Origin of the sequence: Mycobacterium sp. SMC-18, assembly GCF_045310895.1 — a bacterium.
In the GTDB taxonomy this organism is placed as follows: domain Bacteria; phylum Actinomycetota; class Actinomycetes; order Mycobacteriales; family Mycobacteriaceae; genus Mycobacterium.
Window position 1 is genome coordinate 1 of sequence record NZ_JBJIAL010000002.1, and the last position, 227,547, is coordinate 227,547.

Genomic DNA, 227,547 nt, shown 5'->3' on the forward strand with positions numbered 1-227,547 from the left:
TTCGACATTCAGATCATCCTCGGGAAGGTGCGCCCTTTCCTACGCCGCCTCGCCGAGGCTCATCCACAGGTTCTGATCATTGCTCTTGCGAGGACGCCCATGTTGCGAGCCTTCGCCGCATTCATGATGTCGTCGATCGGCGCCCAGTTGTATTGGTTCGGCAGCGGCTGCGTGTACACCCACGGGATGTAGACCCGGACGTCCTGGACGCCCATGGATTGCAGCATGTCCAGCGTGGTGTCGATGTCCTGCTTCGACATGCCGTACAGGCTGGAGTCGGCCATACCGATGGTCGACGGTGCCGAGACGATCTCGGCGGTGGGCGTCACCGCGGTCCGGGTCACCGGCTCCACCAGTTGTGCCGCGTAGGCGCAGACCACGGCCAGGGGAATCAATACAGTCATCACCCGGTGCACTGCCCTGCAGCCGAGTCGGCCGATCCGTCCAGCCACCAACGCCCCCTTTGAAAGTGCCGCCCGCGCAACGCGTAATCGCCAAGCAAGGCAAATTTACGTCCGCGGATGGTAACCCGTGGGCGATTTGCCGGAGTCGGCTCACCCACCGCACGTCAGCGGTGTGAGGCGGTGCCACCTACCGGCGGCGGATACCCGTTATTCGCCGGCCCGCAGTAATTGACGACACTGGCATAAATCTTTGCCAGAAGCGCTGCGGCAGTCGTTCACAACTGTTAATTTTCTGTCTGTACTGCGGCGCGACACCCGTCTGCCAGACTGCAGTGCGGTAATGCCGCAGTAGCGGTCGATCTGCCGGGGTCCGATGGCCGCGCGGCGTGACTATGGAGGACCCGAAATGGCTGGTGCACACCGTCGCCCGCAACGCCGGAACTTGGCGGTATCGACGTGGCTGGGCACCGGAGTCGCGGCGGTCGGCGTCAGCGCGGCACTCCTCGGTAGCGCGGCTGTCGCGAGCGCTGCCCCGTCGACCGACTCCGAGTCCGCCGCGTCGTCCGCGCCGGCACAGGCCAAGAAGCCGCCCGCCCAGAAGCCCGCCAAGAACAAGAAGAAGGACACGGCCGCTGTTGCGGACGCGTCGGACACCAAGGCCACGTCGGACACCAAGCCCGCTTCGGACACCCAGCCCGCCGACACCAAGGCCGCGGACGGCGACAACGACGCGAAGCCCGCCCGCAATCGCCGCACGAAGGCCGACAACACCGGCCGCTCGGCGACCGCCCCGAACGCCGGGACCGTCGCGAAGCTCCCCTCGGCCGCCGCCCAGGCGGTGACGAACAACCCGTCGACGAAGAACCCGCTCAAGTCGGCCGCCGCGGTCAAGCCGGCCACGGACACCGCAGCCAAGGACACGGCCTCGCCGGCGGCCGCGACGCCTGCCGCCGCGGCGACGCCGTCACCGGCACCGGCCGCCACGCCGCCGGTCACCGTCGCGGCAGCCGAAACATCCACGGCTGCAATCACTTCGATTCCGAACACCGCCGCGAAGGCGCTCAGCAGCGTCACCTCGCCGACGGCCCCCGCCAACATCTCCGGACTGCTGTCGGTACTCGCGGCCGTCGGCCAGGCGCTCGGCGCCGCCACCCTGGCCACAGAGGAGACCCTCGCCGCGTCCGTGGTCGGCACGACCAAAACCGTGAGCAAGCTGCTGGGCATCACGCCCGCCCTGGCCACCACCACCGAAAAGACCAGTGCCGCATCGACTCTCACCCCGGCACCCACCGAGACGTGGCAGCCGGGACAGACTGTCACCGCGGACGAGTACATCAACACCGCGCTGACGGAGATCGCGCAGGCGCGCACGCTCCTCGGCACCAGTTGGGTCAACGGGTACTCCCGGTACGAGTTGCGGATGGCGGCCACCTATCTCACGACGTACCAGGCGAACCAGCAGACTCTGATGGACGCGTACGCGGCCAACCCGACCGCGACGAACCTGAGTGCGCTGAAGTCGAACGAGGCGCTGATCGGCAAGGCCGTGACCGCGCTGAAGACCGCGCGTTATTGGTCGGCGAATCGCGACATCAAGGCCATCATCGTCGACGCCACCACCAACGCCCGCATCTACGCCTCGGTTCCGCTGTCCATGTACGCGGGCGTCGAGCCGATCGTCACCATCTCGGTGAACGGCGGGCCGAGCATCAAGGTGCTGGTGGACACCGGATCGTCCGGGCTGGTGGTCAATGCCAAGAACGTCGGCCAGACCGGGCTCGGCAATTCGGTAGGTACCGGCACCGGCGCCTACAGCGGCGGGCTGACCTACACCTACAACACCTACAACACCACGGTGAACTTCGGTAATGGCCTCGTCACGACGCCTGTCCCGGTCGACGTCATCACCGACCCGGCTCAGCAGACCGCATTCGCCAACTTCCTGAAGTACAACGGGGTCGTCGGTGTCCTCGGTGTCGGCACCAACGCGGTGGGCCCCGGCCCCGGACTGGTCACCACCGGCCTGCCCGGTGCGCTGAAGAACGGCATCTACATCGACGAGGCCAGCAAGACGCTGACCTTCGGCCCCAACCCGCTGCCGGCGCGCGTCACCACGTCGGGTTCGCCGAACGTGATCGGTTCGATAACCATCAATGGGGTCAACACACCCATCAATCTGCTCATCGACTCGGGTGGCGTCTACGGCACCATCCCGTCGACACTGGTGAACTCCTCCCAGATGACCCCCGTCAAAGCGGCCGACGGCACGGTGAGCTACTACCTGCTGAACGCGGGCACGCCGATCTCGGTGTACGACGCCGACGGCAACCTGCTCTACTCCTACACCACCACCTCGACGTTCCGGCCGACGGTGACCACCGACGACTACAACGCCGAACTGTCGAACACCGGCGCAATGCCGTTCCTGCACAACCGGATCTACATCGACTACTCCACCGCAAACGGATCGACGGTCTTCGACCTGTAGTCGTAGATCGAAATCGTCCACTGTTCCGCCGCACTCCGCGGCGGAACGGGGGCGGCTGACACGTCGAATTTCGGTCCGCCATACCCAATCATCAGGCGGTTCGCGCGGGGTTGACAAAATACGCGATCCCGCGTTGCGGAACTGACGCGCCCATTAGTCTTCTCGCACGTGGTCGCCGGTTAACGTAGTCCAGCTATGCACTGGACGCGACTGATGGGAGACAGCCAGGTGGAGAGTCTCATGGCCAATGCGTTCGCCTATCCCTGGTGGGTATACGTCACCATCCCGTTGGGCGCGGCCTTCGTCGGCTGGATCACGAAGATCATGGCCCTGAAGATGATGTTCTACCCCGTCGAGTTCAAGGGCATCCCGCCGTACCTCGGCTGGCAGGGCCAGATTCCCAAGCGCGCGCCGAAAATGGCTGCCGTGGCGGTGGATTCGCTTACGTCGGAGATCCTCAAACCCGAGGAGATGTTCGACAAGATCGACCCGAACGAGTTGGTCAAGGAACTCGCCGAACCCCTGCGGCAGACCTCCGCCGAGATGGTCGACACCATCATGATGTCGTTCCAGCCGCAGGTCTGGCGGGCGACGCCCGACCAGCTCAAGGACGTCGTCGTCAAGAACGTCGAGAAGCGCATCCCGACGGCCATGGCTGCGATGTTCGACAAGCTTCGCGGTCAGGTCGACCAGATTTTCGACATCAAGCACATGGTCGTCACCAACCTGGTGCGCGACAAGGTCACGCTCAACACCGTCTTCCAGGACATCGGCAAGCCCGCGTTCAAGTTCCTCATCATGTCCGGCCTGCTCTTCGGCTTCCTGATCGGTCTGGTACAGGCCGTGGTGTTCGGCATCACCAACTGGCACTGGTCGCTGCCGCTGTTCGGTCTGCTGACCGGTGGTCTCACCGACTACGTTGCGCTGCAGATGATTTTCCGGCCGTTGGAGCGCAAGAACGTCTTCCTCGGCATCAAGTGGCAGGGCGTCTTCCAGCGGGAACGCAAGCAGGTCGTCGAGGGTTACGCGGCGCTGATGGCCCGGGAGATCTTCACGCCCCAGGCCATCATGGAGAGCATGCTCAACGGCCCGTCGTCGGACCGGTTCTTCGACATGATCTCCACCGAGATCAGCGCGACCATCGACACGCAGATGGGCTTCACCGGCAAGATCATCAAATCCGTCGGCGGCCGTCAGTACGTGGACATGAAGAAGCAGATCACCGACTCCATCATCGACAAGCTGCCCGAAACGTCCACGTACATCGAGGGATACATGCGTGATCGCCTCGATCTGGAGAACGTCATGGTCAGCAAGATGATGGTGCTCGACTCACTGTCGTTCGAGAACCTGCTGCGCCCGGCGTTCAAGGATGACGAGTGGATCGTCGTCGTGCTCGGCGCCGCCCTCGGTTTCCTGTTCGGTGAGTTGCAGGCGCAGCTCATCCTGCTGCTGGCGCACTGACCTACGTCGGGCCGGGTGTTCCGGTCAGCTTCCGGACGGTGAGGACTTCGCTGTCGCGGAAGGCCCGCCCGTTGGGGTAGAGCAGATCGCTGAACCAGACCTTCGGCTCCGCGGGGTTCGGGTGATCCCACGAATCCCACGGGAAGTAGGTCTGGGTCTTGCCGGCCACGAGTCCCCAGCTGTACGCGCCCACGTTGCGCTGCTTGGCAACTGGCAGGATGCCCTCGACGGTGCTGCCCTGGTTGCGGGCGAGGTACTCGGTACAGATGATGGGCCGGCCCAGTGGGGCGAGCTCATCGATCCGGGCGGAGAAGTCGGCCGGCTTGGCGTAGCTGTGGAACGAGATGATGTCCGAGTTGTCCAGCTGGATCGACGCGATGGCGCTGCGCTGCGCGGGATCGGCCCAACTGCCTTGCCACACACCACTTGTCAGCGGCTGTACGGGGTCGACGGCCCGCGCCCAGGCGAATACCTGCGGTAGCAGGTCGGCGACCAGCTGCATCTTGTCGCTGCGCTCGACCTTGCGGTAGACGCTGGCCGGGTTGTCGGGTTCGTTCCACAGGTCCCAGCCGAGGATCCGGTTGTCGTTACGGAAGAGGCTCAGCACGCCGGTGACGTAATTCTGCAGTACGGCACGGTATTTCGGATCGCCGAGACGGTCCGCACCCGGACTCTGCACCCAGCCCGAGTTGTGCACACCCGGCCTCGGGGCCCGCTGCACGCCGAGTTTCGGATGCGGGTCCCAGCAGGAGTCGAAGAAGACGAACAGCGGCTTGATGCCGTTACTGGACGCGATGCTGACGAACTGGGTCAGGCGCTGCGAGAAGCCCTGCGGGTCCTGCGCCCACAGCAGATCGTGGAGGAAGACCCGCACGGTGTTGAACCCGAACCAGCGAGCGGCGCCCAGTTCGGCGTTGATGCGGCCGGGGTCGTAGGTGCCGGACTGGAACATCTCGATCTGGTTGACCGCGGTGGAGGTGATGTAGTTGCCGCCGACCGGCCAGGCCTGCCCCTGGTACCAGCTGTTGGCCCGTTCGGGCGTCCAACGCGCGCCGGCCGCGGACGCCAGAGCCGGTCCCGAGAATCCGGCCATGGCGGAACCCGCTGCCAGCAGCAGCGGGACCTTGAGAACGGTTCTGCGGTCCACCGCACGAGGCTACTGATCTTGATGGGGCCATTGGGGCGTGCTTATCGAGTTGCAACAAACACGATGTCGGGCGGTGACGTCAGGCCACCTGCTCAGGCATTGATCCCCGCCGTGAGGATGGCCGCAAGCTCGCGATATGCGCTGGCGTCGTCGAGTCCGGTACTCTCGCGGACCCGGCGCTGCTGGATGCGCACCATCATGGTCGACGCCAGATCGGCAGCGAAAGCCGCATGGACATCACGGAATTCACCGCTCTCGACCCCGTCGGCAATCATCTCCTGCACCCGGCGAGCAGCGATCTGGGTGTTCTTCTCATAAACACTGCGGGCCGGGGCAAAGGCGTCCAAGTCCACCATGAACTGATCCGACGCGGCGTCCAGCACCGTCCCCACCGCCGACAGGTAGGCCGTGATCCGGGCGCGGGGCCCCTCGACTCCGGCCACCAGCTGCTCGACCTCATCGGTGGCCTGCCGGAAGAACTGCACCGTCGCGGCGCGGACCAGCTGCTCCTTACTGCCGGCCAGCGTGTACAGCGTCGACTTCGAACAGCGCAGCCGCCCGGCGATGTCGTCGAGCGTGAGGTGCGCGAAGCCCTCGTCGAGAAACAACGCGATGAGGGCATCGAACAGCTCGGTGCGTCGACGGGTGCCGAAGTCCGGGGACGTGCGCGCGCTCACACCGGCATAGTACTGCGGACCCTTTACTCAGTACTACCAAACCAGTACTCTGTGAAGTAATTCAGTACTGTTCGACGTATTAGTGGAGTTCCGGTGCCCGTTGATCGCCTCTTGCCCAATGACGAAGCCCACGCGCTGATCGAGCTGACCCGCGACATCGCCGACAAGGTGCTCGACCCCATCGTCGACCAGCACGAGAAGGACGAGACGTACCCCGACGGGGTCTTCGCCACCCTCGGCGAGGCCGGGCTGCTGAGCCTGGCGTATCCCGAAGAGTGGGGCGGCGGCGGCCAGCCGTATGAGGTCTACCTCCAGGTGCTCGAAGAACTCGGCGCCCGCTGGGCGTCGGTGGCCATCGCGGTCAGCGTGCACAGCCTGTCGTGCCATCCGCTGATGACGTTCGGCACCGACGAGCAGCGGCAGCGCTGGCTCCCAGAGATGCTGAGCGGCAACCTGATCGGCGCCTACAGCCTGTCCGAGCCGCAAGCCGGTTCCGATGCCGCGGCGCTGGCCTGCAAGGCCGTGCCTGCCGACGACGGCTACCGCATCACCGGTTCGAAGGCATGGATCACCCACGGCGGACTCGCCGATTTCTACACCCTGTTCGCGCGTACCGGCGAAGGTTCCCAAGGTGTTTCGTGTTTCCTGGTGCCCTCCGACACCGAGGGGCTGACGTTCGGGCGGCCCGAAGAGAAGATGGGCCTGCACGCGGTGCCCACCACGTCGGCGCACTACGACGGTGCGTTCCTCCCTACCGAACGTCTGATCGGCGCCGAAGGCCAGGGTCTGCCGATTGCCTTCAGCGCGCTCGACGCCGGCCGGCTCGGTGTCGCCGCCGTGGCCGTCGGCCTGGCCCAGTCCGCACTGGACCAGGCCGTGGCGTACGCCCAGGAGCGAACGACGTTCGGCCGCAAGATCATCGACCACCAGGGGCTCGGCTTCCTGCTGGCCGACATGGCCGCCGCCGTCGATTCGGCACGGGCCACCTACCTCGACGCCGCGCGCCGCCGTGATGCCGGCCTGCCCTACTCGCGCAACGCCTCCGTGGCCAAACTGGTCGCCACCGACGCGGCCATGAAGGTCACCACCGACGCCGTCCAGGTTTTCGGCGGCGCCGGCTACACCCGCGACTACCGCGTGGAACGCTTCATGCGCGAGGCCAAGATCATGCAGATCTTCGAGGGCACCAACCAGATTCAGCGGCTGGTGATCAGCCGGAGCCTGGCCAAATAGCCGCCGGCCGGACTACATCCGGCTGACGTCGATGATGGCGTTCGCGAATAGCGCGGGCGCCTCCTGAGGGACGTTGTGGCCGATGCCGTCGAGAACCCGGTGTTCATATGCCGCGGTGTACATCGAGCGGTATCCGGCACCGTCCTTCGCCGCACCGTCGAAGTCACTGCCGATGGTGATGGTGGGGACGCGGATCGGCGGCCTGGCCTGCAGGTGTTGTTCGTCTGCGTCGTAACGGCTTTCACCCTCCGCGAGGCTCAGGCGCCACCGGTAGTTGTGGATCACGATGGCGACATGGTCGGGGTTGTCGAACGCGGCGGCACTCAGCCCGTAGGTCGCATCGGTGAAGTGCCAGAGCGGCGACGCCTTCTCCCAGATCAGCCGGTTGAACTCCTTGGTGTTCTTCCGATAGCCGAGTTCACCGCGCGGCGTCGCAAAGTAGTACTGGTACCACCAGCCCAACTCGGCATTCGGCTCCAACGGCTGGAGGTTGGCAGCGCGATTGACCAGGATGTACCCGCTGACCGCCACCAGACCCGCCACCCGCTGCGGCCACAGTGCCGCAACGGCATTCGCCGTGCGCCCGCCCCAGTCGAAACCACCGAGGATCGCCCGCTGGATGTTGAGGGCGTCCATGAAAGCGATGACGTCCGCGGCCAGCGCCGCCTGCTGACCGTTCCGGATCGTCGTGGCGGCCAGGAAACGGGTTGATCCGAAGCCCCGGAGATACGGCACGATCACCCGGAATCCCTGGTCGGCCAGGAGCGCGGAAACATCTGCGTAGCTGTGGATGTCGTACGGCCAGCCGTGCAGCAGGATCACCGGTTTGCCGTCCGCCGGCCCGGCCTCGACGTAGCCGACGTCGAGGTCGCCGGCCCGAATCTGCTTCACCGCGTTCAGGTTGTGCTCGGGCGCGGGCGGCGGCGTCGGCTTCTGCGGAGCAGACGGCTCTGACGACGATCCGCACGCCGCCAACGACGCCGCGCCGACTGCCGCGGTCGCCATCAAGCCGAACTGCCTTCTGCTCACACCGGTCACGGCACCATCTCACCCGCTCTCACACATCATGTCCAATAACAGATGGCGATAGGCAACATCTCCTTTGGAGATGGCATCGGTTCAGACCGCCGCCCAGCCGCCGTCCACGCTGAGGATGGCACCGTGGATGTTGGCCGCGTCATCACTGACCAGGAACGCGACAGCTGCGGCGACTTCCGCCGGCGTACTCATCCGCCGTGACGGTAACCGGTCCAGTACCGGTTTGATGTGTTCTTCGAACTCCTGTTGACGCTCGGTCGCGATCGGTCCGGGAGCCACTGCGTTGACCCGAACCCCGAACGGGCCGTACTCATCAGCCCAGGACGCCGTGAGCGCGTGGATGGCCGCCTTGTTGGAGTTGTAGATCGCCGAGCCGCTCGCCCCTCGCAGTCCGGTGATCGATCCGATGTTCACCACGGCGCCGCCACCACCACGCACCATCTCGGGGGCGATCACCCCCGTGAGCAGGAACGGGGCAAAGACGTTGACCTCGAACGCTTCTCGCAGCACCGACGGGGAGACCTCACCGGTCGGGGTCGGCATCAGCAGCGTGGCGGCGTTGTTCACCAGGATGTCGAGCCACCCGCGCCCGCATCATCGATGGTGCCGCAGCCGAGATCCGGGACCGCGGTGTCGCGATGACCACCATCGAAGACGTGATGGCGCGGACCCAAACCTCGAAAAGCCAGATTTTCCACTACTTCCCCCGCGGCAAAGAGCAGTTGCTGCTCGCCGTCGCCACCCTCGAATCACAGCGGGTCCTCGACGACCAGCAGCCCCACCTCAGCTCGCTCACTTCATGGGCCGCCTGGCAGCGCTGGCGGGATGTCGTGGTCGAGCGCTACCGGCGACAGGGGCAGAACTGCCCGATCGCGGTGTTGATGTCCGAGATCGGCCGCACCAGCACGGGCGCACAGGCCGTCACCACCGAACTGATCGACTCGTGGCGGGGTGCCATCGCCGCCGGCATCGTGGCAATGCAGCAGCAGGACAAGATCGCCCCGACCGTCGACCCCACGCGCGCGGCAGCCGCACTGCTGGCCGGCATCCAGGGCGGCGTCGGGATCATGCTGGCCACCGGCGACCTGACTTATCTCGAGGCCGCCCTCGACGAGAGCATCCGTGCGCTGCGAAACCGGTGACTACTGCAACGGGATGTCATGTCCCCGAACACGTTCCGACTCGGGCCGCACGCCGAACCACCGGCGCTCCGACTCGGTGATCTGCAGATCGTTGATGCTGGCTTCCCGCCGACGCATGAGCCCGTTGTCGTCGAACTCCCACAGTTCGTTGCCGTAGCTGCGCCACCACTGCCCACCGTGGTCGTGCCATTCGTATTGGAAGCGGACCGCCATGCGGTTCCCCCGGAAGCCCCACAGGCTCTTGCGGAGCACGTAGTCGAGTTCGCGTTCCCACTTGGCCGTCAGGAACTCGACGATCTCGGCGCGTCCCGTCACGAACGTGTCGCGGTTCCGCCACACGGAGTCCGGGGTGTATGCCAGCGCGACCCGTTCGGGGTCGCGGGTGTTCCACGCGTCCTCGGCCGCCTGCACCTTCACCAGGGCCGTCTCTTCGTCGAAGGGCGGGAAGGGTGGTCGGGACTCCGGGGTGCCGGACATGGGCGAGCCTCTCGTCAGGTGGGGTGCGGCCGAGCGGGACTGCGCAGCCCGCCGCCTTTGACAACCGTAGGAGCAGCAGCGGCATTTCCGGCGGCTCACACGGCAGCCTCAATTGTTAGTTCGCCTACACGTCGCACCATCTGCGTTGACAGCTGTCAACGCACCCGAGAAGGATCGAGGCATGTCCGCCAAGTCCGAAGCGCAGGTGTTCACCGAAATCGAGAGCCGTTTGACAGCCAAGTTTGCGGACCTGCCCCCGGCGCGCGTGACGACTGTCATCGAAGGCGCGCGCGAACAGTTCGCCGGCAGCACCATTCGGGACTTCGTCCCGCTGCTGGTGGAACGTCGCGCCGACGAGGAGCTTTCCAGGCTGTTGGCCGGCGACGCCGCCCACTAGCCCCGTTTGCTCGGCACGCAACTGAGTTTGCTAGCGTCACAACGGGTTCCAGCACCACCCGATTGCCTTTCGAGACCTCTCTGTGAGCACTTCGAGGCTATTGAAACGGTGCGGTCACGGTCGCGGCTCAGTCCCATGTCGAGCGCGCATCCGATTGAAAACATGTCTGGACCCAGCCTCTCGCCGTGCCCTACGGTTCAGCTGCGCAAATTTTCGGCGCAGTAATTTAAGGGCACGTTCAAGGAGACGCCGGTGATGATCAGCTTTGGTCGAATCGCTGTGAAATTAGTTGCCAGCGCCGGTGTGTGCGCGACTGCCGTGGCCGTGAGCCCGACCGCAGCCGCCGTCCCACTCAAGACTGGCGGATACGCGTGCGACGCGGGCGCCACCGCGGGAGCGCCGGCAGCAGGGGCACCTGCCGCTGCCGCCGCGGCTGCCGCCGCGCCATGCGCAGCGCCCGCCGTGGAGTCGTCGGGCATCGTCGGACCCCTGGCCGCCGCTCCGGTGGTTCCGGCCGCGGTGCCGCCGGTTCCCGCGGTCGTCCCGCCGGTGCCGGCAGCGGTTCCGCCGATCGTGCCTCCCATCCCCGCGGGCCTGCCGCTGGGCGCCCCCATCCCGATCGCTGCGGCCCCCGCTGCCATCCCGATGGACATGGGCGGGATCGCGGACGGCAAGGAAGCGCGGACGCTGCGTCCCGTCGACGCCGGCGGCCCGACCCCCAACCTGCCGACCCAGCCGGGCCCGCAGAACTAGATCAACCAGCCGCACAACCGCTTTCACCGAAGCACCCGAGCCCTCGCGGCTCGGGTGCTTCGTGCATCGAGGTCGTTGACCCTGATCACAGGGCGCACTTGTGCGAGTAGCTGAGGCCATGGACGCAGGGTCAACCGACCGCAGCGCCCCGCCCCCCTTGACCCTGAACTGACGGCGTATTTGTACGAGTAGCGAACACCCCAGCCACAGGATCAACGCGGCACAACAATGCGAATTACGTTGCGGCGCAGGCTACGGCTCGACGATGACCGGGTCGCCGACGTTGACGGTGTTGAAGTACCACTCGGCTCCCGCGGGCGCCAAACCAATACACCCGTGGCTGACGTTCTCGAAGCCCATCGACTCGACGGCCCACGGCGCCGAATGCACGAACAGTCCGCGTCGGCTGATGCGTACCGCGAACTCGACCTCCGTCATGTACCCGTCCGGATGATCGACGGGAATGCCAACGCTGCTCGAATCCATGAGCACATTGCGGTCTTTCGCCAAAACGGTGTACTTGCCAATCGGCGTCTCATACTCGGGCCGACCCATGGTCGCGAGCAGCACACCGGACTCGCCCAGGTGCGGAAGATGATGCGGCGCGGGCATATCCGGTGAAGTCTGGCCGTCGATCGTCACAGTGAAGGTGTGAGCCCCCACATGAGCGGTGCCGATCACCGCCGGTCCCGTGGTGAACGCCATCGGCTGGCCGGCGACCGTCAGCTTGATGGTGCTGTGCGCAGGCCAGAAACCATCCGGAACCCATTGCACCACTTTGTTGTCCAGCCATTCGAACTTGCCTGACATGGCGGGCGAAGACGTCACGTCCAGGGCCAGCTCAGCGGCAGCCCGGTTGGTGATGGGCTGTTTGAACGTCACCACGATCGGATGCGCGACGCCGACCGGAATGCCCTGCGTCGGCTGCGTCGACTCGATGATCGAACCCAACGGCAGCCGAATGCCCGCCGTCTCGATACCGAGCGCGCCGCCAGTGGTGGTCGTGGCGACCACGACCACGGCAAGAACTCCGTGCACAAACACCCGCATGTATCCGACCCCTTTGTCGCTGGCCGCATGGTTGAACACCGTCATGGTATGGGCCGCAGAACGCCGAAATCCGTACGGCGCGTCAATATTTCGGTCAAAGATTCGTCACGGATTGGCCACCCAACATCACGGCGCGGATCAACACCTGCAATCTGCCGACATCTCCCATTGACGTAAGCGACAATTATGACTACGGGGGTAGCGGAAGGCTGGGCCATGCCATGACAACAGACCGTGTTGCGCTTCCGGACGCGGCAGACGACGAGTGCGTCGACTGCGGCTACACACCGGAACTGAAACGGACCCTCAGCGGCTTTCAGATCTTCGCGGTCTCCTTCGCTTTCATATCGGTGGCGGTCGGGATCTTCGGGACCTATGACGACCTCCTCAAGACCGCGGGCCCCGTCGGCATCTGGCTCTGGGTCGTGGCCGCCGCCGGGCAGACTCTCGTTGCCCTGGTGGTCGCCCAGTTCGCGTCCCGCATCGCGCTCAGCGGCTCGTCGTATCAATGGGCGTCGCGCTTGGCCAGCCCGAAGGTCGGGTGGCTCTTCGGCTGGCTGACGTTCTGGTATCTCGCGATAGCGGTGGTCGCGATGGACAACGCCCTGGCCAGTCAAGCGCTCATGCCGCTGTTGGGCATGTCCGACGACGAAGACACCGCGCGACTGATCACCGTGGCGGTCTTGATCATCCAGGCCGTCCTGGTCATCGCCTCGACGCGCCTGCTCGGCCTGATCACCTCCAGCGCGGTCGGCCTCGAACTCGGCATCGTGGTTCTTCTGGTGCTGGCACTCGGCGTCGTCATGCTGGTCACCGGTGACGGCAATGTCGACAACCTCACCAGCCGAGGGATCGCCGCAGACAGCCCCGATTATTTCGCCGTCGGAGGTGGGTTGATGGCCGGCATGATCATGGGCCTGACCACACTCGTCGGTTTCGACTCCGCCGCGAACCTGGCGGAGGAAGCCAAAGATCCGTTCCGCAGTGTCCCGCGCGCCATCGTGGCGTCGGTCGTAGCGGCGGGCGTGATGGGCCTGGTCTTCTTGATCGCCCTGACGGCCGCGATCAAGAACGTCACCGCTGTAAGCCGGAGCGGCTCGCCCGTCGCCCTGATCATTCGCGACCAACTCGGCTCGATCACCGAGCGAATCCTCCTGGCCGGCATCGCCTTTGCGATGTTCGGCGCCGGCATGGTGGTGCTGGCAGCGTGCTCGCGGCAGGTGTTCGCCATGGCACGTGATGCCCGCTTCCCCGCCCATGCCCTGATGCGACAGGTCAATCCACGCACCCAGACGCCGGTGCCCGCCACCATTCTGATCCTGATCGTCGGGGTTGTGCTGATGGCGACCTTGCGTGGGTCCGCGCTCATCCAGCTCATCATCGCGTCGACCATCCTGCCGGCGCTGATCTATGGAGCCATCGTCGTGCTGTACCTCGCCGTCCGGAAACGCCTGGAGCACAAGGAAGGTGGGTTCGGACTGGGCCGCTTCGAACTTCCCGTCGCGGGCATCGCACTGGTCTGGGTGGCTTTCGCACTCTTCGTTCTCGTGACGCCCGACTCGGCGCGGGTACCCGGCTTCATCGTGCTCGGCCTCATCGCCGTCGGCGTCGCATACTTCGTCAAGATGCTCGTCTTCAATCGTGAGGTACTCGACACCGAACCGGGTATCGACGAGTTCGCCGCAACACCGGCAGACCGATGATCCCGCTGTCGTCCCGGCCCGGGACCCTCACCGGAAAGGTGGTGTGCCCGGACGACGCCGAATACTCCGCGTCCTGCGCCGGATTCAACCTCCTTTACACCAACCGGCCCGCAGCCATCGTGTTCGCCAAGGAGACAACCGATGTCGTCAATGCACTGACCTGGGCGCGGGAACACGACGTGCCGGTGCGGGCCCGGAGCGGCCGTCACTGTCTCGAAGGCTGGTCCACGGTCGACGACGGACTGGTCATCGATGTCAGCCACCTGAAGTCAGCAGTAATAGACGCCGGCCGACGGACCGCCACGGTCGGCGCCGGCCTCACCCAATCCGAGGCGGTGGCGGCACTGGGCCGGGCGGGCTTCGCGGCGCCAACCGGAACCGAGGGGTCCGTCGGCTTGGTCGGCGCGACACTCGGCGGCGGCTTCGGGCTACTGACCCGCGCCTTCGGCATGGCCTGCGACAACCTCATCGCGGCCGAGATTGTCGTCGCGTCCGAAGACGGCACCAATGTCTTCATCGCCGACGAGACTCATCACCCGGACCTCCTGTGGGCGCTCCGCGGCGCCGGGAATGGCAACTTCGGTGTCGTCACCTCGATGACATACTCGATTCATCCACTGGCGCAGGTCATTTACGTGGTTGCGCGGTGGCCCGGACTCGATGACCTACCCGGGGTGTTCGAGGCCTGGCAGCAGTGCGCGCCGTTCCTGGACCACCGCCTCACCAGTCAGCTCGAGATCCGTCGCGACGAGATTTCGATGGTCAGCGTTCTGACCTCCGGTTCGGAAGCCGAAGCGCTGGAGATGCTGGCACCGATCCTGGCCGTGGGTACGCCCCGCCTCGAAGCAAGCGCCAGGACGTGGGCAGACACGTTCGCCGGCTTTCAGATTCCGCTCGACGAGGAGCCGGCGAATTGGAAGTTCCTCTCGCAGTTCATGACTGATCCGTTCCCGCCGGAAGCAGTGCAGCTCGTCGGCGCCTACATGTCGAAAGCACCCACGGCTGCATGCAATTACTTCACCAACGCACTGCTCGGCGCCGCCGCGACCGAGCCATGCGGCGGCGCGGCGTACGCCCATCGCGATGCGCTCTTCTACGCCGAGCCGGGTGCGGGCTGGGGCATCCGGGGCGCCCCCGCAGCGGGCGACCCACTGACCGAGGCCTGCCTACGGTGGATCACCGAGTTCGGCGAGGCGTTGCGCCCCTTCATGAATGGCGCCTATACCAACGTCCCGAACGCCGGCATGCCCGACTGGGAGCACGCGTATTGGGGAATGAATGTCGACCGACTGCGCGCCGTCAAAGCCAAATACGACCCCGAGAATATATTCCAGTTCGAACAGAGCATTTCACCATCGCCATAGTTCGGCGCACCGGAGGCAAACCTGAATTGGGAACCGTTTTACGCCTTCTCGACAATTGCAGGAAAAGTGCAACAGCTTACTCAGTTCACCTAGTAGTCGTGGACCAAATACGGGAGAACCGCAGCTAGACGACGAATTTCAATCTCGCTGACTGGGAAGTAGCAATTGTAAAACGCGTAACCGTGGATACGTTATTGCCGCCACAATTCGGTGGTCGACGAGGGGAGTATCGCGGTGAAGCGCTTGTCCGGCATGGATGCCATGTTCTTGTCCATGGAGGGCACCGAATGGCCTCAGCACACGCTGGGGTTGATGATTCTGGACCCCAGCGACGCACCGGGATTCGACTTCGAACACCTGCGGGATCACCTGGATCGCCGCCTGCCCTACCTGCCGTCGTTCCGCCGCCGCATCCAAGAGGTCCCGCTGGGACTGGACCGGCCGGTGTGGGTCGACGATCCGGCGTTCAAGCTCGACTACCACATTCACCGGGCGGCGCTGCCCGCTCCCGGTGGCGCGAAAGAGCTCGCCGACGTCGTCGGTGAGATCCTGGCCCGCCAGCTCAACCGCAACCAGCCGCTGTGGGAGAGCTGGTTCGTCGAGGGCCTCGAAGGCGGCCGTGTCGCCTACATCGCCAAGACCCACCACTCCATCGTCGACGGCGTCTCCGGCGCCGGCCTGTCATCTGTGCTGTGCGACGTGACTCCCGATGCCACGAAACCGATCGTCGATCTGCCGAACGAGGATGAGCAGAACCGTCATTCGAGCCTCGAGCTGTTCGCCAAGGGGGCTCTCAGCGCCGCGAGCACGCCGCCGAAGGTCGTGCAGTACCTGGGCCAGACGGTCCGCAACGCCGTGACCACCATCAGCCACCTCCGTCGCGACGATCCGCCGCCGCGCCCGATGAGCGCCCCGAAGACCAGCTTCAACGGCGCACTCAGCTCGCACCGCAGCTTCGCCTACACGTCGCTGCCGATGGCAGAGGTCAAGCACGTCAAGAACGCGCTCGGCGTCAAGCTGAACGACGTGATCCTGAGCGTCGTGGCCGGCGCGCTGCGCACCTACCTGACCAAGCGCGACGCGCTGCCGGAGGCCCCGGTCCTGGCCACCGTGCCGATGTCCACCCGCAACGCGGGCGACGAGACCCCCGGCAACCACGTGCACACCATGATCGCGTCCATGTGCACCGATGTGGAGAATCCGGTCGAGCGGCTGTCGGCCATCCACAACGGCATGAACAGCGCGAAGGCGCTGGCCGAGGACCTGCAGGCCGGCCAGTCCATCGGCCTGACCGACTTCGCGCCGCCGGTGCTGCTGAACCTGGTGTTCAAGGGCTTCCGCGCCGCCAAGCTGGAGGACAAGCTGCCGCTGGCCAGCAACCTCATCGTCTCGAACGTCCCCGGGCCGCCGATCCAGCTGTACATGGCCGGCGCCAAGATCGAGCACATCGTGCCGGTCGGCCCGCTGACCGTCGGTATGGGTATCAACGTCACAGTGTTCAGCTACGGCGGCAACGTGGATGTCGGCATCCAGGCCGACCCTGACCTGGTCGAAGACCCGTGGGAGATCCTCGATGGCGCCCGGGCGGAGCTCGACACGCTCCTTGCCGCTGCCGGCTGGGTGGAGCCGGCCCCGGAGTCCGAAGTCCCACCGGGTGGGAGTTCCGCCGTCAGCGCCGACTAGATGTGATTGCCTTCACACGCGGGCGGACCGCCACAGCGGTCCATGCCCAGAGGACGTCGAAAGGAAGTTGCTGAGATGGCAGATTCGGATAGCTTGTCGGACGTGGTGGCGATCGTCACCGGTGGCTCACGCGGGCTCGGCGCGTCGATGGCGCGCCACATCGTGGCCGGTGGCGGCAAGGTCGTCATCGCTGACGTCCTCGACGACGAGGGCAAGCAGCTGGCCGACGAGCTCGGGGATGCGGCGCGGTACGCACACCTCGACGTCACCGATCGCGCGCAGTGGGACGCGGCCGTCGCGCTGACCGTCGCCGAGTTCGGCAAGATCACCGGTCTGGTGAACAACGCCGGGATCTCCACCGGCCAGTTCATCGAGCACGAGCCGCTGGATCACTTCCGCACCGTGCTCGACGTCAACCTGGTCGGCGTCTTCAACGGCATCCAGGCCGTCATCGCGCCGATGCGTGCCGCCGGCGGCGGTTCCATCGTCAACATCTCGTCGGCCGCCGGCCTGATGGGCCTGGCCCTGACCGCCGGCTACGGCGCCTCGAAGTGGGCGGTCCGCGGCCTGAGCAAGATCGCGGCCGTCGAACTGGGCACCGACCGCATCCGGGTCAACTCCGTGCACCCGGGCATGACCTACACGCCGATGACGGCGCAGGTCGGCATCCAGCAGGGCGAGGGCAACTACCCCAACACCCCGATGGGGCGCGTCGGCGAGGCAGACGAGATCGCCGGTGCCGTGACCTACCTGCTGTCCCGCGCCGCCTCGTACGTCACCGGCGCCGAGATCGCCGTCGACGGCGGCTGGACCACCGGCCCCACCGTCAAGTACGTGATGGGTCAATAACTGAACAGGCGACGAGCCAATCGTCCGTCAGCTCAGCATGTTTGAGCTGAACGCGGGTGCGTGCCGATGGCCATCGGCTCGCGTCCGCGGACGGGACGACTTCAAGCAAGGAGACAATGGTGTCTGCCCCACTGAGGAACGATGAGTTGCCAGAGCCACCCATGGTGAGCCGTCCGGAATGCATGGACGTCAGCGAGCGCATGGCCGTGGCCCCGCACATCGCGATTGATGAAGCCGTGCTCGCTGTCATGCGCCTGCGCCAGCCGAAGCTGCCCGCAGAGGCCGCACCCGAGCGGCTCGCCGCCGACTTGGACAAGGCCGCGGCCCTGTTCAAGCGACGCGGCTGGATCTCCAAACCGTCCAAGTACCACCGCACTCCGCCGAAGTTGAACGACGCCGACGTCCTGCACTGGAGCACCCACAACGGACCGCTCCGCCACGAGTCGATGTCCTTCGCGTCGGAGTTCGACGCGCGGTCGTTCGAGCTGGGCGCGGGCCGGTGGCCCGGTAATGACCGCAACGACACCGTCACCGTCCGGCTGCTGCGCCGCCCCGACTCCCCCGCCCCGTGGGTCGTCATCCTGCACGGCTTCGGGATGGGCTCGTCACGCTTCGACCTGAACGTGCTCTGGGCCAACTACTTGCATTACAAGCTCGGATACAATGTCGCACTTCCTATTTCGCCGCTGCATGGCCCCCGGCGCGAGTCCGCGGACGGACAGCTGCTGTCACTGGATCTGACCTCGATGCTGCACGGCATCACGCAGGCCGTGTGGGACGTCCGCCGGCTGGTGAGCTGGATCCGCAGCACCACCGATGCCCCGGTGGGTCTCTACGGCGTCTCGCTCGGTGGCTACCTGTCCACCGTGCTGGCCGGCCTGGAACGGTTCGACGCGGTGGCCGCGGCGTTGCCGTTCGCCGATCCGCTGGCGCTGCTGACCCACCACGGCCCACCCGAGGAATACCGCGACGTCATCGCGTCGGACGACGCCCGGACCGTCTTCCAGGTCGTGTCCCCGTTGGCGCTGCCGACGGTCGTCGCGCCACGGGACCGGACCTTGTTCATCGCCAAGGCGGACCGGCTGATTCCGGTCGAACAGTCTGAGGCCCTTGCCAATTCGTGGCACGCCGAGCATGTGGACTGGGTCAGCGCCGGACACGTCGGCTTCACCTGGACCCGCGCTTCGCGCGGTGTACTGGGCCGCAGGTTCCGCGAGTCTCTCGGCACCGCGTAACCCGGTATCCCAGTCAGCGGCATCGCGCTGCGTGGCGGTTGACGGAGTGACGATCATTTAGATATGGCGAACTCCGGACCGTTTCCGTCTTGGGACTCGTTCCCGAGCTGGGACTCGTTCAAGCCGATGGATGCGTTCAAAACGCTGGACGCCTTGTCGTCGTTCTGGACGTCCGCTGTGGGCAACGCGCTGACCTCCGGTCCGGCCGGCGCGTACCAGAGCTTGTTCGACACGTTGCGCAAGCAGGTTGTCGGCCGCCGGATCACCGTCAAGCTCAAGTCCGGCGAGATGACGCTGACGGTCACCGCGATCGATGCCGACCTCGACATGCGTAGCCTGTCGGTCGGGCAGCTGGGCGAGGTCTCCATCTCGGCGTCCGACATCGTCTGGAACGGTTGGCAATTCGACAAGGCCACCGCGGTCCTGCACAACGTGCACATCAAGCCGAGCAACACCCCGGTGCTCGTCGCTGCGCCGTTGGATCTGACCATCGAGATGTCCGCCAAGGCGCTCGACAACATGATCGACAAGGCTTCGTCGCTGCCGGGGCGGGCCGCGCCGAAGTTGCTCGGCAACATCGACGCCGGTGGTGTCGCGCAAATCCGTTGGGCTAAACGGCCGGACATCGGCCATCTCGAGGTCGACGCGACCATCGACGGCTCGACATTGCTCGTGAAGCCGCGGATGGTCGCGGTGCGCAAAGCCCGGTGGCATCTGCCGAACCGCTTGCCCGCCTATCGAATTCAGCTGCCGAAGCTGCCCCGCGAACTCGCGCCCACCTCCGTCAACTTCAGTCCGGAGACCCTTGAGCTGACCGGGCGGATGCCAGAATGGCGCGTCGAGGTGCCGCGGCGCCGCATCGAGGAGGCCCTCAATCAACTCAACCAGGTGGGCAAGGCACTCAACCTCAGTTGGATGGCGCGGCCGCGGGACTGATCCCCTCCTCGAACCCCGGTATCCGACTGCCGAAGAGCCGCACCGCATTTTCGTAGCCGACCTTGCGCCGGTCCGCGTCGTCCATCGGATACGACGCCAGGAAGTCGGCGCCGTCGACGTTGTCGTCCATCGGGTAGTCCACCGAGAACATGACCCGGTCGGCGCCCATGACCTCCAGCGTGCAGGCCATGGCCGGCGGGGAGAAGTTGCCACTGGTGGTGAAGTAGAAGTTGTCCCGCAGGTACTCCGACGGCAGCTTCTGCAATCGGCCATGCGAGTCGCCCGAGCCGCCCAGCCCGTAGTACCGATCAGTGCGAAAAACTGTGAACGGCAACATCTCTCCGAGATGGCCGAGGATCATCTGCAGGTTGGGATGACGGTCGAACAGGCCCGAGTAGATCAGCCGCAGTGCGTGGGTGCCGGCCTCGACGGCGAAGCCCCACGATGCCAGGTGCAGCCCCTGATCGACATATGGCGCGAACCAGGCTTCCATCACTGCCGGGTGCGGAGTGGTCGGGTGCAGGTAGATCGGGACACCGAGCGTCTCGGCTGTGGCGAACAGCGGCTCGTAGGCGGGGTCGTCCAGGTAGCGGCCATGGGTGTGGCCGTTGATGAGGGCTCCCACCAGTCCGAGATCGGCGACAGCCCTGCGTAATTCAGCGGCAGCGGCATCGGGGTCCTGCGTCGCGAGGGTGGCGAAGCCGCCGAACCGGTCGGGGTACTGCCGCACGGTCTCGGCGAGATCGTCGTTGGCGCGACGTGCGTAGTCGACGGCAAGCACCGCGTCGTCGTACTCCTGCACGCCTGGGTCGAAGAGGGACAGGATCTGGAAGTCGATGCCGGCGGCATCCATCTGCTCCAGCCGCAGCGGCCCGCGGTCGTAGAGTCGGTCGAAGCCGGTGCGGTTGTTGGACTCCAACCATGTCGCGACCACATTGCCGTCGCTCGCCGGTTTCCACGCGTAGTGCTCTTCCAGCGCGATCAGATGCATACGCCGAGGATAGGTCAGAGGGCGAAGACCTGACCGTCGCGCGCGACGGTGATCTTGCCCTGATAGCGGCTGCCGATCGCGTCCCGCCACTTCGAGTCGGGCAGATCGGTGGGCGAATAGTGGCTCAACACAACATGCTTGGCATTTGCCGCCGCCGCTACCTCACCGACCTGCTCGGCAGAGGTGTGCGAGCGGACCAGATACCCCGGCGGGAACCGGCTGTTGTTGCCACCGTCGGCGAGGCTGAACTGGGCCTCGTGCACCAGGATGTCGGTGCCGTGCGCGAGAGCGATCAGATTGTCCGATTTGGTCGTGTCACCCGAGAAGGTCACCGACACACCGGATTTGAGCAGATCGAAGCGGAATGCGAAAGCCGGGTACACGTCGTAGTGGCTCACCAGGGTCGCCGTGACGCGCACGTTGTCGTCCGTCATGACCGGGAAGGGGTCGGTGCGCGGTGACCGGTTCTGGTAGTCCGAGCCGGGTGGCGCAACGACTTCGTTCACACTGACCAGACTCTGGATGTCGTCGGTGCCCATGTCCCGGATGAAGATGTTGCTGGTGTAGGCGAAGGCCCGGTGCAGCGCTTCCGTCATGGCCGCGATCCCTGGCGTCGGGTTGGCGGGTTCGACGGTCGGCGGGTTGGGATTGCCGACCTCGCTCGGCGGGAGCCCGCCGGCGGGGCCTGGCCCGTACACCGTCACTGCACCCTTTCCCCGTGACGCGGTGTAGCCGCCGGAGAGGAAGAAGCTGTAGTAATCGACGATGTGGTCGGTGTGCAGGTGCGTGATGAAGAGACTGCGCAGCTGGTCGAACTTCAGGCCGGCATTGGTGAAAGCATTCAAAGAGCCCAGGCCGCAGTCGATTTGGTAGACGTCGTTGCCGATCTTGAGCGCCGACGAGATACCGGTCCGGTTCGGCACCGGCGGCGGACCCGCCTGCACGCCGAGGGTGATCAGAGCGTTCTGCGGCAGCGCGTCACCGCGCGGCTCGGCTGAACTGCTCGCCGATGTCGCGAGCGCGGCACTGCCGAGCAATGCGGAGACGGAGGCGACCAGCGCCGTCCGCCGGGATATCGCATCGACGCCGTCGGCACAGTCAGGGCCACACCCATGCATGACGGCAACGTATCGTCCTTCACGCCGAAACCCGGGTCGCGGCGCGCGGAATCAGTGCGCCGCGTTACGAGCCAGGTCGATGGCGAACGATTTCACGAACGTGCCCGCACCGGGCTCGCCGCGGCCGCACGACCCGTCAGACTCGCCGACGCGCTTCACCCAGAGGTACGCGTCGGCGTGCGCGCCGGCGGTATCGGTGGTGGGCGCGACACCGAGGGCGCGGCCGTCGGGGTTGCACCAGTACATCGGGTCACCCTCGGCCGGTCCGGCTCCATTGCGCGACGTGTCGATGACGTAGTGCGAGCCGTTGGTGAGCCCGGAGATCGCCTCGCCGTATCCGATTTCCTCACCGGTGGTGAAGTAGTTGGTCGTGTTGAGACTGAATCCGCGTGCCTTGGCGACGCCGACCTCGTTGAGACGGGAGGCCATGGTTTCGGCGCTCACCCACCGCGAGTGCCCGCCGTCGATGTACACCGCCGCCGCGGGATCGCGAGTCAGGGTGTCGACGGCGTAGCGGATCAGGTCGAAGCGCTCCTGCCGCTGGCCGGCGGACAGGCAGTCGGCCATGGCCAGCGCGTCAGGCTCGACGATGATCGCCGCCGGTGAACCACCCAGGCCGGCCGCAACGCTGTCGATCCACGCCCGGTAGCTGTCCGCCGACCCGAAGCCACCGGCGGCGTAGCTGCCGCAGTCGCGATGCGGAATGGCGTACAGCACCAGCACGGGAGTGGCACCCGCTGCATTGGCGGCGCCGGCCAGCCCGGCGACGGTGCCGCCTACGGTCGAGGCCGGGAACGCCTGATCCAGCCAGTAGGCCTGCGGCGTGTTGGCGATGGCAGTGAGTTCGGCACTGGGCGGGTCGGCATGGTCCGCGGCGAGCTTGGCCTTGGAGATCGGGTCGGCGTAGAAGGGCCGGCCGGCCAGCGGGTTGTCGTCCGAAGCCAGGCGGATCGCCGGTGCGTCGGCACGCGGCGCCGGATCGAGGGGCAGGCCGGCGCTCGCGACGGCGGCTACAGCCAGGAGGGGAGCGGTCCAGCGGGCGACGACGCCAACAGCCGAAGAAATCACCTCAGAAAAATAGTTCGATTTCGTTAATAAACGCCAATCGGGAGCCAAAGTTGGTGTGCGAGTGACCAAAGTGGCGCTGACCACCGTTTCGCCCGCGACGTGCCATGAACGCCGTCGGCGTGTCGGCTCTCCCTCGACACATTCGATCTGGAGGCGTCAGGTTTCCTTGACTGTCAGGGAAACCTGACAGGTCCCGGCGAGAGTGATCCAGGGAGACCTGTGCTGAAGTTGCCGGTGTGACTGCAGATGCCACGATCAGCCGCTCGTGCCGTCGAACGGATCACGCGTGCCGGGCCGCCTCCTGCGCGAGTTGCACCCGCGACGCAACACCGAGCTTCCCGTAGATGTGGGTCAGGTGCGTCTGCACCGTCCGAGGCGAGACGAACAGCCGGGCGGCGATGTCCTTGCTGGGCAGTCCGGCGACCGCCAGCTTCACCACCTCGAGCTCAGCTGGCGTCAATGATGCCCAGCCGCTCGAAGGCCGCTTACGCTCGCCGCGGCCGCGCTGGGCATAGGCGATCGCCTGCTCCAGAGACAGCGCCGCGCCCTCATCCCATGCGACGTCGAAATCGTCGCCCATGATCGCACGAAGTTCAGCAACGGACGCGTCATAGCCATCCTGATAGATCCGGTACCGAGTCTCACCGGTGCGTTGCCTGACGGCGTCGGCTGCGCCGAACAGCCGCGCAGCTTCCGGGTAACTCTCAGCAACCGCCGCCGACGAAGCCAGGCACTCAAGCACATCGGTCATCAACAACCAGGCCTCGCACTCGACCCCACAGGCCAGCGCAGCGTGCGCATCCTGCTCGGCCTGCTGGAAATCGCCTTCCGCCATGGCAATTCGGGCACGTGCCGCCAACGCAGTCATACGACTCCAGGCAATGGCGTCAGCGACCCCGTCGTCGGCATACCGACGGGCCGATTCAGTATCGCCACTCGCCAGCGCGATCTGGGCCATCAGCGCCAGCTGGATCGCCACGACTTCCCGGCTCCACGTGGTCAGCGGCCAGCCGAACCGACTTGATTCGGCGGCGGTCGCGACGTCGCCTGCAGCCAGAGCCGCGTAGGCCACCACGATATGGCTCCAACCTTCCGTGACACCACCGATCGGCTCACTGACGTCGACCGCCTCGCGCGCTGCCACCATCGCGTCGTCCAGGTCGCCGTGATACACCAACGCCTGGCATAGGGTCTCCAGCCCCATCGCTTTCGTGAAGAGATCACCCGCCGCGTCAGCGTCAGCGATCAGTTCGCGCAGGCCGTCGATAGCCGTGGCCAGGTCGCCCTGCCATACCTGCGCCCAGGCCAGCCACAATCGACACTGGCGGACTGAGACGTGGTCGCCGACGGTTTCGGCGACCTGCCGTGCTTCGATCGCAGCAGCTCGCACCACAAGCGGGTTGCTGGTCAGAAATGCGCCAAGGGCACGCCACGCGAGAATCTGCCCGACCCGCCATTCGTCGCCAAGTTCGTGTGCCAACTCGAGTGCCTCGGCAAGATACTGCCGGGTGGCCCCCGGGTGATAGCCGCTAGCGCAACCGCAGGCGATGAGTGCCCGCACCATCAGCGCACGGTCCCCCACCTGCTGGGCGAGGTCCAGCGACTTCGTCGCCAACTCGATCGAATCAATGAGGCCTACACCACCAAGCCACGCTTTCAAGAAAGCACAGGACGCGTATGCCAAGGCCCGTACCGACGGCGTCACCGCGCCGTGGTCAGCGGCACCGTCGCGGAGAATCGCATCGAACCAAGCCAGCCCCTCACCAACACGGCCGCGCCCCAACCAAAACGGCTGCATTTCCGACACGAGAATCAGAGCCGTGTCGATGGCCTGACTTTCCCGACTCCAGGCGAATGCGGCCCGCAGGTTGTCGAACTCGATCTCCACATCATGCAGCCGCTGGTCGTAGCCGGCACCGGTCGACGCATCCAATTGCGATGCGAGACCCGAGTAGTGGTCACGATGCCGATTACGCACCTCATCGGATTCACCTGAGCCGCCCAGCTTTTCGAGCGCGTACTGACGGACCGTCTCCAGCAGGCGGTACCGCGTGCGGCTGCCCGTGTTCTCGGCGATCACCAGTGATTTGTCGACGAGCAAAGTGAGTTCGTCCAAGACCTGATAACTCTCGACACCGGCGTCGGCACAGACGGATCGCGCGGCGTCCAGGTCGAATCCGCCCACGAACACGGCCAGCCGACGGAGCAGGATCTGTTCGGGCTCAGTCAACATCGCATGGGACCACTCCACCGACGCCAGCAACGTCTGCTGGCGTCGGACCGCCGTGTGTGCTCCGCCGGTCAACAGCCGGAACCGGTCGTGCAAGCCGTCCAGGATCTCTTCCGGTGCCAGGGCCCGAACCCGCGCCGCGGCGAGTTCGATCGCCAGCGGCAGACCATCCAGGCGTGTGCAGATCTCGCCAACAACGGTGGAATTCCGTTCGGTGACAAGGAAATCCGGCCGCACGGCCCGCGCCCGGTCAGCGAACAGCTGCACCGACTCGTCGGTCAACGACAGCGACGGCACGCGCCACGTCACTTCACCGGCGACCCCGAGTGGTTCGCGGCTGGTGGTCAAAACTTTTATCGCAGTGCAGGTCCGCGTGATGTCGACAACCAGTGCCGCCGTGGCGTTCAGGAGATGTTCGCAGTTGTCGAGGACCAGCACCCCTCGACGGCGGGAGAGAAATCGCACCACGGAATCGGCCGGTGTGCGGCCCGGTTGGTCCAGCAGGCCCACCGCCCGTGCGACCGACGAGGCCGCAAGATCGGGCTCGGTGATCGGGGCCAGGTCGACGCACCACAGCCCGCCCAGATCGTCGGCGACGCGGGTGGCCACCTGAACAGCCATCCGGGTCTTACCCACGCCGCCCGTACCGGTCAACGTCACCAGCCGGTTGTTCACCACCAGCTGACACACTTCGATGAGCTGCTCTCGCCGGCCGACGAACGTCGTCAACTCCACCGGAAGGCCTTGTGTGCCAATATTATTCACTGTGCGCAGCGGCGGAAACTCGTTGCGGAGATCTGGATGACACAACTGCACCACCCGTTCGGGCCGCAGAAGATCACGTAGTTGATGCGTACCCAGATCGGTCAGCCATGCGCCATCGGGCAGCAGATCGACAACCATGTCCTCCGCCGCGCCGGACAGCACCGTCTGCCCGCCGTGTGCCAGATCACGAAGTCGGGCAGTTCGATTGACGGCCGGCCCCGCGTAGTTGTTTTCGTCGCGCAGTTGCACCTCCCCGGTATGGATGCCGATCCGCATCCGGATTGGCGCCAGCCGGGCTCGCTGCAGATCGAGCGCACACTTGACGGCATCGCTCGCTCGGGCGAACGCTGCCACGAAGCTGTCGCCCTCGCCCTGCTCCAGCGGCCGCACCCCGTTGTGTGCGGCGATCGCGGTGGATACCACTTGATCCAGCCGCGCCAGCGCGGCGGTCATCTCCTCGGGCTGGGTCTCCCACAGTCGCGTCGAACCCTCGACGTCTGCCAGCAGCAGTGTCACGGTCCCTGCCGGCAGCAGCTCGCTCATGCCCACATCACTCCAGGTCAACGGCGGTACATCTACCCGTCGAACGATGTCGCTCATGGTAATCAGCGTGACCGGACCAGATGGGACAAACATCCGCAGAACTGCGTATCCGCCCTCCGATTGTTACGGCATCACATAGCAGGACTGCTCGCAGAGGGCACCGACAAATTTCGGCCCTCGAAAGCAGCCGGGCGAGAAGCCAGCCGCCCGCCGACGATGAGCTTATGCGCCTAGCTCACAACACATTTGACACACGAGCTCGGCCTCGGCGATCAACCTGCGAAAGTGACCTGCATCGTGTCCCCGCGAATACCAGGATCATCTCGGCCTCCCCATCCGGCCTCGACCCGGCGCAGAGTAGGTGTCAGGCCGCCACCCCCGGCGGCACCAGCGATAGGACCCCGCCAGATGACCATCGTCAAAGCACACTACAGCCGCCCCGAACTGCTCAGCTTGAACATCGACCACACGCCCCGGCCGCAGGTCCATCGCACCGACGTCGCGAAGGTCGATCATGACGACGAGTGAGGCTCAGGCGATTCCGTTCAGCGGAGTTCGGATGCGGTTCGACAGTGACAAGACGTTCGATGAACTGCGTGACGATCTGCTCGCCGATATCGGTGCGGAGCCCGCGCAGATAACCGGCCTCCGAGCATTGGCAGATCGCGACTGGAACGCATTCGAAGCGGACGTCCAGCGCCAGGCCGGACCCAGCGATTTCATGTTGATGCACCTGATCGACCACACCTCGTGGCTCAGCACAGCGGGAGTAGACCGGAAGGCCTTGCGCGTCATCCTCGGCAATCCGCTCATCGCAATCACCATGATCAGACACGACCTGACGGCCGGGCTGTTCGCTCCCGTCGAGGTCCTGCTGACGGAAGTCGACGACAACCGGAGCGCCCTGACCTACGTCAAGCCGTCGTCGCTGATGGTTGTCGACGACAACCCACCGCTGCACGCCGCGGCACTGATTCTGGACGACAAACTCGCCGCCCTGGCCGAGAAGGTATCGAGCACCGGCGATGCACCGTGAACTCGACCAGCGCGTCGGCTCTCCGTCGACACGTTCGATCTGGAGTCGTCAACTTTCGTTGACGGTCAAGGAAAGTTGCCGGCTCCCGGCCAGACATGCCAAGGGAGAGCAGCACTCGACCTAACGGTGCCCGCCGCCTCCGCCGCCTCCACGGTTGATGACGCCGCCGGGGTAGAGGTACCACTCATCGTCGCCGAACGGGAACTCCTCGTTGTCCGCGATGACCGACGGCGAAGCGGCCGGCACCGACGTTTCGCCGCCGACCTCACTGCCCTGACAGACGGTGGCCGACGGGTCGCAGATGTCGGCGTGTGCCGCCGGTGCGACGAGAATTCCCGCAGCCGCGCCTGCTGCCGCGAAAAGCGCCGCCTTCTTCTTCAGATCCATGGCGGGTCCCTTTCGCCGTCCGCAACCGTATTGGACGACGCTACCCCGCCCGTGTCAGTGCTCGGTGCCGAGTGAGCAGAACGACAGGACGACGGTCGCGCCGAACGACGTCGACAGCCGGGCTTTCGTCTCGGCCTCCTTCTGCGTCTGGGCCACACCTGTGCCCCACATGAGGCTGTGGTTGAACGGGTTGGGACTCGTCGCGAGTGCGGCGCACTCGTTGTCGCCCCACACCACGATCCGGCAGTCGGTCCCGCCCTTGTTGAGGCAGTAACCCACCGCGTCGAACTTGGCCTGGTTCGCGTCCAACAGGCTCTGTGTGTAACCCCACTGCCCTGTCGCCGGTGAGAACGCGATGGCGAGGTACCTGTTGACTCCAGCGTTCGCCGGGCTCGCCGCGCCAAGTGCGCCGGCGACGGCTCCGGCGGCGACGAGCGCAGCTGCGACGGCTGAGCGACGGCGGACAGATACAGCGGTCATGATGTTCTCCTTGGCAGGTCGGAGCCCTCGTGGGCACCGTTCACTGACTAGGAGTGCTCAGTCATCGCAAACGGGACACTTTTTCAGATATCCGGGATGCGCTCCGGATGCAGCATCTCGGCGTAGCGCAGCTGCTCGGGAATCCCGAACCCGTCGACCAACACCTCGGCGTACGGCCGCAGCTTGCGGCAGCGGTCGTTGATGCCGGCGGTGACGGCCTTCGCCCGGTCCATGGACAGGAAGCGGTGCTCGATGTACCAGGCCTTGTCTTCTTCGATCACCGACAGCGCATACAGATCGCACACGAGGCCGAAGATCTCGCGGGCCTCGGGATCCGTGCACGCGTCGATACCGGCGGCGAACGACTCGAACACGATGCGGTCGATGTGCGCCGACGCCGCGTGCAGCACATGGTCCTGCACGGAGTTGAACGCCTCGAACGGGCTCATCTCCTTGGAGTTGGCCTGCAGGCGGCGGGCGACCGTCGACAGCAGATAGTCGGCCCGGTCCTCGAACATCTTCGCCTGGGTGCCGCGGTTGAAGAGGCTGCCCTCTTCCTCGTTGTCCTGGCGAGTGTCGAGGAGGTTCTGCAGGATGGTCTCGGTGCCGGTGCTCCGGCGCACCCGCTCCCGGGCCGTGCTGGTCGCGAACTTCACCCACTCGAACGGGCTCATGCCCTTGATGTCGTCGGCGTACTCGGTGAGCAGGTGCTTGGCCACCAACTGCGTCAAGACGTGGTTGTCACCTTCGAAGGTGGTGAAGACATCCGTGTCCGCCTTGAGCGCGATGAGCCGGTTCTCCGCCAGATACCCTGCGCCGCCGCAGGCTTCGCGGCACTCCTGGATGGCTTTGGTGGCGTGCCACGTCGCCGCGGCCTTCAGACCGGCGGCGCGCGCCTCGAGCTCACGCTGCACCTCACCGTCGGGTTCGGCTTCCTCGGTCAGATCGTGCAGGTCCGCCACCAACTCGTTCTGCGCGAACTGCAGTGCATAGGACTTCGCGATCAGCGGCAGCAGCCGACGCTGGTGCACCAGGTAGTCCATGATCAGGACTTCGTCGTCCGTCTTCGGCGCCTCGAACTGCCTGCGCTGCAACGCATATCGCGTCGCGATATCCAGCGCGACGCGGGCGGCGGCCGCGGCACTGCCGCCGACCGTTACGCGTCCACGGATCAGGGTGCCCAGCATGGTGAAGAACCGCCGGTTGGGGTTGTCGATGGGCGACGAATAGGTCCCGTCCGCGGCGACATCGCCGTAGCGGTTCAGCAGGTTCTCCCGCGGGATGCGCACATGGTCGAACTGAATGCGACCGTTGTCGACACCGGGCAGTCCGCCCTTGTAGTGACAGTCCGAGGTGCGGACGCCCGGTAGGTCGTTGCCGTACTCGTCGCGCAGCGGCACCATGAAGCAATGCACGCCCTGGCTCTCGCCGCCCGTGATCAGCTGTGCGAAAACCGCTGATACCTGGGCAGATTCAGCAGCGCCGCCGATGTAATCCTTGCGCGCCGTAGGGGTCGGAGAATCGATGACGAACTCTTGGGTGGCCGGATCGTAGGTGGCTGTCGTCTCCAGGGACTGCACGTCGCTGCCGTGCCCGGTCTCCGTCATGCCGAAGCAACCGACCAGATCCAGATCGATGGCCTTGCGCACGTAGGCCTCGTGGTGGCGTTCGGTACCCAGGTTGTCGATCGCACCGCCGAACAGACCCCACTGCACCCCGGCCTTGACCATCAGCGACAGGTCGCTCATGGCCAGCATCTCGATGCGGGCGATGGTGGCGCCCGCATCGCCGTTGCCGCCGTGACCCTTGGCGAAGGCGTCCTCGGCGGCGCCGCGCGACGCCATGTACTTCATCTGCTCGGTGACCTTGGCCCGGGCCACCGCAGTGTCCGGGGTGTAGTGCGGCTTGAACAGTTCAGCGGAAAGTTCCTGCCGAATACGGTCTTTCACCTCACGCCACCGCCCGTCAAGGGCGTAGCGCAGATGTTCGGCGGTCGTCGTCACAAGGGTCCCATCTAGCGTTCGATGCTGATGCCGTACAGATCGACACTGTGCGGCAGTGACTTCTGCGGGTTCAGCGTAGCCCCGCGCAGCACCGGTGTGGACCCGTTCAACACGTGCGCCAGGAAGGCCTGACCGAGGAAAACCGACAAGCCGGCGCCCGGGCAGCCCTGCGGACCGTGGCTGAAGAAGTTGTACGACCAGTCACTCCCGGCATCACCGCTGACCCATTCACCTGGCGAAAACCGGTCGGCGTAGGGGATCCTGTCGCGGTTCCGGTGGTTGAACACGTTGTAGATGAGGACCTGCTTGCCTTCGGGCAGCACTGCCCCACTGGGGAACTCGATGTCCCGGGTGGCGACCCGGCCGAACAATCCGGTCGTCGGCCACAGCCGCATGGTGTCGAGCAGGCACCCGCCGAGATACTTCAGCGACGCGATGCCCTGTCCCGAGCCGATGTCGGCCGACTCCATCTCCGCCCGGACCTCGCGCAGGTGCTCGGGGTGCGTCGACAGCACCGCCAGCGTGCGGAATGCGTTGGCAGCCAGGGTGTCCCCCATCGCGAACAACCAGTGGATCACCTGGCTCGCAGGGCTCGCGGTCTCCGGCGCGGTGGTCTCCGCGATGAGCGCGGCCAGACTGCCCGGCTCCGGATCCTTCAGGTAGGACTCGATGTGAGAGACGAACTCCGGATATCCCGGCGCCGGCTCTCCCGGCATCCCGTTGCCCGCGGACATCAGTTCGCTCAGCTGCGAGGTGAGCCGGGTGTCGTCGGCCGCCTTGTCGCCGAAGACGACACACCGGGTCAGCCGCTGGAATGCCGCGTTCCAATCGGACCACTTCAGCGCCCCGGAGCCGAGACCCTCCACCGTCTGCACGACCTTCTCCACGAACGCCTGCGCCAACCGGTGGACCGGATGCCCGGTGTCCAGCACCGCTTCGGCGAAGCGACGCCGGTCCTCCCACGGCTGCCCACGGGAGATGGTCAGCGCGTCCGGCTGGAACGCCGCCATGCCCTCCCGCTTGGGCTTCGGGTCAGAGGCGAACGGGTCGGGCGAGCCGCCCAACACGAACTTCAGGTCGTCCGGGTGGTGCACCAGCAGCGCCTCGTCGGCGACGACCCGGACGTAGAACGGTCCGGGGCCGTAGCTGCGCACCATGCCCTCGACCAGCTGGTATCCCAGGTAGTCCGAACTCAGGCCCGAGGCGATGCGGGTGGGCAACTCTCGCTTGTTGAACAGTCCCAGAAGGACATTCGGCACACCGATCTGAGCGGTGAACCGAACGCCTTCGACGATGGATGCGTGCGGGAAATCCTCGGCCATCGCGCGTCAGCCCCAGGGCAGGTAAGCGCGGACCGAGTCGGCCAGCTGCACCACGGGGTTCTTCTTCCCCGGCACCGGCGCACCCAGCTTCGGCCACGGCGCGAACACCCGCTCGACGTCACCGATCACCGGCTCCAGCTCCGGGTAGTGCCGCAGCATGACGTCCTTCATGGTGTTGTTGTTCACCCAGTCGAACCCGACCTGGGTGTACACCTCGGGCTTGAAGTCGTTGGTGAAGAACCGGTCGCTCTTGAGCCGGCGTGACGCCATCAGGATGAAGATCCGGAAAGCGGTGTCCGAGAAGCCGAATCCCTTCGGCGGCTGCTCGGCCTGCATACCGATCTGGAGGTCGACGGCGTCGACGTCGCCGTTGTAGACCTCGTTGATCTCCCGGGCCCACTGCTTGTTCGGGGTGATGTCGTCGATGGTCTTGCGGCGCGGCATCCGCAGTGCCTCACGGAAGTCGTTGTAGCGCGGCACACCTCGCTCGCGGTCACGCACGATGTCGAGGGTGGCGAGGTCGGTGACCTGACCGTCGACCCGGGTGAGGTTGCGCAGCGCGTTCGGGTAGTTGTGCAGGCAGACGGCACCGGCGCTGGCCAGGCCGAACGAGTACCACATGTCGCCCATCTGGATCTTGTCCATGAAGCCGCGTGTGTAGGCACCCTGCAGCTGGGTGAAGTCCGCCTTGACCAGGTGCTCACCGGACTCCAGCGAGAAGAAGTTCCAGTCGTCCGGGATCAGCGGGTGCATGCGGTAGACCGACACGAACTCCTCGGTCAGCGAGAACGGCGCGGTGTGGTGATCCGTCGGTGACCCGATGATGCCCGAGATCGCCTCGTTGTCACTGATCCGGCCGAACTTCTCCTGGAACGTCTCTCCCAGTGCGCCATACCAGTTCGCGTTCATGCCGATCTGCAGCGCCGGGTGGCGCAGCACGCACGGCGTCCACTCCACGGTGTGGATCTTGGCGATCAGCGCAGAGACGACGAGGACGCCGACCTCGAAGAGCCGCTGATCATCGAAGCTCGGGTAGGCCTTCTTCAGGGCATCGCAGACGGCGTTGTGCTCACGCGCGAACATGGTGTGCAGCAGACCGGTGCCGACCCAGTAGTTCTCCTGCATACCGGTCAGGTCGATGCCCTTGATGTCGCTCTCGGGAAGACGCCCGTTCGGGTCGACCTTCACCTTGCCGTCGACGAAGGTGCGGACCTGCGACTGGCGCTCCTTGCCGCTGCCGTAGACCTGCGAGCCGTCCCACCAGTGCGTCTCTGCGTTCGCGAAAACCGGTGCGGGACAACCATCCGCGATCTCGCCCCGCAGCGGGATGGTGCACCGGATCTTCATCGGGTTCTCGGGGAACTGATCATCGGCGCTCAGCGGGATGTCGATGGTCTTGTCTGGCACGCCGTCGCCGTGGAAGAACCAGTTGTGGTTCTCGAACTGCAGCCACGCGGCGGCCAGTGCGTTGATGATGCCGGCCGGCTTGAAGTCGTCGCGGGCCATGAGCTTGCGGCTGATGACGCGTGGGTCCGGCTTGAGCAGGCGCTTGACGTCGGTGACCGTCATCGACAGCGGCACGTTGCGTCCGAAGCCGGTGCCCTTGGCGCCCATGTGCGGATCTTCGAGGTCGTTCCAGGTGCCATCAGGCTGACGAGCCCGGCGCACCTCGTCGGTGGGCTGGCCGAGGTCATCGGCAGGACGCATCCCGTAGCTCTCGTACAGATTGTGCGCGCGAAGGTCATCGCGAGCCTTGGTGAGAGCGTTCAGCTGCAGGAGCAGAGACGGGTATTCGTGCCACTCAGTCATGTTGTTGCCGTTTCTTTTTCGAGTTAGTCGTTTAGGTGGGCTGTGAACGCGAGGTCTGTCAGCGCGGCGTGCGCAATGCGAAGTAGCCGATCTTGCTGTACTTGTCGGAGCCGGTGTTGAACAGAATCTTGCCGAGGTAGACACCGGGCACGAGCTGCACCAGTTCGTCCCGGATGCTCCGGATCACCAGGCGCGGGTTCGATTCAACGTTGGCGTAATCGATGACCATGACCTGACGATCGGGGTCGTCCTTACCGGCTTCCACGTAGGTCGCGAAGTCGAAGGCGAGTTTGCCGGATTCGGCATCACGCATCGAATACAGCGGCCACAGCAGCTTGCCAACCAGGCCAGTGCTCTTGGTCAGCCGATTGTCGCCGGTGCCGGCCTCCGAATCGAAGCGCTTGCCCTGCCACGGCATCCACAGGGCCGTAACAGCCCGCGTCACGGTATCGAGCGCAGGGTTCGTCGTCGTCATGACGAGAATGCCCTCCGTCGGGCCGTCCAGATCGACCGGCGGCGTACCCAGCCGGAAAAGATCGTTGAGCTGCGCTTCGGCAGCATCGGAGTCGTTGTCCGCCAGCTTGGACAGCTCGACGATCCAGCTCCACGCCGAATCAACCGCTCCCGGCTGCCCTTCCGCGACCGACTTCCGCAACCACGCCAACCTGTCGTCCGCAGCAGAGTCCGCCGCTGCTTGTTGTTCGCTCATCGGCACCATTTCCGTCGAATTTCGAGTACTCGCGGAGCATGATAGCGACCTGCGCCATTCTTTGGAGGCATTTCAAGACGATCGTCCAAACTTTGCCACCCCGGGGCAGAAGTACCTGATCGGAGGAATAGACTTGGTATTCCCCGCCAGTTCACTGACACCTCATCTGCCACTGGAGCCCTGTGGATACCCCTTCGAGCCGCGTTGCAGGCCGACTGGCGGGCGCGCGTGGGCAAAAGTTCGCTGCGCGCCGTCAGGAGCTGGCCACCCAAGCCACCAGCGGACTTGCTGAACTGGGCTTCGCGCGCGCCAGCATGCGGGAGCTCGCCCAGCATTGCGAGATATCGCTCGGCGTTCTGCACTACTACTTCGACGACAAAGACGACCTCGTCATGTGCTGCGTGCGGCAGTACAAGAACCACTTCATCGACCGCTACAACTCCATCGTCATCGACGGCAGTTCCGGGCCGGAACTCAAGACCCGCATCAGCAGCGCCCTCAGCAACTCACTGCGCGAGTCGGCCGCCATGCACCGGCTCTGGTACGACCTGCGCACGCAAGCGCTCTTCGACGACCGCTTCGCCGCAAGCATCAACGAGATCGACGACAGCCTTGCCGCGCTCACCTGGAAGGCCGTGATCGCCTACGCCGAACTCTGCGAGTCCGTCGTCATCATCACGCCCGCCATCGTCTACGCGACCGCGGACGGCCTGTTTCACCGCGCACTACGTGATCTGATCCACGGAGACGCTGCAGCGCCGCAACGGTTGGCGCACGAAATCGAGTCTGCGCTGGAGGATTTCGTCGGTCCCTGAGTCGGATGCTGACCCCTACCGCCTCCTACCGCGGGCGGACATCAAGATCAGCCTCGAGCCCGATGTCCGCCGCCCAGCTGATTCGTAGCGTCGAACGCATGACACACGCACACGTTCCGGCCCCCGCGGAGATGATGCGGGATTGGTTGCGCCACAGCGCTCAGCAGGTCGCCGAAGCGGTCTCGGCCGCCGGCACCTGGGTCCAGGGCCGCACCCATTGGCCTCAGCATCGTGCCGACTACTACCCACCACGCCGGGAGGCGTCGTTCGAGGAAGCCGCGATGGCACGCGAAATGTACCGACTCTGAAGCCTTTTCGATGTGCCCCGGTTACGCGCGTTGACGGTCCTGCCGGGCGAACTCGGCCGGCGAGCACCTCACCACGCGCGTGAAGGCGGCACTGAAGGCGCTCGCTGAGCCGTACCCGACCCGGGTGGCGACCGCCGACATCGACGGCCGCTCACCGAGCAGTAGCTCCTTGGCCCGTGCGACGCGCCATTCGGTGAGGTACTGCAGCGGCGGCATCCCGACGGTGCGGGAGAAGCGCTCAGCGAAAACCGCGCGGGACATCCCCGCCGTGCGCGCCAGCTTCTCGACCGTCCACTGGCCGGCCAGATCGGCATGCATCGCCCGGAGCGCGTGCGTGAGTGCCGGATCAGCCAGCCCCCCGAGCAACCCCCGCTCCACGGCGGCGTGTTCGGTCTCGAACCGCCACGTCTCGATGAGCAACACCTCGACCAGGCGCTCGAGAATGAGGTCCCGACACCGGTTCTGCTCGTCGGCCTCCTCGGCGATCAACTCGACGATGCGGCCCAGCCGGGACGCGCCGGGTTCGTCGCGCCTGATCAGAATCGCCGCCGGCAACAGCCGTGCCACGAGTTCGGCGTTCGCCCTGTCGAATTGGAAATACCCACCCAGCATGCGCATGCTCGGCGCGCCATCACCGTAGGTGGCATCGCGGTCGAGATCGATCGCCGTGTCCGTCGCGGGCAAGTCGAGGTCGCTGGCCAGGACGAAACTCGGCGTCTCCGGCAACAGCAGAAAGTCACCCGCGCGGAGTTCGATCGCGTCGCCGTCCTCGGGACAGAACCAGCATGCGCCTTCGAGCATCACGCAGAAGGACGGATCGGTATAGCGCGGCTTGCGGACGCTCCATTGACCGCCACCGGCCACGATCTTCGACCGCACCGCCCGGCACCGCAACAGCGCGACGATGAAATCGAGCGGGTCCGTTGCCATTTCGACACGGTACCCGCGACCGGACGAGTACGTGTCTATTCGCTGTGCGCGGCGACGAGGGCCAGCGCGTCCGGGCCCGCCGCGAACCGCAGCCGGCCCGACGTATCGGTCGCGGCCTGGTAGACGACCTCGGCCACGTCGGACGCCGTTGTGAACACGTCGACGTCGCCGAACGCGGCCATGACCGGTCCCGCGAACTCCAGGTACTCGGGAGGCAGCAGGCCGTCCATCCGGTCGGCGCCGTTGGCGGCGAAATTGGTGCCCGGTCCATAGCCCGGCTCGACGAGTTTGGCAGCCACTCCGAAGAATTCGAGCTCCAATGCCAGCGAGCCGGTGAAACCTTCGATCGCCGCCTTGCTCGCGGTGTACACCGCTGCCAGCGGCATCGGCGCCAAGGTCGCACTGGAGGTCACGTTCACGATGACACCGGACCGCCGTTCACGGAATTGCGGGACAACGGCCTGCGTCATGGCTATGACGCCAAAGGTGTTGGTCTCGAATACCTCCCGTGTCGTCGCCATCGGGGTGGCCTCGAACGCGCCCACCACCCCGACGCCGGCATTGTTGACCAGCACGTCGATCGGACCGGCGGCTGCGATGGCGCCGGCGATGCTCTGCGGATCCGTGACGTCGAGCGCCAGCACCCTGATTCGGTCCGAGTCCGGAAGTAGTTCGGGCCGTGGCGTTCTCATGGTCGCGACGACATTCCAGCCTTGCGCATGGAAGTGCCGGGCGATCTCCAGCCCGTAGCCCGACGAACAACCCGTGATCAGCACTGTCTTCATAGCTCAAAACGTAGAGTCACCGAACGCGACGATCAATGCGCTTTCGTCTGAGATCCATGCGTGATCGTCTTGGCGACCTGGCATGCTGCAAACGGCACTGCCGGCGGTCGACCGCCCCCGTTCCCGTGGAATCAGGGCGACGGTAAATCTTCACAGCCCGTGCACGGCCTCCTAATTTCGGGGTGATGGCGTGCGCGCCTGACCGATAGCCGTCGACGTGAGGAGCGTGATGACCACCCGCGAGGCCCCGGTGGCCGCCGCGGCACCGGGTACCGAACCTGCTGCAGTGCAGTCGGTTTCCTGGATCAGCCGCGTCCGCGCTCGGCGCTGGGAAATCCTCCGCTGGCTGTCACCGCTGGCGGTACTCATCCTGTGGCAGGCCGGCAGCGCGTGGGGCCTCATCGATCCCGAGGTCCTGCCGGCACCGCAGACCATCGCGGAGGCCGGCATCGAGCTGATCGGCAACGGTCAACTCGCCGAAGCACTGCGCGTTTCGGGAATCCGCGCGGCTGAAGGACTCCTCCTCGGCGGCGTCATCGGCGCCGCTCTCGGCGCCCTCGTGGGCTTCTCGAAGTGGGCGGACGCCACGGTCGACCCGACGATGCAGATGATCCGGGCGCTGCCCCACCTCGGCCTGATCCCGCTGTTCATCGTCTGGTTCGGCATCGGCGAACTGCCCAAGGTGCTCATGGTCGCGTTGGGCGCCGCGTTCCCGCTCTACCTCAATACCTCGTCGGCAATCCGCCAGGTCGACCCCAAGCTCTTCGAAACGGCTGCCGTACTCGGCTTTTCGCCGCTTGAGCGGCTGCGGACCGTCGTCATCCCCAGCGCCGCACCGCAGGTCCTCGTGGGGCTGCGGCAGTCGCTGGCCATCTCGTGGCTCACGCTGATCGTCGCCGAACAGATCAATGCCGACTCCGGTGTCGGCTACCTCATCAACAACGCGCGCGACTTCCTCCGCATCGACGTGATCATCTTCGGTCTCGTCGTCTACGCGCTGCTCGGCATCATCACCGACGCGCTCGTGCGGATCCTGGAGCGCCGTGCCTTGCGCTATCGACTCTGAAAGGCACCCTGTGACAGCACTTTACGAAGTACCCGTGGAACCGCCCGCGGTATCGGAACCACCCGCAGCGGAGTTGCGCTCGGTATCCAAGTGGTACGGCGCCAATCGGGTGCTCGACGATGTCAGCCTCCGGGTGAAGCGTGGCGAGATCGTCGCGCTCGTCGGGCGCAGCGGTTCGGGCAAATCGACCATACTGCGAGTGCTTTCCGGCCTCGCCGGTGATTTCCAGGGCGAGCGCGAGGTCCAGGGCGCGCCCGCCGTCGCGTTCCAGGAGCCCCGGCTGTTCCCGTGGCGATCCGTGCGCGACAACGTGCGCTACGGCCTGACCCGCGCCAAACTGTCCCGCGCCGAAGCACTTTCCCGCGCCGATCAGGCCCTGGACGAGGTGGGCCTCGCCGACAAGGCGCAGTCCTGGCCACTGACCCTGTCGGGTGGGCAGGCACAGCGCGTGTCGCTGGCCCGCGCGCTGGTGGCGGAGCCTCAACTGCTGCTGCTCGACGAGCCATTCGGCGCGCTCGACGCCCTGACCCGGCTCTCGATGCACCGACTGCTCCTCAACCTCTGGCGCCAGCACAACTTCGGGGTGCTCCTGGTCACGCACGACGTGGACGAGGCCATCGCATTGGCCGACACCATCGTGGTGCTCGAGCACGGGCGGGTCGCGCACACCCTGGCGATCGAGAGCCCGCGCCAGCCGCACGACCAGCGCGACCGGCGCACCGACGACTACCGCACCGAGCTGCTCGCGCAACTCGGTGTCTGACGGGAGAAGACTGTGAAACATTCACGGGCAGTACGACTGGTATCCATCCTCGCCGCCGGCGCATTGCTCAGCGCCTGCGTCTCCAGCCGGGACAGCAAGCACGACGTGGCGGTGCCCCAGACAGTTCCGGCATCGGACCTGGCCGGCCTGACGCTGCAGGTCGGTGATCAGAAGGGCGGTACCGAGTCGCTGCTCCGGGCAGCCGGGGAGCTCGACAACGTGCCCTACAAGGTGCAGTTCTCGACCTTCACCTCCGGGCCGCCTCAGGTCGAGGCGGCCACCGCGGGCAAGATCGACTTCGCGGTCACCGGGAACACGCCGCCGATCTTCGGCGCCGCGGCGGGCGCGAAAATCCGTGTCATCGCGGCCTATTCGAACAGTGCCGCCGGCGATCAGATCCTCACCCCGACGGGCTCAGCGGTTCATACCGTGGCCGACCTCCGCGGGAAGAAGGTCGTCGTCGGCAAGGGCAGCTCGGCACACGGCCATCTGCTTCTCCAGCTGCAGAAGGCCGGCCTGACGGTCAAGGACATCCAGCTGGTGTTCCTGCAACCGGCCGACGCCTTCACCGCCCTGAGCCAGGGACAGGCCGACGCCTGGGCGATCTGGGATCCGTACACGGCCCTGGCCCAGAACCAGCTGAAGGTCCGTACCGTCGCCACCGCCGAGAGCGTCACCAACGGCTATGGATTCGGCATCGCCTCGGTGGCGGCACTGCAGGACGCCAAACGCAACAGCGCGCTGGCCGACTTCGTCCAGCGGGTCGCCCGGGCCTCACGCTGGGCCAAGGACCACCCTGACGAGTGGTACCAAAAGTACGCGGCCGCAATCGGAATCGATCCGCAGGTGGCCCGCGTCGCACAGTCCCGAAGCCTGCGGCTGGCCATACCCATCAACGATGCGGTGATCGCCTCTGAGCAACAGCTCGCCGATGCGTTCACACAATCCGGACAGATCGACCACAAAACCACCTTCTCGCAGTTCGTCGACAACCGGTTCGGCGATCAGTTGTCGCAGTTCTGGACCACCGCAAAATAGGAGGATCGTCTTGGCCGCCAAGTTCTTCTGGTTCCTGCCCACAAACGGTGACAGTCGCTCGATCGTCGGCGCGTCACACGCGTCATCGCACCACACGGTTCCGGCGTCATACCGCAAGCCCAGCCTGCGCTACCTCGGTGAAATCGCCCGCGCTGCCGACCGCCTCGGGTTCGAAGGCGTGCTGACGCCGACCGGAACCTGGTGTGAGGACGCCTGGTTGACCTCTGCTGCCCTGCTCGAGCAGACCGAACGACTCAAATTCCTGGTTGCCTTCCGGCCCGGCCTCGTGCCACCCACCCTGGCCGCGCAACAGGCGGCGACTTTTCAGCGATTCTCCGAAGGACGCCTGCTGCTCAACATCGTCAGCGGCGGCGACGACATCGAACAACGCCGGTTCGGTGACTGGCTCAGCCACGACCAGCGCTACGAACGCACCGGCGAATTCCTCGAGATCGTCCGCGATATCTGGCGCGGCGGCCCCGTGGACTACCGCGGCAGGCACTACTCCGTCACCGACGCGCGCGTGTCCGAGCCGCCGAACCCGTTGCCGCAGTTGTATTTCGGCGGATCGTCGCCGGCCGCTCTGCCCATCGCGGCCGAGCACGTCGACGTCTACCTGACGTGGGGCGAGCCGCCGGCTGCCGCCGCGGCCAAGATCGCACAGGTGCGCGAACTGGCCAAGGCCCGCGGACGCACCCTGCGGTTCGGCATCCGGCTGCACACCATCAGCCGCGACACCTCCGAGGCCGCCTGGGCCGTCGCCAATTCCCTCCTGGCCGAGCTGACGCCCGAACAGATCGCCAAAGCCACTGCGCTGCATGCCAATTCCGAATCCGAAGGACAGCGGCGCATGACGGCGCTGCACGGTGGCCGGCTCGACCACCTCGAGGTCTACCCGAACCTCTGGGCCGGTGTCGGCCTGGTCCGCGGCGGCGCCGGGACCGCGCTCGTCGGCAGCCATGAGGAAGTGGCGTCGCTGATCTCCGAGTACCACGACCTCGGATTCGACGAGTTCATCCTCTCCGGCTACCCGCACCTCGAAGAGGCCTACTGGTTCGCCGAAGGCGTGCTGCCGCTGCTGCGCAAGCGCGGCGCCCTGGCCGCCTAGCCGAGATTCGCGCCGGGATCGTCGAGATCGCTGTGCTGCAACGCCATCGGGGTGATCGCCGGGAGATCACCGCCGGCGACCACCATCCGGGCAATCGGGGTGAGCGCCTGGAACAGGGTCTCGACCTCGGCGTCGCTCAGCACGTCGAGCGTCGGCAGCGCGGCGGCATCGGTGCGGTGCTCGATGTCGGTCTTGAGTTCGCGTCCCGCGTCGGTCAGTGAACCGTCGGCCGTCAACAGACCCCGTGCCGCCAGGCGCGCGGTGACGGCGTCCCACTCGGCGTCGTCGTAGTCCCGCGTGGACACGACCTTCTCCTTGGTCGTGCGGCCCGCCGCGACATGCAGCACGTTGCTCTCGCGGCCGGTGATGCCGGCGGCAACCAGGGCCGCCACGTGGGCGTCGCCGCGCTGTTCGCGCAACAACGTTGCCGCGTGCCACAGCGCGGCCACGGGCTCGTCGGGCCACGGCACGGCGGACAGGGCGGCGAACAACGGCCGGCCGTCGACGGCGGCACCGCGCGCGACGCGGCCGAGCAGATCGGTGGCGGTACGCAGGTTGTCGTCCGCGGTGAGCCCGTAGCGGCGCAAGGCGGCGACCGCCCCCGCTTCCCGGGCCGCCAGAGCCTGCTGGGGTGTCGCGATGTCCCACGCGCCGGCCAGCGACTTCGCGACGCGATGGGCGGCGAAGTTGTAGAAAACCGCCTCCACGACTTGCGGCGGCACCGGCCCCAGTGGCGCTGACCTGGTGACGAAGTAGCCGCTCCAGAAGCTGCGATAGCCGAGGTCGACGGCGGCGGCACGCGCCTCGGGCGCGAAGTACGTGATCGCGTGCACGGGTTCGTAACGCTCGAACAACCGACGGGCCAAAGTGGGTGTGCGGGCCATGCTGCCAGTCAAGCACGGGCCCCGGGGCACCCGCGAACAGCCACGGCAGTCGCCGCGATCGCGTGGTTTTGGGCACATTTGCCTCCGCTCGGCGCAGGTAGACGGCGCATCGACGTGTGTTGCCGCCCCCTCGCCGCGTAGGGTGCTTTGGTCGGCCTCAGCGAACATGTCGATAGAAAAGTTGGGCACAGTCATGACGACAGCAGCAGAAGCGTCGCCGCTCGAAGCGCGGATCGGCCACCACTACCAGATGGACGGCACCTACCTGGTGGGCCGCGAGAAGCTGCGCGAGTACGCCCGCGCGGTGCAGGACTACCACCCCGCGCACTGGGACGTCGCTGCCGCCAATGAGCTCGGCTACGCCGATGTCATCGCGCCGATCACGTTCACCTCGACACCCGGCATGAAGTGCAACCGGCGGATGTTCGAGTCGATCGTCGTCGGTTACGACACCTACCTGCAGACCGAAGAGGTCTTCGAACAGCACCGGCCGATCGTGGCGGGCGATGAGCTGGTCATCGACGTCGAGCTGACGGCGGTCCGCCGGACCGCGGGCCGCGACTTCATCACCGTGACCAACACCTTCACCGACACCAAGGGCGAGCGGGTCCACACCCTGCACACCACCGTCGTCGGCGTGACGGCCGAGGACATCGACGGCGACGTCAAGACGGCCGTGCAGAAGGCCATGATGCACGACATGAACATCCTGGACATCGGCTCCGAGGAGTACCGCAAGACGGTGCGGCCCGAGGGCGAGATCCGGATCGCCAGCGACGCGGCCCGCACGCCGGGGACGCCGTTGTTCGAGGACGTGTCCGTCGGCGACGAACTCCCCGCGAGTCACCTGCGGTTGTCACTCGGCGACCTCGTGAACTACGCCGGCGTGGCCGGCGACGCCAACCCGATTCACTGGGACAAGGAGCTGGCGCAGCTCGCCGGGCTGCCCGACGTCATCGCCCACGGCATGCTGACCATGGGCCTGGGCGCCGGATACGCCTCGTCCTGGTCCGGCGACCCCGGTGCCGTGAGCCGCTACACCGTCCGCCTGTCGGCGCCCGCGGTGGTGCCGGCCACCGAAGGCTGCGATATCGAGTTCAGCGGCAAGATCAAATCCCTGGACCCCGAGACCCGCACGGGTGTCGTGATCGTCGGCGCCAAGTCGGGCGGCAAGAAGATCTTCGGCCTCGCCACCATGGACGTCCGCTTCCGCTGATCCCGCTACTGCGGGAACAGAACCGCAGGATTACCCGACATCGCCGACCACCGGCTGATGCGGTTGACGATCCGCCAGCCTTCGGGCCGGCGGGCCCAGGTGTCGGTGTACTCACCGTTGGTATCGAACGTTTCGGCCGCAAGCGGGCCGACGCCCTGGTGCCGGGCCTGAACGTACGCCCGGGTCACGGCCGTGTCGTCGTCACCGACCTCGACCTGGATCGAACCGATGAGATGTTGTGTGCCACCGCACTTTTCGAGGTACCGGCGGAACGTCGCCACCAGCGCGGGCAGGCCTGACTGCGGCCCTTGGTCGCCATAGTCGAACGTGACGTCATCGGCGAAGACCTGCGACGCCTCCGCCCATCGCTTGCCGTCGACCACGCGCGTGAACGTGCCCAAGCCCGTCCGCAACTCCTCGGCGTCCACCAACTTCTGCACGGCGATGTGCATTGCGGCGTCTGACATCCAGCTCTCCGTCCTGCTCGTCCCCCGCATCCTAGGGCGGCAGCAGGTCTTGTCGGTCCCACCCAGTTGGAGTAACGTCGCCATTGGAATAATGTTGCTATCTCAACTGGTACCGGAGGAGCCCATGAAGTCCGTCCGCCTGCAGGACGTCGCGATGCCCAAAGCCGAACGCCGGAGAATCGACCGCCGGTACGACTTCCTGCTCAAGCTGCACGGCAAGAACGGCAAGAAGGCCCTGGCGATAGCGGAAGCCCCGCGGATCGACAACGGCTACTTCGGGCCCGAGTCGATCAGCTGGAAGGTCTACGAGAACGTCATGGTTGCCGGAATGGGCGCTCTGTCCGGGCTTTTCATCTCGGTGCTGGACCCCGACGGGGCGTACGGCGTCGGCCACCACACGACGTACTACTACGACACGATCGGCCGTATCCGGCGCAGCCTGCACTTCTTCGCCGGCGCCGTCGCGGGCGACACCGCCAGCGCCGAAAAAGTCGGAGTTGACCTGTTCCGCAAGCACTCTCACATCACCGGCGAGGTACCCGCGACCGGCGAGCTGTTCCAGGCCAACCACGTCGAGACCCTCAAATTCACCTACGTCGTGGGCTGGCCACACCTGTGGCGCGCGTACAAGGCCTTCGGCGACCCGAATGCGACCGACGAAGAGGAGCGCCAGTTCTACCGCGAGCAGGTCAAGGTGTGTCAGCTCATGGGAATGCCGGCAGGCGAGCTGCCGGACACCCCCGAGGATGTCGAAGCCTGGGTGCAGCGGGCCGAGCAGGAGCTCATGGCATTCACCCGCCCGGCGCAGGAACTCACCGACTTCATGACCCACCCCCCGGTGACCCCACTGAACCCGAACCTCGTCATCGGAAGTCTCATGCGCGTGGCGATCTGGGCCGCCATCCCGCTCCTGACGCCGTACGTCCGGCAGATCTGCGGCCTCGATGACTACCGGCTGCGGCCACGGCTGGGCGCACTACTGGTCAAGGCGACCGTCAAGGCTCTGGAGAACCCGGTCTTCGACCGCGTCTTCATCCCATACTTCGGCCCCGAAATGTGGGGCCATCTGCACAACGTGATCCGCCATGCCGACAGCACCGGCTTCGTCGAGATGACGCACGACCCCGGCCTGACACTGCAGCACGGCAAGCGCGGCACGATGTGCCCGTTCGCGCCGACGGATTCGGCCGACCGCACGAATGACGCTGTGGGAGCGGTCAGTTGAGCCGGGTCGATGTCATCAGCAATGAGCGTGTGCTGGATGATCGGCACCACCTGCACGAGTTTCAGGACTTCTGGCGCGACGGGCCGGTGGCGCTGGTGTTCCTGCCGCAGTTCGGCAGCGCCTTCGGCCTGGCCCAGGCCAGAGAGTTGACCGCGCACTTCGATGAAGTGGAAGCGCTTGGCGCCCAGGTGATCCTGATCGGCATCGGTACATCGATCCAGGGCTTCACCTTCCGGAAGCGGGCCGGTTCCCGCACTCCCGTCATGGCCACCCAGGACCACACCCTGTACCGCACAATGGGATTGGCCGCCCGGCGGCGATGGTTGAACCCGATCCGGAATGTGAGCGCCTTCATCGATTTCGTCCGGGCCGGGATCTACCCCTATCAGCGCACCGGCGATCCGCGCCGGCTCGGTGGCGTGTTCGTCGTCGAACGAGGCGGACGGCGGGTCGCGTGGGAACACCGCGCGCGGTACGCCGCGGACCTCGCGGCCGGGGCCGACGTCGTCGCAGCGCTCCGCGCCGTTGTGGCACAACGGGTGACCGCGGGGACGGACTGACTCGGCACTACTTGCCGACGACCAGCGCGTCGAACCACAACCGCATGTTGGCGACCATCAGCGCCGCGCCCCGCTCGGCGTCGATCGTGCCCAGCGCCTGGGCCATGGCGATGCCCGCGCCGGTCGCCACCGCCACTTCGATGGCGTCGTCCATGAGCGGGTGGTCAGCCGGAACCCCTTCCGGCACGGCGTCTTCGAGCAGCACCCGCGTCGATTCCTTGAACCGTTCCAGTGCTTCACGCGCCTTGGCGAGCTGCTCGGGGTTATGGAAGGTGCTGGTGACGTATTCAGCGGTCAGCACGACGAGGTTGGGCTCCGCGCCGATGCGGGCCCACCAGCTCGCCAGGGCCGCCAGCCGGTCGTCGGTGGATACGCCGGCTGCCACGAGCGGCCCGAGCAGTTGATTGAGTTCGGCCATGGAGCGGTTGCGGATGACCTCGAGGCACAGCGCTTCTTTGCCCTCGAAGTTGCTGTAGACGGCACCGATGGTGCGTCCCGCCTCTGCCGCGATGGCCGCCAGCGACGTGGCGTGGTACCCGTTGGCATAGAAAAGTTGCTCCGCGGCGTCCAGCAATTCCTGCCGCGTCTGCGCTTGGCTCTCCGCCCGCGTCAGCACCTTCCGAGCCGCCACCACGTCCTCCACATCCTCCGCACGACGAGCCTCGATACTATCGCTATCCAGATAACAGGCCAGCTTAAGGGCCCTTTTCCAGTCCTCGGCGTGCCTTCAGATAGCTATGCCATCCGAATGTGGTAGTTATTTAGGATGGACAAAGCCGCTACCCCGGGTACCGACAACCCGTTGCTCGACGAGCTCGGACAACCGCGGGAAGTACTCGAGAAGCTCACCCCCGAGGAATCAGCCCAGCTGCTCGGTCTGCTCAGGAAGGCGAAGGTGGCACACCAGCGCAGCCTGAACGACTCACTCGACGACGGGCTCAAAGTCCTGCCCCGGCTGATCCGGCCCGCCGCCCGCAAGATCCTGTTCGGACGGTGACGTGATGGCCGACATCCTGACCCGCGCACAATTGTCGCTGCTGGCCGCGCTGCTGCAGACCGATGCCGCCGACCTTGCCCGCCTCGAACGACTCGGTGCCGACGACCTCAAAGCCCTGCGCAGCGCACTGTCCGACGCGCTGTTCGACGAACAGGCCGAGGCCTTCGCACGCGTCGGCAAGCTCGCGCCGCTGATCCCAAATGCCTTGGTGGTCACCGTCGCTCACCGCGCGGTACCTCCGGAAGTCGCGGGGCGCGTCGGGGGCGCAGTGGGACTGGCGCACGGAGACCGCGCCATCGGCGTACTGTCCGGGCTCAAACCGAGCTACCTCGCCGACGCGGCGCCATACGTCGACCCTCGGGTCATCCCGCACTTCGCCCCGCGACTGCCCGCCAAGCTGCTGATCCCGGCGGCGATGGAACTGCTGCGGCGCCGCGACTACCTGACCGCATCGCGGTTCGTCGAATTCGCCACCGACGAACTCATCGTGGCGTTCGAGCGGGCCATCGACGATGACGAGGGCATCATCCTGACCGGCGTGCTGGTGTCGGACACGCACGTCATGAACGACATCATGCGCGCTGCCGGACCAGACCGGTCGTTGCGCATGGCCCGGGCTGCCGCCACCGGCAAGCCGGAGGTGCTGGCAGCGCTGCTGTCGCTGCTGAACCGGATCGACCCCGAGCTCGCGCGCCCCGCGGTCACCGAACTGCTCGGCCATCCGGACGTCGCCGTCGTGGTGCACGTACTCGAGGTCGCCCAGACTGAAGGCGTCGTCGCCGAGGTCATCGAGATCTCGGCTGTCCTGGACGGCGAGGCCCGCACGCGCCTCGCGAGCCTCGAAGCCTGGCAACGGATCGCCCGCGAAACTGAGTCCTGGACACACGAGACACCTGCGTAATCGGGCCGGTACGTTGATGGCGTCGTTGCACCGATTCCGTGGGAGGCAGCGTGGCACGCCGACTGCCTGAGGGACGTCTTGCGCGGGGCGGCAAGCTGGGCGCCCTCGCCGCGAAGCAAGCCGTGCGCGGCGGCCGCACCCGCCTGTCGATGGTCGGCCGGTCGGAACGCGCCAAGGAACTGCTGGCCGAGCGTGCCACCATCCAAATGGCCGAGAATCTCGTGACGGTGCTGGGCTCCATGAAGGGCGCCGCGATGAAGCTCGGCCAGATGCTGTCGGTGATCGAATTGGATCTGGTGCCCGAATCGCACCGCGAACAGTTCCGGGAAAAGCTCGCCGCGCTGCGGGATCAGGCGCCGCAGGCGCCGTTCAGCGCCATGCGCGAGGTCATGGAAACCGACCTCGGTCCCCTGTCGGACGTCTTCGCCGATTTCGACGAATCCCCCACGGCCGCAGCATCAATCGGCCAGGTGTACCGAGCCCGGTTGCGTGACGGTCGCGACGTCGCCGTCAAGGTTCAGTATCCGGGCGTGGATCGGGCCATCCAGGCCGACATGCGCAATCTCGCGCTGTTGATGAAGCTCTGGCGGCTGTGGCCGTCGGCGAACACCGCCATGCTCGACGAGATCACCCGGAACTTCGAGAGCGAGCTCGACTACCTGCGCGAGGCCGAGACGCAGCACTTGGTGGCCGAACAGTACCGGGGACATCCGTTCATCGTCGTCCCCGACAGCGTCGTCGAGTTCTGCACACCGCGGGTGCTGGTCACCGAATACCTCGATGCCGCAGGCTTCGAACACATGCGCACGCTGCCGGCGACCGACCGCAATCGCATCGGAGAACTGGTCTACCGCTTCTATATCGGCTCGCTCTTCACCAACCACGAATTCTGCGGTGATCCCCACCCCGGCAACATCATGCTGGCCACCGACGGTCGCGTCGGCTTCGTCGACTTCGGGCTGTACAACCGGATGGACCCCGCGAACGTGGCATTCGAGCTCGATTGCTTCCACGCCGCGATCGAAGGCCGTGCCGACGACCTGTACCGCCTGATGCTGGGCCGCGGCATCGTGGACACGGAATCCGGTGTGACAGCCCAGGATTGCCTGGAGTACATCTGGGCCGCGAGCGAATGGCACATGATCGACGAGGACCTCACCATCACGCCTGAGCTGGCCACTGGCGCCGTCGTCTCGGCCATCGATCCGCGGCAGACCGAGTTCGCGGGGATGAAGCGGCAGATGCTGCCGCCCGAGCATGTCTTCTCCCGGCGCGCCGACTTCCTCACCTTCGGCACACTGGGACATCTGCAGAGCACCAACAACTGGTACCGCATCGGCCAGGAATGGTTCTTCGGCCGACCCGCGGAGACCGAGATCGGCCGCGAGATCGCGCGCTGGCGAGCGAGCCGTTAACCCACGACGGCCACGCTGTCCGCGGCCAGCACCTCGGCGGCCGCCCGCTCCCCAGAGCGCACCGCACCGTCGATCCAGCCGCACATGATGGCCGAACTTTCCGTTCCGGCCCAATGGATCCGCCCGCACGGGGTCCGCAGCGCGTGGCCGAACTCGGTGAGCACGCCGGGCGGTGCGTGACTGATCATGCCGCCGCCGGAGTAGCGCTCGACCGTCCAGTTCTGCTCGTGGTAGCTCACCGGCGACGCCGCCTTCGCCCCGAACCGGTCGACCAGTTCGTTGACGACGACGGCCTTGCGTTCCGCCGCATCGAGCAGCCCGAGCGCGCGCGCGGCCGGGCCTTCGGTGATGACGCACATGATGCCCGGCGTGCCGGTGTCGGTGCAGGCGTCGATGGTCAGCGTGGCCGGACTGCCCGGTGCGGCCGATTGTCCGCACAGGCCGTCCGCACGCCAAAACGCCGTCTCGTAGACGATCGAGATCTTGTAGACGGCGCCGCTCGGCATGCGCCGATGCAGGAACATCCGGTCGACGGGAAGCCCTGGCTCGTAATCGATTTGGGAGGCGACGGCCAAGGGTACGGCGACGATCGCGTGCCGGGCCCGGACCGTCAGCCGCTCGGCGTGGACGGTGACCCCGTCGTCGTCCTGCGCGATGAGGTCCACCGGGCACGAAAGATGCAGCGCGTCACCGAGTTCGGCGGCCATCTGGCCGTAGATCGCGCCCATGCCGCCGCGCACCCGGGCGTCCTGCGCGCCGCCGGCGTTGGAGATGACGAACACGGGTCCACCACCGGACCCCATCTGATGCAACGCCCACAACAGTGATGTCTCCGATGCGGCCGAGGTGTACACCCCGGCCATGGCCATGTCGAGCATCTCGCGTGCCTGATGCGAGCGGATGTTGCGATGCAGCCACTCCCCCAACGTGATTCGGTCCCACTCGGCGGCCTTCTTGGCCTGCCACGGGGCGTCGAACGGGATGGTCTTGCACATCTGGCCGATCTCGAGGAGGCCGGCGCCGAGATTGGCGATGGCCCACGGGCTCATCGCCCACGGGATGGTGCCGGAGTACCGGTGCTTCTTGCCGTCGACGATCATCATGGCGTCGCCGTCGACGTACTCCTTGTATTCGGCCACACCGTATTCGGCCATCAGGGCCTTGATGCGGTCCTGCCCCGGACCGACCCATGCGCCACCGCGGTCGATCCACGTCCCGTCGGGAAGGACCTCGGTGAAAGTACGGCCCCCGACCCGGTCCCGCGCCTCGAGCAGGGCCACCGAACGGCCCGCCTGTTTCAGCCGCAGGGCGGCGGTCAATCCTGCGAAACCCGCTCCCACAACACAAAAGTCGACATCGGCCGACATGAGGCGCCCCTTCGCTTCCGAAGTTCCGTTCTCGTTCCACACGCCTGCGATCAGGTGCGGTGGCCAGGCCAGCTCATCGACGGCGAGGGTGGGCTGAGCTCAAGGTACGCCGGCCACCGTGGTGCCGAATCCGGATTCGCACAAAATATGCGCGCGCGTAAATGCGGATTTGGTCCGGCGCCGATAGCCTCGGCCTCCCAGCAGAAATGCGGTGGCACGCGTCGGACCCGTCTGGCATAATCGCACATATGTTCGAACACGTAGGGATCGGGGCCGGCGGTGTGCTGGTTCACGATGCCTCCGTGGTCGATGCGGTGGTGCATTTCGCGCGGGTGTCGAATGTCGCTGAGTGCGGGAAGTTCCGGGCGATTGCCGATCTGGTGGCGTTGCGTGTCGATGACGAAGATGGCCGGCAGTGGTGGGCCTGTGATGGCTGGGATGCTGCGGTCGCCGAGGTGGGTGCGGCGCTGGGGATCGGGAAGCGTGAAGCGTCGGGGCAGTTGTCGATTGCGGTCGCGTTGCGCTTCCGGCTACCAAAGGTGGCGGCGGTGTTCGCCGATGGTGGGGTGTCGGCGCGGACGGTCGGGACGATCTGTTGGCGCACCCGTCTGGTGGAGGATCCCAATACGCTGGCGGTGATCGATGTTGCATTGGCGGGGGCGCTGTCGGAGTGGGCGGGGTTGTCGCGCAAGAAGATTGAACGCAAGATCGACGGTTGGGTGCAGAAGTTCGACCCCGCCGCCGTTTTGAAGGTGCGTTCGGCTGCGCGCCGGCGTGGGGTCGGGGTGGGCAAGCCCGATGATGAGACCGGGGTGGCGTCGATCTGGGGTGCGCTGTTGGCCACCGATGCGGAGTTGTTGGATCGGGTGCTGGACGAGATGGCGCGGCAGGTGTGTGAGGACGATCCGCGGACGTTCGGGCAGCGGCGGGCTGACGCGTTGGGGGTGTTGGCGGCTCGTGGGGATCGGTTGGTGTGCCAGTGCGGCAATCCGGATTGCCCGGCGGCTGGGCCTGATGCGCGGGCGGCGGCGGTGATGATTCATGTGCTCACCGATCAGCTGCCGGCGCCGGTGGCGGACCCGCTGCTCAGTGGGGACCCGGCCGCGCCCCCGACCCCGGCGCCAAACCAGCCTGCACCTGAGCCGGTGTTCACACCCGAGCCCGAGCCCGAGCATTTCTTCACAGCTGAACCTGAGCCCGAGCCCGCGCCTGCACCGGCGGCCGATTCGCGGCCCGCCGAAAACCCGACCCCTGCTGGGGACGAACCGGCCGGCGACACCCCGCCCACCCCTGAAGCCCATGCGGCGCACCCGCCGATCCCGACTTCCACCAAACCCCCTGCGCCGGTGCGCACACCCGTCGGTTATGTCCTCGGCGGCGGCGTGGTGCCCCCGGCGGTGCTCGCCGATCTGGTGGCCCGCGGCGCGAAAGTCCGCACGGTCGCCTCAGCCACCGATCTTGACCAAGTGCCGCGCTACCGGCCGTCGGCGGCGATGGATGAATTCGTCCGGGTGCGGGCCATGACGTGCATGTTCCCGGGCTGCGATCAGCCCGCCACCACCTCCGATATCGACCACACCATTCCGTGGCCGATCGGGCCGACACATCCGGGCAACCTCAGCCCGAAATGCCGCAAACACCACCTACTCAAAACCTTCTACGGCGGCCCTGACGGGTGGCAGGACCGTCAACAGCCCGACGGGACGATTGTGTGGACCGCACCCACCGGCCACACCTACATCAGCGTGCCCGAAAGTCGAATCCTGTTTCCCCGCACGGTCACCGACACCCCACTGCCGAACCCACCACCACAGGACACCGATCTGGACACCACCGCGGCTCCCGGCCGGGGCGTCATGATGCCCATCCGGCGCCGCACCCGCACCCAGAACCAGGCCCAGCAGATCGCCTACGAACGCGCCCGCAACCAAGCCGATATCGACGAGCGCGAAGCCGCACAAGAAGCCTTCGCCCGCCGACGCAAAGAACGCCAAGAACGCGAAGCCGCAGAAGCTGCAGAAGCCGCGGCGGCCGCAGAATCAGCAGAGCAACAAGACATCCCACCGCCACTGTGAGTGCAGCGTTAGTACGGGCTATACGTCGCCCGGCATGCCCGGCGGGCTGAGTGAACCGTCGACGTTCGGCACGACCGCGGGGGCCGGGATGCCACCTTCTGCGGCATTGTCGCCCGGGATCCCGTCGTCGGCCGGGGTCGAGAAGCCGCCGGGCCCACAGTTCCATTCCCACGGGAAACATGCCGGGAACGGCTGGATCGCCAGTGCGGCATCGGCCGGCGGGTTCGCGCCCAGTAGCGCGACAGCAACCGCACCCGCTCCCGCCGCCAGCACGCCATAGGTTCTCAACGCCATGGCAACCCCCAGTTCGCATCGTCAGATGCAACCGAAGCTACGCCGGCAAAGCCACACAAGGACCGGGAATCGGCTGATCGCCGCTAGGCGCCCGCGAGTTGGCCGACGACACCCATCGCGAGGTCTCTGGCGCGCATCAGCTCGGCGTCGTCGGCGAACAGTTCCCTTCGGTCGTTGCCGGCAGTGAGAAACGCGTCGATCTTGAACGCGTCGTCTGCCGGTGCCGACGAGCCCGCGACAGCCAGCTCGGTTTCCAGCAGCTTCAGCCAGCCACGCTTGAGCTTCCTGACCCCGTCCGCGACCGGACCGTCGCGACGGCCGTATTCGGCGGTGGTCGCCGCCATGAAACAACCACCGCGGAACACGCCGGCGGTCAGGTAGTCGACCCACGCGTCGATCAGCGCACGCAGCCGCGGCGCGCCGGGGGCCGCCTCGAGCGCCTTCGCGATGATCGTCTCGCGATAGATGTTTCGCGCCTCCGCCACCGCGGCGACCTGGATCGCCTCCCGATTCCCGAACACGGTGAGGATTCCGCTCTTGCTGACCCCGGTCGCCGTGGCCAGCGCGCCGACCGTGATCGAGTCGAGCCCGTGGGTCGTCGCGATCATCGCCGCCTCGTAGGCGACCTTCCGTCTGGTCGCGTCGCCACGGATGCGTCGCCCATCCAACTGATCGTCGGTTGCCACCTCCGCATTTTATACGTGCAACTGGACGTAAATCTCTTTGATCGTTACGCTCCGAAAAGCGTCCGATCGGACGTTCAATTTCGCGACGGGAGTGACGACATGCCTTCGAATCCGCAGCCGATACTCGAGGAGAGCATCGAGATCGCGGCCGCGCCCGAGACGGTGTGGACGCTGGTCGGCGACGTCCGCCGGATGGCCGAGTGGAGCCCACAGGTCGAATCGACCCGGTTGCGCGGCGGCGCCGAGCAGGTCGCGGACGGTGTCGAGTTCACCAACCTGAACAACAACGGCACCTTCCAATGGAAGACGCACGGCACCATCATCCGGTTGGACAACGGCCGCGAAATCGCGTTCCGGATCAAGGAGAACTGGGCCATCTGGTCCCTGCGCCTGGAGCCCACATCGGGCGGGACCAAGCTCACCCAGCGGCGTGAGAGCCCCGACGGCAGCCCCGACGGGACGGTCCACGTCATTGACAATTACATGGGCGGGCAGGACGTCTTCACCGCATCCATGCGCGAGGGGATGCGCCAGACCCTGCAGGCGATCAAAGCCGCGGCAGAGTAGGCGCCGCGGCCACGGCAGTTTCCCCTGCAGCGCAATCTGTTTGGTTATGGCTGTGTCGGTCAGGGCAGATTCATGCGCCAGTACAGCCCGGCCAGAAAGTCGGCCAGTTCAGCCGGCGTGGCCTCGAGATGTCCATCCGCCCAAGAGATCAGCAGTTCCGCAGCGGCGCCCGACATGGCGAATGCCTTCATCCGGGTATCGGCGGCACTGCTTTCGAACGATGAGGCTTCTGGCGTGGACCATTTCAAGAAACTGCCGGCGGTGCGGGCGAGTACTTCATTGCGGTGAACACCCGCACGACCGCCCGAGCCCAGACTTTCAACGAACAGAATGCGGATCATCCGTGGATCGTCGGACAACACGTCGACGGTTGCGCGCAGGGCGATCGACACGCGGGCAAAGCTGTCGACCGGCGCATCGACCATGGCGGCGTTCACCCGCGCATCGATCGCATCGGCAGCCGCATCGAACACCACACCGAACAATGCACTCAGATCGGTGAAGCTCTCGTAGAAATAGCGCTCTGTCAGACCGGCCTCGGCCACCACGTCTTTGACGCGGACCGAACCTGAACCGGGAGAGCCAAACAAGCTCGTCCCGGCCTCGATCAGCTTCCGGCGCCGCTGGGCGATGCGCTCCTCGCCGGTGACGCCCCCGTATACGCGCTGCGTTCCGGAAACCGACACCCTTGGCCCCTTCGGTTCAGTTGATTCATGAGATGTCGCAAACGTACGTCTATCACCCGCGTGGGGCGACGTCGTGCGCGTGGTGGACGATGTCGTGCAGGTGGTAGAGCGAAATGGTCGCGATGGTGAATTCGCTTCCATTGCTGCGTAATCCGCGACGTTTCCAAGATTCCGCCGGCACATTCGCATAGGTGTCCGCGACGATGTTCGCGGCGTCGAAAAGCTCGGTGGCGACCACGGCGGGGTCCTGCGAACCGTAGTCGTCGGCGATGGCCGTCTCGTCCTGGTCCCAGTTGGGGAACCGCGGATCCTCCTCGGTCAGCATCAGTCGGACGCGGTGGTCGAAGATTCGGTGCACGTCACGGATGTGGCATCCGTATTCGAGCGTCGACCAGACGTCGGGCCGCGGTCGCGACTTCACTCCGGAGCCGGCCAGGCGGTGCACCCAGTCTGCGGCATCGTCGCGGATCCGGCCGGCGACATCCGAGGGTTGGACGGACGACGCATCGAAGCCGCATTCAGGGCAGGCGCGTGTCAGCACCCACGTCCAGTCCTTGGCGTCGGGCTCGATGGGCTCTGAAGTCGTCACGCGACCAGTGTCGCACCCGGTCCGGTGCGGTGATTCGGATCGGTCCTCGACCAGCACGGGATAGCCTCTACGCACTCATCGAGCGAAGGGAATGGTCCGACGACGACGTCAACAGCTGTTGAGCCGTTCATCGACGGGTTCGTGTACGGCGAAGGACCGCGATGGCGCAACGACCGCCTGTGGTTCAGCGACGGACCGGCCGGCCGGGTGTACTCGGTGGGCGAAACGGGTGACCTCTCCGTCGAGGCCGAGGTGCCGCGCGCCTCCGGCCTCGGCTGGCTTCCCGACGGAACGCTCGTGGTGTCCACGCTCTTCGAGGCCACGATCCACCACGTCGACGCCCACGGAAACACCACTTCGACGTTCGATGTCAGCGATTTGGCCTGGTCGACCAACGACCTCGTCGTCGCCCCCGACGGCCGCGCTTACGTCGACCTGTACAAACAGACCCGCGATGCACTCGTCGGCGAGATCGGCCTGGTGGACCAGGCAGGTGGCGTCCGCATTGTCGCAACCGGCCTCGCCGTGCCCAACGGCCTCGGCTTTCTGCCCGACGGGACCCTCGTCGTCAGCGAGACGAACGGGTCACGCCTGCTTGCCTTTACAACTGCACCCGACGGCAGTCTCGGCTTCCCCACGGTGTTCGCCGACCTCGGCGCCGGCAGCCACCCCGACGGCCTGTGCGTCGACAGCGAGGGCGGCGTGTGGGTCGGCTGTTACGACACCGGCGAGTTCCTGCGCGTCATCGCCGGCGGCGCCGTGACGCATCGGATCCCGATCGGCCACGGCTGGGCCGTCGCACCCGCCCTCGGTGGCGCCGATGGGCACACGCTGTACCTGGTTGTCGACGACACCACGCATGACGGTCTGATGCGCGGCGAGTCGGCCGGGCGGGTGTTGCAGACCCGCGTCGACGTACCCGCCGCACCGACGTAGTCCCACCCCCCTCACCCGCACGCGATACACCGAATGGAAGGCACCCCGATGGCTCCGAGCACCCGTCCCGCTGACGGGCCCCGTGCCGAGACCACCGCCCCGGCTGACGCGCCGATGCACCGCGACCTGAAGAACCGTCATCTGCAGATGATCTCGCTCGGCTCCGCCATCGGGACGGGCCTGTTCCTCATCTCGGGCACATCCGTGCAGACCGCCGGACCGATCGTTCTGCTCGGCTATGCGATCGCCGGCATCGTCCTCTACGGCGTGATGCGGATGCTCGGCGAGATGGCCGTCGCACATCCGGTCGCGGGGTCGTGGTCGGCCTACGCCCGCGAATATCTCGGCAAACCAGCGGGTTTCATCGCCGGCTGGAACTGGTGGTACGTCTGTGTCGTCGTCTGCATGGTGGAGTTGACGGCAGCTTCGGAGTTCATGGCCTTCTGGTTCCCGGACATGCCCCGCTGGATCACCACCGCGGTGTGCCTGGTGCTCATCACCGCCGCGAACACCTTCAACGTCAAGGCGTTCGGCGAATTCGAGTTCTACTTCACGCTGATCAAGGTGACCGCCGTCGTCGCCATGATCGTCATCGGCATCGCGATCATCTTCGGCGCCGGCGATTACAACGTGCACGGCCTGCAGAACCTCTGGGCGCATGGCGGTTTCGCCCCCAAGGGGCTCGGCGCCTTCATGATCTCGCTGGTCGCGATCACCTTTTCTTTCGGCGGCATCGAGTCGCTCGGCACCGCCGCCGGTGAGGTCGAGGAGCCCGCCCGCAACATCCCCCGCGCCATCAATCAGGTGCTGCTGCGAATCCTGGTCTTCTACGTGGGCGCCATCGGCGTCATGCTGATCATCTGGCCGTGGGACAAGGTGGGCACGGAGGGCAGCCCGTTCGTGTTGATGCTCGTCGGCCTCGGGATCGGCGGCGCCGCAACGCTGCTCAACATCGTCGTTCTGACCGCCGCGCTGTCGGTGGCGAACGTGATGACCTACAGCAACGCGCGCGTCCTGTATGACCTCGCCGCCAGCGGCCAGGCGCCACGGTTCCTCGCCCACACCAACGCCCGCGGCGTCCCCGTCCGTGCACTGCTGCTCAACTCCGGGTTCGTCGCCGTGGCGGTGCTGCTGAATGTCGTGCTCCCCGGGAAGGCGCTCGTGCTGCTGATTCCCGTCGTGGTCGGGGCCGAGCTGATCACGTGGAGCATCATCGCGCTGAGCCACCTGCGATTTCGGTCGCGGGAGGGCGCCGGTGTCTTCAAGACACCGCTGTCACCGCTCACCAATTACCTGTGCCTCGGGTACTTCGCGCTGATCTACATCCTGATGACCCAGGATCCAGCGTCCCGTGCCGGCGCGATCGCTCTGCCACTGTGGTTCTGCGGTCTGCTCATCGTCGGATCCCTGCTGAACAGAGTGAGGCGCTAACGTCGAAGCGGTGAGGGTGTCGGGGTCGCGCGTAGCACGGGTATGCGCGGTGATGCTCGCCCTCGCGGCGTGCGGACACCCGACGCCGCCGCCGGCCGTCACGTCGCCGCCGACTGCTCGGCCGCCGGCCACGACAACTGCGGCCGCCACGCCGGTGCCGAGCGTCGTCCCGGCCGGCCCGTTCGCCGCGGTGTCCCGCCTGGTGAACGACGCGCTCGCCGCGCATCGGTTGCCCGGCGCGGTGATCGAGATCGGGCATGCCGGCAAGGTCGTGTTCCGGCAGGCCTACGGCGCCCGCAGGCTCGCTGACGAACCCGCGCTGGACGGATCTGCGGCGCCGGCGGAACCGATGACCGACGACACCATATTCGACCTCGCGTCGCTGTCGAAGAGCATCGCGACGACTGTCGCCTTCCTGCAGCTGTACGAAAAGGGCCTGGTCGCGGTCGACGAGCCCATCCAGACGTACTTTCCGGAATTCAATCCGACCAACGACCCACGCCGCGCCCAGGTGACGGTGCGGATGATGCTGACGCACACGTCCGGTACGGGCGGCGACCTCAGCCATCAAGGCCCGTGGGGGCTGACAAGCGCCGACAAGGCCGAAGGCATTCGTCGTGCGCTCACCGCGCCTCTGGAGTTCGGTCCCGGCGAGGGATTCCACTACTCCGACCTCAACTTCATCATCCTCGGCGCCCTGATCGAGAAGATCACCGGCGAGTCTCTGGACAACTATGTACAGGACAACGTCTTTGCGCCGATGGACCTTGTCGATACTCGGTATCTGCCCGCCACCAAGGCCTGCGGCCCGCACCAGATTCGAGGCACGGCAATCGTTTTCGAAGGCGTACCGGCTGGACCGTGCCCGCCCGGAACCTGGAGTACCGCCCTGCTGGAGCGCGTCGCACCGACCTCCCACGATGACGACACTCCCGGCATCAACCCCGACTTCGACCACTTGATCCGCGGCACGGTGCACGACCCGACGGCAAGGCGCATGGGCGGCACCGGCGGGAGCGCAGGAGTGTTCTCGACGGTTTCGGACATCGGCCGCTACGCGCAGGCGCTGATCGACCGGCTCGCCGGACGTCCGAGCCCGTTCCCGCTGGGGCGGAGCACCGCGGAATTGATGGCGACGCCGCAACAACCGGGGCACAACGCCGGGCAGGTGCCCGCGGCGAATGCCGCCAGCCGAGCGGCCGTCGAAAACCGGCCCAACACAACAGATCCGCTGCTGGCCCCGGACTATCCAGCGATCCCGGGACAAGAACTCCGGAGCTTCGGCTGGGACATCGACACCGAACATTCCCGACCCCGCGGCATGGTCCTTCCCGTCGGCAGCTTCGGGCACACCGGCTTCACCGGCGTCAGCCTCTGGATCGACGCTGAGTCGGACACCTACGTCGCGGTGCTGGCCAACGTGATCCATCAACGCGGCGGGCCACCCATTGCGAGGCTCAGCGGTGAGATCGCCACGGAAGCCGCACGGGCGCTACGCCTCTACGGGAGCTGACGGAGAATGCATGGGGTGACCTCACTCTCCGGCGCGAACAGATTCTGGATCAGCTTGACGGCGGGCCTCGGCGTCGGCCTGGCCACCGGGCTGCTGTTGCAGCGTTGGCCCGTCGGACTGCTGGCGGTCGTCATCGTCACCGCGGCGAGCTACGTCTCATGGGCGCTCGTGGCGCTGTGGCGGATGGGCCCCGAGCAGACGAAGGAGCACGCGGGTGAAGCCGACGTCGACGACGAGATCGGCGATCTGGTCCTGTTCCTCATCCTCACGGCCAGCCTGACCTCCATCGGAATCCTGCTGCTGTCCGCGAACGACGCGGACAAGGCGTCGTACGCAGGCATGTCGCTGGCCGCGATCCTCGCGACGTGGGCGCTGCTCCACACCATGTACACGGCGCGCTATGCGCGCATCTACTACGACGACGAACCCGGCGGAATCGACTTCAACAGTCCCGATGTCGATCCGCAGTACAGCGACTTCTTCTACTTCTCGTTCAACCTCGGGATGACCTACCAGGTCTCCGACACCGACGTCACCAGCTCTCAGATCCGGGCCGAAGTACTCCGGCACTGCCTCTTCAGCTACATCTACGGCACCGTGATCATCGCGTGCACGATCAACCTCGTCATCAACCTCGTCGGCTGATTGCTTCGCTCGCCGATCAGCGCGCGACGGACGGATTGGTTCAGTACTCTGCCGCGTGTGCCCGGTAGGCCCTACCTGACGATCGACCTCGCAACGGTGCGCAGGAACGTTGCGGCGTTACGCGGCGCCCTGCCCGCGGCCGAAATCCGGTACGCGGTGAAAGCCAACCCGGCCGAGCCCATCCTGCGGCTCCTGGCAGGCCTCGACTGCGCCTTTGACGTCGCGTCCGTCGGTGAGGTCGACCTGTGCGCGGCGGCGGGCATCGACGGCGCCCTGATGACGTTCGGCAACCCGCTCAAGAAGCCGGCCGAGATTGCGCACGCGTTTGCGCGGGGCGTCCGGCGGTTCACCTTCGACACCGCGGCCGGCCTGGCGGCGATCGCCGAGAACGCGCCGGGCTCGAGCGTCGAATGTCGCATTGCGCCGACGTTTCCGTCGTCGGTGACGCCGTTCGGGCACAAGTTCGGCTGCGCGCCCGCCGATGCGGCCGGGTTGTTGAGACAGGCTGCCCGGTCGGGACTCCGAGCGGACGGGGTGGCTTTCCACGTCGGCTCGCAGCAGCTCGATGCGGACGCGTGGGAGATCGGCATCCGATGCGCGCGTGACATTTTCGAGGCCGTACCCGGCCTGACGACACTCAACCTGGGCGGCGGCATCCCGATCTCGTACGACGCACCCGTACCCGGCGTCGCGATCGTGGGTGGCGCCATCGCCGACGCCCTCGGACGGCACTTCCCGGCGCTACCCCACGTCGTCATCGAACCCGGGCGCGCGGTGGTCGGTTCGGCCGGCACGCTCTCGTCCGAAGTCGTGTCGGTGCGGACCGGCACCGACGGCCGCCGCTGGGTGTACCTCGACATCGGGCGCTACGGCGGCCTGGCCGAGACCGAGAACGAATACATCCGGTACCGGCTGCGCACGAACCGCGACAGTGATCCCGTCGACAACGCCGTGGTCGCCGGCCCGACGTGCGACGGCGACGACGTGCTGTACCGGCGGTATCCGCTGCCGGTGACGCTACGCCCGGGTGACCTCGTCGAGATCGATGCGGCGGGCGCGTATACGACGAGCTACGCCTCGTCGTTCAATGGATTTGTCCCGCTGGCAACGCAATTCGTGGAGGTCACAGATGCAGTCACAACCGGGTAGCAGCTTTGCGGGCTGTCACGTGCTGGCCGAATTCACCGGCGTCGACCGCGACCTGGCCAACGATCGCGTGCGGCTGCGCCACCTGCTGCGCACCTCCGTCGAGCGGGCCGGAGCCACGGTGTGCGACATGGTGGACAAGCGCTTCGAGCCACACGGCGTGACGGTGTTGGCGTTGCTCGCCGAATCACACGCCTCGATCCACAGCTATCCCGAACGCGGCGCGATGTTCGTCGACGTCTTCACCTGCGGTGAATCGGCCGACGCCGAGGAGGCCGTCCGGTTGCTGCGACAGGCCGTGGGTGCGGCAGATGCCCACATCCACACGGTGTTTCGCGGAGCGGGACGGCAGATCGTCGAGCCGATGGCACCCGGCATCACCCGCACCTGGCAGCTCACCGATGTGCTGTGCGATGTCCACACCGAATTTCAGCATCTGGTGATCGGCCGGACGGAGCAGGGCATCTCACTGTTCAGCGACTCGGACCGGCAGAGCACCGAATTCAGCCAGCTCGTCTATCACGAGGCACTGATGGTGCCGGCGCTGCTGCTGGCCGAGACCGTCGACCGGGTGCTGATCATCGGTTCCGGCGAAGGTGTGGCCAGCCAGATGGCTGTCGCCGCCGGGGCCACGCACGTCGACCACGTCGACATCGACCGCGAGGCCGTCCGGCTCTGCGCCGAACACCTGCCCTACGGCTACACGCCCGATGAATTGGCAAGGGCCGAAGCCGGACTCGGCCCCGTCACAGTGCACTACACCGATGGATACGAGTTTGTGGCAGATTACTCCGGACCCAGGTATGACGTCGTCGTCATAGATCTCCCCGACGAACGCGCTGAGGCCGCCCAGCACAACCGCCTCTACGGCGCCGAGTACATGAAGCTGTGTGGTGACATCGGCACCGTCGTCACCGGCCAGGCCGGCTGCCCCACGCTATGGCGCAACGAGACGCTGCTCCGGTCATGGGAGCGTTTCGGCGAAACCTTCGGCACCGTGGTCTATTTCGGCAGTGACGAACACGAGTGGGCGTTCCTGTCCGGTACCACCGGCGTCGTGGAGGATCCGCTCGCCACGATGACGGCTCGGCTGGAGGCGCTGCCATATCGATGTCAGACGATCGACGCCGCGGCGTTGGCGGCAGCGACGACGCCGCCGATGTCCCTGCGGGAGAAGAGTCGGTAGCCGACGCCGAGTAGGGTCGGTGCCCATGCGACTCGTCGGTACCGCCTTGGCCTTGGCAGGTGCGCTCACAATGCTCGGACCGATGGCTACCGCGTCCGCCGATGCGGCGAGCCCGTTCGACGTCTCCAACCCCACCGTCGGGCACCTTGACCCGGCGTTGTTGGCCGCCATCCAGCAGGCGGCGACCGCAGCCGCGGCCGAGGGCATCCCCATGACGGTCACCTCCGGCTGGCGCACTCCCGAGTTCCAGCAACAACTGCTCGACGACGCGATCCAGACCTACGGCAGTTACAACGCGGCGCGGCAATACGTTCAGACGCCACAGCAGTCCAAGCATGTCAGCGGTCAGGCGGTCGACATCGGCGGCCAGAGCGCCGACAGGTGGCTGATCGCCAACGGTGCACGCTTCGGTCTGTGCCAGATCTACGCCAACGAACTCTGGCACTTCGAGCTCGCCACCGATGCCCAGGGGGCATGCCCGCCGTTGCTGCCCAACGCCGCCAGTTGATCAGCTGAGCGAGAGCGCCTGCGCGTCGTCATAGGACATCGCGGCGGGAGTCGGCGCGCCCGTAGCGTATGCCGTCGCCGCCGCGGCAGCTTGCGTGATGGCGACGCGGAACGGCAGTGACCCGGTGCTCACGCGACGGACGCCGAGTTCGCCGAGCCGGCGGAACGGCAACTGGGCGAGCAGGTTGAGTGGAATATCTCCGAGCTCGGCGACGAGCTGCTCGATCACGCGCTCGTCGCGCAGGCCGGGTACGAAGACGCCGTCCGCGCCGGCGTCGACGTACGCCGATGCGCGTCGGGTGGTGTCAGCCGTGGGCAGATGCAGCCAATAGGTGTCGACGCGGGCGTTGACGAACACGTCCGGCGCGGCAGCCTTGAACGCCGCGATCAGCGCGCACTGCTCGTCGAGCGCCGCGAGGTGATCGCCGCGGCCGTCCTCGATGTTGACCCCGGCGATACCGATGGCGTGCAGCTCCGCGGCCAGAGCTGCCGGGTCCATCCCGAAACCCGCCTCGATGTCGACCGTCACCGGAACCGGCAGCCGAGCCAATGTCCGTGCCAGAGCGAGAGTTTCCGCCCCGGTGGCGCCGGCGGCATCAGGCAGTCCGGATGAGGCGGCGACGCCGAGACTCGTTGTCCCGACCGCGCGGAAACCGGCGCGGACAAACGCTGCGGCGGAGGCGAAGTCCCAGGCGTTGGGTAGGAGGAGCGGTTCGTCGCCGTGGTGCAGACGGGTGAACGTGTCCATGCGTACATCGTGGCCGCCGGATCGTTCGGTGGCCACCGAATTGTCACCGTCGCACACTGGGTCTATGACAGCCGAATGCCTCGCCGCCGTCGCGTCCGCGATGGCCGACAGTACGCGCGCCCGCATGCTTATCGCGCTCATGGACGGGCGGGCCTGGACGGCAAAGGAATTGGCTGCACACGCCGGTGTCGCACCCTCGACCGCCACCGAGCACCTCAACCGATTGGTGACGGTGGGTCTGGTCAGCGAACGCCGGCAAGGGCGCCATCGCTACGTCGAGCTGGTGGACGCCGGCGTCGCCGAGGTGCTCGAGTCACTCGCGGTGCTGGGTGAGCAGCCGTCCACACCGCCACGCGGCATGCGCGAAGCGGTGATCAACAGTGCCCTCGCACGCGGACGGACCTGCTACGACCACTTCGCCGGGAGGCTGGGGGTGACCATCACCGAGGCGTTGCTCCGACGGGGATTGCTCGACGAGTCGTTGGCCCTCACCACCGATGGGCGCCAATGGCTGACAGATGCGCTGGGCTCTCCGTTCGAACCGGGGCGCCGGGCCGCGACGCGCGCGTGCCTCGACTGGACCGAGCGACGCAGACACCTGGCGGGCGCGGCGGGCGCGCACATCGCGACCGCGATGTTCACACAGGGCTGGGTACGGCGCATCGGCAGCAGCCGGGCAGTCGTCGTGACACCGGCGGGTAGCGCGGGCCTCGAGCGACTGCTCGGAATTGCGGCGGCGACGCAGTTTTCAGCGGCGGGCTAGGCGTTCGTCGATTTCGATGGCCTGGGCGAGCGCGGCAAACGGTGCGCGCTGAACCGACTCCGACGTACCCGGCGCCTCCGGATGCCATTGCACCGCAAGCACCCAACCGTCGACGGCCTCGAACGCCTCGATCAGGCCGTCGGCCGCGTGGCCGGTGGCCACCAGCCCGGCCCCCAGTGACGCGATGCCCTGGTGGTGGGCCGAACCGACGATGATCTGGTCGGACTCGTGTGCGGCACGAACTCGGCTAGCTGCTGCCAGGGCAACCGGATGCCGGCCGAACAGCTCTCCGGCCGTCGCGCTCCGGTGCGGGACTTCGCCCGGCACCAGGTCGATGTGGAGGTCCCCGCCGCGAAGTACGTTCAGCACCTGCGCGCCCCGGCAGATGCCGAGCACGGGCAAGCCGGCTTCCGCTGCTCGTGCCGCCAGCGTGAAGTCGAGTTCGTCCTGTTCGTCATTGACGTCGTACACCGCCGCGGTTGCGACCTGCCCGAAGCGCCGCGGGTTGAGGTCTCCGCCGCCGGGCAGCACGAGTCCACCGACGTCGGACAGCGCCACGAACGGATCGTCGACGACCAGCGGTGTCAGGCCGGCCGCTTCGACCAGCTCGACGATCCGCTCGAAGAGTTCATTCGCCGCGATGACGCGCGGATCGTCACCGACCGAGAACCGGCGCGGTACGACGACAACGGGTGCGGCCACTATCGGGTCTGTCCTCTCATCGCGGTTCAGAAGTATCCGGAGTTGGGCGGCAGCGCGCCGTTGACGACGAAATCCCCCGTCGCCCAAGCTTTGTACGCCAGCGGGTTGTGGCTGGCGATGGTTCGCGCGTTGCGCCAATGTCGGTCGAGATTCAGTGTACGAGCTGTGGCCGATGCGCCACCGGTGTCGAACAGTCGCTGCGCGGCATCGAGGGTGAGCCGCTCCGCGACGAGCTGGGCCTTCGCCGCCTCGATCGCGGCAGCACCGATGGCCTGTTGGTCGTCGATCTGGCCGGAGTCCACCACCCGATCCAGCGCCGCCGCGGCGCCGAGGGTGACCGCGGTGGCGGTCGACGTCCAGGCCGCGATCTCCCCGACCGCCTGCAGGATGAACGGGTCCTGGGTGGCCGAGGTGGTCAGCCCGTGGGCGGCGGGACGTGCCTTGTTCTGGACGAACCAAACGGCGTCACGCAAGGCGCCCTTGGCAATTCCCACTGCCACCGCCGTGAGGTACAGCTGCAGGAACGTCTGGCTGTGTGCGAGCCGGTGGTCCGCAGGCACCAGCGACACCTCGTCCTCGTGGACCACCACCGACTCGAAAATCGTTGCACCGCTGGCGGTCAGCCGCTGCCCGAAGCCGTCCCAGTCGTCGAACAACGTCACGCCTTGGCGATCGGCCGGAATGATCACGTGTACTTCGCGGCCGTCCTCGCGTTCGGCCGACACGGCGATAAGGTCGGCGTAGAGGGTGCCGGTCGAGTAGAACTTCTTGCCGTCCAACCGGTATCGGCCGTCACCCGTCGAACGCAACGTGGTGCCGATGGCCGCCGGGGACGCACCCACGGCTTCGGTGATCGCGTTGCCGACAATCTTTCCGCTGAGCACATCGGGGAACCAGCGGGCCCGCAGGGCGTCGTCGCCGCGGTTACCCAGGAGCCGCTCGACGAATCCGAAATGGGCGCGCAGCGCCTGGGCCACGTTGGAGCTGGCCTGCGCGATGTCGATGACGGTCTCGATGACATCGACGATGGAACCGCCTGGGCCGCCGTATTCCTGAGGGATCCGGAGTGCGAGGACGCCGGTGTCGGCGATCGCGCGAATCGCCTCATGGTGCAAGGTTCGGGTCAGCTCATGCTGGGCGTCGTCCGCGCCGAGCCTCTCGACGACCGGCGCCAGCGACGCCCGCCGGTCCGCGACCGACCCTGCGGCCAATGCCGTGATGGTCATGGGATTTCCTTCTCAACTCAGCGGAACAGGGGCAGGATGTGGGCCGCGAAGCGCTCCATCTCGGTTTCCAGCGGCTGGAACTGCAGCATGAACAGGTCGATCCCGAGGCTCGCGAATGTCGTGATCCGGTCGGCCACTTGCTCGTAACTACCGATGAGGCCGGCCAGGGTGCCGCCGTTGGTGCCCACGCGCGCGACACCCTCGTGCACCTTGAACATCGCGGTGGCGGGGTCGGCTCCCACCGTGCGGTCCCGCTGTCCCGAACCGTCGACGAGGCCCTGCAGGTATTCGAATTCGTGCTGCGCCTCTTCCTCCGACTCACGGGCGATGACGAACGCCGACAGCCCGAACTGCAAGGGCTCCGGCTTATTCCGCTCACGACGCCGCATGTCGTCGATGATCTCGGCGGCATCCTGCGGCGGCCGCCCGTTGAGGAAGAACACGTCGGCCTGCGCTGCCGCCAGGGCGCGCGCCGCTTCGGACTCCCCGCCGAGGTAGACGCGCGGCGTCCGCTCGAGCGCCGGCCGCAACTGCGCACCGGCCGCGACGGCCCCGTCCAGCCCGGACTCGATGGCGTCGCCGCGCCACAGCCGACCGACGAGGTCGAGCCACTCCCGGGAGTACTCGTATCGGTCACCGTGCGTGACGTCGCCGAGGCCGATCGCCTCCAGCTCCGGAAGGAACCAGCCGCTGACGAGGTTGATCGCCACCCGGTCGGAAGCGATCTGTTCAATATTGGCAACGGTTTTCGCGAAGACCAGCGGATTGAACAGCAGCGGCTTGATCGCGCCGATCAACTCGACGCGGCTGGTGGCCTCCGCCAGGCCGGCCAGCGTTGACCAGGTTTCCAGTACGTCGTGTTCGGCGCCACCCGGATGCAGGACGTGCTGGGCGACCAGCGTGGAATCGAAGCCCAGCTCTTCGGCGCGCACGATGAGATCGCGTGTCCGGCGGTAGCTGGCATCGGGCACCTCGACGGGATGCGTTCTGGCGCCCCAGGTTCCGTAGACGGGTGCCCACACCCCGAAGCGCGGCGCGGTCAATGTCGTGGTCATGAATTCTCCAGGTAACGCCGGAATTCCCAGTCGGTGACAGCACTGGAGTACTCGTCCCACTCGCTCTGGGCGATCTCGGCGAAGTCATGCACGGAGTCCGCGCCCAGGATGTCGACGATGGCGTCATCGCTGCGCGCCAGCGCGATCGCGACGCTGAGCGATTCCGGTAGCCGCACCCCGACGTCGTAGAGATTGCCGGTCTGCGGCTCTGACGGATTGCGTCGGGCTTCCAGGCCGGCCACGACGGCGGCCAGGGCAGATGCGATGAGCCAGTAAGGGTTTGCGTCGGATGCCCCGGTGCGCAGTTCGATTCGCGTCGCCTCGGGCGTCGACTCCAGCAGCGACCGGACGGCGGACGTCCGGTTGTCCCGGCTCCACGTCAAGGTCGCCGGGGCGAACGATCCGGGGACGTACCTGCGGTACGCGTTGACCGAGTGCGCGCCGAACAGCGTGATCGACGGCAGGTGTTCGAGCAGGCCGGCGATCGCGTGCAGACCGACCTGACTCTCGGTCCCGTCGGCCCCGGCCAGAACCGGCTCACCGTCGCGCCACAGCGAAATGTGCAGGTGCGCAGAACTTCCGGAGTGCTCCGAGAACGGCTTGGGCATGAACGTCGCCAACTTGCCGTTGCGCCGGGCGATCTCCTTGACGGCGTACTTCAACCGGGCGCTGTTGTCGGCGGCATCGAGCGCGTCGCTGTAGACCAGATTGGCCTCGACCTGTCCCGGACCGTATTCGGTCAGCAGGCCCTCCAGGGAAGTGAACTCGCGCAACACCGAATAGAGCTCGCTGAGCACCGGTTCGAGCGTGTTGGCATTCTGCAGCGAGTAGGCATGTACGTCGTCCTGGAAGATCGACCCGTCGGCATTGAGCAGGTAGAACTCGAACTCGGCGCCGACCTTCACGGTGTACCCCAGGTTCTCCAGCCGCTGGATGACGCGCCGCAAGACCGCACGGGGATCGAGCGGTGACGGCGTGCGGTCGTGACCGACGATGTCGGAGATGACGTGCCCGACGCCCGATCGCCACGGCAACTCACGGAAGGTGCTCAGGTCGGGTACGGCAAAAGCGTCGGGGTAGCCCGTGTTCCAGTTGGTCGACCGAAGGCTCTCGATCACCCGCGCGTTGGAGTTCCACGCGAGCGCTCCGTCGCAGAAGCCGAACCCGGAAGTTCCAGCCCGAGAGCGAAATTGCTCGACAGGCACCCGCTTGCCCAAGGCGTGGCCGAACTGGTCACTCCACGCCACCTCGACCTCCGTGATGACGCCGGAGTCCAGCAGGTCGACAACGCTCCGGTGCCGCTCGTCAATTGCGGCGGCCGCGGTCAACGACATCTCAGCCCTCCTCTCCCGCCGGGGCGACCGACTCGGTTCGCGCGCGGCGGTAGCCCAGCACGGCACCGCCCACGAAACCCACGACGAGCACCAGGATTACGGCCAACGCCAACCCTGACGACCCGCCGACCAGGTCCTTGAGGTTCACCAGAATCAGGACCAGGAACGCCACCAGCCCGGCCAGGCCCAGCGCCGGCGCCACCCGGACCCGCAACACCGAGTAGTGCCGCCGGTCCCGGGCGAAGAACGTGAGCACAGCCGCGCTCGTCAACACCATCAGGGCGAGCACACCGACCGTGGTGATCCCGGACAGCCAGGTGTAGAACTCTGTGCTCGGGTCGAGCTTCGCCACAATGGCGACACCGATGATCGCGAGGATCAGTGCCGACAGCGCCAACGACGCGACGTGCGGCGAGCCGTGACGGGTGTGGGGCCGGCCGAAAGCCGCGGGCAATACACCCCGGCCGGACAGCGCGAACAGGTAGCGGGACACCACGTTGTGGAAAGACAAGATGCAGGCGAAGAGGCTCGTGACGAAGAGGACCTGAATGACGTCCGCTCCCACCACGCCCAGGTAGCGCTGTGCGGTGTCGACCAGCATGGTGCCGCCCGAATTGGTCGCGCGCTCAAGGGCTTCGTGATCGCCCCACGCCGAGATCAGTGCCCAGCTCGAGACCGTGTAGAAGACGCCGATCACCGCGAGCGCGAGGTACGTCGCGTACGGAATGGTGCGGTCCGGATCGCGTGCCTCGTCACGGAAGATGGCCGTCGCCTCGAAGCCGAGGAACGAGATGATCGCGAAGAGCAGCCCGATACCCGGTGCGCCCGAAGTGATCTGCGCGGGGTCGAGCAGTCCCGTCGACAATCCGTGGTCACCACCGCGAGCGACGATGACCGCGTCGAGGACGACGACGATCGCGATCTCGGCGACCAGCAGAACCGCGAGCACTCGACTGGACAGCTCGATGTTGCGGTACCCGAGGCAGGTGATCACCGCGAGCCCGGCCAACGCCCATACCGGCCACGGCAACTGGGGTACGCCGACGAGGGCCAACAGACCGCCGAGCTGCGGACCGAGCAGGCCGTAGACCGCGGCCTCCATCGAGGCGTACGTCAGGACCGCCACGAACGCGGCGCCGATGGCCGGGCTGGACCCGAATCCTTGCTGCACATAGGAAAAGAACGCCCCGGCCTCGCGGACGAAGGGCGTCATCGCGGTGAAGCCGACCGCGAACAGCAGCAGCACGACGGTGGCGATGACGAACGTCGCAGGGAACCCTGATCCATTGCCGGTGGCGATTCCCAAGGGCACCGGCCCGCCGATGACACCCAGCGGCGCCGCTGCGGCCAACACCATGAAGACGATGGCCGGGATCCCCAGATTGCCGCGAAGACGCTGCGCGCCGGCCGGAGGCCCACCATCGGTGCGCACCGCCGTATGTTCGACTGTCATGACGCCCCTTGCTGATCGGTGAATATTGTTGGAGACAAAAGTTATTGGCCGGGGTTTACGCGCTCCAGCGGGCAGGACACCGGAGCTGACAATGCGTCACATGCCGTAACATTCGGCGGACTTCAGGGCCGCAGATTCGGCATCCGGTCGGTAGTCTTCATGACATGGCGCCGCGGGCGCGTCAGTCAAAGGGGTTGGCAGTGGGGACCATTCGATCGCTTCATGGCACCGGCCGCGTCCTGCGCGTAGGGGCGACACCGGTCCCGCACGCCGAGATCCTCGATCACGTCCGTCCGGTGCTCGCGCGCGACGGCATCGACCTCCACGTCGAGGTGTTCGACACCTTCGACGAACCGAACCACCATCTGGTCACCGGGACGATCGACGCCAACTTTTTTCAGTACCTGCCATTCCTCGACGAGTTCAATGCCGCCTCGGCCCAGCGACTGGTCCCCGTCGCACCGGTGCACATCGAGCCGTTCGCGCTGTACTCGGAATCGATATCCACTGTCGGCGACGTGCCGCAGTACGCACAGGTGGCGCTGCCCGGTGATCCGGCGAACGTCGGGCGCGCCTTGCACATCCTTCGCGACCTGGGTCTGCTCACCCTGCGTGAGGGTGAGGTGGCTGCTCCCGGCGTCGACTCGATCATCGCGAACCCAAAGCAGTTGCTGTTCAAGGAAATCGCCAGCGCGCATCTGGCTGATGTCCTCGCCGACTTCGATCTGGTGTTCCTGTTCGGCAACTACGCCATGGACCGCCAGATCGACCTGCAGTGGGCGCTCTATTGTGACCACGCCAACCGCGACTACGCCGAGTACCTCGTCGCGCGCCCAGACAACCACGACAGCGAACCAATCAGGCTGTTGGCCAACGCTTTACAGTCAGATTCGGCGCGTTCGTTCATCGCCCGCTCGTACGCCGGCCTGGTGGTACCGGCGTTCTGACGGTCACGCCGACCGGATCGGCCGCTGGTCCCGGAACCGTGTCGAGGACTGCGGGTCGAAGCGATAACCCTTGCCACGGACGGTCGTCAGCGTCAGGGCGTGTGCACCCAGCTTCACCCGGAGCCGGCGCACATGGGTGTCGACAGTCCGCATCGAGGCGAAGCCCGCGTCCCAGACGTTCTCGATCAGCTCTTGTCGCGAGATGATCCGTCGCGGGTGCTGCGCCAGATAGGCCAGCAGCTCGAATTCTTTGTAGGCCATGGCGATCTGGTGACCATCGACGCTGACCTGCCGGGTGGTCCGGTCGATCATGAGTCCATTCACCGGCTGCGGAGCGCGGACCGGAGCGGTACCGGCCACCAACTTCTCCACCCTGGCGCCGGGCACGCGATACGCGAGAAATGCGCTGAACTCGTCCATCAGAGTCGTCACCTGAGCCAGTGCATCGCGGGTGGGAAGCTCCACCGTCAGCACCACCTGCGGTGCCCGCACGCTGCGGCCCTGATACATGCACACTCCCTCATCGATCCGAACTCCAGTGTTCGCGAGGACGACGGCGCTGGACATCGTTACCGTCACCTTGAATCGAACGAGCCTCCGCACTGGCCGACAAACGACGGCCGATGACACAGTCTGGTCACGATCTGGAATCAGCACGTCACGGCCACAACTTTCACATCTGTCGCATTGTTAACATCTCGAAATGCAGGACTTCCCGGAGACCACCGGCCTTCGGCGCCCGTTCTCGCGTCGTGATGCGCTGCGCTATGCCGGCGCCGCGTCGGCACTGGCTGGGCTGAGTGCGGCCGGTCTCGGCCTGCCGACGGCCGCTGCCGCCGCGCCCACGCTGATCGACTTCGCCATGAAGCAGATTCCGGCGCAAGATATTCGGGCCGCCGGGCACGCCGGCGTCGTCAACTATGTCTCGACATCGCGCCCCGGCTCGTCCATGGGGGCGAAGCCGATCACCCTGCCGTATGCCCGGTCACTGGCCGCGGCCGGACTCGCGATCGTGAGCAACTACCAGTACGGCAAGCCCGGCGGCACCGCTCCGTCCGATTTCACGCGCGGTTACGCAGGCGGCGTCGCCGATGCCCGCACCGCCTGGCAACTGCACACCGCGGCGGGCGGCGGTCAGAGCGCACCGATCTTCTTCTCCGTCGACGACGACATCAGTCGCGAAACCTGGAACAACGTTGCACTGCCGTGGTTTCGCGGCATCAACTCGGTCCTCGGGCCGCAGCGCACCGGCGTCTACGGCGGCATCAACACCTGCCAGTGGGCCGCGGCCGACGGTGTCATCGGGCGCTCGACCACGCCCGGCAAGGTGTGGGCATGGCAGACCCGATCCTGGTCGGGCGGCAAGATCTATCCGGCGGCGGTGATGTACCAACGGATCGTCAGTACCGCGTCGAATCCGGGTCCGGTGGTCGGTGGTCTCGAGGTCGACGTCAGCGACGCCCTGGCCGCCGACGTCGGGCAGTGGAACCTGCATCCGTGAGGACACGGTCGTGACCACAGCCATGGAGATCCATGGCTGGCGCGACCTCGGCTGGATCGTCGGCATCGCGCTGGTGATCATGATCGGCTCGCTGGTGATCACGCCGGTGTTGGTCCGACGTGGGCTCAAGACACCGGCCGGGCTCCGGCTGATCAACCGGATCAGCGTGCGGGCGGTCCAGCTGGTGAAGCGGCCGATCACCATCATGGTGCTCGATGAGGTCATCGACGTCATCAAGACCGGTCACTACACCCGCAACATCTCCAACGCCATCGAAGAGAACTACACCGAGCTGAAAGCCCTTGCGGCCGACAAGATCCGCACGGATTCGGGCATACCCGTCATCAGCCGAATCCCCGGGTACGACAAGGTCGTCGGCCAGGCGAGCGAATCGGTGATGCATGTCCTCATCGCGATGCTCGCCGACCCCCGGATGGACGAGTTCGTCTCCGACCTGCTCCGCAACAATCTCGAACAAATCCAGGACGCGGTCCGCCGCCGCGAGCACGAGCGCGCCGCGTCGTTCCGACAGGCCGGCGCGCCCGCGACGGCGGCAGTCGCTGATGCCGCCACGTCGCGACCTCCATCTGGTGACGTCTGACCGCCGGCTACAGCTCGGTGACCCGTCCGCCCTCGACCAGCCACGAGCGGTCCAACCGGACGTTCTGCAACATGCGGCGGTCGTGCGTCACCAGAAGCAGTGCGCCGTCGTAGGTTTCGAGCGCCTGCTCGAGCTGCTCGATGGCCGGCAGGTCGAGATGGTTGGTGGGCTCATCGAGCACCAGCACATTCGTCCCGCGTGCCTGCAGCAGCGCCAGGCCCGCCCGTGTTCGCTCTCCGGGAGACAGCTCGTCGACGGTGCGTTCCACATGGTCGGCGCGCAGGCCGAACTTTGCGAGCAGCGTCCGCACGTCCGCGGTCGGCCATGACGGAACGAATTGCTCGAAGCGATCGACGAGGCGGCTGTCGCCGGTGAAATCGGCACGGGCCTGGTCGATCTCGCCGATGGCGACATTGGCGCCCAGACTCGCGCGGCCCTCGTCAGGCTGTTGCCGACCGAGCAGGAGCCGCAGCAGCGTCGACTTTCCCGCGCCGTTGGGGCCGGTGATACCGATCCGCTCGCCGGCATCGACCTGCAGCGACACCGGACCGAGGACGAAGTCCCCCTGTCGCACAACGGCATCGTCGAGCGTCGCGACAACCGAACTCGACCGCGGTGCCGCACCGATGGTGAACTGGAGCGTCCACTCCTTGCGGGGCTCCTCGACTTCCTCGAGGCGGGCGATCCGGCTCTCCATCTGGCGGACCTTCTGCGCCTGCTTCTCGCTGGACTCGGTCTGTGCGGCGCGCCGGTTCTTGTCGTTGTCGGGTGCCTTGCGCATCGCATTGCGCACACCTTGACTCGACCACTCCCGCTGCGTGCGTGCACGCGCCACGAGATCGGCCTTCTTCTCGGCGAACTCGTCGTACTGTTCGCGGCGGTGCCGCCGCGCGACCTCACGTTCTTCCAGATAGCTCTCGTAACCGCCGCCGTAGACGGTGGTCCGGTTCTGCGCCAGATCGAGCTCGACAACGCGGGTTACGGTGCGGGCCAGGAACTCTCGATCATGGCTGACCAGCACCACACCGCCGCGGAGATTCCCCACGATCTCTTCCAGGCGCGCCAGTCCGTCGAGGTCGAGATCGTTGGTCGGCTCATCGAGGAGGACGATGTCGAAACGCGACAGCATCAACGCCGCCAACCCCACGCGCGCCGCCTGCCCGCCCGACAACGCCGTCATCAGCGTCGACTCCGGCCGCACCGCGTCGGAATCGAGCCCCAGGTCGGCCAACACCGCCGGCAGTCGTTCCTCCAGATCTGCCGCACCTGTCGCCAGCCAGTGATCCAGAGCAGCGGAGTAGGCATCGGCGTCCGCAGTCGAATCGGCCAGCGCCTCGGCTGCGGCGTCCATCGCCTTGGTCGCGGCCGCACATCCGGTGCGACGCGCGACGTACGCGGCGACCGTCTCCCCCGGCACCCGCTCGTGCTCCTGCGGCAGCCAGCCCACGAAAGCGTCGGCCGGCGCCAGACTCACCACGCCGTCAAGCGGTGCGAGTTCGCCCGCCAGGATCCGCAACAGCGTGCTCTTGCCGGCACCGTTGGAGCCGACGACGCCGATCACATCGCCGGGCGCCACCGTCACGTCGAGCCGCTCGAAGAGCGTGCGGTGGGCGAATCCGCCGGCGAGGTTGGTCGTGACGAGCGTCGCGGTCATGGGCCAATCGTCGCATCACCGCGGCAGCCCGATCCTGCGCGGAGCCGCCTACGCCGTGATGCGCATTTCCTGGCCCGGATGCGAGCTCAGGGTGACGACGACCGTGCCGCTCCCGGTCGCGAAGTTCTTGTTCGCGTAGCCGATGAAGCCGTAGTGCCCGTCGATCGTCGAGACCGCGGAGATGTCGCCTTGCCCGGCGGCGCCGGTGTCCAGATTGCGCCACGCGGCCGTCACCGTCAGGGAGCAGGAGCCGTCGTAGATGCCGGCGTCGTAGCGGATCGACACCCCGATGCCGTGCCCGACGTCATTGCCGATCTGAACCGGCGTCTGCTGCGCGTCGGCGCTCACGGTGCCACCGCATGTCGGGGACGCGACCACGGGAACGGCAGCCAGTTGTCCGAACGCATCGGCATGGGCCGTCACCAGCGACAACCACGGCGCGGCGACCGCGGCGACGAGCGCTCCGGCCGCGCGCAATGGGGTCATGTCAGTGCTATCGGCGCGGGCGGCGGCAGTGTTAGCGCCCGGCGGTGGGCATATTTCCCGTACCCCAGGCGTTATCAACGTTTGTCTCAATTGTCACATGGGTACCGTTGATAACAGCACCCCAGTGTGGGTGCTCCGCTCGACAGAGAGTCCATACGTAGAAAGAGCCGAATGGGTTATCGCTATGAACACAGTTCTGTACTTCAGCACCAACGGCGCCGTTTATGAGACCCGCGCCTACACACCAGCGGACATTACCGATCTGATTCAAGGCCAACGGCTGCAATGCCTGACCAGCACAGACCGACAGTTCGACTTCTGGTTCAGCCCGACGGCACGCCGGTGCCAGCGCCGCATCAATCGCAAGGCAACCGAACTGTTGCTGGCGACAACGACTTTCACGGCGAAGACTGTCCCTCTGCTGCGTGGGTCCATTGTCCTGGCCAGCCATGACGCCGACGGCGATCTCGACGGGCTGAGCTGGCTGCAGCTGGATCAGCTGTCTGGACTGAATCGCACGCTCACCGCCCGCGATGAGCGAATCCTGAATCGCCGCATCATGCGCGAAGAGCGCCGCCTGCGTGGCGAGACGGCCACCAAACCACGCGTCGCCGCCGCCTCCACTCCGTCGACCGCGAAAGCTCAAACCGGCTTGCGCTGGACGGGTTTCGCGGCCCCGGCACAGTAACGGCCGGGCCCTCTCACACTGCTTGACGCGTACCGGCCGACCAGGCCGGATCCCGGCCGATGAACCCCATCAGCCGGGCCACCGGGCCCGCGTCGTCCGCAACCACGACGGGTGGCCCGTACTGCCCCGATGAGCGCAGCAGGTCCTCGATCCCCGTCATCCCGGCGAGCATCTGCTCAGCGAACTCGGGGTCCAGGCCGGAGTCGCGCCCGATCGCGGCGGCCAGATCCCAGGTGTGCATGTACACGTCGGCGGTGTAGAACCGGTCGATGGCGTCGGCAAGCCGGTGTGAGCCCGCCATCGGATGGCTGAAGTCGCCGTCGGCCGCGTCGCCGTCGAGCAGACCCTGCACCGCCGCGGTGTGTGCGACCCACGCCGTGAGCGGGTCGTCGGCGACGGGCGGACCGACGGGCAACACCACACCGCCCGCACCGAGGAATTCGGTGAACCAGCCGACGAGGTGCCCGACGATGTCGCCTGCGGTCCAGTCCGCCACCGGCGTCGGAGCCGACCAATCCCGCACGGCTGCAGCATGTTCGGTGAATCCGGCGGCGATGCGGCGGTGCCGTTCGGCGGCCGTGAGTGCGTGCAGCGCAGCCATGGCGCTCAGAGCTCACCGAGCAGTGCGTCGAGTTTCGCGTAGCCCTGATCGACGCCCGTCTCCATCCCGGAGGCCAGCCAGGCGTCGCGTCCCTCGAAGCTGTCCACCAACGACTGGCCGTGGAGCCGGGTGCGGCCGTCGCCGAGATCCTCGAACCACAAGGTCTCGAGCGAGACGGCGTCGGGCATGCCCTCGAAGGTGAACGTCTGGACGATCTTGTCAGCGGCGACGGTGTGGAAGCAACCGCGGAAGCCGAACTCCTGACCGTCCCGGACCGCGACGTAGCGCCAGCTGCCGCCGTCTCGGGCGTCCCACTCCACGATGCGAGTGTCCATACCGTCGGGCCCCACCCAGCGGGCGAACACCTCCGGATCGGTGTGCGCCTTCAGCAATTGCGCTGGGGTGGCCTGGAAATCACGGGTGATGCGGATGAGTGGCACGTCCTTGTCGGCTTCGATGACGGCCTGCGCGGTGTTCATGATGCTCTGCCCTTTCGTCGCGGTTTCGATTCGTTGTCATTCATCTCTGCCAGCACCGCATCCAGGCGCTGGTAACGCTGTTCGGCCTGCTGTTGGTAGCGCTCGATCCACTTGGTCATCAGGTCGAACACCTGCGCTTCCAAGTGCACCGGCCGGGTCTGTGCGGCCCGGCCCCGGCTGACCAACCCGGCATCCTCGAGCACTTTGAGGTGCTTGGACACCGCCTGCATGCTGACGTCGTACGGTTCGGCGAGTTCGCTCACCGTTGCGTCAGCCGTCGTCAGCCGGGCCACGATGTCCCGTCGGATCGGATCGCTCAGCGCCGCAAATACTTTCGACAGCTGGTCGGTCATCTTCTTCCTCAACTATTTGGTTGAGTACGAGTGTGCGCGCCGGCGCGTGCGTTGTCAACCCATTGGTTTAATACAACGTCACCAGGTCGTCCGGCGAGTGCCGCTACTGCGACCGATATCGGGCTGAGGCGAAAGCGTGGCCTCAGTCGAGCACCTTGGCGTGGCAGCAACCGCTAATGTGCACACGCACAGGTGGCAAACCACACGTGGTGCGGATCAGCGTGCGCAGCGAAAGGCGGTGAGGTCGACGTTCAACGAACTGTGGGGTTGGTTGCTCGATCGCGACTGGACGTTGAGCCAGATCCACACCCCGATGGAGTGGTTCGCGTTCCTCAGCATTCCGTTGTTCACCGCGGTGATCGGCTGGCTCATCAACTGGACCGGCCTGATCATGCTGTTCTATCCCGTCAACTTCCACGGGTTCAGAATCCCGGGAATGGCCGAGCTGGCACGGCTGTTGCCGCACAAACTTCAGGAGATCCCCGGCATCCTGCAGGGCGGGGTCGGCTGGCAGGGCATCGTGCCCGCCCGTGCGGCCAAGATGGGCTCGATCGCATCCGACAAGGCCATCGCCAAGCTCGGTACGCCCGCGGAGTTCTACCAGCAGCTCGAGCCGGACATGATCGCCGAGCACATCGTCAAGCTCTTCGAAGCCGAGATCCCGCAGCTCGTCGACGAGGTGATGATCGCCAACGACCCCCAGTTCTGGCGCGACCTGCCGACCGTCGGCAAACGCGCGATCGTCGCGCGGGTCCAGTCGCAACTACCGGACGTGGTGCGGTCGATCACCACCGAGATCGGCATCCACATCGACCAGCTGCTCGACCCCAAGATCATGGTCATCGAGCACTTCCGGAAAAACCCTGACCTCGTCATCCGCGTCTTCAAGGACATCGGCCAGCGCGAGCTGAACCTGATGGTCAACTTCGGCTTCATCTTCGGGTTCCTGCTGGGCATCCCCGTCGCGTTCATCGACCACTGGTTCCACACCTGGTGGATGCTGCCGATGCTCGGCGTCATCGTCGGCTGGATCACCAACGCGCTCGGCATGTGGCTCATCTTCGAACCGACCGAGCCGACCCGCTATTTCGGCATCAAGTTCCAGGGCCTGTTCCTGCGGCGGCAAGAGCAGGCCGCCGAGGTGTACGCCGGGATCATCGCCGACGACGTCATCACGCTGGAACGCATCGGCGACTTCCTGATCGACGGTCCGAGCGGCGACCGCACCCGCCAGATGATGGCGGCCGCGCTCGGCCCGGCCATCGACCGCGCAGCCGGACCCATCCGGGGTGCGGCGCGGGTGGCACTCGGCGCCCAGGCCTACGACTCGATCAAGGCCGGCTTCGCCGCCGAGGCCGTCGGCCGGACGCTGACGCCCTTCAAGGACGAAGAGTTCTCGAAAGCGCAATCAGGGAAAATCCGCACACTGATCGCCCAGCGCACCAAAGAACTTCCGCCGACCGACTTCGTGGAGATGCTGCGTTCGGCAATCAGGGAAGATGAGTGGATGCTCTACGCTCACGGCGCGATCATGGGCGCCGCCGGTGGCTTCCTCCACTACGGCATCTTCTTGGGACTTGGTGTGGCATGAGTGACAACCGACGCCAGCCGCCCAGACGACGCCACGCCCAGTGGGGACCAGTCAGCGCCACATTCTCTCCCTCATCGGAACCGTCCGCGGCGCTCCTACCCGCGAGCGAGATCGGCGAAGCACTGCCCGGCCTCGTCCGCCTGGCCGCGACGGCCTGGGTACGCACGGCGGAATGGACCCTCGTTGCCGGGCTCAAAACGGGCCGGCGCGCACTCGAGATCGTCGCCGACCCGGCATCGGCGGCCGACACCGCACGCGAGCTGATCTCCGGCGTCGCGCAGGCCGGCACCGTTTTCGGCGAGGTGGCCAAGGCCGTGTCGAACGGTGTCTCGGTGTCGCAGGCCGTCGTCCAGGTCAGCGCCTCGCTCACCGACACCGCGACGACGACGCACACGGTGTCACACCAGCAGGAAGACGAAGAGCGCCAACGCCAAATGGAGCAGTCGTTGCGTGCTCAGGGGCAGGCGCTGCTGACCCGCTCGCGCGACGTGTGGAACACCGAACGCGGCCACCCCGCCTACGCCCGCATCCTCGAGGAGATGGCGCCCGACGAGGCCCGCATCCTGCTGCTTCTCCTGCGCGGCGGCCCACAGCCGGCGGTCGACGTCCGCACCGGCGGCCCCATCGGCATGGTGTCCTCGCGGCTGGTGGCTCCGGGCCTCAACATGATCGGCCCGCGGGCGGGCCTGCGCTATCTGGACAACGTGCCCGCCTACCTCAACAACCTGTTCCGGCTGGGCCTGATCTGGTTCTCGCAGGAGCAACTACGCGACCCGCTCGAATACCAGGTGGTCGAGGCCCAACCGGACGTGCTGGCCGCGATGCACTCGGTGCGCGCGCACAAGGTCGTCCGCCGTTCAATCCACCTCACCCCGTTCGGCGTCGACTTCTGCCGCGCCTGCCTGGTGTCCGAGGACGAAGACGTCGCCGCCCTGCCCGAGCATCAGGCGCCACACGACATCGAGTGAAGGGTCGGGGCGCTCCTAACCGTGCGCGTCCGCGAGCTGCGCGGCGATGGACTCGATGGCCTGCGTCAGATCCAAGTACGGGATGTCCGGATCGCGTTCGTGGTAGATCGCGGTGACGATGATCGGAAGCGTCGCAGCGGCTTCCGGGTAGTTCTGGATGTCCATGCGAGCGACCGCCTCGGCCACCGGCACACCGTGGTCGTACAGGCGGGTGGCGTCGGTGTGCAGGGTGGACCAGAACCGGATGCCGCGGTCGATGGCCGCGTTGATCTCGGGTCCGATCAGGACGGGACCGTGCCCGGCGACGACTGTCCGGGCTCCGAAGGCGCGGATGCGCTCGAGCGCCCTGATCCAATTCGGGATCGAGCCCGACCAGGTGACCGCAACCGGGTTGTGCGTCAACAGATCTCCGGCGTACAGCACACCCAGCTCGGGGAGGTAGGCGATGGCGTCGCCCACGGTGTGCGCCGGCCCCAGTTCGTGGAGTTCGACGTCGAGTTTGCCGACTCTCAAGGCCTTTTCACCGTTGAAGGTGGTGTCGGCGGCACGAACCCGTACTTCGGAGAAGTCGAACGGCCGTCCGAGTGGTGCGAGCGCCTGCAGTGGACCGCCCGGCTGGGTATCGGTGTTGAGCAGTTTCGTGGTGAGGTCGGCATGTTCCTGAGTCATCAGCGCACTGGCGGCTTCGGTGGTGATGATTTCGGTATCAGCGGCGAATACCTGATTGCCGAAGAAGTGGTCACCATCGGTGTGGGTATTGAAGACGTACCGCACCGGCGCTGACTCGGTCAGTACGTCCATCTGTGCGCACATCGCTCGTGCGTGTTGCACGTCGTAGAGGGTGTCGATGACGAGCGCTTCGCCGGCACTCACCACCAGGCCGGCATTGGCCAAGCCGAGGGCTTCATTGCCGGACAGGAAAACATGGGCTCCCCCACCGAGGTCGAATAGGCCTTCCTCGAAAGGGATTTCGTCGGTCATCGTTCGTCCTTTGCTCGTTCGTCGTGCAGCTTGGCGGTGGCGTCCACCAAAATGTTCGCCGCGTCAATGCCGCCCTTTTCGGGGACGATGCCGAGGGTCTTGATGAACATCGCAGTCATCACGTAGTGGCCCACCAGCAGGGTGATCTCGGCAATTTCGTTGTCGGAGAAGAACTCCTGCATGGCTTCCGTACTCGCCCCGCAGTCCTTGATCTGCGCCAGCAGGTCATCGACGAACGCGATGAGCACATCGACGCGCCGGTCTCCGAACTCTGTGGCTCCTGACGCGACACCGTCGATCATCGACTCTGATACTCCGGCGGCCCGCGCCTCGGGCACGTGGTGATGGAGCTCGTACGGGGCGTTCGTCACCGCGCCGACGCGCACGATCACCAACTCCCGCGTGTCGGCCGCAAGCGCGCCCGTCCGGAACGAAAGCCCCAGTGACAGATACGGCTTCGCACTGGACCTGGTCATGACCAAACCTCGCGCCAGGTTGGCCGGAAACAGGTCATAGACCTCGCGTTGCGCGGGATCGAGGTCCTCCAGGCTTGGCAGTCGAACAGCCATGAATCCTCACCTTCGCTTCAAAAGGGTGTTTCTCGGCGGTGCCCATAAGATACGGAGCGTTTCCTACTTTCACGGTAGCGCGGGCCGTTAAGATACGCAACGTGCCTAATCGAGAAGCGGCCGTACCGCCCGGGCCGGTGTCACGACGCCGGGACGACGCGCTGATGTCCGCCATCCGAGACGCCACGTGGGCTGAGCTGACCGAACACGGATACGCCGGCGTCACCTTCGAAGGCGTCGCGCGCCGCGCAAAGACGGGCAAGCCAGTTCTTTACCGCCGCTATCGTTTTCGCGCACAGATGGTCATCGACGCGCTACCGACGCTGCGCACCCCACCGTTCGAGGTGGCGTCGTCCAAGGGGCTTCGCGAGGACATCCTCAGGATGGTCGAATCCCTGGTCGATCAGTGGCAACAGATCGGGCTCGACACCTACCGCAACCTCATCGCCGAAGCCGACGAAGCCACCCTGGAGACTTTCCAAGCGAAGGTGGCCGCACACACCGACCACACGATTCGCCGCGCACTGGACGCCGCGCGAGATCGAGGCGAGATCGGACCCGCCAGGATTCCCGACCGTGTAGCCACCAGCATTCTGGCACTCATGCGCAACGAATTGTTGCTCGCACACAACACCATTGAGCGCAGCGCCCTTGCCGAGCTGGTGGACCTCATCTACCTGCCTGCGGTCGAGGCCGCCTCACGTAGACCCAGGTAAGCATGGGTCTGCAGACCGCTGACTATCGTGGGTTTGTGACCACGTGGCATGGCGACGAACTCGATCTTGACGCTTATTTCGCGCGCATCGGCTTCGAGGGCGAGCGACTCCCGTCCGCCGCGACCCTGGCCGCTCTGCACCGCGCCCACACCACCTCGATTCCGTTCGAGAATCTCGAGATCATGCTCGGCCGGCCGATCCTCCTCGATCTGAACACCCTGCAGCACAAGATGATTCAGTACCGCCGCGGCGGCTACTGCTACGAGCACGTGACGGTGTTCGCAGCGGCCCTGGAGCGGCTCGGTTTCCGGTTCACCGCGCTCGGCGGGCGCGTCACCCTGGGCGCGGAGGGGACCGCGCGCCCGCGCACCCACGCGCTGATCGTTGTCGAGTTCGACGACGGTCGGCGCTGGCTGTGTGATGTCGGATTCGGCCGCGGGCCACTCGAACCCATCGAGCTGATCGCCGGTAACGAGGTCGATCAAGACGGCTGGCAGTTGCGCCTGTCCTCGGCTCCCCTCGGCGCCGACACCGAGGTGTTCCATCCAGCCGAGTGGACGCTGTGGCAGCGGTCGAGTGTGGATGGCACGGTCGAATGGCTCGACCGGCACGTCTTCACGCTCGACCCGCAGTATCCGATCGATTACGCCGTTGGCAACCACTTCGTGTCGACCTCACGGCGCTCACCGTTCACCACCCGGCCGTTCGTCCAGCGATTCGCCGCCGACGTCCAGCACGTGCTCGACGGAACTACGTGGACCACAACGAATCCCGACGGATCCTGCTCCACACGCGACGTCGAGATCTCTGACGTACCAACCTTGTTGGCCGACACCTTCGGCGTCGAGTTGTCCGGTGAGGATGCTGCGGCTCTGGTCGACTGGATGCGGGTGCGCCTCTAGGAAACCAGGTTTTTGGCGATCAGTGACTGCGCGGTATCCAGAATGGTCTCGCTGATCGGGCGCGGTTCCCAGTCCAACACCGCCTTGGCCTTGGCATTATTGATCTGAGGTCGCAGGCCGAGTCGCGACAGCGCCTCGCGCAACGCCGGCACCGTCTGGGCGAGTTCGCGTACTTCGGCTTCGCTGTACTCGCTGGTGGGTACCTTCGACGCCGCAGCTCCCAGACCCTCGCGCAGCATGCGCGCGATCTCGAGGAAACTGACTGCGGGCCCGTCAGCTGCCAGCAGGATCCGTTCGCCGGCCGCACCGGACGCCGTCAGCGCCTGAATGTGGGCCGTAGCGACGTCGCGCACGTCGACGACACCGAAATACTGAGGCGCGACCCGGTCGAGCGCTCCGGTGAGCATCGATTGGATGAACTTCACCGACGTGGACAGATGTGTTCCGAGAGTGGGTCCGAAGATGCCAACCGGCACCAACGTGGTCAGTTCGAGGTCACCGCCCTGCGTATCGATGAAGTCCCACGCTGCGCGCTCGGCGATGGCCTTGGACCGGATGTAGGCGGTGTTGTCGTCGGCTGGGTCGGTCCAGTCGTCCTCTGTCCAGTGCTCGTCCGCTTTGGCGGAGTACCCGACGGCCGCGAAAGAGGACGTCATGACGACCCGGCGGCAGCCCGCATCGCGGGCATAGCGCAGGACACGCAGGGTGCCCTCGCGCGCGGGGATGATGATCTCGTCGTCGTTCGCGGGTGCTTCGGCCGGGAACGGTGAGGCTATGTGCAGGACGTCCGCGGCTCCGGAGACCGCCTTCGGCCACCCGTCGTCGGCGGTGAGGTCGGCTGTCACGATCTCGATCAGGCGAGGGTCCAGCCCCTGCAGCGCCACGGTTTCGGAGAGTTCCTGGGCCCGCGCTCGGCTGCGCAAGGCGACGCGCACCCGGTAACCCCGGCCGAGCAGCTGACTGACGGCGTGGCTGCCTACGTAACCAGCGGCGCCGGTCACGAGTACCAATGACTTCTCACCCATAGTCCCTCACCAGTTGTTTGTTGAAAGCGAACGCCCGGATCGCCGGTGCCCGCACGCGCACACCGACAGCCTGCCCACACGGCGCGCGTCAAGGACCACGGAAACCCCGTAGTTCTTGCTTGTTGCAACTCGAGGTCATCGGGTCTCATCTGGCTGCCCTGCCCTCGAGCGGCGCACGAACCGAGGACTACGGGTTTTCCGTGGTCCTTGACCAATCTCCTGAATGGCAACGTCGCTGGCATGAAGACGTGACGCGCTGAGGGCCATGGCCGGTAGTTCAGCACCGACACCCAACCGAGGAGAAACAGATGAGCACCACCACCCGCGTTGTGGTCGTCGGCGGCGGATACGCCGGCGTCCTTGCCGCCAACCGCCTGCGCCAACGCACAGACATCGACGTCACCCTGGTGAACCCCCGGCCGCAGTTCGTCGAACGGATCCGGCTGCACCAGTTGGTCGCAGGCAACGACGACGCCACTGAGGACTACTCGGCGGTGCTGGCCGACTCGGTGAAGCTTGTCGTCGACGCTGCCGAATACATCGATGCCGGCGCCAAGAAACTACGCCTGGCATCCGGCAGCACCCTCGACTACGACTACCTGGTCTATGCCGTCGGCAGCACCGCCCCGGTCCCGGCATCCGTGCCCGGCGCCGCCGAATTCGCTTATGCGCTAGGCGAATTCGAGGCGGCACAGCGCCTGACCGCTCGACTGGCCGATGTTCCACTGCAGGCGCCGATCGTGGTGGTGGGCGGCGGTCTCACAGGTATCGAGGCCGCCTCCGAACTCGCCGAAGTCGGCCGCAGCGTCACTCTGGTGACCGGCGCCCTCGGCCCGTCACTGGCCAAGGGCGGGCGTAAGTCGGTGGCCAAGCGCTTGACGAAACTGGGTGTCACCGTGCTCGACAACGCCACCGTCACACGCGTCGCCGCAGACCGAATCACTCTGCGCGACGGCACAGAACTGCCGAGCGCGGCCACCGTGTGGACCGCCGGCTTCGGTGTCTCGACGCTCGCCGCCGACAGCGGTCTACGCACCGACCGGCTCGGCCGGTTGCTCACCGACGAAACCCTCACCAGCGTCGACGATCCCGCGATCATCGCCGCCGGCGATGCGGCCTCCCCTTCGGGCGCCCCGTTGCGGATGAGCTGCCAGCTCGCCATGCCCCTGGCCGCCCACGCCGCTGACACCCTCTTGGCGCGCCTCGACGGCACGACTCCGAAAGACCTGAACCCGGCCTCGGTGGGTCAATGCATCAGCCTGGGCCGCCACGGCGGCACCATCCAGATGGCGCACTTCAACGACGAGGCCCTGCCGCTGCACCTCGGCGGTCCTCTCGCCGCCACCATCAAGGAATCGGTGTGCAAAGGCACGGTGTCGTTCCTGGCCAAGGAGGCCCGCAAACCAGGCAGCTACTTCTGGCCCAAAGGCGGTAAGCGGCAAAAGAATCTGAGGAAAGGGACAACTCGTGTCTGATGTGATGGACAAGCTGATGGCGGCGATGACGGTCATCCAGTCGGTCAAACCGCCCCACATTCCGGACGGCGCCGACGCGATGACCGCGATCATCGAATGGGGACCCGGTGACAAAGGCGCGCCGCCACACCGCCATCCCGGCGGGCCCTGCTTCGGTTACGTCCTGGAAGGCGAGATGCTCTTCGAGCTGGAGGGCGAGGCCCCGCGAGTCATCAAAGCCGGGGAGGCGTTCTGGGAGCCCGGCGGTGACGTCATCCACTACTCCGACGGCAACAACCGCGACGACATCCCGCTGCGGTTCCTGGTGACCATGCTCTGCAAACCCGGCGTCGACATGTTCGTCCTCGTCGACGAGGACGAACTCGAACAGCGCCGAGACCGACGCTTCACGAAGGGGCAAAAATGAACATCACTGTCGTAGGGGCCACCGGCCAGATCGGTGCGCAGGTCGTCGAATTACTCACCGGCGCAGGCCATGACGTCACCGCCGCCTCCCGGTCCTCCGGCGTAGACGCCGTCAGCGGAGACGGGGTGGCGGCGGCCTTCGAGGGCGCCGACGCTGTCGTCGACGTCCTCAACTCCCCCACCATGGAACCCGGGCCGGCGGCGGAGTTCTTCACCGCCTCGGCCGCCACCCTGCTCGCGGAAGCCAAGAAGGCCCAGGTGCAGCACTACGTGGTGTTGTCGATCGTGGGGGTCGGCAGTATCGAGGCCGACGGCTATCTGCGTGGCAAGCAGCTCCAGGAAGAACTGGTGGCCAACTCCGGCGTGCCGTACACCATCGTGCGGGCCACCCAGTTCCACGAGTTCACCGAGAGTATCGCCGGTTCGCTGGTCGCCGATGGGGTCGCCCATGCACCGGATGCCCTGATCCAGCCCGTCGCGGCAGCCGAGGTCGCCGGCATGGTCGCGCGGGTCGCCACCGAAGCGCCGCGCAACGATGTGCTGAATTTCGGCGGGCCGGAGAAGGTGGCCTTCGCCGACCTGGCCCGCACCGTTTTCGCCGCACGAGGCAAAGACCTGCCCGTCGTCGTCGACCCGCAGGCCACCTACTTCGGTGTCCCCGTGCAGCAGAACAGCCTGGTGACCGGCGACGGCGCCGAGTTGGGCACCACCCGGCTCTCCGACTGGCTGGCCCGGTGACCGAGCTCGCCGGGCGCACCGCCATGGTCACCGGCGGCACCGCCGGCATCGGCTTCGCGACCGCCCATCGGCTGGTGGAAGCGGGTGCCACGGTGATCATCACCGGCCGCGACCCGCAACGCGGACATCAGGCTCAGGAAAAGCTCGGGCCGACAGCACAATTCGTCGCCGTCGACATGGCCGACTCAGCCGGTGTGGAACGGCTGGCCCGGCAAGTCGAACTCGACATCCTGGTCAACAACGCGGCTCGCTTCCCGGCCGCCCTGACCGTCGACCAGGACGAGGACGGATTCGGGCACACCTTCGCCACCAACGTGCGCGGACTTTACTTCCTGGTGGCCGCGACGGTGCCCACCATGATTCGCCGCGGTGGCGGGGCCATCGTGAACGTCACCTCGATGGTGGCATCCAAAGGCGTGCCCGGCGCCTCGGTATACAGCGCGTCCAAAGCAGCGGTGGAGCAGCTGACCCGAACGTGGGCTGTGGAATTCGGTCCACACAACATCCGGGTCAACAACGTCGCACCCGGGCCGACCGCGACCGCTGGTGTCGCAGCGGAATGGGGCGAAACCAACGAAGAGCTCGGCCGTGCACTACCTCTCGGACGGACCGCTGATCCCGCCGAGATCGCCGAGGCGATCTACTTCCTGGCCTCCCCGCGCGCCAGCTTCATCACCGGGACCACCCTGCATGTCGACGGCGGCGGGACCGCCGTCTGAAAACTGGACTCCGACGACGACACTCGCGTCATCGGGTGCGTGCCGTTGGGGGCTCCGACCCGTTCGGCTGGTTGGTCCGCTTCCTGAGCTCCCGCCGCGAACGAATCCCCAACTTGGTGAACACCTTCCGAAGATGCCACTCCACGGTGTGGGCACTGATGAACAGCTGGCCGGCGATCTCCTGATTGGTCAGGCCCCGGCCGGCCAGCTCGGCGATCTGACGTTCCTGCGGGCTCAGCTCATCACCAGCGGCTGTCGGCTGCTTACGGGTCTTCTGACCTGCAGCCAGCAGCTCGCGGCGGGCCCGTTCAGCGAACGCCATCGACCCCATCTGGACCAACTCCTGGTGGGCGAGACGCAGCGGCTCCCGTGCGACTGTGGCAGGGCCGTTGCGGCGCAACCATTCCCCGTAAAGCAGTCGCGCCCGGGCCAGGCGGACCCGTTGCGACGTCGCTTCGAAACGCTCGATCGACTCCAGGTACAGCGCCTCCGCCTGCTCACCTTCGCTCAGCAAGGCCCGCGATCGGGCCAGTGCGGCCAACGCCCGCGGTGACCCAGCCGCCGATGTCCGCGCCTGAAGCCGATCAAAAATCTGCTCGGCGAATCCGCGATCATCGGCGCGGACCGCGGCTTCGATTGCCTCGACCAACAACTCGCTGTGGAACCCGAGGTCGTCATACTCGCACGCCCTGTGTGCCGCCGATCGCGCCTCCGCATACCGGCCCAGCCCGTTGTTCAGCACCACGGTGGCGTAGTACGCCAGGCCGATCACCCGGCCCTCACCTCGGGCGCGGCCGGACTCCAGAGCCGCCGTCGCCAATCGGGTGGCCTCGGCTTCGTCTCCCCGCCAGGCCGACACGATGATCCGGTGGTACTTCAGCGGGGCGTAGTCGATGGCGATGGCCAGGTCATTGGCTTCGGCGACAAGTGAACTGGCCGTGGCCAATTCGCCGCGCTCGACGGCGGCACCGGCACGTGACAACAGCGCCGGCGGCAGCAGCGCCAGCGCCCCGCTGTCGGTGGCCAGCTGCGCCGCGTGCGCCGAGAAGTCATGCCACCCGTCGTCCCACGTCTCGTGGATCAGACATTCATGGACAACGGGGAAGGCCCGCCAGAACCACCCGCGGCTGCCGTCCCGGGCGGCCGTCTTGAGCGCGTCCAACGCGCGGCGCATGGCGGGCATCGCCTCGACCGGACCCAACGCCAACCGCTCGGCCAGCGCGTGCGTCACCAGCTCGAGTGGGGTCTGCGGCTGCAATTTCGCCAGCGCGGCTCGCGCGGTCGCTGCGACGTCGGCAGCCAGACCGGTTGCGATACGCCCGACGTACATCGCGGCGCTCAGCGCCTCCAGGTAGGCCTCGGTGGCCAGGGTCGTGTCGAGCGCATCCAACTGCCCCGCCACCGCCGTGAACTGGGAGACGGCGGCCACGAGCGCATCGGCGTCACCGTCGGCGCGTGCGGCGGCAAATGTCAACCGGGTCTTCAGTTGCGCGGAGCGGGCCCGTTGCAAATCGGTCAGCGGGCCCAGATCTGCGGTGGCCAGGAGACGGTGGGCGTTGCCGAACGACGCGATCTCGCGATGGGCCTCGGCCGCCGCGAGCGCCCGGCCGGTACGGACTGCGGGGTCCGGAGTCAACTCCGCCGCCCGGGCCAGAAATGCTGCGGCGGAGGCGGTTCCACCGCGCTGCAACGCCCGCCCGGCCGAACGCTCCAGATCCGATGCCACCTGCTCATCAAGAGAATCGGCGGCCAGGGCACGGTGCCAGGCACGCCGGTCCGGGTCGACGCTGGGGTCGGTGACCGCCGCCAGCGCCGCGTGCGCGGATCGGCGTTGTTCTACGGAGGCCGAGCGGTAAGCCACCGACCGCGCCAGCGGATGGTGGAACCGTACTCGGCTGTCGACCGCGATCAGGCCAAGGTCGTACGCGGGCGTCATCACTGTGGGTTTGAGGTCCAGATGTTCCAATGCGCGCGACAGCAGCGCCGGGTCGCCCACCGGTTCAGCGGCCGCGACGCACAGGAGCATCCGGGTCTCGGCAGGCAGGTCGGCGATCAGCGTGCGGTAATGCTCTGCGATGCCGGCCCTGACGTTCTCGGTGTTGAAGGATGCGATGTCCTTCGGAGTCTCCAACAGCGCCAACGGGTTTCCCCGCGCTTCGGCCACGATCCGGTCCAGGATCGCTCCATCCAGGCGACCCGGGTACGTCGACTCCAACAACCTGCGTGCGTCACCGTCGTCGAGTCCACCCACCGCCAGGGTGGGTAACCCCGCGGTGCCGTCGATCGGGGTACGCGTCGCGAACGCCAAACCCACGAACTCGGCCTGCACACGGCGCGCCACGAAGAACAGCGTTTGCGCCGACACGTGATCCAGCCAGTGCACATCGTCGACCACGCACAACACCGGTCGATCCGCAGCGGCAGCCGCAAGCAGCCCGAGGATTGCCAACCCCACCAAGAACCGATTCGGCGCGGTACCGGTGTCGCTGAGACCGAAGGCCCCCTCCAGCGCCTCCCGCTGCGGTTGCGGCAGACCCAACCGGTAATCCAGCACCGGCGCGCACAGCTGCTGCAGACCCGCGAAGGCCAATTCCATGTCGGATTCCACACCCACTGTGGTCAACACCGTGCAGTCCGCGGCGGCGCACTCCCGCAGAAATGTCAGCAACGCCGTCTTCCCGATACCGGCCTCACCGAGGAGCACCCGCACCTCACTGCGCCCGGAGCGCACGGCGTCCACCATCTGCCGAAGTGTCTGGCATTCGGCGGTGCGGCCCGGCAACGCCGCGTTGCTTCGGTCGCGGATCGCCGTCACGATCGAAATGCCTACCCGTCTGGAGCGCCCGGAAGCGGCCAGGCTTCTGACCGCGGTACCGGCAGATCCTGTCATGTCGGCCCGCTGGATGCAGGGCTACCCGTGGACCACGGGTTTTCCGTGGTCCCTACCGGCTCTCTGACTGCCACTGTTGTCGAAGCACGCCGGAGGGAGGGCAGGGTGGGCTCACCAGAATTTTCGGGACGCACAGCCATGGTCACCGAGGTGACCTCGAAGCTGGGACGGGCCACGGCGCGCCTGCTCAAAGAGGCCGGCGCTCAGCTGATCATCAGTGGCCGGGACGCCGCCGCCGGACGGGCTGCCGTCAACGAACTGGGCCCTGGTACCCGGTTCATCGACGCCGACCTGGCTGACCTGGAGTCCGTCGACCATCTCGCCCGACAGGTGCCGGTCGACGTCCTCATCAACAATGCCGAAGTGGTCGACGTCGATACGCTGGCCGGCCTGTACTTTCTTGTCAGCGCCGTCGCTCTCTGCATGATCCGCCACGGTGGCGGAACGATCGTCAACGTCACGACGGGGCCGACAGATGCCATTGCCGCGTTAACCCGATGCTGGGCAACGGAATTCGGCGCAAGCGGCATTCGGGTCAACACCGTCGTGGCCGGAAGCGGAGCCAATCCGCTCGGACACGTCGGCCAGCCTGCCGAAATCGCCGAAGCGATCATCTTCCTCGCCTCCGGCCGGGCGAGCTTCATCACCGGCGCCACACTGCACGTTGATGGCGGAGCAAGCATCGCGTGAGTATCGCGACTCGGTAGGTGCGCCGCTAAGGCGCCGGACGGAACCCGCGGAGGACGGTGTCGAGGTGTCGACGCCAAAGCTCGTCGCTACCACCGGCCGCGACGATGCCGCGGAGCGCCCAGATGGTTGCGGTCACGTCTGCGGTCGTCACGTCGTGCCGGACCGCGCCGGATCGCTGCGCGCGCGACAGCAAGGCTGCCGACTGCCGCCGGAGTTCCTCCACGAGGTGCTGTGGCGCGAGGTCGCCCCACAGAAAGGCGGACAACCCGCTCTTGCGGACGAGCTCGGCACCCACGGTGTGGAGGAAGACGCTCAGGCATTGCTCGTCGGGTGCCGCGTGCGCTTCCTCAGCAGCTGTCAGTAGGCGCCCGAAGAACTCGCTCAACACTTCGCGGACCAGCGCCTCCTTGTTGGGGAACCGTCGATAGAGCGTTGCCGGACCGATCCCGGCGGCCTGGGCGACGTCCTCCAAAGTCGCCTGCGGGCCGTGCTGCGCAAACACATCCTCGGCAGCGGCGACCAATCGGCTGCGGTTGGCTGCCGCATCTCGTCTCATCGTCGGCTCCATTTCCAGGCGTACTATCTGATAGTGAAACTATCACTTATCGCGGAGGGGTTCGACAGTGACGGCAGTTGATGGCATGGCACGGGTGCAGATCGGCCATTCGGACCTCCATGTTCGGCCGGTCGGTCTCGGCTGCATGGGGATGTCGCAGAGCTATGGAGACGCCGACGATTCGACGTCGATACAAACCATCCGTGCAGCGCTCGACTTGGGCGTGGACCACCTCGACACTTCAGACGTTTACGGCGCTTCCGACATCACCTGGGGCGTCCCGATCCGCGGGTTCGGCCACAACGAGGAGCTGATCGGCAAGGCCATTTCCGGACGCCGCGATGAGGTGGTGCTGGCCACCAAGTTCGCCGCCCGGATCAACGACACCAACGACGGGATCGCGATCGACGGACGGCCCGAGTATGCGACGGCCGCGTGTGAAGCGAGTCTCCGGCGCCTCGGCACCGACGTGATCGACCTGTACTACTGCCACCGCCTCGATCCACACGTCCCTATCGAGGAAACGGTCGGGGCCATGGCCGAGTTGGTCGATGCGGGCAAGGTCCGCGCGATCGGTCTCAGCGAGGTGGGGCCCGAGACGTTGCGCCGAGCACAAACGGTGCATCAGATAGCGGCGTTGCAGAGCGAGTATTCCCTGTGGGAACGCGGCATCGAGGGTGGTATCGCGGAGACGTGTGCTGCGTTGGGGATAACGCTGGTCGCCTACAGCCCGCTGGGCCGCTCCGCACTCACCGGAGCATTGGCTGCCGACGCAACCTTTGCCAAGGGTGATCTGCGCGCCACCAACCCCCGCTTCACCGCGGAGAACCTGGAGACGAACCTGGCTCCCGTGGCTGCACTGAACGAGTTGGCCGATCAAAAAGGTTGTCGTCCAGGTCAATTGGCGTTGGCCTGGCTGCTTTCGCGCCCGTTCTCCGTGGTGACGATTCCCGGAACCAAGCGTGCCGAGTATGTGGTCGAGAATCTCGCCGCCACCAACGTCGCCCTCAGCGCCGACGAATCCGCCTACCTCTCAGCGGCTTTCGCCCCGGGAACCATCGTCGGCGACCGCTACGCACCGGCGCACGCCAGTACCGTGGCGCCACGCTGAGCGCGCAGATGACGCCCACCCCTGCCGCCCGCCCCCTCGTGCTCGGTCAGATCGCATCGCTGACCGGCTCCAATTACATGGGGTTGGAGAACGTGGCCGGCGCCGAGCTGGCGGTGCAACAACTGAACGACTCTGGCGGCGTGCTCGGACGCAGTATCGAGTTGCGCGTCGAAGACGACGGCAGCCTCCCGCAGGGCGCAGTCGATGCTTACCGTCGGCTCGCCGGTCTGCGAACAGTCGCGGTTATCGGCACTTCGTTCTCGAATGCCAGTCTCGCCGTCCTGCCACACACCGACGAACACCAATTGCTTTATGTCTCAACTGGTGCCGCGCACACGCAGGTCGATCCCGTGCGGCCGTACGCCTTCATGACGCCGCCGCCCGGGCATCTGGTGGCCGAGCAACTGCTACGGTTCCTTCACGACGCCGGCATCACCGAGATCGCGGTCGTCATCGATGCCGACAGCGCGTTCAACCGAGATGCCTGGGCGGCCCAGCGCGCCATGCTTGATCGGCACGGCATCACGGCCATCGCCGTCGTGTCCGTCAACGTGGACACCGCCGATTTCGGTCCGGCAATCCGTCAGGTCACCCAGAGCGCGGCGCAGGCGTTGATGGCTTGGGTGACCGGTCCACCGGCAACGGGTTTGGCACTGGCTTTTCGAGCCGCCGGGCTCAGCATGCCGATGGTGATGGGGATCGGGGCAGCAAGCCCGGGATTTGTGGACTCGGTCGGACCCGCCGCCGAGGGCATCATCGTCGGAACGTCCTTGGCGAGCATCGGTTCAGACGTACCAGAGCAGGCGACGCGACTCACGATCGAAGCCTTGGCCGCACCCTTCGAACAGCGCCATGGCGCACTCCCATCGCAGTTCGCCGTCGACGGTTACATCGCCGCCAAACTCATTGCGGCGGCGATCGAAGCCGCGGGCACCGACGACCGTGGCGCCGTCCGGGACGCGATGGAAACGCTGACGTGCGTAACGGCTGCCGGCCGATACGCCTTCTCGCCCACCGACCATTCGGGCTTGGCCGTCGATGACGTCGCCGTCGCCGTCATTCGGGACGGCCGGTTCCGTCTCACGCCGTGGTCCGCAGGCAGGCTACGAGGGCACTTGTGCCGCACGGACGCGAACCGCTGATGATCGACGGTGTCGGTCTGATCGCGGGCTGCTGTCAGTCCGGCGGCGGGGTGGTGCTGAAGACCGGCCAGCAGATTTCCGTAGCGGTGAATGTCGTTGGAGCTGCGGGTGTTCCGCCGAGGTAGTGTTCGCGGATCGGACCCTGGCCGCTGATCAGGTGCTCGTTCGCGTATTTGCCCAGCGCCCCGTAGCTGCGGTCGATGCTTTCGTCGTGACCACCGGAGTGGGTGAGCACCGCGTATTCGGCCTTAGGTAACACCTCCGCGCGGACACCCTCCGGAGGCTCCGTCGATTGCGGCGCTGGCACGAATAACGTTGCATGGCCGTGTGATTCGAGGAAGAGTGCCCGGTCGTAGAGGCCGCCAGGCACGACGGCGGACGGTGCGCCTACGGCCGCGGCAACTGCGTCTCGCAGTGTCCTCAGCGTCGCCCCGAACCAGCTGTCGATCTCGGATACCTCGATGGTGGCGCCGATGGACCACACGGCCAGTGCGGGCTCGTGGCGCACGGCCACGAAGGCGGGGGTCTGCACGGGCGAAAGCAACTCGCGCAGCGCGCCAACGGTGTCACGCGTCTGTTGCAGCTGGACCTCCATCTGTTCGAGATGAGCCGTGATGATCTGGGTGCGCGTCGCGGCGTCGTCTGTGCTCAGCAGCGCCTTGATGTCGGGAATGGACATGCCGAGGGATCGAAACCGGCGAATGATGTGTGCATGGTCGACCTGGCTGGTGTCATAGAAGCGGTAGCCGGTGTACGCGTCGACGTGTGCCGGTTCGAGGATCCCGATGTCGTGGTAGTGCCGTAGCGCTTTCCTACTCAGGCTGGTCATCACGGCGAAGTCACCGATCGAAACCTGTGCGCCCACGCCGTCCTCCTCATGCGATCCGCCGCCCGCGTTATCGGCTGAGGCCATCCTGCAGTCTCCCCCTAGGGCAAGGTCAACATTGCGGCCCAGGCTTGACCCTCCCCCTACAGGAAGCTCCACCGTGAGGTCATGACCACAGATTGGGATGCCCTCCCGGACAACATAAAGACGTTCATGACCGCGCTCAGCACTCCGCAGGACGGCCGCGCGGTTGCCACCTTCACCGCCGATGCGGTCGTGACCGATGAGGGGCGCGACCACACAGGCCGTCACGAGATTGGAGCCTGGCTGACCGCCTCGGCCGGCGAGTACACCTACACCTCCGAGTTCACCGGCGCGACCACGACCGGCACCACCGTCGACGTCGGGCAGCATCTGGAGGGCGACTTTCCCGGCGGGGTGGTCGACCTGCACTTCCGCTTCACCCTCGACGGCGAGTCGATCAGCCGGTTGGTGATCGAGCCATGAGCCGCAGATGGTTCATCACCGGCGATACACCCGGCGGCTTCGGGGTGGCCTTCGCCGAAGCGGCGCTCGAGACGGGAGACCGCGTGGTGCTGACGTCCCGGCGCCCGCAGGAGCTGGCGACCTGGGCCGAACAGTACGGTGACGCCGTTCTCGTCGTGCCGCTGGAACTCACCGATGGGGCGCAGGTGCAGCGCGCGGTGCGCGCGGCCGAGGAGCACTTCGGCGGTATCGATGTGCTGGTCAACAACGCGGGTCGCGGTTGGTACGGATCGATCGAGGGAATGGACGAGACCTCGTTGCGGGCGATGTTCGAACTGAACTTCTTTGCGGTGCTGGCCGTGACGCGCGCCGTGCTGCCAGGCATGCGCGCCCGCGGAAGCGGGTGGATCGTCAACGTGTCGTCGGTGGCCGGGCTCGTGTCGGCCGTCGGATTCGGCTACTACAGCGCGACGAAGTTCGCCATCGAAGCCATCACCGATGCGATGCGCGACGAGGTCGCCGCACAGGGCATCTCCGTGTTGACGGTCGAGCCGGGAGCGTTCCGCACGAACGCCTACGCCGGCTTCACCAATGAGCCTGTCGCTGAAGGGATTCCGGAGTATCACGACATGCTGGAGCAGGTCCGTGCCACCTTCGTGGGGATGGACGGTGTGCAGCCAGGCGACCCTCGCCGCGGAGCTCGTGCGGTACTCGCGGCGATGGCCCAGGACCCGCCGCCCCGCCGGCTGGTCCTGGGCAACAGCGGATACGACGCCGTGATCGATGCGCTGGAGCAGAACCTGGCCGACATCCGGGCGAACGAAAGACTTTCTCGCAGTGCGGATTTCCCTGCCTAGCCGGGCGGCCCGGCTTCCTTCCGCCGGCCCTCACCGCGGGGTGGTGATCACCACTACCGCTTCAGCAGCACCATCGGGAGCGGCGAACCGGTGGCGGCGGTCGCTCAGCCAACTCAGCGTCGCCCCCTCCTCGACCAGGCTCTCCTCACCGACCGGCCCGGCCAGCAGCTTGCCGTCGACAACAGTGAGGTGCTCGCGAACGCCCACCCCGTGCGACGGCGAGATGTGCTCGGCGCCGTCAGGGAACTCCAGGCGGAACACCTCGACGGTGACCCGGGGCAGGTGCCGCACCGACAGCAGCACCGTACGCATTCCGCCGTCGGCGGCTGGGTGCACGCCCGGGGTCTCGCCCACCAGCGCGGTCAGCGGCACATCCAGGGGTTCACACAGGGCGTAGAGGGTCTCGACCGTGGGATTGCGGCCGCCCGACTCGATCTCGGACAACGACCCCTTGCCCACCCCGGCTCGGCGGGCGAGCTCGGACAGGCTCAGACCCCGCTCCACCCGCAGCTCTCGCAACCGGCGACCGACCTCTCCCGCATACATCTCTTCATGGTACGTTCCGTTTACAGAACGTTCCGTATTCAGAACGGAGGGTGTGGATGGAACAGGACGCCTCGAAGGCAGTCCCGATCAGTGCCGGCGTGGTGTGCGCCCTGGTCGGCTTCACGTCGTCGTTCGCGGTGGTTCTCGCGGGGCTGCGGGCAGCGGGCGCAAATCCGCAACAGGCGGCCTCGGGTCTGGTGGCGGTGAGTTTGGCGATGGGCGCGTCATCGATGCTGCTGTCGTGGCGGTTCCGGATGCCGATCACGAGTGCGTGGTCGACGCCCGGCGCGGCGCTGCTGGTCACGACGGGTGCGGTGGCCGGCGGGTGGCCCGCGGCCGTCGGCGCGTTCGCGCTCACGGCGGTGCTGCTGCTGGCGACGGGCCTCTGGCCGGCGCTCGCGCGCCTGGTCACCCGCATCCCCAATCCCGTCGCTCAGGCAATGCTCGCGGGGGTCCTCCTGCCGCTCTGCGTTGCTCCGGTTACCGCCTTGGCCCACGATCCGGGTGCGATCGCACCGGTGCTGGTGGTGTGGCTGATCATGATCGCGCTCCGGCCCCGCTGGGCCGTACCGGCCGCGTTCGGCGCCGCCCTGGTGGTGATCGCGGTGACACTGGTCCGCAACCACGCCCTGCCCGCAGCCACTGCATGGATCCCCCACCTGCAGGTCACGGCTCCCACCTTCACCTTGCAAGCGCTCACCGGCATCGCTGTGCCGCTGTACATCGTGACCATGGCAGCGCAGAACATCCCCGGCGTCGCTGTCATGTCGGGTTTCGGTTACCGCGTTCCCTGGCGTCCGGTGCTGACGGTGACCGGGATCGGTTCCTTGCTGGCGACTCCGTTCGGCGGACACGCCGTCAACTTGGCCGCGATCAGCGCCGCGTTGGCGGCCGCACCGGACGCCGATCCGAACCCCCGGCGCCGCTGGATCGCCGGGTTCACGACGGGGGCGGTGTACTGCGGGCTCGGCCTGGTCTCCACCGGACTGACAGCGGCTGTTCTCGCGGCCCCGGCGGGTGTCGTGCAAGCCGTTGCCGGTGTGGCACTACTCAGTGCTTTTGCCGGCGCCTGCGCGGGAGCGATGGCCGACGAATCGGCGCGACTCCCCGCAGCGGTGACGCTGATCGTTGCCGCCTCGGGAACGACGGTGGCCGGCATCGGTGCGGCGTTCTGGGCGCTGGTGATCGGCGTGATCGCACACCGACTGCTCAGGCCTGCGGCCGCCGCCGCTCCAGAACTGTCGCGCCGAAGTGCGCCTGCTGCTACGACAACGCAGCCTCTCGGCTGAACGGCGGCGTCAGCACAGGCGCCATGGCAGGCTCCTCGCCCACCTGCGGACGGCGGTGACTCCACAGGACCGCGGCCGCGATGAGGGCCACCACTCCACCGGCCCCAACCGGCAGCGTCGTCGACTGCCGATCAGCCAGTATCGACTGGCACTGCTCGACATAGTTGCTCGGCGCGAACATGGGCCCGCGGTTGGTGTGCAGATCCAAATTGATCTGGTCTTGTACTCGGGCGACTTCGAAGTCCGGGTGAAAGCCGGTCCCGCAGGGAATCGGCGTTCCAAACCGGTCCACAGCTCCCAGCTGCACAGGGATTGCTGTCGATAGCAAGGCGCCGAGAACCGCAGCGGCACCGGCGAGGGCTAGTACACGGCTAAACATGTTGCTCCAGTTCCCCTTTCGAGATTGTGAACGACTGCGCTGGCGGCAACCGTCGACTTGGCGTTCATCTCGTGAGCGGTTGCGGCCAGCAACCGCGGTATATGGGTTAGTCGTGACCGGTGGCCCAAGCCGAACGTGCGAATTACGTGATCCCGAGCACATAGCGCCAGCGCTACTCAAGCCGGCTGTTGAAGGCCTCCGCCCCGGCGGCCCGGCCCGATGTCACGGCCGACGATGTCCGAGGGGACTGTGCGAAAGAACGGATCTTCAGGAGACGGTCACGTGGACGTGGTCGAAGTGGGCAGCCACCCGCCACATTGTGTAGGAGATACCGAAGCGTCCGGCCTGACTCTCGAGATCGGCCTTTATCTCGTCCCCGAGACCCATGTCCGAGCCGATCATGATGTCCACCGCATGCCCGCTCGGGTGGTCGGGAAGCCGATCTGCACGCACGCCACCGATCGACTTCACGCCGGGGTAGGTGGCCATGATGTAGTCCACGATCGCCCTCGCGTTGGGGACCAAACCGCTCATCCCGACCGTGGGGATCGGCGCGATCGGGCCCAACGCTGCCGTGACGGCTGCCGTCGGGAGGACCACTCCCGCCTGCTGGGCCGGGGGCAACGCGGCATAGCTCGCGCTGACAGCGGCCATCTGCTTGCGCAGCCGAGCCCGCATGTTCTGCAAGTCCGCTCGGACCGCAGCAGCCGCGTCGACGGCCGCCTTCGCGTCAGCCGCGGACTTTGCCGAGGCCTCCTCGCTGGCCTGCGCGTCCTGGTAGGCCTGACGGAAGCCCCGCATCTGCGCGGAGATCTCGGTAGCCACCACCCTCTGGACGGCCAGGGTGTCGATCAGGTTCGCGGGCGACGACGCGGTCAGAATGGCGCTGACGCCGTCGGTTCGCCCACCCATGTAGGCCGCAGCGGCATATTGGTCCACGTCCTGCTGGTAGGCGGTCAGTTGGGCTTTGGTCGCCTCGAGGCCGGCGAGATCGTCGGAGTGCTTCTTGTCCGCCTGTCTCAGCGACTGCAGCTTCGCGTCGAGATCCGGCTGCGCATTGCGGATGGTGTCGGACAGCTGTTCGACCTGGCGGGACAGCTCGTTGAGCTGTGCCAACCCATCCTGGGGCGGGTCGGCCTGCGCCACACCGGCCCACACCACGCTCAGTGCGACCAGTCCCGCGATGGCACCGACCACCGGCTTGCGGGCGGCGTCATTCGCCACAAGCGGTGAGTGAACCTTCAAGACTGCGCATCCTTCGACGCTGTCGGCGTCTGCTCCGTCGAGCCGACTGTCCGTGTGCCTTAGTTGTCCAGGAGGCTACAAAAGTGGCGCCTGCGCTGTCCAACCATGGCCGTCAACCACTCGCGTGGTCATCAGCTAGTGGAAGAGCCGCGCCTACGGGAGCCGTCGGGCGACGCTTGGGTCATGGGTTGATGGTGCTCGGCCCGTCTTGACGTCCCCAGATGTATTCGGACGCGAACGGCGAGCCCAAGCCGAAGTGGTTGTACGGCGCGATCGACGCGCCGGTGTCCATCACCATGTACGGCATCGGCCAGATGTCCTTGGTGACCGTCCAGCAACCCGGGCGACCCATCGGACCGCCGGAGGCGTTGATGCGAGGCAGGTTGTCTGGGTAGACATAGGCGTTGGCGGTGCCGACCAGTTCCATGTGCATGGCCAACGAGTAACCGTTACCGCCGAGGCCCTTGGCCGCGGCCGGCGCACCGGAGGCGAAGCCGCGGAACAGACAGTCCAACTCGGGGCTGTACTTGTCCAGCAACCGGGTGGTCGGCAGCAAGTCCTCGGCGCCCCGGGTCAGGTACGGACCACCTCGCTCCAAGGTGTCGCCACCGGTGTTGCCGAACCCGACCGCAGCGACCAACGTCTGGTCCAGATTGCCGCGCTGATCGTTGAAGGTGCGGGCCGTCGTGACCGCGTTCGCCAGGCCGTCCCACAGATCCGGGGATGCGTCGGCGTACACCTGCGATAGGTCGGCCAAGGCCTTGATGTCATGCCGCAATGCGGGCATCCGCGTGTTGATGTCACCCAAGATGTCGTTGCCGTTGACCAGCGACTGCCCGAACTTGTCCCCCAGCCCGTCGAGAGCCTGAGCCGCGGCGGTCAGAATTTGGTTGAGCTTGACCGGGTCCACCTGCCCGGAGATCGCGGTGATGGTCTCGAACAGCGTATTGAACTCCGTGGTGACGCCACTGGCGTTGATCACGTCACCACTTTTGAGGCGCTGTGGCGACGGGTTGGCCGGCGAGGTGAACGCGATGTACTTGTTGCCGAACGCGGTGGTGGCCAACAGCTTGACGTCCACGTTGCTTGGCAACAGGTCCAAGTACTGCGGATCGACGCTGAGAACAAGCTTGGCTTGAGCCCGGCCATCATTCCCAGACTGGGCCTCAGCGGCCTGCAACCGGCCGATCGGCACCCCGTTGAAGGTGACCTTGGAACCAGGATCCATCGACAACCCGGACCGGTTGTACACCACGAACAGCTGGGCCTTGGTGTCGAAATAGCCTCGGAACTGGGACCAAGTCAGCGCCAGCACCAGCACAAAGAACAGCACCAGCCCAACCGCTGCCGCCTGGTACGGCGGGCTACGGTCGGGGTTCAACGGGGCATGGACCTGCCCCTCGGCGATTGGCGGCGGCGGCAATCCATCGAGGTCGCTCCCCGAGTCTGGACCCGCCACTGCACCACCCCCCTTTGCCGGCCCGCTAGGCCAAACGCCCTGTCATTAAACGCGGTATCGACGGCTTGTCGAAACCTGTTGGCCTGCATGGTGTTCGGGCTCACATGGGCGATCCGACGTGTCCGCCGTCACGCAGACCAAGGCCAGCAGGAACCGCAAGAACTGCACGCCGCCGCCATGCTGAATCACTTTCCCGCACGCCTATTTCCGTATCGGGACTCGGTTCAATCTCCGTCGAGACTTCGCGGGCGGGTGCACGCCACCCATGGCAGTGGTCTGCCACGATTTGCCGAACGGTATCCGTGGGCGGTCTCCCCGAAATGACCAGTCGGGCAAGACCTTTCCCTCACCGAAATCACCGGCTACCGCCGGTGGGCGACCTGTTGGCTATCAATCCGCAACGGCCACCGCGCTTCCACCCCGAATTTGGGCGCGGTCAAGATTGCCTTGTCGAGAAGCGCTGAGGAAATGAGCCGACCTCGGCGATACCCCGCGAGGAAGCTGACGTTCCTCAACACTCCGGCGTTACTGGTGAGAACTGCCGAGAACTACCTCGCCATATTCGTGAATCGCGAGAAGTGAAGCTGGTGTGCCACAGTGATATTCGCGGTCGGGCCGTTACGGTGCTTGCCCAGGATGATGTCGGCTTCACCGCCGCGCGGGTCGTCGCGGTCGATGGAGTCCGGGCGGTGCAGCAGCATGACCATGTCGGCGTCCTGCTCCAGCGATCCCGACTCACGAAGGTCCGACACCTGCGGGCGCTTGTCGGTGCGCTGTTCGGGACCACGGTTCAGCTGGCTGATGGCGACCACGGGAACCTCGAGTTCCTTGGCCATCAGCTTCAGCGACCGCGAGAACTCCGAGACTTCCTGCTGCCGGGACTCGAACTTCTTACCCGAGGTCATCAGCTGCATGTAGTCCACGACGATGAGCCGCAGGTTGGCCTTCTGGTGCAGACGACGGGCCTTGGCCCGGATCTCCATCATGGTCAGGTTCGGCGAGTCGTCGATGTAGAGCGGCGCCTCGGAGATCTCGCTCATGCGGCGGGCCAGCTTGGTCCAGTCGTCGTCACTCATGCGACCCGAGCGCATGTCACCGAGCTTGATCTTGGCTTCGGCCGAGAGCAGCCGCATGACGATCTCGGTCTTGCTCATTTCCAGCGAGAAGATGACGCTGGCCTGCTGGTGCTTGATCGAGCAGGACCGCATGAAGTCCAGCCCGATCGTCGAATTGTGCGTCGGCACCATCGAACGCCCGGCCAGGTACAGGTGGGCCGGGTTGTCGACCTCGACACAGCGCACCGGCACCGATTCCACCCGGCGCACATCGGTGATCGTCACGGGCCGCGTGAGCACCGCCAGCCCGCCGGCGGTCAGTGCCGGCTCGAGGCGGTCAGCGCCGGGCCGCAGGGTCGCGGTGGTGACGATGCCGCGGCCGGTCGGCCACTGATGCGAGGCGTCGGCCACGATGGTGGTGCCGTCGGACAGGTCGATCTCGTAGCACGGACGCTCCTCCATGACGGGAGTCGCCGCGACCACGCGGGTGGGTTGACCGTTGGCGTCGATCAGCTCGTCGCCCACCGAGACATCACCCATGGTGGTCCAGCCGCCGGGCGTGGGCAGCGGGGTGTCGAGCGCCAGCGCCTTACCGACACCGGGGCGCGCGGCCACGATGATCATCTGGCCCGGGTGGAGACCGTTGGTGATCTCGTCGAGCTCGGTGAAACCGGTCGGGATACCGCGCGAGATACCGCCCTGGGACGCGATGGCGTCGATCTCGTCCATGGTGGGCTGCAGCAGCTCCTCCAGGACGGTGAAGTCCTCACTGCTGCGGGTCTGGGTGACGTCGTAGATCTCGGCCTGCGCGCGGTCCACGAGGTCGGCCACATCGGCACCCTCGGTGCCCGCGTAGCCGTACTGCACGACGCGCGTGCCGGCCTCGACGAGGCGGCGCAGCGTGGCCTTCTCTGCCACGATGCCGGCGTAGAAGCCGGCGTTGGCCGCGGTGGGCACCGTGGAGATCAGGGTGTGCAGATACGGCGCGCCGCCGATGCGCTTGAGCAGTCCGCGACGGTCGAGTTCGGCGGCGACCGTGACGGCGTCAGCGGGCTCACCCCGGCCGTACAGGTCGAGGATGGCGTCGTAGATGTTCTGGTGCGCGGGGCGGTAGAAGTCGCCGGGACGCAGGCGCTCGAGGACGTCGGCGACCGCGTCCTTGGACAGCAACATGCCACCGAGGACCGACTGCTCGGCAGCCATGTCCTGCGGCGGTTGACGGCCGAAATCCTCGCTGGGCGGCTCCTCCATGTCGGAACGACCCAGGTCGTCAGCGACAGCCACGAAGCGCTCCTCCTCCCGAAAATCGATATGAAACGTATGTTCGAACGAGCTACTTGTGACCGTACTTCACCCCGCCGACAGATCGGGCTCGCAAGCCCGCGCACCTGTCGCGCGACGCATCACGTTAGGCGTTGCTGGAGCCTCCCGAAACCACCCCTGTTGATAACCCTGGGGATGAAATGTGGAAAGACGTGGACAACGATGTTGACGGGTTGGGGAGAACTTGTGGAATACCAGCGGGTAAATTCCCAACCTTGCAGGTCAAGGGCCTATATATCGCCTGTGAGCCTGTGTATGAGAATTGGTGCGGCGTGTCGTGCCGGGTAGCCATCTCGGGCGTGTTGTGTTGCGTACGCGTGGCAGAAAAGGGCCGCGTAGGTTAACAGCCGGCGTAGATCACTGTTTGCAGATTGGCGTAAAAAATTCGCCCACTGTCAACAGAAAACGCCCGGGCGAAGTCAAAGATTGACTCCACCCGGGCGTTCTGCTGTTTGAGCTACCGCGTGCCTATCCGGCGACGACAGCCAGCGACACCGGCACGTTGACCGACGGGTGCAGACGCACCGCGATCTTGTGGGTGCCGACCGACTTGATGTGCGCCTTGGGCAGCTCGACGGTGCGCTTGTCGAGGTTCGGGCCACCGGCCTTCTTGATCGCGGCGACGACGTCGCCCGCGGTCACCGAACCGAACAGCTTGCCGCTGTCGGCACCGGCCTTGACGGCCAGCGACACGGGGCCGAGGGCCTCGATCGCCTGCTTCAGCTCGTTGGCGTGGTCCAGGTCGCGAACCGTCTTGGCGTCACGCGCGCGACGGATCTCGTTGGCCTGACGCTCGGCACCGCGGGTGGCCACGATGGCCAGGCCGCGGGGCAGCAGGTAGTTACGGCCGTAGCCGTCGCGAACCTCAACGGTGTCGCCGGCCGAACCCAGGTGGTCGACCTCAGTGGTCAGAATGAGCTTCATTTTTCTCAGTCCTCCCTATCGAGTCGACGAGCTGAACGGGAGCAACGCAACCTCGCGGGCGTTCTTCACGGCGATGGCGATGTCGCGCTGGTGCTGCACGCAGTTACCGGTGACGCGACGCGCACGGATCTTGCCGCGCTCGCTGATGTAGGTCCGGAGCAGTCCGGTGTCCTTGTAATCGATGGTCTGCGCCTTCTTGGAGCAGAACACGCACTTGCGGGTCTTGACCGGCTTTTCCGGCGCCGGACGCCGCTTGGTGGCCTTGGCCATGTCTTTCTCTTTCTGGGTCTAGCTGGTTGCCCAGCCAATTACGTGGATCAGAAGGGCGGCTCGTCGTCGGCGCCGCCGAACGAACCCGAAGCCGGGGCGCTGCCCCACGGGTCGTCGGCCGGAGCGCCGCCACCAGCGGACTGACGGGAACCCCCGCCGCCGCCGAAGCCGCCACCGCCGCCGCCACTGCGGTTGGCCTTGTTCACCTTCGCCGTCGCGTACCGCAGGGACGGGCCGATCTCGTCGACCTCGACCTCCATCACGGTGCGCTTCTCACCCTCGCGGGTCTCGAACGAGCGCTGCTTCAGCCGGCCGGTCACGATGACACGCGACCCCCGGGTCAGGCTCTCGGCGACGTTCTCGGCCGCCTCGCGCCAGATGTTGCAGCGGAGGAACAGCGCCTCCCCGTCCTTCCACTCGTTGCTCTGCCGGTCGAACATCCGCGGCGTCGAGGCCACGGTGAAGTTCGCAACAGCAGCACCGGACGGCGTGAAACGCAGCTCCGGGTCAGCGGTCAGGTTTCCGATAACGGTGATGGTGGTGTCACCAGCCACGAGATCCTCCTGGGACGGATTGGGTGAATTAGGCGCGAGCCTACGCAAGGCCCGCGACAAATCCGCAGAGCTTCGGTGCTTCTAGTGCTTGTCGGTCCGCAGGACCTTGGTACGCAACACCGACTCGTTCAGGTTCAGCTGACGGTCGAGCTCGTTGACCGTGGCCGGTTCGGCCTTCAGGTCGACAACCGCGTAGATGCCTTCACCGTGCTTGGCGATCTCGTAAGCCAGCCGGCGACGGCCCCAGATGTCCACCTTTTCGACGCTGCCGCCGTCTTTGCGGACGACGTTCAGGAACGTCTCCAGCGACGGAGCTACGGTGCGCTCGTCAAGTGTGGGGTCGAGAATGACCATGATTTCGTATGGACGCATGTGGAACCCATCACCTCCTATGGTCGTATCGGCCACGGCGTGTTCCGTGGCAGGAGGGTCGCCTGCGTCGGCAACCGGGTTAGGTTACCCGAAGAGCCCCTGAGCTGCGAAATCGGCGCTCAGAAGAGCCGTCCTGACGGAGGCGTCAAGCTCGCTAGGCTGGGTGGACGATCATTGTCGGCGAGGGGGACGCATGACGTATCCGCAGGGGCCGTATGGCCAGGGGTATCCGGGGCAACCCGGCTACCCGCAGCAGCCGGGTTATCCGCAGGGTTATCCGGCCCAGCCCGTCTACCAGCAGGGATACCCGCAGGCGGGCGGGTATCCGGGGGCGTATCCGGGCGGTTTTCCGCCCGCTCCCGTGCCGCCCGCGTCGACTGGCGGGATCGGTGGAGTCATCGCGGGCGTGCTGGCGATCATGGGCGGACTGCTGCATGGGGGCCTCGGTGCCATGGCTTTGGTGGAGTCCCTCACGAAGGAACCGGGCCCGTTCGCCACGCGATCTCCGGCACACGTCGGCCACCTGTTCCTTGGGATCTCGGTCGTCGGCGGTCTGCTCGTCCTGGCTGGGGGCTTCATGCTGCTGTCGCGCAAGCCGGCCGGTCGCTGGCTCATCGGCGTCGGATGCGTGCCGATCTTCGCGTTCGGACTGGGAGCCTTCCTGGGCGCAAATGCGGACGGGGATAGCACCGTCGGGGCGGTGATCACCCTCCCGATCATGATCTTCTCAGTGGCGACCGTCGTATTCACTTTCCTGCCCTCGACCGGCCGATGGATACGGGCCAAGCGGAATCCCATTGCGCCGCAGCCATATCCGTACTATCCGCCGCCTCAGGGCTGAGCGAGGGGGACGCATGACGTATCCGCAGGGGCCGTACGGCCAGGGATTTCCGGGGCAACCCGGCCACCCGCCGCAGCCGGGATATCCACAGGGTTATCCACCCCAGCCCGTCTACCAGCAGGGATACCCGCAGCCAGTTGGTTATCCGGGCGGGTACCCGCCCATGCCGCCGGCTCCGCCAAGTGGCGGCACAGCGATCGGTGCGGCAGTCCTGTCGATCCTGGGTGCGCTGGCGAATGGCGGCATGGCTCTGGCCGGTTTCTCCTCGATCGCCCGGATCAGAAGTGAGTCCGCCGCTTCCTTCCCTGGCGGAACCTACGCACTCGCAATCGTCTTCGTCGCGTCGGGCTTGGTCGCCGCCTTGTTGCTCATCGTGGGCGCGACGATGTTGTTCATGCGGAAGATGCCCAGCCGCTGGCTCATCACCGCCGGATGCGCACTGGTCATCGGCGGGACAGTGATCAGCTACGGGTTGCACAACGCCATCTCGGAATACGAAGGCGGTCCCCGACTTGGCTTCCTAGGCCTGCTCTTCCCGATCCTGACGATGGTGTTGGCGCTGCGACCCTCGACGGTGGCCTGGATTCAGGCCAAGCACACTCCCGTTGCGCCGCAATACTTTCCGCAGTACCCGCCGTACCAGGGCTGAGTGGACCAACCCGGCGCCAGAGGGAAAACATGACGTACCCGCAGTACCCGCAGCCGGACGCCTACCCCGCCCTGCCGGCGGTGCCAGCCCAACCGAGCGGTGGCACCGCGATCACCGCCGGCGTGCTGGCGGCACTGGGCGGATTGCTCAGCCTCGGCATCACCGCCGTCTCGCTGTTCTTCCTGATCGTCATCGCGTCGATCGGCAGTAATTTCGACCGCTCTGATCTCGAGTTCCTCGACAGCATCTTCGGCATCCTCGCCATCGGAATGGTCGCCATGGTGATCATCGGGCTCGTACTCGGCACGGTGCTGAGCGTGTTGCTCATCGCCGGCGCAGTGCTGCTCTTTCGCCGCAAGATGCTCGGTCGCTGGCTCGTGGTGAGTGGATGTGCGGTGGCAATCGTGAGCAACCTGATGACCGCCGTGTTCACTACCGCGGTGACAGCGGATGACTGGTACTCGCCCGAAGGTGTCGTCAGCGTCGTTGTCGGCCTGGCATTTCCGATCACCACGATGGTCCTGGCGTTGCTGCCGTCAACCACCGCGTGGATACGGGCGGAGCGCAATCCGGTTGCACCGCAGTACTTTCCGCAGTATCTACCGCCATATCAGGGCTGAGTCCGAGGGAGAGCGCGCGGACGCCGCGAGCGTGCAGCCAGCGCGCCGCGCCGGCGACTTGCGTGGTCTGTGTGCACGCTCGCGGCAACGGCAAGCCCCGGCGGCCGCGAAACCTAGGCCTCGGCCGTCTTCTTGATCGCCGCCAGCGTCAGCGGAATGCCTTCCTTCGCGTACTTCGAGCGGAGTGCGATCTGCGCCTCGGCATCGTCGCCCCAGCGCCCATGGAAGCCCTCGATCCCCGCGGGCAGGAACTCCCACGACTGCGTCAGTCGGGTGCCACCGTCGACGGGATCGAGGTTGAAGCCCCAGCGCACCCAGCCGCCGTTGACCTCCCAGAAGAACTCGCGGCCGGGCTCGGCGACGACCACCTGGCTACGGGTCTCCCAGGTCCGATCGGCGGTTTCGTTGCGGCCCTTGAACCAGGCGCCGGCCACCGGGCCGCCGTCTTCGTCCTCCCACCAGCACTCTTTGCACTGCGGGCTCCACTTACCCATGTTGGTCACATCGGAGACCAGGGCGTAGAGCGTCTCGGGATCAGTGTCGACGACGACGGAGTCAGAAAAGGTCAGATCGGTCACGTCTCGACCCTGCCACCGCGCGCGACGGAACGCAGCCCATTTATGCCGTCGGCGCCAGCTCCGGTTCGGGATCCGGATCGGGCTCGTCGACGGCGATCGGGCGGGGCCGCAACCGGGCGGGCAACCAGCGCGGCGGATTGTCGCCGGCCTCGTCGAACACGCCGCCCGACGGATCGTCCACGCGTCCGCCCCAACGGACCAGATCCATCTCGGGTCGGTAGATGGCGCGAACAACCAATGCGCACAGGCCGATCACCGCGATGTCGCGCAGCAACACCGTCGTGGTGAAGAACTGTTCGGGCAGTCCGAGTTTGGGGTCGCCATAGAGGTACAGCATCCGCGGAATCCAGATCAGCGCGTCGATGGTCATCCACGCCAACAGGATTCGACGATGCGGCAGCGCCAGCGCGGCCAACGGCACCAGCCACAGCGAGTACTGCGGGCTCCACACCTTGTTGGTCAGCAGGAACGCCGCGACGACGAGGAACGCCAGCTGCGCCAGTCGCGGCCGCTGCGGCGCCGTCCATGCGACGTAAGCGATTGCCGCACAACACAAGACGAACAGCACCGCCGTGACGGTGTTGAGTACCGTCGGCGGTTCCCAGAATCCGAGGTTGGTGTCGAAACCGCTCCAACCGGTGAAGGACTTCACGACGTTGTAGAGCGAATCCATGTCGTCACCGCGGCGGGTGTTGAGCCGGAAGAACTCCGACCAGCCGCGCGGGAACATCACCATGATCGGCAGGTTCACCGCGATCCACGTGACCAACGCGGTGATCGCGGTCTTGGCCACCGGCCGCCACTTGCCGGTCCGCACCGCCAGCATCGCCAGCGGGATCAGCAGCAGCAACGGATACAGCTTCAGGGCCACCCCGACCCCGATGAGCAGGCCGGCCACCACCGGTTTTCGGCGGGACCAGGCCAGCATGGCGCCGGCCGCGCATGCGGTCGCGAGGGCGTCGAAGTTGGTGAACGCCTGGAAGATCAGGATCGGCGACCCGGCGACCACCGCGGCGTCCCACGGCCGCCGGCCGGACATGAGCATGGTCGCCCAGACGGTGGCCATCCAGGCCAGGGCCAGCCCGAACGCCGAGATGTTGAAGAACATGATCACCTCGGCGACCACCGGAATCCGGACCAGCTTGGACACAGCCGTGTAGGTCTTGGCCACCGACATCGACGCGTACTGGTACATGCCGGTGAGCACCGGATATTCCATGTACCGGACGGCGCGGGTGCCGTCGTACTGGACGCGCGGCTTGTGGGCGCTGTCGGTCTCTATCCAGCTGGACTTGTACGGGAACTTGCCCAGGTTCAGCAGCTCCGCGGTGTACAGCGGCACGGTGTCCGAGTAGCAGAACTCGTAGTAGGCCCGCTGGTTCTGCCAATTGGCCACGCGCTGATCGGCGGTACCGGAGCCCGTCGTCACCAGGCACGGCGCCTTGGTGGTGTAACCCAGCCCCAGGAAGACCAGCGCGATCAGCAGCATCACCCGGAACGGCGTGAGGAACGGCGCCCGGCCGATCATCGCGTGCCGACCAACCGGACCGCCCACGACGCCCGACAGTGCCGCACCCATCACGTCGGTGCGGCTGGGCAGGTCGCGGTCGTCGGCGCTGCGCAGGTCCCGGGCCAGCCGGGCAGGCGAGACCGTCGGAACGTCGGACTCGTCTGGTTCGTCGGCCGTCACGGCGGCGGCGGGGGGCCAGGCTGGTTCGGGTCGCCACCACCGGGCGGCGGCGGCGCATCCTGGTGCGGGGCCACCTGCATGGTGGTCGGCGGGCCGAACGGGATCGTGATGCCCGGAGCGACGACGAGCGTCGGCTGGACCACCGTCTCGGTCGGTGCGCCCGGCGGCGGGCCCTGCTGATCATCCGGCGTCGGCGGCTTGACCACCGGCGGCGCCTGCGGGACGCCCGCGTACCCGCCGATGGCGGTGGGCTTGGGGAACGACTCGTTGTCGGTGCCCTTCAGCGCACCGTCCATCGTCGACTTCCAGATGTCCGACGGCAGACCCGAGCCGTACACCGGCCCGCCGCCCTTGTTCACCAGCGGCTGCGTCCCGGCCGTCGTACCCACCCACACCGCGGTGGACAGCGACGGCGTGTAGCCGACCATCCACGCGTCGCGGTTGGCGCCGGTGTCACCGAGCTGCACGGTGCCGGTCTTGGCTGCGGACGGCCGGCCACCGGCGAGGTTGTGGCCGCGTGAGTAACCGGCGATGGGCTGCATCGCCGAGGTCACGTTGTCGGCGACGGCCTTCGGAATCCGCTGCTCGCCCGAGTTGTCCTGGGACGCCGCATCGAACAGCACCTGTCCGTCGCCGTTGACGACCTTCTGCACGAAGTGCGGCTTGTGGTACTCGCCGGACGCCGCCAGCGTCGCGTACGCGGACGCCATGTCGAGCGCGCGGCTCTGGTACTGCCCGAGCACGACGCCGTTGTTCGGCGGTCCGCCCTTGCCGTCCTCGGACAGGGTGTGCTCGACGCCGGGGAAGCTGTCGGCGACGCCGGCCTTGTGTGCGGCGTCGGCGACGTCCTGCGCGCCGTGCTTGAGCTTGAGCATCAGCCGGTAATAGCTGGTGTTCAGCGACCGCTTGAGCGCCTCGGCGATGCTGCAGGTGCCACAGCCCTCGCCCTCGACGTTGGTGATGTTGATGCCGTTGACGGTCACCGGCGAGCTGTCCACCTGATACCCCAGGCCGATGCCCTGCTCGAGGGCCGCGACCAGCGCGAAGACCTTGAACGACGAACCCGTCGGCAGACCGGCCTGCGCGAAGTCGAAGCCGTTGGCGTCGGAGCCGCCGTAATACGCCTTGATGCCGCCGGTATGCGGATCGACCGACACCACCGCCGCTCGCATGTCGTCGGCCTGGCCGTCCAGATACTTCGACACCGCGTCCTCGGCCGCCGCCTGTGCCTTCGGGTCGATGGTCGTTGTGACCTGCAGCCCCTCGGTGTTCAGCGCCTGCTCGTTGATGTTGAAGATGCTCTGCAGCTCCTTCATCACCTGCCGCTGGATCAATCCGTTGGGGCCCTCGGTCTGGTTCTGCTGCCGGGCCTGCTCGGGCGGCACCGTGGCCGGGAACTTCTGCTGTGCGCGGTCCTCCTTGGACAGCGCGCCCATCGTCACCATGCCGTCGAGCACCCAGTTCCAGCGCTCGGCGGCGCCCTCCGGGTCGACGGCCGGGTCCAGCGTCGACGGCCGCTGGATGAGTGCCGCGAGCAACGCCCCCTCGGCCACGTCGAGCTGCTCGACAGGTTTGCCGAAGTAGGCCTTCGACGCCGCGGCGATGCCGTAGGTGCCGCGGCCGAAATAGATGATGTTCAGATACGACTGCAGCACTTCGTCTTTCGACCACTGCCGCGACATCTTGGTGGCGATCACCAATTCCTTGGCCTTGCGGACCAGGCCGCCCACGCCGGACCGGGCGTCACCCACCAACGCGTTCTTCACGTACTGCTGCGTGATGGTCGAGCCGCCCTGCAGGTCGCCGCCGAAGATGTTGTTCTTGAACGCGCGCGCGAAACCGGAGAACGAGAAGCCGGGGTTGGTGTAGAAGTCGCGGTCCTCGGCGGCCATCACCGCGTTGCGGACGTGCACCGGGATCTGGTCGATGTTGACGTCGACGCGGTTGCCTTCCGGCGGGACGAACTTGGCCAGCTCGGAACCGTCGCTGGCCAGGATGGTCGACACCTGGTTGGTGCGGATGTCGCCCGGCTTGGGGATGTCGACGATGAGGTACGCCATGGCGAAGGTGACGATCGGCAGCACCAGCAGCATGACGGCGCCGGCATAACAGAGCCGGCGGAACAGCTTCCAGTTCCAGTTGATGTGCGGCAGCTGCGGCCCGCCGGACTTTCCGCCGCCGGTTCGCGGGGGCGGTGGCGGCGGCGTCTTCGGCGGCGGGTTCATGCCCGCACCCGTGCTCGGGCTCAGCGGGGGCTGGCTCGGGCGCTTGGTGCCGTCCAGCGCTGCCTTGACGGCGTCGATCGGGTCCCGCAGCCGTGGGTCGTCGGGCTTCGCGACCGGCGGCAGGATCATGGTGCGCCGGTCATCCGGCGGCACCGGGCCGGGGCGACCTTGCGGTGCGCCGGCTGCCGGTCCTCTGGTCGCGCTGTTATCCGACCGGCTGTGGCGCCCGGGCCCGCTCATTCCGTCACTCACTGGCGGTGCGCGCTTTCGAGCGCGCGGCGCGGGTGCCACGTGGCTTCGCTGCCTTCGGGGGACTCGGCGTCCCTAATACATATGACTTGACCAAATGATTCCAACTGCAAGTGCGGCATACCTCCACCACGTGAACCGCGAATTCGTCGAACTTGGCGGCCAGCAGGACGAGCTCCTCGGTGCTGCGGGCCGAACCCGACACCGCCCCGAGGTGATCGCCGAACACCCACGACACCAATGTCAGTGGTTCTTTTCGGCAGATGGGGCACATCACCGAACTGGACCGGCCATGAAATTTTGCGGCGCGCAGCAGGTAGGGGTTGGCATCACACACCTCGGTGACGCCGGTGCGGCCCGAATAGACCTCGGCCAGCAGCGACCTGCGCCGGAGCGCATAGTCGACCACCTGCCGCTGCAATCGCACGTTGACCAGAGTACGTCGGGCGCCTGAGCCCCGACGCGTGATGGCGCGCATGTAGCCGGGTTGTAGCCACACTGGTGACCGCCTTGTGGCCACGGTCACCGCGGCATGCCTCTGACCTTTACTCTTTCCCCGTGGCCACCGCAGCAACCCGCGCGAAAGACAGCGACCGCAACGACACCTGCCAGATCCTGGACAGCGCACTGGCCGAGGGACAGCTCTCCGCCGAAGAGCACCGGCAGCGGGTCTCGGCGGCCACCCATGCCGTCACCCTCGGGGACCTGCGGGCCCTGGTGACCGATCTGCAGACTTCGAACTCGTCGGTGAAACTGCCCAACTTGAAGACGGGTGCGGGCCGCCCGGTGCGCACCACCGGCTGGGGCGTCCTGGCCGCGGGCGCCGCGGTGCTACTGGTGGTCGGCATCGCGATCGGCTGGGGTGTCTACGCCGCGCCCGGCCAGTCCCCGCTGACCGCCGCCCAGGACCCCGGCGCCAAGCCCGACGGCATCACCCCGATCGTGCTGACGCCGCCGCGCCAACTGCATTCGCTCGGTGGCCTGACCGGCTTGTTCACTCAAATGAAGCAGAAGTTCGGCGACACCACCGGCTACGAGCTGACCATCTACCCGGACTACGCGATCCTCGAGCGGGCCGATCCGGCCGAACCGCGCCGGGTGCTGCGCTACGACTACCGCGGGGGCTGGGACGACCCCGACACCACCTCGGTCAGCAGCGACGAGCGCGTCGTCGACCTGGGCAAATTCGACGTCCCGAAGATTGCCGGCATTCTGCACGGCGCACCCGAGACCCTGGGCATCAAGCGCAACGAGATCAACACCGTCTACATCTCCATCAAGGGCAGCAAGGACATCACCGCGCCGCAGGACACCGTCACCATCTCGATCTACGTGTCCGGCAAGTTCAACAACAGCGGCTACATCGAGCTCGACCCCGAGGGCAACCAGAAACAGATCAACTACCCCGGCTGATTCGCCGTTCGTTCGGGCCGTGTTGACGGCCGCATCGAGTGCTGTTCATCTCCATGTGCGCAGTCGATTGGCCCCGTATATATCGGCGCGATACTATGGCGCGAGGTGTTGAAGCGTCCTAGCGCTCAATATGCGTTGCCGTCAATTCATGTCGGGAGGTGACACTGTGCTGGAGCTGGCCATCCTGGGGCTTCTGCTGGAGTCCCCCATGCACGGCTATGAGCTGCGCAAACGGCTGACCGGACTGCTGGGTGCGTTCCGTGCGTTCTCGTACGGCTCGCTCTACCCGGCGCTGCGCCGCATGCAGGCCGACGGCCTGATCGTCGAAGATGCGGCGCCGCTCGGTTCGACCAAGGTGCGCCGCGCCCGCCGCGTCTACCAACTGACCGATGCCGGCAAGCAACGGTTCACCGAGCTCGTCGCCGACACCGGCCCCCAGAACTACACCGATGACGGATTCGGTGTGCACTTGGCGTTCTTCAACCGGACGCCCGCCGAGGCCAGGATGCGAATCCTGGAAGGGCGGCGCCGTCAGGTCGAGGAGCGTCGCGAAGGTCTGCGCGAGGCGATCGCACGGGCCAGCAGTTCACTCGACCGCTACACCCGCCAGCTGCATCAGCTCGGGCTCGAGTCCAGTGAGCGCGAAGTGAAATGGCTCAACGAGCTGATAGCTGCCGAGCGCGTGGCAACCGCCGGACCGACGGCACCGCCGTCACAAGGCCACGCCGACCAAACCTGAGCGCACGCGCCCCCGGCGAATGCACTGAAAGAGTAGGAAAAGGAGACCGTCACATGTCTGAGTCGAACGAGGTACGCGTCGCAATCGTCGGCGTGGGCAACTGCGCGGCATCGCTCGTGCAGGGCGTGCAGTACTACCAGGACGCCGACGAAAACTCGACCGTCCCGGGTCTGATGCACGTCAAGTTCGGCCAGTACCACGTGCGCGATGTGAAGTTCGTCGCCGCGTTCGACGTGGACGCCAAGAAGGTCGGCTTCGACCTCTCCGAGGCCATCGGTGCTTCCGAGAACAACACCATCAAGATCGCCGACGTGCCGCCGACCGACGTCATCGTCCAGCGCGGCCCGACCCTCGACGGCATCGGCAAGTACTACGCCGACACCATCGAGGTCTCCGACGCCGAGCCCGTCGACGTCGTGAAGGTCCTCAAGGACGCCAACGTGGACGTCCTGGTCTCCTACCTGCCCGTCGGCTCCGAAGAGGCCGACAAGTTCTACGCGCAGTGCGCCATCGACGCCAAGGTCGCGTTCGTCAACGCCCTGCCCGTGTTCATCGCCTCCGACCCGGAGTGGGCCAAGAAGTTCGAGGACGCCGGCGTGCCGATCGTCGGTGACGACATCAAGAGCCAGGTCGGCGCGACCATCACCCACCGCGTCATGGCCAAGCTGTTCGAGGATCGCGGCGTCACGCTGGACCGCACCTACCAGCTGAACGTCGGCGGCAACATGGACTTCAAGAACATGCTCGAGCGCGAGCGCCTGGAGTCGAAGAAGGTCTCCAAGACCCAGGCCGTCACCTCGAACCTGACCGGCTCGCTGGCCGACAAGGTCTACGACAAGAACGTGCACATCGGCCCGTCGGACTACGTCGCGTGGCTCGACGACCGCAAGTGGGCGTACGTCCGCCTCGAGGGTCGTGCCTTCGGTGACGTGCCGCTGAACCTGGAGTACAAGCTCGAGGTCTGGGACTCCCCCAACTCGGCCGGCATCATCATCGACGCCGTGCGCGCCGCCAAGATCGCCAAGGACCGCGGCCTCGGTGGCCCGATCCTGCCGGCCTCGGCCTACCTGATGAAGAGCCCGCCGGAGCAGGTCGCCGACGACCTCGCGCGCGCTCAGCTGGAAGCCTTCATCGAGGGGTAGTTTTTCGACGTCAGAGTGGGCGGCCAGGTGAAACCTGGCCCCCCACTTGGCGTTTGGGGCGTCGGGACCGTCAGGCCGGCGGTTGTGAGACTGGCCACAACAGCCCTCTTTAAACTGGAATTAGTCCAGAAAATGGCACTAGGGTGGGCTCCGTAAAGACATCCGACAGTGACCTGAGAGAGGTTCCCGTGGCCCTGATCAACAAGCAGATCAAGCCGTTCTCCGCGACCGCGTACAAGAACGGCACCTTCATCCCCGTGTCCGAAGCCGACATCGCGGGCAAGTGGGCCATCTTCCTCTTCTACCCGGCCGACTTCACGTTCGTCTGCCCGACAGAGCTCGGCGACCTCGCCGACCACTACGACGAGCTGCAGCAGCTCGGCGTCGAGGTGTTCTCGGTGTCCACCGACACCCACTTCACCCACAAGGCGTGGCACGACTCGTCCGACACCATCGGCAAGATCAAGTTCGCGATGATCGGCGACCCCACCCTGCGCATCAGCACCGACTTCGAGGTGCTGCGTGAGGACGAGGGCCTGGCCGACCGCGGCACCTTCCTGGTCGACCCCGACGGCATCATCCAGTTCACCGAGGTCACCGCCGAGGGCATCGGCCGCAACGCCGCCGAGCTGGTCCGCAAGGTCAAGGCCGCGCAGTACGTGCGCAACCACCCGGGCGAGGTCTGCCCGGCCAAGTGGGTAGAGGGCGAAGAGACCCTGGCCCCGTCGCTGGAACTCGTCGGCAAGATCTAGTTTTCACTGCTGGTCGGCGGTACGGGCTCCGGCCCGTACCGCTGTCCAGAAGTCTTCGCCCCCAACATCTTTCGGGCCACACCGGCCCACCATTCCTATTTCGATGGAGTTGATCCGCATGCTCGACACCGCACTCGCCGGCCAATTGAAGTCCCTGCTCGAGCGGCTGACCGTGCCCATCGAGCTGGTGTCCTCCCTCGACGACGGTCCCAAGTCCGCCGAGCTGGCCGGCCTGCTCACCGAGATCGCGGCCATGTCGGACAAGATCACCTACTCCCGGGCCGACGACTCCGACGATGCTGCTGCCCGCCGGCCGTCGTTCGCCATCCGCCGCACCGGCACCGATGTCGAGGTCCGGTTCGCCGGCATCCCCCTCGGCCACGAGTTCTCCTCGCTGGCCCTGGCGCTGCTGCAGGTCGGCGGATACCCGTCGAAGGAAGCCCCCGAGCTGCTCGAGCAGGTGCGGAACCTCGACGCCGACCTGCACTTCGAGACCTACTTCTCGCTGTCCTGCCAGAACTGCCCCGACGTGGTGCAGGCGCTCAACCTGATGGCGATCCTCAACCCGCGCATCAGCCACATCGCGATCGACGGCGCGCTGTTCAAGGACGAGGTCGAACAGCGCAAGGTGCTGGCGGTCCCGACCGTCTTCCTGAACGGTGAGGTGTTCGACTCGGGCCGCATGACCCTCGAGCAGATCATCGGCAAGGTCGACGTCGGCGCCGCGCAGCGCACCGCCGAGGCCATCGCCGAGAAGGACCCCTTCGACGTCCTGGTCGTCGGCGGTGGACCTGCCGGGGCCGCGGCCGCAATCTACGCTGCCCGCAAGGGAATTCGCACCGGCGTGGTCGCCGAGCGGTTCGGCGGTCAGGTGCTCGACACCATGGCCATCGAGAACTACATCTCCGTCCCGCACACCGAAGGACCGAAGTACGCCGCGGCGCTGGAAGCCCACGTCGGCGAGTACGACGTCGACGTCATCAAGACCCAGCGCGGCGCGAAGCTGCTGCCGGCGATCGACGAAGGCGGCCTCATCGAGATCGCGCTGGAGAGCGGCGCCTCGCTGACGGCCCGCACCGTCATCCTCGCGACCGGCGCCCGCTGGCGCGCGATGGACGTGCCCGGCGAGGCCGACTACCGCAACAAGGGCGTCACCTACTGCCCGCACTGCGACGGACCGCTGTTCAAGGGCAAGCGCGTCGCCGTCGTCGGCGGCGGCAACTCCGGCGTCGAGGCCGCGATCGACCTCGCCGGCGTCGTCTCCCATGTGACACTCATCGAGTTCGACTCGGTGCTGCGCGCCGACGAGGTGCTGCAGCGCAAACTGCGCAGCCTGCCCAACGTCGACATCCTGCTGAGCACGCTGACCACCGAGGTCCTCGGCGACGGCGACCAGGTGACCGGCCTGACCTACCAGGACCGCACCACCGGCGAGTCGCACCAGCTGGACCTGCAGGGCGTCTTCGTCCAGATCGGCCTGCTGCCCAACACCGAGTGGCTCGAAGGCAGCGTCGAGCTGTCCAAGCGCGGCGAGATCGTCATCGACGAGCGCGGCCAGACATCGGTCCCCGGCGTGTTCGCCGCCGGCGACTGCACGACGGTGCCGTTCAAGCAGATCGTCATCGCGGCGGGAGCCGGTGCGACAGCGGCCCTCTCGGCGTTCGATCACCTGATCCGGACGACCGCCCCGGTCGGCTAGGCACTTCGTCCGGGTCGGGCGCGGGCGTTCCCAGCAGTTCACCAGTTCTTTCCCAGCTGCTGGTTCAGCTGTCATAGGTTCCAGCATCGTGGCCCTGTTTCCGCTGAACCTGCTCCTGACCCACGACGGCCGGTCGTCGCGCCAGCACGTCACGTGCCGCCACAAGTGTGGCGACGCGTGCTCGAAGCCGCTGCCGAACACCAGCGACAACGAGTACTTCGGTGACATCGCGCAGGCCGTGTCCCGACGGTCGATGCTCCGCGCGACCGGCATCGCGGTGCTCGCCGTCGGCGCCGGTCCCGCCCTGGCCGCGTGCGGCCGCGACGAGCAGCCCGCCGCAGGCACCTCGTCCGCTGCGCCCTCGTCGACACCGCCCGGCATGCGATTCGCCGCGGTCGCACCCAACCGCGAGGACGCCGTCGTCATCCCCGAGGGCTACCGGCAGTCCGTGGTCATCAGCTGGGGTGACCCCGTGCTGCCGGGCGCGCCGAAATTCGACGTGACGGCGCAGACCGCCGCGGCGCAGCGCGGCCAGTTCGGGTTCAACAACGACTTCGCCGGGCTGCTACCGATCCCCGACCGGCCCGGCCACTTCCTGCTGGTGACCAACTTCGAGTACGTCACACCGCAATTCATGTTCCCCGGCTACGACCCCAAGCACCCGACCCGCGAGCAGTTCGACATCGAGATCGCCGCCATGGGCATGGGCGTCGTGGAAGTCGCGCGCACCCCCGACGGCCTCAAACCGGTTCTGGGCCCGTACAACCGACGCATCACCGTCGACACCCCGTTCACCCTGACCGGACCCGCGGCGGGCACCGACTTCGTCAAGACAGCTGCCGACCCGACCGGCAGACGCGTGGCGGGCACCATGGCCAACTGCTCCGGCGGCATAACCCCTTGGGGCACAGTGCTTTCCGGCGAGGAGAACTTCCAGGGCTACTTCGGCGCACCGGCCGGCACCGCGCCTGCCACCCCGGCAGACGCGACCCGCCTCGCCCGCTACGGCATCGAGCTCAAGCCGTCCGAGATGCTCTGGGAGACCTTCGATCCGCGGTTCGACGTGGCCGCGACGCCGGGCGAGGTCAACCGGTTCGGCTACATCGTCGAACTCAATCCGTGGGACCCGAACTCCACCCCGGTGAAACACACTGCGCTGGGCCGCTTCCGGCACGAAGCCGCCAACATCTACGTCACTGCCGACGGCACCGTCGTCGCCTACAGCGGCGACGACGAGCGCTTCGACTACATGTACAAATTCGTGTCCAGCAAGAAGATTCAGCCCGGCCGCGAGCCGGCGGCGATGGCGCACAACATGACCATCCTCGACGAAGGCACCTTGTACGTCGCCAAGCTGTCCAGCGACATCCCCGCCGCCGAGATCGACGGCACCGGGAAGTTGCCGAGCACGGGTGCGTTCCGCGGCACCGGAACCTGGCTGCCGTTGCTGCGGTCCGGCCCCGAGGGTCGGGCCGAATCACTGGTGCCCGGGATCAGCGCGGCGGAGGCCGCGGTGTTCACCCGCTTCGCCGCCGACAAGGCCGGCGCCACCAAGATGGACCGGCCCGAGGACTTCGAAGCCGACCCGAAGACCGGCAAGCTGTACGTCGCCCTCACCAACAACTCCAAGCGCGGCGCGGAGGGCAAACCGGGCCCCGATGCGCCGAATCCGCGCAACGACAACAAGAACGGCCAGATTCTCGAGATCGTCGACAACCACGCCGGCACCGACTTCACGTGGGAGCTGCTGTTGGTCTGCGGCGACCCCGCCGCCGCCGACACCTACTACGCGGGGTTCGACAAGACCAAGGTCAGCCCGATTTCCTGCCCGGACAACCTGGCCTTCGACAGCCACGGCAACCTCTGGATCGCCACCGACGGTAATGCGTTGAAGTCCAACGACGGACTGTTCGCCGTCGCGCTGAGCGGCCCGAACCGCGGGGAGACCAAGCAGTTCCTCACCGTGCCGCTCGGCGCCGAGACGTGCGGCCCCGTCGTCACCGACGACCTCGTCACGGTCTGCGTCCAGCATCCCGGCGAGCACGATGACAACAGCATCGACAACCCGGTCTCGCGGTGGCCCGAGGGCGGCAACGGCACCGCACGCCCCTCTGTGGTGGCGGTGTGGAAGGACAACGGAACGATCGGCAGCTGAGCACGCCTCGCCGCCGGGGGTAATGTCCGCAGACGTGGCCCTCGAGATTTCTGACGACGAACTGCTGACGCTCGACGAGTTCGCGCTGCTGCCCGAGAACGCCGAGCAGATCGGCGCCGACGGCCCGCTGCCGACGGTGTCGCGGATCGAGGACGGGCCCATCAGCCTGCTGAAGTGGGGCGTCGCGGAGCCCGAAGTGGTGTTCCTGCACGGCGGCGGACAGAACGCGCACACCTGGGACACCGTGATCCTGGGCCTCGGAGTGCCGGCGCTGGCGATCGATCTGCCCGGGCATGGGCGGTCGGCCTGGCGCGAGGACGGCGACTACGGGCCGAAGCTGAACGCGTCGACCGTGGCCCCGGTGATTCGGCGCCACGCGCCGTCGGCCCGGCTGGTGGTCGGGATGTCGCTGGGTGGGCTGACGGCGCTGCGGATCGCCGCGACCGAACCTGCGTTGGTACCCGAGCTGGTGCTCGTGGACGTCACGCCGTCGGCGCCGGAACGGCACGAGCAGATGACGCAGGCTCAGCTGGGTGCCGTCGCGCTGGTGAAGGGCGACCGGAGCTTCCCCAGTTTCGCCGCGATGCTCGACGTCACCGTGGCCGCGTCGCCGCACCGCAGCCGGAACTCGCTGCGCCGCGGCGTCTTTCACAATGCCAAGCAACTCGACGACGGCACCTGGACGTGGCGGTACGACTCGTTGACGCGAGGAGACGGCTACTCGAACTTCAACGGACTGTGGGACGACGTCCCGTCCATCACCATGCCGACGACACTGGTGCGCGGTGCCAAGTCGTACTTCGTCCACGACGACGATGCCGCCGCCTTCGCGGCCGGCGCGCCGGGTTTCCAGCGGACCCACGTGGTCGCCGATTCCGGGCATTCCGTTCAGGGCGACCAACCTGCCGCACTTGTGGAAATCCTGCGGGGCGTCCTCGGCGGTTAGCGTGGGGTCATGACCCAACCCATCCGCATCGGGGTTCAACTGCAGCCCCAGCACTCGTCCAACTACGGCTTCATCCGCGACGCGGTCCGGCGCGCCGAGGACCTCGGCGTCGACGTCGCCTTCAACTGGGACCACTTCTTCCCGCTGTACGGCGATCCCGACGGCGCGCACTACGAATGCTGGACCATGCTGGGCGCGTGGGCCGAGCAGACCTCGCGCATCGAGATCGGCGCGCTGGTCAGCTGTAACTCGTACCGCAATCCGGAACTGCTGGCCGACATGGCACGGACTGTCGACAACATCTCGGACGGCCGGCTGATCCTGGGCGTCGGCTCGGGCTGGAAAGAGAAGGACTACGACGAGTACGGCTACGAATTCGGTACGGCCGGAAGCAGACTCGACGACCTGGCGGCCGCCATGCCGCGCATCGTGTCGCGCCTGGGCAAGCTGAACCCACAGCCGGTGCGCGACATTCCGATCCTCATCGGCGGCCAGGGCGAGCGCAAGACGCTGCGGCTCGTCGCGGAGTACGCGCAGATCTGGCACAGCTTCACCACCGCGGCGACGTACCCGGAGAAGGCCGCCGTGCTGGACCGGCATTGCGCCGACGTCGGCCGCGACCCGAACACCATCGTCCGCTCGGCCGGCGTGGACAACAGCGGCGACGGCCTGATCGCCAATGCCGAAGCGCTTACCGCACTCGGGGTTTCGTTGCTGACCGTCGGGGTCAACGGCCCCGACTACGATCTGGGCCACGCCGAAGCCCTGTGCCGCTGGCGCGACAGCCGGTAGCCGGCGCTGCCCGGCCGAATGAATTCCCGGCGAGCTGAAGCCGCTGAATTCGGCCGGGCACCCGCTAGGTTGACGTGCGTGACCTCTTTCCTGCGTGCGACGGTAGCGATACTGGTGGCACTCCTGGTCTGTTCGCTGTCCGTGGGAGTCCCAGCCGGCGCCACCACCGACCAGTGCGCACCGCCGGGCGTGCAGAGCGCCAGCGCCCTGCCCACCAACCTGGCCACCGCCGCCCAGGGCGACGGCACCGACAAGTACACGACGCCCGGTACCCAGCCGCTTTCCACGGTGCGGCCGGAGGCGTTGGGGCTGGGTACGCCCGGAGTGCTGACCGTCGGCACGCTGTCCGATGCCCCGCCGAGCATCTGTATCAACTCCAGCGGCCAGTTCACCGGATTCGACAACGAGCTGCTGCGGGCCATCGCCGAGAAGATCGGCCTGCGCGTCAACTTCGTCGGCACCGACTTCGCCGGCCTGCTGGCCCAGGTCGCGTCCCGGCGCTTCGACGTCGGCTCGTCATCGATCACCACCACCGACGCCCGGCGGCGCACCGTCGGGTTTACCAATGGCTATGACTTCGGCTACTTTTCGCTCGTCGTGCCGACCGGATCGGCCATCAACGGCTTCGGTGCCCTGAAGGCCGGACAGCGCATCGGCGTCGTGCAGGGCACCGTGCAGGAGGCCTACGTCGTCGACACCCTGCACCTGGAACCGGTGAAGTTCCCGGACTACGCCACGGTGTACGCCAACATCAAGAGCCGGCAGATCGACGCCTGGGTGGCGCCGTCGCAGCAGGCGTCCGGCACCGTGCAACCGGGCGACCCGGCGCGGATCGTCGAAAACACCTTCAGCTTGGACAATTTCGTGGCCTACGCGGTCGCCAAGGAGAACAAGCCGCTGATCGACGCGCTCAACGCGGGGCTCGACGCGGTGATCGCCGACGGCACCTGGGCGCGCCTCTACGCCGATTGGGTGCCGCGGGCCCTGCCGCCGGGCTGGAAGCCCGGATCGAAGGCCGCACCCGCACCGCAGCTGCCCGACTTCAACGCTATCGCCGCGTCTCACGCCGCAGCGGCCCCGTCGGCCGGTCCCGCGCCGAAATCCACGCTCTCGCAACTGAAAGACGCATTCCTCGACTGGCGGCTGTACCGGCAGGCCATCCCCGACCTGTTCAAGACGGGCCTGCCGAACACGCTCATCCTGACCATCAGCGCGAGCGTCATCGGCCTCATCATCGGCATGGCACTGGCCATCGCCGGCATCTCCCGGTCCCGCTGGCTGCGATGGCCGGCCCGGGTGTACACCGACATCTTCCGCGGCCTGCCCGAGGTGGTGATCATCCTGGTGATCGGGCTGGGCATCGGGCCGGTCGTCGGCTCGCTGACGGGAAACAACCCGTACCCCTTGGGAATTGCCGCGCTGGGACTGATGGCGGGCGCCTACATCGGTGAGATTCTGCGCTCGGGTATCCAGAGCGTGGACGCCGGCCAGCTCGAGGCCTCGCGGGCACTGGGCTTCGGCTACCCGGCCTCGATGCGCCTGGTGGTGGTGCCGCAGGGTGTGCGCCGGGTGCTGCCGGCGCTGATGAACCAGTTCATCTCGCTGCTGAAGGCGTCGTCGCTGGTGTACTTCCTCGGGTTGATCGCCAGCCAACGGGAGCTGTTCCAGGTCGGCCGCGACCTCAACGCCCAGACCGGAAACCTGTCTCCGCTGGTCGCTGCCGGGCTGTTCTATCTGGCCCTGACCGTTCCGCTGACCCATCTGGTCAACTACATCGACCGGCGACTGAGCAAGGGCAAGCCCGTCGCAGCCGAGGTCGCGACCCAGGAGATCATATGACCACGCCGCAGGCAGTTTCTTTGGCCGCCAAGGACATTCACCTGTCGTTCGATGCCAACACGGTATTGCGCGGCGTCGACCTGGACGTGCCTGCCGGCACCACGACCGCGGTCATCGGGCCGTCGGGCTCGGGCAAGTCGACGCTGCTGCGCACCCTGAACCGGTTGTACGAACCGGACCGCGGCGACATCCTGCTCGACGGCCGGTCGGTCCTCAAGGACAACCCCGATCAGTTGCGCCAGCGGATCGGGATGGTCTTCCAGCATTTCAACCTGTTCCCGCACCGGACGGTGCTGGAGAACGTCACGCTGGGCCCCCGCAAACTGAAGGGACTGGACGCCGCGGCGGCCCGCGAACTCGGGCTGCAACTGCTCGAGCGCGTCGGGCTGAAACACAAGGCCGACGTGCGCCCGGCAACCCTGTCCGGTGGACAACAGCAACGTGTCGCGATCGCCCGCGCACTGGCCATGAGCCCCCAGGTGATGTTCTTCGATGAGGCCACGTCGGCACTGGATCCGGAACTGGTCAAGGGCATCCTGGCGCTCATCAGCGAACTCGGGGCGGACGGCATGACCATGGTGGTGGTCACCCACGAGATGGGTTTCGCCCGGTCAGCGGCAGATTCGGTGGTGTTCATGGACGGCGGCCGGGTGGTCGAGACCGGAACGCCCGAGCAGATCTTCGAATCCGCGGAAACTCAACGTTTACGTCAATTTCTGGCGCAGGTTGTCTAATACCGAACAGTATCCGGCATACACGTTAGACTATCGAACTATGTCGTCGACGGAACCGCAGGTCGCGGACCTCGCAGGTGAACTGCAGCAGGTCCTCTCCAAGCTGTTCAACGTGATGCGCCGACGCGTCGAGATCCCGAAGGACGCCGAAGCCGGCGCCGATCTGACCCTGGCGCAGCTGTCCATCCTGCTGACGCTGCTGGATCGCGGACCCATCCGGATGACCGAGTTGGCCGCCCACGAACGCGTCCGGACCCCCACCACGACGGTGGCGATCCGGCGATTGGAGAAGCTGGGTCTGGTCAAGCGGTCGCGTGACCCATCCGACCTGCGCGCCGTGCTGGTCAACGTGACGCCGCGCGGACTCGTGCAGCACCGGGAGGCCCTCGAGGCCCGCCGGAAGGTGCTGATCGCGATGATGGCCAACCTGACGCCCGAAGACATCGACCACATCGCCAAGGCCCTCGGGCCGCTCGAGAAGCTCGCCACCAGTAGCGACGACTAAGTCCGGGTCACCCCAGCCAGTCGAGCACCGCGGCCGCGGTCCATGACTGTTGCATGCTGCCGAGCGGTTCCCCGGTGAACGGTTCGTAGTATTCGGCGAACGTACCGTCGCTGGCCTGCCGCAGGCCTTCCCGCCGCAGGATCGACGCGCGCTCGGACCAGCCCCGCCGTGCGAAACACCACGAGAAGAGCCACGTCATCACCGGCCACACCGGGCCGCGCCAGTACTCGCGCGGGCGGAAATCGCGGGACACCGGTGACGTCGACGGAATCAGCGGGTACTTGAGATCCGGGTGCGCGCAGAACCGGGGACCCTCCAGGAGGCGCAGCAGCGCCCGTTCGCGGTCATGCGGCAGACCCCCGCACAGCAACGGCGCGAACTGCGCCACGGTCTCACTCTGCACCCACTTACCGGCCCGCAGATCGAAGTCCCGCGCGGCGCCGGTGCGCTCGTCGGCGGTCGCCACCACGCCTTGCCGGAACCGCTCGGCCCACGAATAGAGTTCGCGCACATCCGAATTCGGCCGTTTGTAGTCCTCGCCGATCTCGGCCAGGACCGTACACGCCACCGACAGGATGGCCGAGACGAACACGTCCTCGACCTGGAAGCTCATGACCTTCGGCAGCAGCGTGTCGTCATACCGGACGGACTTCATCTCCTCCAGCAGCCACAGGTACCGGTCGTACTCGACGTCCGACGGCCGCTGGCTGGTGTCGGTGATGATCGCGTTGTCCTCACGCTGATACTCGGGCACCGCACCCGGAATCACGTTGGCGTACGCGCTGTCCCACCGCGGTGAGTTGTCCATGCCGGACTCCCAGCCGTGGTACAGCGTCACCCGGCCGTGCTCCTGGGGATCGCGGGCCTCGGCCAGCCAGCGGTGCCAACGCACCAGGTCGTCCCACCGGCGGTCCAGGAACGCCTCGGCGACCACGCGGGTGGAACGCCCACGGGTGCGGGCGTGATCCAGAATCCGTTGCACCGCAATGGCATGCACGGGCGGCTGCGTGATGCCGGAGGTATCCCGGTTGCGCGGCGCGTTGACCGCGAGGGAAGAGGTCTCCCACCGCGCCGGCCCGGGGAAGTAGCCGTCGACGCCGTTGGCGAACACGATGTGCGGGATCATGCCGTTGGCCCATTGGGCCGACAGCAGCGTGTCCAGCTCGACGACAGCGCGCTCGACCGTCAGCGACGCCAGGCCGATCGACACGAACGCGGCATCCCAGCTCCACATGTGCGGGTACAGCAACGGCGCGGCCGTCGTCATGACGCCCAGGTCGTTACCGCGCAGCAGATAGGCGGCGCGGGCCGAGAGCTGGGTTGGCGCGAAGCTGTGGTCGGGTGGCATCGCCCTCTATTGTGCGTCGCGGCCCGGGGATTCGCTGATCGGTAGGCTCACGCCATGCCGACCGCAATGATCACGGGCGCTTCCCGGGGCCTCGGAATGGCCATCGCCGAAGCCCTCGCGCCGACCCACACGCTGTTCCTGGCCGGCCGCCCGACGGCCGAACTCGACGCCGTGGCCGAGCGACTGGGCGCGACCACGTGGCCCATGGACCTCACCGACTACGAGGGCGTCGAAGCGACGGTCGAGCCGATCGACGCGCTCGATGTTCTGGTCCACAACGCCGGCGTGGCATACCCGGGCCGGGTCGGCGAGTCCTCCATAGAGGAGTGGCGGGCCACCATGGAAGTGAATGTGCTTGGCGCCGTGGGTCTTACGCTGCCGCTGCTGCCGGCGTTGCGGGCGGCCCGCGGCCAGGTGATCTTCGTTAACTCCGGTGCCGGCCGGAGCCCGTCCCCCGGCCTGGCGTCGTACACGGCCAGCAAGTTCGCGCTGCGCGGCTTCGCCGATGCCCTGCGCGCCGACGAACCGTCGCTGCGGGTGACGACGGTGTACCCCGGCAGGATCGACACCGACATGCAGTGGAACCTGGTGGCCTACGAGGGCGGTGACTACGACCCGGCGCGGTTCCTGAAGCCCTCGACCGTGGCGCAGGTGATCGCGCAGATCGTGGCCACCCCGGACGACGCCCACCAGCACGAGGTGATCATCCGCCCCCGCTGATTCCTGAGGGATTTGTGCACGATTTTCCGCGGTCAGCGCGAAAAATCGTGCACAAATCCCTGGTTGGTCAGGCGACGATGTTGACCAGCCGGCCGGGCACCACGATGACCTTCTTGGGCGTGGCGCCGGCAAGGAAGGCCTGCACCTTGTCGTCGGCGAGGGCCGCGGCTTCCAGCGTGGCCTTGTCGGCATCGGCGGCGACGACGATCTTGCCGCGCACCTTGCCGTTGACCTGGACCGGGTACTCGACGGTGTCGTCGACCAGGTAGCGCTCGTCGGCGACCGGGAACGGGCCGTGCGCCAGCGACTTCTCGCTGCCCAGGCGGCGCCACAACTCCTCGGCCAGGTGCGGCGCCAGCGGCGCGACCATCAACACCAGCGGCTCGACCGCGGCGCGGGCGGTGACGCCCTCCTTGGTCAGGTGGTTGGTGTACTCGATGAGCTTGGCGGCGGCAGTGTTGTTGCGCAGCGCGGCGTAGTCCTCGTTGACGCCGGCGATGGTCCGGTGCAGCAGCTTGAGCGTCTCCTCGGACAGCGCGTCATCGGAAACCCTTGGCTCACCGGTGGTTTCGTCGACGACGACGCGCCACACGCGCTGCAGGAACCGGTGCGCACCGACGACGTCCTTGGTCGCCCACGGCCGCGACGCCTCCAACGGGCCCATCGACATCTCGTAGACGCGCAGGGTGTCGGCGCCGTATTCCTCGCAGATCTCGTCGGGCGAGACGGAGTTCTTCAGGCTCTTGCCGATCTTGCCGAACTCCTGGTTGACCTCGATCTCGCCGTCCGGGCCGGTCCAGAAGAACTTGCCTTCGCGCTCAACGACTTCGGCCGCCGGCACGTAGGTGCCGCGGGAGTCGGTGTACGCGAACGCCTGGATGTAACCCTGGTTGACGAGGCGCCGGTACGGTTCGCGCGACGACACATGGCCGAGGTCGAACAGCACCTTGTGCCAGAACCGCGAGTACAGCAGGTGCAGCACGGCATGCTCGACACCGCCGACGTAGAGGTCGACGCCACCGGGATCACCGGCGCCGTGGATCTCGGGCCGCGGGCCCATCCAGTAGGCCTCGTTCTCCTTGGCGCAGAACTCTTCCGAGTTGTGCGGGTCGGCGTAGCGCAGCTCGTACCAGGAGCTGCCGGCCCACTGCGGCATGACGTTGGTGTCGCGGGTGTAGGGCTGCAGCCCGTCGCCCAGATCGAGGTCGACGTGCACCCACTCGGTGGCCTTGTTCAGCGGCGGCGACGGCTCGCTGTCAGCGTTGTCCGGGTCGAACAGCACCGGCGAGTAGTCGGGCACGTCCGGAAGTTCCACGGGCAGTGCCGAATCCGGCAGCGGGTGGGCCCGGCCGTCGGCGTCGTAGACGATCGGGAACGGCTCGCCCCAGTACCGCTGGCGCGCGAAAAGCCAGTCCCGCAATTTGAATTCGACGCGGGCCTGACCGCGGCCGTCCGCGACCAGCTTCTCGGTGACGGCGGCCTTGGCGTCGGCCACGTTCAGGCCGTTCAGGTAATCGGAATTGACCACCGCGCCGTCGCCCGTGTACGCGGACTCCGAAAGATCGCCGCCGGCAATGACTTCCACGATGGGCAGGCCGAATGCCGTCGCGAACTCCCAGTCACGCTGGTCGTGGCCGGGCACCGCCATGATGGCGCCGGTGCCGTAACCGGCCAGCACGTAGTCGGCGATGAAGATCGGAACCTGTTGGCCGTTCACCGGATTGGTGGCGTAGGCGCCGGTGAAAACACCGGTCTTGGTCTTGTTCTCCTGGCGCTCCAGGTCGGACTTCGCGGCGATCGCGGCGCGGTAGGCGGCGACCGCCTCGGCCGGCGTGGCCGCACCGTAGGTCCACCGCTCATCGACGCCGGCGGGCCAGGAATCGGCCAGCAGCGAATCGACCAGGTCATGCTCGGGGGCCAGCACCAGATAGGTGGCACCGAACAGGGTGTCCGGGCGGGTGGTGAAGACCTCGATGTCGGCGACCCCGGCGGAGAACAGCACCTCCGCACCGACGGACCGGCCGATCCAGTTGCGCTGCATGGCCTTGACCTTGTCGGGCCAGTCCAGCACGTCCAGGTCCTCGAGCAGCCGGTCGGAGTACGCGGTGATGCGCATCATCCACTGCCGCAACCGCTTCCGGAACACCGGGAAGTTGCCGCGTTCGCTGCGGCCGTCGGAGGTGACCTCTTCGTTCGCCAGCACGGTGCCCAGACCCGGGCACCAGTTGACCATCGAGTCGGAGCGGTAGACCAGGCGATAGGAGTCGACGACCTCGGCACGTTCGGCGGCCGTCAGCGCCGACCAGTCCCGGCCGTCGTCGAGAGTCCGTGCGCCGGAATCGAATTCGGCGATCAACTCGGCGACGGGCCGGGCCTTCTGCTGCGCCGCGTCGAACCAGGCGTTGTAGATCTGCAGGAAGATCCACTGCGTCCACTTGTAGAAGTCGGTGTCGGTGGTGGCGAAGCTGCGGCGCGCGTCGTGGCCCAGGCCCAACCGTCCGAGCTGCCGCCGGAAGTTGACGATGTTGGCCTCGGTCCGGGTGCGCGGGTGCGTGCCCGTCTGGACCGCGTACTGCTCGGCGGGCAGACCGAAGGCGTCGAAGCCCAGGGCGTGCAGGACGTTGCGGCCGGTCATGCGGAAGTAGCGGGCGTACACGTCGGTGGCGATGTAGCCGAGCGGGTGCCCGACGTGCAGGCCGTCGCCGGAGGGGTACGGGAACATGTCCTGCACGAACATCTTGTCCGCGGGCACCGGCGAGCCGTCGGTGGGTGCGAGCGAGCCGACGGGGTTCGGCACGTTGAAGGTGCCGCGGTCCGTCCACACCTGCTGCCAGTCGGCCTCGATGCGGCCGGCCAGTTCGGCCGTGTAACGGTGCTGCGGGCTGTCGGCGTCAACGGCCACGGCGGCCTCGGGACGCACGTCTGCCTGCGCATTCGGGGAATCGCTCACGTGCACAGGGTAGTCAACACCCCCGGCGCGACCTGCATCACGCCAGCCGATCGGCGTTGGTCTCGGTTCCGTTGCAGTGCGGTCAGAGCACGGTTGCAGGTGCGCGCCGGATCTGGTGGGCACTGCACACACCTACCTACAGTCGGCTCCAGTGCAACGCGTGAGACAGAAGTGAAGCGGAAGGACCGACGCCACATGTTCGAGAACGCCCGCCACTGGCGGCTTCTGGCAGGAGGTGTCGCCGCGGGCCTGGCGGGCGTCGTCGGCTTCGCAGGCAACACCGCATCCGCCGATCCCCTGCCGCCCCAACCCGTCGTCCCGGCACCGGCCACGGTGACCCAGACGGTCACGGTGCAGGCCGCCCCGGCGCCGGTAGCTGCCGCCCAGCCGGCCGGACCCGCGTTCATCCCCGCAGGTCAGCCCGCGGGCGTACCCCAGCCGGCGACACTTCCCCAGCCGGCCACGCTTCCCCAGCCCGCAGTGGCGCAGCCGGTCGTCGCCCCGGCGCCGGCGCCCACACCCGCCATCGCCCCGGCTGCCTCGGGCACCATCGCCGAGTTCTTCCGCGCCCACAACGTCGCCATGCAGCGGCAGACGGCCGCCGGCTTCACCGCGCTGAACATCGTCCTGCCGGTGCCGCCGGGCTGGGCCGCGGTGCCCGACCCGAACGTGCCCGACGCGTTCGCCGTGATCGCCGACCGCGTCGGCGGCGACGGCCTCTACACCTCGAACGCCGCGCTGCAGGTCTACAAGCTGGTCGGCGACTTCGACCCGCGCGAAGCCATCAGCCACGGCTTCATCGACAGCCAGCAGCAGGTCGCGTGGCGGTCCACCGACGGTTCGATGGCCGATTTCTATGGCATGCCGTCGTCGATCATCGAGGGCACCTACCGCGAGAACAACCTGACGCTGAACACCTCCAGGCGGCACGTCATCGCGACGTCGGGCACAGACCGCTACCTGGTGACGCTGTCGGTGACCACGAGTGCGCAGGTGACCGTCGCGTCCGGCAATGCCACCGACGCCATCGTCAACGGGTTCAAGGTCAGCGCGCCGGGTGCGCCCGCCGCGGCACCCGCACCCGCTGCCGTTCCCGCAGCACCGGCACCCGCTGCCGCGCCCGTCGCACCGGCACCCGTCCCGGCTCCGGCGGCGCCGATGGTTCCCGCACCGGCCGCCGTCCCGGCGCACACCGCCGGAGCGGTACCGCTTACCGCGTCGATCCCCGGGCTGGGCCGCTGACCGGTCGCCGGTTTGGAGCGGCCGCCCGGCCGCCCCTATCCTGAGACGCATGCTGATCGCCGCCGTGCTGTGCCTGTGCGCGGCCGTGGTGACCGCGGGCGTCGGCGCCTGGTCGCTGAGCCGGCCCCCCTCGACCGATACCGTGCCGCGCGTGCTGCGCTCGGTGGCACCGATCCAACTCGCGACGGCCGCGATGCTCGCCGCCGGTGGTGTCGTCGCGCTCGTCGCGCCGCGCAGCACCGGGGTGATGGTCCTGATGGTGTGCGTCATCGGCGCCGTCGGCACCTTCGCGGCCGGCTGCTACCAGGGCGCCAAGGCCGGGGCCGCCATGATGGCCCGGGACAACGCGCCCGCCGGTGACGGCTGCGCCGGCAGCTGCGCCAGCTGCACGCTGTCCTGCAGCTAGCTCCGGTCCGCGTTCGCGTGGATCGCGTCGCGACAGAAGGCCGCCAGCCCCGGCAACCCGAATGACTCGTCGTAGTTGGCGACATATCTCGGGTCACTCACGTACATGTCGCCGAGATTCCGGTGGAACTCCGGCGGACAGTCGTAGAACCAGCGGTTCACGTGGAGCCGGTGCTTCTCGGCCGCATCCATCGCTTCTTCGGAGTCAGCGGGCAGGCCGGCCCGGAACGCGTCGGCGAAGGCCTTTTCCACGGCTTCGCCCTCGGACTTGATCTGAATCCAGTCGTCCTTGCCGTAGGACTTCGCGCGGCGCTGCGATTCCTTCCACTCCGCGGTCTCGCCCCACTTCTGCTCGGCCTCCGCCTGGTAGTCGTCGAAGCTGTCACCGAAAAGTTCGCGCATGTCGTCGTCGGTCATGGGCTTGTTCGCCATTGCTTTCTCCAATGCCTGGTCGATTGCCTCGACGAGCTTGGTCATCTCATCGAGCCGGGACATGACGCGTTCGCGCTGGCGGACCAGATGGCTGACCTCGTCGCCGTCGGCCAGCAGACTCTCGATCTCGTCGAGAGACAGCTCGAGCCGGCGGTAGACGATGATCTGGGACAACCGCGTCAGGTCCGCCGGCGCGTAAAGCCGGTAGCCCGACACCGAACGCCGACTCGGAGTCAGCAACCCGATCTGGTCATAGTGGTGGAGCGTCCGGACCGTGATGCCAAACCGCTCCGCGACCTCGCCCACGGTGAGCCCGTCCACCCGCATCTCCTGCGTCACGTCGACCAGACTGGCGCCTGACGTCGCGTGAGGGTCAAGTCAGTTACGGCTCACGTCGATCGGGTGCGTCGCCAACATCGCCATGGGCATCGGCTGACGTCGTAGCACCCGCGACCACAGATCCACCCGCGGTCCCACGAGGACGTCCGACGGCAACGCCGACAGTACGATCCAGTCGTCGCGCTCGATCTCACCGTCGAGCTGACCGACCGACCACCCCGAGTAGCCGGCGTAGATCCGGACGCCCTCGACGGCACGTTCGATCTCGTCGGGATCGGCGTCCAGGTCGACCATCGCGATACGGCCCTGCACATGCCGCAGGCCGGGCACCGACGACACATCGACGCCGACCTTCAGGGTCGCCAGGCACAGCGCGGAATCGCGCTTCACCGGACCGCCGATGAACATCGACTTGGGCTTCTTCGCGAGCTTCGCCCACTGCGGCAGCACGTTGTAGACGGCCGTCTCGCTGGGCCGGTTCAGGACGACGCCGAGCGTGCCACCGGAGTTGTGCTCGACGATGTAGATGACGCTGCGCCGGAACGTCGGCTCCAGCAGGTCGGTGTTGGCGAGCAGCAGTGTCCCCGCCCGAATCCCATGCGAGGCGGGAGCGAAATCGCGGTAATCCTCCGGTTCCTCTGACTGCGCCACGCCCTCCATCATGGCACTTGGGAGCCGTCGCCGTGACCAACGCACACGGCCCGCCGGGATATTTGTACTGTGGAGCGGGTCGCTTCAACCACGCCCGGCACTCCCAAATTCAGGACACGAACATCCCAGTGACCGCCAGCCGTCCCCACCACGTCGTCCTGCATGCGGTGCAGGCCCTACCGGACTTCCGCCGGCTGCTGGAACTGCGCGCGGTCAGCCAATTCGGTGACGGACTCTTCCAGGCCGGCCTGGTGGGCGGCCTGCTGTTCAGTCCGGAACGCCAGGCCACCCCGTTGGCCATCGCCGGCGCCTTCGCCGCGCTGTACCTGCCGTACTCGCTGCTGGGTCCGTTTGCCGGCGCGCTGCTCGACCGCTGGGACCGCCGGCAGGTGCTCATCGCCGCCAACCTCGGCCGGCTGCTGGTGATGATCTGCGTCGGCGCGCTGCTGGCCAACGCCGCGACCGACCAGTGGATCCTGTTCGGCGCGTTGATCGTCAACGGCTTCACCCGCTTCGTCTCGTCCGGGCTGTCGGCCGCACTGCCGCACGTCGTGCCCACCGAACACGTCGTGTCGATGAACTCGGTGGCCACCGCGTGCGGCGCCGTCTCGGCGTTCGTCGGCGCCAACGTGATGCTGCTGCCCCGATGGCTGCTGGGTGCGGGCGACACCAGCTCGGCCGTGGTGATCTGGTTGGCGGCGCTGGCCGTCGCGGTGGCGCTGTGGCTGTCGGTGCGCTTCCACCGCCACCTCCTCGGACCTGACGACAGCGCCCGTGCGGTCCACGGTTCGGTCGCCTACGCCGTCATCACCGGCTGGGTCTACGGCCTGCGGTCGGTGGCGAACGTGCCGACCGTGACCGCGACCCTGACCGGTCTGGCGGCGCACCGGATGGTGTTCGGCATCAACACCCTGATGGTGCTGGTGATCGTCCGGCACGGCGGCGGCGAACACGTCGCCGGGTTCGCGGTGACCGTTGTGTTCGTCGCTGCCGCGGGCCTCGGGTCGTTCCTCGGCAATGTCGTCATGCCGACGGCGGTGCGCCGCTGGGGTCGCTACGCGACCGCCAACGGAGCCCTCGCCATTGCGGCCGTCGTTCAACTCGCCGGCGTCGGTCTGCAGATACCGGTATTGATCGCCTGCAGTCTGGTGCTGGGCACGGCCGGGCAGGTGGTCAAGTTGTGCGCCGACTCGGCGATGCAGCTCGACGTCGACGACGCCCTGCGCGGCCACGTGTTCGCGGTCCAGGACGCGCTGTTCTGGATGGCGTTCATCGTCGCGATCACGGCATCGGCGGCGGTGATCCCGGACGACGGCAAGTCCTCGGCCCTGATGGCCGCCGGCACCGTCGTCTACCTCGTGGGCCTGGCCCTGCACGCGACGCTGGGCAAGCGCTCCTAGCAGCTGCCCTGTGCGCTGATCGACGTCGCGCCAACGGCTTTGCCGCACTTGCTCGATGTCACGGTCGCCGCCGCGGTGTGCCCCGACACCGACACCGCGTGCGTGTGGTGCTCCGACGCCGGAGCGCCGCTCAGGCGGCGCAGGGCCGAAGCGTCCAGGTCCGCCTCATCGGGCAGGTCCGCCCCGTGTGCCTGCGCGAAGTCGTACATCTTGCCGGGCGCGCCGCCGAGCACCTTGTTGCTGTTCAGGAGGGTTTGGTAGTCGCCATTGCTGCCATGGGTCGGCGTCTCGTAGTTCGGGGTCCCGACCCGGTCGTGGTAGTACGCGCCGACGGCCGAGTTGTCCAGCGCCCGGTTCGCAGGGGTGCTCTGGTTGAAGACGCGGTCACCGACGGCCTGCACCGCCCGTAACTCCGGCGCCGGGTTCTTCAAACCCGGACGGCCCACCGCGTCACCGGATTCGGTGCTGTAGCCGTGGGCACTTGCCACGCCGGCACCGGGTGAGCCGATCACCACCAACGCGCCGACCACGGCGGCGCCGGCAAGATTCGGTATGCAGCGGTTGATTGCGGACATTTTTGCCTCTCTCTAGTCCATCCGGGCATGACGAAGCCCGGTGAAATCACTTGAAGACGCGCAGGTTTGCCGTCTCGAACTTGGCGCCGATCGCGGCGGCGCCGGAACGCCGATTAGCGACCCGAGGCCGCACCCGCCGATCCGCAGACGTTGGCTGCCTGCCGGAGCTCGCCGCCCGGGCACGACGACTTGGCACGCTTGTTCTTGCCGGCGCCACCTGCCGCGGACCCGCCGCGGCTGGCACCACCGCTGTCCGACGAACCTCCGCCGTCGCTGGAACCGCCGTGGTCGTGCCCGGGATGTGCCCCGACGAGGGCGGTCGGCGTGACAGCAAACAGACACGCAGCCACCAGACAGCCGCCGATCGCTGCTCTCGCCAGTCGGGTCGATTGCATGATTCCTATCTCCTCCAAGTCGATTCGTGCGCACGGTGACGCGGTTCGCAACCGGTTCCGCGCTGGCACCTTCCGGCTCGGATAGTCGCGGCAAACGTCCGCGGAGTTCCCGAAACTGACAAGTTCCTGTTGATTGCCTGGTTGAGACCTGTTTGATCGCTGCGAGGAGCGGCCCGGCGAGGTCGGACCAGCGGTACCGTCTAGGGTGCTGCCATGGCCCCCAATGCTGCTGCCGGTGTCATCGCCGATCTGCGTGCCGAAAGTGACGACCTGGACCGCCTGGTCGCCGACCTGCCACCCGCCGAGTGGGCCACTGCGACCCCGGCCGAGGGCTGGACCATCGCCCACCAGATCGCGCATCTGTGGTGGACCGACAAGGTGTCGGTACTGGCGGTGACCGACGAGGAGGCCTTCGCCGCGACGCTCACCGAGGCGTGGAAGAACCCGCTCGGCTTCGTCGACGTGGCGGCCGAAGAACTCGCGCAGACCCCGCCGGCGGAGATGCTGGCGCAGTGGCGCGCGACCCGGAACACGCTGCACGACGCGCTCGAAGGTGTCGCCGACGGCCGCAAGCTGCCGTGGTTCGGCCCGCCGATGAGCGCCGCATCCATGGCGAGCGCACGCCTGATGGAGACCTGGGCGCACGGCGCCGACGTCGCCGACACACTCGGGGTCCGGCGTCAGCCGACGGCCCGGCTCAAGTCGATCGCGCACATCGGCGTTCGGACAAGGGATTTCGCGTTCACGCTCCACGAGCTGACCCCGCCGGCCGAGGTGTTTCACGTGGAACTTTCCGCGCCCGACGGCTCGGTGTGGACTTGGGGTCCGGACGACGCCGCGCAGCGGGTCACGGGCTCGGCCGAGGACTTCTGCCTGCTGGTCACCCAGCGGCGGCCGCTCCGCGAACTCGACGTCAAGGCCGTCGGCGAGGACGCCCAGAAGTGGCTGACCATCGCCCAGGCCTTCGCCGGCCCGCCGGGAGCGGGCCGGGGCTGAGTTCGCGCCGTTGACCCGGCGCCGCTGACAGGGTCAACGCTGGATCGCGCCGGCCGAGTCGGCCGCGCCATCGCCGTCGGTATCGGACAGCTGCACATCCCACCGCCCGTCGCCGTCGGTGTCCGCGTACGCCACCGGCCCGGCCAGCACGCGGTCCGCGAGTCCGTTGCCGTCGGCGTCGATCAGCCGGTCGTCGACCGCACCGTCACCGTCGAAGTCGACGACCGCTCCCCCGCTCTGCTCGGTGCCGTCCAGGCCGAACCACCGCAGCCCCGACCCCACCGCCCAGGTACCCGATCCGTCGTCGGTGAACGACCTGCGCGCGCCGTCGACATCGATCACGGCATGGTCGGCCCGGCCGTCCCCGTCGAAGTCGGCCAGCGCGTCGTCGAACAATCCGTCGCCGTCCACGTCCAGCCGCACACCGTCCAGCGTGCCGTCGCCGTCGGCGTCCACCGCCGGCTCCCCCGGCCACCACGACGCCGACCCGTCCCCGTCACTCAGGCAATAGTCCATACCTGAATGGACGGCTGATCAGCCTCTGGCGTTCCACCATTTCTGCAATTCGGCGACGGCCTCGTCGTGCGACAGCGGGCCGCGGTCCAGCCGGAGCTCCTTGAGGAACCGCCACGCCTCGCCGACCTGCGGCCCGGCCGGGATGCCGAGCAGCGTCATGATCTCGTTGCCGTCCAGGTCCGGGCGCACCCGCGCCAGATCCTCCTTCGCGGCCAGCTCCTCGATGCGCCGCTCGAGACCGTCGTAGTTGGCCTGCAACCGCGCCGCCCGGCGACGGTTGCGGGTGGTGCAGTCCGCGCGCACCAGCTTGTGCAGCCGGCTCAGCAGCGGCCCGGCGTCGGTGACGTACCGCCGCACCGCCGAGTCCGTCCACTTGCCGGTGCCCTTGTCGTCGGCGTAGCCGTGGAACCGCAGGTGCAGATACACCAGCTGCGAGACGTCGTCGACCATCTGCTTGGAGTACTTCAGCGCGCGCATGCGCTTGCGCGTCATCTTCGCGCCGACCACCTCGTGGTGGTGGAAGCTGACGCCACCGTCGGGCTCGTGGCGGCGGGTGTCGGGCTTGCCGATGTCGTGCAGCAGCGCGGCCCAGCGCAGCACCAGGTCGGGACCGGTCTCGGGCTCCTCCAGATCTATGGCCTGGCGCAGCACCGTCAGCGAGTGGTGGTAGACGTCCTTGTGCTGGTGGTGCTCGTCGATGGCCATCCGCATGGCACCGACTTCGGGCAGCACCACATCGCCCAGCCCGGTCTGCACCATGAGGTCGACGCCGGCCATGGGGTCGGCACCGAGCATCAGCTTGTCGAGCTCGGCGGCCACGCGCTCCGCGGTGATCCGGCCCAGCTGCGGCGCCATCTCGATGAGGGCCTCCAGCACGCGCGGCGCCACCGAGAAACCCAGTTGCGAGACGAAGCGGGCGGCCCGCAACATCCGCAGCGGATCGTCACCGAAGGACACCTGCGGCGCCGACGGGGTGTCGAGCACCTTGTCCGCCAACGCGGCGAGCCCGCCCAGCGGATCGTGGAATTCACCGATGCCGCCGGGCAGGTCGGGGTTGATCCGGACGGCCATCGCGTTCACGGTGAAGTCCCGGCGCACCAGGTCGTCCTCGAGCCGGTCGCCGAACACCACCTCGGGATTGCGGGACACCTGGTCGTAGCTGTCGGCGCGGAAGGTGGTGATCTCGATGCGCTGCCCGTACTTGGCCGCCCCGATGGTCCCGAACTCGATCCCGGTGTCCCACAACGCTTCTGCCCAGCCGCGCAGCATCTTCTGCAACTCGGCCGGACGGGCGTCGGTGGTGAAGTCCAGGTCGTTCAGGTCACGGCCGAGCAGCGCGTCGCGCACACTGCCGCCCACCAGGTACAGGTCGTGACCGGCCGCGGCGAACACGCGCCCGAGGTCTACGAGCAAACCCGCATGCTTGTTCAGTGCGACCGCGGCAGCGGTCAGCAACGCGGCATCGGTACTTGCTTCGTTCGGCACGTCCGATGAGCCTAATGCGCCCACCCCACGGTTTGGTACCGACCATCGCGGCACGGTCACAACTGGGCCACTGACCGGCGAGTGGGGACAGAGCGCCCAACCTGAGCAGCTACTATCGCTTGGGTGTCGGAAGGCGAGCGTGCCAAACCACGACGACGCCGCGGGCGACGTCGCGGTCGACGCTCGGCAGGTCCGCCCAGCGACAACACCCAGGGCACCGACACCGATTCGGCCGCTGCGCCCCGCAACGGCACCGCACAAGCGGCCCCGGCGGCGGCTCCCGCCACTCCCGCCGCCCGCAAGTCGAACAACGACCGGCTGCGCACCGTCCACGAGACATCGGCCGGCGGGCTGGTGATCGACGGCCTCGACGGCCCCAAAGACACCCAGAAGGCGGCACTCATCGGCCGCATCGACCGCCGCGGCCGCATGCTGTGGTCACTGCCCAAGGGGCACATCGAACTCGGCGAGACGGCCGAACAGACCGCCATCCGTGAGGTCGCCGAGGAGACCGGACTGCAGGGCAGCGTGCTGGCCGCGCTCGGCAGCATCGACTACTGGTTCGTGACCGAGGGCCGGCGCGTGCACAAGACAGTGCACCATTACCTGATGCGATTCCTGGGCGGTGAACTCTCCGACGACGACGTCGAGGTCACCGAAGTGGCGTGGGTGCCGCTTCGGGAACTGCCGTCCCGCCTGGCCTACGCCGACGAGCGCAAGCTCGCCGAGGTGGCCGGCGAACTGATCGACAAACTGCACACCGATGGACCGGGCGCCCTGCCGCCGCTGCCGCGCACCGCGCCGCGCCGCCGCCCACAGACCCATTCCCGCACGCGGAACCATCGCACCGACGACTCCGCCCATACCCAACCCGGCCGCCGCGCGAACGGCTGCGGACCCGGGTCGTGAAGGTCAGGTTGGCGGCCTCGACAGTTCTCCTGCGCGTCCTGGCAGTCACCGCCCTGTTGCTGTTGCTCACCGCCCCGATCACGCCGCATTCGTCGGCAGGCGAACCGGGCGGGACGACGTTCCTGCAACTGCGCATCGACCACGTCACCCCCGACGTGGTCACCACCACGAGCGAGCCGGTGGTGACGGTCAGCGGCACCGTCACCAATGTCGGTGACCGCCCGGTGCACGACGTCATGGTGCGCCTCGAGCACGCGGCAGCGGTGACGTCGTCATCCGGGCTGCGGACGACGCTGTCCGGGGAGCCGACAGACTTCTCCGCCGTCGGCGACTTCACCACGGTGTCGCAGGATCTCGCGCGCGGGCAGAGCGTGCCGTTCCGGCTCGCGTACCCGGTGCGCTCGGCCGACCATCCCGCCCTCGGCATCGACCGTCCGGGTGTGTATCCGCTGCTCGTCAACGTCAACGGGACACCCGACTACGGGTCGGCCGCCCGGCTCGACGACGCCCGCTTCCTGCTGCCGGTGCTCGGCGTACCCGCCACTCCGCCCGCTGCGGGCAGCGGTAGTGGCACCGGCCAGCAGCCGATCGACGCCGTCGTGCCACCCGACACCGCACATCCCGTCGCACTGACTCTGCTCTGGCCGCTCGCCGACCGTCCGCACCTGGCGGCCGGCGTCCCCGGACGCACCGAACCGGCCCGCCTCGCCGACGACGACCTCGCCGCCTCCCTGGCCAACGGCGGCCGCCTCGACACCCTGCTCGCCGCGGCGGACTTCGCCACCAACGACCAGGTGGATCCCGGCGGCCTCATGCGCGGCGCGATGTGCCTGGCCGTCGACCCCGACCTGCTGATCACCGTCAACGCGATGAGCGGCGGCTACGTCGTGACCGACGACCCGGAGGCCGGCCTCAACTCACCCACCCACCCGGGCACCGGCCAGCAGGCCGCGACCGAATGGCTCAACCGGCTGCGGCAGCTCGCCCAACGGGTGTGCGTCACCCCAACGGTGTACGCCCAGGCCGACCTACGCGCGCTGCAGCGCGTCGGCGACGCCGCCCTGAACACCACCGCCACCACCGATGCCGGGCCCATCGTCAACCAGCTGCTCGGCATCCAGTCCCTGCGCGGCGCGACGGTCGTCGGCGACGGCCCGCTCACCGGCCCGGCGGTGCGGCTGCTGTCGGCGCAGCCCGATCCGACCGTCGCGATCGCCGCGGCGCCCATCACCGCCGACGACGCCGCGAATCCCGCCGACACCGCGCCCCGCCGCTACAGCGACAAAGTGACCGTGGCGCCGTTCGACCCGTGCGTCGCCGCGGCCCTGGCCGGCGCGGGCCGGACCCCGATCTCGCCGGGATACCTGGACACCTCACTGCGGGTACCGCTCAACCACGACTCGCAGGTGGCACGGCGCCAGGACGCCATCGCCTCGGTGCTGTGGCGTGGGCTGCAACCCGACGCCCAACCGCGAAACCAGATCCTGATGCCGCCGCTGGCGTGGGACGTGACGCCCGACGACGCCCAGGCGATCCTGACGTCGGTCGCCACGGCGATCCACTCCGGCCTCGCCGTCGCCCGCCCGATGCCCGCGGTGATCGCCGAAGCACAAGAGCTGCCGCCGACGCAGACGGCCACCCCGCCGGACAACGGCACCGGCAACCCCAAGGCCCGCTACGGCGACGGCATCACCAGCCAGATCTCGACCACCATGGAACGAATCTGGGGCCTGACCGCCGCGCTGACCGTCAACACCCAGACGGGTCTGACGGGCGACCAGTACACGGCGCCGCTGCGGGAGGACATGCTGCGGGCGCTGACGCAGTCGGTGCCGCCGACCGTCCGCGAAGCCATGGCCCAGGAGCGCGTCAGCACCACGCAGCGCACGATGGACGACCTGTTCCACGGCGTCACCGTCGTCAACCCCGGCGGCTCGTACACGCTGGCGACCGAACGCAGTCCCCTCCCCCTGGCCCTGCGCAACGACCTGCCCGTGCCGATCCGCGTGCGGCTGGTCATCGACGCGCCACCGGGCATGACCGTCACCGACATGGGTGAGATCGAACTGCCGCCGGGCTACCTGCCGCTGCGGGTACCGATCGAGGTGCATTTCACCCAGCGCGTCGCGGTCGACGTCTCCTTGCGCACGGTCAACGGGCTGACGCTCGGCGAACCGGTCCGGCTGTCGGTGCATTCCAACGCCTACGGCAAGGTGCTGTTCTTCATCACCCTGTCCGCCGGCGCGGTGTTGTTCCTGCTGGCCGGCCGACGGCTGTGGCACCGGTTCCGCGGGCAACCCGACCGCGCCGACCTCGACCGCCCGCACCACTCGCGGCCGCTGCGGCCCGATCCCCTGGATACCGCCATCGCCCACGCGCCGGAGGACACATGAGCGAGGCTCGCCGAGCGAATCAACGGCCGCTGGGCGCGCCACCCCGCCCGAACGCCGCGGCCAACACTGCCGCCGCTCCACCGCCCCGGCGGGCCGAGCTGTCCGACGCCGCCGTCGTCTCCCGGTCCTGGGGCATGGCCTTCGCCACGCTGGTCAGCCGCATCACCGGGTTCCTGCGGATCGTGCTGCTCGCGGCGATCCTCGGTGCGGCACTGTCCAGTTCGTTCACCGTCGCCAACCAGCTGCCCAACATGGTGGCCGCCCTGGTGCTCGAGGCGACCTTCACCGCGATCTTCGTGCCGGTGCTGGCCCGCGCCGAACGTGACGACGCCGACGGTGGCGCCGCATTCGTGCGGCGGCTGGTCACGCTCGCCACCGCGCTGCTGCTGCTGACGACGGTGCTGTCGGTGGCGGCGGCACCGCTGCTGGTGCGGCTGATGCTGGGCAGCGACCCACAGGTCAACGAGCCGCTCACCACCGCCTTCGCGTATCTGCTGCTGCCGCAGATCATCTTCTACGGGTTGACCTCGGTCTACATGGCAATCCTGAACAACCGCAACGTGTTCGGACCGCCGGCGTGGGCACCGGTGCTCAACAACGTGGTCGCGATCATCACGCTGTGCGTGTATGTGCTTGTCCCGGGCGAACTCTCGATCGACCCCGTCGAGATGGGCAACGCCAAGCTGCTCGTGCTCGGCATCGGCACCACCCTCGGCGTCGTGGCCCAGGCCGGGATACTGCTGTACTCGCTGCGCCAGCATCGCGTCGACCTGCGGCCGCTGTGGGGTATCGACGACCGGCTCAAGAAGTTCGGCACCATGGCCGTCGCGATGATGCTGTACGTCCTGATCAGCCAGATCGGGCTGATCGTCGGCAACGAGATCGCCAGCCACGCAGCCGCATCCGGCCCGGCGATCTACAACTACGCCTGGCTGCTGCTGCAGTTGCCGTTCGGCATGATCGGCGTGACGGTGCTGACCGTGGTGATGCCACGGCTGTCGCGCAACGCCGCCGCGAACGACAACCCCGCGGTACTCGCCGACTTCTCGCTGGCCACCCGGCTGACCATGGTGACGCTGATCCCGATCGTCGCCTTCATGACCGTCGGCGGCCCCGCCATCGGCAGCGCCCTGTTCGCGTATGGCAACTTCGGTGCCACCGACGCGGGTTATCTCGGCATGGCCATCACGCTGTCGGCGTTCACCCTGATCCCGTATTCCATGCTGTTGCTGGAACTTCGGGTGTTCTATGCCCGCGAGCAACCCTGGATCCCGATCGTCCTGATCGTCGTGATCACCGTGGTGAAGATCGTCGGCTCGCTGATCGCGCCGCACCTGACCGACGATCGGGAGCTCGTGGCCGGCTACCTGGGCCTGGCCAACGGCCTGGGCTTCCTGGCCGGTGCGACCGTGGGCTACGTGTTGCTGCGGTCGGCACTGCGGCCGCCGCGCGGCCGGATGATCGAGCTGCCGGTGATCCGGACCATTCTGGTGACCGTCTGCGCCTCCCTGGGATCGGGCCTGCTCGCTTATCTCGCCGACAAACTGCTGGGATTCGACCGGCTGACCGAGCACGGCGGCGCCGCCGGATCGTTGCTGCGCCTGGTTCTGCTCGGCGTGATCATGCTCCCGGTGATCGTGACGGTGCTGGTGGCAGCCAAGGTGCCCGACGCCCTGGCCGCAGTGGCTTTCGTGAAACGCCGGCTGGGCCGCGGCGCCCCGGCACCGACCCCCGCAGTCCAGGTCAGCTCGGCTGTACCGGACTCCCGGCGGACCTCGGTCCCGTACCCTGGACACGGCATTTCATCACCGGTACCACCGCGGCCCGGCGCGTCCGCCACTGGCGGGGCAAGCCGGGGCACTGGTACCACGGGCGGGCTTCGGAAAGGATTTGCGGTGACCGACGCACCCGCGGACCAGGGATCCGCCCCCATCTCGGATACGTCAGGCGGCGGCAGCGACGATGTCGCCCTGCGGGCCGGCGCGGTCGTCGCCGACGGTCGCTACCGCCTGCTCGTCTTCCACGGCGGTCCCCCGGATCTGCAGTTCTGGCACGCGCTCGACATCGCACTCGACCGCCAGGTCGCGCTGACATTCGTCGACCACGACGGCGCGCTCCCGCAATCGATGGTCCAGGAAATCCTCACCCGGACAAGCAAACTGAGCCACATCGAGGGACCGGGACTGGCCCGGATCCTGGACGTCACCCGACTCGGCCACGGTGGCCTGGTGGTCAGCGAATGGATCCGCGGCGGTTCGCTCGCCGAGGTGGCCGCGACGGATCCGTCGCCGATGGGCGGGGCCCGCGCCATCCAGTCCCTGGCCTCGACTGCCGAATCCGCGCACCGGGCCGGCGTCGCGTTGTCGATCGATCATCCCGGCCGGATCCGGGTCAGCATCGAGGGCGACGTGGTGCTCGCCTTCCCCGGCACTCTGCCGTCGGCCACACCCGAGGACGACATCCGCGGCATCGGCGCCACGCTGTACGCGCTGCTGATCAACCGGTGGCCGCTGCCCGAGGCCGGCGCGCTCAGCGGCATGCTGCCCGCGACACAGAACAGCGCGGGCCAGCCCATCGAACCCCGCGCGGTCGACGGGACCATCCCCTTCCAGATCTCCGCCGCTGCCGCCCGGGCCGTGCAGGAAGGTGGCGGAATCCGTTCGGCCCCAACGCTGTTGAACCTGCTCCAGCAGGCCACCACCGTCGCCGACACCACCGAACTGCTCGAGCCCGTCGACAGCTCGCAGGGCCCCGAATCCGAGGACGCGGCGGAACTCGAAGCGGCCGCCAAGCGGCGCAAGGCACTGCTCATCGGGGTAGGTGTCGGTGGAGCCATCCTGCTCGTGGCACTGCTGGTGCTGGCGTCGGTGCTCAAGGGCATCTTCGGCGACGTCGGCGGCGGCCTGGACAAGCAGCAGCTCGGCCTCAACAGCCAGCGCCCCACCACGAGCAGTGCCCCGACGCCCGGCAATGTCGTGAAACCCGTTGGTGTGACGGTCTTTTCGCCCGGCGGCGGCGCGGACTCCCCCGAGACCGCCGGCAAGGCCATCACCGGCGCGCCCGGTGACGCATGGTCGACGGACGTCTACACCGATCCCACGCCGTTCCCCGGATTCAAGAGCGGCGTAGGCCTCATGCTGAACCTGCCCCAGGCGACCACGGTCGCGTCGGTCAGCCTGAACCTGACCAGCACCGGCACCGCGATCCAGATCCGGTCGGCGCAAACCGCCAACCCGTCCTCACTGGACGCCACGACGGTGCTGACGCAACCGGCGACCATGAAGACGGGCTCCAACACCATCACGATCAGCAACGCGCAGCCGACGCAGCATCTGCTGATCTGGATCTCCACGCTGGGGACCGTCGACGGCAAGAGCAAGACCGACATCTCCAACGTGGTCGTAAAGGCTGCCGCGTAAGTTATCCACAGGGTCCACGGGCCATCTGTGCAGGTCGGGACGATTCCGGTCAATTCGCGTCGGGTGCGTTCCCGGACCCGATTTATGGTTCGGAAGTGGGGAGTTTCGGGGCGCCACAGTCGGACGCATCAGACGCAGAGTTGCTCGCGGCGCACATCGCCGGTGAGCGGTACGCGTTCGAGGAGCTGTTCTACCGACACCGGCACCAGCTGTACCGGCTCGCCCGCCTGACGAGCCACGACCCGCAGGACGCACTGGACGCCCTGCAGGACGCGCTGTTCAAGGCCCACCGGCACGCGCCGCGGTTCCGGCACGACAGTTCGGTGCGCAGCTGGCTGTGCCGCATCGTGGTGAACTCGTGCCTGGACCGGCTGCGGCACAACAAGTTTCACCGCGCCGAAGAGCTCAGCGACGCCACCTGCCGAACCGCGGACCCCGCACACCGGATCGAGACCACCATCGTCATCGAACGGGCGCTGCTGCGGCTGCCGGTCGAACAGCGGGCGGCCGTGGTCGCCGTCGACATGCAGGGCTACTCGGTCGCCGAGACCGCGGCGATGCTGGGTATCGCGGAGGGCACCGTGAAGAGCCGCTGCTCGCGGGCGCGCGCGAAACTCGCGCAGTCGCTCGCCCACCTCGCCGACTGACGGGTGCCGGTCACGTGACGTTTTCGCCCCGATCACCGGCGACGGTGTACCGCGGGTCGCTGCGGCGACCGGATTAGGCTTCGGCAGGTGGACGACGAACAGGCCGATCAGTCCGTCTCCCTCGAGCTCCTGGCCGACCTGCAGGCCGGACTGCTCGACGACGCCACCGCGGCCCGACTGCGCCGCCGCATCCGCGACGATCCGGCCCTCGCCCGTCGGTACGCCGCACTCGAACAGGTCCGGCGCGACGTCCACGACCTGGCGGACGACCCCACCGCCACTGACCTGCCCGCAGACGCGACCGCCCGCATCGGCTCGGCCCTGCGCAACCCCGGCTCGAACCCGCGCCACACCGTCGTCCCTGGTCGGCCCGCCGGCCACGGCGCGCGTACGGCACGTCCCGCCGTCGTCGCCGCGGCCGTCGCTGGGCTGCTCGCCGTGTGCATCGGTGCCGTCGTGGTGTTAAGCAGACCCGACGAGCCTGTCCGCGTCTCCGCCGGCCCCAAGGCGGCGTCACTGACGGTGCAGCGCCAGGCCGGGATGCCGTGGCCGGACCGGCAGATCCTGGACCTGCGGAGCCGGCCACCCGAGTTGGGCGCGCTCGCCGCACCGGATCGCCTGCGGTCCTGCCTGACGGGGCTCGGCTACTCGCCCACCACCGCGGTCCTCGGCGCGGCCACCCTGACGATGCACGACCGTGCCCAAGTGCTCCTGCTGCTCCCGAAAGCCGACGACGGCGCTCTGATGGCCCTGGTGGTGTCTCCGGGCTGCAATTCGAGCGACGCCGGCCTGGCCGCCGACGCCGTCATTCCCGACGCTCCGGGCCCGCCGGCGCAATCGCGCCGCTGACCGCCCCGGAGCCCGCCAAACGGCCGGGAACACCGGCACTTACCCTGGTGTTATAGGCGTACCGACTCTGGCAGCAGGCCGACCAGGTATGAGCCTGACCAGAGCCAGATGAAAGGCGGCCATGACCACCCAAGACACCGTGCACGACGTGATCATCATCGGCTCCGGGCCGGCCGGCTACACCGCTGCGGTGTACACGGCCCGCGCCCAGCTCAAGCCGCTGGTTTTCGAAGGTGTCCAGTTCGGTGGTGCGTTGATGACCACCACTGAGGTGGAGAACTACCCGGGCTTCAAGGAGGGCATCACCGGCCCCGAGCTCATGGAGGAGATGCGCGAGCAGGCGCTGCGGTTCGGCGCCGACCTGCGCATGGAGGACGTCGAGGCGGTGTCCCTCGACGGACCCGTCAAGACCGTCACGGTCGACGGCGAGACCCATCAGGCCCGCGCCGTCATCCTCGCGATGGGCGCCGCCGCCCGCCACCTCGGCGTGCCGGGCGAGCAGGAGCTGATCGGCCAGGGTGTCAGCACGTGCGCCACCTGTGACGGTTTCTTCTTCCGCGATCAGGACATCGCCGTCATCGGCGGCGGCGACTCCGCCATGGAGGAGGCGACGTTCCTGACGCGCTTCGCCCGCTCGGTGACGCTGATTCACCGCCGCGACGAGTTCCGCGCCTCGCGGATCATGCTGGAGCGCGCGCAGGCCAACGAGAAGATCACCTTCGTCACCAACACCGAAGTTGTTGCGGTGGAAGGTGATTCGAAGGTCAGCGGGCTGCTGCTGCGCAACACCGTCACCGGCGAGGAGAGCAAGCTCCCGGTCACCGGCGTGTTCGTCGCTATCGGCCACGACCCGCGGTCGGAGCTGGTGCGCGGCCTCGTCGACCTCGACGACGAGGGCTACGTTCAGGTCAAGGGCCGCACCACCAGCACGTCGCTGGACGGCGTGTTCGCCGCGGGCGATCTGGTCGACCACACCTACCGGCAGGCCATCACCGCGGCCGGCAGCGGCTGCGCGGCGGCCATCGACGCCGAGCGCTGGCTCGCCGAGCACCACGGCTGATCGTCCTTCCCCCACAGAGTTCACCCGAGAGGAGCAGTACATGAGCGAGGGCAGCGCAACGCTGACCGTCACCGACGGTTCGTTCGACAGCGACGTCATCAAGAGCGGCACCCCGGTGCTGGTCGACTTCTGGGCGACCTGGTGCGGACCGTGCAAGATGATCGCCCCGGTGCTCGAGGAACTGGCCGGCGAGAAGGCCGGGGAGCTGACGATCGCCAAGCTCGACGTCGACGCCAACCCCGAGACCGCCCGTAGCTTCAACGTCGTCTCGATCCCGACCCTGATCCTGTTCAAGGACGGCGAGCCGGTGAAGCGCATCGTCGGCGCCAAGGGCAAGGCCGCCCTGCTGCGCGAAATCGCCGACGAACTCTGATCCCATCAGCGGCTGCGCACCCGCCGGTTTCGGCGGGGCGCACCGCTGCTGCCTGTGAAGTTGCGGAATCCTGAGGAGCGTCTGCGACAATGGGTCCAGGCGTCCCGCCAGTGCGCAGCTGTCCGCCCGCCTGGCGTCCGTGATTGAAAGGCCAGGAATGTCGATACTGCGTCGCGGTGACCGGGGAGGTTCGGTCACCGAGATTCGGGCCGCACTGGCCGCCCTGGGGCTGCTGGACAGTCCCGACGCGGATCTCACCACCGGCAAGCACGTCGCGCTCGACCTCTTCGACGAGGAACTCGACCAGGCCGTGCGTGCCTTCCAGCAGCAGCGTGGCCTGCTCGTCGACGGCATGGTCGGCGAAGCGACGTACCGCGCGCTGAAAGAGGCCTCGTACCGCCTGGGGGCGCGCACGCTCTCGCACCAGTTCGGTGCCCCGATGTACGGCGACGACGTCGCCACCCTGCAGGCCCGGCTGCAGGATCTCGGCTTCTACACCGGTCTCGTCGATGGTCATTTCGGCTTGCAGACCCACAACGGCCTGATGTCGTACCAGCGCGAGTACGGCATGTTCCCCGACGGCATCTGCGGTCCGGAGACGTTGCGCTCGCTGTACTTCCTGGGTTCGCGGGTCACCGGCGGTTCGCCGCACGCCATCCGCGAAGAGGAACTCGTCCGGCGCAGTGGCCCCCGTCTGACCGGAAAGCGGATCATCATCGATCCGGGCCGCGGCGGCGACGACCGCGGGCTCATCATGACCAGCCCGTCCGGCCCGGTCAGTGAAGCCGACGTCCTGTGGGACCTCGCCAGCCGGCTGGAAGGCCGCATGACGGCCATCGGCATGGACACGTTCCTGTCGCGCCCTGTCAGCGGCAGCCCGGCCGACGCCGAGCGGGCCGCAACGGCCAACGCGGTCGGTGCCGATCTGATGATCAGCCTGCGGTGCGCCAGCCTGCCCAGCCCGGCAGCCAACGGCGTCGCCTCGTTCTACTTCGGCAACTCGCACGGTTCGGTGTCCACCATCGGCCGCAACCTCGCCGACTTCATACAGCGGGAAGTCGTGGCGCGCAGCGGTTTACGTGACTGCCGCACCCACGGCCGCACCTGGGACCTGCTGCGGCTCACCCGGATGCCCACGGTGCAGGTCGACATCGGCTACGTGAGCAACCCGCACGACCGGGAGCTGCTCACCTCCCCCGGCCACCGCGACTCCATCGCCGAAGGCATCCTGGCCGCCGTGAAGCGGCTGTACCTGCTGGGTAAGAACGACCGTCCCACAGGCACTTTCACGTTCGCCGAGCTGCTGGCTCACGAGATGTCGGTCGAGCAGGCCGGCCAGGCCGGCGCCTAGCCCTGCTGCCCTCAGGGTTTTCGTCATGCACGCCACCGCATTTCGGTGCGCGGGCTGGTTGAATCGGTCGGTATGAGTGGCCACGCCACGGTTCTCGTGACCGGCATGTCCGGAGTCGGCAAGTCGACGACGCTGGCCGGCCTCGCCGAACGGGGTTACGCCACAGTCGATACCGACGACGGGGAGTGGATCGACGTCGTCGACGGCGAGCCGCTCTGGCGCGAACCTCTCATCGACGAGCTGCTGCAGCAACCGCGCGACGGGCCCTTGTTCGTGCAGGGCACCGTGGCCAACCAGTGGCGCTTCTACGGCCGGTTCGATGCGGTCGTACTCCTCACCGCCCCAACCGATGTCGTGTTGGATCGGCTGCGACGCCGGACCAACAATCCGTACGGCAAGAGTGCCGACGAGCGCGCCCGGATCCTGGCCGACATCGCAGAGATCGAACCGCTGCTGCGGCAGTCGGCCACCCACGAGATCGACACGACCCGCCCGCTGCCGGAGGTGGTCGACGCTCTGGTCGCCATCGCCGCGAAGGCGGTCTAGCGGGCTCCGGTCACTCGTGCCGGCCCGAACCCCGTCTCCCCCAGCGTCGTCCCGCAGGGGCCGCCACTGAGGCCTCATGGCCCGCCTGGCGGACCGGGAAGCGCCGGACGCCCAGACGTCCCCGGATCGCCGGCCGCGCCCCCGATTTCGACCGCGAGGCGGTTGCGACATGAGCGTCACGTGACGCTTGTTCCGGTTGGTCCTGGGTCATCGTGATTCAGGCCCCATCGGCGGGTGTTCCGGCTTGGAGTCCCCATGTCGCTGACCGGATTGGGTTCTCCCGATCACAACCACCGTCGGGCCAACAGCGCCACCGGTGACGCGCACCCGACACCGATGAGCGCGAGCACCGTCAGCGATGCTGCCGCATCTGAGGCCACGAGCTGCGACCCCGCCCAGGCGCCGGAGAAGATCCCGACTTGAAACGCCAGCACGTACAGATAGGACGCGAAGGCAGCGTTGGGGCAACGCTTGATGAGGATCGTCTGCATGGTCGGCGCCCAACACGCAAAGGCCGCTCCCCACAACAGAACTGCCGCGACGAACAACCCGCGCGAGCCAACCAGGCTCAGCGTCGCGAACGCAATCAGCAGACCCGTCAGGGCCGCGACCACGACGGCGTAACGGTGACGATCGAGCACCCGTCCGGCGACGACGACCGCCGCCAGCGCGGCGCCGCCATAGCCCAGGAGCAGAACCGGGAGCCCGGCGGCCGGGATCCCGATGTCGCCGGCCAACACCGTGATGAACGAATACGGGGCATAGGCGGCGGTCACCACCAGTAGCGTCAGTACGCAGACCGCCGCGACGGTGTGCGGCTCACCGGCTCGGCCTGCGGTCGGCGCCGTCACGGTACGACCGATATGGCGGGGAATCAGCACGGCAATGGCCGCCGCCAAGATCAGGGCAAGCACCGCCAGCACCAGCGACGCGGCTCTCCACCCGATGAGTAGGGAAAGCTGCGTCGTCAGTGGGGATCCCCCGGCCAACCCCAGTGCCGCCCCGACGAACACCAGCGCGGTCGCCTGCCCCGCACGGCCGGCGGGTGCGAGAGCACTGGCCAGCACCGGAGCCAGGGACCACACCGAACCATGCAAGATCGCGCCGACGACCCGGGCGAAGACTGCCCACCCGGGCGTCGGTGCGACGGCCAGCAGCAGTTGCGACAACGACAGTGAAGCCAAGGCGGCAGTCAGCATGACGCGATGCTCGACGCGACGAGTCGCCAGAGCCACCGGGATGATTGCCACACCAGCAGCCACCGCGTACACGCCCACCAACAGCCCCGCAGCGGGCACTGTCGTGTGCAGTCCGTCGGCCATCTGCGGGACGACGCCGACCGGAAACATCTCCGCGGCGAGATAAACGAAGGCGGCGGCAGACAGCACGGCCACCCGCCAGTGCCACCTGTCGGTCACAGCTGGTGCGCCAGCAGAAACTTCCGGATATCGGAGATCCATGTCCGCCCCTCGTCCGGTGTGAAGATGTGACCGGCGTCTGGATATTCCATCAGGACTGCGCCAGGTATGCCCGCTGCCAGAGCGCGCGTCGAGGACGGCTGCACGATGCGGTCCACACCCGCCGCCACGACCAACGTCGGGATCGCGACTTCCGCGAGGCGGTCGCGGAGGTCGATTTCGGCGGCCAGGGCAGCCTGCTGCGGACTGCCGGGCGGGATGCTCGCGCGGACGTCCGCCACAATCTCGTCGAGATTGCCGGCCTCGTCGAACGCCGACGGCGACGACACTGCTGTCAGGAACCGCGCCAGGACGTCACGGTCGTGCGCGGCCAGATAGCGCCAGACATCGACAACCAACCGCAACTGCGGATCGGCGTGCGCGAAGCCCACCGTCAGGACCAAGGCGCTGACGGCCTCGGGATGACGGAGTGCCGCGGTGATGGCAACCGCCGATCCCAGCGATAGGCCGACGATGGGGAATCGCTCGAAGCCGGCCGCTCGCCCGGCGTCGACGATCGCGTCAGCCAGATCGTCGACGCGGTAGGAACTCGCGGTCAACGGACTGGCTCCCGAGCCCGGATAGTCCACGCCGATCAGCGTTCGCTCGCCGGCCATCTCGTCCATGAGTTGGCCGAAATTCAGTGCGACACCGCCACCTGCTCCGTGCGCGAGAAGCAGGGCGGGACCGGAGCCGACGCGGGTGACCGTCGACGTGGAAAGTAGGGAATCGTTGGGCATGCGGCGAAGTTAAACCCTGACATCAGCGTCATGGTCAACCCGAGAGGAGTTCGCGTGCGCATCGGTGAAGTAGCGGCGGCAACCGGCAGTTCGGTCAGGTCGCTGCGCTACTACGAGGCGCAGGGTCTGATCGCACCGCGACGCCGGTCCAACGGCTACCGCGACTACCCCGCCGACACCGTGGAAGATGTGCGCCGCATCCGGATGCTGATCGACACCGGTTTCGGCGTACGCACCATTCGACAACTACTGCCCTGCATCGACGGCAGCGCGGTCGACATGTGCCCAGCCATCGCCGCCGCCATCAGACAGACACTGGCCGAGATGGACGCCCGCATCGACGACCTGAATCTCCGCCGCGCACGCATCGTCCAACTGCTGGACGGTCAGTAGCCGACTCGCTGGGGTGTGAAGGCGTCGGGTGCTGCATTCGGCTTCCCCTCCTCCCCTGCCCGCACTGGCGCGCCGTTCCGATCCCAGGCCGGGCAGCGCCCGCCAACGGTGCTCTTGGCAACACCGCTTCGCCGCGCACGCAACGGCGCCCCCCAATCCCGCACCGCGCAATTGCGGCGCCGAGGTCGCTCGCGCCGAGGACGTGCGGACTGCCTACGCGTACCCGACCAGACGTGGGTCTCGTGTCGCGGATCAATCGCAGCCGGGTATCGGTTGGGGAACGGCCTAGTGGTTCGGTCAGTCGGGCCGGCGCTCGGGAGCTTCACCGGCGGCGCCGGAATGGACAGCCGATGTGCGACCGACGTACCCACCCACCGACCATCGCGACAGCCACGTGGACCGCTGGCCGTGTCTTGCCCACGCCGCCGATTCCGATCAGAGACAAGCCGGCGCGGCGTCAGGGCGCCGCGCACTTCCGGCGTCCCGACTCGGTCGAGCGATGACGTTCGGCCGGCGGGACACAGGAGCCGCGCAGTGCTGCTCGGTTGGTCTGGCCGATACCGGTTCCGCGTCGGGCAGCCGTAACGCGCCGGTGTGGATTCCGGGCGATACCTACATGGCCGCCCCGCCGCACCGGCGCGATTCCAGCGCGCCACCGCGACCCACGTGTGACCGCAAGGACTCCGGTGTGGATGCCAGAGGGCGCGGCCGACGGCTGCCTGTCTGGCGGCCGGTACCGGTGTCGGAGCCCCGCGGACTCTGGTCGGTGTGGCCGATGTTTCACGTGGAACGGCCGCGCTATCTTCGCCGTGGAGTGAACCGTTCGACAGCGTCTGCAATCGCCGCCGCCATCGCCGGGCTGCCCGTGTGGCCCGAGTCCTCGATGATCCGGAGCTCGGCATCAGGCCATACCTGAGCCAGTTCCCAGGCCGTCCGGACGGGCGCTGACAGGTCGAGACGACCGTGGATCAGCACGCCGGGGATGCCGGCCAATCGGTGCGCATCCCGCAGCAGTTCACCCTGCTCCAACCATGCCGCGTGGGCGAAGTAGTGCGTGCAGATCCGAACGAAGGCCAGTCGGCCGGCATCGATCTTCGCCGAGTACTGACCCGGCTTCCCCAACGCCTCATGGGCTATCGCGGCGTCTTCCCACGCACACCAATCCTGCGCCGCCCGCTCACGCACAGCGGCGTCCGGGTGCTCCATCAACCGGCGGTAAGCCTCGACCAGATTGCCGTCCCGGTCACCCTCGGGCACACCGTCACGGAACCGCTGCCACTCGGCAGGACGGAAGCGCCGCAGTCCGCGGTACAGCCAGTCGACCTCCTGCGGCCGCGTCATCGTCACGCCGATCAGCACGATGCCGAGCACGCGATCCGGGTGCCGTTGCGCATAGGCGAGGATCAACGTGGACGCCCACGAGCCGCCGTACAGCAGCCAGCGATCGATGCCGAGATGACGGCGCAGCGCCTCCATATCGGCGAGCAGATGCGCGGTGGTATTGCACGACATGTCGGTCGACGGGTCCGCCGCGCTCGGCACGCTGTCACCGCATCCACGTTGATCGAACGCCACGATGCGGAAGCGCTCCGGGTCGAACTGTTTGTGTGCGTTGCGGGACCGGCCGGCGCCCGGGCCGCCGTGGACGATCAGAACCGGCTCCCCGACGGGATTGCCGCGGGTCTCCCAGTACATCCGGTTGCCGTCGCCAACGTCGAGCAGTCCGCAGTCGTCGGGCTTCGACGAGGCGTCAGGCACGCGTGTTCACCGTGGAACCCGCTCCCCTATCGACCGGTGTGCGGCGTCCACAGCGCGGGGCTGGTGACCGCCCCGACGGGCTGTTGCAAGGCGCTGCTCTCCAGCAGTCGCTCCAGCGCCGCCTCGACGTCCGCCTTCCAGCCGAGCCCCTGTTCGAGTTCCAGCCGCAGTCGCGGGAAGTAGGGGTGCGGCGCCACGATCTCGAAGCCGTTGTCCTGAAGGAAGTCCGCTTCGATCACGCACTGATCGACGGCGCACTCGCCGAACGCTTCGATCGTCGCCGCCAGCTCCTCCGGACAGGCCTGTGTCCCACCGAGGCGGGCCACCTCGGTGGTCCGGCCGAACGCCTCCAACGCGCGTACACCACGACGAACCAGATCGGCGACGACGGCGGCGATCAGGTGGCGCGACAGTCCGTCACCGTCGTCGGGGCAGTCGACACCGATCGTCGTCAGCAGGACGGCGTCGGGACTGACCGGCCCGGTGGGAAAGCGCCCGGCCCGCGGCACGGCGCGCGGCGGCGCATAGAACGCATAGCCCAGACAGGGCGCGTCATCGTTGGGGTCCTCGGCACGGTCCGGGTCGCACGCGACCGCCAGCTGTCCGCACGATCCCCACTCGAGCATGACCATCGACAGCCATGCTTCCTTCTCGAACTCCGGGTCGCTGAGGTGGTCGCTGTCCCCGAGTGCCGACGGATCGACTTCCCAGAAGACACAACGCCGCGCATGCTTCGGCAGCCGCTCGAACGATTCGAGGCGCAGCGGCGTGATTCGTGAACTCACCAGACTCCCGTCGTCCACCCGATCGGATCAGGCTGCTCTACCAGGATAAGAGACGCCGGCACCGTCGACTCGATTTGTTCAGTCGGGATCGACGTCGACCGGACGCTGAACTGTTCCACGTGAAACATCGCGCATCCCCTCCCCGTCCGACACTCCCCCGAACATCACCGTCACAGTGACGTAACGGGGCCTTGTCCCTGGTCGGGTTGTCGCAGACCCAAAATTGGGTCGGTTAGCCCTGTTCCGTCTTCATCAGTTCGACGATGCGCTGGAGGTCGTCAACCGAGCCGAACTCGACGACGATTTTGCCCTTGCGCTTGCCCAGGCTCACCGTGACCTTGGTGTCGAACGCGGTCGACAGCTGCTCGGCCACGTCCTGCAGACCGGGCATCTGGATCGGCTTGCGCTTGGGCGCCGGCGCCGGCTTGTCACCGTCGCGGTTGGCCAGCGTGACCGCTTCCTCGGTGGCACGCACGGACAGCCCCTCGGCCACGATGCGGGCCGCGAGCTCCTCCTGCTTCTCCGGCCCCCCTTCGAGCGCGAGCAGCGCCCGGGCGTGGCCGGCCGACAACACGCCCGCGGCAACGCGACGCTGCACCGCGATGGGCAGCTTCAGCAGCCGGATCATGTTCGTGATCACCGGACGCGACCGGCCGATGCGGGTCGCCAGTTCCTCGTGGGTGACGTCGAACTCCTCCAGCAGCTGCTGGTAGGCCGACGCCTCTTCGAGCGGGTTCAGCTGGACCCGGTGGATGTTCTCGAGCAACGCATCGCGCAGCATGTTGTCGTCCGCTGTCTCGCGGACGATCGCCGGGATCGCCGTCAGGCCGGCTTCCTGCGAGGCGCGCCACCGGCGCTCACCCATGATCAGCTGGTAGCGATGCGGTCCGGACGGCTGGCTCAGCTCGCGCACCACGATGGGCTGCATGAGCCCGAACTCACGGATGGAGTGCACCAGTTCCGCGAGCGCATCCGCATCGAAGACGCTGCGCGGCTGGCGCGGGTTCGGCTGGATGGCCGACGGCTCGATCTCGCGGTACACCGCGCCGATCGCCTCGGCTTCGGCCCTGGCCGCCGCGGCCGAATCTGCGGCTACCGCGCCATTGACCGGACCGGCCGGACCGCCACCGATCAACACGTCTGCAGCCGCAGACCCCATTCGCAGCGAGGTGTCCTGCTGCCCGTCCTCGGGTGCACCGGTCGGGATGAGTGCCGCCAGCCCCCGTCCGAGTCCGCTGCGCTTCTTCGGCTGCGACATCGTTACTTCCTCACTCCCGACTCGCCACGCTGGGCGAGTTCACGGCTGGCGTCCAGATAGCTCATTGCTCCACGTGATCCCGGGTCGTAATCCAGGATCGTCATGCCGTATCCCGGTGCCTCGGAAACCTTGACGCTGCGTGGGATGACGGTCCGCAAAACCTTATCGCCAAAGTGGTCTCGGACGTCCATCGCGACCTGGTCGGCGAGTTTGGTGCGGCCGTCGTACATCGTCAGGACGACTGTCGTGACATCCAACTGGGGGTTGAGGTGCGCCTTGACCATCTCGATATTGCGCAGCAGCTGACCCACGCCCTCCAGGGCGTAGTACTCGCACTGGATCGGGATCAGCACCTCGGGCGCCGCCACGAGTGCGTTGATGGTCAGCAGACCCAACGAGGGCGGGCAGTCGATGAAGACGTAGTCGAAGTTGTGGTCTTTGAGCGTCGCGAGGGCGTTCCGCAGCCGGGTTTCACGTGCCACCATGCTGACCAATTCGATCTCGGCGCCGGCCAGGTCGATGGTCGCCGGGACGCAGTACAGGCGCTCGTTGTGCGGGCTCCGCTGCAGTGCGCTCTCCAGGGTGATCTCCCCGATCAGCACCTCGTACGACGACGCGGTGCCCGGCCGGTGTTCGATGCCCAGCGCGGTGCTGGCGTTGCCCTGGGGGTCCAGATCGATGACCAGAACATTGAGTCCCTGCAGGGCCAGGGCCGCGGCCATGTTGACCGCGGTGGTGGTCTTACCGACCCCGCCCTTCTGGTTGGCGATGGTGAACACCCGCTGATGCGTCGGCCGCGGCAGCTGCTGTCCCTTGGCGCCGTGCAGGATCTGGACCGCGCGTTCGGCTTCCGCCCCGATCGGCGTATCCATCGTCACGCTTGGCCACGTTTCACGTGAAACATCAGACTCCCCGTCGCTACGCTCGCCCCTGGCATCGCTCACTGCCTTTCCTGATGTGGCGGCCGGGTCGGCCGCTGTCAAAACCTCGGCGGACTTGTCGCTCCCCCGGGCCGGCGATGTCATCGCCGGTTCTTGGCCGGTCGGCCGGTTGCCGCGCGCTTGGCTCCGCGCTTCGCCACGACCACGGTTGCGGGCGGAGTCAAATAGTTCACGCCACATTTCACCACCCTTACGTCCACAGCACCGAGTGAGTTGAGTGCCCGACGATGTTCGACGATCTCATCGGCCGCTCGCTCCCCCTTGAGAGCCAGCATCCGTCCGTCGACTTTGAGAAGCGGCAGGCTCCACTTCGCCAGTTTGTCGAGGGCGGCCACCGCTCGCGAGGTGACGACGTCGAGCTCTCCTGCCTCCGCCCGGACCGCGCGCTCCTCGGCGCGGCCCCGAATCACGGTGACGTCGATGCCGAGCTCGGTGACAACCTCCCGGAGGAAGTCTGCGCGGCGCAGCAGCGGCTCGATCAGGACCACGTGAACATCGGGCCGCGCCAACGCCAATGGGATGCCCGGGAGCCCGGCTCCACTGCCGATATCGCCGATTCGTTCGCCGCTGGAGACCAACTCACCTATAGCGGCGCAATTCATCACGTGACGGTCCCACAACCGGCCCACTTCCGACGGGCCGATCAGTCCGCGCTCGATTCCGTCGCCGGCGAGGATCTCGGCGTAACGGTGCGCAAGCTCGGCCCGGTCACCGAAAACGTCGACGGCGGCGGCCGGTGGGGATGGGGCTTCACCATGTTTCACGTGAAACGGCCTCCACTTTCCCCGCCAGCTCGCCGCCGACGAACAACATCGATGTAATTAAGGTGCTCAATCGAGCAGAACAACCACCCGGCGCGACGGCTCAACGCCCTCGCTCTCGCTGTGGACGCCGTCCACGGCCGCCACGGCGTCGTGCACGATCTTGCGCTCGAACGGCGTCATCGGCGACAGCTCTTCGCGCTCACCCGACGCCAGCACCCGCTCGGCCACCTTCTTGCCCAGCGCGGCCAGTTCATCACGACGCTGGCGACGCCACCGGGCGATGTCCAGCATCAACCGGCTGCGTTCGCCGGTCTTCTGGTGCACTGCCAGCCGGGTCAGCTCCTGAAGCGCGTCCAGCACCTCGCCCTTGCGTCCCACGAGCTTGCTCAGATCGTTGCCGCCGTCGATGCTGACGACCGCACGGTCGCCTTCGACGTCCAGATCGATGTCACCATCGAAGTCCAGCAGATCGAGGAGTTCCTCGAGGTAGTCACCGGCGATCTCGCCTTCGGCGACCAGTCGTTCCTCGAGATCGTCGTTCTTGCTTGCAGGAGCGGCCTCGGCCGTCGCCGGGGCCTCCGCCTGCGTTTCTGTGTCTGTCATATCCCTGCCTTCTCCCTCTTGCACCGGCCGTGGCTCAGGGTCTTTACCCTCTGACCGGTCAACGCTTCTTCTTGTTGGGCTTGGCGCCCGGCGCCGGCTTGGACCCGGCCGCACCGGATTCCGTGCCGTCGAGCTCTGTTCCGGTCTGTTCGACGTCGGTACCCGAGCTCGCCGGGGCAGCCGGCGGATTGCCCTTCTTGGACCGGTTCGGCTTCACACCGGGTGCCGGGGCATTGGCAGAACGGCGTGCGATCGCCTGTTCCTTCTCCTCCGCCTCACGCTTCTCGATCCGGTTGAACACCACGTGCTGCTGGCCGTAGGTCCAGATGTTGTTGGCCACCCAGTACATGAGAATGGCGATCGGCAGGAACGGGCCGGACACCACGACACCCAACGGGAACACGTACAGCGCCAGCTTGTTCATCAGCTGGGTCTGCGGGTTCTGCTGGGCTTCCAGGCTCTGCCGGGCCACCGACGCGCGGCTGTTCATGTGGGTCGCGATACCCGAGACGATCATCAGCGGAATGCCGACAAGGATCACCGACATGCGATCGAAGTGCGCGAACGCCTTGAGGCTCTCACCGGTCTGAATCATGGTGGCGCCCAACGGCGCACCGAACAGGTCGGTGTTCAGGAAGTGGCTGACGTCGGTGGCGCTGAAGAAGTAGTTGCCGATCGACCGGTTCTGCTCGATGGACAGCGCCTGGGCACCGATGCCCATCCCGGCGCCCTCCGTGCGGTTGAACGAGCGCAGCACGTGGAACAGGCCCAGGAACACCGGAATCTGCGCCAGCATCGGCAGACAGCCCAGGAGCGGGTTGAAACCGTGTTCGCTCTGCAGCTTCTGCATCTCGAGTGCGAGCCGCTGACGGTCCTTGCCGTACTTCTTCTGCAGTTCCTTGATCTGGGGCTGCAGTTCCTGCATCTGCCGGGTGGTCTCGATCTGGCGGACGAACGGCCGGTACAGGATGGCACGCAGGGTGAACACCAGGAACATCACCGACAGGCCCCAGGCGAAGAAGTTCTCCGCACCCAGGATCGCGCCGAAAAGCTTGTACCAGAGCCACATGATCCCGGATACCGGGTAATAGATGTAGTCCAGACTGAACCAGTTAAAAGACAAGCGAATCGCTCCTTGACTGCGCGGCGGTTGCCGCGGACCGTCTTTCGGGAATGGGGTCCCATCCCCCGTCATGCCACGGGCCACACTTGGCCAGCCGGACTGTCGTCAGCCAACAACCACGGAACAATCCGTGTTCGGTGAGTGCCTCGACGGCGTACTGGCTACAGGTGGGGCTGAACCGGCAGCTGGGCAGACGCATCGGCGACACCATGTTGCGGTACAGCTCGATGAGAAAGATCAGCCCGCGGGCCAGCCGCTGACTCATGGCCGGGATCCGGACTTCGCGTGAGCGCGCTGCACTGCGACTCGCAGTTCGTCCTGCAGCGTGGCGGTGGCAGCTTCGCGACTGCCGGGCAGGGCCCGGATCACCAGCAGCTCACCGGACTGCAGCTCGCCCAGCAGGTCCCTGCTGGCATGACGGAGCTGACGGGACACCCGGTGTCGCTGGACGGCGTTGCCGACCGATTTACCTACGACGAGACCGACTTTCGGCGCCTGCTCGGTGTTTGACCCGGCATCGCCAAAATCTCGTGGTGCCAATGAGTGCACCACGAGATCCCGTTGCGCCGAGCGCACACCGCGGCTCACGGTGACTCGAAAGTCTGTCGAGCGCGTCATCCGGTTACGAGCCGGAAGCACGGTGCTTCGATCCTGCGTCAGGTCACGCAGTGAGAGAGCGACGGCCCTTGCCGCGACGTGCCGACACGATGGCGCGGCCGGCACGGGTCCGCATACGCAGACGGAAGCCGTGCACACGAGCCCGACGGCGGTTGTTCGGCTGGAAAGTCCGCTTGCCCTTGGCCACGGCTGTATCTCCTCAACTATGTGACGCCCGCACTCGCCCACCGACATGAACGAGTCATGCCGGTGGGCACGGTCGTCGCTGGTAAGCGCACGCATCTTGCTTGCTAGCCGGCGCGGTACCGATCGAAGTTCGTGGCAGAACTTCCCCGGTCGCAGCCGTATCACCACGTGTGGGCGACTGTTCGAGGGTACTGATCTGAATTCTCCGGGTCAAACCTCGCTGTCCCACGTCAGCAACCGTTACCGCTTCGTAGCGAGAAGCGAGGCGGATCGCACATGAGTTCGTCACAGTTGTCCCACTCGCAACGTGGCAAGCCGACACGCCCAAGAACCTCGAACCAATGTTGCCGAACGGTTGGCGGACGAACCGAAAACTTGTTAGCTTCTGCCAATGCCGTTGCACGACGGCGCCAGACAACAAGCCAGAGAGGTCCCGACGCTACGAGCCCACAGACGTTCCTGTGACGAGCCTCAGCGCGCGGGCTTCCTGCATGCAAAACACGAGCACGACGGCACTCTCCTACTTTGTCCACAGTCTGTGGATAACTATGTGGACAGATTGTCGTCGTTTTATTGAGCCGCCGGTCAGGCGGTTGCGAGGGGGTAGTAGTCGTTGACCGCTAACCCCAGTGCATCGTTCACCGACATCTGGAAAAGCGTGGTCGCCGAACTCAACGGTGACCTCGGCGGCACCACGACGCTGACCGCCCAACAACGGGCCTGGTTGCGCATGGTTCAGCCGCTGGTGCTGACCGAGGGTTTCGCGTTGCTGTCGGTGCCCACGCAGTTCGTGCAGAACGAGATCGAACGGCACCTGCGCGAACCGATCATCGCCGCGCTGAGCCGGCACCTCGGACAACGCGTCGATCTCGGTGTCCGCATCGCGGTCCCGGAGACCGACGACCGGCCGGTGGCCACGGAAACCCCCGAAGCCGACACGCCCGAACCCGAACCAGCCGCCGTCGCCGACGACTTGGACGACGACGCCGACGAGCTGTCCGGCGCCGAGGAGACCTGGCCCCGGTACTTCAACCGGCCGCCCGCGGACGAATCGGCCGATCTGAGCCTCAACCGGCGCTACACCTTCGACACCTTTGTCATCGGCGCCTCCAACCGGTTCGCGCACGCCGCGACACTGGCGATCGCCGAGGCGCCGGCCCGCGCCTACAACCCGCTGTTCATCTGGGGTGAATCAGGTCTGGGCAAGACGCACCTGCTGCACGCGGCGGGTAATTACGCGCAGAAGCTGTTCCCCGGCATGCGGGTCAAGTACGTCTCGACCGAGCAGTTCACGAACGACTTCATCAACTCGCTGCGGGACGACCGGACCGCGTCGTTCAAACGCAGCTTCCGCGACATCGACGTCCTGCTGGTCGACGACATCCAGTTCATCGAAGGCAAGGAAAGCACTCAGGAAGAGTTCTTCCACACCTTCAACACGCTGCACAACGCGAACAAGCAGATCGTCATCTCGTCGGACCGGCCGCCGAAACAGCTTGCGACGCTGGAAGACCGGCTGCGGACCCGGTTCGAATGGGGTCTGATCACCGACGTTCAGCCGCCCGAGCTGGAGACCCGCATCGCGATCCTGCGCAAGAAGGCGCAGATGGATCGCCTGGATGTGCCGGACGACGTGCTCGAGCTCATCGCCAGCCGCATCGATCGCAACATCCGCGAGCTCGAGGGTGCGTTGATCCGCGTGACGGCGTTCGCGTCGCTGAACAAGACGATGATCGACAAGTCGCTGGCCGAGATCGTGCTGCGAGATCTCATCGCTGACGCCGGCACCACTCAGATCAGCATCGCCACGATCATGGCGGCCACGGCCGAGTACTTCGAGACCACCGTGGAGGAGCTCCGCGGCCCCGGTAAGACCCGCGCCGTCGCCCTGTCGCGGCAGATCGCCATGTATCTGTGTCGGGAGCTCACGGACCTGTCGTTGCCGCGGATCGGGCAGGCCTTCGGCCGCGACCACACCACGGTGATGTACGCCGAACGCAAGATCAAGAAGGAAATGGCCTCGCGGCGTGAGGTTTTCGATCACGTCAAGGAACTCACCACCCGGATCCGGCAGCGGTCCAAGCACTGAATCTGTCTTCTTCGGCACCGGCCCCGCAGGCGTGATCGCCTGGGGGCCGGTGTTGTTTTAGCGGGCCGTGAGTGGGGTACCCGAGCCCCACATCCCCGGATCCAGCGTGATTGGTGCCCCTACGACCCGAATCTCAAAAAGATTTTTTTGGCATCACGAGCACCTCCAGCCACACGACGGGGGTGTGCACAGCGCTGTGTACTACATGGGATAAACCCTGGGATTCTGCTCAGAACAATCCACATGGCCGGATCGCTCCACAAATACAAGGATTGGATTAACGCCGCGTGCACAGTCTGCGCACAGGGCGGGATCCCGCCGCTGAGGCCCGGACCAGCAACTCCGTGGATCCATCCACAGCGTGCACAACCCCTATTACTAATACCTTTAGATCCCTATGGATCTTCTTCTAAAAGCAGTCCATTGGGGAAACTCCCCGTGGACAACCGGATCCCGACGGGATTCCGGGGGTCGTCACAGGCTGTGCGGGCTGATCGTTTAGCTTTCAACTTCACGCGGAACGCTCTACGGTGTTCTTCGATAGCCGGAACCAACGCCGATGCGTGTTGTTCACGCCTCACGGCGGGATCCGGCAGGTAAGCGTGGTGGGGTAACAGCGAAGGGACGCTATGGACGTGGCGACGACAGCCGGTCTGACCGATTTGAAGTTCCGTCTCGTTCGGGAAGACTTCGCCGACGCCGTGGCCTGGGTGGCCCGGATCCTGCCGTCCCGGCCGTTGAACCCGGTCCTGGCCGGTGTGCTGCTGACCGGCTCCGACGACGGTCTGACCATCTCCGGATACGACTACGAAGTGTCGGCCGAGGTACGCGTGGCGGCTGAAATCGCGTCTCCTGGCAGTGTTTTGGTTTCAGGCAAGCTGCTCTCGGACATCACCCGCGCACTGCCGGCCAAGCCGGTGGAACTCAGCGTCGAAGGCACCCGCGTGGCGCTGAGCTGCGGTAGCGCCCGCTTCTCCCTGCCGACCATGGCGGTCGAGGACTACCCGGCGCTGCCGGCGCTGCCGGATGAGACCGGCATCGTGCCCGCCAACGTCTTCGCCGAGGCCATCGGTCAGGTGGCGGTCGCCGCCGGCCGCGACGACACCCTGCCGATGTTGACCGGTGTGCGCGTCGAGATCTCGGGCGAGAAGGTCGTGCTGGCTGCCACCGACCGGTTCCGGCTCGCGGTGCGCGAACTGACCTGGAACTCGGCGGTGCCGGATCTCGAAGCGGCCGTGCTGGTTCCGGCGAAGACGCTGGCCGAGTCCGCCAAGTCGGGAGCCGACGGCACCGAGGTGCACCTGTCGCTCGGTGCCGGTCAGGCTGTCGGCAAGGACGGCATGCTGGGTATCCGCAGCAATGGCAAGCGCACCACCACGCGCCTGCTCGACGCCGAGTTCCCGAAATTCCGCCAGCTGCTGCCGGCGGAGCACACCGCGGTGGCCACCATCGGTGTCGCCGAGCTCGCCGAGGCCATCAAGCGTGTCGCGCTGGTCGCCGATCGTGGCGCCCAGGTCCGCATGGAGTTCGCCGACGACATCCTGCGCCTGTCGGCCGGTGCCGACGACGTCGGTCGCGCCGAGGAAGACCTGCCGGTCGAGTTCTACGGTGAGCCGTTGACCATCGCGTTCAACCCGACCTACCTCACCGACGGCCTGGGTTCTTTGCATGCCGATCGTGTGACGTTCGGGTTCACGACGCCCAGCAAGCCTGCAGTGTTGCGTCCCGCCGGGGAGAATCAGTACTCGGGATCCGGTCCGTTCCCCGCCGGGGACACCGACTATGTGTACCTGCTGATGCCGGTGCGCCTGCCGGGCTGACCGGAACACGACAGCGGAGGAAGCACTGATGCAACTGGGGTTGATCGGCCTCGGAAAAATGGGCTTCAACATGCGCGAGCGTCTGCGCGGTGGCGGCCACGAAGTCATCGGATACGACCCGCGGCCGGAAGTCAGCGACGTACCGTCGCTCGCTGCGCTCGCCGAGCAGCTCGAGGCCCCGCGCGTGGTGTGGGTCATGGTGCCCTCCGGTGAGATCACCCGGGAGACCATCGAGGATCTCGCGAACGTGCTCAACTCCGGCGACCTGGTGATCGACGGCGGCAACTCCCGCTACACCGAAGACGCCGTGCATGCAAAGCTGTTGGCGGACAAGGGAATCGGATTCATCGACGCCGGGGTTTCCGGTGGCGTCTGGGGCCTGACCGAAGGTTATGGCCTGATGGTCGGCGGCAGTGACGAGGACGTCGCTCGCGTCATGCCGATCTTCGAGACGCTGCGGCCCGAGGGAGATCTCGCCGACGGCTTCGTCCACGCCGGTCCGGTCGGTGCCGGCCACTTCGCCAAGATGGTGCACAACGGCGTGGAGTACGCGCTGATGACCGCCTACGGCGAGGGTTACGAGATGCTTGCCGCGTCGGACCTGATCAAGGACCCGCAGGCGGTCTACCAGGCCTGGACCAACGGCACCGTCGTGCGGTCGTGGCTGCAGCAGCTGCTGGCCAAGGCGCTGAAGGAAGATCCCCAGCTGGCCGACATCAGCGGCTACACCGAGGATTCCGGTGAAGGCCGGTGGACGGTCGAGGAGGCCATCCGGCTGCGGGTGCCGGTACCGAGCATCGCAGCCTCGCTGTTCGCCCGGTTCCTGTCCCGGCAGGACGACTCCCCGACCATGAAAGCCGTTGCGGCACTTCGTAACCAGTTCGGTGGCCACGCCGTCCAGAGGGTCAGTAAGTCCGGCTAGGTGTTTGTTCGACAGCTCAGTCTGACCGACTTCCGGTCGTGGCCGCGGCTCGACCTGGAATTGGCACCGGGTCGGACCGTGTTCGTCGGCCAGAACGGCTTCGGCAAGACCAATATCGTTGAGGCCCTGTGGTATACGGCCACGCTCGGGTCTCACCGCGTCGCCTCGGACGCCCCGCTCATCCGGTCCGGATGTGAGCGTGCCGTCGTCTCCACCATCGTCGTCAACGACGGCCGCGAGCTGGCGGTGGATCTCGACATCACGGCGGGCCGGGCCAACAAGGCCCGGCTGAACCGCTCCCCCGTCCGGTCCGCGCGTGAAATTCTCGGCGCCCTGCGGGCGGTGTTGTTCGCGCCGGAGGACTTGTCGTTGGTCCGCGGCGATCCCGGGGAGCGCCGGCGTTACCTCGATGAACTCGCGAGCACCCGCCGTCCCCGGCTGGGTGGGCTGCGGGCGGATTACGAGAAAGTGGTGCGGCAGCGCACCGCGCTCTTGAAATCCGCTGGCGCCAGCCGTTTTCGTGGTGCGGATTCCGGCGCGCTCGAGACCCTCGACGTGTGGGACGGTCATCTGGCCAGCCACGGTGCCGAGCTGATCGCCGCGCGGGTGAACCTGATCAACGAATTGCACCCGGAGATCACCAAGGCCTATCACCTGCTGGCACCCGCGTCGCGGCCCGCATCGGTCCGCTACCGCAGTTCGGTCGAGGCCGTCGAAGAACAGGCCGGCACCGGATCTGTCGACGTCGCGGCCTACCAGAGCGCCCTGCTCGACGAACTCGCCCGCCGCCGGTCCGCCGAACTCGAGCGCGGGGTGTGCCTGGTCGGGCCGCACCGCGACGACCTCGAGCTGCGCCTCGGCGACCAGCTGGCGAAAGGTTTTGCCAGCCACGGCGAATCGTGGTCGATGGCGCTGGCGCTGCGTCTGGGTGCCTACGAACTACTGCGGACCGACGGCACCGACCCGGTGCTGCTCCTCGATGACGTGTTCGCCGAACTCGATTCGGCACGCCGGCGAGCGCTCGCCGACGTGGCACAATCGGCGGAGCAGGTTTTGGTCACCGCGGCGGTGCCGGATGACATTCCCCAGGACTGGGACGGCACCCGGGTCAATGTGGTGATGCGTGACGACGACGGCGGACGGATTTCGGTGGTGGACTCGTGAGTGAAGAGCCTGAGAAACCGGACATGCCCGAAAGTGCCTTCCCACCACCGCATCTCGCCCATCTCAAGGGCATGGATCTGGTGCGCCGCACGCTGGAGGAGGCCCGCGGCGCGGCCCGCAGCCAAGGTAAAGATGTGGGTCGCGGCCGTAGTGCGCCGGTCTCCAAAACCCGCCGCGGCGGTGGTCGGCGCACCTGGTCCGGGCCCGGGCCCGATCGCCGGGATCCGCAGTTGCTGGGTTCGGCGACCATGGACCTGGCCCGCAGCCGCGGCTGGTCGGGCCGGATGGCCGAAGGATCGGTGTTCGGCCAGTGGTCGACGGTCGTCGGCGACCAGATCGCCGAGCACGCCTCCCCCACGTCGCTGCGCGAGGGCGTTCTCACGGTGACGGCCGAGTCCACGGCCTGGGCGACGCAGCTGCGGATGGTGCAGTCGCAGATTTTGGCGAAGATCGCCGCGTCTGTCGGCGACGGCGTCGTCACGTCGCTGAAGATCCTGGGTCCGTCGGGTCCGACGTGGCAGAAGGGCCCGCGGAATTTCGGTGCCCGCGGGCCGCGCGACACCTTCGGCTGAGGCCAAATCTGGGCGTCGCTCAGCGCGCCGATGAGTCTCAGATGACGCCCCTGGAGCGTCCGGACGCGACATCACCCGAGAAATTCCCCGCACGGCGCGAACAGACGTGTCAAAACGCTGTCAGAAAGTCAGTGCCGTCCGTACCTACCGGTAGACTGTCGACAGATCTGAGAGCGGTGTCCTCACCGCCCCCTCGAACCCCAAGGAGACGCGTTCGACGTGGCTGCCCAAAAGAAGGATGCGCCGGCTGAGTACGGTGCCGATTCGATCAAGGTCCTCGAAGGTCTGGAAGCGGTCCGCAAGCGTCCCGGTATGTACATCGGCTCCACCGGCGAGCGCGGTCTGCACCACCTGATCTGGGAAGTTGTGGACAACGCGGTCGACGAGGCGATGGCCGGTTTCGCGACCAAGGTCGACGTCCGCATCCTCGAGGACGGTGGCGTCCAGGTCACCGACGACGGCCGCGGTATCCCCGTCGCGATGCACGCCACCGGTATCCCGACCGTCGACGTCGTCATGACGGTGCTGCACGCCGGCGGCAAGTTCGAGGAAGGCGCCTACCAGGTATCCGGTGGTCTGCACGGCGTCGGTGTCTCCGTGGTCAACGCCCTGTCGACGCGGCTCGAGGCCGACATCCACAAGGACGGCTTCGAGTGGCACCAGACCTATGACAAGTCCGTCCCCGGCACACTGCGCAAGGGCGAGCCGTCCAAGAAGACCGGTACCACCATCCGCTTCTGGGCCGACCCGGACATCTTCGAGACCACGGTCTACGACTTCGAGACCATCGCCCGCCGCCTGCAGGAGATGGCGTTCCTGAACAAGGGCCTCACCATCGAGCTGACCGACGAGCGCGTCGCCGCCGCCGCGGTCGTCGACGAGGTCGTCAGCGATCATGCCGAAGCGCCCAAGTCCGCCGAGGAGCAGGCCGCCGAAGCGGCGGCGCCGCAGAAGGTGAAGCACCGGACCTTCCACTACCCCGACGGTCTGGTCGACTTCGTCAAGCACATCAACCGCACCAAGAGCGCCATCCAGCAGAGCATCATCGACTTCGGTGGCAAGGGTGACGGCCATGAGGTCGAGATCGCGATGCAGTGGAACGCCGGCTACTCGGAGTCGGTGCACACCTTCGCCAACACCATCAACACCCACGAGGGTGGTACGCACGAAGAAGGCTTCCGCGCCGCGCTGACCACGGTGGTCAACAAGTACGCGCGCGACAAGAAGCTGCTGAAGGAGAAGGAAGCCAATCTCACCGGTGACGACATCCGTGAAGGTCTCGCGGCCGTCGTCTCGGTGAAGGTCCGTCAGCCCCAGTTCGAGGGCCAGACGAAGACCAAGCTGGGCAACACCGAGGTCAAGTCGTTCGTGCAGAAGATCTGTAACGAGCAGCTGACCCACTGGTTCGAGGCCAACCCGGCCGAGGCCAAAACGGTTGTCAACAAAGCGGTTTCGTCGGCGCAGGCCCGCGTCGCCGCGCGGAAGGCGCGGGAGCTGGTGCGGCGCAAGAGCGCGACCGACATCGGGGGTCTGCCCGGCAAGCTGGCCGACTGCCGCTCCACCGACCCGACGAAGTCGGAACTGTATGTGGTGGAGGGCGATTCGGCCGGTGGCTCGGCCAAGAGTGGCCGGGACTCGATGTTCCAGGCGATCCTGCCGCTGCGCGGCAAGATCATCAACGTCGAGAAGGCGCGCATCGACCGCGTGCTGAAGAACAACGAGGTCCAGGCCATCATCACGGCCCTGGGCACCGGTATTCACGACGAGTTCGACATCTCCAAGCTGCGGTATCACAAGATCGTGCTGATGGCCGACGCCGACGTCGACGGTCAGCACATCTCGACACTGCTGCTGACGCTGCTGTTCCGGTTCATGAAGCCGCTGGTCGAAAACGGCCACATCTTCCTGGCCCAGCCGCCGCTGTACAAGCTGAAATGGCAACGCAGCGAACCGGAATTCGCCTACTCGGACCGCGAGCGCGACGGCCTGCTCGAGGCCGGCAAGAAGGCCGGCAAGCGCATCAACACCGACGACGGTATCCAGCGCTACAAGGGTCTGGGTGAGATGGACGCCAAGGAGCTGTGGGAGACCACCATGGATCCGTCCATCCGGGTGTTGCGTCAGGTCACCCTCGACGACGCCGCGGCCGCCGACGAGCTGTTCTCGATCCTGATGGGCGAGGACGTCGAGGCGCGCCGCAGCTTCATCACCCGGAACGCGAAAGACGTTCGTTTCCTTGATGTTTAGCAATCCGCCCACGCGAAACGCGGCGAATCCGGCCCAGCTCGGCCGCCAAAAATCGATGTTTAACGTGAAACAATCCGCAGAAGGAATTCGATGACCGACACCCTGCCTCCCGAAGGCGATCGGATCGAACCGGTCGACATCCAGCAGGAGATGCAGCGCAGCTACATCGATTACGCCATGAGCGTCATCGTGGGCCGCGCCCTCCCCGAGGTCCGCGACGGCCTCAAGCCGGTGCACCGCCGTGTGCTCTACGCCATGTACGACTCCGGGTTCCGGCCGGACCGCTCGCACGCCAAGTCGGCGCGTTCGGTCGCCGAGACCATGGGTAACTACCACCCGCACGGTGACGCCTCGATCTACGACACCCTGGTCCGCATGGCCCAGCCGTGGTCGCTGCGCTATCCGCTGGTCGACGGTCAGGGCAACTTCGGCTCGCCGGGTAACGACCCCGCGGCCGCCATGCGTTACACCGAGGCCCGGCTCACTCCGCTGGCCATGGAGATGCTGCGTGAAATCGACGAGGAGACAGTCGATTTCATCCCCAACTACGACGGCCGCGTGCAAGAACCGACCGTCCTGCCCAGCCGGTTCCCCAACCTGCTGGCCAACGGCTCTGGCGGTATCGCCGTCGGTATGGCCACCAACATCCCGCCGCACAACCTCCGCGAACTCGCCGAGGCCGTGTACTGGTGCCTGGAGAACCACGAGGCCGACGAGGAGACCACCCTCGAAGCGGTGATGGAGCGGGTCAAGGGCCCGGACTTCCCCACCCACGGCCTGATCGTGGGATCCCAGGGCATCTCCGACACCTACAAGACCGGTCGCGGCTCCATCCGGATGCGCGGCGTCGTCGAGATCGAGGAAGACGCCAAGGGCCGCACCTCACTCGTCATCACCGAGCTGCCGTACCAGGTCAACCACGACAACTTCATCACCTCGATCGCCGAGCAGGTGCGCGACGGCAAGATCGGCGGCATCTCCAACATCGAGGACCAGTCCAGTGACCGCGTGGGTCTGCGGATCGTCGTCGACCTCAAGCGCGACGCCGTCGCCAAGGTGGTGCTGAACAACCTCTACAAGCACACCCAGCTGCAGACCAGCTTCGGTGCCAACATGCTGTCGATCGTCGACGGCGTGCCGCGCACCCTGCGGCTGGACCAGATGATCCGGTACTACGTCGCCCATCAGCTCGACGTCATCATCCGCCGCACGCGGTACCGGCTGCGCAAGGCCAACGAGCGTGCCCACATCTTGCGCGGTCTGGTGAAAGCCCTTGACGCACTTGATGAAGTCATCGCGCTGATCCGCGCGTCGGCCAACGCCGACGCCGCCCGGGCGGGCTTGATGGAGCTGCTCGACGTCGACGAGATCCAGGCCCAGGCCATCCTCGACATGCAGCTGCGTCGTCTGGCCGCCCTGGAACGTCAGCGCATCATCGACGACCTCGCCAAGATCGAGGCCGAGATCGCCGACCTCGAGGACATCCTGGCCAAGCCCGAGCGGCAGCGTGCCATCGTCCGCGACGAGCTCAAGGAGCTCGCCGACAAGTACGGCGACGACCGTCGTACCCGGATCATCGCGGCCGACGGTGACGTCACCGACGAGGACCTGATCCAGCGCGAGGACGTCGTCGTCACCATCACCGAGACCGGCTACGCCAAGCGCACCAAGACCGACCTCTACCGCAGCCAGAAGCGCGGCGGTAAGGGCGTGCAGGGCGCCGGGCTCAAGCAGGACGACATCGTCAACCACTTCTTCGTGTGCTCCACGCACGACTGGATCCTGTTCTTCACGACGCAGGGCCGGGTGTACCGCGCCAAGGCCTACGACCTGCCCGAGGCCTCGCGGACCGCGCGCGGCCAGCACGTGGCGAACCTGCTGGCCTTCCAGCCCGAGGAGCGCATCGCCCAGGTCATCCAGATCAAGAGCTACGAGGACGCGCCCTACCTGGTGCTCGCCACCCGCAACGGTCTGGTGAAGAAGTCCAAGCTGGCCGACTTCGACTCGAACCGCTCCGGCGGCATCGTCGCGATCAACCTGCGCGACGGCGACGAACTTGTCGGTGCCGTGCTGTGCTCCGCCGAGGAGGACCTGCTGCTGGTGTCCGCCAAGGGCCAGTCCATCCGGTTCTCCGCGACCGACGAGGCCCTGCGGCCGATGGGCCGCGCCACCTCGGGTGTGCAGGGCATGCGGTTCAACGAGGACGACCGTTTGCTGTCGCTCAATGTCGTGGTGCCGGACACCTACCTGTTGGTCGCGACGTCGGGCGGTTACGCCAAGCGGACGGCCATCGACGAGTACACGGCGCAAGGCCGCGGCGGCAAGGGCATCCTCACGATCCAGTACGACCCCAAGCGTGGCAGTCTGGTCGGTGCGTTGATCGTCGATGACGACACCGAGCTGTACGCCATCACCTCCGGCGGTGGTGTCATCCGGACCGCGGCACGTCAGGTGCGCAAGGCCGGACGGCAGACCAAGGGTGTGCGGTTGATGAACCTGGGTGAGGGCGACACACTGATTGCCGTCGCGCGCAACGCCGAAGAGGCCGAAGGTGGCGACGAGACCGACACCGAGGTCGAGACCGAGACCGACGAGACGTAGTGCTGCGACTGTCCCCAGCCGCCCTGATTGAAGGAGCCGCCAGGTGAGTTCCCCGAACGAGCCGGGATACACCCGTACCGGTGACGGACCCGCGAGCAACAACGGGCCGGCCACCGGATCGGGTGGCGGCGCCCATGCGGCCGACCCGGGCGGCGACACCCCGCCCTGGCAGCGGACGCGCAGCGGGGCTCAGGCGGACGCCCCTGCGGCCGGTGGGCAGAGCCTGGACGAGCGGTTGAACCGGTTCGTCAGCGGCAGTGGATCGGCATCGTCGTTGGGTGGCGGTTCGCCGTCCGAGGCGGAGACGACCATCACGCCGGCCATCACTCCTGACACCCCGCCGGTACCCCCGGTGCCGGCGGCTGCACCGTCGTCGTCGCCGGCGGTGACCCCGCAGGGCAATGTGCCGCCGAAGCCGGTCCGGACGGCCGAGACGGTCCGGACGGAAACCCGGCCCGAGGCCGCATACGCCAGCGAGATCCCGGATCTGTCCCGTCAGCCGCAACGCCGCGCGGGCGAACCGCGGGAGCCGCGCAGCACCGTCGCGACAGTCTCGCCGGCCCCGGCACGTTCGGGAGCGCCGCGCAGCCGCGCGGGTGCCCGGCAGGACGGTCCGGTGCGGGCCAGCATGCAGGTGCGCCGCGTCGACCCGTGGAGTGTGCTGAAGGTCTCGCTGGTGCTGTCGGTGGCGTTGTTCTTCGTCTGGATGATCGCCGTCGCGTTCCTGTACCTCGTCCTCGGTGGCATGGGTGTGTGGAGCAAGCTCAACAGCAACGTCGGCGATCTGCTCACCAGCGGTGGCGGCAGCGGTGGTGAATTGGTTTCTGCCAGTACGATTTTCGGCGGCGCCACCCTCATCGGGTTGGTCAACATCGTGCTGCTGACGGCCATGGCCACGGCTGCGGCGTTCGTCTACAACCTGACCACGGATCTGGTCGGCGGCGTCGAGGTGACGCTGGCGGACCGGGACTAGTCGGCAGGCCTGCGGCCGCGGCTGACGTCGCGTTTTGGGCGCAGAGGTACCCATACGGTAATCTCATCGCTCGGCCGCAAGGCCACTTTCGGGCCTATAGCTCAGGCGGTTAGAGCGCTTCGCTGATAACGAAGAGGTCGGAGGTTCGAGTCCTCCTAGGCCCACGGAAGTCGGTATCACCGACTCCCCCACCGGAAGGGTGCACCGTGAGATTGGTTCTGCTGGTGCTGGGTGCCTTGCTTGGAGTGGCCGCGGTAACCGTATGGCGGACCCAGCATGGCGCAGAGGTCTGGCATTCACTTCAATCGGACACCATCGAGGGGCCTTAGCTCAGTTGGTAGAGCGCTGCCTTTGCAAGGCAGATGTCAGGAGTTCGAATCTCCTAGGCTCCACAAAAATCCACAGCAGTACGCAAAGCGGTTCCGACAGTCATCGGGGCCGCTTTTTTCGTGCCGGCGTTCAGCAGCAGCGCCGTCCTACGCTGGGCTCATGACGACAGAGATCAGCTACGCGAAGTGGATGGTGCCGCTGTCGGTGCCGTTCCGGGTCGGGCCCAAGCACAGCAAGGTGGAGGTGCGTGACGGAGCGCTGCATGTGGCCATGGGTTGGGGTTTCTCCGCCGAGATCCCGCTGGCATCGATCAAGGAGGCCCGCCGCTGGGAGGGTCGCGTCACCTCGTGGGGCGTGCACGGTTTCCGCGGCCGTTGGCTCGTCAACGGTTCGTCGGACGGCGTCGTGGCCATCACGATCGACCCGCCGGTCAAGGCGAAAGTCGTCGGGTTCCCGGTGACACTGCGTGAGCTGCGCGTCAGCGTGACGGATCCCGATGCGCTGATCGCGGCGGTGAATCACTGAGCCGACGAACATGAGCTTGTGTGCCAGATCCAGCCCGGATCTGACACACAAGCTCAGTGTCGGCCCAGAAGATTAGGGCTGCGGCGTCACATCCACGCTCGGGGGTAGCGGGGAGGGCTCCGGCTGCATCGAGCGCCGCACGATCGAGAACGTGATGCCGCCGAGGGCCAGGACCGCGACGGTCGCCCCGGCGATCAGCAGGGGCCGGCGCCGCTTGGATCTGGACGACTCCACCACAAGCGCGAGATCGCCCGCGGTGTCCTCGCTGCGGTGGCACCGACGCCCCACCCAACGGGCAGTCCCCAGGGTCGAACCGACGCCCAGGCCGAGGACCCCGCGCAGGATCAGCAGCGGCCCGACAATGGTGTACTTCAGCCCGCGACCCAGGCGGGCACCGGAGCTGGGGCGGCTGACCTCGGGGACGTTCTCGGTGACAGTGCTCATCAACCAACCTCTCTACCGGACACGATTTCTGCAGACCTCCTGAGCGGAGGCCGGGCTCTACGCCAGGGCTTCCACGTTATTCGGTGGGGGCGACTTCGGGGTCTTAAATGTGAGTGGCAGACTGACTTTCCGTGACGAGCCCCATTCAGACTGCGACCGCGACGCTGCACACCAACCGCGGCGACATCAAGATTGCTTTGTTCGGTAACCACGCGCCCAAGACCGTCGCCAACTTCGTTGGTCTGGCCCAGGGCACCAAGGATTACTCCACCGAGAACGCCTCGGGCGGCACCTCCGGCCCGTTCTACGACGGCGCCATCTTCCACCGCGTCATCGACGGCTTCATGATCCAGGGCGGTGACCCGACCGGCACCGGCCGCGGCGGCCCGGGCTACCAGTTCGCCGACGAGTTCCACCCGGAACTGCAGTTCGACAAGCCCTACCTGCTGGCCATGGCCAACGCCGGCCCGGGCACCAACGGCTCGCAGTTCTTCATCACCGTGGGCCCGACGCCGCACCTGAACCGTCGCCACACCATCTTCGGTGAGGTCGTCGACGAGGCGTCGCAGAAGGTTGTCGACGCCATCGCGACCACCGCCACCGACCGCGGCGACCGCCCGACCGAGCCGGTCGTCATCGACTCGATCACCGTTTCCTGAATTCCAGCCTGACGCGCGGCGCGGCAGTCCCCTACCGGGGGCTGTCGCGCCGTTTGCGTTGGAGAGCTAGGGAATCAGCCCGGCGTCGGTGAGGGCGTCGAGGACGTGGATGGGGTCGGTGCCGACGTCCCACCGGGTGAAGACCAGAAGCCGGTCGTCGACGGTGTCGAGCTCCAGCAGCCGCACCTTGCGGGTCAGTCGGCGGAACTCGGTGATACGCACACTCTTGAGGTCGGCCTGTGTATAAGTCTGGGTACTGAACCACCCGCGCACCACCAGCCCGGCCGGCGTGATCGCGAGCTTCGGCCGCGCGCGCCAGGACATCACGGCGAACACCAGCAGACCGATGGCGGCGATGCCGCCGAGAACGCGTCCGGGCAGGTCAGTGACCGAAGTCAGGGCCACGGCGGCGAGTATGACGCCGAATGCGCCACAGGCCGCGATGCCGGCTGTCGGCGGGCTCCATTGAGTTTGTTCCACGAGATGTCCACACCCTTGGGGGCAAGTTATCCACAGGCACTATCCCCAATGGGGATGAATCACATCGATGTGATTGGGTGTCCGTCAGGTTGCCAGCTGGGTTACGTCACGAGACCTGGATGTAACGAACCGGTCTGTTGACGCTGCTCAGCGCCACCGCATGGTCAGCAGCAGGCCGGTGATCATGAACGCGAAGGCGATGGCGTAGTTCCACTGGGCGAGATCGGCCATCCACTGCAGCAGGTGTGGAGTACCGGCCGGGTTCAGTGCGGCGAGCTGGAACACCGCCAGCCAGATCAGACCGATCAGCATGAGCGAGCAGAAGAACACCACGAACCACACGCTCGACGGTCCGGCCTTGACCTTCACCGGCGTCCGACTCACCGGGTTGATGGTGAAGTCGTTCTTCTTGCGAACCTTGGACTTGGGCATTGGTACCTTCGCGGACAGTCGGTGCCGCACTCCCGCGCCGGCGGAGAGAAACCGGCAATTCGGTGCGACGATGGAGCGGTATGCACTCAGAGCCTAACGCAGAAGATGTGTCGCCTCGCAGGCTCCGGACGGCGGGGACTTCGGAACCCGACCAGCCGGCCCGTCACTCGGCCTGGCGATTCGGTGTGCCGGTGGTCTGTGTGCTCGCCGGCCTCCTGCTCGCCACCACGCACAGCGTGTCCGGGGGCAGCGAGATCCGGCGCAGCGACGCGCCCCGCCTCGTCGACATGGTGAAAGAAGCCCAGCGGACCGTCGCGACCCGCGCCGCCGAGCGCGACGACCTGCAGCATCAGCTCGAGAACCACCACGGCGGCACACCCGGCGCCGATGCCGCGCTCGGCGCCATCACCAGTCGAGCGAACGAACTGGGCCTGGAGTTGGGCCTGGATCCCATGCGAGGACCGGGCCTGGTGATCACCCTCAACGACGCCCAGCGCAATGCGCAGGGCCAGTACCCGCACGACGCCACCCCCGACGACCTCGTCGTACACCAGCAGGACGTCCAGGCGGTCCTCAACGCGCTGTGGCTGGGCGGCGCCGAGGCCGTCCAGATGCAGGACCAGCGGATTCTGGCCACCTCGGCCCCGCGCTGCGTCGGCAACACCCTGCTGCTCAACGGCCGGACCTACAGCCCGCCGTACGTCATCACCGTGATCGGCAACGTCGAGGGCATGCGCGCCGCGCTCGCCGCCGCGCCGCTGGTGACGCTCTACAAGCAGTACGTCGTGCGGTTCGGGCTCGGTTACACCGAAGAGCCGCGGGTATCGGTGGACGTCGTCGGTCACCGAATGCCGCTGAAGCTCCGGTACGCCCAACCGGCCGGACCGGTCACATATTGATTGATCGCGTCGACGGGTGACCCAGTAGCCTGACGGCATGCAGGTTCTCGTCCTCGACAACTACGACAGCTTCGTGTTCAACCTGGTCCAGTACCTGGGTCAGCTCGGGGTGCACGCGCAGGTCTGGCGTAGCGACGACGAGCGTGTCTCCACTCCCGACGGCGTCGCTGCCGTGGCGAAGGAGTTCGACGGGATCCTGGTGAGCCCGGGCCCGGGCACCCCTGAGCGGGCCGGTGCGTCCATTCCCTTGGTCCGGGCGTGCGCGGAGACCGGCACTCCCCTGCTCGGTGTGTGCCTGGGACATCAGGCCATCGGCGTGGCTTTCGGTGGCACTGTCGACCGCGCGCCCGAACTGCTGCACGGCAAGACCAGCCAGGTACACCATGCGAACAGCGGTGTGCTGCAAGGACTTCCGGACCCGTTCACCGCGACCCGCTACCACTCGCTGACCATTCTGCCGGAGACGCTGCCGGCTGAGCTGGAGGCCATCGGGCAGACCGACAGCGGCGTGATCATGGCCGTCCGGCACCGCGAACTCCCGATCCACGGGGTGCAGTTCCACCCGGAGAGCATCCTGACGCAGGGCGGCCACCGGATGCTGGCCAACTGGCTGGCAGTCTGCGGCCAGGCGCCCGACGAGGCACTGGTCAGTCGGCTCGAGCAGGAAGTCGCCGACGCGGTCTCGGCCGCAACCCGCACGGCCTGACCGAGCAACGCTTACGAGGCGAAGCTCAGCGTGATCGACGCGTTGAAGTTGACGCCACTTCCGGCCGCGGGCACCTGGCTCACCACGGCATTGCTGCGCTGACCGCTGTTCTGCACGTCCGCGCCCTTGATCAGCACGCCGGTCCAGCCCAGGGCGCGCAGGTTCGGTTCGGCGTCGGTCCAGAACTGACCGGTCAGGTTCGGCATGACGAACTGGTTGCCCTGCGAGACCTTCAGCGTGACGGGCGCGTCCTTGGGCGTCGGGGTGCCCGCCGGCGGATCGGTGGCGATGACCTCACCCGCCGGCTTCGGGCTGTCGACCGGAGCCGTCAGGATCGTCAGGAAGCCGACGGTGTTGAGGTTCTTGGTCGCGACCTCGACGTTCTGGCCGTTGGTGTCGGGGATCGGGACCAGGCCCGGTCCGGAGCCGACGATGATCGTGATGACGTTGGTGATCGCCGAGGTCTGGTGGGCCGGCGGGTTGGTCGCGATGACCCGGTCCTTCTGCTCCGGCAGCGACTGCGACACCGTCTGCTGGATGTTCCGGAAGCCGGCGGACTGCAGCTTGGCCATGGCGTCTGCGGGCGACAGCTTCGACACGTCCGGGACCTCGCGCTGCTCCGGTCCGGTGGAGATGTTGATGGTGATCTCGTCACCGGCGGCGACGGAGGTGTTGGCCGCCGGTTCGGTGCTGATGACGTGGTCCGGCGCCACTGTCGAGTCGGGCCGTTGTTGGGTGCGGGTTTTGAAGCCGCGGTTCTGCAGGTTGGCGACGGCGTCGGCCTGAGCCAGCCCACGGACGTCGGGAATCTGCTGGTCGTGCGGCTTGCCACCGATCAGGTTGATGGCCACAGTGACGACGACGGTCAGCACCGCCAGGATGGCCGCGGCGATGAGCCAGCGACCGATCGGCGTCGAGGCGCGGTCCGTCGAGCGGTACGGCTGCGGGTTGACGCTGATGGGCTCGGGCATCATGCTGCGCGGTCCACCGAACCCGCCGGCGCCCATCATCGCGGTGCGCTCGGCGTCGGTGAGCACCTTGGGGGCGTCGGGAGCCTCGCCGGCGTGCACACGGATCAGGTCGTTCCGCATGTCCGCGGCGCTCTGGTAGCGATTGTCCGGGTTCTTCGCCAGGGCCTTGAGGATGACGGCGTCGAGTCCTGGCGTGATGCCGGAGTGCCGCTGCGACGGCGGCACCGGGTCCTCACGGACGTGCTGGTAGGCGACCGCGACCGGGGAATCGCCCACGAAGGGCGGCTCACCGGTGACCAGTTCGTACAGCACGCAGCCCAGCGAGTAGACGTCCGAGCGGGCGTCTACGTTCTGCCCGCTGGCCTGCTCGGGTGACAGGTATTGCGCGGTGCCGATGACCGCGGCGGTCTGCGTCATCCGGTTGCTGCTGTCGGCGATGGCGCGGGCGATGCCGAAGTCCATGACCTTGACCGCATTGGACTTGCTGATCATGATGTTCGCCGGCTTGATGTCCCGGTGCACGATGCCGTGCTGGTGGCTGAAGTTCAGGGCCTGGCAGGCGTCGGCGATGATCTCGATCGCGCGCTGCTGCGGCAGCGGCCCCTCGGTGTGCACGATGTCGCGCAGCGTCACGCCGTCGACGTACTCCATGACGATGTACGGCAGCGGCCCGTTGGGCGTCTCGGCCTCGCCGGTGTCGTAGACGGCGACGATCGCCGGGTGGTTCAGCGCCGCGGCGTTCTGCGCCTCGCGGCGGAACCGCAGGTAGAAGCTGGGGTCCCGAGCCAGGTCGGCGCGCAGCACCTTGACCGCCACATCGCGGTGCAGGCGCAGGTCGCGCCCGAGGTGAACCTCGGACATGCCACCGAAGCCGAGGATGTCGCCCAGCTCGTAGCGGTCGGAGAGGTGCTGGGGCGTGGTCATGAGATGGCCGGTCCTGACAGATCAGGGAGCGAATACGACTGACCCGTCGGTGCGCCCGGCGTCTTCGTGGTCTCGGTGATGGTGTTGGTGACAGTGGACTGCTGCTGGTTCTTCTGGTCCTGCCGGTCCTGCGCGTTGAGCACGATCAGGATGGCGATGACGATGGCCAGCGCACCCAGGACACCCGCAGCCCACAGCAGCGCGCGCTGGCCGGGTGAGAACGTCCGCCGCGCCGGCGGGGCCGGGCGGTGGCTGCCGCTGGCGGGCCGGGGCCGCGGGGTGGCCGGTGCCGGGCGGGCCGGCTCGATGGCCGCGCGGGCCTGCTTGCTCGACGGGATCGCCGCCGGAGCGGCGCGTCCGATGGTCGGGGCCTGGTTGGGCCGCGGGGGGCGGCGTCCGGCGCGGACGGCGGCGACGGCGTCGGCGAACGGGCCGCCGCTGCGGTAGCGGTGGATGGCGTCCTTGGCGAGCGCGATCTCGATCAGCTCGCGGACGTTCGGGGGCAGGTCGGCCGGCAGCGGTGGCGGCGCTTCCTTGATGTGCTTCATTGCGACGGTCAGGGCGCCGTCGCCGGTGAATGGCCGGCGTCCGGACACGGACTCGTAGCCGACGACACCGAGCGAGTAGACGTCACTGGCCGCGGTGGCGTCGTGACCCAGCGCCTGCTCGGGCGCGATGTACTGGGCCGTGCCCATGACCATGCCGGTCTGGGTGACGGGTGCGGCGTCGACCGCCTTGGCGATACCGAAGTCGGTGAGCTTCACCTGGCCGGTCGGGGTGATCATGATGTTGCCGGGCTTGACGTCGCGGTGCACCAGGCCCGCGCTGTGCGCGACCTGCAGGGCCCGGCCCGTCTGCTCCAGCATGTCGAGGGAGTGCCGCAGTGACAGCCGGCCGGTGCGCTTGATCACCGAGTTCAGCGGTTCGCCGTTGACGAGCTCCATGACCAGGTACGCGGTGCGGCCGGAGTCTTCGAGCTCGGTCTCGCCGTAGTCGTAGACGCTGGCGATGCCGGGGTGGTTCAGCATCGCGACAGTGCGCGCCTCGGCGCGGAACCGCTCGACGAATTCGGGGTCGGTCGAATATTCGGCCTTGAGTACCTTGATGGCGACCTGTCGGCCGAGCCTGCTGTCGACGCCTTCCCAGACCTGACCCATGCCGCCAGTGGCGATGAGTCGCTGAAGTCGATAGCGGCCGGAAAGTGTGACTCCGACCCGCGCGCTCATGATCCCTCCCGTAGCGCCGCGGCGATGGTGGCCCGCCCGATGGGTGCGGCCAGCGCACCGCCGGTTGCGGACAAACGGTCTCCACCATTCTCCACTAGGACGGCGACGGCGACCTTCGGGGATTTCGCCGGGGCAAAAGCGATGTACCACGCATGTGGTGGGGTGTGACGTGGATCGGTGCCGTGTTCGGCGGTGCCCGTCTTGGATGCGATCTGCACGCCGGCTATGGCTCCCTTCTGCTGCGTCACCTGCTCGGCGCCGACCATCAGATCCGTAAGTGTAGCCGCGACCTGGGATGAGATGGCCCGCCGCTGTTGGTGCGGTGAGGTAGCCGCGATGTTGGAAAGGTCGGGTCCCTTGAGGTCGTCGATCAGGTACGGGGCCATGCTGACGCCGCCGTTGGCGATGGTCGCGGCAATCATCGCGTTCTGCAGCGGGGTCAGGGCGACGTCCTTCTGGCCGATGCTGGAGATACCCAGGGCCGGGGCGTCGGAGATCGGGCCGACGGTCGACTCCGCGACCTGCAGCGGGATCGACGGCGGCGGGGTGTCCAGGCCGAACTGCCGGGCCATGGTCCGCATCGCGTCGGCCCCGTTGTGCAGGCCGAGTTCGACGAAGGCGGTGTTGCAGGACTTGGCGAACGCCTCACGCAGGGACACCGTCGCGCCCCCGCCGCAGGCCGCGCCGCCGTAGTTCTCGAGTGTTGCGGTGCTGTCCGGCAACGTGATTCGCGCCGCCGACGTCAGCTGGGTGTCCGGGGTGGCACCGGCCTGCAGCGCGGCGGCCGTGGTCAGCACCTTGAACGTCGACCCCGGCGGGTAGGTCTCGGAGATCGCCCGGTTCTGCAGCGGCGACTCGGGGTTGTCGCGCAACTCCTGCCAGGCGGCGGACTGTCGGTCGCCTTCATGCGAGGCGAGCAGATTGGGGTCGTACGACGGGGACGACACCATGGCGAGAATCTTGCCGGTGGACGGATCGAGCGCCACCACCGAGCCCTTGCAGGGGTTGCCGCCGCAGCCCAGTTGCATCGCGTCCCACGCGGCTTGCTGCACGCGCGGCACGATCGTGGTGTCGACGTTGCCGCCACGGGGGTCGCGGCCGGTGAAGAAGTCAGCGATGCGATTGCCGAACAGCCGCTCGTCGGACCCGTTGAGGATGCTGTCCTCGGCGCGCTCGAGGCCGGCGCTGGAGTACTGCAGCGAGTAGAAACCGGTGACCGGCGCGTAGACCAGCGGGTTGGGGTAGATGCGCAGGTAGCGGAACCGGCCGTTGGTCGGCATCGAGTAGGCCAGCAGCTGGCCGCCCGCGGTGATCTGGCCGCGCTGGCGTGAGTACTCGTCGAGCAGCACCCGCTGGTTCCGCGGGTCGGCGCGCAGGCCGTCGGCGGCGAACACCTGGGTGGTGGTGGCGTTGAGCAGCAACAGCACGATCAGTGCCATCACCAGTCCGGAGACGCGACGGAGCGAGGTGTTCATTGCTTCTCGATCACCTCGGTGTTGGCTGCCGCGATCGGCGCTTGGTTGGGGCCCCGGGTCGACAGTGGCCGCCGCGCGACGTGCGAGACCCGCAGCAGCAGGGCCAGCAGCACGTAATTGGACAGCAGCGACGAGCCGCCGTAGGACATCCACGGTGTCGTGAGGCCGGTCTGCGGGATGAGCTTGGTGACGCCGCCGACGACGATGAAGAGCTGCAGCGCCAACGCGGCGGACAGGCCCGCGGCGAGCAGCTTGCCGAAGCTGTCGCGCACGGCGATGGCGGTGCGCAGCCCCCGGATGATGACGATCGTGTAGAGCATCAGGACCGCGGCCAGGCCGACGAGCCCGAGCTCCTCGCCGACCGCGGCGATGATGAAGTCGGTGGACGCGTCGGGCACCGTGCCGGGCTGTCCGTTACCCAGGCCGGTGCCGAAGATGCCGCCGGTGGCGAAGCTGAACAGGGACTGCACCATCTGGTATCCGGCGCCGTCGGGGTCGGCGAACGGGTCCAGCCAGTTCTGCACGCGGACCCGCACGTGGTCGAAAAGCTGGTATGCGACAAGGCTTCCCACGCTGAACAGGCTCAGCCCGATGATCACCCAGCTGAGCTTTTCGGTGGCCACGTACAGCAGCACCAGGAACGTCGCGTAGAGCAGCAACGAGGCGCCGAGGTCCTTCTCGAACACCATGACGCCGATCGAGCCGATCCAGGCCACGAGCAGCGGTGCCAGGTCGCGCGGCCGCGGCAGGTCCATTCCGAACACGTGCTTGCCGGCACTGGTGAACAGGCTGCGCTTGGTGACGAGCACGCTGGCGAAGAAGATCAGTAACAGGATTTTCGAGAACTCGGCGGGCTGAATGGAGAAGCCCGGCAACCGGATCCAGATCTTGGCGCCGTACTGCTCGGCCACGGAATCCGGCAACACGGCGGGGATGGCCAGCAGCACCAGGCCGGCCAGGCCGCAGATGTAGCCGTAACGGGCGAGCATCCGGTGGTCGTGCACGAACATCAGCACCGCGGTGAACACCAGGATGCCCAGCAGTGTCCACAGCAACTGCTGGTTGGCGTTGCCGCCGGGCAGGATCCCGGCGGGCCGGGTGTGCGCCGAGAGATCCAGCCGGTAGATGAGCACCAGGCCCAGGCCGTTCAGCAGCGCCACCACGGGCAGCAGCAGCGGGTCGGCATATGGCGCGTACCGGCGCACCGCCAAGTGGGCGCCACCGAACAACACCACGAAGCCGACGGTGAACTGCACGAGGTCCATCTGCAGGCCGCGCTCCTGATTGGCCTCGACGATGAGCAGCGCCACCGTCGTGATCACGGCGGCGAACCCCAGCAGCACCAACTCGGAATTACGCCGATTGGGCAGTGGAGGGGCGACCGCGACCGGAGACTGCGGCTGGGTGTCTTCCCGTCGCTGCGCCCGCCCCGGGGCGTCTTCCCGCCCCTTTTCTTGCCCCGGCGTCGTCATGCCGGTGCTCCCGCTCGCTCTCGGGGCGTCATGACGCGTTCCGGCAGTTGGTGCCCGGCTCCTGAGGTGGCGGAGGGAGTGCCGTGGCCGTCGGGGACGGAGCCGCGGGCGAGGTCGGGGCAGGCGCGGGGCTGGATGGGTTGGGAGCCGGCGCCGGGCCGGGTGCCGGTGCGGGTGCCGGAGCGGCCGTCGTCGATGCGGGGGCCTCGGGACCGGGGGCCGGCCCGCGCGGCGGCTGCGGCACCACCGACAGCGACGGTGCCGGCGTAGGTGCGGGAGGCGGCGGGGTGGCGACGGGCGGCGCGCACACCGGCAGCAGCGAGGCGCGGCTGAGTTCCTTGAGCTGACGGATCGCGTCGTCGACGGTGCCGGTCGGCAGGCCGGCGGTGACCTGGGCGCGGCCGGACTCGCGCAGGTCGGCCACCTTCATGGGCTGGCAGCCCGCGTGGGTGTCGTCGACGCCGATGATCGTCATGTCGGAGTGGGAGTCCAGACACGCCAGCAGGTAGGGCTCCTGCAGCGGCAGCCCGAGCAGCGAGCCCGGCACGCCCCGCATGATGTAGACGGAGCCGTTGTAGCCGGAGACGTAGTAGTTGCTGCGGATCAGGTAGCGCCCGATGGCCAGTCCGCTGACGAGCAGCAGGATCAGCACGATCGCGCCGATGATCAGATTGCGCCGGGTGTGCTTCTTTCGCTGCGGTGGATCAAGCTGTGCCGCAGGCTTTTTCGCAGCGGCTGCCACGCGCTTGGGGTTGAAGGCGGAGGCGCGTCCGGCGGCGGTGTTGGGCGGCAGGGTGTCGTCGTCCTGACCTGACACCGCGCCGGCCAGGATGGGTGCGGTCTGGCCGTATTCGTAGTCGACGACGTCGGCCACCACGACCGTGACGTTGTCGGGGCCGCCGCCGCGCAGGGCCAGCTCGATGAGCCGGTCGGCACAGTCCACGACGTCCGGGATCTGCATGGCGGTCTGGATGGTCTCGTGGCTGACCGGGTCGGACAGGCCGTCCGAGCACAGCAGGTAGCGGTCACCGGCGCGGACCTCGCGCATCGTCAGCGTCGGCTCGACCTCGTGACCGGTCAGCGCCTTCATGATCAGCGAGCGCTGCGGGTGGCTGTGGGCCTCTTCGGCCGTGATGCGGCCGTCGTCGACCAGGGTCTGGACGAAGGTGTCGTCCTTGGTGATCTGGGTCAGCTCGCCGTCGCGCATCAGGTAGCCGCGGGAGTCCCCGATGTGCACCATGCCCAGTCGCGTTCCCGCGAACAGAATGGCGCTGAGCGTGGTGCCCATGCCTTCGAGTTCGGGATCGGCCTCGACGTGCGCCGCGATGGCGGCATTGCCGTCGTGGACGGCGTCGTTCAGCTTGGCCAGCAGGTCGCCGCCGGGTTCGTCGTCATCGAGGTGGGCCAGCGCCGCGATGACCAGCTGCGAGGCGACCTCACCCGCGGCGTGGCCGCCCATGCCGTCCGCCAACGCGAGGAGGCGGGCCCCGGCGTAGACGGAGTCCTCATTGTTGGCACGGACCAGGCCGCGGTCGCTGCGCGCGGCATATCGGAGTACGAGTGTCACGGGCGCAGCTCAATTACCGTCTTGCCGATTCGAACCGGCGTTCCCATTGGAACCCTTACCGCCGTCGTCACTTTCGCCCTGTCCAGGTATGTACCGTTGGTCGATCCTAGGTCTTCGACGTACCACTCGGAGCCTCTCGGCGACAGCCGGGCGTGCCGTGTCGAGGCGTAGTCGTCGGTGAGCACCAGGGTGGAGTCGTCGGCCCGGCCGATCAGAACCGGCTGGCTGGTCAGGGTGATCCGGGTGCCCGCGAGGGCGCCTTCGGTCACCACCAACTGGCGCGCGTACCGGCGTCGGTCCCGGTTGGGCAGCAGGGTGCCACGGAACGCCAGACCGCGCCGCACCATGACGGCTCCGGTGGGTGCGTAGATGTCGGTGCGCAGCACGCGCAGAACCGACCAGATGAAAAGCCAGAGCAACAGGAGGAAACCGACCCGCGTCAGCTGCAGAACTAACCCCTGCATCCGACGTCCTCTCCGTTGCCGCATCGAGGCTGGGCCCGGTGCCCGGTAGCCGTCGGCATCGTCACGATACTTTGGCGGTCACCGGCCGGTGTGAACATCATCCGGCCGGTGACTGAAACCGAGCTCAGTGAACGCGGACCACGATCTCGGAGTGACCCACCCGGATGACGTCGCCGTCGGCCAGCTGCCACTCCTGCACCGGGGCGTTGTTGACGGTGGTGCCGTTGGTCGAGTTCAGATCCGAGAGCAGCGCGGTGTGGCCGTCCCAGCGGATCTCGAGGTGCCGGCGCGAAACGCCGGTGTCGGGCAGCCGGAACTGCGCGTCCTGGCCGCGGCCGATGACGTTGGCTCCTTCGCGCAGCTGGTAGGTGCGGCCACTGCCGTCGTCGAGCTGGAGAGTGACGTTGGCGCCGGCGGCACCGTAGCCACCGCCGTAGCCCGCCGGCTGACCGTAGTCGGGCTCGGCGTAGCCGGCGCCTGCGCCGCCGCCGTAACCCTGGTCGCCGTAGCCGGCCTGGGCCGGAGCCTGACCGTAGCCCTGATCAGCGGGGGCGTGACCGTAACCCTGGTCGGCGGGCGGCTGACCGTAGGACGGCTGCTGCGGCTGGCCGTAGTTCTGCTCGCCGTAGCCGCCCTGGCCGTAGCCGCCCTGCTGGGGCTGGCCGTAGCCACCCTGCTGGCCGTAACCCTGGTCGGGCGCTCCGTAGCCGCCCTGCTGGGGCTGGCCGTAACCGCCCTGCTGGCCGTAACCCTGGTCGGGCGCTCCGTAGCCGCCCTGCTGGGGCTGGCCGTAGCCACCCTGCTGGCCGCCGTAACCCTGGTCGGGCTGCTGACCGTAGCTCTGCTGGCCGTAGCCCTGGTCGGGCTGGCCGTAACCATGCTGAGGACCGACGGGTGGCGGTCCGGGAGGACCACCCTGCGGACCGCCGAAGGCGCCCTGGCCGTAGCCGGACGGGCCCGCGCCGTAACCGGCCTGCTCGGGCTGGCCGTAACCGCCCTGCTGACCGTAACCGGGGCCACCTTGCGGCGCGCCGTAGCCGCCCTGCTGTCCGTAACCCTGCGGAGGCTGGCCGTAGCCCTGGCTCGGGTCCTGCGGGTACTGCTGACCGCGCTGCTCGTCGGGCTGCCGTCCGTAGTCGTACTCGTCGCCTGGCTGGCCCTGTCCCTGGCCGGGACGGTGGGTCGGGTTGTCAGTCATCGTTGGTACTCCTGGTTCTGCGGTGTGCACGCGGTCGCTGGGTGCCGGCCGCGGTGGCCCGGCGGTTGAGTCGGGGTTGACCGCGCCGTGGGCGCGGAATTGGCCGGTATGAAGGCCAGGTGACGGCTCAAACCTGACGACCACCTCACCATACGTTTGCCATCCCCGCTCATGGACGAATCCCTCAAGGTGTTTGGCAAAAGCACTGGGTGTGAGGTCAGGATCGGCGTTCACCTTCTCGAAATCGGTGTAACTGAGCGTAATGACGTAATCGTTCGGTGCCAAAATACGGCCGCCACCGACGTCACGGGCACCGGATTCGGCTTCCCGCTGGAGGGCGGCCTCGACTTCCGGGGGTGCGATCGACCCCCCGAAGACGCGGGCAAAAGCGTCTCCGACCGTGGTCTCGAGCTTGCGCTCGATCCGGTCGACCAGACCCATGTCCCCCTGCCTCGCTTCGTCTCGGTGGTCCAGATGTGATGTGCGCGATACCCGCCGACAGCACTGTTACGCATGGTATCGGCCTGACCTTGTAATACGTGACCAACAGAATCGTGAGAATTCGAAACCCGCTGGTCAGGGGATGATGAGGCGGCACGCAGGTGGCCCGACCGCGTCATTTCGCGGTGTCAGTGGATGCTGATGCGGAGAATCCCGTGGTCAGGCGCGGATTTGGAGCCGGGGGTGGGGGTGGTGATACTCTCTCCCAGTTGTTTGGGGCGAGTGGCGGAATGGCAGACGCGCTGGCTTCAGGTGCCAGTGTCCTTCGGGACGTGGGGGTTCAAGTCCCCCTTCGCCCACTCAACAAAAGCCGCGAATCCGGTTCGGATTCGCGGCTTTTGCGTTTGGTCGAGCGTGACTGTGAGGGCTGTGCAGGCGAAGCGGCCCTGATCTCTGCACAGTGCTCACACTCGTGGGCCGTTAGGTCAGCAAGAAGCCGCCGATACCAGGGTGCAGAAAGCCGAGGCAGCTGCGGGTAAAGCCGACAAGGCCTCGAATCCGACACAGTGGCGAAATAGAAGAAACGGAACACCGACCGTCGCCGATCACCCCGCGCTAGGTGCCTCGTTCCAGGGAAACGAGAAGGATCATTTCCCGTCTCGGTTTCGCATGGCCGTTGGCAGAACGCACCCCAATGTTTGCTGTGTTCTAGATCACTGGCGGACGACGTTCGTTCTGCAGGCGGGTTTGCGACTACACCTTCCATAACGTGTCCGTCACTGCTGACGGATATCAAAGCGGGCGTATTCAGGGGGAATCGTCGTGGGGGACTTCTTGCCGGCTGACCGGCCGTGGTGGCGTATCACTCGGTGGTGGCCGGTGGTGGTGGCTTTGGTGGCCACGATCGCGCTGGCCATCAGCGGACAATATTGGTTTGCCAGTTCTGGCCGGTCAGGGTCCGTAAGCGGGGGTGCTGCATCACCTGCTCAGCGGTTCGCCGACGCGGCAATGGCGGCGTTCAGCGGGTCGAGCACGATCGCGGTCCCGAATCCGGCGTGGACACCCGCGCAGCAGGGGGCCGGCTTGCCTGCCGATCCGGTGGCCGGTCTGACCTCGGCCACACCGGCCGGTCCGGTGCAGCAGGTCTTGCCCGCCGGTTTGGGTGCGGCTCAACACACCAGCAGCGGATCGGTGGTTTACCCCGATCGTGGTGCGGGCTTTGATTTCCTGGCCGAGAACACCGGCACCGGGACCCGGACGGTGGCCCGCATCAACAGCCCCACCGGGGTGCGGATGGTCACCACCTTCGTGCGCACCCCCGCCGACACGGTGATGCTGGCCCACACCAACGGATATCTCACGATCAATCGGGCCACCCCGGCCGCGGAAACTGTCGGGATGTTCGCTCCGGCCGAAACCCGTGATGCGGCAGGGAAACTCGTCCCCTCGTCGTATGTGGCGCGGCAGTTGCGCCCGGGCTTGTACCAGCTTTCCGAGGTGTTTGATCCGCGCCCGGACACCCAGTGGCCGGTGTATGTGGATCCGCCGCTGCACGTCGGCGGCTTGGGCGGCGGACCGCTGCCGGCGGGATTGTTCGATTCGATCACCAGCACCGTCTCTAGCGCAGCCAACGCCGTCAGCAGCGCGGTGTCCAGCGCGGCCTCGGCGACGGTGTCCGGGGCGAAAGCCGTCGGAACGTTTGTGAAAAACAACCCCATGGAAACGGCGATCATCGTGGCGGGTGCCGCGGTCGCCGTGACCGGGGTCGGCGGGCCAGCCGGTGCCGCCGCGATAGCTGCTGCCGTGGCCAATGTGAGTGCCGCCGGGTTGCAGATCGCCTCAGAAGCCATGCCGGACAACCGAACCCTCGGGGTGATGTCGACGGTGGCCAACGCGGCGACCATGTTCACGCCCACCGGCGCGGCCAAGAAGATTGCCGAAGAAGGCGCCGAACTGGTCGCCAAACAAGCGCTCACGCACACCGACGACGTCATTGACGCCGCCAAGGTTGTGCCCAACCCAGCGCAGGTACGCGAGGAGATCGCCGCCGCCGGCGCCGCGGGGAAACCGCCACTGCCTGGCGTGGACACACCCAAGACACCGAACGCGCCACCGGCAGCGACGAAGGCTCCCGAACTACCGTCAACCCCACTGGCGCAGCGGGTCCCGTGCGCAGGGCAGTCCTTCAGCCCGGACACGCTGGTGCTGCTGGCCGACGGAACCAGGCGCCCCATCGCCCAGCTCAAGCCCGGGGACCGGGTGTGGTCCACCGACCTCGAAACCGGGCGCGCCAGTGGACAATTGGTGCAGGCGGTGCTCGTCGACCACGACACCGACCTGCTCGACCTGACGATCACCAACCCGGCCGATGTCGCTTCGGTGGTGCACACCACCGCCAAGCACCCCTTCTACAGCACGTCCCACGCCCATACGTCGTCGCCTGAGGTTGTCGGGTTGGCTGCCACCGCGGGCACTGGGACTCGCTCCGTCGCCGAATGGGTTGATGCCAAAGACCTGCGCACCGGTGATGGTTTGGCCACGCCGTTCTCTGACACCGTTGCGTATGTCGCGGCCAGCACCCCGGTTTCCGGGACTGCCGACATGTGGGACCTCACCGTCGAGAACACCCACAACTTCTACATCGCCACCCGCACCGCGGCTGTGCTGGTCCACAACTGCCCTGCTGCGGCCGAGCCGCCCCACTTCTCCGAGGGCGGTGTACCGGCGGCCGGATCAGCCAAATCGTCATTGCCCGAGGTGCGCGCTCAGAAAGGGGAGCCGAAGGCGCCCAAAGAGTTCATCCCTCCGACGAATCCTCCTCAGCATCCGCCAAGCGAACTACCGCCGGGTTTCAGGCTGAGAGAAATGCCGCGGCCTACATCGAACTACCCCCACGGCTACTGGAAAATCGAAACAGAAGAACAAGGGCAGCCGGTTGATCCCTCAACGATGAAGCCCCCTTCAAACGTGACAAGAGCGCAGATGCGGTCTAGGACTCATGTTGAATACCCGGCGCCATCCTCGATGTCAGAATCGTCACCCACTGAGTCCGGTCAGGGGACACGACCTTCCAATCCGGCTGAACAGCGCGAGGACCAAGCTGCGCGCATGCAATCGGCGACCGACAAGCAGCGCAGCCGGGCCAGCACGGATGCTGAGTCGGCATCGCAAAGATCTGACTCCAGCGCTGGACGCAACTCGGAACATCACAGCTCACACGACCGCGGAGGCAAGAAGAGTAAGAACCAAAAGACAAGTAAGAAACGTCGTAAAGGGCAGAAATAAGCCAACCCCTTCACGACAGCCGCTGTGGCCCGAAGAAGTAAGCTAGTCGACTGACCAACCGGTAAAACCACCGCAGTCGTTCGAAGCCGAACTAAACAGTCGACGAAAGACGGAGGTCACCGCGATTCCCGGTACTCGACTCGTCGCTCAAGCCGCCCCGCTCTGGTATTCAAGGTAGGTGCGAATTGGACCAAGTATGGCATGCCGTAGTGGCATATTCCCACGCGGAGGAGAGGCATCATGTTCGGTATTTCCCCTGACGAGAACTTTGATTTCCTCACCGGAAAGCTACTGCAGCAAATGTGTTTCGGTGAAAACGAAATAGTTCTTCATTTCGACGACCCTGAGGTCGATCTTGTTGAATTCCCGAACACCCCGAAGATCATGTGTATCGTCGAGGCCGACATCGAGATCGTCACCCGTTTGCGCGGGAGAAGGCGGGCAGAAGACGCCCGTTCGCTCGCTGGTGACCTGGTGGATCTTCTCGGCAAACGCATCATTGGAACCAGTTTTACCCACCGCTCCCTATCGCTGGTGTTCGATAACGAATACACCTTGGTCCTCCACGATTCAGAAGAACACTATGAGTCTTTCAATATTCGATACGGCGACCGCGTCATTGTAGTCTGAGACGGTAGACCCGCAGCCGGCAAAAATAACTCAAGCAAAAGCAAGAAACCCCCGAAGAAAAAGCAACGCAACTCCCATGAGAAGCGCAAGGGTCAGAAATGAGTCGGCGCCATCTGTGATTGCGCGCAGTGCACGTACGCTGACTGAGGCAATGGTTCGATTTCTGTAGAGGGGTGGGTAGTGATCGATCGGCAAAGTGCAGAGCATGAGCGAACGGCCCTACATGGAAATCGATACCGAAGAATGGCATTCAACTTGCCATTGGAAGACGACGATCCTGACCACCCCTGGCCTCCCTACGCGGTTGAAACCATGTGGGTTGAAGAACTTGGTGACGATCGATACCGGGTCGACAACGTACCGTTCTTCGTCAAGCCGCTCGCAATAAACGACATCGTTCGAGGTCAACAAGCAGATCCCGATAGCGACATTGTTTGGTTTTCTGAGCGCCTGGAATGGTCAAGACATTCAACGGTACGGATTATTGCTTTCTCCGACGACGACGAAATACTGGCAACGCTGAGCGACATGGGTTGCTCCTATGAGCGACTGGGCCAGATTATTGCAATCGATATTCCCGACGACAAACTCGTCGAGCAAGCACATGCTTTTCTGACGGGTAAGCAGATTAGCGGTGCGTTAGACCTCGAGGAAGCATGTCTGCCCGACAGCTTCCTGGACTGACGAGAACCGGAGGTTCGCTGGTGACAGTGTCCGCCGGCAACGAGTGCGGCGCCAACTCCGCGAAACGAAAACGTGATCGAGCACAAACGGAGTCGCACCAAGGAGTTGGATCACTAGTACAGGCATCGCAATGCCTGTGACCGCCGAGCCGAACGAACTGATTGTGGCCGCTGTCCAGTACCGAATGAACGCAGAACGAGGGGCTGAAGCCAGAGCATCCGTCACCGACTCACCCCTCCCGCCACGCTTTCGGCTGAGCTTCAGACACCGACGGCCGCCAGCCAATCGCTGTAGAAGAGCGCGATTCCGAGGCCGCAGGTGATGGCGGCGATGAGCCAGAATCGGATGGTCAAAGTGGTTTCGGGCCAGCCGATCAGCTCGAAGTGGTGATGGATCGGAGAGTTCCGGAAAACCCGTCGGCCGGTGGTCCGGAACGAAATGACTTGAATGACCACCGAAGTCACCTCGACTACGAACAGGGCGCCCAGGATGACGGCCAGGATTTCGGTGCGGCTGGTGACTGACAGCCCGGCGACGATTCCGCCCAGCGCCAGCGAACCCGTGTCACCCATGATGATCTTGGCGGGGGCGGCATTCCACCACAGGAATCCGATGCAGGCGCCGGTAGTCGCCGCGGCAACGAGAGCGAGATCCAGTGGGTCCCGAACGTGATAGCAACCGGGCCCCGGCGTGAGGGCACACGCATTTCGGAACTGCCACAGAGTGATGAGCACGTAGGCGGCGGCAACCATGGTCATGGCACCTGCGGCGAGTCCGTCCAGGCCGTCGGTCAGGTTGACGGCATTCGACCACGCCGAGACGACGACGATGCAGAACAGCACGAACACCACGGGCGGCATTGTGAATGCGGCGATTTCGCGCACGTAGGACAAGTTCGCGCTGCCAGGAGTGAGGCCGTCGGAGTTACGGAACTGGAGTGCAAGCACGCCGAACAGGACTGCCGCCACGAGCTGGCCCACACTCTTGGCTCGCTTGTTCAAGCCGAGGTTGCGTCCGCGCCGCAACTTGACGTAGTCGTCGGTGAATCCGACCGCACCCAGCGCGGTGGCGAGCCCGAGGACGAGCAGCCCTGACGCGGTCGGCCCTTCACCGCCGGCTACGAGCCCAGCAAGGGTGGTGGTGAGGTAGCCAGCCCAAATCGCGGTGAGGATCGCCAGGCCGCCCATGGTCGGCGTGCCCCGTTTTCGCTGGTGGGTTTCCGGGGCTTCGTCGCGGATCGGCTGGACCAGCCCAAGCTGCGTGAACATCAGGATCAACACCGGAGTCAGCAGAATGGCGACCGTCAGGGCCACACCCGCGGCGATGAGTATCCGCGTCATAGTTCCGCGAGGGCCTCTCGCTCATAGTGCGATCGACAGCAGTTACACCGCATTGAACCCTTCGCCCCCACCAGGCCAGTATGGCCCGAGCTCGCTGCGATTCGTCGACAGCTGATGGTCTGGGCGGCACCGGTGGATAGGCTCGCGCCATGAAAGGTTCGGTGACCGTCCACATGAACGCCCCGGCAGATCAGGTCTGGAACCTGATTGCCGACATTCGCAACACCCCGAAGTACTCGCCGGAAGTGTTCGAGTCAGAGTGGCTGGACGGCGCAACCGGACCCGCGTTGGGCGCCTTGTTCCGCGGCCACGTCAAGCGCAACGAGATCGGGCCGATCTATTGGACGACGTGCCGCGTCACGGCCTGCGAGCCCGGTCGCGAGTTCGGCTTCGCGGTGCTCGCCGGCGACAAGGCGGTCAACAATTGGCACTACGCCCTGGCGCCCGCCGGTGACGGCACCGATGTCACCGAGTCGTTCTGGATGACGCCCGGCCTGCTCGACACTGTGTTCGGCATCTTCGGTGGGCAGCTGCGCACCCGGCGCAACATCCGGGACATGAGGACCACCCTCAACCGCATCAAGGCCGAGGTCGAGTCCGTCTGATCCCCGTCACTGTCTATTTCACGAATTCCAGCAGCCGGCTGAGCATCAACTCCGCGGCGTCCCCGTCGTACTCATTGGGCAGCGAGGCATCGCTGAACAGGTGGCCCCGCACATCGGGGTAGACGAAATGCTCGAACCGAGCGCCGCCGGCCCGCACTGATGCACCGAGTGCCGCGATCTCGTCGGGTTCGCGAAACGGATCGTATTCACCTTCGTGCACCTGGACCGGCACGGTATCCGGCCAGGAGCTCACGCCGAACCAATGGGGCGATACTGCGCCGTGCAGTCCGATGAGGCCGCGGGCGCCCGGGCGGGTGGCAGCGAGATGGACGGCGGACGCCGCGCCCATCGACAACCCCGCGTACACCACCTCGGCGGGCAGGTCGGCGACCGCGGCTGCGGCCTTCGTGATGAGGGCCTCATCGCCGCCCAGCGACTGGACATGGGCGAAGGCGGGTTCGTATCCGTCGAATGACGCGCCGTCGAACAGGTCGATGACGTGCACGGTGTGACCGGACGCCGCCAGCCTGGCGGCGATGTCGCAGACACCCGCGCGTACGCCCAGCACCGAATGGAACAGCACGATCTCAGTCACGGTCACCCCCGCTCTCGGCCAGGGTATGCCCGATCGGCGACGCTCTTTGAGGAAGCCGCGACAGCTCGCGAAATGTATCGGCTCCGACCGCTGAATCTTTGATTTGTGCGAGGAAACGGTCTGATCGACTGGGCAATCCTTCCTGACCGCGATTCCCGCGCCCACACTCGGTGCACGAGCTGGGGAAGGGGATCGGCGTCAAGGCACAGATCGTCCACGAAATCCCGGCGCCGGTGTGGGTCGCGCCCGAGCCCGGTGTCGATTGGCGGACCGTCGTGGAGGCGACGGCGGCATCGTGGAGCCGCCCGACGGTCTTGCGGTGGACCACTGAGGTCGATGACGACGGGACGCACCACCGCAGTGAGCGCTATGACATTTCGCAGCAGTCCTTGCCGGACTTACCGAAGTACGTGCTGACCGGCTATGGCTTGGACTTCATGAGCGGCAGCGTGGACTTTCTGAAGTCGGTCGCCGACGGACACCACGAGCGGATGACGCGCCGTCAGCGGTGGAGCGGGCTGGATCCACACGCCGCGCGGGGTGACCACTGCGAGCCGCCGCTGTGGATGGGCGGGTACGCCATCGCCTCAACTTAGCCACAAGTGACCACATGGTAATATCGGCATCGTCCCGGTGAGAACACCGCGTGGGAGGAAGCCATGTCCATTCGTAAGGCCGTGACCGACCTGGTCCAGCGCCGCACCCTGTTGCCCGAGCGACTCGACGCGGCACTGGCCGGCCCGGGCCGTGATGTCAGCGATCTGACCATCGTCGTGACGGGTGCCTCGGCGGGAATCGGGCGGCAAGCGGTCACCCAGCTCCGTGCCCGTGGGGCCACCGTCATCGCCGTCGCCCGCCGTGAGGAAGAACTGCGGACACTCGCCGCCGAGACCGGATGCTCTTGGCGCACTTGCGATCTGGCCGACCAGGACGCCACCGCACGCTTGCTGGCGGACCTCGCCGAGGAACACGTCGATGTGCTGGTGAACAACGCCGGCCACTCGATCCGTCGCAGTATCGCCGACGCCACGGACCGTCTGCACGATTACCAGCGCACGATGTCCCTCAACTACCTGGCGGCCGTGCAGCTGAGCCTCGGTCTGCTTCCGGGCATGATCGAGCGCGGCCGCGGCCAGGTCGTCAACGTCTGCACCTGGGGCCTGCACGCCAACACGTTCCCGCGCTTCTCGGCATACGCCGCCTCCAAGAGCGCGCTGGCGATCTTCGGCCGTAGCCTGGGTGCCGAGCGGCCGCACCCTGGCATCAGCGCCACCAACGTCTACTTCCCGCTGGTGCGCACCGAAATGATCGCGCCCACAGCAGAATACGAGGACGCCCCGGCACTGTCGGCGGAAGAGGCGGGACGCTGGATCGTGCGCGCCGTCACCCATCAGCCGGTCGAGGTCAGCCCGGCGGTGTTGCGCGCGGTACTGCCGACGATCGACCTCTTCTCCCCCGCCACGGCGGACCGGGCTCTCGCGGCCCTCACCTAGTCCTCGACCGCAGACAAGGACGCCATGAAGTCGCACACCATCTCTCGCGCGCTGTCGCGGGTCGTCATCGACGGCGTGCTGCCGCTGGTCGACAGTCGCCTGCCGGCATCGCGCCGGCCGTTCGACGCCCCGGAGATTCTCAAGCCGCACGACACCTCACGCGCCTGGGGCGTCACGCATTTCGGCGTTTTCGTACCGGACCTGCCCGAGCCTTACCGCTATCTCAACACCATGACGCTGCTGGGTGCGTCGGGCGCCGAACTGTTCGACCTCGACCACCTGGCGGCCGCCGACGCGCGCGACACCACCACGGTCTTCTCGTCGACCGCGCACGCAGACCAGCGCTTCTATCGGGCGTACGACATGCACAGCGACTGCTGGTTCACCGCGGACGCCCGTCGCCTGCGCTGGGCCGAGGACCTGGCCATCAACGTGGCGTTGCCACACGTTGTCGTCCGCGGCCGCTATCCGCAGTTCGATGTCGACCTGAAACTCGATCTCACAGACCAGGTTTCGTATTTCGTGAAATCGCCGATCTACGACCACCTGAGCCTGCTCGCGCCTTACACCGGTACCGTCGACGGGCTGGCGGTCAGTGGGCTGGGGACCTTCGAATACGCGAGAATCCGTACGCACCAAGCACTTACGCGGCGGCCGATACCGGCCCGGCTCAAGCTGCCGCTGGACTTCTTCACCTACCAGATCATCAATATCGACGAACGGACGCAGGTGCTGCTGACCGACGTCCGCGCGCGTGGCCGGACCGCGTGCAAGCTGGCCCACGTGCGGGTCCTCGGCGGCGAGACCGAGGTGTACTCCGACGTCCACTTCGCGGTCACCGAATACGGCGAGCCGCTGGTCGACGATCGGGGCAACACCATGCGGCGGCCCCGAAAGTTCAAGTGGTCGGTCCGCGACGGCGACCGGGAAATTCTCGCCCTGATCGGCACGGTCGACTCACCGTGGCGCCACGGCCACGGGCCGGGATACGTCGCGGCGTACTCCTATACCGGTACCTGGGGTACCGGATCGGTCTCGGGCAGCGCGTATCTGGAGTGGATCGACGTTCAACCGGCCTGAATCGGCCCGTTCGTCCCAGGCAACGGTCAACTCCGGGACAGAGGTGCCTGCCATCTGATTAGGCTGTCCCGATGACCACGCGTCCCGTCACCGGCAGAACCGGCACCAAGGGTGTGCCGCGCGGTGAGCGTGAGCAGCTGATCGTCGAGGCCGCGATCGCCGAATTCAGCCGGGCCACGTATGCGGGTGCGTCCCTGGCCGCCATCGCCGCGCAGGCCGACGTTTCCAAGACCCTGATCATCAGTTACTTCGGGTCCAAAGAGGCGGTCTACGCCGCCTGCGTCACCAAGATCGGTACCCAGATCGAGCAGGCCGTGGCCGACGTGCTCAATTCCCCCGATCACCTGGCCGGGGCCGGCGCCGCTGCCGGTGAGCCGGTCCTGGCCGCCATCTTCACGACGTTCGAGGGTCACCCTGGCGACTGGCATGTGCTGTTCGACCGCTCGGTCCCGAACGGCCCGGCGCGTGATGCGGCGCGTGAGCAGCGGACGATCCTGCGCCAGCAAGCCTTCGCAGGGGTGTCGCGGTCGCTCGGCGGTGTCGGCCTGACCGATCCCGTCGACCTGGTGGCCGCGACCGGCGTCTGGGAACACATGGTGTCGGCGCTGATGCTGTTCTGGCGCAACCATCCCGAGGAATCTGCTGCCGCGATGGTCGCCCGCGCCCACCGTGTCCTGGCGGCCATGGCCGGGCACACGCTCGACAGCGTGCGGGGCTAGGTCGGGATCCGGCCGGCGATGCCGTCGGCCAACAACCGCCGGGGCGGCTCGGTTCCGTCGAGGAGCCGGGTGATGCGTTTGACGATCTGCCAACCGTGCGGCGCGTCGGCAGCGCGGCGCAGGTGGAAGTGGCTGACGCCGGCCCGGAGGGCCTCGTAAGTCGTTGCCCGCCTGAGCAACAGCGTCGACTCGCACACCGCGACCGCCTCATCGCCGTGGACGGTGACGACCGCGGGACTCAGGAAGTGGACGCATCCGGTGGTGATGAAGCCCTGATGACCGGGTGAGCGCACCATGGCGGCGACGTCGTCCGGCCCTGTCATGAGCCAGTTCTCGACGTCGTACACCCCGTCGGGTGCCCACATGGCTGCGACGTCGTCGGCCTCACCGGCGTCGACGAGCGGGCCGTAGGAAGCGATCATCCGCTCGATGGCGCGCTCGTCTTCGATGCGGGCCAACCGCGCTTCGAGGTCGGCCAGTCGCTGCTCGGTCATCGCGACTCCGTGGTCAAGAGGTTCGTCAGGTCCGCCAGGGCACCGAGTTGTTCGCAGCAGTGCGCCGCGGATCGGGAGGCGATCACGCATGTCGCGGCCGTCGCTCCGGCCTCCTCGAGCGCGCCGAGTTCATCGAGTGTCTGTTGCGGCGCACCCATCGGATCCAGGGGCCTCGTGGCGAGCGCTACGTCGAAGGCTTCGGGAAGTTCCACGGCGCCAAGCATTGTCGCGATCTCGGCGGCCGAGAGGCCGAACGGCATCCAACCGTCGCCGAGTTCGACGGCGCGGCGCAGCGACCGGCGGGTGCGGCCGCCGACCCAGATGGGAACCCGGTATTGCAGCGCGCAGGGATCCATGACGACCGAGTCGTACGTGTAGTGATCACCTTGGTGCACGGGATGATTGGTGGGCAGTGCCCCGCGCAGCGCGGCCATCGCCTCGTCTGCCCGCGCGCCGCGGTCGTCCCAGGGGGCGCCCAGCAGGTCGAACTCCTCGCGCAGTGACCCGACGCCGACGCCGAGGATCAGCCGACCGCCGCTGAGCTGGTCGAGAGTGCCGTAGCGCTTGGCGATCTCGAGCGGGTGGTGATAGCCCAGCACCAGCACCGAGGTCGCCAAGCGGATCCGCGTCGTGCGTCCGGCGATGAATGCCAACGTGGCCAACGGATCCCAGTACGTCGCCCCTCGGATCGCCGCGACATCGGTCGGCACGACGACGTGTTCGGAGCATGTGAGGTAGTCGATGCCGAGCAGGTCGGCGACGGCGGCGATCTCACCGATCTCGGTGACCCCGGCGCCCGCTTCCCACGCTGACGCGGTGGCGGGAACCTGGATGACCACCGGTGTCTGCAGTCCTATCCGCAATGCACGCGCCCTTCCGAACTGGCGTCAGGATCGGCTACCCTCGGACGCAGAAAACTAAAATGAATTTTAGATATGGAGCGAGAACTTGTCTAGCGAGGACCCACTGCAACTGCCGCAGTACGGGCCATGGGCCGTCATCGCGGGTGGCTCGGAAGGCGTCGGCGCCGAGTTTGCGGCGCTGCTCGCCCAGGCCGGCATCAACCTGGTGCTGATCGCGCGTAAGCCGGGCCCGTTGCAGGCCACCGCGGTCCGGTGTCGGGAGTCGGGTGTCGAGGTACGTGAGCTGACGGCCGACCTGACCACCGACGAGGGCGTCGATCAGATCATCAGTGGCACAGCCGATCTGGAGGTCGGGCTCCTCATCTACAACGCCGGGGCCAACACCCACAGCGCGAAATTCCTCGACGGCGACCTGACGGAATTCCAGCGGGTGATCGACCTCAACGTCACCGCCCCGCTGCGTCTGGTGCACCACTTCGGCGCGCCGATGCGCGAGCGCCGCCGCGGTGGGCTGATGCTGGTCGGCTCGCTTTCCGGACACCTCGGTTCGGCGCGGCACACCGTGTACGGCGGGGTGAAGGCGTTCAGCCGGATCTTCGCCGAGGGGCTCTGGCTGGAGCTGCGCGAGCACAACGTGCACGTCCTCGAACTGGTCCTGGGCCTCACCAGGACACCGGCGATGGAGCGGGTCGGCCTCAACTTCGACATCCCCGGGATGCCTGCGTCCGATCCGGCGGACGTCGCCCGCGAAGGCCTGGCGAATCTCGCGAACGGACCGGTGCACATCATCTCGACGCACGCCGCCAATCCGGCGGTGCACGCCACCGCCGATCGCGACAAGGTGCTGCTGGCGTCACACGCGATGATTCAGAAGATGTTGCAGGGCACTACTTCTGGGCCACCGGCGTAGCCATGCCCCGGGCACCACTCGACCGGGAACCGGCGACGCCGAAGACCCCCGCGCAGATCGATCGCTGCGAACGCATCCTCGCCACCGCCGCACGCCTCGGCGCGCGCCATGGTCTCGAGGAAGTCCGCATGCAGGACGTGGCGGACCAGTCGGCGGTCTCCATCACCACCGTCTACCGCTACTACCCCACCAAGCATCATCTGTTCGCCGCGTTGCTGTTTCACTACACCCAGGCGGCGGCGCCGCCGGGTCCCACCACGGGCGACCCCGTCGCGGACGTCACCGAACTCATGGTCGGCATCATCCGGACCATGCTCAGCCGTCCCCAGCTGGCCCGCGCCATGATCACGTCGGTCAATGCCCGGCGCGCCGAGTCGACGGCCGGCGGCGACTACAACCTGCGGCGGAACATCCTCGGTGTCGCGGGGATCGCGGCGCCCACCGCCGACCAGACGCAGATCGCGCTCCTGCTCGAGCAGTGCGCGTACGGCATCCTGTCGTGGGCCATCACCGGCGAGACGACGCCCGCGCAGGCCGAGCGCGACATGCGCCGCGCCTGCGAGCTGCTCCTGGCGCCCTGGCGCGGGCGGACCCAAACCCGACGAAACGAGAGCCACCGATGACGACCCCCATCACCCTGAGCACCGGCGACCAAGCGCACGCAATCGAGGCCATCAAGCGCACCTTCGCCCGCCGGTTGCGCTGCATGGACACCAAGCAGTGGGAGATCTACCCGACACTGCACACCGAGGACGTCGTGTCCGAGACCTGGGATGGGTTGCCCGACAACAACAATTGGACGCCGACGGCAGGCAGCAAGAACCGCGTCATCGGCAAGGACGCGCTCACGCGCGCCATCCGCGCACTGCTCGACGGCAGCACCACCGTCACCACCGTCCACCACGGTCACACCCCCGAGATCGAGCTGACCAGCAACACCACGGCCACCGGCATCTGGGCCATGGAGGACCAGCTGTGGTGGACCAACGGCGACGCCGAAGAACACCTGCACGGCTATGGCCACTATCACGAGCAGTACCGGCTGGAAGGCGGCCGGTGGCTGATCAGCTACCGGAAGTTGACGCGGCTACGGGTCGACGCGACACCGCATTTCTTCGACTTCCTCAAGCAGCGCTAGCGCGGGCTCATTTCAGCTGGCTGGCGGCGTACTCCTCCGGCCGGTTCTTCTTCATCCACGCGCGCAGGGGCCAGAACAACACCCAGAGCACGCCGTACCCGGTGGCGTAGATCGCCGCGCACAGTGGCGCCGCGATGAGCCAGCCGGGATAGATCAGCAGCAGGCAGAACTGCAGAAACTGTTTGACGCCAACGGGATAGCCGTCGGCCATCGAGAAGAAGAACTTCGGGTGCATCGAATTCAGCAGACCACGCCAGGCCGGCGTCTTCTCTTCGGCTGGTGCCTCGTCCGCGGCAACGGCGGTGGGGTCGGGATCGGTCATCGGACTCCTCGATGAATCAGGGGATCAGAGGGTCAGGCAGGGTTTGGCGCCGTCGTACACGCCGCGCCGGTAGGCGTCGATGCGTTCGGTTCCCTGGCCGTGGTGTTCGACATCCCCGCCGTCGGTGCGGTAGAGCAGCAGCGCGGCGACGGCCTTGTCCAAATCACCCGGCGAGAGGCTGTATCTGCTGTTCGGTCGGTTGTGGAGCAGGATGCTGGCAGCCCAGGAACCGGCCAGGCAGTCTGCGCGCAGCGAGGTCTGCTTCGAGTCCTGAGGCTGGCCCATTCGCATGAGCGCCGCCACTCCGTACTGCGTCGCGATGAGCGTCGCCACCGAGAAATCGCCGCCGCTGTCATAGATCTCGGGCATCGTCTTGACGTTGTCGAAACCGACATAGTCGTCGTCCACGCAGTAGTACAGCACCGAACCCTTCATCGACTTGCCGCCGCAGTCGGGTGCCTTGTCCGGATCGATCTTGCGTGGCGCCTTCAGCGGGGTCCAGTCGTATTTGCCGTCGGTCAGCTCGGGGATCAGCTGCGTGAAGTAATCCTCGAGATCCTCTGGTACCCCTTCGATTATCGCGTCATACGGCGCATCACCCCCGGCGGCCTCGTCGGCCGCGTTGTTGAACGGCAGCTCGACGACGACCGGGTCGCCGTTGCGGTAGTCCGCGCAGGCCTTCGGACCCTTGCTGAACCCGGTGCGGAACGAACTCACCCGGTCGAATCCACTACCGTGCGCACTCAGATCATGCTTCGCGGTGCCCGGCTCGTCACGAAGGAACAGGAAACCGGCGAGGGCGTTGTCCAGATCGTCCCCACTGGGGTTGTAGGTGTCCTTGCCGTGGGCAGCCCACGCGCCGGCAAAGCAGTCGGCCTGGATCTCCTTGGTCACGGTCTCGCCCTGGAAGTTTGCGCGGGCCTGGATCGCATGACCCCACTCGTGCGCCAACACGAGTGGAATGACGAAGTCCCCGAACTTCTTTCGCAAGTCGGGGAGCAGTCCCGTTGCATCCCAGGCCACGTCATCGTCCTTGGCGCAGTAGAACGCGTTGCCGGCGACATCTGACAGCGAGTCCGCGCACGGTGGCACCGGGCCCTTCTTCGGGTCCACACCGTAGAAGCCGCCCTCGACCGGTGTGTAGTCCTTGTTGTACAGCTTGGGGAACTCGTCCTTCCAGTAGGCCTGGATCTCGCCGATGGCCTGGGCGACGATCTTGTTCACGGGATCCGAAGCGTCGCCGTGGATTTGGACAGGCGGGGCCATCGGCTTCGTCGACGGGGACGGCGTCGCTTGTGGTTTCAGGTGCTTCTCGCCGCAGCCGGCGACGGTCAGGGTGCAGACGGCCAGGAGCGCAGCTGCCCGCCAGAGGGTCCGGTGCATTCCCATCGCTTACGACGTGGGCTTGTCGTCGACCTTGAACCCATAGTTCACATCGGACCCGTCGACCTTGTTGACGGTGACCGTGACGCCGTAGGTCTGGCCGCTGTCCTTGAGCTCGCATCGCAGTGTGGCGCCGGGCGTGCCTTTGAGGTTCTCCGGGCAGGTCAAGGTCTCCGGCTTGGTACCGAACTGCTGTCCCAGCTCCTCGCTGATCTGCTTGGCGACCTGGTCCTTGTCGATGGTCTGGACCATGTCGAACTTGACGTTGTCACCTTCGATACTGGTGACGGTGACGTTGACGGTGCTGGTCCTGTCGCCGACCTTCATGGTGCAGTTGACCTCGGCGCCCTTCTGGCCGGCGAGATTCTCGGGGCAGGTCACCGAATCGGCCTTCTTGCCGTCGGCGCCGGTCATCTTTTCGACGATCTGGCTCTCGACGTCCTTCTTGCTCACCGACGGCGTCCCGCTGGAGCAGGCGGCCGCGCCGAACACGGCAACCGTGATCGCAGATGCCAGAACGAGTCTCTGACACGTCGTGTTGGTCATGTCGCCAACCCCTTCCGAGTTCGGGCGCCAGCCACCGGCGCCGCGCTGATCAAGCGGACGGCAAAAGTTAGCGCCGCCATGTTGGAATCCGGTTGGAATTTCGTGCAGGCCCGGCAACCGACCGCCGCGTTCCAACCGCACGCGCCGCGGGCTTCAACGGAATTCCAATCGGCGCTCCATATCGTGGCGCCGAGGACGTGACCGGCGTCCGTCGTCTACCCCTGAGGAGTCACGATGCAGATGTCGCATCGGCCTGTCATCGCCGTTGCCGCCGCGGTCTGCCTGAGCATCACGCTGGGCGCGTGCGGCGGCGGCGACAAGGACAAGAGCTCGACCAGCTCCAGTTCCAGCTCGTCGAGTTCGAGCAGCAGCTCGAGTGCGACGTCGTCGGCGAAGGCGGCGCCAAAACTCAAGCCGCGCAAGGCCGAGGAATCCGGCACGAACCCCACGATCGCCGACTACATCAAAGAAGAGAAGATCCAGGAGACCTCGATCCACCCCGGGGATCCGGGTGCTCCCGCCGTGGACATCGACCGCCCGACCGGCTGGGACAGCGCCGGCGAGGACACCCCTGACTACGCGTACGGCGCGCTCGTCTACACCGGGCCCGGTGCCCAGAGCACCGACTACACCGCGAACATCATCGCGCTGGTGTCGCGTCTGGATGGTCCCGTGGATCCCGACAAGCTGCTCAAGCTCGCCGGCGGCGAGGTGAAGAACCTCCCCGGTTTCGAGTCCGTCGGTGAGGAGCCCGGGACCTCGGCCGGCTTCCCGGCGTTCCGCATCGCCGGCACGTACAACCTCAAGAGCGGCGGCAAGGCCGCGTTCGGGCAGGAGACCGTGGTCTTCAAGGGGCCCGACGGCCTGTACGTGCTGCAGATCAACGCGACGAGCGACGAGAGCCAGGGCCACGAGCTGTTCGAGGCGCTGGACGCGGTGGACAAGTCTTTGAAGATCACCTTCTGACGAAATGGCGACGGCGCCACCCCGGACCAAGGCGTATCTGCTCAAGAGCCGAACCAACACGTGGTGGGTGAACGTCGAACTGGAGCTGACGGACACCCAGGTACGGTGCCTTGCTTCCGAGTACTCGAAGTGGGTCGATGACCAGTTGGGCCTGCCCGACTACAAGGCGAAGCTGTCCGCGGGTGAGGAGGTGGTGATCTTCGACTTCCCGCGGGACGCGGTGACCATCACCTGGCTACGTCAGTTGTACCGGGGCGGCTGCGAGGTCAGCCGCGGGAACTCCCGGAAATGGGTTGTGTCCCTGGTGTATCCGTCCGGGTTCGGCAGTGTGCTGGACCTGATGACGGATCGGGCCATCTGGCGTCAGTGGCGCGAGGAACTGCCCGACCGGTCCGTGAAGGCCTGATTCACACGGGCTCGACGGACTGGGCCGCCAGCCGCTGCGCGATGCCGCGGGCGAAGGCCTGTTCGCCCGTGGCATCGGCCAGGCGGCTGGCCCGGTGCACCAGGGCGCGGGCACTGTCGGGCCGGCCCTGGTGCAGCTCGATGTCGGAGAGCAGACACAGGAACATGGTGTTCATGACGGTCGTGCCGTCACAGGTGTATTCGTCGAACGCCCGGAAGGCGACGGCCGCGTCCCCCTCGCCCGAGCCGATGACCTGCGCCCAGACCCGGACGATGCGGGCACATGCGGCCCATTGCGGGCTGCCCGCCGCGGTGAACTCGACGTCGACCTGGTCGGCCAGTTCGACGATGCCGTCGGTCACGCCGAGGACTGCCGCACATTCGACGTAGGTCAGCCGGGCCGCCAGGATGTTGAACACGTCGCCGCGGCTCTGTGCGAGATGCAGTGCGCGGCGGTGGTATTCGCGCATGGCCTCGAGGTCTCCGCGGACCGCCTCGGCGATGGCCATCCAGCAGTAGACGCGCGGATGGAAGAAATGCAGCGGGTCGGTGACCGTCTCGGGCGGCGGGAAGCTGTCCATCATGTGCAGGCCGGTGCCGATCAGCATGTCGGTATTGCCGCGCAGGGTGTACAGCAGGATGTGCACGAAGTCGTTGACCAGACCGATCACCGGATCACCGGACTTGTCGTACTGGTCCTGCAGGCCGATGGCGATGATCTCGACCTCGTCGATGCGGCCGTGCGCGCACAACAGCATGGATTGCAACGCGATGGCGCCGTAGAACGCGCGGCCCTTGACTTCCTGCCCGATCTCGAAGGCCCGCTGGACGGCTGCGGCGGCTGCCTCGCTGGCCTGCCCCTCGAGGATGTTCTTCGCCCCGGCCAGGTGCAGCCACAGCGTGGCCTGTCGGTCCAGGTGTTCAGGTTTGGCCGGCAGCCGGTCGCCGATCTGCAGCGCGTGCTCGGCCAGCCCGGCGACGTCGTGGTACGCGGAGCGGTTCAGGGCCCGCTGGATGGCGATCTCGAGGATCCCAAGGGCCACATCGGGATTCAGTTCCGCACCGGCCCGCCAGGCATGGTCTGCGGTCGCGATGACGTGTTCGTACGCGGCGGTCGCGAGCGTCGGGGTCCGTGTGGTGGCGATCGCGGCGTGCACGCTGGTGCGGTCGGTGGTGGCGAGCTGGGCGATGAGTGCGTCACGCACCAGGCCGTGGCTGAACCGGTAGGCGCCGGGGCGCGCGGGCAGTTCGTCGAGCAGGCCGGTCTGGTACGCCGGACGCAGCCGGCTCTGCACCGTCGAGACCGACAGGTCGACGATGTCCGCCAGGTCGGCGACGTTGAATTCGGGCCCGACGACGGCGGCCGCACAGAGTACCCGCCGGCACGGGCGGTCCAGGACACCGAGCCGGCGGCCGACGACACCGACCACGGCATCCGACAGCGCGGGATGGCCGCGCTGCGGGGCGCCGTCGGCATCCAGCGCCCGCGCGAGTTCCTTGATGTAGAAGGGGTTTCCGCCGGCTTGCTCCCAGACCTGTGCCGAGATGGCCGGCGGGATCGTGCCGCCGACCACCGCGTCGACGAGGTCTGCCGCCGCCGCGCGGTCGATGCCGTCCAGATGCAGCGTGACGGTGTCGTTCGACCGGACGATGCGTTCGAACGACGACCGGTTCATCGGGCGGTCGGCTCCGAAGAACGTCCAGTTGCCGATGACCTGGATGGGGATGCGCGGGAATTCTTCGGCCAGCAGGACGAGGGTGTTGATCGAGGCCGGATCCGCCCGTTGCAGATCGTCGATGACGAGCACCATCGGGGCCACGGTCGAGAGCTCGCGCAGCGCCGCCACGATGCGCTCGACCAAGGCGAATCCCGTTGGTGCGAACCGGCTGCCGGCGTTGAGATCGTCGTCGCCGTGCCATTCGGGCACCAGGGCGTTGACCACGCCGGGCGTCTCCCGCAGCACGGCCTTGCGGCCGGCGATGCCGAGCTCACCGCCCAGTTGGCGCAGCAGTTGGATCCAGGTCCACAGCTGGGGCAGTTTCACCCCGCTCGGATGGCCGGCCCAGGCCACGGCGATGCCCGTTGCCCGGGCGCGGTCGACGGCGGCCTGCGCCAAGGTTGTCTTGCCGATGCCGCTGTCGCCGGTGACGAGCGTCAGCCCGCCGGCGCCACCGCTGGCTCGGCGCACCGCCGCGGTGACGGCACCGAGCTCGGTGTCCCGGCCGACGAACGGCGGTGGAGCCGCTGGGTCCGGATCGGGCTTCAGCACGTGTGGTGCGGGTGCGACCCGCAGTTCCGCGGCGCCGTCGCGAATCTTCTCGAAGAGGGTTTGGAGGCCTTCACCCGGCCGGGTGCCGACCTCGCGGTCGAGCGTCGTGCAGGCGCGCTCGAACGCCTGAATGGCATCGGCGGTGCGGTTGGACCGGTGCAGAGCCAGCATCAGATGGCCCCACAACCGTTCCTGCAGTGGATGTTCGGCCAGGGCCGCCTCGACCTCGGGTACCAGTTCACCGCCGCCGCCGAGTTGCAGTGCGGCGTCGAAGCGGGCCTCGATGGCGGTGGTGCGCAGGGCTGCGAAGCGGATGGCCTCGGGCGCGGCGAATTCGTGATAGGCGAACTCCCCGAACGGATCTCCGTGCCAGAGCGCCAGCGCTTCGGTCAGCATCTCGACGGCCGCTCCGGCCGAGTGGCGGATCAGCGCCGTCCGGCCTTTGGAGACAAGGCTTTCGAAGCTGACGAGATCGATCGTGTCGCCGTCGAGCAGATTCAGCTGATAGCCGTGGGGGTGGGACGCGAGCCGTTGGCTCTGCGTGTCGCCCCGGCGGGTATCGGGCGGCTGGTCATGCCCGGTGTCGGCGCCCGGGTCGAGGACCCGGCGGAGGTTGGCCACGTACGACCGCACCGAGGCGAGCGCTTTCGGTGGCGGCTCCTCGCCCCAGACGGCGTCGATCAGGCGGTCGATGCTGACCACCGTGCCGTGATTGGCCAGTAGGACGGCCAGTACGCACCGCTGCTTCGGTCCGCCGAGCGCTGCCGGCGTGCCGTCGACTCGGGCGGCTACTGCACCCGAGAGGTAGTACTGGACCATTTCCCCCGATTCACAGCAAATTCGGAACTGGGGAGACGATACATCCGCGCGTGACCTGCGGCAGCCCAGATGAACCTGGCAATCTGCTGGCGGCCCGGTCGGTTCAGAGGAGTTCGGGCCCGCGCCGGCGTCCGGCTCGGCTCACGATGCCGAATCCGGTACCCACCAGCAGGAACGGGACGGCGATGATGCCGAGCAGAGTCGGCAGGAACCACACCTGCCAATAGGTGTTGATGGTGGCGTCGCGCGGGTCGGCCGGGTTGTACCTGACGTCGACGTGCTCGCCGAGTCTGGCCGGTGGCGGATTGCTGCTGATCGAGCTGAGAAAGCGGACGTGGGTCCCTGCGGATGTGGCGAATTCGACGCGCGCCCGGTAGCGCGAGCTGCTGCCACCGCCGCTGGGCACCAGCTCGACGACGGTACCGTCGGCGTGCTTGTCGGACGAATTCGATTGGGCGACAAACGCTGCGCAGACCCCGGCCGCGACGGCCAGGGAGAGGCCGACGGCCAGGAACGCCTTCGCCAGGACCGGCGCGGCGGATTTCCGGGGCGCTTCGGTGCCGAGTTCGGTCGCGCTGGACAGCGCCGGATCGGGAGATGTCGTCCGGGTGCGGTGCTTGCGTAGCAGCGCAACGAGGATCGCGATATCCACGATCACGATGACGGCGATCAGCACCACGATGTACTCGATGCGCATGGCCCCTCCGGAAATGTCGACACGAAGAGGGTAGGACGGCGCGGTTGGAATCCGGTTGGCGTCAGGGCCCGAATACGCCTGTGAGGGTTGCGTACGCGTATCTCGGGTTCCGCGTACACAACCCTCACAGGGATGCGGGGACAGGCTGTGTCGGCCTAGGCTTCCGTCTGTCCCAAGGTCACCTGCACGGAGCGTTCCGCTCCGGAAGGGTCGGCGTAGGTCACGGTGACGTTGTCGCCGGGCGCTTTGGACCGGATGGCTGCGACGAGCGCTTCCGGACTGTCGATCGGCTGGTTGTCGACCTTGGTGATCACGGCGCCCTTGTCCAGGCCGGCTGCGGCGGCGGGACCGTCGGCCACGACGCCGGCCACAGCCGCACCCTGGGCGCTGTTGTTGGCGGCCAGCTTGACGCCCAGCGAGGCGTGCTGCACGGTGCCGGTGGAGATCAGTTGGTCGGCAATGCGTTTGGCCTGATCGACGGGGATGGCGAAGCCCAGGCCGATCGAACCCGGCTGGGAGCCACCGGAATCCGGGCCACCACCGAGCGAGGCGATCGCCGAGTTCACGCCGATCAGGTTGCCGTTCATGTCGACCAGCGCACCACCGGAGTTGCCGGGGTTGATCGCGGCGTCGGTCTGGATGGCGCTCATCACCGACTGCTGGCCGGTCTGCTCGTCACCGGTGCTCACCGGACGGTTCAGCGAGCTGATGATGCCGGTGGTCACGGTGCCCTGTAGGCCCAGCGGTGAGCCGATGGCCACCACGTTCTGTCCGACGCGCAGGTCCTTCGAGGATCCGATGCTGATCGGGGTCAGGTCGGAAACCCCCTGGGCCTTGACCACCGCGATGTCGTCGGCCGGGTCGGCCCCCACCACGGTGAAGGGCACGGTACGGCCGTCGGACAGGGTGACGGTTGCCTTGGTCTGACCGGCGCCGGTCATGCCGCGCGGCAGCCGGCCGCTCGGGCTGAGTCCGCTGGGCAGCGAATCCTGTTCCGCGGCAGTCTGATTGGCCTCCGCGATGACGTGGTTGTTGGTCAGGATCAGGCCGTCCGCGGTGAGGACGATGCCCGACCCCTCGCCACCCTGCTGGCCGGTCTGGACCTGCAGCTTGACGACGCTGGGCAGCACCTTGGCCGACACCGCCTCGACAGAGCCGGCCGGGGCGGCCGGTGCGGCTGCGGGTGCGGAAGCCGTTGGCAGCGCGCGGTTCTGAATGCCGGTGGCCAGCGGTACCTGCGCCGTCGGCGCCATGCTGCCGTAGTGGTCAACGGCAGCCATGGTGCCGGCCGCTCCTGCTGCGATGGCTACCGCCGCGACGCCGAAAGCCAGCAGCCCGGACCGCGAGCGCTTAGCTGGCGCCGGTGGCGCGGGCGGGGCGGGGTACTGCTGCGGCGCCCCGTACGGAGTCCGCAGCGGCTGGGTGTACTCGTCCGAGACGTGGGGGCGCTGGTAACGGTCATTGCTCCACTGGACCAGTTTCTCCTGTTCAGCGGCGTACTGCCGCGACCAGAGGTGCTGGTTGTCCGGGGTCGGCTGTTCTGACGGGTGTCTCATTGGCGTTGACTACTTTCTCGAAACGTCGGTAAGACAGGCGTGCTCGCGCTTGATGTCTCCACCGTGCCGTCGCCAACTGAGGCGTTGCTGAGAAAGAGTTCTGGACAGCCCAAGACTTTTCAGATCACAAAAAGTGTCATCTCGGCCCGTCGGCGCGGATCCAGGTGAGGGTGTTGCCCCGACCGACATAGCTCAACTCCAGTTGTGCCTCGGTCGCTTTCAACGGCACGTAGAACGCGTCGAACGACGGCGCAGGACTGGTCCAGTGCAGCCACAACACACAGATGCCGTCGTCGGGCAGCTGACCGGCACCCGGCGTCTGGCCGATGGGCCGGACGCGCCAGGTGCCCGACTCGTCCCTGGCGCCGCGGGATCGCAGCGCACCGTCGGGCGCCAGCGTCGTGGTGGTCGGATCGTCCGGGCTGGCCCAGGCGCCGACGAACTGTTGTGCCGTGACCGATGTGCCCGGGCAGGCGGGGTCCCCGGGGGCAGCGGCGGCCGAGGGCATGCCGCAGGCGGTCAGCGCCACCACCAGTGCGGTGACCGCAGGTGCGGAATATGGCCATGCGACGCGACTCATGGCTTCAGCGTATGGCGCACAGACCGGACCTCGATGCCGTCTTCGCATGTTCCGGCGTCGTTGATCGCGATTCCGTGAACCCCGGCTGAACTTCGGCCCTGATTCCGGTGTCGGACTCGCCAGATGCTCCGTGCTGGGCCACGATCGACGGGTGCGTCCGACCCGACTGACCGTTGCCGGCGAAATCCCGGACACTGGTATCCCCGACAACTTGTCGACGACCATGACCATCGCCGAGCAATACGACTGGCACCAGCAGTACCTGCGCCGGCACCGCGTATCGCGACGGAATTTCCTGCGCGGATCGGCGGCCGCCGCGGCGGTGGCGGCCCTGGGCCTGGCGCCGTTCGGGCGCCGCGCCTACGCACAGGACGCGCCGCTGAGCGTGGCCAACCGCCGGGTCGGTTTTGGTGGTGACGCGGACAGCCAGCTGCGGCTGGCGGCGCAGTTGTCGCGAAATCCCGGTGGCACCAAGGTGTTCGTCGACCACGGGCCCACCGATCAGTTGGGCGCGACCATCGAGGCCGAGGTGCGCAACCTCGTCACGCAGATCCCGACCAGCGATCGCGGTGTCCTTGCGGCCGAGCAGTTCTACGCCCATGTCCCCGTCGACGGATTGCCCGGTGGCAGCGCGCATTTCTACCGGTGGCGCACCGAGGACGGCTTCGTCAGCGACGTGCGGTCGGCCAAGACGGCGATGCCCAGCGTGCGAAAGACATTGGCGCCGTTCCGGTTCACCATGATGGGTGACCAGGGCACCGATGACATACCGCGCCAGCCTGCCGGGCTCAAACGCGGCGACTACGACGACAGCTATTACAAGCCGGACAACGAGCCCGACGTCCCGCACACCGCCAACGTGTTCAATCAGATCGTCGCGTCCAACCCCGAATTCCATCTGCTGGCCGGGGATATCGCGTATGCCGACCCGTCCGGTGGCGGCAAGCCGTTGTCGTTCGTCCCGTCCGGGGGCAAGGCCGCGCACGGCTTCGACAAGTACAACCCGTTCGTCTGGGACGTCTATCTGGGGTCCATCGAGGCCAGTGCGGCGAGTACGCCGTGGATGTTCGCGACCGGTAACCACGACATGGAGGCCTCGTATCCGAGTCACGGTTACGGCGGTCACCTGGCGCGCATGGACTTTCCGGACAACGGGCCGGCGGCGTGCCCGTCGGTCTATTCGTTCACCTACGGCAACGTCGCGGTGCTGTCACTGGACGCCAACGACGTGAGCTTCGAAATCCGTTCCAACACCGGCTATTCCGATGGCACCCAGAACTCCTGGGTCGAGCGCACCCTGGCCGCCTACCGCGCCGACCCCAATATCGACTTCATCGTGTGCTTCTTCCACCACTGCGCGTACTCGACCACCGACTCGCACGCCAGCGACGGCGGTGTGCGGGCGGCCTGGTGCGAGTTGTTCGACCGGTATCAGGTCGATCTCGTGCTGCAGGGACACAACCACGTCTACGAGCGCACGGACCCGATCCGCGGCGACCGCCCCACCAAGGTCGCCGGGGACAATTCGACCGTCGACGCGGAAACCGACGGCACCGTCTACTACACCGTGGGCTGCGCCGGCCGGCCCCGATACGGTTTCCAGCCCGGTGAGCCCGAGAGCTACCGCGGCCACGAAGCTCCCGACACCTTCGTCCCGAACAGCTATGTCTGGACTGCTGAAGGGAAGAAGAAGGCGGAGGCGGTCGGCTGGTCGCGCGTGCGTTTCCGCAACTACGCCTTCATCCGCGTCGATGTCAGGCCGGGGCAGCTGCTGAGCGAAATGGACGTCACCGCGGTCGACGAACACGGCCGGGAATTCGACAAGGTCACCTATCGCCGCAGGGTGCGCGCGTAACCATTCGCTGGGCAGCGGACGCCGCCGCCTCTTATGGTTAGCCGGTGGAAGGGACACCGTTCGGCCGGTACCGGCTGATTGAGCTGCTCGGTCGTGGCGGCATGGGTGAGGTCTGGAAGGCCTACGACACCACCATGAAGCGCGTCGTCGCGATGAAGGTGCTGCCGCCGACCTTCGCCGACGACGAGCAGTACCAGGTGCGCTTCCGCCGGGAGGCCCACGCCGCGGCCGGGCTCGATGAGCCGCATATCGTGCCGATCCACGACTTCGGTGAGATCGACGACCGGCTGTTCGTGACGATGCGGCTGATCGACGGCAAGACCGTCCAGCAGCTGTTGGCCGACGGCCCACTGGCACCCGACCGCGCGGTCTCGATCGTCGAGCAGATTGCTGCCGCGCTCGGCGCCGCGCATGGCGTGGGGCTGGTGCACCGCGACGTGAAACCCGCCAACATCCTGGTCACGCCAGACGATTTCGCGTACCTCATCGACTTCGGCATCGCCCGCGCTGCAGGCGAAACCAAACTGACCCACACCGGTGCCACCATCGGCACCGTCGCCTACATGGCACCCGAGCGCTTCACCAGCGACCGGTGCGACGCCCGGTCCGACATCTATGCGCTGACGTGCGTCCTGCACGAATGCCTGACTGGAGCACCGCCATTTCCGGGCGACAGCATGGAGCGGCAGATCACCAGCCACCTCTATTCGGATCCGCCACGGCCGTCGACCATGCGGCCGGGGATTTCGGCATACATGGATCAGGTCATCGCCACCGGCATGGCGAAGGACCCCGAATTGCGCTACGCCACAACGAAAGACCTTGCCAACGCCGCGCGTTCCGCGCTGACCGGACCGGCGCAGCCCGCTCAGTTCGGTCAGCCCGCTCAGCAGACACCGCCGGCGTGGGCCGCCCCTTCGGTCCCCTACCCCACGACCGGCCCCGAGTCCTACCCGGCGCACGCGCACACGCAGTACGCGACGCCGGCGCAAGGTCTGGGTGCCGGATCCGCGCAGTGGTCGCCGCCGCAGTTGGCGAACAACCAACCGGCCCAATCATGGTGGCGCAACTCGGCGGTGGTGATCGTCGCGGCCTTGGTCACGATCGTCGTCCTCGGGGGCGCCGGCATCGCGTACGTGATGTGGCCCGACAGCGGTTCGGGCGACCAGCCTCAGGCCACCAATCAGCCCAGCGCACAACTGTTTCCGTCGATGCCCACGGGTCCCGGGGGCACCGCCGGGTACCCGACCGGTTCGATGTCGACTCCCGCCTCCACCGCGGCGTCGATGCCGGCGGGACCGAGTCAGCTGCAGACCGCCGACGGTCTGACCAACCTGATCGGGACCATCAAGGCGAAGTTCGGCGACGCCATGGGATTCAAGCTCGTGGTGTACCCCGATTACGCGGTCATGGATCGCGTCTCCCCCACGAACAAGCACGTCGACCAGAGCTTCATGTATCGCGGCGGCAGCTGGAACAAGTGGGGCTCGGACACCAGCACCAGTTCGTTCGACGTGCTGGCGGACCTCGGCGCGATCAACGCGCAGGCCGTGGCCGCCACCATGCCCGGTGCACCGCAGCAGCTGGGTGCGGAACCCGGCTCGCAGCTGTACCTCATCATCGAGGGCGAAGAGGGTGGCGGTCTGGGGCTCGCGATCCACTCTACGGCGCCCGGAACCGGATACATGCAGGTCAACGCCGACGGGACCATCAAGCAGATCTATCCGCCGTAACCGGCGACACCCCTGCTGCGCAATAACGGAGCGATTGCTCTGTTATGGTGAGCCGGTGCCCCGGCCTCGTGTGTATGACCTCGACTCGGTGCTCGACGCTGCCGAATCGCTAGCCGTCGAGGCCGGGCCGGCCGGTGTCACCACCCGTTCGGTGGCCGCCGCGGCCGGCGTCTCCAACGGCGCGATCTATCACAACTTCGGCTCGCGAACCGAGCTCGTCGCCCGCACCTGGCTGCGCGCCGCACGCCGATTCCTCGACGTACAAACGGAATTGGTCGACGCCGCCCTGGCCGACGCGGCCGCCGACCCCGTGGACGCCGTCGTCGCCGCCGCGCAGGCCCCCGCGGTGTTCTACGAGCGTCAACGGCAGTCGGCCCAACTGGTGTGGCGGGTGCAGCGCGATCAATTGCTCGGACCCGACCTGCCGGCGTCCCTGGCGGCTGAACTCAAAGACCTCGACCGTCAGCTCATCGACCTGATGGTGCGGCTGTCGTCGCACCTCTGGAACCGGCGCGACGGCGCGGCGGTCGATGCCATCACGGTGTGCATCGTCGACCTGCCGACCGCAATCATCTTGTCCCGCAACAGAATCAGCAACAGCTGGGCACGTGAACGGCTGACCGCAGCCGTACGTGCCGTCCTCGCCGACGAACCCACCCCAACCAGGAGGAAACAACCATGAGCATCACCGTCAGCTACCAGGACAAGATCGCCGTTCTCAACCTCGGCGATGACGAGAACCGCTTCTCGCTGGGCTTTCTCGACGACGTCAACGGTGCCATCGACGATCTCGTCGCGGGCGGCGCCCAGGGACTCGTGACCACCGGCGCCGGCAAGTTCTACTCCAACGGCCTGGATCTCGACTGGCTGATGGCGCACGGCGACCAGATGCAGTCCTACGTCGGGCGGGTCCACGCGCTGTTCGCGCGGGTGCTGACGCTGCCGATCCCGACGGCCGCCGCGGTCAACGGACACGCCTTCGGCGCCGGTGCGATGCTCGCCATGGCCCACGACTACCGGACCATGCGCGCTGACCGCGGGTTCTTCTGTTTCCCCGAGGTCGACATCCGGATTCCGTTCACGCCCGGTATGGCCGCGCTGATCCAGGCCAAGCTGACGCCGCAGGCGGCCATCGCGTCGATGACCACCGGCCGGCGCTTCGGTGGCGACGACGCCGCCAAGTACGGCATCGTCGAGCTGGCCACGGCCGAGGACGCGGTCGTCTCCTCCGCCGTGGATCTCGTGATTCCGGTGGCTGGCAAGGATTCCCAGACCATGGCCGCCATCAAGGCGACGATGTTCGCCCCGGCGATCGCGGCGCTGCAGGCCGGGTAACCGCCCCCAGGTGCGGCCTGATAGGCATAAGAGCGTGGGACAGAACGAGCGCAAGAAGATCGTCATGACCGACGACGAAATCGTCGAGTTCATCGATCGCAGCCGGACCGCGACCATGGCCACCGTCCTGGCCGACGGCCGGCCGCACCTGGTGGCCATGTGGTACGCCGTGCTCGACGGCGAAATCTGGTTCGAGACCAAGGCCAAGTCGCAGAAGGCGGTCAACCTGCGTCGGGATCCGACCATCACCGTGATGATCGAGGATGGTGACACCTACGGCACCCTGCGAGGTGTGTCGATCGACGGGACCGCCGAGATCGTCGAGGATCCCGACACCTGTCTGCGCGTCGGCATCAGTGTGTGGGAGCGGTACACCGGCCCCTACACCGACGAGATGCGCCCGTTCGTCGATCAGATGATGAACAACCGCGTCGCGGTCCGGGTCGTGCCGAGCCGCATGCGCAGCTGGGACCACCGCAAACTCGGCATGCCCGACATGCCGATCAGCGGCTCGACCGCGCAGTACCTGAACCAGCAGTGATCTCGGCGCGCCCCGTATCACTCTCCGATACGGAGCGCGCCCAAACCACTCAGGCCCGGTCGACCAGCGGCGCGTACTCGGGATGCTTGGCGATGTACCCGCTGACCATCGAGCATTGCGGCACGATGCGTAACCCTGCGGCACGGGTGGCGTCCAACGCCTCGGCGACGAGGATCGTCGCCAGCCCGCGGCCGCCGTACTCGGGCTGAACTTCGGTGTGCGGGAAGATTCGTCGGCCACCCCGGTCGATGTAATCGATCAGCCCGACCGTCTTGCCTTCGACGGCGATGGTGAATCGTCCGGCTTCGGCGGTGACTGTGGTCGGCGCTCCGGTCTTGTCGGTCGTGCTCGCAGTGGCCATAGAACCCACGGTAACCCTCTTGCGTAGAACCGCCGCCCGCGCTGCCGCCCCCTCAAACGGCAGCGTGGGCAAGCGGGTACTACGCGACTTCGAGGAAGATGCGGCGCTGGCGGCGGACCGGGTAGCCGTTGGCTTCGGCCAGGGACCGCAGCTGCTTCATCGCGAACGTCCGGCCGCGACCCTCCTCGGCCGGGATGACGATGCCGGCCCAGAGGCCTTCGGCGCGGGGCAGTTCGACGGCGTCACGCGCGCAGGCCCAGCGGCGCGGGCACTGGCGGCAGAGGGCCTTGGCCTCGTCGCTGGCGATCGTCGTCCACTGCTCCGGGCTCCGGGTGCACTCACCGAGCGGCAGGCCGTCCATGGCAATTGCGGTCATCGGAGTACTCCTTTGTTGTTGCGCTGCGACTGTTCCGTCGCGGTTGGGAAGAATCTATAGCACCAGACTGCAGTAATGCAACAGTTAAACCGTAGCGTTAGATATATCCGCAGGTCAGCGCGCTGCGAGGGCTCAAAAATCATCGGAATGGTCCGGAATAACATTGGTGAAAGTCGTGCTTTGGGGAGGGTGTACGGTCTAACTGAAGCGCTTGGCGCGAGACCGATACGGTTCAGTGACCGTTAACGCAATAGTTATGCGGGGCCGAACGGGTTAAGCTGTATCGGACTGCCGACGGTGCTCCGGATTTCGTGTTGAGCGCGGGCCGCAAGGGATGGGAGGTGACATCGGGTGCCGAACATCGATCCCGATGACGTCACCGAATACATCGCCCTGCCCGCAGTCGACCCCGGAATGGAGCGCGCCGGTGCGGCCGCCGCCGCCCGGCGGCGCGAGTTGGACATCAGCCAGCGCAGCCTTGCGGCCGACGGCATCATCAACGCCGGAGCGCTGATCTCATTCGAAAAGGGCCGCAGCTGGCCGCGGGAACGAACGCGCCTGCGTCTCGAAGAGGTGTTGCAGTGGCCGCCGGGAACCATCGCCCGGATCCGCAGCGGCGAGCCGGTCCCGACGACGCAGGTGCCGTTGGCGCCTCAGGCACAAGCTGCCCCAGCCCCGCCGTTGACCAACGCGGGCGAGGTTCCGCTGATCGCGCAGGCCGTCGTCGCCGCGGTGAACACGTTGGGAGCCACGGCCGACGCCCTGCCGGCGATCGAGGATTCTGAATTCACGCCGTGGGTCACGCAGATTCTGTCCGACCTGCGGCAACTCGAGGCCGTCGCCGCCAGCGCCGCCCGGCTCGGCCCGGTGTCGCCGCCGCTGATCAAGGCGTTGGGACTGGTGCGCGCCCGCATCGACGAACTGACGTTGCTCGGCGCGAAAGCGCCCACCGCGACGCTCGGGCAGCGGCTGTATGCAGCGCGCCGCAGTGCCAACCTGACCATTCAGGAGACGGCCCTGGCCGCCGGGGTTCCCGAGTCCGTCGTGGTCGGTGCCGAGGCCGAAGCGGCGGTGTCGGACCACGACAAAGAGCTGGTCGAAAAGCTGCTCGTGCAGCTGGTGTAGCCGCCGCGAGCGTCAGGAACGGTCGCGGTGCCGATCGTCACCGGTCGGGAAGTTCGCCGCCAGCGCGGCTGCGATCTCGATGAATTTGCGCCGCGTCGCCGGCGCCATTTCCCGGGTGCCGGCGATGACGCCGCCCGGCCGCAGGTGCGCATCGAACGGTACCTCGACGACGGCCTGCCCCTGCCCGGCGAACTGCTGGGCCAGGACCGAGCGGGTGCGTTTGTCGGCGTGGCCGTCGGAATCGTTGAGTACCACCACAGTTCGCTGCAGGAGACCATTGAGGCCGTGTGCCGCCAGCCAGTCGAGCGTCTGCCCGGCCGCGCCGGCACCGTCGACCCAGGGCGACGACACCACGATGAGCGCATCCAGATCCCGCAGCACCTCCTGCGTGACAGGGCTGTCCATCGTGGAGCTGCAGTCGATGATCGAGATGGTGAAATGGCGGTCCAGCCGCGAGGCGGCCTCGCGGTAGACGGCGGGATCCAGCACCCGGCGGCGGGCCGGGCTCGCCTCACCGGCCAGCACGAACAGCCCGGCGGCATTGCTGCCGACCCGGTTGCGGATGTCGGCGAAACTCTCCAGGTGCTGGTCGGACGCCAACTCCCAGTACGAGCTCAGGGCCTTGGGGTCGACGCGACTGCCGAGCTTGCCGAACGCGGTGTCGGCATCGACGGCCACTACCCGATCGTCCTGCCGGAGCTCGGCGAACAGCGACCCGATCGAGGCCGACACCGTCGTCTTGCCGACGCCGCCCTTGCCCATCACGCCGACCTTGTAGTGACCCGACAGCGCCGACCGGATCCGGTTGATCTGCTGTGCTTCCTGGATCTCGTCGGGTGACGGACCGAGGTTTACCAGCCCGAACGTCGCCTTGAACAGCGTCTTGCGCCAGCCGCGACCGGGCTCGGGCTTGCGGGTCCGGAGCAGGTCGTCGCGGCGGATGGCGTCGGCGTACGACCCGGGTGGCGTGAACTGACCCTGAGGACCGTGCGGCCAGGGTTGGTGCGGGTGCGGTCCCGGCTGCATCGGACCCGGCGGTACGGGACCGGGCTGCGGTGGGTAGCCGGTCCTGCGCTGCAGCGGTTCGGTGTGCTGCATGCCGGTGTTGCCGGCCGGATTTACCCGTGGCCAGGCCGGCGGCGTGTTCACGGGATGGCCGGCGAAAGCGCTTTCCGGGGGGTTGTGCTGCGGTTCGAAGTGGTCAGTCACCGAATACGCGCTTTCTCTCCTCGGTTCGCTCGACGCAGGTGCCAAGACGCAGATGCCATCCCAGTATCGACCACGCCGGCGCCGCCGGCGGGATGGCTGGGCCCAATTTCGTCGGCGCCCGTTCGGCCGACGGTCTGGGCCCCTTGGCTGCGGTGCTGCTGATTGGGTTGTCCACCAACGTTTTTCGCTGCGTGTCGACCGCGTCGACTGAGTGCGCGCCGTCGGTGAATTGGTGCGGATCCGGCGGCGGACCCGCTGGTAGGCTCGATGCGGGTTGTGGGGAAGCGCTGTGGGGGTGGTGTGGGGCCGCCCGCGCAGGTCAGATGCCGTGACTCGCGTAGGAGTTTGGCCATCGGCCTGCCGTCCGTCAGGTGGCGTACCAAGATGGTCACGGAGGACAGCGATGCCCGGCGCCTGGCGCCGGGAACAGGGGGTGGAGCGAGATGCAGCGGGTGGACACATGCGCCGGGCGTGATGCCGGGACGTCTGGGTCGGCTATGGCGCCGGGACGGTTGTCGTGACCGGCCCGTACACCGCGGCCAGCACCGCCTCGGGCGGCATCGACGACGTCATCGCGGTCGAGGTCACCATCGACGGCATGCTGGTCATCGCCGACAAGCTCGAGCTCATGGATTTCCCGATAAGCCTCGGCATCCGGCCGAACATTCCCCAGCTGGACCTTCGGGACCGGGTCTGGGAACAGGTGCGGCGGGATCTGACGGCGCAGGGCGTCCTCGACATCTACGGGAACCCGCATCCGGAAGTCGCCGCGATGGTCGACACCCTCAGCCGCGCCGACCGCACCATCGAGGGCCGCTGGTGGCGCCGCGACGTCGGCGGGAAGATGCTGCGGTTCGTGGTCTGTCGCAAGGGCGAACGCCATGTCGTCGCGGCCCGCGACGGCGAGATGATCGTCATCCAGCGGGTCGCCCCGCAGGTGGGCCTGGCCGGCATGGTGAATGCCGTGCTCGGCTCCGCCAACCCCGCCAACGTCGAGCCTCTGACCGCGTCGACCAGCCGGCTCAGTGACGCCCGCACCCCCGACCAGCTCACCCAGTTCGGCATCAGCCTGAGCTCGGCGCGGACCTATTCCGAACTCATCGCCAATCCCGACTCATGGGTCGAGCTCACCGCCAACGAGCGGCACGAGGGCGGTACGCACAGTGAGGCCGACGTGGCCGCCGGCGTTCTCGACTCCCGGCTGGGCCGCATCGTGTCCCTGCCGCGCAAGGTCAGCGGGGAGCTGTACGGCAGCTTCCTGGCGGGCACCGACGAGAACCTCGAACGCGCCCTGCAAGGGCTGTTGGAGTTCCTGCCGTCGCGGTCCTGGTTCGACACGGCCTCGGCGGGCGCCGCCGGCGACGATTACCAGGACTGACGTTGGCGGCCCACCATGATGACGGGTTCGATGACGAGCCGTCGGGCGACGATCCGGACGACGGCTCGGACGATGATCTCGGCGGCGCACTCGACTACCTCTACGCCGACGACGACGTCGTCCCTCCCGACGCCGGGGTCATCGAGGACGATGCGCCGTCCGCCGATGACGCGCCTGTCCCGTTCGGGTACACGGTCACCAACCCGCCGCAGACGGTGACCGTCACGGCCCTCATGGACGGCCGGATCCACCGCATCCGACTCGCTCCGGGCGTCACCAACATGACGGAAGTCGAACTGGCGGACGAGATCCTCGTCATCGCCGGACTCGCTCGCCAGGACGGCAGGTCGGCGCAATACGACGTCATGTACTCGGGACTGCGGGAACTGGGTCACGACCGCGCAGAGGCGAAGGATTTCCTGTCGCGCAGTCTCGACCTGCCGTCGCCGGAAGAGGCCGCCGCGACGCGTGCCCAGATCTTTGCCACCAGATATTCAGGGGAAGTAGACGCCAATGAGTGACCAACTCGCCGCCATGTTCAACAACGCCGTCGGCATGCTGGACACCGCACCGGCGCGTTCGATGCAGCTGTTCAGTGAGATCACGTCTGTCGACGAGACTGCGTGTGACGCCTGGATCGGGCGCATTCGCTGCGGCGACACCGATCGGACCACGTTGTTCCGCGCTTGGTACTCACGCGGCAACCTCGGCATGCTCGCCGGCCAGGCCGAGGTGTCGCTGGCGCAGGTCAACGCCCGGGTGCGTATCGGCGGCGAGCTCGGCGACATCACCTATCCCGTGAACTCGCCCCTCGCGCTGACGCTGGCGTTCGCCGTCAACGAGGCGGCCGAGGGCAATTACGCCGACGCGCTGGAAGCCGTGGAGGGCGCGGCGGTCGGCGGTTCGGAGCATTTGGTGGCGTGGGTAAAGGCCGTCATCTACACCGGCGGTCAGCGCTGGACCGATGTCATGGAGGTGCTCCGGGGTTCGGAGAGCTGGCCGGACGCCTTCCTGACCGGTGCCGCCGGCGTGGCCCGTGGCGTCGCGGCAGCCAACCTCGGCCTGTTCACCGAGGCCAAGGACAAGCTGACCGAAGCCAATGAATCGCCGGCCGGAACGGCGTGCGGCCGGCCCATCGCGTGGTACCTGGCAATGACGTTCCGCGAGCAGGGCAACGAAGAGGGTGCCCGTCGCCTGCTGGAATGGCTGCAGGCCAACTTCCCCGAGCCGAAAGTCGCTGAGGCGCTTCGCGATCCGAACTACCGGCTGCAGACCACCACGACAGAGAAGATCGCCGCTCGGTCGGACAAGTGGGATCCGAACAGCGTCGTGGCCGACACCTCGGCGCGCGACAAGATGCTCAGTGACGCGCAGGCCGAACTCGACCGGCAGATCGGCCTGGCCAAGGTCAAGGAGCAGATCGAGACCTACCGCGCCGCAACGCAAATGGCGAAGATCCGGGCCGCGCGTGGCATGAAGGTCGCGCAGCAGTCCAAGCACATGATCTTCACCGGACCGCCGGGAACCGGCAAGACGACCATCGCGCGCGTGGTCGCCAACATCCTCGCCGGTCTCGGGGTCATCGCCGAGCCCAAGCTCATCGAGACGTCCCGCAAGGACTTCGTCGGCGAGTACCTCGGCCATACCGCCGTGAAGACGTCCAAGGTCATCGACCGGGCCCTTGGCGGCGTGCTGTTCATCGACGAGGCCTACACGCTGATCCAGGACGGACTGCAGGGCGGTGACGCCTTCGGCTCGGAAGCCATCGACACCCTGCTGGCCCGTATGGAGAACGACCGCGACCGGCTGGTCGTCATCATCGCGGGCTACAGCTCGGACATCGACCGGCTGCTGGAAGCCAACGACGGTCTCCGCTCCCGCTTCGCCACCCGTATCGAGTTCGAGTCCTACTCCCCCGAGGAGATCGTCGAAATCGCGAAAGTCATTGCCAAGAGCAATGATTCGCTGATCAACGACGAAGCGGCCAAGCAGGTGCTGGAAGCGGCGACCACGCTGTACCAGCACGAGCTGAACGGCAAGCCGGCCATCGACATCGCGGGTAACGGCCGCTATGCGCGCCAGCTGGTCGAGGCCGGTGAGCAGGCCCGCGACATGCGCCTCGCCCGCTCGATGGACATCGAGAGCCTGAGCGTCGAAGCGCTCGGCGAGATCACCGGCGACGACATGGCTTCCGCGATCAGCGGGGTGCATCGGCGCCTGAGTATCGGCGAATAACCGATGGCTGATTTCCGGCTCACCACCAAGGTTCAGGTCAGCGGCTGGCGCTTCCTGCTCCGCCGCGTCGAGCACGCCATCGTGCGGCGCGACACCCGGATGTTCGACGACCCGCTGCAGTTCTACAGCCGGTCGGTGTCCGCAGGCATCGTCGTCGCGGTCATTGTCTGTCTCGGTGCGGCGATGCTGGCGTACTTCAAACCGCAAGGTAAGCGCGGCGGGGACTCGCTGCTCGTCGACCGCAGCACGAACCAGCTGTATGTGGTGATGCCCGGGGGCTCGGGGCAGATCCGTCCGGTCTACAACCTGACGTCGGCGCGGCTGGTTCTCGGCCACACCGGTGAGCCGCAGGTCGTCAAGCCTGCGGAACTGTCCAAGATGCCGAAGGGCCAACCCATCGGCATCCCCGGTGCGCCCTACGCGACGCCGGTGAACGGCACGTCGGGCACCTGGTCGGTGTGCGACACCGTCACCAAGCCCGAGAGCGTCACCCCGACCGTCGAGACCTCGGTGCTCGTCGAACCCGTCGTTCTGGGCGGCGGCGTCGGCCCCATCCGGCCAGATCAGGGCGTGCTGGTCAAGTACCAGGACAAGACCTGGCTCATCACCAAGGACGGACGGCATTCGATCGACCTGGCCGACCGCGCGCTGACCTCTGCCGTGGGAATTCCGGTCGGTTCGAAGTCGGCGCCCATCTCGTCCGGCCTGTTCAACGCGCTGCCGAACGTCGGCCCCTGGGCCCTGGCCCCGATCCCGGCCGCGGGCGCGCCCAACACCGTCGGCCTGCCGCCGAACCTGGTGAACGGCACGGTGTTCCAGACCGTCACCGACAACAGCAAGCAGCAGTACGTGGTGCTGCCGGACGGCGTCGCGAAGGTCAACGACACCACGGCGGCCGCGCTGCGCGCCACGAACTCGTACGGGCTGATCTCGCCGCCGTCGGTGGAATCCAGCGTCGTCGCCAAAATCCCCGAGCAGACCTATACGTCACCGCTGCCGGCGAAGCCCATGACCATGCTGCTGCCGCAGGACGATCCGACGGTGTGCTGGGCGTGGCAGCGCGAAGCCGGTGACCAGGGTGCCAAGACCACGGTGATCGTCGGTCGGCACCTGCCGATCTCGCCGAGCTCGATGGGCAACGGCATCAAGCAGATCAGCGGTGACGCCACCGTCTACATCGACGGCGGTCAGTTCATCCGGCTGCAGTCGCCAGACCCGCGGTACGGCGAGGCCCAGTACTACGTCGACGCCCAGGGCGTCCGATACGGGATAGCCAACGACGACACTGCGAAGGCCCTCGGCCTCAGCGGCGCCACCACGGCACCGTGGCAGGTGGTCGGTCTGCTGATGGAAGGCCCGGTCCTGTCGAAGGAGGCGGCGTTGCTCGAACACGACACGCTGCCGGCTGATCCGAAACCGCGGAAGGTGGGCGGCAGCAACGAGGCCGCGGCGCCGCCGCATCCGGGAGGTGCGTCATGACGACCAAGAAGTTCACCCCGTCGATGAAGCGCGGTCCGCGCCTGACCCCGGGTGAGATCAACGTGACGCCGCCCGACGACCTGGGCATTGAGATCCCCGCGTCGGGCATGCAGAAGGCGATGCCGTACGTCATGGGCGGCGGCATGCTCGGAATGATCGCGATCATGATCTTCACCGGCGTCCGTCAGCTGTCGCCGTACATGCTGATGATGCCGCTGATGATGATCATGGGCACTGTCGGCTACATGGCCAGCGGCGGTGGCGGCGGCAAGAAGGTGCCGGAGATCAACGAGGACCGCAAGGAGTATCTGCGGTACCTGGCCGGCCTGCGGACCCGCGTCACGTCGTCGGCCGACGCGCAGGTGACGTTCTTCAGCTACCACGCACCGCATCCCGAGGACCTGCTGTCCATCGTGGGCACGCAGCGGCAGTGGTCGCGCAGTGTCAGCGGCAACAACGCCGACTTCTTCATGGGTGCCCGCATCGGCATCGGCGCCCAGGCGGCGGTCGACCGGTTGCTCAAGCCGAACATCGGGTCGGACCTCGCGGGCCCGATGGCCGCACCGCAGGCTCATCTGGAGCCGGTCAGCCACATGTGGGTGACCAAGTTCCTGCGCACCCACGGTCTAGTGCACGACTGCCCGAAGCTGGTGATCCTCAAGAGCTACCCGACCATCGCCATCGGTGGTGATCCGGAAGGGTCGCGGGGTCTGCTCGCCGCCATGATCTGCCACCTGGCGGTCTTCCATCCGCCGGACCTGCTGCAGATCCGGGTCCTGATGGACGATCTCGACGATCCCGACTGGGCGTGGCTCAAGTGGCTGCCCCACGTGCAGAGCCAGACCGAGTTCGACGACGCCGGGCCCAGGCGCCTGGTGTTCACCAAGCCGGACGGGCTGGCGGACCTGACGGCGCGCGGTCCGCACAGTGCCGACGCGCCCCCGTCGGGCCCATATGTTCTGGTGGTCGATCTGACGGGCGGCAAGGCCGGCTTCCCGGTCGACGGTCGCGCCGGCGTCACCGTCATCACCAAGGGCAACCACCGGTCGGGCTATCGCATCAAGGTCAATCCCGACGGCTCGTGCGAGGACCGCACGGCGTCCCAGCCATGGCGTGAGGTGACCACCGTGACCGACTCGGTGACCCCGACGTCGGCCGGCCGGTTGGCGCGCAAGCTCGCGGGCTGGTCCATCACCGGCACGATCATCGACAAGGGCACCCGCGTACAGAAGAAGGTGTCGAGCGAGTGGCACCACCTGGTCGGCGCGCGCTCGGTCGAGGAGGTGACGCCGCGGCGGTGGCGGATGTACTCGGATACGGATCAGGACCGGTTGCGCATCCCGTTCGGCCACCAGCTCAAGAATGGCGAGATCATGTATCTCGACATCAAGGAGGGCGCCGAATTCGGTGCCGGTCCGCACGGCATGCTGATCGGTACGACGGGTTCCGGTAAGTCGGAATTCCTTCGTACCCTGATCCTTTCACTGGTGGCGACGCATCATCCGGATCAGATCAACCTGCTGCTGACCGACTTCAAGGGCGGTTCGACATTCCTGGGTATGGAGAAGCTGCCGCACACCGCGGCTGTCGTCACCAACATGGAAGAGGAAGCCGAACTCGTCGGCCGTATGGGTGAGGTGCTCACCGGTGAGCTGGACCGCCGGCAGAACATCCTGCGTCAGGCCGGTATGCAGGTCGGCGCGGCCGGTGCGCTGTCGGGCGTCGCCGAGTACGAGAAGTACCGCGAGCGTGGGGCCGATCTGCCGCCGCTACCAACGCTTTTCGTCGTCGTCGACGAGTTCGCGGAGTTGCTGCAGAACCACCCGGACTTCATCGCGTTGTTCGACCGTATCTGTCGCGTGGGCCGGTCGCTGCGTGTGCACCTGCTGTTGGCGACGCAGTCACTGAACACCGGTGGCGCCCGCATCGACAAACTGGAGCCGAACCTGACGTACCGAATCGCGTTGCGTACCACGAGCTCCGCCGAATCCAAGGCGGTGATCGGTACGCCCGAGGCGCAGTACATCACCAACAAGGAGAGCGGCGTCGGCTTCCTCCGTGTCGGTATGGAGGATCCGGTCAAGTTCAAGAGCATCTACACCGGCGGCACCTATGTGCCGACGGCGGCGGAGAACGACGAAGGTGACGACGCGCCACGAGTGGTGGCGCAGAACAACTTCCGGATTCGGCCGTTCACCGCTGCGCCGATGGCAGATTCGGGAGTCGGACGATGACGAACACCGAACAGCGCGCGTTGCGCGAAGTGGTGCTGAACCAGCTGACGACCGGCGAGAGCCGGGCGTACAAGATGTGGCTGCCGCCGCTGCTGGATCCGATGCCGGTCAACGAGCTGGTGGAGCGCGACCAGCGGGCCCCGCTGCGCTTCGGTCTGGGCATCATGGACGAACCGCGTCGCCACAAGCAGGAAGTGTGGGGCATCGACACGTCGGCGGCCGGTGGCAATATCGCGGTCGGCGGAGCGCCGCAGACCGGGAAGTCGACGTTCCTGCAGACACTGGTGCTGTCGGCGGCCGCGACCCACTCCCCCAGACAGGTGCAGTTCTACTGCGTCGACCTCGGTGGTGGTGGCCTCATGTACCTCGAGGATCTGCCGCACGTCGGTGGCGTCGCCACCCGTTCCGAACCGGACCGAGTACAGCGTGTCGTCGCGGAAATGAAAGCCGTTCTGCGGCAACGTGAATTGACTTTCAAAGAGCTCCGTATCGGGTCGATTGCCAGTTACCGGCAGTTGCGTGAAGATCCGAATCACCCTGCGTCGCAGGATCCGTTCGGTGACGTCTACCTGATCATCGACGGCTGGCCGGCCTTCATCGGTGAGTTCCCGGACCTGGAGCCCGTGGTCCAGGACCTTGCCGGTCAGGGCCTGGCGTTCGGAGTGCACGTCATCATCTCGACGCCGCGCTGGACGGAACTGAAATCCCGTGTCCGTGACTACCTGGGCACGAAGGTCGAATTCCGCCTCGGTGACGTCAACGAGACGCAGATCGACCGCATCACCCGCGAGATTCCGGCGAACCGCCCCGGCCGGGCGGTGTCGATGGAGAAGCACCACCTGATGATCGGCGTGCCCCGGATGGACGGGGTGCACAGCGCAGCCGACCTCGTGCCGGCCATCACCGCTGCCGTCGACCACATCGCGTCGCTGCACACCGACATGGCACCGCGCGTGCGCGTGCTGCCCGAGCGCATCTACCTGCACGAACTCGACCCGAATCCGCCCGGACCGGAGAACGACTACCGCACCCGGTGGACGGTGCCGGTGGGCGTGCGCGAATCCGACCTCTCGGTGGCGTACAACCACATGTACAACACGCCGCACCAGCTCATCTTCGGTGCGCCGAAGTCGGGCAAGACCACCATTGCGCACGCAGTGGCGGAGGCGATCTGCAAGCGCAACAGCCCCGATCAGGTGCGGTTCATGCTCGCCGACTTCCGGTCTGGCCTGCTCGACGCGGTGCCCGA

At 66.9% G+C, this 227,547-nt stretch carries 223 protein-coding genes, 3 tRNA genes and 1 pseudogene (1 of these 227 only partly in view); 122 read left to right on the forward strand and 105 right to left on the reverse strand.

Annotated features, from left to right (window positions below; translation table 11 throughout):
• Window positions 1-59: 59 nt before the first annotated feature.
• Complete coding sequence (locus ACJH6J_RS01570) at window positions 60-404, reverse strand: hypothetical protein (RefSeq protein WP_406803412.1); 345 nt, start codon at window positions 402-404, stop codon at window positions 60-62.
• A gap of 406 nt (window positions 405-810) precedes the next feature.
• Between ACJH6J_RS01570 and ACJH6J_RS01575 the strand changes: the two genes are divergently transcribed.
• Both ACJH6J_RS01575 and ACJH6J_RS01580 read left to right on the forward strand, forming a co-directional pair.
• Window positions 811-2,892 (forward strand): PecA family PE domain-processing aspartic protease, encoded by a 2,082-nt coding sequence (locus ACJH6J_RS01575; protein ID WP_406803413.1) that lies wholly within the window; start codon window positions 811-813, stop codon window positions 2,890-2,892.
• A gap of 240 nt (window positions 2,893-3,132) precedes the next feature.
• Window positions 3,133-4,356 (forward strand): DUF445 domain-containing protein, encoded by a 1,224-nt coding sequence (locus tag ACJH6J_RS01580; protein WP_082934677.1) that lies wholly within the window; start codon window positions 3,133-3,135, stop codon window positions 4,354-4,356.
• A 1-nt stretch (window position 4,357) separates the two neighbouring features.
• On the opposite strand, the gene ACJH6J_RS01585 is transcribed toward ACJH6J_RS01580, so the two are convergent.
• Together ACJH6J_RS01585 and ACJH6J_RS01590 are read right to left on the reverse strand one after the other, a co-directional pair.
• Window positions 4,358-5,449, reverse strand: a complete 1,092-nt coding sequence (locus ACJH6J_RS01585) for a cellulase family glycosylhydrolase (protein ID WP_406803500.1) — start codon at window positions 5,447-5,449, stop codon at window positions 4,358-4,360.
• Window positions 5,450-5,595: 146 nt separating this feature from the next.
• Window positions 5,596-6,180: a TetR/AcrR family transcriptional regulator gene (locus ACJH6J_RS01590; protein WP_073693806.1), complete on the reverse strand. Its 585-nt coding sequence runs from the start codon at window positions 6,178-6,180 to the stop codon at window positions 5,596-5,598.
• Window positions 6,181-6,273: 93 nt separating this feature from the next.
• On the opposite strand from ACJH6J_RS01590, the gene ACJH6J_RS01595 reads away from it, so the two are divergent.
• Window positions 6,274-7,413, forward strand: a complete 1,140-nt coding sequence (locus ACJH6J_RS01595) for an acyl-CoA dehydrogenase family protein (RefSeq protein ID WP_073693805.1) — start codon at window positions 6,274-6,276, stop codon at window positions 7,411-7,413.
• Between the two features lie 12 nt (window positions 7,414-7,425).
• Here ACJH6J_RS01595 and ACJH6J_RS01600 read toward each other — a convergent pair whose 3' ends face one another.
• A complete protein-coding gene (locus ACJH6J_RS01600) occupies window positions 7,426-8,418 on the reverse strand; it encodes an alpha/beta fold hydrolase (RefSeq protein ID WP_073693804.1) in 993 nt (330 codons plus the stop codon).
• A gap of 114 nt (window positions 8,419-8,532) precedes the next feature.
• Window positions 8,533-9,036, reverse strand: a pseudogene (locus ACJH6J_RS01605) (SDR family NAD(P)-dependent oxidoreductase); the annotation flags it as partial.
• A gap of 53 nt (window positions 9,037-9,089) precedes the next feature.
• Here ACJH6J_RS01605 and ACJH6J_RS01610 point away from each other — a divergent pair.
• A complete protein-coding gene (locus ACJH6J_RS01610) occupies window positions 9,090-9,593 on the forward strand; it encodes a TetR/AcrR family transcriptional regulator (protein WP_406803414.1) in 504 nt (167 codons plus the stop codon).
• Here the strand turns inward: ACJH6J_RS01610 and ACJH6J_RS01615 are convergent, their stop codons facing one another.
• The gene (locus ACJH6J_RS01615; protein WP_406803415.1) at window positions 9,594-10,070 is read right to left on the reverse strand and encodes a nuclear transport factor 2 family protein; all 477 of its coding nucleotides are present in this window, start codon (window positions 10,068-10,070) and stop codon (window positions 9,594-9,596) included.
• A gap of 181 nt (window positions 10,071-10,251) precedes the next feature.
• Here ACJH6J_RS01615 and ACJH6J_RS01620 point away from each other — a divergent pair, with 181 nt between their 5' ends.
• Both ACJH6J_RS01620 and ACJH6J_RS01625 read left to right on the forward strand, forming a co-directional pair.
• Window positions 10,252-10,467, forward strand: coding sequence for a three-helix bundle dimerization domain-containing protein (locus ACJH6J_RS01620; protein ID WP_073693800.1), 216 nt, complete (start codon window positions 10,252-10,254; stop codon window positions 10,465-10,467).
• 324 nt (window positions 10,468-10,791) lie between these two features.
• The gene (locus ACJH6J_RS01625; RefSeq protein WP_406803416.1) at window positions 10,792-11,220 is read left to right on the forward strand and encodes a hypothetical protein; all 429 of its coding nucleotides are present in this window, start codon (window positions 10,792-10,794) and stop codon (window positions 11,218-11,220) included.
• Window positions 11,221-11,472: 252 nt separating this feature from the next.
• Here ACJH6J_RS01625 and ACJH6J_RS01630 read toward each other — a convergent pair whose 3' ends face one another.
• Window positions 11,473-12,270 (reverse strand): Ig-like domain-containing protein, encoded by a 798-nt coding sequence (locus ACJH6J_RS01630; RefSeq protein ID WP_073693964.1) that lies wholly within the window; start codon window positions 12,268-12,270, stop codon window positions 11,473-11,475.
• Window positions 12,271-12,491: 221 nt separating this feature from the next.
• Here ACJH6J_RS01630 and ACJH6J_RS01635 point away from each other — a divergent pair, with 221 nt between their 5' ends.
• The 6 genes from ACJH6J_RS01635 (at window position 12,492) to ACJH6J_RS01660 (ending at window position 20,040) form a co-directional block, all read left to right on the forward strand.
• On the forward strand, window positions 12,492-13,973 hold the full coding sequence (locus tag ACJH6J_RS01635) for an APC family permease (protein ID WP_073693799.1): 1,482 nt from the start codon (window positions 12,492-12,494) through the stop codon (window positions 13,971-13,973).
• Window positions 13,970-15,337: an FAD-binding oxidoreductase gene (locus ACJH6J_RS01640; RefSeq protein ID WP_406803417.1), complete on the forward strand. Its 1,368-nt coding sequence runs from the start codon at window positions 13,970-13,972 to the stop codon at window positions 15,335-15,337. The genes ACJH6J_RS01635 and ACJH6J_RS01640 overlap by 4 nt, the downstream gene beginning before the upstream one ends.
• Window positions 15,338-15,571: 234 nt before the next feature.
• Window positions 15,572-17,020: a WS/DGAT/MGAT family O-acyltransferase gene (locus ACJH6J_RS01645; RefSeq protein ID WP_406803418.1), complete on the forward strand. Its 1,449-nt coding sequence runs from the start codon at window positions 15,572-15,574 to the stop codon at window positions 17,018-17,020.
• Window positions 17,021-17,095: 75 nt separating this feature from the next.
• Window positions 17,096-17,869 carry a glucose 1-dehydrogenase gene (locus ACJH6J_RS01650; RefSeq protein WP_073693797.1) on the forward strand — a complete coding sequence of 258 codons (774 nt, stop codon included), beginning with the start codon at window positions 17,096-17,098 and terminating at the stop codon, window positions 17,867-17,869.
• 146 nt (window positions 17,870-18,015) lie between these two features.
• Window positions 18,016-19,104 (forward strand): alpha/beta hydrolase, encoded by a 1,089-nt coding sequence (locus ACJH6J_RS01655; RefSeq protein WP_406803419.1) that lies wholly within the window; start codon window positions 18,016-18,018, stop codon window positions 19,102-19,104.
• Between the two features lie 63 nt (window positions 19,105-19,167).
• Complete coding sequence (locus ACJH6J_RS01660; RefSeq protein ID WP_406803420.1) at window positions 19,168-20,040, forward strand: hypothetical protein; 873 nt, start codon at window positions 19,168-19,170, stop codon at window positions 20,038-20,040.
• Here the strand turns inward: ACJH6J_RS01660 and ACJH6J_RS01665 are convergent.
• The 4 genes from ACJH6J_RS01665 to ACJH6J_RS01680 all read right to left on the reverse strand — a co-directional run bounded on the left by ACJH6J_RS01665 (window position 20,012) and on the right by ACJH6J_RS01680 (window position 26,755).
• Window positions 20,012-21,031 (reverse strand): amidohydrolase family protein, encoded by a 1,020-nt coding sequence (locus ACJH6J_RS01665; protein WP_406803421.1) that lies wholly within the window; start codon window positions 21,029-21,031, stop codon window positions 20,012-20,014. The genes ACJH6J_RS01660 and ACJH6J_RS01665 overlap by 29 nt on opposite strands.
• 14 nt (window positions 21,032-21,045) lie before the next feature.
• Window positions 21,046-22,149 (reverse strand): MBL fold metallo-hydrolase, encoded by a 1,104-nt coding sequence (locus ACJH6J_RS01670; RefSeq protein ID WP_073693795.1) that lies wholly within the window; start codon window positions 22,147-22,149, stop codon window positions 21,046-21,048.
• 51 nt (window positions 22,150-22,200) lie between these two features.
• On the reverse strand, window positions 22,201-23,217 hold the full coding sequence (locus tag ACJH6J_RS01675) for a glycoside hydrolase family 6 protein (protein WP_142239373.1): 1,017 nt from the start codon (window positions 23,215-23,217) through the stop codon (window positions 22,201-22,203).
• Between the two features lie 280 nt (window positions 23,218-23,497).
• On the reverse strand, window positions 23,498-26,755 hold the full coding sequence (locus tag ACJH6J_RS01680; protein WP_083611908.1) for a LuxR C-terminal-related transcriptional regulator: 3,258 nt from the start codon (window positions 26,753-26,755) through the stop codon (window positions 23,498-23,500).
• A 514-nt stretch (window positions 26,756-27,269) separates the two neighbouring features.
• Here ACJH6J_RS01680 and ACJH6J_RS01685 point away from each other — a divergent pair.
• On the forward strand, window positions 27,270-27,791 hold the full coding sequence (locus tag ACJH6J_RS01685) for a DUF302 domain-containing protein (RefSeq protein ID WP_073693793.1): 522 nt from the start codon (window positions 27,270-27,272) through the stop codon (window positions 27,789-27,791).
• Between the two features lie 120 nt (window positions 27,792-27,911).
• On the opposite strand, the gene ACJH6J_RS01690 is transcribed toward ACJH6J_RS01685, so the two are convergent.
• The 6 genes from ACJH6J_RS01690 to ACJH6J_RS01715 all read right to left on the reverse strand — a co-directional run bounded on the left by ACJH6J_RS01690 (window position 27,912) and on the right by ACJH6J_RS01715 (window position 34,501).
• A complete protein-coding gene (locus tag ACJH6J_RS01690) occupies window positions 27,912-28,178 on the reverse strand; it encodes a hypothetical protein (RefSeq protein ID WP_406801705.1) in 267 nt (88 codons plus the stop codon).
• Between the two features lie 54 nt (window positions 28,179-28,232).
• Window positions 28,233-28,658, reverse strand: coding sequence for a DUF4189 domain-containing protein (locus ACJH6J_RS01695; RefSeq protein WP_073693791.1), 426 nt, complete (start codon window positions 28,656-28,658; stop codon window positions 28,233-28,235).
• An 83-nt stretch (window positions 28,659-28,741) separates the two neighbouring features.
• Window positions 28,742-30,661, reverse strand: a complete 1,920-nt coding sequence (locus ACJH6J_RS01700; protein ID WP_406801706.1) for an acyl-CoA dehydrogenase — start codon at window positions 30,659-30,661, stop codon at window positions 28,742-28,744.
• A gap of 11 nt (window positions 30,662-30,672) precedes the next feature.
• Window positions 30,673-31,983 carry a cytochrome P450 gene (locus tag ACJH6J_RS01705; RefSeq protein ID WP_406803422.1) on the reverse strand — a complete coding sequence of 437 codons (1,311 nt, stop codon included), beginning with the start codon at window positions 31,981-31,983 and terminating at the stop codon, window positions 30,673-30,675.
• Between the two features lie 6 nt (window positions 31,984-31,989).
• Window positions 31,990-33,792, reverse strand: coding sequence for a peroxidase family protein (locus tag ACJH6J_RS01710; RefSeq protein ID WP_406803423.1), 1,803 nt, complete (start codon window positions 33,790-33,792; stop codon window positions 31,990-31,992).
• A 58-nt stretch (window positions 33,793-33,850) separates the two neighbouring features.
• Entirely contained in the window at window positions 33,851-34,501 is a 651-nt protein-coding gene (locus ACJH6J_RS01715) for a hypothetical protein (protein WP_234789641.1), read from the reverse strand.
• A 182-nt stretch (window positions 34,502-34,683) separates the two neighbouring features.
• On the opposite strand from ACJH6J_RS01715, the gene ACJH6J_RS01720 reads away from it, so the two are divergent.
• The gene (locus ACJH6J_RS01720; protein WP_406801709.1) at window positions 34,684-35,316 is read left to right on the forward strand and encodes a TetR/AcrR family transcriptional regulator; all 633 of its coding nucleotides are present in this window, start codon (window positions 34,684-34,686) and stop codon (window positions 35,314-35,316) included.
• 98 nt (window positions 35,317-35,414) lie between these two features.
• The gene (locus ACJH6J_RS01725; protein ID WP_142239372.1) at window positions 35,415-35,624 is read left to right on the forward strand and encodes a hypothetical protein; all 210 of its coding nucleotides are present in this window, start codon (window positions 35,415-35,417) and stop codon (window positions 35,622-35,624) included.
• Between the two features lie 21 nt (window positions 35,625-35,645).
• Here the strand turns inward: ACJH6J_RS01725 and ACJH6J_RS01730 are convergent, their stop codons facing one another.
• Window positions 35,646-36,554 carry a cupin domain-containing protein gene (locus tag ACJH6J_RS01730; protein ID WP_406801710.1) on the reverse strand — a complete coding sequence of 303 codons (909 nt, stop codon included), beginning with the start codon at window positions 36,552-36,554 and terminating at the stop codon, window positions 35,646-35,648.
• A 35-nt stretch (window positions 36,555-36,589) separates the two neighbouring features.
• Window positions 36,590-37,339: an SDR family oxidoreductase gene (locus ACJH6J_RS01735; RefSeq protein ID WP_346415325.1), complete on the reverse strand. Its 750-nt coding sequence runs from the start codon at window positions 37,337-37,339 to the stop codon at window positions 36,590-36,592.
• A 229-nt stretch (window positions 37,340-37,568) separates the two neighbouring features.
• Here ACJH6J_RS01735 and ACJH6J_RS01740 point away from each other — a divergent pair, with 229 nt between their 5' ends.
• From ACJH6J_RS01740 to ACJH6J_RS01755, 4 genes are read left to right on the forward strand one after another with little or no spacing between them, the layout of a single operon-like run.
• Window positions 37,569-38,405, forward strand: a complete 837-nt coding sequence (locus ACJH6J_RS01740; protein WP_346415326.1) for an ABC transporter permease — start codon at window positions 37,569-37,571, stop codon at window positions 38,403-38,405.
• A 10-nt stretch (window positions 38,406-38,415) separates the two neighbouring features.
• Complete coding sequence (locus ACJH6J_RS01745; RefSeq protein ID WP_406801711.1) at window positions 38,416-39,168, forward strand: ABC transporter ATP-binding protein; 753 nt, start codon at window positions 38,416-38,418, stop codon at window positions 39,166-39,168.
• Between the two features lie 12 nt (window positions 39,169-39,180).
• On the forward strand, window positions 39,181-40,206 hold the full coding sequence (locus ACJH6J_RS01750; protein ID WP_346415328.1) for an ABC transporter substrate-binding protein: 1,026 nt from the start codon (window positions 39,181-39,183) through the stop codon (window positions 40,204-40,206).
• A 10-nt stretch (window positions 40,207-40,216) separates the two neighbouring features.
• The gene (locus ACJH6J_RS01755; protein WP_318984088.1) at window positions 40,217-41,314 is read left to right on the forward strand and encodes an LLM class flavin-dependent oxidoreductase; all 1,098 of its coding nucleotides are present in this window, start codon (window positions 40,217-40,219) and stop codon (window positions 41,312-41,314) included.
• On the opposite strand, the gene ACJH6J_RS01760 is transcribed toward ACJH6J_RS01755, so the two are convergent.
• Complete coding sequence (locus ACJH6J_RS01760) at window positions 41,311-42,198, reverse strand: SCO6745 family protein (RefSeq protein WP_346415329.1); 888 nt, start codon at window positions 42,196-42,198, stop codon at window positions 41,311-41,313. The genes ACJH6J_RS01755 and ACJH6J_RS01760 overlap by 4 nt on opposite strands.
• A gap of 193 nt (window positions 42,199-42,391) precedes the next feature.
• Between ACJH6J_RS01760 and ACJH6J_RS01765 the strand changes: the two genes are divergently transcribed.
• Entirely contained in the window at window positions 42,392-43,414 is a 1,023-nt protein-coding gene (locus ACJH6J_RS01765; RefSeq protein WP_346415330.1) for a fused (3R)-hydroxyacyl-ACP dehydratase subunits HadA/HadB, read from the forward strand.
• Window positions 43,415-43,419: 5 nt separating this feature from the next.
• Here the strand turns inward: ACJH6J_RS01765 and ACJH6J_RS01770 are convergent, their stop codons facing one another.
• Window positions 43,420-43,881, reverse strand: a complete 462-nt coding sequence (locus ACJH6J_RS01770) for a nuclear transport factor 2 family protein (RefSeq protein ID WP_346415331.1) — start codon at window positions 43,879-43,881, stop codon at window positions 43,420-43,422.
• A gap of 124 nt (window positions 43,882-44,005) precedes the next feature.
• Between ACJH6J_RS01770 and ACJH6J_RS01775 the strand changes: the two genes are divergently transcribed.
• Both ACJH6J_RS01775 and ACJH6J_RS01780 read left to right on the forward strand, forming a co-directional pair.
• Complete coding sequence (locus tag ACJH6J_RS01775) at window positions 44,006-45,106, forward strand: oxygenase MpaB family protein (protein ID WP_346415332.1); 1,101 nt, start codon at window positions 44,006-44,008, stop codon at window positions 45,104-45,106.
• Window positions 45,103-45,666 (forward strand): peroxiredoxin-like family protein, encoded by a 564-nt coding sequence (locus ACJH6J_RS01780; RefSeq protein WP_346415333.1) that lies wholly within the window; start codon window positions 45,103-45,105, stop codon window positions 45,664-45,666. The genes ACJH6J_RS01775 and ACJH6J_RS01780 overlap by 4 nt, the downstream gene beginning before the upstream one ends.
• Window positions 45,667-45,673: 7 nt before the next feature.
• Here the strand turns inward: ACJH6J_RS01780 and ACJH6J_RS01785 are convergent, their stop codons facing one another.
• The gene (locus tag ACJH6J_RS01785; protein ID WP_029104817.1) at window positions 45,674-46,297 is read right to left on the reverse strand and encodes a TetR family transcriptional regulator; all 624 of its coding nucleotides are present in this window, start codon (window positions 46,295-46,297) and stop codon (window positions 45,674-45,676) included.
• Window positions 46,298-46,432: 135 nt separating this feature from the next.
• On the opposite strand from ACJH6J_RS01785, the gene ACJH6J_RS01790 reads away from it, so the two are divergent.
• From ACJH6J_RS01790 to ACJH6J_RS01800, 3 genes are read left to right on the forward strand one after another with little or no spacing between them, the layout of a single operon-like run.
• Window positions 46,433-46,663 carry a hypothetical protein gene (locus tag ACJH6J_RS01790; RefSeq protein WP_346415334.1) on the forward strand — a complete coding sequence of 77 codons (231 nt, stop codon included), beginning with the start codon at window positions 46,433-46,435 and terminating at the stop codon, window positions 46,661-46,663.
• Window positions 46,664-46,667: 4 nt separating this feature from the next.
• Window positions 46,668-47,564 carry a hypothetical protein gene (locus tag ACJH6J_RS01795; protein ID WP_346415335.1) on the forward strand — a complete coding sequence of 299 codons (897 nt, stop codon included), beginning with the start codon at window positions 46,668-46,670 and terminating at the stop codon, window positions 47,562-47,564.
• A 50-nt stretch (window positions 47,565-47,614) separates the two neighbouring features.
• Window positions 47,615-48,979, forward strand: a complete 1,365-nt coding sequence (locus tag ACJH6J_RS01800; protein ID WP_346415336.1) for an AarF/ABC1/UbiB kinase family protein — start codon at window positions 47,615-47,617, stop codon at window positions 48,977-48,979.
• Here ACJH6J_RS01800 and ACJH6J_RS01805 read toward each other — a convergent pair.
• Window positions 48,976-50,346 carry an NAD(P)/FAD-dependent oxidoreductase gene (locus ACJH6J_RS01805; protein WP_346415337.1) on the reverse strand — a complete coding sequence of 457 codons (1,371 nt, stop codon included), beginning with the start codon at window positions 50,344-50,346 and terminating at the stop codon, window positions 48,976-48,978. The two genes, ACJH6J_RS01800 and ACJH6J_RS01805, sit on opposite strands and share 4 nt — an antisense overlap.
• Before the next feature lie 248 nt (window positions 50,347-50,594).
• Between ACJH6J_RS01805 and ACJH6J_RS01810 the strand changes: the two genes are divergently transcribed.
• Window positions 50,595-52,421: a DUF222 domain-containing protein gene (locus ACJH6J_RS01810; protein ID WP_406803424.1), complete on the forward strand. Its 1,827-nt coding sequence runs from the start codon at window positions 50,595-50,597 to the stop codon at window positions 52,419-52,421.
• A gap of 18 nt (window positions 52,422-52,439) precedes the next feature.
• On the opposite strand, the gene ACJH6J_RS01815 is transcribed toward ACJH6J_RS01810, so the two are convergent.
• Window positions 52,440-52,715 carry a hypothetical protein gene (locus ACJH6J_RS01815; protein ID WP_212807709.1) on the reverse strand — a complete coding sequence of 92 codons (276 nt, stop codon included), beginning with the start codon at window positions 52,713-52,715 and terminating at the stop codon, window positions 52,440-52,442.
• An 83-nt stretch (window positions 52,716-52,798) separates the two neighbouring features.
• Window positions 52,799-53,401 carry a TetR/AcrR family transcriptional regulator gene (locus ACJH6J_RS01820; protein ID WP_212807710.1) on the reverse strand — a complete coding sequence of 201 codons (603 nt, stop codon included), beginning with the start codon at window positions 53,399-53,401 and terminating at the stop codon, window positions 52,799-52,801.
• A gap of 99 nt (window positions 53,402-53,500) precedes the next feature.
• Here ACJH6J_RS01820 and ACJH6J_RS01825 point away from each other — a divergent pair, with 99 nt between their 5' ends.
• Window positions 53,501-53,968, forward strand: coding sequence for an SRPBCC family protein (locus ACJH6J_RS01825; RefSeq protein ID WP_212807711.1), 468 nt, complete (start codon window positions 53,501-53,503; stop codon window positions 53,966-53,968).
• Between the two features lie 59 nt (window positions 53,969-54,027).
• Here the strand turns inward: ACJH6J_RS01825 and ACJH6J_RS01830 are convergent, their stop codons facing one another.
• Together ACJH6J_RS01830 and ACJH6J_RS01835 are read right to left on the reverse strand one after the other, a co-directional pair.
• Window positions 54,028-54,654, reverse strand: a complete 627-nt coding sequence (locus ACJH6J_RS01830; protein ID WP_212807712.1) for a TetR/AcrR family transcriptional regulator — start codon at window positions 54,652-54,654, stop codon at window positions 54,028-54,030.
• 52 nt (window positions 54,655-54,706) lie between these two features.
• Window positions 54,707-55,243, reverse strand: a complete 537-nt coding sequence (locus tag ACJH6J_RS01835) for a DinB family protein (RefSeq protein WP_212807713.1) — start codon at window positions 55,241-55,243, stop codon at window positions 54,707-54,709.
• Between the two features lie 141 nt (window positions 55,244-55,384).
• Between ACJH6J_RS01835 and ACJH6J_RS01840 the strand changes: the two genes are divergently transcribed.
• From ACJH6J_RS01840 to ACJH6J_RS01870, 7 genes are all read left to right on the forward strand, one after another.
• On the forward strand, window positions 55,385-56,179 hold the full coding sequence (locus ACJH6J_RS01840; RefSeq protein WP_244872725.1) for an SMP-30/gluconolactonase/LRE family protein: 795 nt from the start codon (window positions 55,385-55,387) through the stop codon (window positions 56,177-56,179).
• Window positions 56,180-56,227: 48 nt separating this feature from the next.
• Entirely contained in the window at window positions 56,228-57,610 is a 1,383-nt protein-coding gene (locus ACJH6J_RS01845; RefSeq protein ID WP_244872724.1) for an amino acid permease, read from the forward strand.
• Window positions 57,611-57,662: 52 nt separating this feature from the next.
• Window positions 57,663-59,123 (forward strand): serine hydrolase domain-containing protein, encoded by a 1,461-nt coding sequence (locus tag ACJH6J_RS01850; RefSeq protein ID WP_406803501.1) that lies wholly within the window; start codon window positions 57,663-57,665, stop codon window positions 59,121-59,123.
• A 6-nt stretch (window positions 59,124-59,129) separates the two neighbouring features.
• The gene (locus ACJH6J_RS01855) at window positions 59,130-59,768 is read left to right on the forward strand and encodes a DUF1345 domain-containing protein (protein ID WP_318985784.1); all 639 of its coding nucleotides are present in this window, start codon (window positions 59,130-59,132) and stop codon (window positions 59,766-59,768) included.
• Window positions 59,769-59,825: 57 nt separating this feature from the next.
• Window positions 59,826-60,917 carry a type III PLP-dependent enzyme gene (locus tag ACJH6J_RS01860; protein WP_406803425.1) on the forward strand — a complete coding sequence of 364 codons (1,092 nt, stop codon included), beginning with the start codon at window positions 59,826-59,828 and terminating at the stop codon, window positions 60,915-60,917.
• Window positions 60,898-62,100: an adenosylmethionine decarboxylase gene (speD, locus tag ACJH6J_RS01865; protein ID WP_318985786.1), complete on the forward strand. Its 1,203-nt coding sequence runs from the start codon at window positions 60,898-60,900 to the stop codon at window positions 62,098-62,100. The genes ACJH6J_RS01860 and speD overlap by 20 nt, the downstream gene beginning before the upstream one ends.
• A gap of 70 nt (window positions 62,101-62,170) precedes the next feature.
• The gene (locus ACJH6J_RS01870) at window positions 62,171-62,608 is read left to right on the forward strand and encodes a M15 family metallopeptidase (RefSeq protein ID WP_244872723.1); all 438 of its coding nucleotides are present in this window, start codon (window positions 62,171-62,173) and stop codon (window positions 62,606-62,608) included.
• Here ACJH6J_RS01870 and ACJH6J_RS01875 read toward each other — a convergent pair whose 3' ends face one another.
• Window positions 62,609-63,355 (reverse strand): isocitrate lyase/phosphoenolpyruvate mutase family protein, encoded by a 747-nt coding sequence (locus tag ACJH6J_RS01875; RefSeq protein ID WP_406803426.1) that lies wholly within the window; start codon window positions 63,353-63,355, stop codon window positions 62,609-62,611. It abuts the gene before it with no gap.
• A gap of 64 nt (window positions 63,356-63,419) precedes the next feature.
• Here ACJH6J_RS01875 and ACJH6J_RS01880 point away from each other — a divergent pair, with 64 nt between their 5' ends.
• Window positions 63,420-64,118 carry an ArsR/SmtB family transcription factor gene (locus ACJH6J_RS01880; RefSeq protein WP_406803427.1) on the forward strand — a complete coding sequence of 233 codons (699 nt, stop codon included), beginning with the start codon at window positions 63,420-63,422 and terminating at the stop codon, window positions 64,116-64,118.
• Here the strand turns inward: ACJH6J_RS01880 and ACJH6J_RS01885 are convergent.
• The 5 genes from ACJH6J_RS01885 to ACJH6J_RS01905 are packed head-to-tail and all read right to left on the reverse strand — an operon-like array spanning window position 64,104 to window position 69,888.
• Window positions 64,104-64,820, reverse strand: a complete 717-nt coding sequence (locus ACJH6J_RS01885; RefSeq protein WP_406803428.1) for a gamma-glutamyl-gamma-aminobutyrate hydrolase family protein — start codon at window positions 64,818-64,820, stop codon at window positions 64,104-64,106. The two genes, ACJH6J_RS01880 and ACJH6J_RS01885, sit on opposite strands and share 15 nt — an antisense overlap.
• A 26-nt stretch (window positions 64,821-64,846) precedes the next feature.
• Window positions 64,847-66,046 carry an acyl-CoA dehydrogenase family protein gene (locus ACJH6J_RS01890; RefSeq protein ID WP_406803429.1) on the reverse strand — a complete coding sequence of 400 codons (1,200 nt, stop codon included), beginning with the start codon at window positions 66,044-66,046 and terminating at the stop codon, window positions 64,847-64,849.
• A 17-nt stretch (window positions 66,047-66,063) separates the two neighbouring features.
• Window positions 66,064-67,101, reverse strand: a complete 1,038-nt coding sequence (locus tag ACJH6J_RS01895; RefSeq protein WP_406803430.1) for an LLM class flavin-dependent oxidoreductase — start codon at window positions 67,099-67,101, stop codon at window positions 66,064-66,066.
• Entirely contained in the window at window positions 67,098-68,435 is a 1,338-nt protein-coding gene (locus ACJH6J_RS01900; RefSeq protein WP_406803431.1) for a glutamine synthetase family protein, read from the reverse strand. Before ACJH6J_RS01900 ends, ACJH6J_RS01895 begins: the two co-directional genes overlap by 4 nt.
• Window position 68,436: 1 nt before the next feature.
• Window positions 68,437-69,888: an APC family permease gene (locus tag ACJH6J_RS01905; protein ID WP_406803432.1), complete on the reverse strand. Its 1,452-nt coding sequence runs from the start codon at window positions 69,886-69,888 to the stop codon at window positions 68,437-68,439.
• A gap of 200 nt (window positions 69,889-70,088) precedes the next feature.
• Here ACJH6J_RS01905 and ACJH6J_RS01910 point away from each other — a divergent pair, with 200 nt between their 5' ends.
• Entirely contained in the window at window positions 70,089-70,835 is a 747-nt protein-coding gene (locus ACJH6J_RS01910) for a MetQ/NlpA family ABC transporter substrate-binding protein (RefSeq protein WP_406803433.1), read from the forward strand.
• A gap of 3 nt (window positions 70,836-70,838) precedes the next feature.
• Here ACJH6J_RS01910 and ACJH6J_RS01915 read toward each other — a convergent pair whose 3' ends face one another.
• Window positions 70,839-71,402, reverse strand: coding sequence for a winged helix-turn-helix domain-containing protein (locus ACJH6J_RS01915; RefSeq protein WP_406784049.1), 564 nt, complete (start codon window positions 71,400-71,402; stop codon window positions 70,839-70,841).
• A 136-nt stretch (window positions 71,403-71,538) separates the two neighbouring features.
• Here ACJH6J_RS01915 and ACJH6J_RS01920 point away from each other — a divergent pair, with 136 nt between their 5' ends.
• Window positions 71,539-72,336, forward strand: a complete 798-nt coding sequence (locus tag ACJH6J_RS01920; protein WP_212807729.1) for a DUF1906 domain-containing protein — start codon at window positions 71,539-71,541, stop codon at window positions 72,334-72,336.
• A 10-nt stretch (window positions 72,337-72,346) separates the two neighbouring features.
• Window positions 72,347-72,937: a hypothetical protein gene (locus ACJH6J_RS01925; RefSeq protein WP_212807730.1), complete on the forward strand. Its 591-nt coding sequence runs from the start codon at window positions 72,347-72,349 to the stop codon at window positions 72,935-72,937.
• A gap of 7 nt (window positions 72,938-72,944) precedes the next feature.
• On the opposite strand, the gene abc-f is transcribed toward ACJH6J_RS01925, so the two are convergent.
• Window positions 72,945-74,591 carry a ribosomal protection-like ABC-F family protein gene (abc-f, locus tag ACJH6J_RS01930; protein WP_406803434.1) on the reverse strand — a complete coding sequence of 549 codons (1,647 nt, stop codon included), beginning with the start codon at window positions 74,589-74,591 and terminating at the stop codon, window positions 72,945-72,947.
• Between the two features lie 48 nt (window positions 74,592-74,639).
• On the reverse strand, window positions 74,640-75,077 hold the full coding sequence (locus ACJH6J_RS01935; protein ID WP_318985798.1) for a hypothetical protein: 438 nt from the start codon (window positions 75,075-75,077) through the stop codon (window positions 74,640-74,642).
• 184 nt (window positions 75,078-75,261) lie between these two features.
• On the opposite strand from ACJH6J_RS01935, the gene ACJH6J_RS01940 reads away from it, so the two are divergent.
• The gene (locus ACJH6J_RS01940) at window positions 75,262-75,765 is read left to right on the forward strand and encodes a hypothetical protein (protein WP_318985901.1); all 504 of its coding nucleotides are present in this window, start codon (window positions 75,262-75,264) and stop codon (window positions 75,763-75,765) included.
• A 13-nt stretch (window positions 75,766-75,778) separates the two neighbouring features.
• Here ACJH6J_RS01940 and ACJH6J_RS01945 read toward each other — a convergent pair whose 3' ends face one another.
• From ACJH6J_RS01945 to ACJH6J_RS01955, 3 genes are read right to left on the reverse strand one after another with little or no spacing between them, the layout of a single operon-like run.
• Window positions 75,779-76,366, reverse strand: coding sequence for a TIGR03086 family metal-binding protein (locus ACJH6J_RS01945; protein WP_406774445.1), 588 nt, complete (start codon window positions 76,364-76,366; stop codon window positions 75,779-75,781).
• Window positions 76,367-76,371: 5 nt separating this feature from the next.
• Window positions 76,372-76,845 carry an SRPBCC family protein gene (locus tag ACJH6J_RS01950; RefSeq protein ID WP_406774444.1) on the reverse strand — a complete coding sequence of 158 codons (474 nt, stop codon included), beginning with the start codon at window positions 76,843-76,845 and terminating at the stop codon, window positions 76,372-76,374.
• Complete coding sequence (locus ACJH6J_RS01955) at window positions 76,842-77,198, reverse strand: ArsR/SmtB family transcription factor (protein ID WP_406774443.1); 357 nt, start codon at window positions 77,196-77,198, stop codon at window positions 76,842-76,844. Before ACJH6J_RS01955 ends, ACJH6J_RS01950 begins: the two co-directional genes overlap by 4 nt.
• A 238-nt stretch (window positions 77,199-77,436) precedes the next feature.
• On the opposite strand from ACJH6J_RS01955, the gene ACJH6J_RS01960 reads away from it, so the two are divergent.
• Both ACJH6J_RS01960 and ACJH6J_RS01965 read left to right on the forward strand, forming a co-directional pair.
• Window positions 77,437-78,789: a hypothetical protein gene (locus ACJH6J_RS01960; RefSeq protein ID WP_212807736.1), complete on the forward strand. Its 1,353-nt coding sequence runs from the start codon at window positions 77,437-77,439 to the stop codon at window positions 78,787-78,789.
• Entirely contained in the window at window positions 78,786-79,757 is a 972-nt protein-coding gene (locus ACJH6J_RS01965; RefSeq protein ID WP_406774442.1) for an Abi-alpha family protein, read from the forward strand. The genes ACJH6J_RS01960 and ACJH6J_RS01965 overlap by 4 nt, the downstream gene beginning before the upstream one ends.
• A 15-nt stretch (window positions 79,758-79,772) precedes the next feature.
• Here ACJH6J_RS01965 and ACJH6J_RS01970 read toward each other — a convergent pair whose 3' ends face one another.
• Window positions 79,773-80,738 carry an MBL fold metallo-hydrolase gene (locus tag ACJH6J_RS01970; protein ID WP_406774441.1) on the reverse strand — a complete coding sequence of 322 codons (966 nt, stop codon included), beginning with the start codon at window positions 80,736-80,738 and terminating at the stop codon, window positions 79,773-79,775.
• Complete coding sequence (locus ACJH6J_RS01975) at window positions 80,735-81,307, reverse strand: carboxymuconolactone decarboxylase family protein (protein WP_406803435.1); 573 nt, start codon at window positions 81,305-81,307, stop codon at window positions 80,735-80,737. The genes ACJH6J_RS01970 and ACJH6J_RS01975 overlap by 4 nt, the downstream gene beginning before the upstream one ends.
• Before the next feature lie 164 nt (window positions 81,308-81,471).
• Here ACJH6J_RS01975 and ACJH6J_RS01980 point away from each other — a divergent pair, with 164 nt between their 5' ends.
• Both ACJH6J_RS01980 and ACJH6J_RS01985 read left to right on the forward strand, forming a co-directional pair.
• Window positions 81,472-82,023 (forward strand): TetR/AcrR family transcriptional regulator, encoded by a 552-nt coding sequence (locus ACJH6J_RS01980; protein WP_406803502.1) that lies wholly within the window; start codon window positions 81,472-81,474, stop codon window positions 82,021-82,023.
• A gap of 35 nt (window positions 82,024-82,058) precedes the next feature.
• Window positions 82,059-82,925 (forward strand): arylamine N-acetyltransferase, encoded by an 867-nt coding sequence (locus tag ACJH6J_RS01985; protein WP_406783981.1) that lies wholly within the window; start codon window positions 82,059-82,061, stop codon window positions 82,923-82,925.
• Here the strand turns inward: ACJH6J_RS01985 and ACJH6J_RS01990 are convergent.
• Window positions 82,922-83,950 (reverse strand): NAD-dependent epimerase/dehydratase family protein, encoded by a 1,029-nt coding sequence (locus tag ACJH6J_RS01990; RefSeq protein WP_406783980.1) that lies wholly within the window; start codon window positions 83,948-83,950, stop codon window positions 82,922-82,924. The two genes, ACJH6J_RS01985 and ACJH6J_RS01990, sit on opposite strands and share 4 nt — an antisense overlap.
• Before the next feature lie 308 nt (window positions 83,951-84,258).
• Between ACJH6J_RS01990 and ACJH6J_RS01995 the strand changes: the two genes are divergently transcribed.
• The 4 genes from ACJH6J_RS01995 to ACJH6J_RS02010 are packed head-to-tail and all read left to right on the forward strand — an operon-like array spanning window position 84,259 to window position 87,287.
• Complete coding sequence (locus ACJH6J_RS01995; RefSeq protein ID WP_406803436.1) at window positions 84,259-85,425, forward strand: NAD(P)/FAD-dependent oxidoreductase; 1,167 nt, start codon at window positions 84,259-84,261, stop codon at window positions 85,423-85,425.
• Window positions 85,426-85,429: 4 nt separating this feature from the next.
• Window positions 85,430-85,831, forward strand: coding sequence for a cupin domain-containing protein (locus tag ACJH6J_RS02000; protein ID WP_406783992.1), 402 nt, complete (start codon window positions 85,430-85,432; stop codon window positions 85,829-85,831).
• Window positions 85,828-86,568, forward strand: a complete 741-nt coding sequence (locus ACJH6J_RS02005; protein ID WP_406783978.1) for an SDR family oxidoreductase — start codon at window positions 85,828-85,830, stop codon at window positions 86,566-86,568. Before ACJH6J_RS02000 ends, ACJH6J_RS02005 begins: the two co-directional genes overlap by 4 nt.
• Window positions 86,569-86,591: 23 nt before the next feature.
• Entirely contained in the window at window positions 86,592-87,287 is a 696-nt protein-coding gene (locus ACJH6J_RS02010) for an SDR family NAD(P)-dependent oxidoreductase (protein ID WP_406803503.1), read from the forward strand.
• A 28-nt stretch (window positions 87,288-87,315) separates the two neighbouring features.
• Here ACJH6J_RS02010 and ACJH6J_RS02015 read toward each other — a convergent pair whose 3' ends face one another.
• The gene (locus ACJH6J_RS02015) at window positions 87,316-90,102 is read right to left on the reverse strand and encodes a BREX system ATP-binding domain-containing protein (RefSeq protein ID WP_406803437.1); all 2,787 of its coding nucleotides are present in this window, start codon (window positions 90,100-90,102) and stop codon (window positions 87,316-87,318) included.
• A 102-nt stretch (window positions 90,103-90,204) separates the two neighbouring features.
• Here ACJH6J_RS02015 and ACJH6J_RS02020 point away from each other — a divergent pair, with 102 nt between their 5' ends.
• A complete protein-coding gene (locus ACJH6J_RS02020) occupies window positions 90,205-90,867 on the forward strand; it encodes an SDR family NAD(P)-dependent oxidoreductase (RefSeq protein ID WP_406803438.1) in 663 nt (220 codons plus the stop codon).
• Between the two features lie 25 nt (window positions 90,868-90,892).
• Here ACJH6J_RS02020 and ACJH6J_RS02025 read toward each other — a convergent pair whose 3' ends face one another.
• The gene (locus ACJH6J_RS02025; RefSeq protein ID WP_406803439.1) at window positions 90,893-91,423 is read right to left on the reverse strand and encodes a TetR/AcrR family transcriptional regulator; all 531 of its coding nucleotides are present in this window, start codon (window positions 91,421-91,423) and stop codon (window positions 90,893-90,895) included.
• Between the two features lie 85 nt (window positions 91,424-91,508).
• On the opposite strand from ACJH6J_RS02025, the gene ACJH6J_RS02030 reads away from it, so the two are divergent.
• Window positions 91,509-92,534, forward strand: coding sequence for an aldo/keto reductase (locus tag ACJH6J_RS02030; RefSeq protein WP_406803504.1), 1,026 nt, complete (start codon window positions 91,509-91,511; stop codon window positions 92,532-92,534).
• An 8-nt stretch (window positions 92,535-92,542) separates the two neighbouring features.
• A complete protein-coding gene (locus ACJH6J_RS02035) occupies window positions 92,543-93,676 on the forward strand; it encodes an ABC transporter substrate-binding protein (protein ID WP_406803440.1) in 1,134 nt (377 codons plus the stop codon).
• A gap of 34 nt (window positions 93,677-93,710) precedes the next feature.
• On the opposite strand, the gene ACJH6J_RS02040 is transcribed toward ACJH6J_RS02035, so the two are convergent.
• Window positions 93,711-94,589, reverse strand: a complete 879-nt coding sequence (locus ACJH6J_RS02040; protein ID WP_406803441.1) for a MerR family transcriptional regulator — start codon at window positions 94,587-94,589, stop codon at window positions 93,711-93,713.
• Between the two features lie 81 nt (window positions 94,590-94,670).
• On the opposite strand from ACJH6J_RS02040, the gene ACJH6J_RS02045 reads away from it, so the two are divergent.
• Both ACJH6J_RS02045 and ACJH6J_RS02050 read left to right on the forward strand, forming a co-directional pair.
• A complete protein-coding gene (locus ACJH6J_RS02045) occupies window positions 94,671-95,009 on the forward strand; it encodes a nuclear transport factor 2 family protein (RefSeq protein ID WP_406783971.1) in 339 nt (112 codons plus the stop codon).
• Complete coding sequence (locus tag ACJH6J_RS02050) at window positions 95,006-95,845, forward strand: SDR family NAD(P)-dependent oxidoreductase (protein WP_406783970.1); 840 nt, start codon at window positions 95,006-95,008, stop codon at window positions 95,843-95,845. Before ACJH6J_RS02045 ends, ACJH6J_RS02050 begins: the two co-directional genes overlap by 4 nt.
• Before the next feature lie 30 nt (window positions 95,846-95,875).
• Here ACJH6J_RS02050 and ACJH6J_RS02055 read toward each other — a convergent pair whose 3' ends face one another.
• The gene (locus tag ACJH6J_RS02055; protein ID WP_406803442.1) at window positions 95,876-96,391 is read right to left on the reverse strand and encodes a helix-turn-helix domain-containing protein; all 516 of its coding nucleotides are present in this window, start codon (window positions 96,389-96,391) and stop codon (window positions 95,876-95,878) included.
• A 56-nt stretch (window positions 96,392-96,447) separates the two neighbouring features.
• On the opposite strand from ACJH6J_RS02055, the gene ACJH6J_RS02060 reads away from it, so the two are divergent.
• Window positions 96,448-97,680, forward strand: a complete 1,233-nt coding sequence (locus tag ACJH6J_RS02060) for a benzoate/H(+) symporter BenE family transporter (protein WP_406783969.1) — start codon at window positions 96,448-96,450, stop codon at window positions 97,678-97,680.
• On the opposite strand, the gene ACJH6J_RS02065 is transcribed toward ACJH6J_RS02060, so the two are convergent.
• From ACJH6J_RS02065 to rpsF, 8 genes are all read right to left on the reverse strand, one after another.
• On the reverse strand, window positions 97,655-97,972 hold the full coding sequence (locus ACJH6J_RS02065; RefSeq protein WP_406803443.1) for a hypothetical protein: 318 nt from the start codon (window positions 97,970-97,972) through the stop codon (window positions 97,655-97,657). The two genes, ACJH6J_RS02060 and ACJH6J_RS02065, sit on opposite strands and share 26 nt — an antisense overlap.
• Before the next feature lie 354 nt (window positions 97,973-98,326).
• Window positions 98,327-99,304, reverse strand: coding sequence for a glycoside hydrolase (locus ACJH6J_RS02070; protein WP_406783967.1), 978 nt, complete (start codon window positions 99,302-99,304; stop codon window positions 98,327-98,329).
• Window positions 99,305-99,485: 181 nt separating this feature from the next.
• Entirely contained in the window at window positions 99,486-100,727 is a 1,242-nt protein-coding gene (locus ACJH6J_RS02075; protein ID WP_406783990.1) for an MCE family protein, read from the reverse strand.
• Window positions 100,728-101,311: 584 nt separating this feature from the next.
• A complete protein-coding gene (gene dnaB, locus ACJH6J_RS02080) occupies window positions 101,312-103,102 on the reverse strand; it encodes a replicative DNA helicase (RefSeq protein WP_029120101.1) in 1,791 nt (596 codons plus the stop codon).
• Between the two features lie 507 nt (window positions 103,103-103,609).
• Window positions 103,610-104,065, reverse strand: a complete 456-nt coding sequence (gene rplI, locus ACJH6J_RS02085) for a 50S ribosomal protein L9 (protein ID WP_212807767.1) — start codon at window positions 104,063-104,065, stop codon at window positions 103,610-103,612.
• A 15-nt stretch (window positions 104,066-104,080) separates the two neighbouring features.
• Complete coding sequence (gene rpsR / locus ACJH6J_RS02090; RefSeq protein WP_020099841.1) at window positions 104,081-104,335, reverse strand: 30S ribosomal protein S18; 255 nt, start codon at window positions 104,333-104,335, stop codon at window positions 104,081-104,083.
• Window positions 104,336-104,382: 47 nt separating this feature from the next.
• Entirely contained in the window at window positions 104,383-104,889 is a 507-nt protein-coding gene (locus tag ACJH6J_RS02095; protein WP_020099842.1) for a single-stranded DNA-binding protein, read from the reverse strand.
• Window positions 104,890-104,970: 81 nt separating this feature from the next.
• Window positions 104,971-105,261, reverse strand: coding sequence for a 30S ribosomal protein S6 (rpsF, locus tag ACJH6J_RS02100; protein WP_020099843.1), 291 nt, complete (start codon window positions 105,259-105,261; stop codon window positions 104,971-104,973).
• 193 nt (window positions 105,262-105,454) lie between these two features.
• Here rpsF and ACJH6J_RS02105 point away from each other — a divergent pair, with 193 nt between their 5' ends.
• Genes ACJH6J_RS02105 through ACJH6J_RS02115 form a run of 3 tightly spaced genes read left to right on the forward strand, consistent with a single transcriptional unit; the run spans window position 105,455 to window position 107,371 of the window.
• Window positions 105,455-106,102, forward strand: coding sequence for a hypothetical protein (locus tag ACJH6J_RS02105; RefSeq protein WP_406803444.1), 648 nt, complete (start codon window positions 105,455-105,457; stop codon window positions 106,100-106,102).
• Window positions 106,103-106,115: 13 nt separating this feature from the next.
• Complete coding sequence (locus ACJH6J_RS02110; protein WP_212807769.1) at window positions 106,116-106,751, forward strand: hypothetical protein; 636 nt, start codon at window positions 106,116-106,118, stop codon at window positions 106,749-106,751.
• 29 nt (window positions 106,752-106,780) lie between these two features.
• Window positions 106,781-107,371 carry a hypothetical protein gene (locus tag ACJH6J_RS02115; protein WP_212807770.1) on the forward strand — a complete coding sequence of 197 codons (591 nt, stop codon included), beginning with the start codon at window positions 106,781-106,783 and terminating at the stop codon, window positions 107,369-107,371.
• Between the two features lie 113 nt (window positions 107,372-107,484).
• On the opposite strand, the gene ACJH6J_RS02120 is transcribed toward ACJH6J_RS02115, so the two are convergent.
• The 4 genes from ACJH6J_RS02120 to ACJH6J_RS02135 are packed head-to-tail and all read right to left on the reverse strand — an operon-like array spanning window position 107,485 to window position 112,540.
• Complete coding sequence (locus tag ACJH6J_RS02120) at window positions 107,485-107,949, reverse strand: SRPBCC family protein (RefSeq protein ID WP_406803445.1); 465 nt, start codon at window positions 107,947-107,949, stop codon at window positions 107,485-107,487.
• A 40-nt stretch (window positions 107,950-107,989) separates the two neighbouring features.
• Window positions 107,990-109,639: a glycosyltransferase family 87 protein gene (locus ACJH6J_RS02125; RefSeq protein WP_406803446.1), complete on the reverse strand. Its 1,650-nt coding sequence runs from the start codon at window positions 109,637-109,639 to the stop codon at window positions 107,990-107,992.
• Window positions 109,636-112,104 carry a transglycosylase domain-containing protein gene (locus ACJH6J_RS02130; protein ID WP_406803447.1) on the reverse strand — a complete coding sequence of 823 codons (2,469 nt, stop codon included), beginning with the start codon at window positions 112,102-112,104 and terminating at the stop codon, window positions 109,636-109,638. Before ACJH6J_RS02130 ends, ACJH6J_RS02125 begins: the two co-directional genes overlap by 4 nt.
• Before the next feature lie 4 nt (window positions 112,105-112,108).
• Window positions 112,109-112,540: a DUF5318 domain-containing protein gene (locus ACJH6J_RS02135; protein ID WP_073695038.1), complete on the reverse strand. Its 432-nt coding sequence runs from the start codon at window positions 112,538-112,540 to the stop codon at window positions 112,109-112,111.
• A gap of 131 nt (window positions 112,541-112,671) precedes the next feature.
• Here ACJH6J_RS02135 and ACJH6J_RS02140 point away from each other — a divergent pair, with 131 nt between their 5' ends.
• The 11 genes from ACJH6J_RS02140 (at window position 112,672) to ACJH6J_RS02190 (ending at window position 124,829) form a co-directional block, all read left to right on the forward strand.
• Window positions 112,672-113,526, forward strand: coding sequence for a DUF1707 domain-containing protein (locus ACJH6J_RS02140; protein WP_073695037.1), 855 nt, complete (start codon window positions 112,672-112,674; stop codon window positions 113,524-113,526).
• Window positions 113,527-113,692: 166 nt separating this feature from the next.
• A complete protein-coding gene (locus ACJH6J_RS02145) occupies window positions 113,693-114,265 on the forward strand; it encodes a PadR family transcriptional regulator (RefSeq protein ID WP_020099852.1) in 573 nt (190 codons plus the stop codon).
• Window positions 114,266-114,318: 53 nt separating this feature from the next.
• Window positions 114,319-115,407, forward strand: coding sequence for an inositol-3-phosphate synthase (locus ACJH6J_RS02150; protein WP_406803448.1), 1,089 nt, complete (start codon window positions 114,319-114,321; stop codon window positions 115,405-115,407).
• Window positions 115,408-115,595: 188 nt separating this feature from the next.
• On the forward strand, window positions 115,596-116,159 hold the full coding sequence (ahpC, locus tag ACJH6J_RS02155) for an alkyl hydroperoxide reductase subunit C (RefSeq protein WP_406803449.1): 564 nt from the start codon (window positions 115,596-115,598) through the stop codon (window positions 116,157-116,159).
• A 118-nt stretch (window positions 116,160-116,277) separates the two neighbouring features.
• Window positions 116,278-117,858, forward strand: coding sequence for an alkyl hydroperoxide reductase subunit F (ahpF, locus tag ACJH6J_RS02160; protein ID WP_406803505.1), 1,581 nt, complete (start codon window positions 116,278-116,280; stop codon window positions 117,856-117,858).
• Between the two features lie 88 nt (window positions 117,859-117,946).
• Entirely contained in the window at window positions 117,947-120,013 is a 2,067-nt protein-coding gene (locus ACJH6J_RS02165; protein ID WP_406803450.1) for a PhoX family protein, read from the forward strand.
• 22 nt (window positions 120,014-120,035) lie between these two features.
• Entirely contained in the window at window positions 120,036-120,959 is a 924-nt protein-coding gene (locus ACJH6J_RS02170; protein ID WP_406803451.1) for an alpha/beta fold hydrolase, read from the forward strand.
• A gap of 9 nt (window positions 120,960-120,968) precedes the next feature.
• Window positions 120,969-121,751 carry an LLM class F420-dependent oxidoreductase gene (locus ACJH6J_RS02175; RefSeq protein WP_406803452.1) on the forward strand — a complete coding sequence of 261 codons (783 nt, stop codon included), beginning with the start codon at window positions 120,969-120,971 and terminating at the stop codon, window positions 121,749-121,751.
• Between the two features lie 18 nt (window positions 121,752-121,769).
• A complete protein-coding gene (locus ACJH6J_RS02180) occupies window positions 121,770-123,590 on the forward strand; it encodes an ABC transporter substrate-binding protein/permease (protein ID WP_406803453.1) in 1,821 nt (606 codons plus the stop codon).
• A complete protein-coding gene (locus ACJH6J_RS02185; RefSeq protein WP_406803454.1) occupies window positions 123,587-124,324 on the forward strand; it encodes an amino acid ABC transporter ATP-binding protein in 738 nt (245 codons plus the stop codon). The genes ACJH6J_RS02180 and ACJH6J_RS02185 overlap by 4 nt, the downstream gene beginning before the upstream one ends.
• 40 nt (window positions 124,325-124,364) lie before the next feature.
• A complete protein-coding gene (locus ACJH6J_RS02190; RefSeq protein ID WP_318985825.1) occupies window positions 124,365-124,829 on the forward strand; it encodes a MarR family winged helix-turn-helix transcriptional regulator in 465 nt (154 codons plus the stop codon).
• A 7-nt stretch (window positions 124,830-124,836) separates the two neighbouring features.
• Here ACJH6J_RS02190 and ACJH6J_RS02195 read toward each other — a convergent pair whose 3' ends face one another.
• Complete coding sequence (locus ACJH6J_RS02195; RefSeq protein ID WP_406803455.1) at window positions 124,837-126,177, reverse strand: amylo-alpha-1,6-glucosidase; 1,341 nt, start codon at window positions 126,175-126,177, stop codon at window positions 124,837-124,839.
• A gap of 54 nt (window positions 126,178-126,231) precedes the next feature.
• Here ACJH6J_RS02195 and ACJH6J_RS02200 point away from each other — a divergent pair, with 54 nt between their 5' ends.
• Window positions 126,232-126,897 (forward strand): SDR family oxidoreductase, encoded by a 666-nt coding sequence (locus tag ACJH6J_RS02200; RefSeq protein WP_293022380.1) that lies wholly within the window; start codon window positions 126,232-126,234, stop codon window positions 126,895-126,897.
• Window positions 126,898-126,964: 67 nt separating this feature from the next.
• Here the strand turns inward: ACJH6J_RS02200 and leuS are convergent, their stop codons facing one another.
• Window positions 126,965-129,847, reverse strand: a complete 2,883-nt coding sequence (leuS, locus tag ACJH6J_RS02205; protein ID WP_406803456.1) for a leucine--tRNA ligase — start codon at window positions 129,845-129,847, stop codon at window positions 126,965-126,967.
• Between the two features lie 195 nt (window positions 129,848-130,042).
• On the opposite strand from leuS, the gene ACJH6J_RS02210 reads away from it, so the two are divergent.
• Together ACJH6J_RS02210 and ACJH6J_RS02215 are read left to right on the forward strand one after the other, a co-directional pair.
• On the forward strand, window positions 130,043-131,089 hold the full coding sequence (locus ACJH6J_RS02210; protein ID WP_406803457.1) for an LpqN/LpqT family lipoprotein: 1,047 nt from the start codon (window positions 130,043-130,045) through the stop codon (window positions 131,087-131,089).
• A 49-nt stretch (window positions 131,090-131,138) separates the two neighbouring features.
• Window positions 131,139-131,495, forward strand: coding sequence for a hypothetical protein (locus tag ACJH6J_RS02215; RefSeq protein ID WP_212807785.1), 357 nt, complete (start codon window positions 131,139-131,141; stop codon window positions 131,493-131,495).
• Here ACJH6J_RS02215 and ACJH6J_RS02220 read toward each other — a convergent pair.
• Complete coding sequence (locus ACJH6J_RS02220) at window positions 131,492-132,247, reverse strand: MerR family transcriptional regulator (protein ID WP_406803506.1); 756 nt, start codon at window positions 132,245-132,247, stop codon at window positions 131,492-131,494. The two genes, ACJH6J_RS02215 and ACJH6J_RS02220, sit on opposite strands and share 4 nt — an antisense overlap.
• A 57-nt stretch (window positions 132,248-132,304) precedes the next feature.
• Window positions 132,305-132,925, reverse strand: coding sequence for a YqgE/AlgH family protein (locus tag ACJH6J_RS02225; RefSeq protein ID WP_406803507.1), 621 nt, complete (start codon window positions 132,923-132,925; stop codon window positions 132,305-132,307).
• A gap of 119 nt (window positions 132,926-133,044) precedes the next feature.
• Here ACJH6J_RS02225 and ACJH6J_RS02230 point away from each other — a divergent pair, with 119 nt between their 5' ends.
• Window positions 133,045-134,316 carry an MFS transporter gene (locus ACJH6J_RS02230; RefSeq protein ID WP_406803458.1) on the forward strand — a complete coding sequence of 424 codons (1,272 nt, stop codon included), beginning with the start codon at window positions 133,045-133,047 and terminating at the stop codon, window positions 134,314-134,316.
• Here the strand turns inward: ACJH6J_RS02230 and ACJH6J_RS02235 are convergent.
• Together ACJH6J_RS02235 and ACJH6J_RS02240 are read right to left on the reverse strand one after the other, a co-directional pair.
• The gene (locus ACJH6J_RS02235; RefSeq protein WP_406803459.1) at window positions 134,313-134,891 is read right to left on the reverse strand and encodes a hypothetical protein; all 579 of its coding nucleotides are present in this window, start codon (window positions 134,889-134,891) and stop codon (window positions 134,313-134,315) included. The genes ACJH6J_RS02230 and ACJH6J_RS02235 overlap by 4 nt on opposite strands.
• 113 nt (window positions 134,892-135,004) lie before the next feature.
• The gene (locus tag ACJH6J_RS02240; RefSeq protein ID WP_406803460.1) at window positions 135,005-135,286 is read right to left on the reverse strand and encodes a hypothetical protein; all 282 of its coding nucleotides are present in this window, start codon (window positions 135,284-135,286) and stop codon (window positions 135,005-135,007) included.
• Between the two features lie 213 nt (window positions 135,287-135,499).
• Here ACJH6J_RS02240 and ACJH6J_RS02245 point away from each other — a divergent pair, with 213 nt between their 5' ends.
• Entirely contained in the window at window positions 135,500-136,282 is a 783-nt protein-coding gene (locus ACJH6J_RS02245) for a TIGR03084 family metal-binding protein (protein WP_406803461.1), read from the forward strand.
• Window positions 136,283-136,315: 33 nt separating this feature from the next.
• Here ACJH6J_RS02245 and ACJH6J_RS02250 read toward each other — a convergent pair whose 3' ends face one another.
• Complete coding sequence (locus ACJH6J_RS02250; protein ID WP_318985832.1) at window positions 136,316-136,798, reverse strand: pullulanase; 483 nt, start codon at window positions 136,796-136,798, stop codon at window positions 136,316-136,318.
• 18 nt (window positions 136,799-136,816) lie between these two features.
• A complete protein-coding gene (locus ACJH6J_RS02255) occupies window positions 136,817-138,283 on the reverse strand; it encodes a CCA tRNA nucleotidyltransferase (protein WP_406803462.1) in 1,467 nt (488 codons plus the stop codon).
• A 123-nt stretch (window positions 138,284-138,406) separates the two neighbouring features.
• Here ACJH6J_RS02255 and ACJH6J_RS02260 point away from each other — a divergent pair, with 123 nt between their 5' ends.
• The 9 genes from ACJH6J_RS02260 to ACJH6J_RS02300 all read left to right on the forward strand — a co-directional run bounded on the left by ACJH6J_RS02260 (window position 138,407) and on the right by ACJH6J_RS02300 (window position 149,830).
• Entirely contained in the window at window positions 138,407-139,192 is a 786-nt protein-coding gene (locus ACJH6J_RS02260; RefSeq protein WP_212807793.1) for an NUDIX hydrolase, read from the forward strand.
• The gene (locus tag ACJH6J_RS02265) at window positions 139,189-141,585 is read left to right on the forward strand and encodes a hypothetical protein (RefSeq protein WP_406803463.1); all 2,397 of its coding nucleotides are present in this window, start codon (window positions 139,189-139,191) and stop codon (window positions 141,583-141,585) included. The genes ACJH6J_RS02260 and ACJH6J_RS02265 overlap by 4 nt, the downstream gene beginning before the upstream one ends.
• Entirely contained in the window at window positions 141,582-145,004 is a 3,423-nt protein-coding gene (gene murJ, locus ACJH6J_RS02270) for a murein biosynthesis integral membrane protein MurJ (RefSeq protein ID WP_406803464.1), read from the forward strand. Before ACJH6J_RS02265 ends, murJ begins: the two co-directional genes overlap by 4 nt.
• A gap of 95 nt (window positions 145,005-145,099) precedes the next feature.
• Window positions 145,100-145,651: an RNA polymerase sigma factor SigM gene (gene sigM, locus ACJH6J_RS02275; RefSeq protein WP_212807796.1), complete on the forward strand. Its 552-nt coding sequence runs from the start codon at window positions 145,100-145,102 to the stop codon at window positions 145,649-145,651.
• 87 nt (window positions 145,652-145,738) lie between these two features.
• Window positions 145,739-146,500, forward strand: coding sequence for a hypothetical protein (locus ACJH6J_RS02280; RefSeq protein ID WP_406803465.1), 762 nt, complete (start codon window positions 145,739-145,741; stop codon window positions 146,498-146,500).
• Between the two features lie 121 nt (window positions 146,501-146,621).
• A complete protein-coding gene (gene trxB, locus ACJH6J_RS02285) occupies window positions 146,622-147,560 on the forward strand; it encodes a thioredoxin-disulfide reductase (protein ID WP_212807798.1) in 939 nt (312 codons plus the stop codon).
• 40 nt (window positions 147,561-147,600) lie between these two features.
• The gene (trxA, locus tag ACJH6J_RS02290; protein WP_020099879.1) at window positions 147,601-147,933 is read left to right on the forward strand and encodes a thioredoxin; all 333 of its coding nucleotides are present in this window, start codon (window positions 147,601-147,603) and stop codon (window positions 147,931-147,933) included.
• Window positions 147,934-148,090: 157 nt separating this feature from the next.
• Window positions 148,091-149,284 carry an N-acetylmuramoyl-L-alanine amidase gene (locus tag ACJH6J_RS02295; RefSeq protein ID WP_212807799.1) on the forward strand — a complete coding sequence of 398 codons (1,194 nt, stop codon included), beginning with the start codon at window positions 148,091-148,093 and terminating at the stop codon, window positions 149,282-149,284.
• A gap of 72 nt (window positions 149,285-149,356) precedes the next feature.
• The gene (locus tag ACJH6J_RS02300; RefSeq protein WP_406774430.1) at window positions 149,357-149,830 is read left to right on the forward strand and encodes an AAA family ATPase; all 474 of its coding nucleotides are present in this window, start codon (window positions 149,357-149,359) and stop codon (window positions 149,828-149,830) included.
• Window positions 149,831-150,114: 284 nt separating this feature from the next.
• Here the strand turns inward: ACJH6J_RS02300 and ACJH6J_RS02305 are convergent, their stop codons facing one another.
• Both ACJH6J_RS02305 and ACJH6J_RS02310 read right to left on the reverse strand, forming a co-directional pair.
• On the reverse strand, window positions 150,115-151,224 hold the full coding sequence (locus tag ACJH6J_RS02305; RefSeq protein ID WP_406774429.1) for an MFS transporter: 1,110 nt from the start codon (window positions 151,222-151,224) through the stop codon (window positions 150,115-150,117).
• A gap of 20 nt (window positions 151,225-151,244) precedes the next feature.
• Window positions 151,245-152,027, reverse strand: a complete 783-nt coding sequence (locus ACJH6J_RS02310) for an alpha/beta fold hydrolase (RefSeq protein ID WP_406774428.1) — start codon at window positions 152,025-152,027, stop codon at window positions 151,245-151,247.
• A 54-nt stretch (window positions 152,028-152,081) separates the two neighbouring features.
• On the opposite strand from ACJH6J_RS02310, the gene ACJH6J_RS02315 reads away from it, so the two are divergent.
• A complete protein-coding gene (locus ACJH6J_RS02315) occupies window positions 152,082-152,420 on the forward strand; it encodes a MerR family transcriptional regulator (RefSeq protein ID WP_406774427.1) in 339 nt (112 codons plus the stop codon).
• A gap of 798 nt (window positions 152,421-153,218) precedes the next feature.
• On the opposite strand, the gene pip is transcribed toward ACJH6J_RS02315, so the two are convergent.
• From pip to rpmH, 10 genes are all read right to left on the reverse strand, one after another.
• Window positions 153,219-154,178, reverse strand: a complete 960-nt coding sequence (gene pip / locus ACJH6J_RS02320; RefSeq protein ID WP_406803466.1) for a prolyl aminopeptidase — start codon at window positions 154,176-154,178, stop codon at window positions 153,219-153,221.
• A 26-nt stretch (window positions 154,179-154,204) separates the two neighbouring features.
• Complete coding sequence (locus ACJH6J_RS02325; protein WP_406774425.1) at window positions 154,205-154,963, reverse strand: acetyltransferase; 759 nt, start codon at window positions 154,961-154,963, stop codon at window positions 154,205-154,207.
• A 232-nt stretch (window positions 154,964-155,195) separates the two neighbouring features.
• Window positions 155,196-156,221, reverse strand: coding sequence for a ParB/RepB/Spo0J family partition protein (locus ACJH6J_RS02330; protein WP_212807806.1), 1,026 nt, complete (start codon window positions 156,219-156,221; stop codon window positions 155,196-155,198).
• A gap of 2 nt (window positions 156,222-156,223) precedes the next feature.
• Window positions 156,224-157,093: a ParA family protein gene (locus tag ACJH6J_RS02335; protein ID WP_020099888.1), complete on the reverse strand. Its 870-nt coding sequence runs from the start codon at window positions 157,091-157,093 to the stop codon at window positions 156,224-156,226.
• 149 nt (window positions 157,094-157,242) lie between these two features.
• Complete coding sequence (rsmG, locus tag ACJH6J_RS02340) at window positions 157,243-157,926, reverse strand: 16S rRNA (guanine(527)-N(7))-methyltransferase RsmG (protein ID WP_406802333.1); 684 nt, start codon at window positions 157,924-157,926, stop codon at window positions 157,243-157,245.
• A 66-nt stretch (window positions 157,927-157,992) separates the two neighbouring features.
• Window positions 157,993-158,529, reverse strand: coding sequence for a protein jag (locus tag ACJH6J_RS02345; protein ID WP_406802332.1), 537 nt, complete (start codon window positions 158,527-158,529; stop codon window positions 157,993-157,995).
• A gap of 58 nt (window positions 158,530-158,587) precedes the next feature.
• Window positions 158,588-159,598: a membrane protein insertase YidC gene (yidC, locus tag ACJH6J_RS02350; RefSeq protein ID WP_244872898.1), complete on the reverse strand. Its 1,011-nt coding sequence runs from the start codon at window positions 159,596-159,598 to the stop codon at window positions 158,588-158,590.
• 43 nt (window positions 159,599-159,641) lie between these two features.
• Window positions 159,642-159,917 carry a membrane protein insertion efficiency factor YidD gene (gene yidD / locus ACJH6J_RS02355; protein ID WP_406802331.1) on the reverse strand — a complete coding sequence of 92 codons (276 nt, stop codon included), beginning with the start codon at window positions 159,915-159,917 and terminating at the stop codon, window positions 159,642-159,644.
• Window positions 159,914-160,291, reverse strand: a complete 378-nt coding sequence (gene rnpA / locus ACJH6J_RS02360) for a ribonuclease P protein component (RefSeq protein WP_406803467.1) — start codon at window positions 160,289-160,291, stop codon at window positions 159,914-159,916. The genes yidD and rnpA overlap by 4 nt, the downstream gene beginning before the upstream one ends.
• Window positions 160,292-160,313: 22 nt before the next feature.
• Window positions 160,314-160,457, reverse strand: a complete 144-nt coding sequence (gene rpmH / locus ACJH6J_RS02365) for a 50S ribosomal protein L34 (protein WP_073695092.1) — start codon at window positions 160,455-160,457, stop codon at window positions 160,314-160,316.
• A gap of 612 nt (window positions 160,458-161,069) precedes the next feature.
• On the opposite strand from rpmH, the gene dnaA reads away from it, so the two are divergent.
• From dnaA to ACJH6J_RS02420, 11 genes are all read left to right on the forward strand, one after another.
• A complete protein-coding gene (gene dnaA, locus ACJH6J_RS02370) occupies window positions 161,070-162,545 on the forward strand; it encodes a chromosomal replication initiator protein DnaA (RefSeq protein WP_406803468.1) in 1,476 nt (491 codons plus the stop codon).
• A gap of 629 nt (window positions 162,546-163,174) precedes the next feature.
• Window positions 163,175-164,365, forward strand: a complete 1,191-nt coding sequence (dnaN, locus tag ACJH6J_RS02375) for a DNA polymerase III subunit beta (RefSeq protein ID WP_061006386.1) — start codon at window positions 163,175-163,177, stop codon at window positions 164,363-164,365.
• Window positions 164,366-164,393: 28 nt separating this feature from the next.
• Window positions 164,394-165,287 (forward strand): phosphogluconate dehydrogenase (NAD(+)-dependent, decarboxylating), encoded by an 894-nt coding sequence (gene gnd / locus ACJH6J_RS02380; protein WP_212807811.1) that lies wholly within the window; start codon window positions 164,394-164,396, stop codon window positions 165,285-165,287.
• Window positions 165,288-166,451: a DNA replication/repair protein RecF gene (recF, locus tag ACJH6J_RS02385; protein WP_406803469.1), complete on the forward strand. Its 1,164-nt coding sequence runs from the start codon at window positions 165,288-165,290 to the stop codon at window positions 166,449-166,451.
• Between the two features lie 23 nt (window positions 166,452-166,474).
• Entirely contained in the window at window positions 166,475-167,023 is a 549-nt protein-coding gene (locus tag ACJH6J_RS02390; protein WP_318985906.1) for a DUF721 family protein, read from the forward strand.
• A gap of 219 nt (window positions 167,024-167,242) precedes the next feature.
• A complete protein-coding gene (gyrB, locus tag ACJH6J_RS02395; protein ID WP_020099899.1) occupies window positions 167,243-169,270 on the forward strand; it encodes a DNA topoisomerase (ATP-hydrolyzing) subunit B in 2,028 nt (675 codons plus the stop codon).
• Window positions 169,271-169,360: 90 nt separating this feature from the next.
• Complete coding sequence (gene gyrA, locus ACJH6J_RS02400) at window positions 169,361-171,871, forward strand: DNA gyrase subunit A (RefSeq protein ID WP_406803470.1); 2,511 nt, start codon at window positions 169,361-169,363, stop codon at window positions 171,869-171,871.
• Window positions 171,872-171,914: 43 nt separating this feature from the next.
• Window positions 171,915-172,844: a DUF3566 domain-containing protein gene (locus ACJH6J_RS02405; RefSeq protein ID WP_346416619.1), complete on the forward strand. Its 930-nt coding sequence runs from the start codon at window positions 171,915-171,917 to the stop codon at window positions 172,842-172,844.
• Window positions 172,845-172,934: 90 nt separating this feature from the next.
• A tRNA-Ile gene (locus ACJH6J_RS02410) sits at window positions 172,935-173,008 on the forward strand.
• Window positions 173,009-173,163: 155 nt separating this feature from the next.
• A tRNA-Ala gene (locus tag ACJH6J_RS02415) sits at window positions 173,164-173,236 on the forward strand.
• Window positions 173,237-173,333: 97 nt separating this feature from the next.
• The gene (locus ACJH6J_RS02420) at window positions 173,334-173,699 is read left to right on the forward strand and encodes a hypothetical protein (protein ID WP_406803471.1); all 366 of its coding nucleotides are present in this window, start codon (window positions 173,334-173,336) and stop codon (window positions 173,697-173,699) included.
• Between the two features lie 72 nt (window positions 173,700-173,771).
• Here ACJH6J_RS02420 and cwsA read toward each other — a convergent pair whose 3' ends face one another.
• Entirely contained in the window at window positions 173,772-174,143 is a 372-nt protein-coding gene (gene cwsA, locus ACJH6J_RS02425) for a cell wall synthesis protein CwsA (RefSeq protein ID WP_406803472.1), read from the reverse strand.
• A 131-nt stretch (window positions 174,144-174,274) separates the two neighbouring features.
• On the opposite strand from cwsA, the gene ACJH6J_RS02430 reads away from it, so the two are divergent.
• Window positions 174,275-174,802, forward strand: a complete 528-nt coding sequence (locus ACJH6J_RS02430; protein ID WP_166555253.1) for a peptidylprolyl isomerase — start codon at window positions 174,275-174,277, stop codon at window positions 174,800-174,802.
• Window positions 174,803-174,868: 66 nt separating this feature from the next.
• Here the strand turns inward: ACJH6J_RS02430 and ACJH6J_RS02435 are convergent, their stop codons facing one another.
• Together ACJH6J_RS02435 and crgA are read right to left on the reverse strand one after the other, a co-directional pair.
• On the reverse strand, window positions 174,869-175,282 hold the full coding sequence (locus ACJH6J_RS02435) for a PH domain-containing protein (RefSeq protein ID WP_406803473.1): 414 nt from the start codon (window positions 175,280-175,282) through the stop codon (window positions 174,869-174,871).
• 147 nt (window positions 175,283-175,429) lie between these two features.
• Window positions 175,430-175,714: a cell division protein CrgA gene (gene crgA, locus ACJH6J_RS02440; RefSeq protein WP_020099906.1), complete on the reverse strand. Its 285-nt coding sequence runs from the start codon at window positions 175,712-175,714 to the stop codon at window positions 175,430-175,432.
• A gap of 80 nt (window positions 175,715-175,794) precedes the next feature.
• Between crgA and ACJH6J_RS02445 the strand changes: the two genes are divergently transcribed.
• Complete coding sequence (locus ACJH6J_RS02445; protein WP_406803474.1) at window positions 175,795-176,613, forward strand: DUF881 domain-containing protein; 819 nt, start codon at window positions 175,795-175,797, stop codon at window positions 176,611-176,613.
• A gap of 37 nt (window positions 176,614-176,650) precedes the next feature.
• Window positions 176,651-177,319, forward strand: coding sequence for an aminodeoxychorismate/anthranilate synthase component II (locus ACJH6J_RS02450; protein WP_318985855.1), 669 nt, complete (start codon window positions 176,651-176,653; stop codon window positions 177,317-177,319).
• Between the two features lie 11 nt (window positions 177,320-177,330).
• Here ACJH6J_RS02450 and pknB read toward each other — a convergent pair whose 3' ends face one another.
• From pknB to ACJH6J_RS02485, 7 genes are all read right to left on the reverse strand, one after another.
• The gene (gene pknB, locus ACJH6J_RS02455; protein ID WP_406803475.1) at window positions 177,331-179,214 is read right to left on the reverse strand and encodes a Stk1 family PASTA domain-containing Ser/Thr kinase; all 1,884 of its coding nucleotides are present in this window, start codon (window positions 179,212-179,214) and stop codon (window positions 177,331-177,333) included.
• Window positions 179,211-180,440: a protein kinase domain-containing protein gene (locus ACJH6J_RS02460; protein ID WP_406803476.1), complete on the reverse strand. Its 1,230-nt coding sequence runs from the start codon at window positions 180,438-180,440 to the stop codon at window positions 179,211-179,213. Before ACJH6J_RS02460 ends, pknB begins: the two co-directional genes overlap by 4 nt.
• Window positions 180,437-181,915 carry a D,D-transpeptidase PbpA gene (gene pbpA / locus ACJH6J_RS02465; protein WP_406774411.1) on the reverse strand — a complete coding sequence of 493 codons (1,479 nt, stop codon included), beginning with the start codon at window positions 181,913-181,915 and terminating at the stop codon, window positions 180,437-180,439. The genes ACJH6J_RS02460 and pbpA overlap by 4 nt, the downstream gene beginning before the upstream one ends.
• Window positions 181,912-183,387, reverse strand: coding sequence for an FtsW/RodA/SpoVE family cell cycle protein (locus ACJH6J_RS02470; RefSeq protein WP_346416613.1), 1,476 nt, complete (start codon window positions 183,385-183,387; stop codon window positions 181,912-181,914). Before ACJH6J_RS02470 ends, pbpA begins: the two co-directional genes overlap by 4 nt.
• Before the next feature lie 28 nt (window positions 183,388-183,415).
• The gene (locus tag ACJH6J_RS02475) at window positions 183,416-184,954 is read right to left on the reverse strand and encodes a PP2C family protein-serine/threonine phosphatase (protein ID WP_406774410.1); all 1,539 of its coding nucleotides are present in this window, start codon (window positions 184,952-184,954) and stop codon (window positions 183,416-183,418) included.
• Window positions 184,951-185,418, reverse strand: a complete 468-nt coding sequence (locus tag ACJH6J_RS02480; protein WP_064859211.1) for an FHA domain-containing protein — start codon at window positions 185,416-185,418, stop codon at window positions 184,951-184,953. Before ACJH6J_RS02480 ends, ACJH6J_RS02475 begins: the two co-directional genes overlap by 4 nt.
• A 124-nt stretch (window positions 185,419-185,542) precedes the next feature.
• Complete coding sequence (locus ACJH6J_RS02485) at window positions 185,543-187,057, reverse strand: DUF3662 and FHA domain-containing protein (protein ID WP_406774409.1); 1,515 nt, start codon at window positions 187,055-187,057, stop codon at window positions 185,543-185,545.
• Window positions 187,058-187,333: 276 nt separating this feature from the next.
• Between ACJH6J_RS02485 and ACJH6J_RS02490 the strand changes: the two genes are divergently transcribed.
• Window positions 187,334-187,416 (forward strand) — tRNA-Leu (locus tag ACJH6J_RS02490).
• Window positions 187,417-187,833: 417 nt separating this feature from the next.
• Here the strand turns inward: ACJH6J_RS02490 and ACJH6J_RS02495 are convergent.
• From ACJH6J_RS02495 to ACJH6J_RS02505, 3 genes are all read right to left on the reverse strand, one after another.
• Window positions 187,834-187,974, reverse strand: coding sequence for a hypothetical protein (locus ACJH6J_RS02495; RefSeq protein ID WP_406774408.1), 141 nt, complete (start codon window positions 187,972-187,974; stop codon window positions 187,834-187,836).
• A gap of 69 nt (window positions 187,975-188,043) precedes the next feature.
• Window positions 188,044-188,178: a hypothetical protein gene (locus ACJH6J_RS02500; RefSeq protein ID WP_406803477.1), complete on the reverse strand. Its 135-nt coding sequence runs from the start codon at window positions 188,176-188,178 to the stop codon at window positions 188,044-188,046.
• A 75-nt stretch (window positions 188,179-188,253) separates the two neighbouring features.
• Window positions 188,254-188,961 (reverse strand): hypothetical protein, encoded by a 708-nt coding sequence (locus ACJH6J_RS02505; RefSeq protein ID WP_406803478.1) that lies wholly within the window; start codon window positions 188,959-188,961, stop codon window positions 188,254-188,256.
• Between ACJH6J_RS02505 and ACJH6J_RS02510 the strand changes: the two genes are divergently transcribed.
• The 3 genes from ACJH6J_RS02510 (at window position 188,933) to ACJH6J_RS02520 (ending at window position 191,656) form a co-directional block, all read left to right on the forward strand.
• The gene (locus tag ACJH6J_RS02510) at window positions 188,933-190,342 is read left to right on the forward strand and encodes a Hint domain-containing protein (RefSeq protein WP_406803479.1); all 1,410 of its coding nucleotides are present in this window, start codon (window positions 188,933-188,935) and stop codon (window positions 190,340-190,342) included. The two genes, ACJH6J_RS02505 and ACJH6J_RS02510, sit on opposite strands and share 29 nt — an antisense overlap.
• Before the next feature lie 240 nt (window positions 190,343-190,582).
• Window positions 190,583-190,972: a hypothetical protein gene (locus tag ACJH6J_RS02515; RefSeq protein WP_406774406.1), complete on the forward strand. Its 390-nt coding sequence runs from the start codon at window positions 190,583-190,585 to the stop codon at window positions 190,970-190,972.
• Between the two features lie 243 nt (window positions 190,973-191,215).
• A complete protein-coding gene (locus ACJH6J_RS02520; RefSeq protein WP_406803480.1) occupies window positions 191,216-191,656 on the forward strand; it encodes a DUF4265 domain-containing protein in 441 nt (146 codons plus the stop codon).
• Between the two features lie 260 nt (window positions 191,657-191,916).
• On the opposite strand, the gene mraY is transcribed toward ACJH6J_RS02520, so the two are convergent.
• Complete coding sequence (gene mraY / locus ACJH6J_RS02525) at window positions 191,917-192,996, reverse strand: phospho-N-acetylmuramoyl-pentapeptide-transferase (protein WP_406776102.1); 1,080 nt, start codon at window positions 192,994-192,996, stop codon at window positions 191,917-191,919.
• Between the two features lie 149 nt (window positions 192,997-193,145).
• On the opposite strand from mraY, the gene ACJH6J_RS02530 reads away from it, so the two are divergent.
• On the forward strand, window positions 193,146-193,601 hold the full coding sequence (locus tag ACJH6J_RS02530) for an SRPBCC family protein (protein WP_020099922.1): 456 nt from the start codon (window positions 193,146-193,148) through the stop codon (window positions 193,599-193,601).
• 13 nt (window positions 193,602-193,614) lie between these two features.
• On the opposite strand, the gene ACJH6J_RS02535 is transcribed toward ACJH6J_RS02530, so the two are convergent.
• Window positions 193,615-194,202: a dienelactone hydrolase family protein gene (locus ACJH6J_RS02535; RefSeq protein WP_406776103.1), complete on the reverse strand. Its 588-nt coding sequence runs from the start codon at window positions 194,200-194,202 to the stop codon at window positions 193,615-193,617.
• Between the two features lie 164 nt (window positions 194,203-194,366).
• Here ACJH6J_RS02535 and ACJH6J_RS02540 point away from each other — a divergent pair, with 164 nt between their 5' ends.
• The 4 genes from ACJH6J_RS02540 to ACJH6J_RS02555 all read left to right on the forward strand — a co-directional run bounded on the left by ACJH6J_RS02540 (window position 194,367) and on the right by ACJH6J_RS02555 (window position 197,488).
• Window positions 194,367-194,792 carry a hypothetical protein gene (locus tag ACJH6J_RS02540; protein WP_406776104.1) on the forward strand — a complete coding sequence of 142 codons (426 nt, stop codon included), beginning with the start codon at window positions 194,367-194,369 and terminating at the stop codon, window positions 194,790-194,792.
• Window positions 194,793-194,855: 63 nt separating this feature from the next.
• Window positions 194,856-195,689 (forward strand): SDR family NAD(P)-dependent oxidoreductase, encoded by an 834-nt coding sequence (locus ACJH6J_RS02545; RefSeq protein WP_406776105.1) that lies wholly within the window; start codon window positions 194,856-194,858, stop codon window positions 195,687-195,689.
• Between the two features lie 24 nt (window positions 195,690-195,713).
• Complete coding sequence (locus ACJH6J_RS02550) at window positions 195,714-196,769, forward strand: DUF6670 family protein (protein WP_346416604.1); 1,056 nt, start codon at window positions 195,714-195,716, stop codon at window positions 196,767-196,769.
• Window positions 196,770-196,840: 71 nt separating this feature from the next.
• The gene (locus tag ACJH6J_RS02555) at window positions 196,841-197,488 is read left to right on the forward strand and encodes a TetR/AcrR family transcriptional regulator (protein WP_406776106.1); all 648 of its coding nucleotides are present in this window, start codon (window positions 196,841-196,843) and stop codon (window positions 197,486-197,488) included.
• Here the strand turns inward: ACJH6J_RS02555 and ACJH6J_RS02560 are convergent.
• On the reverse strand, window positions 197,485-197,982 hold the full coding sequence (locus ACJH6J_RS02560; RefSeq protein WP_346416603.1) for a nuclear transport factor 2 family protein: 498 nt from the start codon (window positions 197,980-197,982) through the stop codon (window positions 197,485-197,487). The two genes, ACJH6J_RS02555 and ACJH6J_RS02560, sit on opposite strands and share 4 nt — an antisense overlap.
• A complete protein-coding gene (locus ACJH6J_RS02565) occupies window positions 197,979-198,845 on the reverse strand; it encodes an LLM class F420-dependent oxidoreductase (protein WP_406776107.1) in 867 nt (288 codons plus the stop codon). The genes ACJH6J_RS02560 and ACJH6J_RS02565 overlap by 4 nt, the downstream gene beginning before the upstream one ends.
• A gap of 85 nt (window positions 198,846-198,930) precedes the next feature.
• Here ACJH6J_RS02565 and ACJH6J_RS02570 point away from each other — a divergent pair, with 85 nt between their 5' ends.
• The 3 genes from ACJH6J_RS02570 to ACJH6J_RS02580 are packed head-to-tail and all read left to right on the forward strand — an operon-like array spanning window position 198,931 to window position 200,893.
• Window positions 198,931-199,755 (forward strand): SDR family NAD(P)-dependent oxidoreductase, encoded by an 825-nt coding sequence (locus tag ACJH6J_RS02570; RefSeq protein WP_406776108.1) that lies wholly within the window; start codon window positions 198,931-198,933, stop codon window positions 199,753-199,755.
• Window positions 199,756-199,757: 2 nt separating this feature from the next.
• A complete protein-coding gene (locus tag ACJH6J_RS02575; RefSeq protein WP_346416600.1) occupies window positions 199,758-200,378 on the forward strand; it encodes a TetR family transcriptional regulator in 621 nt (206 codons plus the stop codon).
• Window positions 200,375-200,893: a nuclear transport factor 2 family protein gene (locus tag ACJH6J_RS02580; protein WP_406776109.1), complete on the forward strand. Its 519-nt coding sequence runs from the start codon at window positions 200,375-200,377 to the stop codon at window positions 200,891-200,893. The genes ACJH6J_RS02575 and ACJH6J_RS02580 overlap by 4 nt, the downstream gene beginning before the upstream one ends.
• 7 nt (window positions 200,894-200,900) lie before the next feature.
• On the opposite strand, the gene ACJH6J_RS02585 is transcribed toward ACJH6J_RS02580, so the two are convergent.
• The 3 genes from ACJH6J_RS02585 to ACJH6J_RS02595 are packed head-to-tail and all read right to left on the reverse strand — an operon-like array spanning window position 200,901 to window position 203,144.
• Window positions 200,901-201,215 carry a hypothetical protein gene (locus tag ACJH6J_RS02585; RefSeq protein WP_406776110.1) on the reverse strand — a complete coding sequence of 105 codons (315 nt, stop codon included), beginning with the start codon at window positions 201,213-201,215 and terminating at the stop codon, window positions 200,901-200,903.
• A 24-nt stretch (window positions 201,216-201,239) separates the two neighbouring features.
• Window positions 201,240-202,604, reverse strand: coding sequence for a neutral zinc metallopeptidase (locus ACJH6J_RS02590; protein WP_406803481.1), 1,365 nt, complete (start codon window positions 202,602-202,604; stop codon window positions 201,240-201,242).
• Window positions 202,605-202,607: 3 nt separating this feature from the next.
• Entirely contained in the window at window positions 202,608-203,144 is a 537-nt protein-coding gene (locus ACJH6J_RS02595) for a DUF4333 domain-containing protein (protein WP_406776112.1), read from the reverse strand.
• Between the two features lie 234 nt (window positions 203,145-203,378).
• Between ACJH6J_RS02595 and ACJH6J_RS02600 the strand changes: the two genes are divergently transcribed.
• Window positions 203,379-204,110, forward strand: a complete 732-nt coding sequence (locus ACJH6J_RS02600) for an LpqN/LpqT family lipoprotein (protein ID WP_406776113.1) — start codon at window positions 203,379-203,381, stop codon at window positions 204,108-204,110.
• Window positions 204,111-204,114: 4 nt separating this feature from the next.
• The gene (locus ACJH6J_RS02605) at window positions 204,115-204,516 is read left to right on the forward strand and encodes a hypothetical protein (RefSeq protein WP_406776114.1); all 402 of its coding nucleotides are present in this window, start codon (window positions 204,115-204,117) and stop codon (window positions 204,514-204,516) included.
• Window position 204,517: 1 nt separating this feature from the next.
• On the opposite strand, the gene ACJH6J_RS02610 is transcribed toward ACJH6J_RS02605, so the two are convergent.
• The 4 genes from ACJH6J_RS02610 to ACJH6J_RS02625 all read right to left on the reverse strand — a co-directional run bounded on the left by ACJH6J_RS02610 (window position 204,518) and on the right by ACJH6J_RS02625 (window position 210,437).
• Window positions 204,518-207,604, reverse strand: a complete 3,087-nt coding sequence (locus ACJH6J_RS02610; protein ID WP_406776115.1) for a BTAD domain-containing putative transcriptional regulator — start codon at window positions 207,602-207,604, stop codon at window positions 204,518-204,520.
• A gap of 103 nt (window positions 207,605-207,707) precedes the next feature.
• A complete protein-coding gene (locus ACJH6J_RS02615) occupies window positions 207,708-208,301 on the reverse strand; it encodes a DUF3592 domain-containing protein (RefSeq protein ID WP_212807834.1) in 594 nt (197 codons plus the stop codon).
• Window positions 208,302-208,456: 155 nt separating this feature from the next.
• A complete protein-coding gene (locus ACJH6J_RS02620; protein WP_212814472.1) occupies window positions 208,457-209,632 on the reverse strand; it encodes a trypsin-like peptidase domain-containing protein in 1,176 nt (391 codons plus the stop codon).
• A gap of 361 nt (window positions 209,633-209,993) precedes the next feature.
• Window positions 209,994-210,437, reverse strand: a complete 444-nt coding sequence (locus tag ACJH6J_RS02625; protein ID WP_212807835.1) for a hypothetical protein — start codon at window positions 210,435-210,437, stop codon at window positions 209,994-209,996.
• Window positions 210,438-210,660: 223 nt separating this feature from the next.
• Between ACJH6J_RS02625 and ACJH6J_RS02630 the strand changes: the two genes are divergently transcribed.
• Genes ACJH6J_RS02630 through ACJH6J_RS02650 form a run of 5 tightly spaced genes read left to right on the forward strand, consistent with a single transcriptional unit; the run spans window position 210,661 to window position 215,901 of the window.
• Entirely contained in the window at window positions 210,661-212,292 is a 1,632-nt protein-coding gene (locus ACJH6J_RS02630; protein WP_244872897.1) for a metallophosphoesterase, read from the forward strand.
• Window positions 212,293-212,336: 44 nt separating this feature from the next.
• The gene (locus ACJH6J_RS02635; RefSeq protein ID WP_212807837.1) at window positions 212,337-214,025 is read left to right on the forward strand and encodes a serine/threonine-protein kinase; all 1,689 of its coding nucleotides are present in this window, start codon (window positions 212,337-212,339) and stop codon (window positions 214,023-214,025) included.
• 55 nt (window positions 214,026-214,080) lie between these two features.
• On the forward strand, window positions 214,081-214,707 hold the full coding sequence (locus ACJH6J_RS02640; protein ID WP_212807838.1) for a TetR/AcrR family transcriptional regulator: 627 nt from the start codon (window positions 214,081-214,083) through the stop codon (window positions 214,705-214,707).
• The gene (locus ACJH6J_RS02645; protein ID WP_212807839.1) at window positions 214,704-215,360 is read left to right on the forward strand and encodes an enoyl-CoA hydratase-related protein; all 657 of its coding nucleotides are present in this window, start codon (window positions 214,704-214,706) and stop codon (window positions 215,358-215,360) included. The genes ACJH6J_RS02640 and ACJH6J_RS02645 overlap by 4 nt, the downstream gene beginning before the upstream one ends.
• Window positions 215,361-215,394: 34 nt before the next feature.
• Window positions 215,395-215,901, forward strand: coding sequence for a pyridoxamine 5'-phosphate oxidase family protein (locus ACJH6J_RS02650; protein ID WP_212807840.1), 507 nt, complete (start codon window positions 215,395-215,397; stop codon window positions 215,899-215,901).
• A gap of 49 nt (window positions 215,902-215,950) precedes the next feature.
• On the opposite strand, the gene ACJH6J_RS02655 is transcribed toward ACJH6J_RS02650, so the two are convergent.
• Both ACJH6J_RS02655 and ACJH6J_RS02660 read right to left on the reverse strand, forming a co-directional pair.
• Window positions 215,951-216,262 (reverse strand): GNAT family N-acetyltransferase, encoded by a 312-nt coding sequence (locus ACJH6J_RS02655; RefSeq protein ID WP_212807841.1) that lies wholly within the window; start codon window positions 216,260-216,262, stop codon window positions 215,951-215,953.
• Between the two features lie 79 nt (window positions 216,263-216,341).
• The gene (locus ACJH6J_RS02660; RefSeq protein WP_212807842.1) at window positions 216,342-216,638 is read right to left on the reverse strand and encodes a WhiB family transcriptional regulator; all 297 of its coding nucleotides are present in this window, start codon (window positions 216,636-216,638) and stop codon (window positions 216,342-216,344) included.
• Window positions 216,639-216,989: 351 nt separating this feature from the next.
• Between ACJH6J_RS02660 and ACJH6J_RS02665 the strand changes: the two genes are divergently transcribed.
• Window positions 216,990-217,763 (forward strand): transcriptional regulator, encoded by a 774-nt coding sequence (locus tag ACJH6J_RS02665; RefSeq protein ID WP_371824502.1) that lies wholly within the window; start codon window positions 216,990-216,992, stop codon window positions 217,761-217,763.
• A 12-nt stretch (window positions 217,764-217,775) separates the two neighbouring features.
• Here the strand turns inward: ACJH6J_RS02665 and ACJH6J_RS02670 are convergent, their stop codons facing one another.
• Window positions 217,776-218,972 (reverse strand): MinD/ParA family protein, encoded by a 1,197-nt coding sequence (locus ACJH6J_RS02670; RefSeq protein ID WP_212807843.1) that lies wholly within the window; start codon window positions 218,970-218,972, stop codon window positions 217,776-217,778.
• Between the two features lie 517 nt (window positions 218,973-219,489).
• Here ACJH6J_RS02670 and ACJH6J_RS02675 point away from each other — a divergent pair.
• The 6 genes in view from ACJH6J_RS02675 to eccCb are tightly spaced (at most 3 nt apart) and all read left to right on the forward strand, a layout consistent with a single transcriptional unit that may run on beyond the window.
• Window positions 219,490-220,350 (forward strand): ESX secretion-associated protein EspG, encoded by an 861-nt coding sequence (locus ACJH6J_RS02675; protein WP_212807844.1) that lies wholly within the window; start codon window positions 219,490-219,492, stop codon window positions 220,348-220,350.
• A gap of 2 nt (window positions 220,351-220,352) precedes the next feature.
• Window positions 220,353-220,871, forward strand: coding sequence for a YbaB/EbfC family DNA-binding protein (locus ACJH6J_RS02680; protein ID WP_212807845.1), 519 nt, complete (start codon window positions 220,353-220,355; stop codon window positions 220,869-220,871).
• Entirely contained in the window at window positions 220,864-222,585 is a 1,722-nt protein-coding gene (eccA, locus tag ACJH6J_RS02685; RefSeq protein ID WP_406803482.1) for a type VII secretion AAA-ATPase EccA, read from the forward strand. Before ACJH6J_RS02680 ends, eccA begins: the two co-directional genes overlap by 8 nt.
• A 3-nt stretch (window positions 222,586-222,588) precedes the next feature.
• Window positions 222,589-224,064 (forward strand): type VII secretion protein EccB, encoded by a 1,476-nt coding sequence (gene eccB / locus ACJH6J_RS02690; RefSeq protein ID WP_212807847.1) that lies wholly within the window; start codon window positions 222,589-222,591, stop codon window positions 224,062-224,064.
• The gene (eccCa, locus tag ACJH6J_RS02695; RefSeq protein ID WP_133425723.1) at window positions 224,061-226,298 is read left to right on the forward strand and encodes a type VII secretion protein EccCa; all 2,238 of its coding nucleotides are present in this window, start codon (window positions 224,061-224,063) and stop codon (window positions 226,296-226,298) included. The genes eccB and eccCa overlap by 4 nt, the downstream gene beginning before the upstream one ends.
• Window positions 226,295-227,547, forward strand: partial view of a type VII secretion protein EccCb gene (eccCb, locus tag ACJH6J_RS02700; protein ID WP_212807848.1) — the 5' portion only. The gene runs 493 nt beyond the window's last position; only the first 1,253 of its 1,746 coding nucleotides appear in the window; it begins with the start codon at window positions 226,295-226,297; the stop codon falls past the right edge of the window. The genes eccCa and eccCb overlap by 4 nt, the downstream gene beginning before the upstream one ends.

Coding starts and splice junctions, on each gene's coding strand:
- ACJH6J_RS02510 (WP_406803479.1), top strand. CDS start 188,933: ATGTCGACGGTGGCCAACGCGGCGACCATGTTCACGCCCACCGGCGCG.
- ACJH6J_RS02585 (WP_406776110.1), bottom strand. CDS start 201,215: ATGACCGATCCCGACCCCACCGCCGTTGCCGCGGACGAGGCACCAGCC.
- ACJH6J_RS01695 (WP_073693791.1), bottom strand. CDS start 28,658: ATGACCGCTGTATCTGTCCGCCGTCGCTCAGCCGTCGCAGCTGCGCTC.
- ACJH6J_RS02605 (WP_406776114.1), top strand. CDS start 204,115: ATGGCGACGGCGCCACCCCGGACCAAGGCGTATCTGCTCAAGAGCCGA.
- ACJH6J_RS02035 (WP_406803440.1), top strand. CDS start 92,543: ATGACGCCCACCCCTGCCGCCCGCCCCCTCGTGCTCGGTCAGATCGCA.
- ACJH6J_RS01570 (WP_406803412.1), bottom strand. CDS start 404: ATGACTGTATTGATTCCCCTGGCCGTGGTCTGCGCCTACGCGGCACAA.
- ACJH6J_RS01630 (WP_073693964.1), bottom strand. CDS start 12,270: ATGCGGGTGTTTGTGCACGGAGTTCTTGCCGTGGTCGTGGTCGCCACG.
- ACJH6J_RS02295 (WP_212807799.1), top strand. CDS start 148,091: ATGTCGATACTGCGTCGCGGTGACCGGGGAGGTTCGGTCACCGAGATT.
- ACJH6J_RS02420 (WP_406803471.1), top strand. CDS start 173,334: ATGACGACAGAGATCAGCTACGCGAAGTGGATGGTGCCGCTGTCGGTG.
- ACJH6J_RS01575 (WP_406803413.1), top strand. CDS start 811: ATGGCTGGTGCACACCGTCGCCCGCAACGCCGGAACTTGGCGGTATCG.
- mraY (WP_406776102.1), bottom strand. CDS start 192,996: ATGACGCGGATACTCATCGCCGCGGGTGTGGCCCTGACGGTCGCCATT.
- ACJH6J_RS02445 (WP_406803474.1), top strand. CDS start 175,795: ATGCACTCAGAGCCTAACGCAGAAGATGTGTCGCCTCGCAGGCTCCGG.
- ACJH6J_RS02575 (WP_346416600.1), top strand. CDS start 199,758: ATGCCCCGGGCACCACTCGACCGGGAACCGGCGACGCCGAAGACCCCC.
- ACJH6J_RS01790 (WP_346415334.1), top strand. CDS start 46,433: ATGGACAAAGCCGCTACCCCGGGTACCGACAACCCGTTGCTCGACGAG.
- ACJH6J_RS02030 (WP_406803504.1), top strand. CDS start 91,509: ATGGCACGGGTGCAGATCGGCCATTCGGACCTCCATGTTCGGCCGGTC.
- ACJH6J_RS02550 (WP_346416604.1), top strand. CDS start 195,714: ATGAAGTCGCACACCATCTCTCGCGCGCTGTCGCGGGTCGTCATCGAC.
- ACJH6J_RS02245 (WP_406803461.1), top strand. CDS start 135,500: ATGGCCCCCAATGCTGCTGCCGGTGTCATCGCCGATCTGCGTGCCGAA.
- ACJH6J_RS01670 (WP_073693795.1), bottom strand. CDS start 22,149: ATGCATGGGTGTGGCCCTGACTGTGCCGACGGCGTCGATGCGATATCC.
- ACJH6J_RS01585 (WP_406803500.1), bottom strand. CDS start 5,449: ATGGCCGGATTCTCGGGACCGGCTCTGGCGTCCGCGGCCGGCGCGCGT.
- ACJH6J_RS02580 (WP_406776109.1), top strand. CDS start 200,375: ATGACGACCCCCATCACCCTGAGCACCGGCGACCAAGCGCACGCAATC.
- ACJH6J_RS01805 (WP_346415337.1), bottom strand. CDS start 50,346: ATGTCGGCCGATGTCGACTTTTGTGTTGTGGGAGCGGGTTTCGCAGGA.
- ACJH6J_RS01705 (WP_406803422.1), bottom strand. CDS start 31,983: ATGGCCGAGGATTTCCCGCACGCATCCATCGTCGAAGGCGTTCGGTTC.
- ACJH6J_RS02310 (WP_406774428.1), bottom strand. CDS start 152,027: ATGCCCAACGATTCCCTACTTTCCACGTCGACGGTCACCCGCGTCGGC.
- ACJH6J_RS01950 (WP_406774444.1), bottom strand. CDS start 76,845: ATGAACACCGCGCAGGCCGTCATCGAAGCCGACAAGGACGTGCCACTC.
- ACJH6J_RS01890 (WP_406803429.1), bottom strand. CDS start 66,046: ATGACCATCACGGCATTGGCCGCAGGGTCGGTCGCGGACCGGCGGGCG.
- ACJH6J_RS02025 (WP_406803439.1), bottom strand. CDS start 91,423: ATGAGACGAGATGCGGCAGCCAACCGCAGCCGATTGGTCGCCGCTGCC.
- ACJH6J_RS01685 (WP_073693793.1), top strand. CDS start 27,270: ATGACGACGAGTGAGGCTCAGGCGATTCCGTTCAGCGGAGTTCGGATG.
- ACJH6J_RS02505 (WP_406803478.1), bottom strand. CDS start 188,961: ATGGTCGCCGCGTTGGCCACCGTCGACATCACCCCGAGGGTTCGGTTG.
- ACJH6J_RS02060 (WP_406783969.1), top strand. CDS start 96,448: ATGGAACAGGACGCCTCGAAGGCAGTCCCGATCAGTGCCGGCGTGGTG.
- ACJH6J_RS02180 (WP_406803453.1), top strand. CDS start 121,770: ATGAATTCCCGGCGAGCTGAAGCCGCTGAATTCGGCCGGGCACCCGCT.
- murJ (WP_406803464.1), top strand. CDS start 141,582: ATGAGCGAGGCTCGCCGAGCGAATCAACGGCCGCTGGGCGCGCCACCC.
- ACJH6J_RS02150 (WP_406803448.1), top strand. CDS start 114,319: ATGTCTGAGTCGAACGAGGTACGCGTCGCAATCGTCGGCGTGGGCAAC.
- ACJH6J_RS01935 (WP_318985798.1), bottom strand. CDS start 75,077: ATGACCCCATTGCGCGCGGCCGGAGCGCTCGTCGCCGCGGTCGCCGCG.
- ACJH6J_RS02115 (WP_212807770.1), top strand. CDS start 106,781: ATGACGTACCCGCAGTACCCGCAGCCGGACGCCTACCCCGCCCTGCCG.
- ACJH6J_RS02555 (WP_406776106.1), top strand. CDS start 196,841: ATGACCACGCGTCCCGTCACCGGCAGAACCGGCACCAAGGGTGTGCCG.
- ACJH6J_RS02240 (WP_406803460.1), bottom strand. CDS start 135,286: ATGCAATCGACCCGACTGGCGAGAGCAGCGATCGGCGGCTGTCTGGTG.
- ACJH6J_RS02450 (WP_318985855.1), top strand. CDS start 176,651: ATGCAGGTTCTCGTCCTCGACAACTACGACAGCTTCGTGTTCAACCTG.
- ACJH6J_RS02625 (WP_212807835.1), bottom strand. CDS start 210,437: ATGAGTCGCGTCGCATGGCCATATTCCGCACCTGCGGTCACCGCACTG.
- ACJH6J_RS02345 (WP_406802332.1), bottom strand. CDS start 158,529: ATGACAGACACAGAAACGCAGGCGGAGGCCCCGGCGACGGCCGAGGCC.
- gyrA (WP_406803470.1), top strand. CDS start 169,361: ATGACCGACACCCTGCCTCCCGAAGGCGATCGGATCGAACCGGTCGAC.
- ACJH6J_RS01810 (WP_406803424.1), top strand. CDS start 50,595: ATGTTCGAACACGTAGGGATCGGGGCCGGCGGTGTGCTGGTTCACGAT.
- ACJH6J_RS02000 (WP_406783992.1), top strand. CDS start 85,430: ATGGACAAGCTGATGGCGGCGATGACGGTCATCCAGTCGGTCAAACCG.
- ACJH6J_RS02655 (WP_212807841.1), bottom strand. CDS start 216,262: ATGGCCACTGCGAGCACGACCGACAAGACCGGAGCGCCGACCACAGTC.
- ACJH6J_RS01680 (WP_083611908.1), bottom strand. CDS start 26,755: ATGAGCGAGCTGCTGCCGGCAGGGACCGTGACACTGCTGCTGGCAGAC.
- ACJH6J_RS02175 (WP_406803452.1), top strand. CDS start 120,969: ATGACCCAACCCATCCGCATCGGGGTTCAACTGCAGCCCCAGCACTCG.
- ACJH6J_RS02235 (WP_406803459.1), bottom strand. CDS start 134,891: ATGTCCGCAATCAACCGCTGCATACCGAATCTTGCCGGCGCCGCCGTG.
- ACJH6J_RS02225 (WP_406803507.1), bottom strand. CDS start 132,925: ATGGAGGGCGTGGCGCAGTCAGAGGAACCGGAGGATTACCGCGATTTC.
- ACJH6J_RS01845 (WP_244872724.1), top strand. CDS start 56,228: ATGGCTCCGAGCACCCGTCCCGCTGACGGGCCCCGTGCCGAGACCACC.
- ACJH6J_RS01620 (WP_073693800.1), top strand. CDS start 10,252: ATGTCCGCCAAGTCCGAAGCGCAGGTGTTCACCGAAATCGAGAGCCGT.
- ACJH6J_RS02480 (WP_064859211.1), bottom strand. CDS start 185,418: ATGCAGGGGTTAGTTCTGCAGCTGACGCGGGTCGGTTTCCTCCTGTTG.
- ACJH6J_RS01920 (WP_212807729.1), top strand. CDS start 71,539: ATGCAGGACTTCCCGGAGACCACCGGCCTTCGGCGCCCGTTCTCGCGT.
- ACJH6J_RS02495 (WP_406774408.1), bottom strand. CDS start 187,974: ATGGCCAGCGCGATCGTGGCCACCAAAGCCACCACCACCGGCCACCAC.
- ACJH6J_RS02195 (WP_406803455.1), bottom strand. CDS start 126,177: ATGCCACCCGACCACAGCTTCGCGCCAACCCAGCTCTCGGCCCGCGCC.
- ACJH6J_RS02335 (WP_020099888.1), bottom strand. CDS start 157,093: ATGGATACGCCGATCGGGGCGGAAGCCGAACGCGCGGTCCAGATCCTG.
- pknB (WP_406803475.1), bottom strand. CDS start 179,214: ATGACCACGCCCCAGCACCTCTCCGACCGCTACGAGCTGGGCGACATC.
- ACJH6J_RS01725 (WP_142239372.1), top strand. CDS start 35,415: ATGACACACGCACACGTTCCGGCCCCCGCGGAGATGATGCGGGATTGG.
- ACJH6J_RS02595 (WP_406776112.1), bottom strand. CDS start 203,144: ATGACCAACACGACGTGTCAGAGACTCGTTCTGGCATCTGCGATCACG.
- ACJH6J_RS01710 (WP_406803423.1), bottom strand. CDS start 33,792: ATGACTGAGTGGCACGAATACCCGTCTCTGCTCCTGCAGCTGAACGCT.
- ACJH6J_RS02190 (WP_318985825.1), top strand. CDS start 124,365: ATGTCGTCGACGGAACCGCAGGTCGCGGACCTCGCAGGTGAACTGCAG.
- gnd (WP_212807811.1), top strand. CDS start 164,394: ATGCAACTGGGGTTGATCGGCCTCGGAAAAATGGGCTTCAACATGCGC.
- ACJH6J_RS02005 (WP_406783978.1), top strand. CDS start 85,828: ATGAACATCACTGTCGTAGGGGCCACCGGCCAGATCGGTGCGCAGGTC.
- ACJH6J_RS01735 (WP_346415325.1), bottom strand. CDS start 37,339: ATGAAGACAGTGCTGATCACGGGTTGTTCGTCGGGCTACGGGCTGGAG.
- ACJH6J_RS02660 (WP_212807842.1), bottom strand. CDS start 216,638: ATGACCGCAATTGCCATGGACGGCCTGCCGCTCGGTGAGTGCACCCGG.
- ACJH6J_RS01880 (WP_406803427.1), top strand. CDS start 63,420: ATGACAGCCGAATGCCTCGCCGCCGTCGCGTCCGCGATGGCCGACAGT.
- ACJH6J_RS01615 (WP_406803415.1), bottom strand. CDS start 10,070: ATGTCCGGCACCCCGGAGTCCCGACCACCCTTCCCGCCCTTCGACGAA.
- ACJH6J_RS02210 (WP_406803457.1), top strand. CDS start 130,043: ATGTTCGAGAACGCCCGCCACTGGCGGCTTCTGGCAGGAGGTGTCGCC.
- ACJH6J_RS01775 (WP_346415332.1), top strand. CDS start 44,006: ATGAAGTCCGTCCGCCTGCAGGACGTCGCGATGCCCAAAGCCGAACGC.
- ACJH6J_RS01955 (WP_406774443.1), bottom strand. CDS start 77,198: ATGACCGACCAGCTGTCGAAAGTATTTGCGGCGCTGAGCGATCCGATC.
- ACJH6J_RS01600 (WP_073693804.1), bottom strand. CDS start 8,418: ATGGCGACCGCGGCAGTCGGCGCGGCGTCGTTGGCGGCGTGCGGATCG.
- ACJH6J_RS02610 (WP_406776115.1), bottom strand. CDS start 207,604: ATGGTCCAGTACTACCTCTCGGGTGCAGTAGCCGCCCGAGTCGACGGC.
- ACJH6J_RS01870 (WP_244872723.1), top strand. CDS start 62,171: ATGCTCGGACCGATGGCTACCGCGTCCGCCGATGCGGCGAGCCCGTTC.
- ACJH6J_RS01730 (WP_406801710.1), bottom strand. CDS start 36,554: ATGGCAACGGACCCGCTCGATTTCATCGTCGCGCTGTTGCGGTGCCGG.
- ACJH6J_RS01945 (WP_406774445.1), bottom strand. CDS start 76,366: ATGGCTGCGCTGCACGCACTCACGGCCGCCGAACGGCACCGCCGCATC.
- ACJH6J_RS02300 (WP_406774430.1), top strand. CDS start 149,357: ATGAGTGGCCACGCCACGGTTCTCGTGACCGGCATGTCCGGAGTCGGC.
- ACJH6J_RS02010 (WP_406803503.1), top strand. CDS start 86,592: ATGGTCACCGGCGGCACCGCCGGCATCGGCTTCGCGACCGCCCATCGG.
- ACJH6J_RS02460 (WP_406803476.1), bottom strand. CDS start 180,440: ATGAGCGCGCGGGTCGGAGTCACACTTTCCGGCCGCTATCGACTTCAG.
- ACJH6J_RS02600 (WP_406776113.1), top strand. CDS start 203,379: ATGCAGATGTCGCATCGGCCTGTCATCGCCGTTGCCGCCGCGGTCTGC.
- ACJH6J_RS02330 (WP_212807806.1), bottom strand. CDS start 156,221: ATGTCGCAGCCGAAGAAGCGCAGCGGACTCGGACGGGGGCTGGCGGCA.
- dnaN (WP_061006386.1), top strand. CDS start 163,175: ATGGACGTGGCGACGACAGCCGGTCTGACCGATTTGAAGTTCCGTCTC.
- ACJH6J_RS02390 (WP_318985906.1), top strand. CDS start 166,475: ATGCCCGAAAGTGCCTTCCCACCACCGCATCTCGCCCATCTCAAGGGC.
- ACJH6J_RS02130 (WP_406803447.1), bottom strand. CDS start 112,104: ATGAGCGGGCCCGGGCGCCACAGCCGGTCGGATAACAGCGCGACCAGA.
- speD (WP_318985786.1), top strand. CDS start 60,898: ATGCAGTCACAACCGGGTAGCAGCTTTGCGGGCTGTCACGTGCTGGCC.
- rpsR (WP_020099841.1), bottom strand. CDS start 104,335: ATGGCCAAGGCCACCAAGCGGCGTCCGGCGCCGGAAAAGCCGGTCAAG.
- ACJH6J_RS01640 (WP_406803417.1), top strand. CDS start 13,970: ATGATCCCGCTGTCGTCCCGGCCCGGGACCCTCACCGGAAAGGTGGTG.
- ACJH6J_RS01895 (WP_406803430.1), bottom strand. CDS start 67,101: ATGACCACGACATTGACCGCGCCGCGCTTCGGGGTGTGGGCACCCGTC.
- rpsF (WP_020099843.1), bottom strand. CDS start 105,261: ATGCGTCCATACGAAATCATGGTCATTCTCGACCCCACACTTGACGAG.
- ACJH6J_RS01965 (WP_406774442.1), top strand. CDS start 78,786: ATGAGTGACAACCGACGCCAGCCGCCCAGACGACGCCACGCCCAGTGG.
- ACJH6J_RS01915 (WP_406784049.1), bottom strand. CDS start 71,402: ATGTCCAGCGCCGTCGTCCTCGCGAACACTGGAGTTCGGATCGATGAG.
- ACJH6J_RS01850 (WP_406803501.1), top strand. CDS start 57,663: ATGCTCGCCCTCGCGGCGTGCGGACACCCGACGCCGCCGCCGGCCGTC.
- ACJH6J_RS02485 (WP_406774409.1), bottom strand. CDS start 187,057: ATGGGTCTGGTCGACCGGATCGAGCGCAAGCTCGAGACCACGGTCGGA.
- ACJH6J_RS01795 (WP_346415335.1), top strand. CDS start 46,668: ATGGCCGACATCCTGACCCGCGCACAATTGTCGCTGCTGGCCGCGCTG.
- ACJH6J_RS01970 (WP_406774441.1), bottom strand. CDS start 80,738: ATGACCGACGAAATCCCTTTCGAGGAAGGCCTATTCGACCTCGGTGGG.
- ACJH6J_RS02110 (WP_212807769.1), top strand. CDS start 106,116: ATGACGTATCCGCAGGGGCCGTACGGCCAGGGATTTCCGGGGCAACCC.
- eccB (WP_212807847.1), top strand. CDS start 222,589: ATGGCTGATTTCCGGCTCACCACCAAGGTTCAGGTCAGCGGCTGGCGC.
- ACJH6J_RS02590 (WP_406803481.1), bottom strand. CDS start 202,604: ATGGGAATGCACCGGACCCTCTGGCGGGCAGCTGCGCTCCTGGCCGTC.
- ACJH6J_RS01995 (WP_406803436.1), top strand. CDS start 84,259: ATGAGCACCACCACCCGCGTTGTGGTCGTCGGCGGCGGATACGCCGGC.
- pbpA (WP_406774411.1), bottom strand. CDS start 181,915: ATGAACACCTCGCTCCGTCGCGTCTCCGGACTGGTGATGGCACTGATC.
- ACJH6J_RS02170 (WP_406803451.1), top strand. CDS start 120,036: ATGTCCGCAGACGTGGCCCTCGAGATTTCTGACGACGAACTGCTGACG.
- ACJH6J_RS01580 (WP_082934677.1), top strand. CDS start 3,133: ATGGCCAATGCGTTCGCCTATCCCTGGTGGGTATACGTCACCATCCCG.
- ACJH6J_RS01825 (WP_212807711.1), top strand. CDS start 53,501: ATGCCTTCGAATCCGCAGCCGATACTCGAGGAGAGCATCGAGATCGCG.
- ACJH6J_RS02200 (WP_293022380.1), top strand. CDS start 126,232: ATGCCGACCGCAATGATCACGGGCGCTTCCCGGGGCCTCGGAATGGCC.
- ACJH6J_RS01980 (WP_406803502.1), top strand. CDS start 81,472: ATGTCCGCCATCCGAGACGCCACGTGGGCTGAGCTGACCGAACACGGA.
- yidC (WP_244872898.1), bottom strand. CDS start 159,598: ATGTGGCTCTGGTACAAGCTTTTCGGCGCGATCCTGGGTGCGGAGAAC.
- yidD (WP_406802331.1), bottom strand. CDS start 159,917: ATGAGTCAGCGGCTGGCCCGCGGGCTGATCTTTCTCATCGAGCTGTAC.
- ACJH6J_RS02050 (WP_406783970.1), top strand. CDS start 95,006: ATGAGCCGCAGATGGTTCATCACCGGCGATACACCCGGCGGCTTCGGG.
- ACJH6J_RS01660 (WP_406803420.1), top strand. CDS start 19,168: ATGGCGAACTCCGGACCGTTTCCGTCTTGGGACTCGTTCCCGAGCTGG.
- crgA (WP_020099906.1), bottom strand. CDS start 175,714: ATGCCCAAGTCCAAGGTTCGCAAGAAGAACGACTTCACCATCAACCCG.
- ACJH6J_RS01665 (WP_406803421.1), bottom strand. CDS start 21,031: ATGCATCTGATCGCGCTGGAAGAGCACTACGCGTGGAAACCGGCGAGC.
- ACJH6J_RS01770 (WP_346415331.1), bottom strand. CDS start 43,881: ATGTCAGACGCCGCAATGCACATCGCCGTGCAGAAGTTGGTGGACGCC.
- ACJH6J_RS01815 (WP_212807709.1), bottom strand. CDS start 52,715: ATGGCGTTGAGAACCTATGGCGTGCTGGCGGCGGGAGCGGGTGCGGTT.
- trxB (WP_212807798.1), top strand. CDS start 146,622: ATGACCACCCAAGACACCGTGCACGACGTGATCATCATCGGCTCCGGG.
- ACJH6J_RS01690 (WP_406801705.1), bottom strand. CDS start 28,178: ATGGATCTGAAGAAGAAGGCGGCGCTTTTCGCGGCAGCAGGCGCGGCT.
- ACJH6J_RS01740 (WP_346415326.1), top strand. CDS start 37,569: ATGACCACCCGCGAGGCCCCGGTGGCCGCCGCGGCACCGGGTACCGAA.
- ACJH6J_RS02645 (WP_212807839.1), top strand. CDS start 214,704: ATGAGCATCACCGTCAGCTACCAGGACAAGATCGCCGTTCTCAACCTC.
- ACJH6J_RS02515 (WP_406774406.1), top strand. CDS start 190,583: ATGTTCGGTATTTCCCCTGACGAGAACTTTGATTTCCTCACCGGAAAG.
- ACJH6J_RS02560 (WP_346416603.1), bottom strand. CDS start 197,982: ATGACCGAGCAGCGACTGGCCGACCTCGAAGCGCGGTTGGCCCGCATC.
- ACJH6J_RS01990 (WP_406783980.1), bottom strand. CDS start 83,950: ATGGGTGAGAAGTCATTGGTACTCGTGACCGGCGCCGCTGGTTACGTA.
- ACJH6J_RS01650 (WP_073693797.1), top strand. CDS start 17,096: ATGGCAGATTCGGATAGCTTGTCGGACGTGGTGGCGATCGTCACCGGT.
- ACJH6J_RS02055 (WP_406803442.1), bottom strand. CDS start 96,391: ATGTATGCGGGAGAGGTCGGTCGCCGGTTGCGAGAGCTGCGGGTGGAG.
- ACJH6J_RS01875 (WP_406803426.1), bottom strand. CDS start 63,355: ATGGACACGTTCACCCGTCTGCACCACGGCGACGAACCGCTCCTCCTA.
- ACJH6J_RS02470 (WP_346416613.1), bottom strand. CDS start 183,387: ATGACGACGCCGGGGCAAGAAAAGGGGCGGGAAGACGCCCCGGGGCGG.
- ACJH6J_RS02630 (WP_244872897.1), top strand. CDS start 210,661: ATGACCATCGCCGAGCAATACGACTGGCACCAGCAGTACCTGCGCCGG.
- ACJH6J_RS01900 (WP_406803431.1), bottom strand. CDS start 68,435: ATGTCGTTGACCGCGGCCGCCGCAATTGACGAGCGGCACCGGAGCGTT.
- ACJH6J_RS02040 (WP_406803441.1), bottom strand. CDS start 94,589: ATGGCCTCAGCCGATAACGCGGGCGGCGGATCGCATGAGGAGGACGGC.
- ACJH6J_RS02520 (WP_406803480.1), top strand. CDS start 191,216: ATGGCATTCAACTTGCCATTGGAAGACGACGATCCTGACCACCCCTGG.
- eccA (WP_406803482.1), top strand. CDS start 220,864: ATGAGTGACCAACTCGCCGCCATGTTCAACAACGCCGTCGGCATGCTG.
- trxA (WP_020099879.1), top strand. CDS start 147,601: ATGAGCGAGGGCAGCGCAACGCTGACCGTCACCGACGGTTCGTTCGAC.
- ACJH6J_RS01765 (WP_346415330.1), top strand. CDS start 42,392: ATGACGACAGCAGCAGAAGCGTCGCCGCTCGAAGCGCGGATCGGCCAC.
- ACJH6J_RS02615 (WP_212807834.1), bottom strand. CDS start 208,301: ATGCGCATCGAGTACATCGTGGTGCTGATCGCCGTCATCGTGATCGTG.
- ACJH6J_RS01635 (WP_073693799.1), top strand. CDS start 12,492: ATGACAACAGACCGTGTTGCGCTTCCGGACGCGGCAGACGACGAGTGC.
- ACJH6J_RS02215 (WP_212807785.1), top strand. CDS start 131,139: ATGCTGATCGCCGCCGTGCTGTGCCTGTGCGCGGCCGTGGTGACCGCG.
- rplI (WP_212807767.1), bottom strand. CDS start 104,065: ATGAAGCTCATTCTGACCACTGAGGTCGACCACCTGGGTTCGGCCGGC.
- ahpF (WP_406803505.1), top strand. CDS start 116,278: ATGCTCGACACCGCACTCGCCGGCCAATTGAAGTCCCTGCTCGAGCGG.
- ACJH6J_RS01975 (WP_406803435.1), bottom strand. CDS start 81,307: ATGGCTGTTCGACTGCCAAGCCTGGAGGACCTCGATCCCGCGCAACGC.
- eccCa (WP_133425723.1), top strand. CDS start 224,061: ATGACGACCAAGAAGTTCACCCCGTCGATGAAGCGCGGTCCGCGCCTG.
- ACJH6J_RS01940 (WP_318985901.1), top strand. CDS start 75,262: ATGAACACAGTTCTGTACTTCAGCACCAACGGCGCCGTTTATGAGACC.
- ACJH6J_RS01610 (WP_406803414.1), top strand. CDS start 9,090: ATGACCACCATCGAAGACGTGATGGCGCGGACCCAAACCTCGAAAAGC.
- ACJH6J_RS01760 (WP_346415329.1), bottom strand. CDS start 42,198: ATGGCCCGCACACCCACTTTGGCCCGTCGGTTGTTCGAGCGTTACGAA.
- cwsA (WP_406803472.1), bottom strand. CDS start 174,143: ATGAGCACTGTCACCGAGAACGTCCCCGAGGTCAGCCGCCCCAGCTCC.
- ACJH6J_RS02105 (WP_406803444.1), top strand. CDS start 105,455: ATGACGTATCCGCAGGGGCCGTATGGCCAGGGGTATCCGGGGCAACCC.
- ACJH6J_RS01715 (WP_234789641.1), bottom strand. CDS start 34,501: ATGAGCGAACAACAAGCAGCGGCGGACTCTGCTGCGGACGACAGGTTG.
- ACJH6J_RS02250 (WP_318985832.1), bottom strand. CDS start 136,798: ATGGACTATTGCCTGAGTGACGGGGACGGGTCGGCGTCGTGGTGGCCG.
- ACJH6J_RS02045 (WP_406783971.1), top strand. CDS start 94,671: ATGACCACAGATTGGGATGCCCTCCCGGACAACATAAAGACGTTCATG.
- ACJH6J_RS01855 (WP_318985784.1), top strand. CDS start 59,130: ATGCATGGGGTGACCTCACTCTCCGGCGCGAACAGATTCTGGATCAGC.
- ACJH6J_RS01905 (WP_406803432.1), bottom strand. CDS start 69,888: ATGACAGTCGAACATACGGCGGTGCGCACCGATGGTGGGCCTCCGGCC.
- ACJH6J_RS02545 (WP_406776105.1), top strand. CDS start 194,856: ATGTCCATTCGTAAGGCCGTGACCGACCTGGTCCAGCGCCGCACCCTG.
- ACJH6J_RS02185 (WP_406803454.1), top strand. CDS start 123,587: ATGACCACGCCGCAGGCAGTTTCTTTGGCCGCCAAGGACATTCACCTG.
- abc-f (WP_406803434.1), bottom strand. CDS start 74,591: ATGACCGCGACGCTCGTCACGACCAACCTCGCCGGCGGATTCGCCCAC.
- ACJH6J_RS02530 (WP_020099922.1), top strand. CDS start 193,146: ATGAAAGGTTCGGTGACCGTCCACATGAACGCCCCGGCAGATCAGGTC.